Source organism: Weizmannia sp. FSL W8-0401, from assembly GCF_038009125.1.
GTDB lineage: Bacteria > Bacillota > Bacilli > Bacillales > Bacillaceae_C > Weizmannia > Weizmannia coagulans.
On record NZ_JBBPAG010000001.1, the window covers coordinates 1,326,441 to 1,557,126 of the forward strand.

General features: G+C 48.5%; 212 protein-coding genes, 3 rRNA genes, 9 pseudogenes and 4 riboswitches (2 of these 228 only partly in view). Of the genes and pseudogenes, 173 read left to right on the forward strand and 51 right to left on the reverse strand.

Annotation, left to right across the window (positions count from 1 at the left end; all coding sequences use genetic code 11):
* The 39 genes from NSU00_RS06280 to NSU00_RS06470 form a co-directional block, all read left to right on the forward strand.
* Positions 1 to 2,609, forward strand: the 3' portion of a protein-coding gene (locus tag NSU00_RS06280) for a PolC-type DNA polymerase III (protein ID WP_340703544.1). It extends 1,720 nt beyond the left edge of the window; the window shows 2,609 of its 4,329 coding nt (coding positions 1,721-4,329); its start codon lies off the left edge, out of view; it ends in the stop codon at positions 2,607 to 2,609.
* 146 nt (positions 2,610 to 2,755) lie between these two features.
* Positions 2,756 to 3,223 carry a ribosome maturation factor RimP gene (gene rimP, locus NSU00_RS06285; protein WP_013859128.1) on the forward strand — a complete coding sequence of 156 codons (468 nt, stop codon included), beginning with the start codon at positions 2,756 to 2,758 and terminating at the stop codon, positions 3,221 to 3,223.
* A 42-nt stretch (positions 3,224 to 3,265) separates the two neighbouring features.
* Positions 3,266 to 4,465, forward strand: coding sequence for a transcription termination factor NusA (nusA, locus tag NSU00_RS06290; protein WP_013859129.1), 1,200 nt, complete (start codon positions 3,266 to 3,268; stop codon positions 4,463 to 4,465).
* 12 nt (positions 4,466 to 4,477) lie between these two features.
* Positions 4,478 to 4,771, forward strand: coding sequence for an RNase P modulator RnpM (rnpM, locus tag NSU00_RS06295; RefSeq protein ID WP_019721108.1), 294 nt, complete (start codon positions 4,478 to 4,480; stop codon positions 4,769 to 4,771).
* Entirely contained in the window at positions 4,768 to 5,076 is a 309-nt protein-coding gene (locus NSU00_RS06300; RefSeq protein WP_013859131.1) for a YlxQ family RNA-binding protein, read from the forward strand. The genes rnpM and NSU00_RS06300 overlap by 4 nt, the downstream gene beginning before the upstream one ends.
* 14 nt (positions 5,077 to 5,090) lie before the next feature.
* Positions 5,091 to 7,535, forward strand: a complete 2,445-nt coding sequence (infB, locus tag NSU00_RS06305; protein WP_340703545.1) for a translation initiation factor IF-2 — start codon at positions 5,091 to 5,093, stop codon at positions 7,533 to 7,535.
* On the forward strand, positions 7,532 to 7,810 hold the full coding sequence (locus NSU00_RS06310) for a DUF503 domain-containing protein (RefSeq protein WP_013859134.1): 279 nt from the start codon (positions 7,532 to 7,534) through the stop codon (positions 7,808 to 7,810). Before infB ends, NSU00_RS06310 begins: the two co-directional genes overlap by 4 nt.
* Positions 7,811 to 7,824: 14 nt before the next feature.
* Positions 7,825 to 8,172: a 30S ribosome-binding factor RbfA gene (gene rbfA / locus NSU00_RS06315; protein WP_013859135.1), complete on the forward strand. Its 348-nt coding sequence runs from the start codon at positions 7,825 to 7,827 to the stop codon at positions 8,170 to 8,172.
* Positions 8,173 to 8,264: 92 nt separating this feature from the next.
* A complete protein-coding gene (truB, locus tag NSU00_RS06320) occupies positions 8,265 to 9,167 on the forward strand; it encodes a tRNA pseudouridine(55) synthase TruB (RefSeq protein WP_013859136.1) in 903 nt (300 codons plus the stop codon).
* A gap of 67 nt (positions 9,168 to 9,234) precedes the next feature.
* Entirely contained in the window at positions 9,235 to 10,197 is a 963-nt protein-coding gene (gene ribF, locus NSU00_RS06325; RefSeq protein ID WP_019721110.1) for a bifunctional riboflavin kinase/FAD synthetase, read from the forward strand.
* Between the two features lie 112 nt (positions 10,198 to 10,309).
* Positions 10,310 to 10,579: a 30S ribosomal protein S15 gene (gene rpsO, locus NSU00_RS06330; protein ID WP_017554502.1), complete on the forward strand. Its 270-nt coding sequence runs from the start codon at positions 10,310 to 10,312 to the stop codon at positions 10,577 to 10,579.
* Positions 10,580 to 10,810: 231 nt separating this feature from the next.
* On the forward strand, positions 10,811 to 12,925 hold the full coding sequence (gene pnp / locus NSU00_RS06335) for a polyribonucleotide nucleotidyltransferase (protein ID WP_013859139.1): 2,115 nt from the start codon (positions 10,811 to 10,813) through the stop codon (positions 12,923 to 12,925).
* Positions 12,925 to 14,031, forward strand: coding sequence for a polysaccharide deacetylase family protein (locus NSU00_RS06340; RefSeq protein WP_195850479.1), 1,107 nt, complete (start codon positions 12,925 to 12,927; stop codon positions 14,029 to 14,031). Before pnp ends, NSU00_RS06340 begins: the two co-directional genes overlap by 1 nt.
* A 25-nt stretch (positions 14,032 to 14,056) precedes the next feature.
* Positions 14,057 to 15,295 carry a M16 family metallopeptidase gene (locus NSU00_RS06345; protein WP_061566944.1) on the forward strand — a complete coding sequence of 413 codons (1,239 nt, stop codon included), beginning with the start codon at positions 14,057 to 14,059 and terminating at the stop codon, positions 15,293 to 15,295.
* Between the two features lie 66 nt (positions 15,296 to 15,361).
* Complete coding sequence (locus NSU00_RS06350; protein ID WP_017554506.1) at positions 15,362 to 15,607, forward strand: YlmC/YmxH family sporulation protein; 246 nt, start codon at positions 15,362 to 15,364, stop codon at positions 15,605 to 15,607.
* A gap of 119 nt (positions 15,608 to 15,726) precedes the next feature.
* Positions 15,727 to 16,635: a dipicolinic acid synthetase subunit A gene (gene dpaA / locus NSU00_RS06355; protein ID WP_258433328.1), complete on the forward strand. Its 909-nt coding sequence runs from the start codon at positions 15,727 to 15,729 to the stop codon at positions 16,633 to 16,635.
* Positions 16,626 to 17,231, forward strand: coding sequence for a dipicolinate synthase subunit B (locus NSU00_RS06360; RefSeq protein WP_013859144.1), 606 nt, complete (start codon positions 16,626 to 16,628; stop codon positions 17,229 to 17,231). The genes dpaA and NSU00_RS06360 overlap by 10 nt, the downstream gene beginning before the upstream one ends.
* A gap of 104 nt (positions 17,232 to 17,335) precedes the next feature.
* The gene (locus tag NSU00_RS06365) at positions 17,336 to 18,382 is read left to right on the forward strand and encodes an aspartate-semialdehyde dehydrogenase (protein ID WP_340703546.1); all 1,047 of its coding nucleotides are present in this window, start codon (positions 17,336 to 17,338) and stop codon (positions 18,380 to 18,382) included.
* 284 nt (positions 18,383 to 18,666) lie between these two features.
* The gene (gene dapG / locus NSU00_RS06370; protein ID WP_340703547.1) at positions 18,667 to 19,911 is read left to right on the forward strand and encodes an aspartate kinase; all 1,245 of its coding nucleotides are present in this window, start codon (positions 18,667 to 18,669) and stop codon (positions 19,909 to 19,911) included.
* A gap of 72 nt (positions 19,912 to 19,983) precedes the next feature.
* A complete protein-coding gene (dapA, locus tag NSU00_RS06375; RefSeq protein WP_340703548.1) occupies positions 19,984 to 20,856 on the forward strand; it encodes a 4-hydroxy-tetrahydrodipicolinate synthase in 873 nt (290 codons plus the stop codon).
* A 490-nt stretch (positions 20,857 to 21,346) separates the two neighbouring features.
* On the forward strand, positions 21,347 to 23,017 hold the full coding sequence (locus tag NSU00_RS06380) for a ribonuclease J (protein ID WP_061566941.1): 1,671 nt from the start codon (positions 21,347 to 21,349) through the stop codon (positions 23,015 to 23,017).
* Between the two features lie 214 nt (positions 23,018 to 23,231).
* On the forward strand, positions 23,232 to 23,969 hold the full coding sequence (locus NSU00_RS06385) for a ClpP family protease (RefSeq protein ID WP_013859149.1): 738 nt from the start codon (positions 23,232 to 23,234) through the stop codon (positions 23,967 to 23,969).
* Positions 23,966 to 24,181 (forward strand): YlzJ-like family protein, encoded by a 216-nt coding sequence (locus tag NSU00_RS06390; protein WP_013859150.1) that lies wholly within the window; start codon positions 23,966 to 23,968, stop codon positions 24,179 to 24,181. The genes NSU00_RS06385 and NSU00_RS06390 overlap by 4 nt, the downstream gene beginning before the upstream one ends.
* Before the next feature lie 121 nt (positions 24,182 to 24,302).
* Positions 24,303 to 26,654, forward strand: coding sequence for a DNA translocase FtsK (locus NSU00_RS06395; protein ID WP_013859151.1), 2,352 nt, complete (start codon positions 24,303 to 24,305; stop codon positions 26,652 to 26,654).
* 191 nt (positions 26,655 to 26,845) lie between these two features.
* On the forward strand, positions 26,846 to 27,910 hold the full coding sequence (locus tag NSU00_RS06400; protein WP_029141547.1) for a BMP family lipoprotein: 1,065 nt from the start codon (positions 26,846 to 26,848) through the stop codon (positions 27,908 to 27,910).
* Between the two features lie 167 nt (positions 27,911 to 28,077).
* Positions 28,078 to 29,613: an ABC transporter ATP-binding protein gene (locus NSU00_RS06405; protein WP_340703549.1), complete on the forward strand. Its 1,536-nt coding sequence runs from the start codon at positions 28,078 to 28,080 to the stop codon at positions 29,611 to 29,613.
* Positions 29,606 to 30,649 (forward strand): ABC transporter permease, encoded by a 1,044-nt coding sequence (locus NSU00_RS06410; RefSeq protein ID WP_029141545.1) that lies wholly within the window; start codon positions 29,606 to 29,608, stop codon positions 30,647 to 30,649. Before NSU00_RS06405 ends, NSU00_RS06410 begins: the two co-directional genes overlap by 8 nt.
* A gap of 1 nt (position 30,650) precedes the next feature.
* Positions 30,651 to 31,610: an ABC transporter permease gene (locus NSU00_RS06415; protein WP_029141544.1), complete on the forward strand. Its 960-nt coding sequence runs from the start codon at positions 30,651 to 30,653 to the stop codon at positions 31,608 to 31,610.
* 184 nt (positions 31,611 to 31,794) lie between these two features.
* The gene (yfmF, locus tag NSU00_RS06420; protein WP_013859156.1) at positions 31,795 to 33,069 is read left to right on the forward strand and encodes an EF-P 5-aminopentanol modification-associated protein YfmF; all 1,275 of its coding nucleotides are present in this window, start codon (positions 31,795 to 31,797) and stop codon (positions 33,067 to 33,069) included.
* Complete coding sequence (gene yfmH / locus NSU00_RS06425) at positions 33,070 to 34,356, forward strand: EF-P 5-aminopentanol modification-associated protein YfmH (protein ID WP_195850470.1); 1,287 nt, start codon at positions 33,070 to 33,072, stop codon at positions 34,354 to 34,356.
* A 37-nt stretch (positions 34,357 to 34,393) separates the two neighbouring features.
* Positions 34,394 to 35,116: an elongation factor P 5-aminopentanone reductase gene (gene ymfI / locus NSU00_RS06430; RefSeq protein ID WP_026104883.1), complete on the forward strand. Its 723-nt coding sequence runs from the start codon at positions 34,394 to 34,396 to the stop codon at positions 35,114 to 35,116.
* A 196-nt stretch (positions 35,117 to 35,312) separates the two neighbouring features.
* Entirely contained in the window at positions 35,313 to 35,573 is a 261-nt protein-coding gene (locus NSU00_RS06435; protein ID WP_013859159.1) for a DUF3243 domain-containing protein, read from the forward strand.
* A 191-nt stretch (positions 35,574 to 35,764) separates the two neighbouring features.
* Complete coding sequence (locus NSU00_RS06440) at positions 35,765 to 36,556, forward strand: DUF3388 domain-containing protein (protein ID WP_017554614.1); 792 nt, start codon at positions 35,765 to 35,767, stop codon at positions 36,554 to 36,556.
* Positions 36,557 to 36,572: 16 nt separating this feature from the next.
* Positions 36,573 to 37,475 (forward strand): helix-turn-helix domain-containing protein, encoded by a 903-nt coding sequence (locus NSU00_RS06445; protein ID WP_258921651.1) that lies wholly within the window; start codon positions 36,573 to 36,575, stop codon positions 37,473 to 37,475.
* A 55-nt stretch (positions 37,476 to 37,530) separates the two neighbouring features.
* A complete protein-coding gene (gene pgsA / locus NSU00_RS06450) occupies positions 37,531 to 38,109 on the forward strand; it encodes a CDP-diacylglycerol--glycerol-3-phosphate 3-phosphatidyltransferase (RefSeq protein WP_019721121.1) in 579 nt (192 codons plus the stop codon).
* Between the two features lie 171 nt (positions 38,110 to 38,280).
* Entirely contained in the window at positions 38,281 to 39,513 is a 1,233-nt protein-coding gene (locus NSU00_RS06455) for a competence/damage-inducible protein A (RefSeq protein ID WP_328196233.1), read from the forward strand.
* A 267-nt stretch (positions 39,514 to 39,780) separates the two neighbouring features.
* Positions 39,781 to 40,848 carry a recombinase RecA gene (recA, locus tag NSU00_RS06460; protein WP_195850473.1) on the forward strand — a complete coding sequence of 356 codons (1,068 nt, stop codon included), beginning with the start codon at positions 39,781 to 39,783 and terminating at the stop codon, positions 40,846 to 40,848.
* Between the two features lie 474 nt (positions 40,849 to 41,322).
* On the forward strand, positions 41,323 to 42,885 hold the full coding sequence (rny, locus tag NSU00_RS06465; RefSeq protein ID WP_061575574.1) for a ribonuclease Y: 1,563 nt from the start codon (positions 41,323 to 41,325) through the stop codon (positions 42,883 to 42,885).
* 86 nt (positions 42,886 to 42,971) lie between these two features.
* Complete coding sequence (locus NSU00_RS06470; RefSeq protein ID WP_013859168.1) at positions 42,972 to 43,772, forward strand: TIGR00282 family metallophosphoesterase; 801 nt, start codon at positions 42,972 to 42,974, stop codon at positions 43,770 to 43,772.
* Positions 43,773 to 44,286: 514 nt separating this feature from the next.
* Here the strand turns inward: NSU00_RS06470 and NSU00_RS06475 are convergent.
* Entirely contained in the window at positions 44,287 to 45,510 is a 1,224-nt protein-coding gene (locus NSU00_RS06475; RefSeq protein ID WP_237349286.1) for an IS110 family transposase, read from the reverse strand.
* A gap of 232 nt (positions 45,511 to 45,742) precedes the next feature.
* On the opposite strand from NSU00_RS06475, the gene NSU00_RS06480 reads away from it, so the two are divergent.
* From NSU00_RS06480 to mutL, 10 genes are all read left to right on the forward strand, one after another.
* Complete coding sequence (locus NSU00_RS06480) at positions 45,743 to 45,934, forward strand: hypothetical protein (RefSeq protein ID WP_340703550.1); 192 nt, start codon at positions 45,743 to 45,745, stop codon at positions 45,932 to 45,934.
* On the forward strand, positions 45,922 to 46,182 hold the full coding sequence (spoVS, locus tag NSU00_RS06485; RefSeq protein WP_013859169.1) for a stage V sporulation protein SpoVS: 261 nt from the start codon (positions 45,922 to 45,924) through the stop codon (positions 46,180 to 46,182). Before NSU00_RS06480 ends, spoVS begins: the two co-directional genes overlap by 13 nt.
* 200 nt (positions 46,183 to 46,382) lie before the next feature.
* On the forward strand, positions 46,383 to 47,294 hold the full coding sequence (locus NSU00_RS06490; RefSeq protein WP_061566937.1) for a peptidase U32 family protein: 912 nt from the start codon (positions 46,383 to 46,385) through the stop codon (positions 47,292 to 47,294).
* A 10-nt stretch (positions 47,295 to 47,304) separates the two neighbouring features.
* Positions 47,305 to 48,576 carry a peptidase U32 family protein gene (locus tag NSU00_RS06495; RefSeq protein WP_013859171.1) on the forward strand — a complete coding sequence of 424 codons (1,272 nt, stop codon included), beginning with the start codon at positions 47,305 to 47,307 and terminating at the stop codon, positions 48,574 to 48,576.
* A gap of 332 nt (positions 48,577 to 48,908) precedes the next feature.
* The gene (locus tag NSU00_RS06500; RefSeq protein ID WP_340703551.1) at positions 48,909 to 50,534 is read left to right on the forward strand and encodes an amino acid permease; all 1,626 of its coding nucleotides are present in this window, start codon (positions 48,909 to 48,911) and stop codon (positions 50,532 to 50,534) included.
* Positions 50,535 to 50,872: 338 nt separating this feature from the next.
* Positions 50,873 to 52,420 (forward strand): tRNA (N6-isopentenyl adenosine(37)-C2)-methylthiotransferase MiaB, encoded by a 1,548-nt coding sequence (gene miaB / locus NSU00_RS06505; RefSeq protein WP_265115371.1) that lies wholly within the window; start codon positions 50,873 to 50,875, stop codon positions 52,418 to 52,420.
* The gene (locus NSU00_RS06510) at positions 52,420 to 52,848 is read left to right on the forward strand and encodes a RicAFT regulatory complex protein RicA family protein (protein WP_019721128.1); all 429 of its coding nucleotides are present in this window, start codon (positions 52,420 to 52,422) and stop codon (positions 52,846 to 52,848) included. The genes miaB and NSU00_RS06510 overlap by 1 nt, the downstream gene beginning before the upstream one ends.
* A gap of 211 nt (positions 52,849 to 53,059) precedes the next feature.
* Positions 53,060 to 53,596 (forward strand): outer spore coat protein CotE, encoded by a 537-nt coding sequence (locus NSU00_RS06515; protein WP_013859176.1) that lies wholly within the window; start codon positions 53,060 to 53,062, stop codon positions 53,594 to 53,596.
* 261 nt (positions 53,597 to 53,857) lie between these two features.
* The gene (mutS, locus tag NSU00_RS06520; protein ID WP_340703552.1) at positions 53,858 to 56,485 is read left to right on the forward strand and encodes a DNA mismatch repair protein MutS; all 2,628 of its coding nucleotides are present in this window, start codon (positions 53,858 to 53,860) and stop codon (positions 56,483 to 56,485) included.
* A gap of 15 nt (positions 56,486 to 56,500) precedes the next feature.
* Complete coding sequence (gene mutL, locus NSU00_RS06525; RefSeq protein WP_340703553.1) at positions 56,501 to 58,399, forward strand: DNA mismatch repair endonuclease MutL; 1,899 nt, start codon at positions 56,501 to 56,503, stop codon at positions 58,397 to 58,399.
* A 120-nt stretch (positions 58,400 to 58,519) separates the two neighbouring features.
* Here mutL and NSU00_RS06530 read toward each other — a convergent pair whose 3' ends face one another.
* Positions 58,520 to 59,128 carry a hypothetical protein gene (locus NSU00_RS06530; protein WP_340702554.1) on the reverse strand — a complete coding sequence of 203 codons (609 nt, stop codon included), beginning with the start codon at positions 59,126 to 59,128 and terminating at the stop codon, positions 58,520 to 58,522.
* A gap of 195 nt (positions 59,129 to 59,323) precedes the next feature.
* Positions 59,324 to 59,533, reverse strand: a complete 210-nt coding sequence (locus NSU00_RS06535; protein WP_340702555.1) for an aspartyl-phosphate phosphatase Spo0E family protein — start codon at positions 59,531 to 59,533, stop codon at positions 59,324 to 59,326.
* 529 nt (positions 59,534 to 60,062) lie between these two features.
* On the opposite strand from NSU00_RS06535, the gene miaA reads away from it, so the two are divergent.
* Positions 60,063 to 61,016 (forward strand): tRNA (adenosine(37)-N6)-dimethylallyltransferase MiaA, encoded by a 954-nt coding sequence (gene miaA, locus NSU00_RS06540; RefSeq protein ID WP_166633757.1) that lies wholly within the window; start codon positions 60,063 to 60,065, stop codon positions 61,014 to 61,016.
* Positions 61,017 to 61,191: 175 nt separating this feature from the next.
* Positions 61,192 to 61,422 (forward strand): RNA chaperone Hfq, encoded by a 231-nt coding sequence (hfq, locus tag NSU00_RS06545; RefSeq protein ID WP_013859183.1) that lies wholly within the window; start codon positions 61,192 to 61,194, stop codon positions 61,420 to 61,422.
* 133 nt (positions 61,423 to 61,555) lie between these two features.
* On the opposite strand, the gene NSU00_RS06550 is transcribed toward hfq, so the two are convergent.
* The gene (locus NSU00_RS06550; protein ID WP_003352379.1) at positions 61,556 to 61,696 is read right to left on the reverse strand and encodes a ribbon-helix-helix protein, CopG family; all 141 of its coding nucleotides are present in this window, start codon (positions 61,694 to 61,696) and stop codon (positions 61,556 to 61,558) included.
* A gap of 87 nt (positions 61,697 to 61,783) precedes the next feature.
* Between NSU00_RS06550 and NSU00_RS06555 the strand changes: the two are divergent.
* The 5 genes and pseudogenes from NSU00_RS06555 (at position 61,784) to NSU00_RS06575 (ending at position 68,123) form a co-directional block, all read left to right on the forward strand.
* A pseudogene (locus NSU00_RS06555) lies at positions 61,784 to 62,896 on the forward strand (RNA-guided endonuclease TnpB family protein).
* 361 nt (positions 62,897 to 63,257) lie between these two features.
* On the forward strand, positions 63,258 to 64,199 hold the full coding sequence (spoVK, locus tag NSU00_RS06560; RefSeq protein ID WP_207368780.1) for a stage V sporulation protein K: 942 nt from the start codon (positions 63,258 to 63,260) through the stop codon (positions 64,197 to 64,199).
* A gap of 286 nt (positions 64,200 to 64,485) precedes the next feature.
* The gene (hflX, locus tag NSU00_RS06565; protein WP_061575775.1) at positions 64,486 to 65,736 is read left to right on the forward strand and encodes a GTPase HflX; all 1,251 of its coding nucleotides are present in this window, start codon (positions 64,486 to 64,488) and stop codon (positions 65,734 to 65,736) included.
* A gap of 76 nt (positions 65,737 to 65,812) precedes the next feature.
* Positions 65,813 to 67,084: a methionine gamma-lyase family protein gene (locus NSU00_RS06570; protein ID WP_340702556.1), complete on the forward strand. Its 1,272-nt coding sequence runs from the start codon at positions 65,813 to 65,815 to the stop codon at positions 67,082 to 67,084.
* Between the two features lie 139 nt (positions 67,085 to 67,223).
* Positions 67,224 to 68,123: a 5'-3' exonuclease gene (locus NSU00_RS06575; protein ID WP_019721137.1), complete on the forward strand. Its 900-nt coding sequence runs from the start codon at positions 67,224 to 67,226 to the stop codon at positions 68,121 to 68,123.
* A gap of 86 nt (positions 68,124 to 68,209) precedes the next feature.
* On the opposite strand, the gene sspL is transcribed toward NSU00_RS06575, so the two are convergent.
* Positions 68,210 to 68,350: a small, acid-soluble spore protein L gene (sspL, locus tag NSU00_RS06580; RefSeq protein WP_013859188.1), complete on the reverse strand. Its 141-nt coding sequence runs from the start codon at positions 68,348 to 68,350 to the stop codon at positions 68,210 to 68,212.
* Between the two features lie 145 nt (positions 68,351 to 68,495).
* Here sspL and NSU00_RS06585 point away from each other — a divergent pair, with 145 nt between their 5' ends.
* Together NSU00_RS06585 and NSU00_RS06590 are read left to right on the forward strand one after the other, a co-directional pair.
* Positions 68,496 to 68,672 (forward strand): zinc-finger domain-containing protein, encoded by a 177-nt coding sequence (locus NSU00_RS06585; protein ID WP_064485126.1) that lies wholly within the window; start codon positions 68,496 to 68,498, stop codon positions 68,670 to 68,672.
* The gene (locus NSU00_RS06590) at positions 68,669 to 68,875 is read left to right on the forward strand and encodes a hypothetical protein (RefSeq protein WP_237349230.1); all 207 of its coding nucleotides are present in this window, start codon (positions 68,669 to 68,671) and stop codon (positions 68,873 to 68,875) included. The genes NSU00_RS06585 and NSU00_RS06590 overlap by 4 nt, the downstream gene beginning before the upstream one ends.
* Before the next feature lie 39 nt (positions 68,876 to 68,914).
* Here the strand turns inward: NSU00_RS06590 and cspD are convergent, their stop codons facing one another.
* A complete protein-coding gene (cspD, locus tag NSU00_RS06595) occupies positions 68,915 to 69,118 on the reverse strand; it encodes a cold-shock protein CspD (protein WP_013859190.1) in 204 nt (67 codons plus the stop codon).
* Between the two features lie 306 nt (positions 69,119 to 69,424).
* Here cspD and mntR point away from each other — a divergent pair, with 306 nt between their 5' ends.
* Together mntR and NSU00_RS06605 are read left to right on the forward strand one after the other, a co-directional pair.
* Positions 69,425 to 69,844 carry a transcriptional regulator MntR gene (mntR, locus tag NSU00_RS06600; RefSeq protein ID WP_041818986.1) on the forward strand — a complete coding sequence of 140 codons (420 nt, stop codon included), beginning with the start codon at positions 69,425 to 69,427 and terminating at the stop codon, positions 69,842 to 69,844.
* A gap of 322 nt (positions 69,845 to 70,166) precedes the next feature.
* Positions 70,167 to 71,852: a formate--tetrahydrofolate ligase gene (locus tag NSU00_RS06605; protein WP_061575773.1), complete on the forward strand. Its 1,686-nt coding sequence runs from the start codon at positions 70,167 to 70,169 to the stop codon at positions 71,850 to 71,852.
* A 99-nt stretch (positions 71,853 to 71,951) separates the two neighbouring features.
* Here NSU00_RS06605 and NSU00_RS06610 read toward each other — a convergent pair whose 3' ends face one another.
* Positions 71,952 to 72,092 carry a ribbon-helix-helix protein, CopG family gene (locus tag NSU00_RS06610; protein ID WP_003352379.1) on the reverse strand — a complete coding sequence of 47 codons (141 nt, stop codon included), beginning with the start codon at positions 72,090 to 72,092 and terminating at the stop codon, positions 71,952 to 71,954.
* Positions 72,093 to 72,179: 87 nt separating this feature from the next.
* Between NSU00_RS06610 and NSU00_RS06615 the strand changes: the two genes are divergently transcribed.
* The 8 genes from NSU00_RS06615 (at position 72,180) to NSU00_RS06650 (ending at position 80,082) form a co-directional block, all read left to right on the forward strand.
* Complete coding sequence (locus tag NSU00_RS06615; protein WP_340702557.1) at positions 72,180 to 73,298, forward strand: RNA-guided endonuclease InsQ/TnpB family protein; 1,119 nt, start codon at positions 72,180 to 72,182, stop codon at positions 73,296 to 73,298.
* A 139-nt stretch (positions 73,299 to 73,437) separates the two neighbouring features.
* The gene (locus tag NSU00_RS06620; protein ID WP_340703554.1) at positions 73,438 to 73,938 is read left to right on the forward strand and encodes a hypothetical protein; all 501 of its coding nucleotides are present in this window, start codon (positions 73,438 to 73,440) and stop codon (positions 73,936 to 73,938) included.
* Between the two features lie 156 nt (positions 73,939 to 74,094).
* Positions 74,095 to 75,978 carry an ABC-F family ATP-binding cassette domain-containing protein gene (locus NSU00_RS06625; RefSeq protein ID WP_061575772.1) on the forward strand — a complete coding sequence of 628 codons (1,884 nt, stop codon included), beginning with the start codon at positions 74,095 to 74,097 and terminating at the stop codon, positions 75,976 to 75,978.
* A 249-nt stretch (positions 75,979 to 76,227) separates the two neighbouring features.
* Positions 76,228 to 77,352, forward strand: coding sequence for a conserved virulence factor C family protein (locus NSU00_RS06630; RefSeq protein WP_013859197.1), 1,125 nt, complete (start codon positions 76,228 to 76,230; stop codon positions 77,350 to 77,352).
* A gap of 18 nt (positions 77,353 to 77,370) precedes the next feature.
* Positions 77,371 to 77,808: a BrxA/BrxB family bacilliredoxin gene (locus tag NSU00_RS06635; protein WP_013859198.1), complete on the forward strand. Its 438-nt coding sequence runs from the start codon at positions 77,371 to 77,373 to the stop codon at positions 77,806 to 77,808.
* A gap of 110 nt (positions 77,809 to 77,918) precedes the next feature.
* The gene (locus NSU00_RS06640; protein WP_340703555.1) at positions 77,919 to 78,497 is read left to right on the forward strand and encodes a YpjP family protein; all 579 of its coding nucleotides are present in this window, start codon (positions 77,919 to 77,921) and stop codon (positions 78,495 to 78,497) included.
* A gap of 305 nt (positions 78,498 to 78,802) precedes the next feature.
* On the forward strand, positions 78,803 to 79,597 hold the full coding sequence (locus NSU00_RS06645) for a thymidylate synthase (RefSeq protein ID WP_041818991.1): 795 nt from the start codon (positions 78,803 to 78,805) through the stop codon (positions 79,595 to 79,597).
* A complete protein-coding gene (locus NSU00_RS06650; RefSeq protein ID WP_237349234.1) occupies positions 79,594 to 80,082 on the forward strand; it encodes a dihydrofolate reductase in 489 nt (162 codons plus the stop codon). Before NSU00_RS06645 ends, NSU00_RS06650 begins: the two co-directional genes overlap by 4 nt.
* Before the next feature lie 39 nt (positions 80,083 to 80,121).
* Here NSU00_RS06650 and trhA read toward each other — a convergent pair whose 3' ends face one another.
* Positions 80,122 to 80,760: a PAQR family membrane homeostasis protein TrhA gene (gene trhA / locus NSU00_RS06655; protein WP_340703556.1), complete on the reverse strand. Its 639-nt coding sequence runs from the start codon at positions 80,758 to 80,760 to the stop codon at positions 80,122 to 80,124.
* A gap of 184 nt (positions 80,761 to 80,944) precedes the next feature.
* Between trhA and NSU00_RS06660 the strand changes: the two genes are divergently transcribed.
* The gene (locus NSU00_RS06660) at positions 80,945 to 81,718 is read left to right on the forward strand and encodes an SGNH/GDSL hydrolase family protein (RefSeq protein ID WP_340703557.1); all 774 of its coding nucleotides are present in this window, start codon (positions 80,945 to 80,947) and stop codon (positions 81,716 to 81,718) included.
* Between the two features lie 26 nt (positions 81,719 to 81,744).
* Complete coding sequence (locus tag NSU00_RS06665) at positions 81,745 to 82,302, forward strand: YpmS family protein (RefSeq protein ID WP_026683690.1); 558 nt, start codon at positions 81,745 to 81,747, stop codon at positions 82,300 to 82,302.
* 81 nt (positions 82,303 to 82,383) lie between these two features.
* On the opposite strand, the gene NSU00_RS06670 is transcribed toward NSU00_RS06665, so the two are convergent.
* Positions 82,384 to 83,760 (reverse strand): RsmB/NOP family class I SAM-dependent RNA methyltransferase, encoded by a 1,377-nt coding sequence (locus NSU00_RS06670; RefSeq protein ID WP_340703558.1) that lies wholly within the window; start codon positions 83,758 to 83,760, stop codon positions 82,384 to 82,386.
* Between the two features lie 135 nt (positions 83,761 to 83,895).
* On the opposite strand from NSU00_RS06670, the gene msrA (NSU00_RS06675) reads away from it, so the two are divergent.
* The 3 genes from msrA (NSU00_RS06675) (at position 83,896) to NSU00_RS06685 (ending at position 85,127) form a co-directional block, all read left to right on the forward strand.
* Entirely contained in the window at positions 83,896 to 84,432 is a 537-nt protein-coding gene (msrA, locus tag NSU00_RS06675; RefSeq protein WP_340703559.1) for a peptide-methionine (S)-S-oxide reductase MsrA, read from the forward strand.
* Positions 84,422 to 84,844 (forward strand): peptide-methionine (R)-S-oxide reductase MsrB, encoded by a 423-nt coding sequence (gene msrB / locus NSU00_RS06680; RefSeq protein ID WP_017554655.1) that lies wholly within the window; start codon positions 84,422 to 84,424, stop codon positions 84,842 to 84,844. The genes msrA (NSU00_RS06675) and msrB overlap by 11 nt, the downstream gene beginning before the upstream one ends.
* 88 nt (positions 84,845 to 84,932) lie before the next feature.
* Positions 84,933 to 85,127 carry a YjcZ family sporulation protein gene (locus NSU00_RS06685; RefSeq protein WP_133537431.1) on the forward strand — a complete coding sequence of 65 codons (195 nt, stop codon included), beginning with the start codon at positions 84,933 to 84,935 and terminating at the stop codon, positions 85,125 to 85,127.
* Positions 85,128 to 85,176: 49 nt separating this feature from the next.
* Here the strand turns inward: NSU00_RS06685 and NSU00_RS06690 are convergent, their stop codons facing one another.
* Positions 85,177 to 86,973, reverse strand: a complete 1,797-nt coding sequence (locus NSU00_RS06690; RefSeq protein WP_340703560.1) for a methyl-accepting chemotaxis protein — start codon at positions 86,971 to 86,973, stop codon at positions 85,177 to 85,179.
* Between the two features lie 179 nt (positions 86,974 to 87,152).
* On the opposite strand from NSU00_RS06690, the gene NSU00_RS06695 reads away from it, so the two are divergent.
* From NSU00_RS06695 to NSU00_RS06730, 8 genes are all read left to right on the forward strand, one after another.
* Positions 87,153 to 87,371, forward strand: coding sequence for a YozE family protein (locus NSU00_RS06695; RefSeq protein ID WP_017554653.1), 219 nt, complete (start codon positions 87,153 to 87,155; stop codon positions 87,369 to 87,371).
* Between the two features lie 86 nt (positions 87,372 to 87,457).
* On the forward strand, positions 87,458 to 88,099 hold the full coding sequence (locus tag NSU00_RS06700; protein ID WP_017554652.1) for a hypothetical protein: 642 nt from the start codon (positions 87,458 to 87,460) through the stop codon (positions 88,097 to 88,099).
* A 101-nt stretch (positions 88,100 to 88,200) separates the two neighbouring features.
* Positions 88,201 to 88,380: a YozD family protein gene (locus NSU00_RS06705; protein WP_013859210.1), complete on the forward strand. Its 180-nt coding sequence runs from the start codon at positions 88,201 to 88,203 to the stop codon at positions 88,378 to 88,380.
* Between the two features lie 155 nt (positions 88,381 to 88,535).
* Complete coding sequence (locus NSU00_RS06710; RefSeq protein WP_340702564.1) at positions 88,536 to 88,754, forward strand: hypothetical protein; 219 nt, start codon at positions 88,536 to 88,538, stop codon at positions 88,752 to 88,754.
* Between the two features lie 19 nt (positions 88,755 to 88,773).
* Positions 88,774 to 89,568 carry a M15 family metallopeptidase gene (locus NSU00_RS06715; protein WP_340702565.1) on the forward strand — a complete coding sequence of 265 codons (795 nt, stop codon included), beginning with the start codon at positions 88,774 to 88,776 and terminating at the stop codon, positions 89,566 to 89,568.
* Between the two features lie 70 nt (positions 89,569 to 89,638).
* Positions 89,639 to 91,132: a lmo1851 family serine protease gene (locus NSU00_RS06720; RefSeq protein WP_207368794.1), complete on the forward strand. Its 1,494-nt coding sequence runs from the start codon at positions 89,639 to 89,641 to the stop codon at positions 91,130 to 91,132.
* A gap of 109 nt (positions 91,133 to 91,241) precedes the next feature.
* Entirely contained in the window at positions 91,242 to 91,679 is a 438-nt protein-coding gene (locus NSU00_RS06725; protein ID WP_029141315.1) for a MarR family winged helix-turn-helix transcriptional regulator, read from the forward strand.
* 379 nt (positions 91,680 to 92,058) lie between these two features.
* Positions 92,059 to 92,796, forward strand: coding sequence for a CAP domain-containing protein (locus NSU00_RS06730; protein WP_340702567.1), 738 nt, complete (start codon positions 92,059 to 92,061; stop codon positions 92,794 to 92,796).
* A gap of 130 nt (positions 92,797 to 92,926) precedes the next feature.
* Here the strand turns inward: NSU00_RS06730 and NSU00_RS06735 are convergent, their stop codons facing one another.
* Positions 92,927 to 94,291: an MATE family efflux transporter gene (locus NSU00_RS06735; RefSeq protein ID WP_340702568.1), complete on the reverse strand. Its 1,365-nt coding sequence runs from the start codon at positions 94,289 to 94,291 to the stop codon at positions 92,927 to 92,929.
* Between the two features lie 186 nt (positions 94,292 to 94,477).
* Between NSU00_RS06735 and NSU00_RS06740 the strand changes: the two genes are divergently transcribed.
* Positions 94,478 to 95,212, forward strand: a complete 735-nt coding sequence (locus NSU00_RS06740; protein WP_340702569.1) for a hypothetical protein — start codon at positions 94,478 to 94,480, stop codon at positions 95,210 to 95,212.
* 63 nt (positions 95,213 to 95,275) lie between these two features.
* Positions 95,276 to 96,271 carry a diaminopimelate epimerase gene (dapF, locus tag NSU00_RS06745; RefSeq protein WP_061566212.1) on the forward strand — a complete coding sequence of 332 codons (996 nt, stop codon included), beginning with the start codon at positions 95,276 to 95,278 and terminating at the stop codon, positions 96,269 to 96,271.
* A gap of 58 nt (positions 96,272 to 96,329) precedes the next feature.
* Here dapF and NSU00_RS06750 read toward each other — a convergent pair whose 3' ends face one another.
* Positions 96,330 to 98,171, reverse strand: coding sequence for a DNA ligase D (locus NSU00_RS06750; protein WP_340702570.1), 1,842 nt, complete (start codon positions 98,169 to 98,171; stop codon positions 96,330 to 96,332).
* A 90-nt stretch (positions 98,172 to 98,261) separates the two neighbouring features.
* Here NSU00_RS06750 and ku point away from each other — a divergent pair, with 90 nt between their 5' ends.
* From ku to NSU00_RS06765, 3 genes are all read left to right on the forward strand, one after another.
* Positions 98,262 to 99,095: a non-homologous end joining protein Ku gene (gene ku / locus NSU00_RS06755; protein ID WP_035180876.1), complete on the forward strand. Its 834-nt coding sequence runs from the start codon at positions 98,262 to 98,264 to the stop codon at positions 99,093 to 99,095.
* An 84-nt stretch (positions 99,096 to 99,179) separates the two neighbouring features.
* Positions 99,180 to 99,830, forward strand: a complete 651-nt coding sequence (locus tag NSU00_RS06760; RefSeq protein ID WP_340703561.1) for a phosphatase PAP2 family protein — start codon at positions 99,180 to 99,182, stop codon at positions 99,828 to 99,830.
* A gap of 212 nt (positions 99,831 to 100,042) precedes the next feature.
* The gene (locus tag NSU00_RS06765; RefSeq protein WP_340702572.1) at positions 100,043 to 102,028 is read left to right on the forward strand and encodes an LTA synthase family protein; all 1,986 of its coding nucleotides are present in this window, start codon (positions 100,043 to 100,045) and stop codon (positions 102,026 to 102,028) included.
* A gap of 114 nt (positions 102,029 to 102,142) precedes the next feature.
* On the opposite strand, the gene NSU00_RS06770 is transcribed toward NSU00_RS06765, so the two are convergent.
* Together NSU00_RS06770 and NSU00_RS06775 are read right to left on the reverse strand one after the other, a co-directional pair.
* The gene (locus tag NSU00_RS06770) at positions 102,143 to 104,212 is read right to left on the reverse strand and encodes a thioredoxin domain-containing protein (protein ID WP_340702573.1); all 2,070 of its coding nucleotides are present in this window, start codon (positions 104,210 to 104,212) and stop codon (positions 102,143 to 102,145) included.
* A 90-nt stretch (positions 104,213 to 104,302) separates the two neighbouring features.
* Positions 104,303 to 105,565 carry an MFS transporter gene (locus tag NSU00_RS06775; RefSeq protein WP_340703562.1) on the reverse strand — a complete coding sequence of 421 codons (1,263 nt, stop codon included), beginning with the start codon at positions 105,563 to 105,565 and terminating at the stop codon, positions 104,303 to 104,305.
* Positions 105,566 to 105,824: 259 nt separating this feature from the next.
* Between NSU00_RS06775 and NSU00_RS06780 the strand changes: the two genes are divergently transcribed.
* Both NSU00_RS06780 and NSU00_RS06785 read left to right on the forward strand, forming a co-directional pair.
* On the forward strand, positions 105,825 to 106,508 hold the full coding sequence (locus tag NSU00_RS06780) for a response regulator transcription factor (RefSeq protein ID WP_026104841.1): 684 nt from the start codon (positions 105,825 to 105,827) through the stop codon (positions 106,506 to 106,508).
* Positions 106,505 to 107,935 (forward strand): HAMP domain-containing histidine kinase, encoded by a 1,431-nt coding sequence (locus tag NSU00_RS06785; RefSeq protein ID WP_061566207.1) that lies wholly within the window; start codon positions 106,505 to 106,507, stop codon positions 107,933 to 107,935. The genes NSU00_RS06780 and NSU00_RS06785 overlap by 4 nt, the downstream gene beginning before the upstream one ends.
* A 168-nt stretch (positions 107,936 to 108,103) precedes the next feature.
* Here NSU00_RS06785 and NSU00_RS06790 read toward each other — a convergent pair whose 3' ends face one another.
* Positions 108,104 to 108,553 carry an HSP20-like chaperone gene (locus NSU00_RS06790; RefSeq protein WP_041819023.1) on the reverse strand — a complete coding sequence of 150 codons (450 nt, stop codon included), beginning with the start codon at positions 108,551 to 108,553 and terminating at the stop codon, positions 108,104 to 108,106.
* A 297-nt stretch (positions 108,554 to 108,850) separates the two neighbouring features.
* Between NSU00_RS06790 and NSU00_RS06795 the strand changes: the two genes are divergently transcribed.
* Positions 108,851 to 111,682 carry a 2-oxoglutarate dehydrogenase E1 component gene (locus NSU00_RS06795; RefSeq protein WP_207368804.1) on the forward strand — a complete coding sequence of 944 codons (2,832 nt, stop codon included), beginning with the start codon at positions 108,851 to 108,853 and terminating at the stop codon, positions 111,680 to 111,682.
* A 153-nt stretch (positions 111,683 to 111,835) separates the two neighbouring features.
* Entirely contained in the window at positions 111,836 to 113,104 is a 1,269-nt protein-coding gene (odhB, locus tag NSU00_RS06800) for a 2-oxoglutarate dehydrogenase complex dihydrolipoyllysine-residue succinyltransferase (RefSeq protein WP_207368805.1), read from the forward strand.
* Between the two features lie 53 nt (positions 113,105 to 113,157).
* Here the strand turns inward: odhB and NSU00_RS06805 are convergent, their stop codons facing one another.
* Positions 113,158 to 114,642, reverse strand: coding sequence for an aldehyde dehydrogenase family protein (locus NSU00_RS06805; protein ID WP_340702575.1), 1,485 nt, complete (start codon positions 114,640 to 114,642; stop codon positions 113,158 to 113,160).
* Positions 114,643 to 114,940: 298 nt separating this feature from the next.
* Between NSU00_RS06805 and NSU00_RS06810 the strand changes: the two genes are divergently transcribed.
* Entirely contained in the window at positions 114,941 to 115,504 is a 564-nt protein-coding gene (locus NSU00_RS06810; protein ID WP_340702576.1) for a Rok-like winged helix domain-containing protein, read from the forward strand.
* 119 nt (positions 115,505 to 115,623) lie between these two features.
* On the opposite strand, the gene yidC is transcribed toward NSU00_RS06810, so the two are convergent.
* The 3 genes from yidC to NSU00_RS06825 all read right to left on the reverse strand — a co-directional run bounded on the left by yidC (position 115,624) and on the right by NSU00_RS06825 (position 120,299).
* Positions 115,624 to 116,397, reverse strand: a complete 774-nt coding sequence (gene yidC, locus NSU00_RS06815; RefSeq protein WP_207368806.1) for a membrane protein insertase YidC — start codon at positions 116,395 to 116,397, stop codon at positions 115,624 to 115,626.
* A 524-nt stretch (positions 116,398 to 116,921) separates the two neighbouring features.
* Positions 116,922 to 117,812 (reverse strand): YitT family protein, encoded by an 891-nt coding sequence (locus tag NSU00_RS06820; RefSeq protein WP_340702577.1) that lies wholly within the window; start codon positions 117,810 to 117,812, stop codon positions 116,922 to 116,924.
* A 399-nt stretch (positions 117,813 to 118,211) separates the two neighbouring features.
* On the reverse strand, positions 118,212 to 120,299 hold the full coding sequence (locus NSU00_RS06825) for a DNA topoisomerase III (RefSeq protein ID WP_029141630.1): 2,088 nt from the start codon (positions 120,297 to 120,299) through the stop codon (positions 118,212 to 118,214).
* Between the two features lie 204 nt (positions 120,300 to 120,503).
* On the opposite strand from NSU00_RS06825, the gene trhO reads away from it, so the two are divergent.
* The 8 genes and pseudogenes from trhO to NSU00_RS06865 all read left to right on the forward strand — a co-directional run bounded on the left by trhO (position 120,504) and on the right by NSU00_RS06865 (position 129,388).
* The gene (gene trhO / locus NSU00_RS06830) at positions 120,504 to 121,478 is read left to right on the forward strand and encodes an oxygen-dependent tRNA uridine(34) hydroxylase TrhO (RefSeq protein ID WP_013859237.1); all 975 of its coding nucleotides are present in this window, start codon (positions 120,504 to 120,506) and stop codon (positions 121,476 to 121,478) included.
* Between the two features lie 380 nt (positions 121,479 to 121,858).
* The gene (locus tag NSU00_RS06835; RefSeq protein ID WP_340702579.1) at positions 121,859 to 122,533 is read left to right on the forward strand and encodes an SOS response-associated peptidase; all 675 of its coding nucleotides are present in this window, start codon (positions 121,859 to 121,861) and stop codon (positions 122,531 to 122,533) included.
* Between the two features lie 57 nt (positions 122,534 to 122,590).
* A riboswitch (TPP riboswitch) is annotated at positions 122,591 to 122,691 on the forward strand.
* Positions 122,692 to 122,739: 48 nt separating this feature from the next.
* Complete coding sequence (gene thiT / locus NSU00_RS06840; RefSeq protein WP_340702580.1) at positions 122,740 to 123,330, forward strand: energy-coupled thiamine transporter ThiT; 591 nt, start codon at positions 122,740 to 122,742, stop codon at positions 123,328 to 123,330.
* 196 nt (positions 123,331 to 123,526) lie between these two features.
* On the forward strand, positions 123,527 to 124,381 hold the full coding sequence (locus NSU00_RS06845; protein ID WP_017553248.1) for an MBL fold metallo-hydrolase: 855 nt from the start codon (positions 123,527 to 123,529) through the stop codon (positions 124,379 to 124,381).
* A gap of 77 nt (positions 124,382 to 124,458) precedes the next feature.
* Positions 124,459 to 124,920 carry a CBS domain-containing protein gene (locus NSU00_RS06850; protein ID WP_340702581.1) on the forward strand — a complete coding sequence of 154 codons (462 nt, stop codon included), beginning with the start codon at positions 124,459 to 124,461 and terminating at the stop codon, positions 124,918 to 124,920.
* A gap of 67 nt (positions 124,921 to 124,987) precedes the next feature.
* Positions 124,988 to 126,006: pseudogene (locus NSU00_RS06855) on the forward strand (FAD-dependent oxidoreductase).
* A gap of 213 nt (positions 126,007 to 126,219) precedes the next feature.
* Positions 126,220 to 127,014, forward strand: coding sequence for a 3D domain-containing protein (locus tag NSU00_RS06860; RefSeq protein WP_013859244.1), 795 nt, complete (start codon positions 126,220 to 126,222; stop codon positions 127,012 to 127,014).
* Between the two features lie 208 nt (positions 127,015 to 127,222).
* Complete coding sequence (locus NSU00_RS06865; protein ID WP_340703563.1) at positions 127,223 to 129,388, forward strand: DNA topoisomerase III; 2,166 nt, start codon at positions 127,223 to 127,225, stop codon at positions 129,386 to 129,388.
* On the opposite strand, the gene NSU00_RS06870 is transcribed toward NSU00_RS06865, so the two are convergent.
* Positions 129,389 to 130,750 (reverse strand): amino acid permease, encoded by a 1,362-nt coding sequence (locus NSU00_RS06870; RefSeq protein ID WP_328005099.1) that lies wholly within the window; start codon positions 130,748 to 130,750, stop codon positions 129,389 to 129,391.
* Positions 130,751 to 130,954: 204 nt separating this feature from the next.
* Between NSU00_RS06870 and NSU00_RS06875 the strand changes: the two genes are divergently transcribed.
* The 10 genes from NSU00_RS06875 (at position 130,955) to hisIE (ending at position 139,443) form a co-directional block, all read left to right on the forward strand.
* Entirely contained in the window at positions 130,955 to 131,902 is a 948-nt protein-coding gene (locus NSU00_RS06875; protein ID WP_340703564.1) for a magnesium transporter CorA family protein, read from the forward strand.
* A 761-nt stretch (positions 131,903 to 132,663) separates the two neighbouring features.
* The gene (locus tag NSU00_RS06880) at positions 132,664 to 133,011 is read left to right on the forward strand and encodes a CHY zinc finger protein (RefSeq protein WP_019721180.1); all 348 of its coding nucleotides are present in this window, start codon (positions 132,664 to 132,666) and stop codon (positions 133,009 to 133,011) included.
* Positions 133,012 to 133,106: 95 nt separating this feature from the next.
* Positions 133,107 to 134,231 (forward strand): ATP phosphoribosyltransferase regulatory subunit, encoded by a 1,125-nt coding sequence (locus NSU00_RS06885; RefSeq protein ID WP_017553240.1) that lies wholly within the window; start codon positions 133,107 to 133,109, stop codon positions 134,229 to 134,231.
* Complete coding sequence (gene hisG / locus NSU00_RS06890; protein WP_013859250.1) at positions 134,228 to 134,848, forward strand: ATP phosphoribosyltransferase; 621 nt, start codon at positions 134,228 to 134,230, stop codon at positions 134,846 to 134,848. Before NSU00_RS06885 ends, hisG begins: the two co-directional genes overlap by 4 nt.
* Positions 134,845 to 136,128 (forward strand): histidinol dehydrogenase, encoded by a 1,284-nt coding sequence (gene hisD / locus NSU00_RS06895; protein ID WP_340702585.1) that lies wholly within the window; start codon positions 134,845 to 134,847, stop codon positions 136,126 to 136,128. Before hisG ends, hisD begins: the two co-directional genes overlap by 4 nt.
* Positions 136,129 to 136,133: 5 nt before the next feature.
* Positions 136,134 to 136,721 carry an imidazoleglycerol-phosphate dehydratase HisB gene (gene hisB / locus NSU00_RS06900; RefSeq protein WP_026104772.1) on the forward strand — a complete coding sequence of 196 codons (588 nt, stop codon included), beginning with the start codon at positions 136,134 to 136,136 and terminating at the stop codon, positions 136,719 to 136,721.
* Entirely contained in the window at positions 136,718 to 137,329 is a 612-nt protein-coding gene (gene hisH, locus NSU00_RS06905) for an imidazole glycerol phosphate synthase subunit HisH (protein ID WP_061575376.1), read from the forward strand. The genes hisB and hisH overlap by 4 nt, the downstream gene beginning before the upstream one ends.
* The gene (gene hisA / locus NSU00_RS06910) at positions 137,326 to 138,030 is read left to right on the forward strand and encodes a 1-(5-phosphoribosyl)-5-[(5-phosphoribosylamino)methylideneamino]imidazole-4-carboxamide isomerase (protein WP_013859254.1); all 705 of its coding nucleotides are present in this window, start codon (positions 137,326 to 137,328) and stop codon (positions 138,028 to 138,030) included. Before hisH ends, hisA begins: the two co-directional genes overlap by 4 nt.
* Entirely contained in the window at positions 138,027 to 138,788 is a 762-nt protein-coding gene (gene hisF, locus NSU00_RS06915; protein WP_340702586.1) for an imidazole glycerol phosphate synthase subunit HisF, read from the forward strand. The genes hisA and hisF overlap by 4 nt, the downstream gene beginning before the upstream one ends.
* Positions 138,778 to 139,443, forward strand: coding sequence for a bifunctional phosphoribosyl-AMP cyclohydrolase/phosphoribosyl-ATP diphosphatase HisIE (hisIE, locus tag NSU00_RS06920; protein ID WP_017553234.1), 666 nt, complete (start codon positions 138,778 to 138,780; stop codon positions 139,441 to 139,443). The genes hisF and hisIE overlap by 11 nt, the downstream gene beginning before the upstream one ends.
* A 247-nt stretch (positions 139,444 to 139,690) precedes the next feature.
* Here the strand turns inward: hisIE and yedF are convergent, their stop codons facing one another.
* Positions 139,691 to 139,933 carry a sulfurtransferase-like selenium metabolism protein YedF gene (gene yedF, locus NSU00_RS06925; RefSeq protein ID WP_017553233.1) on the reverse strand — a complete coding sequence of 81 codons (243 nt, stop codon included), beginning with the start codon at positions 139,931 to 139,933 and terminating at the stop codon, positions 139,691 to 139,693.
* 16 nt (positions 139,934 to 139,949) lie between these two features.
* Positions 139,950 to 141,185, reverse strand: a complete 1,236-nt coding sequence (gene yedE / locus NSU00_RS06930; RefSeq protein ID WP_017553232.1) for a selenium metabolism membrane protein YedE/FdhT — start codon at positions 141,183 to 141,185, stop codon at positions 139,950 to 139,952.
* A gap of 199 nt (positions 141,186 to 141,384) precedes the next feature.
* On the opposite strand from yedE, the gene rarD reads away from it, so the two are divergent.
* From rarD to NSU00_RS06945, 3 genes are all read left to right on the forward strand, one after another.
* Positions 141,385 to 142,296, forward strand: coding sequence for an EamA family transporter RarD (rarD, locus tag NSU00_RS06935; RefSeq protein WP_340702587.1), 912 nt, complete (start codon positions 141,385 to 141,387; stop codon positions 142,294 to 142,296).
* 191 nt (positions 142,297 to 142,487) lie between these two features.
* Positions 142,488 to 143,786: a TrkH family potassium uptake protein gene (locus tag NSU00_RS06940; RefSeq protein ID WP_013859261.1), complete on the forward strand. Its 1,299-nt coding sequence runs from the start codon at positions 142,488 to 142,490 to the stop codon at positions 143,784 to 143,786.
* Between the two features lie 10 nt (positions 143,787 to 143,796).
* Complete coding sequence (locus NSU00_RS06945) at positions 143,797 to 144,474, forward strand: potassium channel family protein (RefSeq protein ID WP_340702588.1); 678 nt, start codon at positions 143,797 to 143,799, stop codon at positions 144,472 to 144,474.
* A gap of 137 nt (positions 144,475 to 144,611) precedes the next feature.
* Here NSU00_RS06945 and NSU00_RS06950 read toward each other — a convergent pair whose 3' ends face one another.
* Positions 144,612 to 145,364, reverse strand: coding sequence for a DUF1836 domain-containing protein (locus NSU00_RS06950; RefSeq protein WP_195850323.1), 753 nt, complete (start codon positions 145,362 to 145,364; stop codon positions 144,612 to 144,614).
* A 320-nt stretch (positions 145,365 to 145,684) separates the two neighbouring features.
* Between NSU00_RS06950 and NSU00_RS06955 the strand changes: the two genes are divergently transcribed.
* Both NSU00_RS06955 and NSU00_RS06960 read left to right on the forward strand, forming a co-directional pair.
* Positions 145,685 to 146,134, forward strand: coding sequence for a hypothetical protein (locus NSU00_RS06955; RefSeq protein WP_340702589.1), 450 nt, complete (start codon positions 145,685 to 145,687; stop codon positions 146,132 to 146,134).
* Entirely contained in the window at positions 146,122 to 146,415 is a 294-nt protein-coding gene (locus NSU00_RS06960; protein WP_061575380.1) for a YxcD family protein, read from the forward strand. The genes NSU00_RS06955 and NSU00_RS06960 overlap by 13 nt, the downstream gene beginning before the upstream one ends.
* A 34-nt stretch (positions 146,416 to 146,449) precedes the next feature.
* Here NSU00_RS06960 and NSU00_RS06965 read toward each other — a convergent pair whose 3' ends face one another.
* The 4 genes from NSU00_RS06965 to msrA (NSU00_RS06980) all read right to left on the reverse strand — a co-directional run bounded on the left by NSU00_RS06965 (position 146,450) and on the right by msrA (NSU00_RS06980) (position 150,315).
* Positions 146,450 to 147,637, reverse strand: a complete 1,188-nt coding sequence (locus NSU00_RS06965; protein ID WP_195850325.1) for a CynX/NimT family MFS transporter — start codon at positions 147,635 to 147,637, stop codon at positions 146,450 to 146,452.
* Between the two features lie 16 nt (positions 147,638 to 147,653).
* Positions 147,654 to 149,324, reverse strand: coding sequence for an ABC1 kinase family protein (locus NSU00_RS06970; RefSeq protein WP_340702590.1), 1,671 nt, complete (start codon positions 149,322 to 149,324; stop codon positions 147,654 to 147,656).
* Between the two features lie 65 nt (positions 149,325 to 149,389).
* Positions 149,390 to 149,686, reverse strand: a complete 297-nt coding sequence (locus NSU00_RS06975) for a phasin family protein (protein WP_014098395.1) — start codon at positions 149,684 to 149,686, stop codon at positions 149,390 to 149,392.
* A gap of 98 nt (positions 149,687 to 149,784) precedes the next feature.
* Entirely contained in the window at positions 149,785 to 150,315 is a 531-nt protein-coding gene (gene msrA, locus NSU00_RS06980; protein WP_013859269.1) for a peptide-methionine (S)-S-oxide reductase MsrA, read from the reverse strand.
* A 244-nt stretch (positions 150,316 to 150,559) separates the two neighbouring features.
* Between msrA (NSU00_RS06980) and NSU00_RS06985 the strand changes: the two genes are divergently transcribed.
* Positions 150,560 to 150,811, forward strand: a complete 252-nt coding sequence (locus NSU00_RS06985) for a hypothetical protein (RefSeq protein WP_340702591.1) — start codon at positions 150,560 to 150,562, stop codon at positions 150,809 to 150,811.
* A gap of 155 nt (positions 150,812 to 150,966) precedes the next feature.
* Here NSU00_RS06985 and NSU00_RS06990 read toward each other — a convergent pair whose 3' ends face one another.
* On the reverse strand, positions 150,967 to 151,170 hold the full coding sequence (locus tag NSU00_RS06990) for a cold-shock protein (RefSeq protein ID WP_013859272.1): 204 nt from the start codon (positions 151,168 to 151,170) through the stop codon (positions 150,967 to 150,969).
* Positions 151,171 to 151,472: 302 nt separating this feature from the next.
* On the opposite strand from NSU00_RS06990, the gene folE reads away from it, so the two are divergent.
* Positions 151,473 to 152,120 (forward strand): GTP cyclohydrolase I FolE, encoded by a 648-nt coding sequence (gene folE / locus NSU00_RS06995; protein WP_195850327.1) that lies wholly within the window; start codon positions 151,473 to 151,475, stop codon positions 152,118 to 152,120.
* Positions 152,121 to 152,139: 19 nt separating this feature from the next.
* Positions 152,140 to 153,087 (forward strand): NAD(P)/FAD-dependent oxidoreductase, encoded by a 948-nt coding sequence (locus NSU00_RS07000; RefSeq protein ID WP_328194340.1) that lies wholly within the window; start codon positions 152,140 to 152,142, stop codon positions 153,085 to 153,087.
* Positions 153,088 to 153,241: 154 nt separating this feature from the next.
* Here NSU00_RS07000 and NSU00_RS07005 read toward each other — a convergent pair whose 3' ends face one another.
* Positions 153,242 to 153,532, reverse strand: coding sequence for a DUF1292 domain-containing protein (locus tag NSU00_RS07005; RefSeq protein WP_019721199.1), 291 nt, complete (start codon positions 153,530 to 153,532; stop codon positions 153,242 to 153,244).
* Between the two features lie 119 nt (positions 153,533 to 153,651).
* Between NSU00_RS07005 and NSU00_RS07010 the strand changes: the two genes are divergently transcribed.
* The gene (locus NSU00_RS07010; RefSeq protein ID WP_013859277.1) at positions 153,652 to 153,951 is read left to right on the forward strand and encodes a hypothetical protein; all 300 of its coding nucleotides are present in this window, start codon (positions 153,652 to 153,654) and stop codon (positions 153,949 to 153,951) included.
* Between the two features lie 110 nt (positions 153,952 to 154,061).
* Here the strand turns inward: NSU00_RS07010 and NSU00_RS07015 are convergent, their stop codons facing one another.
* The 4 genes from NSU00_RS07015 to NSU00_RS07030 all read right to left on the reverse strand — a co-directional run bounded on the left by NSU00_RS07015 (position 154,062) and on the right by NSU00_RS07030 (position 158,546).
* Positions 154,062 to 156,005: an ABC transporter permease gene (locus NSU00_RS07015; protein ID WP_340703565.1), complete on the reverse strand. Its 1,944-nt coding sequence runs from the start codon at positions 156,003 to 156,005 to the stop codon at positions 154,062 to 154,064.
* Positions 155,995 to 156,756, reverse strand: a complete 762-nt coding sequence (locus NSU00_RS07020; protein ID WP_088775938.1) for an ABC transporter ATP-binding protein — start codon at positions 156,754 to 156,756, stop codon at positions 155,995 to 155,997. Before NSU00_RS07020 ends, NSU00_RS07015 begins: the two co-directional genes overlap by 11 nt.
* Before the next feature lie 96 nt (positions 156,757 to 156,852).
* Positions 156,853 to 157,857, reverse strand: coding sequence for a sensor histidine kinase (locus NSU00_RS07025; protein ID WP_017550830.1), 1,005 nt, complete (start codon positions 157,855 to 157,857; stop codon positions 156,853 to 156,855).
* Positions 157,854 to 158,546 carry a response regulator transcription factor gene (locus NSU00_RS07030; protein WP_340702594.1) on the reverse strand — a complete coding sequence of 231 codons (693 nt, stop codon included), beginning with the start codon at positions 158,544 to 158,546 and terminating at the stop codon, positions 157,854 to 157,856. Before NSU00_RS07030 ends, NSU00_RS07025 begins: the two co-directional genes overlap by 4 nt.
* 408 nt (positions 158,547 to 158,954) lie before the next feature.
* Between NSU00_RS07030 and NSU00_RS07035 the strand changes: the two genes are divergently transcribed.
* From NSU00_RS07035 to NSU00_RS07045, 3 genes are all read left to right on the forward strand, one after another.
* Positions 158,955 to 159,986 carry a polysaccharide pyruvyl transferase family protein gene (locus NSU00_RS07035; RefSeq protein ID WP_340702595.1) on the forward strand — a complete coding sequence of 344 codons (1,032 nt, stop codon included), beginning with the start codon at positions 158,955 to 158,957 and terminating at the stop codon, positions 159,984 to 159,986.
* 204 nt (positions 159,987 to 160,190) lie between these two features.
* Entirely contained in the window at positions 160,191 to 160,328 is a 138-nt protein-coding gene (locus NSU00_RS07040) for a hypothetical protein (protein ID WP_017552812.1), read from the forward strand.
* Between the two features lie 241 nt (positions 160,329 to 160,569).
* The gene (locus NSU00_RS07045; RefSeq protein ID WP_340702596.1) at positions 160,570 to 161,967 is read left to right on the forward strand and encodes an amino acid permease; all 1,398 of its coding nucleotides are present in this window, start codon (positions 160,570 to 160,572) and stop codon (positions 161,965 to 161,967) included.
* A 30-nt stretch (positions 161,968 to 161,997) separates the two neighbouring features.
* Here NSU00_RS07045 and NSU00_RS07050 read toward each other — a convergent pair whose 3' ends face one another.
* Entirely contained in the window at positions 161,998 to 163,095 is a 1,098-nt protein-coding gene (locus NSU00_RS07050) for a DUF3900 domain-containing protein (protein ID WP_328194356.1), read from the reverse strand.
* A gap of 141 nt (positions 163,096 to 163,236) precedes the next feature.
* Here NSU00_RS07050 and NSU00_RS07055 point away from each other — a divergent pair, with 141 nt between their 5' ends.
* Positions 163,237 to 164,055, forward strand: coding sequence for a hypothetical protein (locus NSU00_RS07055; protein WP_340702597.1), 819 nt, complete (start codon positions 163,237 to 163,239; stop codon positions 164,053 to 164,055).
* A gap of 41 nt (positions 164,056 to 164,096) precedes the next feature.
* Here NSU00_RS07055 and NSU00_RS07060 read toward each other — a convergent pair whose 3' ends face one another.
* On the reverse strand, positions 164,097 to 165,449 hold the full coding sequence (locus NSU00_RS07060) for an MFS transporter (RefSeq protein ID WP_340703566.1): 1,353 nt from the start codon (positions 165,447 to 165,449) through the stop codon (positions 164,097 to 164,099).
* Positions 165,450 to 165,831: 382 nt separating this feature from the next.
* Here NSU00_RS07060 and NSU00_RS07065 point away from each other — a divergent pair, with 382 nt between their 5' ends.
* From NSU00_RS07065 to NSU00_RS07075, 3 genes are all read left to right on the forward strand, one after another.
* Positions 165,832 to 166,146 (forward strand): heme biosynthesis protein HemY, encoded by a 315-nt coding sequence (locus tag NSU00_RS07065; protein WP_019721208.1) that lies wholly within the window; start codon positions 165,832 to 165,834, stop codon positions 166,144 to 166,146.
* Between the two features lie 156 nt (positions 166,147 to 166,302).
* Positions 166,303 to 168,054 (forward strand): ABC transporter ATP-binding protein, encoded by a 1,752-nt coding sequence (locus tag NSU00_RS07070; RefSeq protein WP_029141605.1) that lies wholly within the window; start codon positions 166,303 to 166,305, stop codon positions 168,052 to 168,054.
* Positions 168,054 to 170,072 carry an ABC transporter ATP-binding protein gene (locus tag NSU00_RS07075; RefSeq protein ID WP_340702599.1) on the forward strand — a complete coding sequence of 673 codons (2,019 nt, stop codon included), beginning with the start codon at positions 168,054 to 168,056 and terminating at the stop codon, positions 170,070 to 170,072. Before NSU00_RS07070 ends, NSU00_RS07075 begins: the two co-directional genes overlap by 1 nt.
* Before the next feature lie 62 nt (positions 170,073 to 170,134).
* Here NSU00_RS07075 and NSU00_RS07080 read toward each other — a convergent pair whose 3' ends face one another.
* Positions 170,135 to 170,410 (reverse strand): alpha/beta-type small acid-soluble spore protein, encoded by a 276-nt coding sequence (locus NSU00_RS07080; protein WP_013859296.1) that lies wholly within the window; start codon positions 170,408 to 170,410, stop codon positions 170,135 to 170,137.
* 172 nt (positions 170,411 to 170,582) lie between these two features.
* On the opposite strand from NSU00_RS07080, the gene NSU00_RS07085 reads away from it, so the two are divergent.
* From NSU00_RS07085 to NSU00_RS07100, 4 genes are all read left to right on the forward strand, one after another.
* Complete coding sequence (locus NSU00_RS07085) at positions 170,583 to 170,978, forward strand: CidA/LrgA family protein (RefSeq protein ID WP_041819658.1); 396 nt, start codon at positions 170,583 to 170,585, stop codon at positions 170,976 to 170,978.
* On the forward strand, positions 170,947 to 171,627 hold the full coding sequence (locus NSU00_RS07090) for an LrgB family protein (RefSeq protein WP_195850334.1): 681 nt from the start codon (positions 170,947 to 170,949) through the stop codon (positions 171,625 to 171,627). Before NSU00_RS07085 ends, NSU00_RS07090 begins: the two co-directional genes overlap by 32 nt.
* Before the next feature lie 41 nt (positions 171,628 to 171,668).
* A complete protein-coding gene (locus NSU00_RS07095) occupies positions 171,669 to 173,288 on the forward strand; it encodes a long-chain fatty acid--CoA ligase (RefSeq protein WP_340703567.1) in 1,620 nt (539 codons plus the stop codon).
* 104 nt (positions 173,289 to 173,392) lie between these two features.
* A complete protein-coding gene (locus tag NSU00_RS07100; protein WP_340703568.1) occupies positions 173,393 to 174,001 on the forward strand; it encodes a lytic transglycosylase domain-containing protein in 609 nt (202 codons plus the stop codon).
* Between the two features lie 32 nt (positions 174,002 to 174,033).
* On the opposite strand, the gene NSU00_RS07105 is transcribed toward NSU00_RS07100, so the two are convergent.
* Together NSU00_RS07105 and NSU00_RS07110 are read right to left on the reverse strand one after the other, a co-directional pair.
* Positions 174,034 to 174,285, reverse strand: a complete 252-nt coding sequence (locus NSU00_RS07105; RefSeq protein ID WP_013859301.1) for a GlsB/YeaQ/YmgE family stress response membrane protein — start codon at positions 174,283 to 174,285, stop codon at positions 174,034 to 174,036.
* A gap of 177 nt (positions 174,286 to 174,462) precedes the next feature.
* Positions 174,463 to 174,609, reverse strand: coding sequence for a small acid-soluble spore protein P (locus NSU00_RS07110; RefSeq protein WP_013859302.1), 147 nt, complete (start codon positions 174,607 to 174,609; stop codon positions 174,463 to 174,465).
* Positions 174,610 to 174,707: 98 nt separating this feature from the next.
* On the opposite strand from NSU00_RS07110, the gene NSU00_RS07115 reads away from it, so the two are divergent.
* Together NSU00_RS07115 and NSU00_RS07120 are read left to right on the forward strand one after the other, a co-directional pair.
* Positions 174,708 to 174,965, forward strand: a complete 258-nt coding sequence (locus tag NSU00_RS07115) for a hypothetical protein (RefSeq protein WP_061566580.1) — start codon at positions 174,708 to 174,710, stop codon at positions 174,963 to 174,965.
* Between the two features lie 124 nt (positions 174,966 to 175,089).
* The gene (locus tag NSU00_RS07120; protein ID WP_029141600.1) at positions 175,090 to 176,334 is read left to right on the forward strand and encodes an aminopeptidase; all 1,245 of its coding nucleotides are present in this window, start codon (positions 175,090 to 175,092) and stop codon (positions 176,332 to 176,334) included.
* A gap of 84 nt (positions 176,335 to 176,418) precedes the next feature.
* Here the strand turns inward: NSU00_RS07120 and sspO are convergent, their stop codons facing one another.
* The gene (gene sspO / locus NSU00_RS07125) at positions 176,419 to 176,568 is read right to left on the reverse strand and encodes a small acid-soluble spore protein O (protein WP_013859306.1); all 150 of its coding nucleotides are present in this window, start codon (positions 176,566 to 176,568) and stop codon (positions 176,419 to 176,421) included.
* A 244-nt stretch (positions 176,569 to 176,812) separates the two neighbouring features.
* Between sspO and acnA the strand changes: the two genes are divergently transcribed.
* The 6 genes and pseudogenes from acnA to NSU00_RS07155 all read left to right on the forward strand — a co-directional run bounded on the left by acnA (position 176,813) and on the right by NSU00_RS07155 (position 181,206).
* On the forward strand, positions 176,813 to 179,548 hold the full coding sequence (gene acnA, locus NSU00_RS07130; RefSeq protein ID WP_013859307.1) for an aconitate hydratase AcnA: 2,736 nt from the start codon (positions 176,813 to 176,815) through the stop codon (positions 179,546 to 179,548).
* A gap of 108 nt (positions 179,549 to 179,656) precedes the next feature.
* Positions 179,657 to 179,791, forward strand: coding sequence for an FbpB family small basic protein (locus tag NSU00_RS07135; protein ID WP_013859308.1), 135 nt, complete (start codon positions 179,657 to 179,659; stop codon positions 179,789 to 179,791).
* A 66-nt stretch (positions 179,792 to 179,857) separates the two neighbouring features.
* Positions 179,858 to 180,001 carry an acid-soluble spore protein N gene (locus tag NSU00_RS07140; RefSeq protein WP_013859309.1) on the forward strand — a complete coding sequence of 48 codons (144 nt, stop codon included), beginning with the start codon at positions 179,858 to 179,860 and terminating at the stop codon, positions 179,999 to 180,001.
* Between the two features lie 27 nt (positions 180,002 to 180,028).
* Positions 180,029 to 180,258 (forward strand): annotated as a pseudogene (tlp, locus tag NSU00_RS07145) (small acid-soluble spore protein Tlp).
* A 210-nt stretch (positions 180,259 to 180,468) separates the two neighbouring features.
* Positions 180,469 to 180,888 carry an acyl-CoA thioesterase gene (locus NSU00_RS07150; protein WP_013859311.1) on the forward strand — a complete coding sequence of 140 codons (420 nt, stop codon included), beginning with the start codon at positions 180,469 to 180,471 and terminating at the stop codon, positions 180,886 to 180,888.
* A 15-nt stretch (positions 180,889 to 180,903) separates the two neighbouring features.
* Positions 180,904 to 181,206: a hypothetical protein gene (locus tag NSU00_RS07155; protein ID WP_013859312.1), complete on the forward strand. Its 303-nt coding sequence runs from the start codon at positions 180,904 to 180,906 to the stop codon at positions 181,204 to 181,206.
* Between the two features lie 50 nt (positions 181,207 to 181,256).
* Here NSU00_RS07155 and NSU00_RS07160 read toward each other — a convergent pair whose 3' ends face one another.
* Together NSU00_RS07160 and plsY are read right to left on the reverse strand one after the other, a co-directional pair.
* A complete protein-coding gene (locus NSU00_RS07160) occupies positions 181,257 to 181,550 on the reverse strand; it encodes a HesB/YadR/YfhF family protein (RefSeq protein WP_013859313.1) in 294 nt (97 codons plus the stop codon).
* A 129-nt stretch (positions 181,551 to 181,679) separates the two neighbouring features.
* On the reverse strand, positions 181,680 to 182,279 hold the full coding sequence (gene plsY / locus NSU00_RS07165) for a glycerol-3-phosphate 1-O-acyltransferase PlsY (protein WP_029141598.1): 600 nt from the start codon (positions 182,277 to 182,279) through the stop codon (positions 181,680 to 181,682).
* Positions 182,280 to 182,457: 178 nt separating this feature from the next.
* Between plsY and NSU00_RS07170 the strand changes: the two genes are divergently transcribed.
* From NSU00_RS07170 to NSU00_RS07210, 9 genes and pseudogenes are all read left to right on the forward strand, one after another.
* The gene (locus NSU00_RS07170) at positions 182,458 to 182,871 is read left to right on the forward strand and encodes a CoA-binding protein (RefSeq protein WP_013859315.1); all 414 of its coding nucleotides are present in this window, start codon (positions 182,458 to 182,460) and stop codon (positions 182,869 to 182,871) included.
* A gap of 249 nt (positions 182,872 to 183,120) precedes the next feature.
* A complete protein-coding gene (gene parE / locus NSU00_RS07175) occupies positions 183,121 to 185,100 on the forward strand; it encodes a DNA topoisomerase IV subunit B (RefSeq protein ID WP_026104551.1) in 1,980 nt (659 codons plus the stop codon).
* The gene (gene parC, locus NSU00_RS07180) at positions 185,097 to 187,544 is read left to right on the forward strand and encodes a DNA topoisomerase IV subunit A (RefSeq protein WP_013859317.1); all 2,448 of its coding nucleotides are present in this window, start codon (positions 185,097 to 185,099) and stop codon (positions 187,542 to 187,544) included. The genes parE and parC overlap by 4 nt, the downstream gene beginning before the upstream one ends.
* A gap of 9 nt (positions 187,545 to 187,553) precedes the next feature.
* Positions 187,554 to 188,417 carry a hypothetical protein gene (locus tag NSU00_RS07185; RefSeq protein WP_195850344.1) on the forward strand — a complete coding sequence of 288 codons (864 nt, stop codon included), beginning with the start codon at positions 187,554 to 187,556 and terminating at the stop codon, positions 188,415 to 188,417.
* 112 nt (positions 188,418 to 188,529) lie between these two features.
* Positions 188,530 to 189,375: pseudogene (locus NSU00_RS07190) on the forward strand (MFS transporter).
* A 187-nt stretch (positions 189,376 to 189,562) separates the two neighbouring features.
* Positions 189,563 to 190,384 (forward strand): pyruvate, water dikinase regulatory protein, encoded by an 822-nt coding sequence (locus tag NSU00_RS07195; RefSeq protein WP_013859320.1) that lies wholly within the window; start codon positions 189,563 to 189,565, stop codon positions 190,382 to 190,384.
* Positions 190,381 to 193,056, forward strand: coding sequence for a pyruvate, phosphate dikinase (gene ppdK, locus NSU00_RS07200; RefSeq protein WP_340702605.1), 2,676 nt, complete (start codon positions 190,381 to 190,383; stop codon positions 193,054 to 193,056). The genes NSU00_RS07195 and ppdK overlap by 4 nt, the downstream gene beginning before the upstream one ends.
* Positions 193,057 to 193,236: 180 nt before the next feature.
* Positions 193,237 to 193,611, forward strand: a pseudogene (locus tag NSU00_RS07205) (VOC family protein).
* A gap of 147 nt (positions 193,612 to 193,758) precedes the next feature.
* Positions 193,759 to 193,878, forward strand: coding sequence for a DUF4023 family protein (locus NSU00_RS07210; RefSeq protein WP_029141592.1), 120 nt, complete (start codon positions 193,759 to 193,761; stop codon positions 193,876 to 193,878).
* Between the two features lie 156 nt (positions 193,879 to 194,034).
* Here NSU00_RS07210 and NSU00_RS07215 read toward each other — a convergent pair whose 3' ends face one another.
* Positions 194,035 to 194,181 carry a hypothetical protein gene (locus tag NSU00_RS07215; protein WP_013859324.1) on the reverse strand — a complete coding sequence of 49 codons (147 nt, stop codon included), beginning with the start codon at positions 194,179 to 194,181 and terminating at the stop codon, positions 194,035 to 194,037.
* A 395-nt stretch (positions 194,182 to 194,576) separates the two neighbouring features.
* Here NSU00_RS07215 and NSU00_RS07220 point away from each other — a divergent pair, with 395 nt between their 5' ends.
* Positions 194,577 to 194,900 carry a nuclear transport factor 2 family protein gene (locus tag NSU00_RS07220; protein WP_340702606.1) on the forward strand — a complete coding sequence of 108 codons (324 nt, stop codon included), beginning with the start codon at positions 194,577 to 194,579 and terminating at the stop codon, positions 194,898 to 194,900.
* 79 nt (positions 194,901 to 194,979) lie between these two features.
* A complete protein-coding gene (locus tag NSU00_RS07225) occupies positions 194,980 to 196,071 on the forward strand; it encodes an NAD(P)H-dependent flavin oxidoreductase (RefSeq protein ID WP_061566842.1) in 1,092 nt (363 codons plus the stop codon).
* 596 nt (positions 196,072 to 196,667) lie between these two features.
* On the opposite strand, the gene lepB is transcribed toward NSU00_RS07225, so the two are convergent.
* From lepB to NSU00_RS07240, 3 genes are all read right to left on the reverse strand, one after another.
* Positions 196,668 to 197,195 carry a signal peptidase I gene (lepB, locus tag NSU00_RS07230; protein WP_340702608.1) on the reverse strand — a complete coding sequence of 176 codons (528 nt, stop codon included), beginning with the start codon at positions 197,193 to 197,195 and terminating at the stop codon, positions 196,668 to 196,670.
* A 233-nt stretch (positions 197,196 to 197,428) separates the two neighbouring features.
* A complete protein-coding gene (locus NSU00_RS07235) occupies positions 197,429 to 198,514 on the reverse strand; it encodes an isocitrate/isopropylmalate dehydrogenase family protein (RefSeq protein ID WP_014098336.1) in 1,086 nt (361 codons plus the stop codon).
* A 592-nt stretch (positions 198,515 to 199,106) separates the two neighbouring features.
* A complete protein-coding gene (locus NSU00_RS07240; RefSeq protein ID WP_340702609.1) occupies positions 199,107 to 199,934 on the reverse strand; it encodes a class I SAM-dependent methyltransferase in 828 nt (275 codons plus the stop codon).
* Positions 199,935 to 200,371: 437 nt separating this feature from the next.
* Between NSU00_RS07240 and NSU00_RS07245 the strand changes: the two genes are divergently transcribed.
* Both NSU00_RS07245 and NSU00_RS07250 read left to right on the forward strand, forming a co-directional pair.
* On the forward strand, positions 200,372 to 200,602 hold the full coding sequence (locus tag NSU00_RS07245) for a hypothetical protein (RefSeq protein ID WP_035184928.1): 231 nt from the start codon (positions 200,372 to 200,374) through the stop codon (positions 200,600 to 200,602).
* Positions 200,603 to 200,713: 111 nt separating this feature from the next.
* Entirely contained in the window at positions 200,714 to 201,004 is a 291-nt protein-coding gene (locus tag NSU00_RS07250) for a hypothetical protein (RefSeq protein WP_014098333.1), read from the forward strand.
* Between the two features lie 270 nt (positions 201,005 to 201,274).
* Here NSU00_RS07250 and NSU00_RS07255 read toward each other — a convergent pair whose 3' ends face one another.
* The gene (locus NSU00_RS07255) at positions 201,275 to 201,454 is read right to left on the reverse strand and encodes a hypothetical protein (RefSeq protein WP_029141588.1); all 180 of its coding nucleotides are present in this window, start codon (positions 201,452 to 201,454) and stop codon (positions 201,275 to 201,277) included.
* A gap of 20 nt (positions 201,455 to 201,474) precedes the next feature.
* Positions 201,475 to 202,218, reverse strand: coding sequence for a type II toxin-antitoxin system SpoIISA family toxin (locus tag NSU00_RS07260; RefSeq protein ID WP_340702610.1), 744 nt, complete (start codon positions 202,216 to 202,218; stop codon positions 201,475 to 201,477).
* A gap of 157 nt (positions 202,219 to 202,375) precedes the next feature.
* Between NSU00_RS07260 and NSU00_RS07265 the strand changes: the two genes are divergently transcribed.
* The 15 genes and pseudogenes from NSU00_RS07265 to NSU00_RS07335 all read left to right on the forward strand — a co-directional run bounded on the left by NSU00_RS07265 (position 202,376) and on the right by NSU00_RS07335 (position 218,539).
* Positions 202,376 to 202,888, forward strand: a complete 513-nt coding sequence (locus NSU00_RS07265) for a GNAT family N-acetyltransferase (protein ID WP_013859331.1) — start codon at positions 202,376 to 202,378, stop codon at positions 202,886 to 202,888.
* The gene (locus NSU00_RS07270; protein WP_340702611.1) at positions 202,888 to 203,388 is read left to right on the forward strand and encodes a GNAT family N-acetyltransferase; all 501 of its coding nucleotides are present in this window, start codon (positions 202,888 to 202,890) and stop codon (positions 203,386 to 203,388) included. The genes NSU00_RS07265 and NSU00_RS07270 overlap by 1 nt, the downstream gene beginning before the upstream one ends.
* Positions 203,379 to 203,804 (forward strand): GNAT family N-acetyltransferase, encoded by a 426-nt coding sequence (locus tag NSU00_RS07275; protein ID WP_013859333.1) that lies wholly within the window; start codon positions 203,379 to 203,381, stop codon positions 203,802 to 203,804. The genes NSU00_RS07270 and NSU00_RS07275 overlap by 10 nt, the downstream gene beginning before the upstream one ends.
* A 48-nt stretch (positions 203,805 to 203,852) precedes the next feature.
* Positions 203,853 to 203,964: riboswitch (TPP riboswitch) on the forward strand.
* Between the two features lie 66 nt (positions 203,965 to 204,030).
* Positions 204,031 to 204,792 (forward strand): 3-oxoacyl-ACP reductase, encoded by a 762-nt coding sequence (locus NSU00_RS07280; protein ID WP_061566653.1) that lies wholly within the window; start codon positions 204,031 to 204,033, stop codon positions 204,790 to 204,792.
* Between the two features lie 12 nt (positions 204,793 to 204,804).
* The gene (gene thiM / locus NSU00_RS07285; protein WP_237349281.1) at positions 204,805 to 205,617 is read left to right on the forward strand and encodes a hydroxyethylthiazole kinase; all 813 of its coding nucleotides are present in this window, start codon (positions 204,805 to 204,807) and stop codon (positions 205,615 to 205,617) included.
* A gap of 5 nt (positions 205,618 to 205,622) precedes the next feature.
* Complete coding sequence (gene thiD / locus NSU00_RS07290; protein WP_013859338.1) at positions 205,623 to 206,429, forward strand: bifunctional hydroxymethylpyrimidine kinase/phosphomethylpyrimidine kinase; 807 nt, start codon at positions 205,623 to 205,625, stop codon at positions 206,427 to 206,429.
* Positions 206,426 to 207,070, forward strand: a complete 645-nt coding sequence (gene thiE, locus NSU00_RS07295) for a thiamine phosphate synthase (RefSeq protein ID WP_013859339.1) — start codon at positions 206,426 to 206,428, stop codon at positions 207,068 to 207,070. Before thiD ends, thiE begins: the two co-directional genes overlap by 4 nt.
* A gap of 290 nt (positions 207,071 to 207,360) precedes the next feature.
* Positions 207,361 to 207,957 carry a YkyB family protein gene (locus tag NSU00_RS07300; RefSeq protein WP_013859340.1) on the forward strand — a complete coding sequence of 199 codons (597 nt, stop codon included), beginning with the start codon at positions 207,361 to 207,363 and terminating at the stop codon, positions 207,955 to 207,957.
* Positions 207,958 to 208,074: 117 nt separating this feature from the next.
* The gene (locus tag NSU00_RS07305; RefSeq protein WP_340702612.1) at positions 208,075 to 208,731 is read left to right on the forward strand and encodes an MOSC domain-containing protein; all 657 of its coding nucleotides are present in this window, start codon (positions 208,075 to 208,077) and stop codon (positions 208,729 to 208,731) included.
* 379 nt (positions 208,732 to 209,110) lie between these two features.
* Positions 209,111 to 210,664, forward strand: a 16S ribosomal RNA gene (locus NSU00_RS07310).
* Between the two features lie 319 nt (positions 210,665 to 210,983).
* A 23S ribosomal RNA gene (locus NSU00_RS07315) occupies positions 210,984 to 213,915 on the forward strand.
* Between the two features lie 372 nt (positions 213,916 to 214,287).
* Positions 214,288 to 214,403, forward strand: a 5S ribosomal RNA gene (rrf, locus tag NSU00_RS07320).
* Together the 16S, 23S and 5S rRNA genes form the textbook arrangement of a ribosomal RNA operon.
* Before the next feature lie 294 nt (positions 214,404 to 214,697).
* Positions 214,698 to 216,056: pseudogene (locus NSU00_RS07325) on the forward strand (IS4 family transposase).
* Between the two features lie 359 nt (positions 216,057 to 216,415).
* Positions 216,416 to 216,527, forward strand: a riboswitch (TPP riboswitch).
* Between the two features lie 246 nt (positions 216,528 to 216,773).
* A complete protein-coding gene (locus NSU00_RS07330; protein ID WP_013859347.1) occupies positions 216,774 to 217,538 on the forward strand; it encodes an ABC transporter permease in 765 nt (254 codons plus the stop codon).
* Between the two features lie 11 nt (positions 217,539 to 217,549).
* On the forward strand, positions 217,550 to 218,539 hold the full coding sequence (locus NSU00_RS07335) for an ABC transporter substrate-binding protein (protein WP_019721297.1): 990 nt from the start codon (positions 217,550 to 217,552) through the stop codon (positions 218,537 to 218,539).
* 322 nt (positions 218,540 to 218,861) lie between these two features.
* On the opposite strand, the pseudogene NSU00_RS07340 reads toward NSU00_RS07335, so the two are convergent.
* The 4 genes and pseudogenes from NSU00_RS07340 to NSU00_RS07355 form a co-directional block, all read right to left on the reverse strand.
* Positions 218,862 to 219,259 (reverse strand): annotated as a pseudogene (locus NSU00_RS07340) (VOC family protein).
* 12 nt (positions 219,260 to 219,271) lie between these two features.
* Positions 219,272 to 219,850: pseudogene (locus NSU00_RS07345) on the reverse strand (phosphosulfolactate synthase); the annotation flags it as partial.
* 9 nt (positions 219,851 to 219,859) lie between these two features.
* Positions 219,860 to 220,372, reverse strand: a pseudogene (locus tag NSU00_RS07350) (phosphosulfolactate synthase); the annotation flags it as partial.
* Positions 220,365 to 221,060: a 2-phosphosulfolactate phosphatase gene (locus NSU00_RS07355; RefSeq protein WP_340702613.1), complete on the reverse strand. Its 696-nt coding sequence runs from the start codon at positions 221,058 to 221,060 to the stop codon at positions 220,365 to 220,367. The gene NSU00_RS07355 and the pseudogene NSU00_RS07350, both read right to left, overlap by 8 nt.
* A 173-nt stretch (positions 221,061 to 221,233) precedes the next feature.
* Positions 221,234 to 221,334: riboswitch (SAM riboswitch) on the forward strand.
* A gap of 120 nt (positions 221,335 to 221,454) precedes the next feature.
* Here NSU00_RS07355 and NSU00_RS07360 point away from each other — a divergent pair.
* The 8 genes from NSU00_RS07360 to NSU00_RS07395 form a co-directional block, all read left to right on the forward strand.
* A complete protein-coding gene (locus NSU00_RS07360) occupies positions 221,455 to 223,311 on the forward strand; it encodes an assimilatory sulfite reductase (NADPH) flavoprotein subunit (RefSeq protein ID WP_340702614.1) in 1,857 nt (618 codons plus the stop codon).
* 17 nt (positions 223,312 to 223,328) lie between these two features.
* Positions 223,329 to 225,041 (forward strand): assimilatory sulfite reductase (NADPH) hemoprotein subunit, encoded by a 1,713-nt coding sequence (gene cysI / locus NSU00_RS07365; RefSeq protein WP_340702615.1) that lies wholly within the window; start codon positions 223,329 to 223,331, stop codon positions 225,039 to 225,041.
* Positions 225,042 to 225,238: 197 nt separating this feature from the next.
* Positions 225,239 to 225,757, forward strand: coding sequence for a hypothetical protein (locus tag NSU00_RS07370; protein ID WP_340702616.1), 519 nt, complete (start codon positions 225,239 to 225,241; stop codon positions 225,755 to 225,757).
* 50 nt (positions 225,758 to 225,807) lie between these two features.
* On the forward strand, positions 225,808 to 226,551 hold the full coding sequence (locus tag NSU00_RS07375) for a MerR family transcriptional regulator (RefSeq protein WP_019721303.1): 744 nt from the start codon (positions 225,808 to 225,810) through the stop codon (positions 226,549 to 226,551).
* Between the two features lie 128 nt (positions 226,552 to 226,679).
* Positions 226,680 to 228,059, forward strand: coding sequence for a dipeptidase (locus NSU00_RS07380; RefSeq protein ID WP_258921570.1), 1,380 nt, complete (start codon positions 226,680 to 226,682; stop codon positions 228,057 to 228,059).
* 61 nt (positions 228,060 to 228,120) lie between these two features.
* The gene (locus NSU00_RS07385) at positions 228,121 to 229,107 is read left to right on the forward strand and encodes a DMT family transporter (RefSeq protein ID WP_013859357.1); all 987 of its coding nucleotides are present in this window, start codon (positions 228,121 to 228,123) and stop codon (positions 229,105 to 229,107) included.
* A 159-nt stretch (positions 229,108 to 229,266) separates the two neighbouring features.
* Positions 229,267 to 230,259 carry a thiamine pyrophosphate-dependent dehydrogenase E1 component subunit alpha gene (locus NSU00_RS07390; protein WP_013859358.1) on the forward strand — a complete coding sequence of 331 codons (993 nt, stop codon included), beginning with the start codon at positions 229,267 to 229,269 and terminating at the stop codon, positions 230,257 to 230,259.
* A 25-nt stretch (positions 230,260 to 230,284) separates the two neighbouring features.
* Positions 230,285 to 230,686, forward strand: partial view of an alpha-ketoacid dehydrogenase subunit beta gene (locus NSU00_RS07395; RefSeq protein WP_029142642.1) — the 5' end (the start) only. The gene runs 627 nt beyond the window's last position; only the first 402 of its 1,029 coding nucleotides appear in the window; it begins with the start codon at positions 230,285 to 230,287; the stop codon falls past the right edge of the window.

A 230,686-nucleotide genomic window follows, 5' to 3' on the forward strand; every position in this document is an offset into this window, starting at 1 on the left:
ATGACACGGAAGCAACAGGACATATCTTTTTAAAAATGCTGAATGACGCCCGCAACCGGGGGATCACATACCATGACGAACTGAACCAGTATATGGGCGAAGGCGGCGCGTACAAGCGGGCACGCCCGTCGCACTGTACGTTGCTTGTCCGGACGCAGGAAGGCCTGAAAAATTTATTTAAACTGATTTCCCTGTCCCATATCGATTACTTTTACCGTGTGCCGCGCATTCCGCGTTCCGAGCTGCAAAAGTACCGGGAAGGCATTCTCGTCGGGTCCGGCTGTGACAAAGGCGAAGTATTTGAAGGCATGATGCAGAAAGATCCGGCGGAAGTAGAGGAGATGGCCCGCTTTTATGATTACCTTGAAGTTCATCCGAAAGAAGTGTACGCCCCGCTGATCGACCAGGAACTGGTAAGGGACGAAAAGGCGCTTGAAGAAATCATTACGAAAATCGTCCGGCTCGGGGAAAAATTGAATCTGCCGGTTGTCGCAACAGGCAATGTCCATTATTTAAACCCCGAAGACAAAATTTACCGGAAAATCCTGATCAGCTCCCAGGGCGGCGCCAATCCGCTGAATCGGCACCGGCTGCCTGACGTGCATTTCCGCACAACGGATGAAATGCTTGCATGCTTCTCGTTTTTAGGCGACGAAAAGGCAAAAGAAATTGTGGTTGAAAACACAAATAAAATTGCCGGCTTAATCGAGGACGTCAAGCCGGTAAAAGACGAGCTGTACACGCCGAAAATTGAAGGGGCGGAAGAAGAAATCCGCGAGCAAAGCTATAAGCGCGCGAAGATGATTTACGGGGACCCGCTTCCCGAAATTGTCGAAGCACGGCTTGAAAAAGAGCTGAAAAGCATTATCGGCCACGGATTTGCGGTCATTTATCTGATTGCCCATAAACTTGTCAAGAAATCATTGAATGACGGTTACCTTGTCGGTTCGCGGGGGTCTGTCGGTTCTTCGCTTGTCGCAACGATGACGGAAATCACCGAAGTCAACCCGCTCCCGCCGCATTATGTGTGCCCGAACTGCAAGCATTCCGAGTTTTTCAATGACGGTTCGGTCGGTTCCGGTTTTGACCTGCCGGATAAAAACTGCCCGGAATGCGGGGCAAAATACAAAAAGGACGGCCATGATATTCCGTTTGAAACGTTCCTTGGATTTAAAGGGGACAAGGTGCCGGATATTGACCTGAACTTCTCCGGCGATTACCAGCCGCGCGCCCACGCCTATACAAAAGTGCTGTTCGGCGAAGAGTATGTATACCGCGCCGGCACGATTGGCACAGTTGCGGAAAAAACGGCTTACGGCTATGTAAAAGGGTATGCCCAGGACCACAATTTGACATTCCGGAGCGCGGAAATTGACCGGCTTGTCCAGGGCTGCACCGGGGTAAAACGGACGACCGGCCAGCATCCGGGCGGCATTATTGTCGTGCCGGATTATATGGATATATACGATTTTACGCCGATCCAGTATCCGGCGGACGATCACAATTCGGAATGGCGGACAACGCATTTTGATTTCCACTCGATCCACGATAATATTTTGAAGCTTGATATACTCGGGCACGATGATCCGACCGTCATCCGCATGCTCCAGGACTTAAGCGGGATTGACCCGAAAACGATCCCGACCGATGACCCGGAAGTGATGAAAATTTTCAGCGGGCCGGAACCGCTCGGGGTTACGGAAGAGCAAATTATGTGCAAAACCGGTACGCTTGGCATCCCGGAATTTGGCACAAAGTTTGTGCGCCAGATGCTGGAAGATACAAAACCGACGACTTTTGCGGAACTGGTTCAGATTTCAGGGCTTTCGCACGGGACGGACGTATGGCTCGGCAACGCCCAGGAACTGATCCAAAACGGCACCTGCACCCTGCCTGAAGTGATCGGCTGCCGCGACGATATTATGGTTTATTTAATCTATCAGGGCTTAGAGCCGTCCCTTGCTTTTAAAATTATGGAATCGGTACGGAAGGGGAAAGGGCTCACGCCTGAAATGGAAGAGGAAATGATCAAGCAAAACGTGCCGAAATGGTATATTGAATCGTGCAAAAAGATTAAATACATGTTCCCGAAAGCCCACGCCACCGCCTATGTGCTGATGGCGGTAAGGATCGCTTACTTCAAGGTGTACCATCCGCTGATCTACTATGCGACGTATTTTACGGTGCGCGCGGAGGATTTCGATCTGGATGTAATGATCCACGGCTCGAATTCCATCAAGGCAAAAATCAGTGAAATTAATGCAAAAGGGATGGACGCATCGGCGAAAGAGAAAAGTTTGCTGACCGTGCTGGAACTGGCGCTTGAAATGACGGCGCGCGGCTTCCGCTTCCAGCCGATTGATTTGTACCGGTCGGAAGCAGACAAGTTTGTCATTGACGGCGATTCGCTCATCCCGCCGTTTAATGCGATTCCGGGGCTTGGCACAAACGCTGCGGTCAATATCGTCAAAGCGCGCGAAGAAGGCGAATTCCTTTCAAAAGAAGACTTGCAGCGCCGCGGAAAAGTCTCCAAAACGATTATGGAATACCTTGACGGGCACGGCTGCCTCGAGTCGCTGCCGGAGCAGAACCAGCTGTCGCTTTTCTAAATACGGGTTAAAGCCCGCTGTTTGCTTTTTTTTGCCTGTTATGGTATAGTTTTTTATGGAAATACTACGGATAAACGCTCGTGCGAAAGAGTGGGGCCATCACCCCGCTCTTTCGTGTTTTAAATCGGATTTTTGAGGAGGTCAGCATGAGTAAAGTCGTTGAAGTGGTGGAACAACTGGCATCCCCGGTTGTGGAAGGGCTCGGCCTTGAACTTGTTGATATCGAATACGTCAAAGAAGGAAAAAACTGGTTTCTTCGCGTGTATATTGACAAGGAAAACGGGGTCGATATCGAAGAATGCGGGCTCGTCAGCGAACGGCTCGGGGAAAAGCTCGATGAAGCGGACCCGATTCCCCATAATTATTTCCTTGAGGTTTCCTCTCCGGGTGCGGAACGCCCGTTAAAAAAAGCGCGTGATTTTGAACGTGCTGTCGGCCGGACCGTCCTCGTGAAAACGTATGAACCGCTTGACGGGGAGAAAACGTTCCAGGGAAAATTGATTGCTTTTCACAACGGGTACTTAACATTAGAATGTAAAGTGAAAACGAAGAAAATCGAGAAGGAAATTCCGTATGACAAAGTTGCCAACGCACGGCTTGCCGTTGAATTTTAAAAATGCATCATTTTTCAAAAAATGAAGGGGGATCCAATTTCCATGAGCTCAGAACTGGTAGATGCGCTTACGATACTCGAAAAAGAAAAAGGAATTTCGCGGGATGTGCTCGTTGAAGCCATCGAAGCCGCGCTTGTATCGGCATACCGCCGCAATTTTAACCAGGCACAGAATGTAAGGACGGATTTAAATCTGGCGAACGGGACGATCCGTGTATTCGCACGCAAAGACGTGGTTGAGGAAGTATTTGACCCGCGCCTTGAAATCTCGCTTGAAGATGCCCAGAAAATCAATCCGTCTTATGAAATCGGCGATGTTGTCGAATTGGAAGTCACGCCGAAAGATTTTGGCCGGATCGCCGCACAGACAGCGAAACAGGTTGTCACGCAGCGCGTCCGGGAAGCGGAACGGGGAATCATTTACAATGAATTCATCGACCGTGAAGACGAGGTCATGACCGGGATTGTGCAGCGGAAAGATCCGCGTTTTACGTATGTCAGCCTCGGAAAAACAGAAGCGCTGCTACCGCCGGGGGAACAATCCCCGAATGAAACGTATAACCCGCATGACCGGATTAAGGTCTACATTACAAAAGTGGAACGGACAACAAAGGGGCCGCAAATTTTTGTCTCGCGCACCCATCCCGGCCTTTTAAAACGGCTGTTTGAACTTGAAGTGCCGGAAATATACGATGGCATCGTGGAAATCCGTTCGATCGCCCGCGAAGCAGGGGACCGTTCGAAAATTTCGGTTTACACTGACCGCCCGGAAGTTGATCCTGTCGGCGCATGCGTCGGGCCTAAAGGGCAACGCGTCCAGGCGATTGTAAATGAACTACACGGGGAAAAGATTGATATTGTAAAATGGTCGGATGATCCGTCTAAATTTGTAGCAAACGCGTTAAGCCCTGCAAAAGTGCTTGATGTGCTTGTTGATGAAAATAATAAGGCTACAACGGTCATCGTTCCGGATTACCAGTTGTCGCTTGCAATCGGGAAACGCGGCCAAAACGCCCGGCTTGCCGCGAAACTCACAGGCTGGAAAATTGATATTAAGAGCGAAACGGATGCAAGGGGTTTAGGCATTTATCCTCGTTCTGAAACTGCCGGTGATATCGACGGAGAAGGACCGGAGCTTTTTGAAGATGGCGATCCAGGCCGTACTCCCGAAGCACTGGCCGTACCGGATGCGAAAGAAGCGGATCTGCCTGAAAACGGCGGGAAAGATGAAGAGATCGAATAAGGAGTGGGGCTGATGGCGACACGTAAGAAAATTCCAATGAGAAAATGCGTGGCAACGGGAGAAATGAAACCAAAAAAAGAAATGGTCCGTATCGTCCGTTCCAAGGAAGGCGATGTTTCGATTGACCCGACCGGGAAAAAGTCAGGAAGAGGCGCCTATCTTTCAAAAGACGAGGAAGCGGTGCTTTTGGCAAAGAAAAAAGATATTCTCTCATCCCATCTTGGTGCCGCTATAGACGATGCTTTTTACGATGAAATCATGGCGTTTATTCAAAAGGAAAAAAAGGAGAATAAACAAAAATCATGAACGGGAAGCAGGCAATGTCCCTTTTAGGCCTTGCGTTCAAGGCAGGAAAGATTGTTTCGGGAGAGGAGCCTGTCCTGAAAGAAATCCGGGCAGGCCAGGCAAAACTTGTATTGCTTTCAAAAGATGCCTCATCCAATACGTCAAAAAAGATGTTAGACAAATGCCGTTTCTATCATGTGCCTGTCCGGTGGATAGAGACGAGGGAAATGCTAGGAAAAGCCATTGGGAAAGAGGCGAGAGTCGCAGTTGCAGTAAGTGACCGCGGATTTGCGGAAAAACTTGCTGAACTGCTCGATGAATCATAGGTGGGGGTGACGACATGAGCAAAATACGTGTTTACGAATATGCGAAAGCTCATCATACATCAAGCAAGGAAATTATCACGAAACTAAAACAAATGAATATAGAGGTATCCAATCATATGTCAATGATCGATGGGGAAACAGTAAGGAAGCTGGATTCGGTTTACAGCGGCAACAAACAGCAAGATGGCAAGAAAAACGGGCAAAACGGTCCGTCCGGAAAAGAAAGAAGTACCAGGACCGCAAATGGGGACCAGCAAGGAAACAAACCTGAAAACCGCACCCGGCACGAAAACCAGAAGCAAAATCGCGGAACCGGCGAGAACCGGGCAAACGGAAACGGCCAAAACAGCAAAAACCAAGGGAACAGTGGAAACAGCAGAAATAATAGCAATAACCGTGCTGGCGGCAGCAACCGCAGCGATGGGAGGAGCGGAACGGGCGGCAATAACCGCAAGGGCGGCAACAACCGGAATAACGGGAACGGCCAGGCCGCAAGTAATAACCGGAATAACGGAAACAGCCAGGCCGCAAGCAACAACCGGAATAGCGGGAACAGCGGAAACAGCCGGAGCAACGGGAATAACCGAAACGGCGGCAACGGAAACCGCGGCAACAATGGACGGCCGTTCAACAAACAAAAGAAAAATAACCGGAAAAATAAAAACTTCAAACCGCAGCCGCAACCGGTCCAAAAGGTAAAAGAACTGCCTGAAAAAATTACGTTCACAGAATCGCTGACCGTTGCGGAACTTGCGAAGAAGCTCTACAGGGAACCTTCCGAAATCATTAAAAAACTGTTCCTGCTCGGCGTTGTGGCAACGATCAACCAGCAGCTTGACAAAGATGCCATTGAACTGATTGCTTCGGAATACGGTGTTGAAGTGGAAGAAGAAGTGATCGTTGACCAGACGGATCTGGAAACGTATTTTACGGAAGACCGTGAAGAAGACCTCGAAGTCCGCCCGCCGGTTGTCACCATTATGGGCCATGTTGACCATGGGAAAACGACAACGCTCGATTTCATCCGCCATACAAAAGTCACCGCCGGAGAAGCAGGCGGGATTACCCAGCATATCGGTGCATACCAGGTGAAAGTAGGCGGCAAAAAGATTACATTTTTAGACACCCCGGGGCATGAAGCATTTACAACGATGCGTGCGCGGGGGGCGCAGGTGACGGACATTACCGTGCTTGTTGTCGCGGCGGATGACGGCGTGAAGCCGCAAACAGTGGAAGCCATTAACCACGCAAAAGCAGCCGGCGTGCCGATCATTGTTGCGGTCAATAAAATTGATAAACCGACAGCGAACCCCGAACGGGTCATGCAGGAACTGACGGAATACAATCTGGTTCCGGAAGACTGGGGTGGGGATACGATTTTTGTCCCGATTTCCGCGCTAACCGGCGAAGGGATTGACAATCTGCTTGAAATGATTTTGCTTGTCAGCGAAGTGGAAGAACTGAAAGCAAACCCGAACCGCCGCGCACTCGGCTCGGTCATTGAAGCGCGCCTCGATAAGGGCAGGGGCCCGGTTGCCACTTTGCTCGTGCAAAACGGCACCTTGCGCATCGGCGACCCGATTGTCGTCGGCCACACTTACGGGCGCGTCCGTGCGATGGTCAATGATCTTGGCCGCCGCGTAAAAGAAGCAGGGCCGTCCACGCCTGTTGAAATTACCGGTTTAAATGATGTGCCGGAAGCCGGCGACCGTTTTGTTGTCTTTGAAGATGAGAAAACAGCCCGCCAGGTCGGGGAAGCACGGAAACAACAGGCTGTCCAGGCGCACCGCAACGAAACCGCGCGTGTCAGCCTCGACACGCTGTTTGAGCAAATGAAGCACGGGGAAATGAAAGAATTAAATGTGATTGTCAAAGCGGATGTGCAAGGTTCCGTGGAAGCATTGACCGACGCTTTGCAAAAGATTGATGTGGAGGGCGTCAACATTAACGTCATCCATACAGGCGTCGGCGCCATTAATGAATCCGATGTGACGCTTGCTTCCGCTTCCAATGCGATTATTATCGGCTTTAACGTCCGCCCGGATAACAACGCCAAACGCGCAGCCGAAACGGAAAAAGTGGATATCCGCCTGCACCGCATCATCTATAAAGCGATCGAAGAAATTGAATCTGCGATGAAAGGCATGCTTGATCCGGAATACAAAGAAAAAATCATCGGCCAGGTTGAAGTGCGGCAGACATTTAAAGTATCACGGATCGGCACGATTGCGGGCGGCTATGTCACAGACGGAAAAATCACCCGTGACAGCGGTGTGCGCGTCATCCGTGACGGCGTGGTCATTTATGAAGGTGTAATTGATACGCTGAAACGCTATAAAGATGACGTGAAAGAAGTCAACCAGGGATATGAATGCGGGATTACGATTAAAAACTTTAATGACATCAAAGAAGGAGATGTCATTGAGTCCTTTATCATGGAGGAAATTGAAAGAGCATGATTGGGAGCGCCCGTTGCGAATTCCGCATTTACGATGCCCGTTCATTGAAAGAAAAAAGGGCAGTGCTGCAAAGAATATTGACGCGGCTGAAGCAAAAATATAATGTTGCAGCCGGTGAAATGGATTTCCAGGATATCTGGCAGCGGACCCTCGTTGAAGTCGTGACCGTTGCTTCGAGCCGGGCGGCGGCTGAAAGAGAATTGCAGCGGGCAATTCAGTTTCTGGATTCCTTTCCTGAATGGGAACGGCTTGAAACAAATATTGAATGGCTATAAATGAGGTGTGAGTGATGAATCTTCGTGCAAACAGGGTTGGCGAGCAAATGAAAAAAGAGCTGAGCGACATTATCGGACGAAAACTGAAAGATCCGCGTGTCGGCTTTGTCACTGTAACCGATGTGGAAGTAACAGGCGATCTTCAGCAGGCAAAAGTGTATCTGACCGTCCTTGGCGATGAGGAACAAAAGAAAGACACTCTTGACGGCCTGGAAAAAGCGAAAGGCTTTATCCGCTCGGAAGTTGGCAAAAGAATCCGGCTCCGCAAAACACCTGAACTGATTTTTGAAATCGATGAATCCATCGAATACGGCAACCGCATTGAGACGCTGATAAAAAAAATCCATGACACGGATGAATGAATGTTTCAGGAAACTGATCGGGGCCGGGACACGGTCCGGTCAGTTTCCTTTTTTAGGGTGATTTTATTGGATTTGCGAAAGGAAGTGGCGCCATGGATGGTATTTTACCGCTCTGGAAACCGGCGGGGATGACCTCCCATGACTGTGTTTTTAAAATCCGGAAGCTTTTCGGCACAAAAAAAGCAGGCCATACCGGCACGCTTGATCCGGATGTGGAAGGGGTGCTCCCGGTTTGCATCGGGCGTGCGACAAAGATTGCCGAATATCTTCAGGATGCCGGCAAAACTTACGAAGGCGAAGCAACGATCGGGGTTTCAACGACGACAGAGGATGCTTCCGGCGACATCATTGAAAAAAAAGAAATTGGCCGGCCGATCAGCCGGGAAGAAATTTTAGCCGCACTCGCTTCGCTTACCGGGCATATTACCCAAATCCCGCCGATGTTTTCCGCCGTCAAAGTGAACGGGAGAAGGCTGTATGAATATGCGCGGGCGGGCATCGAAGTGGAACGCCCTAAAAGGGATGTGGAAATCTACAGCCTTGAACTATTGGACGGGCGGGAATGTTTTGAAGGGCCGGTTGTATCGTTCCGTTTCCGCGCTTCATGCAGCAAAGGGACGTATATCCGCACGCTTGCTGTTATGATCGGGGAAAAGCTCGGCTATCCCGCACATATGTCCAATCTTACAAGAACGGAAGCCGGCGGTTTTTCAAAGGAACAATGCGCCACATTTCAGGAGATCGAAAAAGCCGTGGAAACAGGCATCAAGGAAAGCCTGCTCTTCCCGCTGGAGGCCGGGATCCGCCATTTGCCGAAATGGGAAATTAGTGATACATTAGCAGAGAAAGTAAAGAACGGTGCCGTGTTGAAAAAACCGGAGACTTGGCCGGAAACGGGAGACAGGCTTGCTGTCTTTTTCCGCGGAAAAATGCTCGCGGTATACGTGGCGTATCCCGGCCGGCCCGGCTTTATCAAACCGGCGAAAGTGTTGTAAAAAGCCTTCCGGGTATAAAACGGGAAGGCGGCTGCTTCAATTTGTAAAAGGGAAAAGGTGAGAAATTTTGAAAACTATAACGGTCCATCATCCCCATTCCTTTAAGCCCGGCGATTTTCCGCCGCTTGCCATCGCATTGGGTTATTTTGACGGCATCCATCTCGGGCATCAGAAAGTGATCAAAACAGCCCGCGGGATCGCTGAAAAAAACGGATGGAAGAGTGCCGTCATGACATTTGAACCCCATCCTTCCGTTGTACTGGGAAAGAAAAAGGATGGCATTGAACTGATTACACCGCTTGAAGACAAGATCAAGCTAATCGAAAAACTGGGCGTCGATTACCTGTTTGTCGTCCGTTTTACCTCCCGTTTTGCATCTCTTTTGCCGCAGCAATTTGTCGACCAGTATCTGGCCGCACTCGGCGTGAAACATGTTGTTGCCGGTTTCGATTATACATACGGCAAATTTGGGAAAGGCAATATGGAGAATCTCCCTGAATATGCAAACGGCAGGTTCGGGATTACGGTGATCGAAAAACTGGCCCTTGAAAATACCGGGGAAAAAGTCAGCTCCACCCTGATCCGGTCAAAAATCAGGGAAGGAAAAGTCGGGGAAGTGAAGCCGCTGCTCGGGCGCGATTACGAGATCAAAGGCATCGTCGTCCATGGCGAAAAACGGGGCCGGCAGCTCGGATTCCCGACGGCAAATCTACAGCTCACCGCGCCGTATATGCTGCCGCCGAACGGGGTATACATTGTGCAAATGAAAGTCGCAGATACATGGCATAACGGCTTATGCAGCGTCGGCTACAATCCTACGTTTAAAAATCCGGAAGAATATGAAAAAACGACAGAAGTATATCTGCTTGATTTTTCCGACACCATTTACGGGGAAGAAGTAGTTGTCAAATGGCTTGCGCGCATCCGCGAAGAGAAAAAGTTCGCCCGCGTTGAGGACTTGATTGAAGAAATGAAACGGGATGAAACGGCGGCAAGGCGTTACTTTGAAAAACAGGGAACTGCCACTTGAGTTTTATGCGAAAAAGTAGTATTCTATTACAGTACCGGAACCTGTGCTTGGCAGCGCGACTCACCGACGCCTGCTCGGCAACAGGGGATAGGAAACAGAGGAGGTGAACAGGATGGCGATTTCAAAAGAACGTAAAAATGAAATCATCAACCAATTTAAAATCCACGAGAACGATACCGGTTCTCCGGAAGTGCAAATTGCTGTATTGACAGAAGAAATCAACAAATTGAACGATCATTTGCGTGTCCATAAAAAAGACCACCATTCACGCCGCGGCTTGATGAAAATGGTAGGGAAACGGCGTAATTTGTTGACCTATCTGCGCAATAAAGATGTGCATCGTTACCGTGAATTGATTAACCGGCTGGGCTTGCGCCGATAAAAAAATGCAGAATGCAAAAAGCGGGAGTATTCCCGCTTTTTTGCAATGTGTTTTTCTTCCCTCAAATTTTGGGACAGATGTATTTCAAATTGCCGCCGGGTTTCCCGTACTGCCCCGGCGCGGCTTGTACATACATAGCAAACGGTTGGTTCGTTTTTGAATCATTACCCGCGCTTATCTTTTCATGAATGTGAAACAATATATGCAAAAAGAAAGGAGATTTTGATCTGTATGGTACAGGATAAACATACCTATACGATAGATTGGGCCGGCCGCCCGCTCACCGTGGAAATCGGTCAGCTCGCAAAACAGGCAAACGGTGCTGCGCTCGTCCGTTACGGCGAAACGGCTGTCCTCAGTACAGCAACCGCTTCTAAAGAACCGAAAAATGTGGACTTTTTTCCACTGACCGTAAATTATGAGGAACGGCTTTACGCTGTCGGGAAAATTCCGGGCGGTTTTATCAAAAGAGAAGGGCGCCCGAGCGAAAAAGCCATTTTGTCAAGCCGGCTGATTGACAGGCCGATCCGCCCGCTCTTTGCCGACGGCTTCCGCAATGAAGTGCAGGTCGTCAGCATGGTCATGAGCGTCGACCAGGACTGCACGCCGGAAATGGCAGCAATGCTCGGGTCTTCGCTTGCGCTTTCCGTCTCCGATATTCCGTTTGAAGGCCCGATTGCCGGCGTCATCGTCGGAAGGGTGGACGGCAAGTTCCTCATTAACCCGACTGTGGAACAGATGGAAAAAAGCGATATCCATTTAACCGTCGCAGGCACAAAAGACGCCATTAATATGGTCGAAGCGGGCGCGAAAGAAGTGCCGGAAGAAGTGATGCTTGAAGCGATTATGTTCGGGCATGAGGAAATCAAGCGCCTGATTGCTTTCCAGGAAAAAATTGTGGCTGAGATCGGGAAAGAGAAAATGGCTGTCGAATTGTTCGAACTCGACGAAGAACTGGTGGAAAAAGTCAGCGGCATGTGCCGGGATGAGATGATCGAAGCCATCCAGGTCCATGAAAAGAAAGCGCGCGAAGAAGCGATCAGAAAAGTGGGCGATGAGGTGCTCACCCGGTTTGAAGCGGAAGAAGCCGATGAAGAAACGGTCAAGCAGGTTAAACAAATTTTGCACGATATTGAAAAAGAAGAAGTCCGCAAGCTGATTACAGTCGATAAAATCCGCCCGGACGGCCGCAAAATCGATGAAATCCGGCCGCTTTCCTCCGAAGTCGGGGTTTTGCCACGCACGCACGGTTCCGGGTTGTTTACCCGCGGGCAAACACAGGCTTTAAGCATTTGTACGTTAGGCGCTTTAGGCGATGTGCAAATTTTGGACGGGCTCGGCATTGAAGAGTCGAAACGGTTTATGCACCATTACAATTTCCCTTCGTTCAGCGTCGGGGAAACCGGGCCGATGAGAGGGCCGGGCCGCCGCGAAATCGGGCACGGGGCACTGGGCGAGCGTGCGCTGGAACCGGTCATTCCGGATGAAAAAGAATTTCCGTACACGATCCGACTTGTATCCGAGGTGCTCGAATCGAACGGATCCACTTCACAGGCAAGCATTTGCGCTTCCACCCTTGCGATGATGGATGCCGGCATTCCGATTAAAGCGCCGGTTGCCGGGATTGCGATGGGACTTGTGAAATCCGGTGAACATTATACGATTTTAACCGATATCCAGGGCATGGAAGACCATCTCGGCGATATGGACTTTAAAGTGGCCGGCACATCCAAAGGCGTCACCGCGCTGCAAATGGATATTAAAATTGCAGGGCTGTCGAGGGAGATACTGGAAGAGGCGCTGCAGCAGGCGAGAAAGGGCAGAATGCAGATTCTCGACCATATGATGTCGACGATTTCGAAAACACGCGACCATTTGTCCGTTTATGCGCCGAAGATTTTAACCATGACAATCCATCCGGATAAAATCCGCGACGTCATCGGGCCAAGCGGCAAACAAATCAATAAAATCATTGACGAAACCGGCGTGAAAATTGACATTGAACAGGACGGCACCATCTTTATTTCTTCGACGGACGAAGACGCAAACAACAAAGCGAAGCAATTGATTGAAGATATCGTCCGGGAAGTCGAAGTCGGCAAGGTTTACCTCGGCAAAGTCAAACGGATCGAAAAATTCGGCGCTTTTGTGGAAATCTTTAACGGCAAAGACGGCCTCGTCCACATTTCCGAGCTCGCCGAAGAACGCGTCCGGAAAGTCGAAGATGTTGTCAAGATCGGCGATGAAATTCTGGTCAAGGTGACGGATATTGACAGCCACGGGCGCATCAACCTTTCCCGCAAAGCCGTTTTAAAGGAGCAGCAAAAAAAAGAAAATAAATCGTGATGAAAGTCAGGGAGTCCTGGCTTTTTTTATTTGTCCCGCGCGCCCGTTCTATGCCCCTTCCCCATTTCATACTTTTTTTAAAGAAGGGGGAAAATAACGTGAATAAAGCAAAACGCTTGATTGCGCTTGGCTTGATTGCTATTCTAGCATTGTTGCTTGCGGGAAATCCGCTTTCCGCCCGGTATTTAAGGGAGCGGGCCGCTTTTAGCACACAAGAGAACGAGCTTCAGGAAAAAATTGAACAGGCTGCAAAACGATTTTACCGCCCGCCGGAAAATGCCCGGATTGACAGGGTTTGGAAGGCGGTCCCCGGCTACAATGGGGTGGAAGTGGATCAAAAAGCTTCTTACTTGAAAATGAAACAGGACGGCCGTTATGACGAACGCAAACTGGTGTTTAAACAAATTCCCCCTGCCGTCCACCTTGGAGATCTGGATCCGGCCCCTGTCTATACGGGAAATCCGGATAAACCAATGGTTGCTTTTTTAATCAATGTCGCATGGGGAAATGAATATTTGCCGGATATGCTAAAAACTTTAAAAAAACATCATCTTCATGCTACCTTTTTCTTAGAGGGGCGATGGGCAAAAGAAAACCCTGAGCTTGCCCGCATGATTGTAAGCGGCGGGCATGAAACCGGGAACCATTCCTATACCCACCCCGATTTTAGCACTTTGCCGGAATCAAAGATCAAAAGCCAGCTGGTGAAGACAAACCGGGTGCTTGAAGCGATTACGGAAGAAAAAGTGAAGTGGTTTGCCCCGCCGAGCGGCAGTTACCGGGATGAAGCGGTAAGCATCGCAAAATCAATGGGAATGGAAACGATCATGTGGACGGTCGATACGGTCGACTGGCAGAACCCCTCCCCAGGGGCGATTGTAGAGCGCGTAATCGCAAAAGCACAGGGCGGTTCGCTTATTTTAATGCATCCGACCGCTTCCACAGCAAAAGCATTGGAACCGTTGATTGTCAGGCTGGAAAAGAAAAATTTACAAATCGGGACCGTTTCAAAATTGCTCGATGAGGAAAGAATCATTAAAAATGAGGACGGAACGTTTTTAGACAGCGAAAAGGATCCCGCTGATACAAAAGACGGCACAGAGTGAAATGAGACTTTCGAGGAGGCACAACATGATACAAAAATATACTTGCAATAACGGCTTAAGGATTGTACTGGAAGAAATTCCAACTGTCCGTTCGGTTGCGATCGGCATTTGGATCGGCACCGGTTCGAGAAATGAAAATGAAAAAAACAACGGCATTTCCCATTTTCTTGAGCATATGTTTTTCAAAGGGACAGAAAAAAGGAGCGCAAAAGACATTGCCGAGGCCTTTGATGCCATTGGCGGCCAGGTGAATGCTTTTACGTCGAAAGAATATACATGCTTTTATGCGAAAGTGCTCGACACGCACGCGCCGCTCGCGCTTGACATTCTGTCGGACATGTTTTTCCACTCCACTTTTTCAGAAGAAGAAATGGAACGGGAAAAAAGCGTTGTCAATGAAGAAATCAAAATGTATGAAGATACGCCGGACGATATTGTCCACGATTTGCTTGGCAAGGCCATTTATGAAAACCATCCGCTCGGCTATCCGATTTTAGGGACGGAAGAAACGCTTGCATCGTTTACGAGCGACGATCTCCATCAGTATGTATATGATATGTATACCCCTGACCGCGTTGTCGTCTCCGTTGCCGGCAATGTGCCGCCGTCTTTCGTAAGGGAGATTGAAGCCTTGTTCGGCTCCTATGAAGGCGGGAAGGCAGAGACGGGCGGCGAAACGGCCGTTTTTCATAAGAATGACCTTGCACGCAAAAAAGAAACAGAACAGGCCCATCTCTGCCTCGGATTTGAGGGGAAGAAAATCGGCAGTGACAATATTTATGAGCTGATTGTCCTGAATAATATATTAGGCGGCAGCATGTCCTCCCGCCTTTTCCAAAATGTGCGGGAACAGCGGGGGCTTGCATATTCGGTGTATTCCTACCATACCGCCTATAAGGACAGCGGCATTTTAACGATTTACGGCGGAACGGGCGCCTCCCAATTGGACGAGCTGTTTGAGACGGTACAGGAGACGCTGCAGACGCTGAAAGCAAAAGGGGTAACAGAAAAAGAAGTGCGAAACTGCAAAGAACAGTTAAAAGGGAGCCTCATGCTCAGCCTGGAGAGCACAAACAGCCGCATGAGCCGGAACGGAAAGAACGAACTGCTGTTAAAGAAGCACCGTTCGCTTGATGAAATGCTCGAGGAAATCGACCGCGTCACCGTGGAAAAAGTCAATGCCTGTGCGCGGGAGATTTTCTCCAAACCGTATTCGGCCTCTTTAATCAGCCCGGACGGAAAATTGCCGGAGCGGTTGTCTTAAAAACGGCATATCTTTTCCATCCCCCGCATAAAATGGAATCAGTCCATGAGAGAAAGAAGGGGGAATATGCGGCTCAGCGAACTCAGCGGAAAAGAAATGGTCGATTTTAAAAAAGCGGAACGGCTCGGGGTATTGGGCTCCACGGACCTTGAAATTGATGAAGCGAGCGGAAAAGTGGAGGCCCTGATCATCCCGGTCGGAAGGCGGTTTAAAAAACAGGCGAACGAGATCCGTGTCCCGTGGAACCGGATCAGAACGATTGGTGCCGATATGATGATTTTGGAAGTGCCTGAAAACCAGTACAGCTATTAAAAAGGCAAAGAAGCATGCCGGGTGCCCCGGCATTTTTCTTTGCCTTTTTTCACAAAAAACATGCTGCCGCCATAAGATATGGGGAATCCCCCATGCACATGGAAAAGAAGGTGAGGCATTTGTTGACCGGCGTCCAAATTGCCATCATAGGCGGAGATGCACGCCAGCTGGAAGTGATCCGGAAACTTGCGGATCTCGATGCGAAAATTTCATTGATCGGATTTGAACAGCTCGATTTTGTGTATTCCGGCGTCACGAAAGAAAAATTTAAAGATATCCGGTTTTCGGAAATGGATTGCGTCATTTTGCCGATTACCGGGACAGCGGACGACGGGAAAATCGATTTGATTTTTTCGAACGAAGAAGTTGTGCTGACCGGTGATATGCTGGCTGAAACGCCGCCTTATTTTACGATCTATACCGGCATCAGCAATCCGTATTTGGAACAAATTGCTAAAAAAGCGGGCCGCCGCCTTGTGAAACTATTCGAGCGGGACGATGTGGCAATCTATAATTCGATTCCGACCGTCGAAGGAACGATCATGATGGCCATTCAGAACACGGAATTTACGATTCACGGCTCAAATGTTGCCGTCCTCGGCCTTGGCAGGGTGGGAATGAGCGTTGCCCGGGCTTTCCGCCATCTCGGCGCGAAGGTGAAAGTCGGCGCGAGAAAAAGCGAACATCTTGCGAGGATAACGGAGATGGGGCTTGTGCCTTTTCATTTAAACGATCTTGAACAGGAAGTAAAAGACATTGACATCTGCATTAATACGGTTCCGCACCTGATTGTGAACGCATCCGTTATCCAAAAGATGCCTTCGCATACGCTCATTCTGGATATTGCTTCCAAACCGGGCGGAACGGATTTCCGGTATGCCGAAAAGCGCGGCATTAAAGCGATGCTGGCGCCGAGCCTGCCTGGCATTGTCGCGCCGAAAACAGCCGGGCGGATACTCGGGAATGTGCTCGGCCGGCTGATTGAAGAAGACGTTTTAAAAAGAAAGGGGTCATCGCCATGGATGTAAAGGGAAAAAGAATCGGCTTCGGCTTAACCGGCTCCCATTGCACTTATGCGGCCGTTTTTCCTGAAATCGAAAAGCTCGTGGCATTGGGGGCGGAAGTCATCCCGGTGGTCACGCACACGGTGAAAACGACGGATACAAGATTCGGCAAAGGCTCAGAATGGGTGGAAAAAATTGAAAAATGCACCGGGCAAAAAGCGATTGATTCGATTGTCGAGGCCGAGCCGCTCGGGCCAACCCTCCCGCTTGACTGCATGGTGATTGCGCCCCTGACCGGATTTACGATGAGCAAACTGGCGAACGCGCTCACGGATTCCCCGGTGCTGATGGCCGCCAAAGCGACGCTCCGCAATTTGAAACCGGTTGTGCTCGGCATTTCGACCAATGATGCGCTCGGATTAAACGGCGTGAATTTGATGCGGCTGATGGCAACAAAAAACATTTATTTTATTCCGTACGGGCAGGACGACCCGGACAACAAACCAAATTCAATGGTGGCGAGAATGACTGCCCTTGCCGATACGGTTTCGCTTGCACTCGAGGGGAAACAAATCCAGCCTGTCATTGTCGAACGTTTCCGCGACGGAAAATCGCCTTGAAAACGATTTAAAATTAAAAAAATACACACGGTGCCGGAAGACTTGTGATACAATAATAGCTATAAAAATGAATTTGGTTTTGGAATTGGAAGGGGAATACGCCAATGGCAAACACATCAGGTTATCACGTAGCCGTTGTCGGGGCAACCGGCGCTGTCGGCCAGCAAATGATTAAAACTTTGGTAAACCGCAAATTTCCGTATAACAAATTGACGCTGCTGTCATCTTCGCGTTCCGCCGGCAAAAAAATAACGGTAAACGGGGAAGAAATCACGGTCCGGGAAGCGGTGCCGGAAAGCTTTGAAGGCGTGGATATCGCCCTTTTCAGCGCAGGCGGGGGCGTGTCGAAAAAGTTTGTGCCGGAAGCGGTGAAACGCGGGGCAATTGTAATCGATAATACGAGCGCCTTCCGCATGGACCCGGAAGTGCCGCTTGTGGTCCCGGAAGTAAACGAAGAAGACATTCAAAAACATAACGGCATTATCGCCAATCCGAACTGTTCGACGATCCAGATGGTTGTTGCGTTGGAACCCGTCCGCAAAAATTTCGGCCTGAAGCGGGTGCTCGTTTCCACATACCAGGCTGTCTCCGGTTCGGGCGCGGCTGCCATCCGGGAGCTGAACGACGAGACGAAGGCGCTCATTGAAGGGCGGGCTTACGAGCCGCAGGTACTGCCGGTAAAGGGCGACAAGAAGCATTACCAGATTGCGTTTAATGCCATCCCGCAAATCGATGTGTTTACGGACAACGGCTTTACATTTGAAGAAATGAAAATGATCAATGAAACGAAAAAAATCATGCATATGCCGGAATTAAAAGTTTCCGCCACATGCGTCCGGATTCCTGTTGCAACCGGCCACTCGGAATCTGTTTATTTTGAAACCGAAAAGGGCGGCACAAGTGCCGGGCAGATCCGGGAAGTGCTCGCGTCTGCGCCCGGTGTTGTGCTGGAAGATCGCCCCGAAGAACAGATTTACCCGATGGCTGTCAATGCGGTCGGCAAGTATGACACTTTTGTCGGGCGGATCCGCAAAGACCCGGATGAAGACAACGGATTCCATATGTGGGTTGTTTCCGATAATTTGCTGAAAGGCGCTGCCTCAAATTCCATCCAGATTGCGGAAAGCCTGATTAGGATGGGGCTCATCTGATTGAGGGGGCAATTTAGGCTGACCTTTTTGCAATATTGGTGATAAGATATAGGGAAAGCGAAGTTTATGCCGGAATCCGGTAATCGGAGAAGGTTCCATTTCCCGATATATTTTATGGACACGTATGCCAAAAAATATGCCGCGGCTTTTTCCGGCCGGGAAGGGAACGGTTTAAAAACGGCCGGCCCTTTAAACATGGCTTTGGCAAAAAACCGGCCGGCAAAGCCCGCTCGTTACCGGAATCACTGTTCTTATTTATTAGTTTATAACAGAGGTGTTCTTCATTGAAAATCGTTGTCCAAAAATTCGGCGGCACATCCGTACGGGATCATGATGCAAGAATGCATGCCAAACATCATGTAGAAAAAGCACTGGAAGAAGGCTATAAGGTGGTTGCCGTCGTTTCGGCGATGGGTCGCAAAGGGGAACCGTATGCAACCGATACGCTCCTGTCGCTCGTTGGTGGGTCCGAAACCTGTTTAAGCAGACGCGAGCAGGATTTGCTGTTGTCAACCGGCGAAATTATCTCCAGCCTTGTGTTTGCCAATATGTTAAACGCGCACGGCATCAGCGCTTGCGCCCTGACCGGCGCGCAAGCCGGTTTCCGCACGAACGCGGAGCATACCAATGCGAAAATTACGGACATGAAGTGCGACCGCGTCCTGCGTGAACTGAAACTGCACGATGTTGTCGTGGTTGCAGGATTTCAGGGGGCCGCAAAAAACGGGGACGTAACCACGCTCGGGCGCGGGGGCAGCGACACATCCGCTGCAGCGCTCGGTGCTGCGCTTCAAGCGGAGTGGATTGATATTTTTACCGATGTGGAAGGCATCATGACAGCTGACCCGCGGATTGCCGAAAATGCGCGGAAGCTTCAGGTGGTCACGTATAACGAGGTCTGCAATATGGCTTACCAGGGTGCAAAAGTGATCCACCCGCGCGCCGTTGAAATCGCGATGCAGTCAAAAGTGCCAATCCGCATCCGGTCCACTTATTCCGACGATATCGGTACGCTTGTCACATCTTTAAGCCACCGCCAGAAACTCGGGACCGATATAAAAGAACGCACCGTTACCGGGATTGCGCATGTACCGAATGTTTCGCAGATCAAAGTATATGCAAAAGACGGGCAGTATGATTTGCAGACGGTTGTGTTTAAAGCGATGGCAGCTGAAAATATCAGTGTCGATTTTATCAATATTTCCCCGACAAGCGTTGTCTACACGGTTTCCGGAGAAGTGGCAAACCGGGCTGAAGCAGTGCTGAAAAAACTGGGGCATGAACCGGCAATTGAACGGAACTGCGCCAAAGTATCAATTGTCGGCGCCGGGATTGCGGGCGTGCCGGGCATTACGTATAAAATCGTGTCGGCGCTTTCCGAAAAAGGGATCCGGATTTTACAGTCTGCTGACAGCCACACGACCATCTGGGTGCTGGTGAAGCAGGAAGATCTCGTTACAGCGGTCAATGCCCTTCATGATGCCTTTAGTTTAGAAAGCGAAACGGAAACGTATGATATTCATGCGTAAAAAATGAAAGATTTTCTGCCGGGTGTTTTTATTTTTCATCTTGCAAAACCCGGCAGGATGAGGAGTGTAAGTATGAGTCGTTTCGGAAAAGTTTCAACGGCAATGGTGACGCCTTTTGACCATAAAGGGAATCTAGATTTGCAAAAGGTGGCAAAGCTGGTTGATTATTTAATTGAAAACGGGACAGAATCTTTGGTCGTTGCGGGAACAACGGGGGAATCCCCGACACTTTCGCCTGAAGAAAAAACCGCGCTGTTCAAGCAGGTTGTGAAAACGTCAAACGGGCGGGTGCCGGTCATTGCTGGAACAGGGAGCAATAACACGTATGCTTCGATCGAATTGACGAAGCGTGCGGAATCATGCGGCGTTGATGCCGTCATGGCTGTCGGTCCGTATTACAACAAACCGAACCAGGCCGGCATGTATGCCCATTTCAAGGCGATTGCGGAATTCACCAGCCTCCCGGTTGTCATTTATAATATCCCGGGCCGGTCGGCTGTCAATATTGAACCGGAAACGATCATCGAACTTTCCAAAATCCCGAATATTGTTGCGGTAAAAGAAGCAAGCGGGAATTTGGATGCGATGGCGCAAATCATTGCCCGTACGCCGGATGATTTTGAATTATACTGCGGGGATGACGGCCTGACGATTCCCGTGCTTTCAATCGGCGGGGCGGGTGTGATTTCGGTTGCTTCCCATGTTGCCGGCCCGGCCATACAGGAAATGGTGCAAGCCTTTTTTGCTGGGGATGTAACAAAAGCGGCAAGGCTGCACCAAAAGCTGCTTCCATTAATGCGCGGTTTGTTTATGGCGCCTAATCCGGCACCGGTCAAAACCGCTTTGCAATTAAAAGGGATGGATGCCGGCGGCGTCCGCCTCCCACTCGTTCCGTTGACAAAAGAAGAACGGGAAACCATTCACCACCTGCTTGGCGATCTTTAAGCAAAAAAAACGGCCCTTCCGGAAAAACGGACAGGGTCGTTTTTTTGCTTAAGCGGGTTTTGAAGAAAGCCCCCATGCCGGCTCCAGGAAAAAAAGCAGGCCCTCTCCCGCCAATCTGCTGGCAAACAGCAGATTGGCGGAAATAGGCAGCATTTGTCGATGGAAATATCACGCTCTCTTCATTGACCGGATATACCCTTTTCGGTTAAGCTATACATAAGAGAAAGGAACGGACAGCAATTTATTTTTACAGGCTCGGAAAGTCTTTTTCGATAGAACCGGGACGGTGCAAGTGGACGTGCGGGCGCCTGGTGCCAGGCATGGCGTTTTAAAAGGGATGCGGCGGAAGAGCCGGCCGCTTATTTTTTATGCCGGGAACTTGGATATGCGTAAGGCCGTATCGGATGGAATCCGGCAACCCCTTGCGATCTATCAAAAAGAAACGTGATTCCTGCTCTAGAATTTCAAACAACACAGGAGGAAAAGAATTTTGCGTAAGGAAAAAAACGAAACCATTAAGGTCATTCCTTTAGGAGGAATTGGTGAAATCGGAAAGAATATGTACGTGGTGGAAACCGGAGAAGACCTGTTTGTGCTTGATGCCGGGCTGATGCTGCCGGAAGACGAAATGCTCGGGATCGATATTGTCATCCCGGATTTTACTTATTTAATGGAAAACAGGCAGCGGATAAAGGGAATTTTCTTGACACACGGGCATGAGGACGCGATCGGCGCCCTGCCATATATCCTGATGAAACTCAACGTGCCGGTGTTTGCCACAAAGTTTACCATCGCGCTGGCGAAAGAAAAGTTGAAGGAACTAAAAGTGAAAAAGCATATCCGCTTTAAAGAAATTGATGCCGATACGGTTCTCCATTTTGATGCTGCAGATATTTACTTTTTCAAAACAACACACAGCATTCCCGACTCGGTCGGCATTTGCATTTCCACATCGGAAGGCAATATTGTGTATACCGGCGATTTTAAATTTGACCAGGAAATGGGCGGGCATTATCGTTCGGAAATCGGAAAAATGTCGAAAATCGGCGAAGAAGGCGTGCTCCTGTTACTATCCGACAGCACGGAAGCGGAACATCCGGGATATACGACCCATGAGTCTGTTGTGGCGGAAGAAATTACGGATGCTTTCTACGATGCAAAGGGCCGGATTATTATCGCGAGCTTTGCCTCGAACTTAATCAGAGTGCAGCAAGTGCTCGATGCGGCTTCTACTACCGGCCGCAAAGTTGCGTTTGTCGGAAATTATCTTGAAAAAGTATATAAAATTGCATTAAAATTGGGATACTTGCAGGCCCGGACAGATGACCTCATTATCCCGCTGCAGCAAATTTCAAAATACCGGGACGAAGAACTGGCGATTTTGACAACAGGGAGTCAGGGGGAACCGTTTCTCGTCCTTCAAAAAATGGCGAAAAAGAACCATAAGCAGGTCAATATTCAAAAAGGGGATACGGTCATCCTTGCCACAACGCCGTCTCCGGGGCTGGAACTGTTCATGGCGAAAACGATTGACATGCTTTACCGTGCAGGAGCCGATGTTTACGCGGGCAACCGGAAAATCCACGTGACCGGCCACGGCTGCCAGGAAGATTTAAAGCTGATGCTTGATTTAATGAGGCCAAAATACTTTGTCCCGATCCAGGGGGAATACAGGAGCCTGTATGCCCATGCAAAACTGGCGTACAAAACGGGGATGCCGAAAGAATCGGTCATCATCTCAAGCAACGGGGAAGTATTGGAATACAAGCACGGCAAATTCCAGGCGAGCGGCCGGGTTGCTTCCGGCAATATTCTCATTGACGGAATCGGCGTTGGCGATGTCGGCAATATTGTGTTGCGGGACCGCAAACTTTTAAGCCAGGACGGAATATTGGTTGTCGTCGTCACGCTTGATAAAAAGCATAAAAAACTGGCTGCCGGTCCTGAAATTATCTCGCGCGGGTTTGTCTATGTCCGCGAATCCGAAAAGTTGATCAGCCATTCATCCAACATCGTAAAAGAAGTGGTGGAACAGAACACGTCACAAGATGCTTTTGACTGGACGAGTATTAAACAGGGGATCCGCGACCATCTCAGCTCCTTTTTATATGAGCAGACGAAAAGGCGCCCGATGATCCTGCCAATTATTATGGAAGTTTGATGCCCATGCCGGACAGAGGGCGGGGCGGGGGTTCCCGCGTGCCCGCCCTCTTTGTGGCACAAGGCCCGCCTGGTGCACCATTAAAAATGCAAGGCAAAGCCCCGCTTCCGGTTCCGGAAACCGCGGGGCTTCCGTATGAAAACCCCTTCCGTGCAAATAATAAGGCGTAAAGGCGTTAAGCCCTTACATTACAGGCAAAAGGGGTTTTAGAAAAATGAGCGACCAGCAACCGAATAAAGAAGAACCGAAAGAAGGAAATGCGGCATCCGCGCTTGTAGAGAAAATCCAGCAGCTCGGCCAAACAAATGTGCCGCAGCTCGCGCAGGACTCCAATATCCACTGCCTGGCCATCGTCGGCCAGATTGAAGGGCATCTGCAGCTGCCGCCCCAAAATAAAACGACAAAGTATGAGCATATGATCCCCCAGCTTGTCGCGATTGAACAAAATCCGAAAATTGAAGGGGTGCTCGTCATTCTGAACACGGTCGGAGGGGATGTGGAAGCCGGGCTTGCCATTTCCGAAATGCTTGCATCCCTTTCCAAACCCACTGTTTCGATTGTGCTCGGCGGGGGGCATTCTATCGGCGTGCCGATCGCTGTATCCTGTTCGTATTCCTTTATTGCTGAAACCGCGACGATGACGATTCACCCGATCCGGCTCACAGGCCTTGTCATTGGCGTCCCGCAAACATTTGAATATCTGGATAAAATGCAGGAACGGGTGATCAAGTTTGTGACACGGCATTCGCATGTAGAAGAAGAGGTTTTTAAAGACTTAATGTTTGCGAAAGGGAATTTGACAAGGGATATCGGCACCAATATTGTTGGCCAGGAAGCCGTTGAGTACGGTTTGATTGATGAAGTGGGCGGGATTGGCAAAGCGCTTGGCAAATTAAACAGCCTCATTGAAAAATACCGGGATGAAAAAGGGAAAGAGGGGCTGATCCAATGATTCTCTACACGATGATGCCGCAGGAGCTGATTTTTCCTGAAGATGCAAACGCCTGGAATAAAATTGAAATGTTAAACGTAAAAGGCGTGCCGGTACTGGCGGAGCAGCTTGATGAAGGATACCGGATTACCCGTATTCTCAGCTCCAATCCTTTTGACTATCTGAACCCGGAGCTTGCACCCGGAAATGTGATCCGCCATTTCGGGCCGTAAACCACCCGGGCCGCAAATATGCTATAATATGTTAAAACAAGCAGCCACACAGGCTGCTTTCTTGCATCCCGTTCCGGCAGGCAAAGCTGAAAAATACGTTTTCACTATCGAAGGTGGTTATATGGCGAAAAAAAAGCGGCGCAGAAGAAAAAAAGCTGCTGAACAAATTAAGATAGATTTAAAGTTTGAGTTGCTCGGCATTATCCTGCTTACGCTCGGCATTTTTACCCTTTACCATATCGGCAAAACGGGCACAACCCTGATTCTGTTCTTCCGGTTTTTCTTCGGCCGGCTGTACTGGGTTGCGGTTGCCTCTCTGGTCGTGCTCAGCGTGTTTCTCATGATCAAACGGGCATGGCCTGCATTTTTCACTGTCCGCATGACCGGATTTTATCTTTTATTTGCGAGCGCCCTCCTTTACTGCCATGAGCGGCTTATCGGGTCATTGGCAAAAGCGCATGAACTGTCCGGCAACAGTGCGGTCGTCAATACGATCAGGATCTGGCATCAGGAGGAGCAGATCTGGTGGAAGCTTGTGCTCGGGGGGGATGTGCACGGCAATATTTTCAGCACGCAGATCGGCGGCGGCATGGCAGGTGCGGTTTTATATGCGGCTTCCCATTTTTTATTTGACTCGGCGGGTACGAAAATCATTTGCGTTTTACTCGCGCTCATCGCCCTGATGCTTTTAACGGGCAAGCCCGTAAGCCCGTATGTGGAAAAGGCACTGGAAGGGCTCTGGCTGTTTTTAAAAAAGCAATGGAACCAGATGAAAACAGAGTTTGGGGCATGGCGGGAAGCCAAAAAAGAAAAACAGGAAAAGAAACGGCAGAAAGCGCCGTTGCAGCCGCAATCCGCCTCCGCAGATGGGGAAGGCCATGACGGGGATGCCGGGCCGGCAAGCGGGGAAACGCCTCCCCCGATTATTTCCAGCTTTACGGAGCAATATGCCGGCGCGGCTCCGCAAGCGGAAGAGGCGCAGCCGGAAACGCCGGATACAGAAGCGGAAGAGGACCATACGCCTCCGATCCAGTTTACGGAATATGAAAATGAAGATTATCAATTGCCGCCCCTGACGCTGTTAAAAAGGCCGCGGGCAGCGGACCAGAGCAGCGAATATAAAGCGATCCATGCCAATGCGGCAAAACTTGAACGGACTTTCCAAAGCTTCGGGGTCAAGGCACGTGTGACACAGGTGCATTTAGGGCCTGCCGTTACAAAATACGAAGTGCACCCCGATGTCGGCGTGAAAGTCAGCAAGATTGTCAGTTTAAGTGACGACATTGCCCTTGCGCTGGCGGCGAAAGATATCCGGATGGAAGCGCCGATCCCGGGGAAATCAGCGATCGGCATCGAAGTCCCGAATAAGGAAATCGCGGTCGTATCGCTCAGGGAAGTGCTCGAAGGAAAGGAAAATAACCCGCAGGCAAAACTGCAGATCGGGCTTGGCCGGGATATTACAGGGCAGGCAGTGCTCGCGGAGCTGAATAAAATGCCTCACCTGCTTGTGGCCGGCGCAACGGGGAGCGGGAAAAGCGTGTGCATTAACGGCATCATTACGAGCATCTTAATGCGCGCCAAACCGCATGAAGTGAAAATGATGATGATTGACCCGAAAATGGTCGAATTGAATGTTTATAACGGTGTCCCGCATTTGCTTGCGCCGGTTGTGACCAATCCGAAAAAAGCTTCCCAGGCGCTGAAAAAAGTCGTGAATGAGATGGAACGGAGGTATGAGCTTTTTTCCCATACCGGCACGCGCAATATCGAAGGATACAACGACCATATTAAAAAAAGCAATATCGAAACAGGGGACAAGCAGCCGCTTTTGCCTTATATCGTTGTCATTATTGATGAGCTTGCCGATTTAATGATGGTGGCAAGCGGCGATGTGGAAGATTCCATTACGCGGCTGTCGCAAATGGCGCGGGCGGCAGGCATTCATCTGATCATTGCCACGCAGCGGCCGTCCGTTGATGTCATTACCGGTGTCATTAAAGCCAACATCCCGTCAAGAATCGCTTTTGCCGTATCTTCGGCGACTGACTCGAGAACGATTTTGGATACGGGCGGCGCGGAAAAACTGCTTGGCCGGGGGGACATGCTGTTTTTGCCGGTCGGGGCTTCCAAACCGGTCCGCGTCCAGGGCGCTTATCTTTCCGATGAAGAAGTGGAAGAAGTCGTTGATTTCGTCATTTCCCAGCAAAAAGCCCAGTACCAGGAAGAGATGATTCCGGAAGAGCCCCAGGACCAGCCGGATTTCGACGACGAATTATATGATGAAGCAGTTCTCTTAATCTCGGAAATGCAGACTGCTTCCGTCTCCATGTTGCAGCGCCGTTTCCGGATTGGCTATACAAGGGCGGCGCGGCTAATTGATGCAATGGAAGCAAGAGGGGTTGTCGGGCCGTATGAAGGCAGCAAGCCGCGTGCGGTTTTGATCCCGAAACCGTCTGAAGAACAGAGCTCGTAGTACGCCCCGCAAGCTTGCGCGCACCGCAGCGGCCGCAAAACGCCGCGATGCGCAGTTTTTACTATTTTCGACAAAAATATAAATTTATGTTTCTTTCGCAATTAAAAAATGATATATTTATGACGGTAAGCTGGATTCGGTTTCTTTTGAAAAGCCGTTATCCAAAAATAACTTTCCCGGGGGGAACAAAAGTGAAAAAGCGTAAATTTGGTTTGGCTCTTGCCGCTGTCCTGGCAGCAGGGACGCTTCTCGGCGCATGCGGCACAAAGAGCGACAATTCCGGCAGCAAAGGTAAGGACAAGTTTACCGTTGCACTCGTAACCGATACGGGCGGAATTGACGATCGTTCTTTTAACCAGTCGGCATGGGAAGGCTTGCAGCAGTTCGGGAAGGACAATCACTTGTCAAAAGGCAAAGACGGCTTTGACTATCTGCAATCCAAATCGGATGCAGATTACACAACGAATCTGAACACGGCCGTCCGGAAACAGTTTGACCTCGTTTACGGTGTCGGCTACAAGCTGAAGCCGGCCATTGAAAAAATTGCGGATCAGCGTAAAAATACCAATTTCGCAATCATTGACGATGTCATTACCGGAAAGAAAAATGTGGCGAGCATTACGTTTAAAGAACAAGAAGGTTCCTTCCTTGTCGGGGTCGTGGCAGGTATGGCGACAAAAACCAATAAAATCGGATTTATCGGCGGGACAGACAGCGATTTGATCAATAAATTCGCAGCCGGGTTCCGTGCGGGCGTCAAAGCTGCTAATCCGAAAGCAAATGTGCAAATCCAGTATGTCGGCTCGTTTGATGATGCAAGCAAAGGGCAGTCGATGGCTTCAGCAATGTATAAATCCGGCATCGACGTGATTTACCATGCAGCCGGCGGCAGCGGGAAAGGCGTCTTTACAGAAGCGAAAAATATTAAACAGAATGATCCAAACAAAAACGTCTGGGTCATCGGTGTGGACCGCGACCAGGCAGATGAAGGAAAGGTAACGGTTAAAGGAAAGGAATACAATGTAACACTGACTTCAATGGTCAAACGGGTTGATAAGGCAGTCATCGATTTATCGACCAAAGCGAAAGACGGCAAATTTCCGGGCGGGAAAAACATTGTTTACGGCTTGAAAGAAGATGCCATCGGGATTGCGCCGACACAGGACAATTTAACGCCTGAAATGAAATCGGCCGTGAAAGACTGGAAACAAAAGATCATAAACGGGAAAGTGAACATTCCGTCAAAATTAAAATAATCGATCCATCTCACGGGACTGGTTTTTGCCGGTCCCGTGTTAAAAATGTTTAAAAAATGAAACAATTTTAGCCATCCACAAAGGCAGGGCGGATTCCCCGAAGCTGCCGTCTGAAGACGCCATGACGATTGCTTTCTTTAGACCCCAATGGTAAGGAGTGATAAAGGGTGGATTACGTAATTGAAATGCTCCATATTCGCAAAGAATTTCCGGGAATTGTTGCGAACGATGACATCACCCTGCAGGTAAAAAAAGGAGAAATCCACGCGCTGCTTGGAGAAAACGGCGCCGGAAAGTCGACGTTAATGAATGTACTTTTCGGGCTGTATCAGCCGGAAAAGGGAGAAATCCGTGTAAACGGCCAGAAAGTGAACATTACAGATCCGAATGTGGCAAATGATCTCGGCATCGGCATGGTTCATCAGCATTTTATGCTCATTGATAAGTTTACGGTGACTGAAAATATTATACTCGGCAAGGAACCGAAAAAATCCGTTACCATCGATGTCAAAAAAGCGGAACAGCAAGTCCGGGAAATTTCCGACCGTTACGGGCTGGATGTGGATCCGCAAGCGAAAATTTCAGATATTTCCGTCGGCATGCAGCAGCGGGTGGAAATTTTAAAAACGCTGTACCGGGGCGCAGAAATCCTTATTTTTGACGAACCGACGGCCGTGCTTACGCCGCAGGAGATCCATGAACTGATCGGCATTATGAAGACGCTAATCCGGGAAGGAAAATCCATCATTTTAATTACCCACAAATTGAAAGAAATTATGGAAGTATGCGACCGGGTCACCGTCATCCGCAAAGGGAAGGGCATCGGGACGCTTAATGTCCAAGATACAAACCCGCAGGAACTCGCCCATTTAATGGTCGGGCGGGATGTTCTTTTCAAGACGGAAAAAACGGAGGGCCACCCGGGGCAAAATGTGCTTGAAATCGAGCAACTGCATGTGAAAGATTCACGCGGGGTGGAAGCGGTCAGAGGGCTGGATTTAACCGTCAGAGCCGGTGAAATTGTCGGCATTGCCGGTGTGGACGGTAATGGGCAGTCAGAGCTGATTGAAGCGATTACAGGGCTCAGAAAAGCGGACAGCGGCACAGTCCGCCTGAACGGCAAAAACATTACGAACTTAAGGACGCGCAAAGTAACGGAAGCGGGCGTCGCCCATATTCCCGAGGACAGGCATAAATACGGGCTTGTACTCGATTATACGATCGGGGAAAACATGGTGCTGCAAACGTATTACAAAAAGCCGATGTCCCGTAACGGCATCTTAAATTACAAAGAAATTTATAAAAAGGCAAAATCGATCATTGCAGAATTCGATGTGCGCACCCCGAGCGAATTTACAAAAGCGCGGGCGCTCTCAGGGGGAAACCAGCAGAAAGCGATCATCGGGCGTGAAGTGGACCGCGATCCGGATCTTTTGATTGCGGCACAGCCGACCCGCGGGCTTGATGTCGGGGCAATTGAGTTTATCCACAGGCGGCTGATTGAACAGCGGGACCACGGAAAGGCTGTCCTGCTTGTATCGTTTGAACTGGATGAAATTATGAACTTAAGTGACCGGATTGCCGTCATCTATGAAGGGGCCATCATTGATATTGTCGATCCGAAGCAGACGACAGAACAGGAGCTTGGGCTCTTGATGGCCGGTTCCAAAAAAGAAAGGGAAGGTGAACAAACCAATGTCTAACCGAACATTGAACCTTCTGATCCCTGTCGTGTCTGTCATTCTCGGCCTTTTGGCAGGCGCATTGATTATGCTTGTCAGCGGCTATAACCCGGTGAATGGATATATTGCACTCTGGAACGGCGCTTTCGGCCAGGTTTTTTACGTCGGCGAAACGCTGCGGCTTGCAACGCCCTATATTTTTACGGGGCTTGCGATTGCATTTGCATTCCGGACCGGGTTGTTTAATATCGGGGCTGAAGGCCAGCTGATCGTCGGATGGATTGCGGCTGTCTGGGTCGGCGTTGCTTTTGATCTGCCAAAAGTAATCCACTTGCCGCTCGCAATACTTGCCGCCTGCTGCGCCGGGGCATTTTGGGGATTCATTCCCGGCCTTTTGAAAGCGCGGCTCAGGGTGCACGAAGTCATTGTGACCATTATGATGAATTATATTGCGCTGCACACATCCAACTATTTAATCCGGAATGTGCTTTCAAAGCAGCAGGATACGACACCGCATATTCATCATTCGGCATCCCTTTCGTCTCCTTTTTTTCAGAAGATTACCGACTTTTCCACCTTGCACAATGGCATTTACCTTGCTTTGGTTGCTGTTGTGGTGATGTGGTTTATCATTGAAAAGACCACGCTCGGCTTTGAACTGAAATCGGTCGGGTTTAACCAGAGCGCATCCGAATACGCCGGCATGAGTGTGAATCGCAGCATTATCCTTTCCATGGTCATCTCCGGCGCTTTTGCCGGGCTCGGCGGCGCAATGGAGGGGCTCGGGAATTACGGCTTTGCCTTTTTGCAATCTTCTTTCTCCGGCATCGGGTTTGACGGCATTGCGGTGGCACTGCTCGGCGGGAATACGGCGCCCGGCGTTTTGATCGCAGCTGTTTTATTCGGTGCTTTAAAAGTCGGCTCGCTGAACATGCCGGTCGATGCCAATGTGCCGAATGAGCTGGTCAACATTGTCATTGCTTTGATTATTCTTTTTGTCGCATCCGGCTATATCATCAAATGGTCTCTGGCCCGTTTGAAAAGGGAGGCGAAATAAAATGCATTTTATGACCGCTTTGGAAATCATGATTTCGGCATCTTTACTATCTGCAGCGCCACTTATTTTTACTGCTTTGGGAGGCGTTTTCTCCGAACGTTCCGGCGTGGTGAACATCGGCCTTGAAGGGCTAATGATCATGGGGGCTTTTATATCGATTGTCTTTAACTTAACGTTTTCGCATGCCCTAGGCGCCTGGACGCCGTGGATCGCGGTGCTGGTGGCGATGCTTGTCGGCGGATTATTTGCCCTGATCCATGCGGCTGCATCCATTTCTTTCCGCGCCGACCAGACAGTCAGCGGCGTCGCGATCAACTTTCTTGCGCTCGGCGTCGCCATGTTTCTCATCAAAAACATTTACGGAAAAGGCCAGACCAATACGATCAGCGAATATTTCCAACAGGTGGATGTTCCCGGCCTCAGCCATATTCCCGGGATCGGCAAACTGTTTTTCCAGGGGATCACATACCCTTCATACATCGCCATCCTGATTGCGATTCTCGTCTGGTTTATCCTTTATAAAACGCCGTTCGGCCTGCGCCTCCGCTCGGTCGGGGAACATCCGATGGCGGCCGATACGATGGGCATCAATGTTGTAAAAATGCGTTACTTTGCCGTCTTTTTATCCGGTGTATTCGGCGGGATCGGCGGGGCCGTGTACGCGCAGTCGATCACCCTGAATTTCAGTTCCTCGACGATTTCAGGGCAAGGGTATATGGCGCTCGCTGCGATGATTTTCGGCAAATGGAATCCGCTTGGCGCGATGGGGGCCGCTTTATTTTTCGGATTTGCGCAGAGCCTCAGCATCGTCGGCAACAGCATTCCGTATTTGAAAGAAATTCCGAACGTTTATTTGCTCATTGCGCCGTATGTCCTGACCATTCTGGCACTTGCCGGGTTCATCGGGCGTGCGGAAGCCCCGAAAGCGGACGGTGTCCCTTATATCAAGGGTGAACGCTAATTTATTCCATCCGGCATCAGGCTGCTTTCCCCGTCTGGTGCCGGTTCTTTTTATGTGCCGTAAAACTTGCCGGGACACCTGTCTCCCCTGTATAGTAAAATTAATGCATTTACAGGTTAAACAACCCCGCAGTCAGGCATACTTTTACTATTGGCACGAAGCTCGTTGAAAAAGGAGGATCCATATGGCCATTTCAAAAGAGACGGTTCGCAAAATGAAAGGGTACACACTACATACCATCAAAACGGACAAATACAAAACGAATACGCTTGTATGGAAAATGAAAGCGCCACTTGAAAAAGACACGGTTACGCTGCGGGCTCTGCTCCCGAATGTTCTTCAAAGCAGCACGGGGCGATTGAAGACGACCGCAAAATTAAGGGCGTATCTCGATGATTTGTACGGCGCTCATTTTTATGTCGATACGGCCAAAAAAGGGGAATACCATATTCTGACCTTTACGATTGAAATTGCGAACGAAAAATTTTTGCAGGATGCAGAACCGCTGCTCCAGCGGGGAGTTGAATTTTTGGCGGAAGTTTTGCTGAACCCGCATGCAGACGGCGGGCAGTTTGACAGCCAAACGGTGGAGAAGGAAAAACGGGTGCTGAAACAGCGGATCCAGTCTGTATACGATGATAAAATGCGGTATGCAAGCATGCGGCTGATTGAAGAAATGTGCAAAGAAGAGCCGTACGCACTGCAGGCAAACGGCGTTCTTGATGATGTGGACGCCATCACGCCCGCTTCGCTTTATCAATATTATCAAAAAGCGATCCGGGAAGATGAACTGGACTTGTTTGTGACGGGCGATGTCGATGAAGACCGGCTTGCGGCCATTTGCGAATGCCTGCGTTTTCCGGACCGCGAGCCGAAACGGGCTGCCTCAAGAACGCTCCAAAAGGTCTCCGGCGTCAAAAAAATCAAGGAATCCCAGGATATCCGCCAGGGCAAGCTCAATATCGGCTACCGCACCAATATTACGTTCGGAGACAGCGATTATTTTCCGCTTCAGATGTTTAACGGCATTTTCGGCGGTTTTTCCCACTCCAAGCTTTTCCTGAATGTACGGGAGAAAGAAAGCCTTTGCTATTATGTCGCGAGCCAGATCGAGAGCCATAAAGGGCTGATGATGGTGATGAGCGGCATCGAATCCGCGAATTTTGACAAGGCCGTCTCCATTATTGAAAAACAGCTGGAAGCAATGAAAAACGGCGATTTCAGCGAACAGGAAATCGGGCAAACGAAAGCCGTTATCCGCAACCAGCTGCTTGAGTCAACGGATACATCCCGCGGCCTCGTTGAAATTTTGTACCATAACGTCATTGCCGGCACCGAAACCGGCGTGGAAGATTGGATAAGGGAAATCAAGGCAGTCGAAAAAGGGGAAATTGTGAAAGTGGCCGCAAAAATTGAACCCGATACGATCTACTTCTTGTCCGGAATGGAGGGGAAATAAATGGAAACCCAACAATTCAGTCAGCTTGGCGAAACGCTTTACGGTGAAACACTTGATAACGGATTAAAAGTATATGTGCTCCCGAAGCGCGGGTTTAACAAAACATTTGTTACGTTTACGACAAAATACGGTTCAGTTGACAACACGTTTGTCCCGCTTGGGAAAAGCGATTTTGTGCGGGTCCCGGATGGCATTGCCCATTTTCTTGAACATAAAATGTTTGAAAAAGAAGACGGGGATGTGTTTCAGCAATTCAGCCGGCAGGGCGCATCGGCCAATGCTTTCACGAGTTTTAACCGGACGGCCTACCTGTTTTCAAGCACCGATCAGGTGATGAAAAACCTGGAAACGCTGGTGGATATGGTGCAAACGCCGTATTTTACCGCACAGACGGTTGAAAAAGAAAAGGGGATTATCGGCCAGGAAATCATGATGTACAATGACAACCCGGACTGGCGGCTGTATTACGGCCTGATTGAAAATTTATATGCAAACCACCCGGTAAAAATTGACATTGCCGGCACGGTTGACTCGATCGCAAAAATCACCGCAGCGCAATTATACGAGTGTTACCATACATTTTATCATCCGAGCAATATGCTGCTGTTTGCCGTCGGAAATGTATCGCCGGATGAGGTGCTTTCTTTTATGAGAGAAAACCAGGCGAAGAAAAAGTACGAAAAAGCACCGGAGATTAAAAGGCGTTTTCCGGAAGAACCGGCACAGGCGGCCGAAAAAGAGCAAAAATTGCATATGAATGTGCAGATACCAAAATGCCTTGTTGGCGTAAAGGCGCTTCATACGAGCCAGCGCGGCGCTGAAATGCAAAAGAACGAACTGGTGGTCAATCTTCTCCTTGACATGCTGTTCGGCCGCAGTTCAGATGCGTACAATGCGTTGTACAATGACGGCCTGATCGACACCAGTTTTTCTTTTGACTATTCCCAGGAGCAGGGATTCGGATTTGCGATGGCCGGAGGGGATACGAAAGATCCGGATCTTTTGGCAAAGCGGCTGAAAGAGGTGATGGTTGGGGCAAAAGAAGGAAAAGGGTTGGCAGAAGAAGCGCTTGAACGGACGAAAAAGAAAAAGATCGGGGGATTTCTGCGCCAGCTGAATTCACCTGAATTTATCGCCAACCAGTTTACAAGATACGCGTTTAATGATATGAATTTATTTGACGTCGTCCCTGTGCTTGAACAAATCCGGTTCAGCGATGTGCTGGAAACGGCGGAAGCTTTTTTTGATGAAGAACGGTTTACCGTTTGCCAGGTTTTACCGAAATAACCCGGGGTAGCCCCGGGTTTTTAAATGGGGGAGAAAATTGAAAAAGTTTGCGTTGATTACGGGTGCGAGCGGCGGAATCGGAAAGGCCACAGCTGAAATGCTGGCAAAAGAAGGATGGAATCTGTATTTGCATTACCACCAAAATGAAGCGGCGATCAAAGAACTGCTTTCCATCTGCCGGCAATTCGGGGCAGAAGCGATCCCGATCCGCGCCGACCTCACAACAGACGGCACCGTGAAAACGATAGCAGAAAATGTTTTTCATCTCGATGCGATCATCCATGCGGCCGGCATTTCCCACTACGGGCTACTTTCGGATATCGATGACGAAGCCATTGACAAGCTTTACCGGATTCATGTAAAGGCGCCGCTTCTGATTATCAGGCAGCTGTTGCCCAAATTGCGGCAAAATGAGGTTTCGCACATTGTGCTTGTCAGTTCAATCTGGGGGCAGGCAGGCGCGGCGTGCGAGGCCGTATATTCGGCGATGAAAGGCGCACAGATCGCATTTGTAAAAGCGCTCGCCAAAGAAACGGCAAGAAGCGGCGTACGCGTGAATGCAGTCGCACCCGGGGCGGTTGGCACCAACATGCTTGCCAGGTTTGCGCCGGAAGAAATTTCAGATCTCGAAGCGGACATCCCGCTTGGCCGGCTTGCCAAACCGGAAGAAATTGCCGGCGCAGTTTCTTTCCTGCTCTCGGGAAAAAGCATTTACATCACCGGCCAGACGATTGGCGTCAACGGGGGCTGGTATATGTAGCCCCGCCCGGCAAAAGATGCAAAGGAATCCGCATTGTTTTTTCACGCGGGTTAACCAAAAAACGGGCAAATTTGCCAACCGCAGCACCGTTCCGCCCGGCCGGTGCCTTGAAAGAAGCACGGGTTCCATTTTCCATGCATAGCCTTCCAAGCCAGGTCACAAACTAAGGTTGAACAACTTGATAGTAGGCTGTGACATGAACGTATTTGAAAACTGGGACCAGTGGAAAAACTTTTTGGGGGACCGCCTCAACCAGGCAAAGCAACAGGGGATGCCCCAGGAAACGATTAACAAACTTGCTGAGCAGGTCGGCGATTATTTGGCCGCACAAGTAGATCCGAAAAATGAACAGGAACGCGTTCTTGCCGATTTATGGTCAGTGGCATCGCAGGAAGAGCAGCAAGCCATTGCCAATGTAATGGTAAAACTCGTTCAAAATAACGGTACCCAGTCATAAAGAAATACCGGCGCATCACAATAACAATTGGCGGCTTTTTAAAAGCCGGCTGTTTGGTGATGCCGCCGGTTTTTTTCATGTCCCGACAAAATTCACGATTTTTAGAGCTTTCACTTCCTTATTGCTGAAAAATCATATATCATATAACCTAGATATGTTCGTTGGGATCCGGATTTCGGGAGGGGTTTTGAGTGGATGACAGGAAAGAGTGGTACTTGGAATATGAAATCACGATCAACCGGCCGGGGCTTTTGGGTGATGTTTCCTCCCTCTTGGGCATGTTAGCGATCAATATCAGAAGCATTAACGGCGTTGACCATAAAAAACGGGGCTTGCTGCTGCTTGTCAAAAATGAAGAACAGATCGGCCGGCTCGAATCGATATTGCAAACAGTGGAAACGATAAAAGTAACGAAAATCAGGGAATCCAAGCTCAGGGACAGACTTGCGGTCCGGCACGGAAGGTATATCCAGCGCGATCATGACGACCGGAAAACATTCCGCTTTGTGCGCGATGATCTCGGGATTCTGGTCGATTTTATGGCCGAGCATTTTAAACAGGAAGGCCATAAGCTGATTGGCATTCGCGGGATGCCGCGCGTCGGAAAAACAGAGTCAATTGTGGCGGCAAGCGTGTGTGCCAATAAAAAGTGGATTTTTCTTTCCTCCACGATGATCAAACAGACGGTGAGAAGCAGCCTGATTGAGGATGAATATAATCCAAACAATATTTTTATCCTGGATGGCATCGTATCCGCTGAGAGGGGAAACGAACGGCACTGGCAGATGATCCGTGAAATCATGCGGCTCCCGGCTGTAAAAGTGGTGGAACACCCGGATATTTTCGTGCAGCGTTCGGAATATACGCTCGATGATTTTGATTACATTATTGAGTTGAGAGAAGACCCGTCACAGGAAATTACATACGACTTGCTCCAGCAAAACCGGATGTTTCAAGGCGGATTTGGAGGATTTGATTACTAGATTGGCAGGTGTTACCATGACGGAATTAGGGAATCGTTTAAAAGAAGCGAGGAAAGAAAAGGGCATCAGCCTGGATGATTTGCAGGAGATGACCAAGATCCAAAAAAGATATTTGAAAAACATTGAAGAAGGAAATTATGATTCAATGCCTGGAAAATTTTACGTCCGGGCATTTATTAAGCAGTATGCCGAGGCAGTCGGGCTTGACCCGGAAACTTTATTTGAAGAGTATGAAAGTGACATCCCCCGTACGGAACAGGAAGAATTTCCCGAGCAACTTTCGCGGGTGCAGACGGCCAAAAGGGCTGCACCGGATACCGTCAAGATGATGAACGTGCTGCCGAGGATCCTTGTCGTCGCCGCCATCATCGCGATTTTATTCTTGCTTTGGTTTATTGTGTATAAGTTTGCCGGCCATAACACGAAGGAAAAATTAAACAGCGGGGCTTCGGGCAATGTAAGCGTGCAAAAAGAAAGCATAAAATCGGCTGAAAAGGTATCATCCGGCAAAAACACCGGCAGCTCTTCCGAAAAAAATGCGGCGAAAACGCCAAAAAAACCGGCATCGGAAACGAAGAAAACAGCCCAAAAACTGGAAACCGTGTCTTCAAGCGGGTACACGACCACCTATAAACTGGCCGGCACCAGCCAGTTCAAACTTGAACTGAAAGCAAACGGCGGCCGATCATGGGTACAGGTGAAAAACAGCGACGGTTCAACCAACTTTCAACAATTGCTGAATGATGGGGACAGCCGGACAGCGGATCTGTCAAAACAAAAACAAGTCACGATTACGGTCGGAAACACCGTCAATACGGAAGTGTATATCAATGGCAAAAAACTAAAATACCATATTCCGGCATCCAAAGAAGTACGCCAGGATATGATCATCCAGTTTAACGGGCCACAAACGGAATAAGCCTTGTTTAAGGCTTTTTCTTTGGAAAATATATGGACAGTTGGAGGAAAATCCAGTGAATTTGCCGAATAAAATTACTGTATCACGCGTATGTTTAATCCCTGTTTTTTTACTCATCATGGCGGTGCCGTTCGATTGGGGCACCTTTGAATGGCTGGGAGCCGAAATTCCGGTCACCCATTTTGCCGGTGCGGTGATTTTTGCAGTTGCATCCATGACAGACTGGATCGACGGCCATTATGCCCGCAAATACAATCTCGTTACCAACTTCGGGAAATTCCTCGATCCGCTTGCGGACAAACTGCTTGTTTCAACGGCGTTTATTTTGCTCGTCGGGCTCAAGCTGGCGCCGGCATGGATTGTTGTCGTGATCATTGCCCGCGAGTTTGCCGTGACGGGTTTGCGGCTAATTTTGGCAGAGGGCGGGGAAGTTGCAGCAGCCAATATGCTTGGAAAAATCAAAACATGGACGCAAATCATTGCCATCCTTTTATTGCTGTTGCATAACTTCCCGTTTTCGGCACTCTCATTCCGCATGGATCTGGTCGCCTTGTGGGTGGCGCTCATCTTTACCATCTGGTCAGGCGCTGATTATTTCTATTTAAACCGGGGCGTATTTGCCCGCTCGAAATAACCAAGCAGTGAGAGCCTCTCACTGCTTTTTTGCCCGCCGGCGCTGATGCTAACCCGGCACGGGCCGCAGGATTTCCGGGAAAAGGCGGCATTGCGGGGCGAATTTCCGGTCTCCTGGATTGGTGCCGCCATGTGTTCGTTTTTTGCTTTAAAAGAAAGGGAGGAATGGAAAGTGAATGCCGAAATAATTGCAGTCGGTTCGGAACTTTTGCTTGGCCAGATCACCAATACAAACGCCACATTTATTGCCGCGCAATTGGCGGAAATCGGCGTGGATGTGTACTATCAGACCGTTGTCGGCGATAACGCAGAGCGGCTCGAAGCGGCAATCCGTACAGCGGAGGGCCGCGCCGATTTATTGATTTTTACTGGCGGGCTCGGTCCGACAAAGGATGATTTAACAAAAGAAACGATTGCATCGCATATCGGAAAAAAACTGGTCACAGACGAAGATGCCATGCGTTCCATCGAACAGTTTTTTATCCGTACAAAACGAAAAATGACGGAAAACAACAAAAAGCAGGCGCTTGTCATTGAAGGCTCGAAAGTGTTTCCGAATGACCACGGCATGGCGCCGGGCATGCTGGCCAAAAGCCGAAACCACTATTACATGCTGCTCCCCGGCCCGCCGCATGAACTGGAACCGATGTTTATCCATTATGCCAGTCCCGCGATCCAGGATGAACTGGAAACGATCGAAAAAATCGAATCGCGCGTTCTCCGTTTCTTCGGGATCGGCGAATCCCAACTGGAAACAGAAATCCGCCAAATATTGGAAACCCAGAGCAATCCGACTGTTGCTCCGCTTGCGAAAGAAGGGGAAGTGACACTCAGGATTACGGCGAAACACCAGTCGGTGGCAACGGCGAACCAAATGATCGATCAAGTGGAAAAAGAGATTTTGCAAATTGCCGGATCGTATTTTTACGGTTATAACGATACGACGTTAATGGAGGCCCTGCTTGAAAAACTTTCAGAAAAACAGCTGACGCTGGCCTGCGCGGAAAGCCTGACTGCCGGCAAATTTGCAGCGGAAATGGCGTCCATCCAGGGTGTCAGCACGATGCTGAAAGGCGGCGTTGTTGTCTATTCGAACGAAGCGAAGATGAAGCTTGCCAAAGTGAAAAAAGAAACACTTGACAAGTACGGCGCCGTCAGCAGCCAGTGTGCAAAAGAACTGGCGGAAAATATCCGCAGCATCATGGATGCCGACATTGGCATCAGTTTTACAGGTGTGGCCGGCCCGGACCCCCTTGAAGGCCATCCGCCGGGAACCGTGTGGATTGGCATTGCCATAAAAGGGAAAGAAACGGCCGCCTATCTGTTGGAACTTTCCGGATCCCGGAACAACGTCCGCACGAGATCGGTGAAATACGGCTGCTGGCATTTGCTGAAACTGCTTTAGTCCGAAAGCCGCTTCTGCTCATTGCAAATGGCGGAAGCGGCCTTTTTACGAAAAAATTTGTTTGCCAAAAATTCAATTTTCGGCTCTTTTTGCCGGGGAAATTTCCATTTTTGCAGGGGAAAAACCCCATTTTTTTGCCGGATTTTTGCAAAAAAGAGACGAATAGGCGTTCGACATTTTGCTTGGCAAACACGGAAAAAACGGGTATAGTATAGATATAGATTTATTGCTTTCAAGAGTCCGTGATGAATAAAAGGAGGAAATTTTGTGAATGATCGTCAACAAGCCTTAGACCAGGCTCTGAAACAAATAGAAAAGCAATTTGGCAAGGGTTCCATTATGCGGCTGGGCGAGCAGACCGACCGGGTTGTCTCCACGATCCCGACCGGTTCGCTTGCGCTTGATATTGCCCTTGGTGTCGGCGGCTACCCGCGCGGCCGCGTCATTGAAATATACGGCCCTGAAAGTTCCGGTAAAACAACGGTTGCCCTGCATGCGATTGCGGAAGTCCAGGCACAGGGCGGACAGGCTGCCTTTATTGATGCGGAACACGCACTTGACCCGGTTTATGCCCAAAAGCTCGGTGTCAACATTGATGAACTGCTCCTGTCCCAGCCGGATACGGGCGAACAGGCGCTGGAAATTGCAGAAGCGCTCGTCCGCAGCGGCGCAGTGGACATTATTGTCGTTGACTCTGTTGCTGCGCTTGTGCCGCGAGCGGAAATTGAAGGAGAAATGGGCGATTCCCATGTCGGCCTCCAGGCACGGCTAATGTCCCAGGCGCTGCGGAAATTATCGGGTGCGATCAACAAATCAAACACGATTGCGATTTTCATTAACCAAATCCGGGAAAAAGTCGGCGTGATGTTCGGCAATCCTGAAGTCACACCGGGCGGACGCGCGCTCAAGTTTTACTCGTCCGTACGCCTTGAAGTGCGCCGTGCCGAACAGATCAAACAAGGGAGCGACATTGTCGGCAACAAAACGAAAATCAAGGTTGTCAAAAACAAAGTAGCGCCTCCGTTTAAAACGGCAGAAGTGGATATTATGTACGGAGAAGGGATCTCAAAAGAAGGCGAGATCGTCGATATGGGAAGCGACCTTGACATCATCCAAAAAAGCGGGGCCTGGTATGCTTATAACGGCGAGCGGCTCGGCCAGGGGCGTGAAAATGCGAAACAGTTTTTAAAGGAAAATGCGGATTTGAAAAACGAGATTGCCGCAAAAATCCGGGAACATTACGACCTGGCGGAAGATGCCGGTTCCCATGAAACCGAAAATGCTGCAGATGAAAAGGAAGCTGTGGAAGGACAGGAAGAATTGAATTTGGAGTAACCTATAAGCGCCTGAAATGCTGACCGCATCCAGGCGCTTTTTGCCGTCCTTTTCCACCGGGCTTTTTTGCGCCGCAAAAGCTGCATGGCTGAAAGGGATCAACACAAATTATGATGGCAATCTTTCCGCTTCACTTGACAATAAAAATTCCCACCTTTAAAATTAATATGTATATTTTATTTTTCTAAAAACGACTTTCTCCTGTACGGAAAGCAAACCCTCCCGGAAGTTTCCGGAAGGGAGCCGGTTTTTAATCCGGCAGCTTTTCCGCGTACGGCTGACAGAACATCCTTGTCTTCAGCCGGACCGGGACGAAACGCATGATGTTTTCATGCCTATACACCGGAGGGGATTGCCCCGGGATCGACGTTTTACTTTTTAAGCCAGGCGCTGTATACTGTAAACCTAAGGATTAATGTAACAGCCGACATTTTTTAACGTGGAAGAAGTTCATAGCAAGAGGAGGTGAGATTGATGGAGTCTCTCATATGGATCATCTCCCTTTTGCTTGTCCTTATCGTCGGTGTAGTTGTTGGCTATTTCATCCGGAGATCAATTTATGAAGCAAAAATTGCAGGGGCGAAAAATGCGGCGGATCAGATCGTCGATGAAGCAAAACGCGAAGCTGACCGCCTGAAAAAAGAAGCCCTGCTTGAAGCGAAGGATGAAAATCATAAACTTCGTACGGATATGGAACGGGAATTGCGTGAACGAAGAAATGAATTGCAAAGACAGGAAAACCGCTTATTGCAAAAGGAAGAGAACCTCGACCGCAAAGATGAATCGCTCGATAAGCGTGAATCGATGCTTGAAAAGAAAGAGGATTCTTTAAACCTGAGACAACAACATATTGAAGAGATGGAAAGCAAATTGGAGGAGATGGTTAACGAGCAGGAGTCTGAGCTGGAAAGAATCTCGGGCCTCAATCGCGAACAGGCGAAAGCCATCATTATTGAAAAACTGGAAAACGAGCTTTCCCATGACATTGCCGTTAAGGTAAAGGAAGCGGAAACAAGGGCAAAAGAAGAAGCCGACAAAAAGGCGAAAAGCATTCTTTCGCTAGCCATTCAGCGGTGTGCAGCCGAGCATGTTGCTGAAACAACGGTATCGGTTGTCAATTTGCCGAATGATGAAATGAAAGGCCGCATCATCGGAAGGGAAGGGCGCAATATCCGGACGCTTGAAACGCTGACCGGGATTGACCTGATCATCGATGATACGCCGGAAGCGGTGATTCTTTCGGGATTCGATCCGGTGCGCCGGGAAACGGCACGCATTGCACTGGAAAAACTGGTTCAAGACGGCCGCATCCATCCGGCCCGCATTGAAGAAATGGTTGAAAAAGCAAGGCGGGAAGTGGATGAACATATACGCGAAGTGGGGGAACAAACCACTTTTGAAGTCGGTGTCCATGGCCTTCATCCGGACTTAATCAAAATTCTTGGCCGGTTAAAATTCCGCACGAGCTACGGGCAAAATGTCCTCAAGCACTCGATAGAAGTCGCATTCCTTTCCGGATTGCTGGCTGCCGAACTCGGGGAAGATGAAATCCTTGCCCGCCGTGCCGGCCTGCTTCATGATATCGGAAAAGCGGTAGACCATGAAGTAGAAGGAAGCCATGTGCAAATTGGCGTCGAACTCGCAACCAAATACAAGGAACATCCGGTGGTCATTAACAGTATTGCTTCCCACCATGGCGATACGGAACCGACCTCTATTATCGCGGTGCTTGTCGCTGCCGCTGATGCTTTATCCGCTGCACGGCCTGGGGCGCGCAGCGAAACGCTTGAACATTACATCAGGCGGCTTGAAAAGCTGGAGGAAATCGCCGAATCGTATGAAGGCGTTGAAAAATCGTTCGCTATCCAGGCGGGGAGAGAAGTACGCATTATGGTGAAACCGGAACAGATCGACGACCTGGAAGCCCACCGCCTGGCACGTGATATCCGCAAAAAAATTGAAAATGAGCTGGATTATCCGGGCCATATTAAAGTAACGGTCATTCGGGAAACGCGGGCTGTTGAATATGCAAAATAAGCGGTGACGTGTTCACCGCTTATTTTCTTTAAACGTTTTGAAAGAAAATGAAGATGGTTTTATAAAGCAAAGAAAGGATTTATTGCATGGAGATTCTATTTATAGGGGATGTTGTCGGGTCATTAGGGCGTGAGATGGTGAACGAATATTTGCCGAAGTTAAAGGCGAAATACAGGCCGCATTTGACCATCGTAAACGGGGAAAATGCAGCCGGCGGGCGCGGGATTACCAAAAACATTTACCGTGGTCTGCTGGATGCAGGTGCGGATATCATCACGCTCGGAAACCATGCATGGGACAACAAAGAGATTTTTGACTTTATTGAGGAAGCAAAATGGATGGTGCGTCCGGCCAATTTTCCGGACGGGACCCCAGGAAAAGGGATGGCGCTGATCAAAGCGGAAGGAACGGAGTTTGCAGTCATCAACCTGCAGGGCAGAACGTTTATGAATGCGCTCGATGACCCGTTCCGGAAAGCAGAAGAGATGGTGGCGCTGGCAAGAAAAAGAACCCATTTTATCTTTGTTGATTTCCATGCCGAAACGACAAGCGAAAAACAGGCAATGGGCTGGTTTCTGGACGGCAAAGTGTCGGCCGTGATCGGGACCCATACGCATGTGCAAACCGCCGATGCAAGAATTTTGCCAAACGGTACTGCCTATCTGACCGATGCCGGCATGACCGGTCCGTACGATGCCATTCTCGGTATGGACAAAGAAGCAGTAATGAAAAAATTTCTGACTTCGCTTCCCGTCCGTTTCGAAGTACCAAAGTCGGGAAGGAAAATATTAAGCGGATGCATCATCAGCCTTGATAAAAAAACAGGCAAAGCTGCAACAATCCAAAATATTTTAATCAATGAAGACCGCCCGTTTATCTCTGAATAAACGGGTTTTTTCTGTTTCCGGATGGATGCCGGGCAGAAGAGCGCCTCTTTTTATGTACCGGCGCTTATGAAGGATGGCATAACTCGCAAAACAAAGGAATATAGTAGCAGTGAAATGATTTTTCCCGCTGTGCGGGGGCAGCTCCCCGGAGTTTTTTGAGCAAGAGACGTTCATGAAAGCCCGCACGACAAGCAGGAGAATCAGCAGCCTGATATGCGGGGCGGCTGCCGGATTTTAAGGCAGCCGCCCCATTTCCAGCGAAGCTGCAAAAGGCCGGGCTGGAAACGGGCAAGAGATACTTCACGTTCGAACATGAATCGTCACTCTGAACGGACATTCGGTTAACGGAAGGAGACAAGTCCTACGGTGTGATGTCAAGGGTTAAAAACAAGTGAATTGGAAATTTTGTTGGCTCTATGTCATAAAAATGGCAATACTGAACTAAGCCTCCAGATAATTGGAATAATCTGGAAGTTTTCAAGTTCAGGCTATCGATGATGGTTACCTGGTTACCTCATCGCGTCACCTTCTTTTTCGGCGCATAAATTTGATCGTTGCGGAGCAGCGCATCGATCAGGCGCACCAGTTTTCTTGCCGTTAAGACGAGGGCGCGTTTGTGTGAGTGCTTATGCACCTCACGATATTTCTTTTGGTAAAAGGCGCGGTACTCAGGTTCGTGTCGCCGGACCAGATTGGCAGCCTCAACCAGGTAATACCGGAGATAACGATTGCCTGTACGCGCAAGCATTTTGTCATCAGCCTCAAAATCACCCGATTGGTGGCGGGGCCAGAACAATCCGGCAAATTTTGCGATCGCGGCTTGGTCGTCAAAGCGCTCAATGTCGCCGATTTCAGCGAGAATCCCAGCACAGCTCACCGGGCCTATTCCCGGAATGGTCTGGAGGGTATTCGGGATTCCATCAAGAACGCGGGCAATCGCCTTATCCAAATCCTTGATTTGGCGTTTAAGATGCCGGATGATCTCAATAGAACTGCCCAGGACCAAGTCAATCGAATCCTCCACACATTTAGAAAGCCGGTAAGAGGACCGGGCAGCTTTTTGGATGGATGCGGCCAAATCCTCGGGATCGCTAAAGCGGCCATGGCCTTTGGTCTGGAGATACATCGCTAAGTCCTCCAGAGGCATTTGGGCAATTTCATCGAGGCTATAGGCCTCAAGCAAAAATTCCGTTATGGCATGGCCGAAGACCGATGTATCCACTTCAAGGTTAAAGGCACTGAATTTGAAAAACAGATGATTCAAAAATACCTGTTGTTCCCGGGTTAAACTTTGAATCAGGTGATAGCGCATCCGTGTTAACCGTTGAAGGGCAAGGTATTGTTCTGACTGAATCACGGATTTCGGCAATCTCCCGAAACGCAAGCGGTCCGCAATTACCCAGGCATCTTTGGGATCGGTCTTGTCCATCTCGGCATAAGCCTTTTTGAAATTTCTCACCAGCTTCGGATTCAGGGTAAACACCTTTGTACGACGCTGTTTCAGCTCGGGATCTTCATGGAAAAACATTGCCGGGTGCCAACTATACACAGATGTGGCCTCCATGGCGATCTGGATGGTGTCATCCGCCTCCGCATGTTGGAGGATGGTGTCTCTTAACTCAGAGGCACCGGGAAGATTGTTTGTCACCGTTTGGGTGGCCAACGTTTCCCCCATTCCATCCATCAGGCAGGCATCGAGGTTTTTGGAGCTCACGTCAATACCGACAAATAAGGGCATATGATTTCCTCCTCTCTGTATTGGGATCGATGGAATCGGACGCTTCGGGATATCCCCAGATGGCTTGCCGATCTGTCAGCCTCGCGTATGAGAACTCATCCGGGCCGTGGGCTGCCTGGAACTGCTCATTTCCAGCACGGAGATCCGGAGGAACGGCCTACGGGTTAGACGTTCAAGCAAGAACCTGGGGATGCAGACTTTTCGAGTAGTCAGGCTACAAGGAGGGGAAGCATTGACCCAAACGATCCTAAGACCATTATCCGGGAACATCGCGAAGCGTCCAAGTCCGAACTTGTATTCCGGGCTCGCCCGGAATACAAAATCTTATATTCACTTGTCAATGAGCAGCAGAATGAACTGGAAATTGACATCCACTTTGGATTTAAACTTATTATACGAGGAGGAGAAGGAATGGAAATATTAAAAGTTTCAGCAAAATCTAATCCTAATTCTGTAGCTGGTGCACTTGCCGGTGTTCTTCGTGAAAGAGGGGGGGCGGAAATCCAGGCGATCGGGGCGGGCGCCATTAACCAGGCTGTAAAAGCCGTTGCCATTGCAAGAGGGTTTGTGGCCCCGAGCGGTGTGGATTTAATTTGCATCCCGGCTTTCACGGACATTCAGATTGAAGGAGAAGAAAGAACCGCTATTAAACTCATCGTTGAACCCCGCTGATATAGATTGGAAAGAAACGCTGTTTGCAGAAGCAGGCAGCTTTTTTTGCATGGAAAAAAGGTTTGCGGAAACTGTCATACTTTGCCGGCAAAAAAGACCCGTACCCATGATAAAGTAAAATCGTGGCGCACTTTATCTTTGCGCCTTTTTGGCGGTTTTTTTACTGCAGCCTGAAAAAGCGGCTGAAGGAGGGGTGGAAGTTGATCCATATCGTTGCTACCGCTGAATCGGCCGGGCAGGCTGAAGCGCTGATTGCGGCCGGAGTGGATACCCTCTATATCGGAGGGAACCGTTTCGGCCTGCGCATGCCCGGCCATATCACGCTTGAAGAAATAGGCGACATTACAAAGTTTGCACACCGGCAGAACAGGAAAGTGTATACAGCCGTTAACGGATTGATGCACAACGGACATATAGAGGCGCTTCCGGAATATTTGTCATCGCTTGAAAAAGCGGGAGTGGATGCGATCACTGCCGGGGATCCGGGCGTGATACAGCTCTTAAAAGAAATGAAACTGAATCTGCCTTATATTTACGATGCGCAGACGCTTGTCACATCGGCAAACCAGATAAAGTTCTGGCTCAAACGCGGGGCAATAGGTGCCGTGGCGGCACGCGAATGTACTTTTATTGAATTAAAAGAAATACAGGCGCAAATCAGGCAGCCCGTCGAGGTACAAGTATACGGCCCGACATGCATCCACCATTCGAAGCGCCGTTTGCTTTCGAATTACACCCAATTTGCGCATCTTGATGCCGGCACAACTGTCCGTGACAGGCTCAGCATCAGCGAGAAGAAAGACCGGGAAAAGCAGTATCCGCTTTTTGAGGATGAAAATGGCACCCATATTTTTTCCGCAGAAGACATTGCGCTCATTCGGTATTTGCCGGATCTGCACAGGGCCGGGCTGGATACGTGGAAACTCGACGGCATTTTGGCCGAAGGGGAAACCTTTACGGACATTGCCGCCCTTTATGTCCGGGCAAAAGAAGCGGTGCTGTCCGGCACATTTGATGCGGCGCGTTTTTCAGCTGAGCTTTTGCAATTGCAGCCGGAAACGCGGAAGCTTGGCACGGGGTTTTTCCTGCGGCAGCCGGATGAAGTACAGTAGGAGGGAGAATATGCGAAACATCATCAAAAAACCGGAAGTACTTGCGCCGGCCGGAAATCTTGAAAAACTGGAAATCGCCGTCCGCTATGGCGCGGATGCCGTATATATTGGCGGACAGGCTTACGGCTTGCGTTCGAGAGCCGGCAATTTTACGTACGGCGAGATGAAGGAAGGGGTCCGCTTTGCGCATGCCCGCGGCGCAAAAGTGTATGTAGCTGCAAATATGGTCGGCCATGAAGGCGATGATGAAGGGGCAGGGGATTTTTTCCGCACACTAAAGGAGATCGGGATTGACGCTGTCATCATCTCCGACCCGGGCTTTATCACCATTTGTATGGAAGAGGCGCCCGGACTTGCCGTCCACTTGTCGACCCAGGCTTCTGCAACAAATTACAAAGCGCTTCAGTTCTGGGAGCAGGAAGGGGTCGAAAGGGTGGTTCTGGCCCGCGAAGTCAGCCTTGAAGAAATCCGCGAAATCCGGAAAAATACCGGTATGGAAATAGAAGCGTTTGTACAGGGGGCGATGTGCATTTCGTATTCCGGGCGTTGCGTGCTGTCCAACCATATGGCAAACCGCGACGCAAACCGGGGCGGATGCGCCCAGTCGTGCCGTTGGAAATATGACTTGTTTGAAAATGATGGGGCCGGCATCTTAACAGCCGGCGGCGAGCCGTTTTCCATGAGTGCGGTGGACCTTACGATGATCCATCACGTGCCGGAATTGATTGAAGCGGGTGTGGGAAGTTTTAAAATTGAAGGCAGAATGAAGTCGATCCACTATGTTTCGACTGTGGCGAATGTGTACCGGGCGATTGTCGATGCCTATTGCGAAGATCCAGGCCATTTTGTTTTTGACCCGGCGTGGGAAGAAGAAATTTGGAAAGTGGCACAACGGGAACTGGCAACCGGTTTTTACTTTGGGGAACCGGATGCCCGCCAGCAACTGTTCGGGCGCCCCCGCAAAATCCCGAAATATACTTTCGCTGCCCGCGTTTTGGATTACGACCCGGCTACAAAAATCGCCACGCTTGAACAGCGCAACCATTTTGCGGCAGGGGAAGAAGTGGAGTTTTACGGGCCGGGGTTTTCCCGTTTCACACAAACCATCCGCAAGCTTTGGGATGAAGACGGCAAATGCATTGAACGTGCCCCGAATGCGCTGATGACCGTGAAAACGATCACCGACCATCCTGTAAAACCTTATGATTTGATGCGGATACGCAAAATGCCGGTGAGTACGGCGCGCTTTTCAAACTTCCCTGTACAGGCTCCAAGTGAATGAAAATTTACCTCAAAACGGCGGGATATCAAAACATGTCCCCGCCGTTTTTTGCATCCACGGCTTTCGTTAATTTGCCTTCCAATGGTATGCAAAATAGATTATGCTATGCATTTTTGCATAAGAAGTTTTCCTTTTTCCCGCCTGTCCCTCCGAAATCCCGCGGCTGCTTTTCCCAAATTCTGAGTTTTTTAAATCCTCCCTTTGTTTTTCTGGCAATTGGTATGAAAATTGCAAAGATGTAGAATAATAGTCCTCCGCGTGGATGGAAGCGGATCTGCCTTATTGGCGTACCAAAAAGCAAACATCTTTGATTTGTGGAATAGAGAGGGAGGATGATAAAATTGGAGAATGTGACATTAAAGCGTTCACTCGGTTTATGGGCCATCGTCGGACTCGGGTTAGGGTATATGACGCCTACCATTGTGTTTGATACTTTTGGCATCGTATCAAAGGAAACCAATGGGGTGGTGCCACTTGCCTATATCACAGCTTTGATTGTCATGCTGTTTACCGCTATCAGTTACGGGAAGATGGTAAAAGTTTTCCCGAACGCCGGATCTGCCTACACGTATACAAGGGAAACGATGAACCCCCATCTCGGGTTCCTTGTCGGATGGGCGGCGTTGCTCGACTATTTGCTGTTGCCCATGGTGAATGCTTTAATTATCCGGATTTATATGGTATCCGTCTTTCCAAACGTGCCCGCCTGGGTCTGGGTGGTGGCGTATGTAGCCGGCGTGACGGGCATCAATGTATGGAGCATGGGGAAAACGTCCAATATGAACACCATTCTTGTTGCTTTTGAATTGGTGCTGATCGCCGCTTTTCTTGTGCTGGCCATTGTACAATTTTCGCACGGGATGGGAAAAGGCACGGTTATCACTTTCGATCCGCTTTACCACTCCGGTGTCCGTTTGAGCGCGGTCCTGACGGGTGCGACAGTCGTATGTTTCTCGTTTATCGGCTTTGATGCGGTGACGATGTATGCGGAGGAAGCGAAAGATCCCAAAATCATGCCGAAAGCGATCATGCTGACGGTTTTTATCGGCGGAGCGGTCTTTTTTATCGCCAGTTATTTCGCGCAAGCCTTGTTTCCGGACGTTTCTCATTTTAAAAACACGGATGACACATTGCCCGAAATCGGATTGTACGTGGGCGGAACGCTGTTTAAGTTATTGTTTATTTCCGGTGCATTTGCCGCCACGGTTGCGTCCGGCCTTGCTTCCCATGCCAGTGTTTCACGGCTGTTATATGTGATGGGGAGAAACGGCGTCCTGCCGAAGCAATGGTTTGGATACGTGCATCCAAAATTCCGGACCCCCGCTTGGAATGTAATCCTTGTCGGCCTGGTGTCGCTGCTTGCGATCACGCCCAGCCTGGAGCTCATTTCCTCGTTTATCAACTTTGGCGCTCTTATTGCTTTTACATTCGTCAATTTATCTGTTATTGCCTTCTTTGTCTTCCGGAAAAAGCGCTATAAAACGGCAAAAGATGTGTTTTCTTACCTGGTGATGCCGGCCGGCGCGGTGGTCGCGAAAGAAGAAGTGTTCAAAAGCTGGTTCCCGAATCCGTTCATGCATACCACCACTTTCGGCAGAAATCCGCTTGCCTGTGCAGCGGCAATTGCCACGATCGGCGTCCTCATCGAGGGAAAACTGCCGGAACGCGCGGCTGCTTGCGGGGAATATTTTTTAAACGGCTTAAAAGAGGCGGCAAAAGGCCACGAAGACATTGTCCAGGAAGTCCGCGGGAAAGGATTAATGATCGGAGTAGAATTCCACTCGGATGAACTCGGTTATGAAGTGGCAAAAGGCATGTTTGACGGGGGTGTGCTTGTTGCGGGAACATTGATTAATTCAAAAACCTTGCGCTTTGAACCGGCGCTTACGATCAGCTATGAAGAAGTCGACCAGGTTATCCGCACGTTTAAACATGTTTTATCGCAAGTAAAGGCATAAAATCCAAAACGGATGAGAAACGCAAAAAGCCTCTGCCTGATACAGGAAGAGGCTTTTTGCGCCGGGCGCGGAGGTAAGCCCCCTTTTTTCCGGTAAAGCGCAAATCCCCGGCGTTTTGCCAAATGCGACTCCGGCACAAACCGCGAACAGATCCGTGTTAATTGGTTAAACAACCGGGATTTGAAGCCCGGTTGTTCCTAGATCGTGAAAAACTTGGCACATACCCGGGCACGAGGTTTGTTGTAATAGGAGAAAAAACCATTTATACTGGTTATACGCATGATGTTTATATGGTTGCCGCAATAGCGCGGCATGGTGCAAACAGAAAGGGGATTGCCATGAACGAGAAACAGCGTTTGGAACAGCAGCAAGTGAACCCTGTAGAGCCTGCGGACAAAAAATCCGAAAAGGACTACAGCAAATATTTCCAATCGGTTTATATTCCGCCAAATTTAAAAGAAGCAAGAAAACGCAGCCGGAAACCGGTCCAGTATTTTAAAGACTTTGAAATCGATGAAGACTTAAAAGGCATGGGCGACGGATTGAAATTTTACATCCGGACTTACGGCTGCCAAATGAACGAACATGACACGGAAGTGATGGCCGGCATTTTTATGCAGCTTGGCTACACGCCGACCGAAACGGTGGAAGATGCGGATGTGGTTCTGCTGAATACATGCGCCATCCGTGAAAACGCCGAAAATAAAGTGTTTGGCGAAATCGGCCACCTGAAACCGTTGAAAACGGAAAAACCGGACATGCTGATCGGGGTTTGCGGCTGTATGTCGCAGGAAGAATCCGTCGTCAATAAAATTTTGCAAAAACACCCGCATGTCGATATGGTTTTCGGCACCCACAACATTCACCGCCTGCCGTACATTTTAAAAGAAGCGTATATGTCCAAGGCAATGGTTGTGGAAGTATGGTCCAAAGAAGGCGACGTGATCGAAAGCCTGCCGAAAGTGCGCAAAGGCAACATCAAGGCATGGGTGAACATCATGTACGGATGCGATAAATTCTGCACGTACTGCATTGTGCCGTATACGCGCGGAAAAGAGCGTTCAAGGCGCCCGGAAGACATCATCCAGGAAGTGCGCGAACTGGCCGCCAAAGGCTACAAGGAAATCACGTTGCTCGGCCAGAACGTCAATGCCTACGGAAAAGATTTTGACGACCTTGAATACGGCCTTGGTGATTTGATGGATGATCTGCGCAAAATCAACATCCCGCGCATCCGCTTTACCACGAGCCATCCGCGCGATTTCGACGACCGCCTGATCGAAGTGCTGGCGAAAAAAGGAAACCTCGTCGAGCATATCCATCTTCCGGTCCAGTCCGGTTCAAGCGAAATTTTAAAAATTATGGGCCGCAAATATACGCGGGAACAATATTTGGAACTCGTCAGAAAAATCAAAGCCGCGATTCCGGATGTGGCGCTGTCCACCGATATTATTGTCGGTTTCCCGAACGAAACCGAAGAGCAGTTTGAAGAAACATTGTCCCTGTATAAAGAAGTCGGGTTCGAAACGGCCTATACATTTATTTATTCCCCACGCGAAGGCACGCCGGCAGCGAGAATGAAAGACAATATCCCGATGAAAGTGAAAAAGGAAAGGCTGCAGCGCCTGAATGAACTCGTCAATGCCTATTCAAAAGCAGCCATGGAAAAATACGAAGGCCAGGTTGTGGAAGTGCTTGTAGAAGGCGAAAGCAAAAACAATCCGGAAATTTTAGCCGGTTACACACGCAAAAACAAACTTGTCAACTTCAAAGGCCCGAAATCAGCGATTGGAAAACTCGTGCAGGTAAAAATTACGAAGGCGAAAACATGGTCACTGGACGGGGAAATGGTGGCTGTGCTTGATCCGGCCGGGGTGGAAGCGTGATGCAGAAGTTTACAAAAGATGATATTGTCGCAAAAGCTGCCGAACTGGCGAAAATGATTGCGGAAACGGAAGAAGTGGATTTTTTTAAACGGGCGGAAGCGCAAATCAATGAAAATGAGAGAGTCCGCAATTTAATTGCCAATATCAAAGCTTTGCAAAAGCAGGCTGTCAATTTGCAGCATTATGGAAAAAAAGAAGCGTTAAAACAAGTGGAAGCCAAAATAGACGAACTGGAAGAAGAACTGGACGGCATCCCGGTCGTCCAGGAGTTCAAGCAGTCGCAGACGGACGTAAACGACCTGCTCCAGCTTGTAACAAACACCATTTCCAATACGGTTACGGATGAAATCATCAAATCCACCGGCGGCGATCTTTTAAAAGGCCAAACCGGATCCCAGGTGAAATATTCTTCCGGCACCCTCCACTGAAAAAAACGGTGTGCACCCGGGTGCACACCGTTTTTTTTTTTTTTTTTTTTTTTTTTGCACGCCCAAGGCAAATCCATTCCCGGGTACGGGCACTCCTTCAGAGCCGCGGCATATGTTAGGATTACCCGGAGGTGGCGGGAAAAAGAATTGGCACACCGGCCTGGGTAAAAGCATAGGATGAATTGAAAATAGATGAGGAGGGTTCGCTCGAATGGCAGAATATAGAGAAATCATTACAAAAGCAGTCGTTGCGAAAGGGCGCAAATTTACGCAGTCCAATCATACGATTTGCCCGCCGCAGCATCCTTCGAGCATTTTAGGCTGCTGGATTATCAACCATAAGTACGAAGCCAGGAAAATAGATAAAGAAGTTAAAATCCGCGGCTCTTATGATGTGAACATCTGGTACTCCCATAATGACAATACGAAGACATCGGTCATGACGGAAAAAGTCGAGTATACCGATACCGTTAAATTGCATTACAGGGATCCGGATTGCCTGGACGACAAAGAAGTCATCGCAAGCGTCCTGCAGCAGCCGAATTGCATTGAAGCGGTCATTTCGCCAAACGGCAATAAAATCATTGTCAGTGTCGAAAGAGAGTTTCTCGTGGAAGTCATCGGTGAAACAAAAGTTTGTGTTGCCATCTCGCCTGAAGGGTGCAGCGATGATGATGAATGGGAAGAAAGCAGCGACGAGTTTGAAGAATTAAACCCTGACTTTTTAGTGGGAAGTGAAGAAGAATAGAAGCCGCAAACTAGGAGGCATACACTCCTAGTTTTTTTCTGGGCGCGGCGGATTTCACCACCAAAACGCTTGTGCCGCTTAGAATGCGATTAAAGTTTTTCCCGGATCCCCACAGCGGGCTTTGCCACAGGAAAGAAAAAACCCGGCACCCCGGAGGAGGCATTGAAAATCAACAGACAAGGCCCGGTTTTTGTAAAATGATCCGTATTTCAATTTATGAAGGCCTTTATGCAAATATGTTATAATAAACAGGATTGAAGAATGATTGATAAGCAGGAAAGGAATTTGGTAAGAATGGCTGCGTATACCCCAATGATCCAGCAATATTTGCAAGTGAAGGCGGAATATCAGGATGCCTTTTTATTTTTCCGCCTCGGCGATTTCTATGAAATGTTTTTCGAAGATGCCATTAAAGCGTCCCAGGAACTTGAAATTACATTAACGAGCAGGGACGGCGGCGGCGACGAAAAAATCCCGATGTGCGGGGTACCGTACCATTCCGCCAGCACTTATATTGAACAGCTGATTGATAAAGGCTATAAAGTGGCAATATGTGAACAGATGGAAGACCCGAAACTGGCAAAGGGCGTTGTCAAGCGGGAAGTCATCCAGCTGATTACCCCCGGCACCCTGATGGAGGGCAAATCGCTCGCAGAAAAAGAAAACCACTATATTGCGTCTGTTGCATCCCTGGCGGACGGGCATTTCGCGATTGCCTATATTGATTTGTCAACAGGGGAGGGCAAGGGTTGCCTGTTGGAAGGCCCGTTTGAAGAAGTGCTGAATGAACTGGCGTCAATCGGCGCAAAAGAAGCTGTGGTAGATCCGGAATTTCCGGATGAGTACGCGCGGCTGATGAAAAATACAGGAAATATCACCATTTCCTTCGAAACGGATACCGCCGTCAAGGAAGGCTTTGAAAAGCTTTTGCCCCAGCTTAAACCGGAGCTTTTGCAGCTGGCTGCGGCAAGGCTGTTAAACTATTTATTCCGCACGCAAAAAAGGAGCCTCGACCATCTACAGCCGGTTGAAATGTATGAAGTCCGCCGGTTTTTAAACATCGATTATTATTCCAAGCGCAATCTCGAACTGACAGAGACGATCCGCGGGCAAGGAAAAAAAGGATCGCTTTTATGGCTGCTCGATGAAACGATGACGGCCATGGGCGGACGGCTTTTAAAACAGTGGATCGGCCGGCCGCTTCTTAAGCAAGAAAAAATTGAAGCGCGGCTTCAAATGGTGGAAACCTTTTTAAACCATTACTTTGAACGGGAGGATATTCGCGGGCGCCTGAAGGAAGTATACGATCTCGAAAGGCTTGCCGGCCGGGTGGCATTCGGCAATGTGAATGCGCGCGACCTGATCCAGCTGAAATGTTCGCTGCAGCAAATCCCGGGCATCCGGGCGGTCATGGAGAGCATGGAAAGCCCGGAAAGCAAAAAACTGGCGGCGCTTCTTGACCCGTGCGAAGAACTGACAGATTTGCTCGAACGCGCCATTGAGGACAGTCCCCCGGTTTCCGTGAAGGAAGGCGGGATGATCCGTGACGGCTATAACGAAGAGCTGGACCGTTACCGCGACGCAAGCAAAAACGGCAAGCAGTGGATTGCAAGCCTCGAACGCGAAGAGCGCGAGCGGACCGGGATCAAGTCGCTGAAAGTCGGATACAACCGCGTGTTCGGCTACTATATCGAAGTGACGAAGGCAAACCTCCACCTGCTCGAAGAAGGCCGGTATGAACGGAAACAGACGCTGGCGAATGCCGAGCGGTTCATTACACCGGAATTGAAAGAAAAAGAAGCGCTTATTTTGCAGGCGGAAGAAAGAATGATCGACCTGGAATACGAGCTGTTTACGGAAATCCGGGCACATGTAAAAGAATTTATTCCGCGGCTGCAGCGCCTCGCAAAAGCGGTCAGCACGATTGATGTGCTGCAAAGCTTTGCCGTCGTAAGCGAAAAACGCCACTACACAAAGCCGGTATTCCGGACAGACGGCGTGCTGAAGATTACGGAAGGGCGCCATCCGGTTGTTGAAAAAGTGCTCGATTCGCAAAGCTATGTGCCAAACGACTGCCTGATGGATGAAAACCGGGAGATTCTGCTGATTACCGGGCCGAACATGTCCGGGAAAAGCACGTATATGCGGCAAATTGCACTGACGGTAATCCTTGCGCAAATCGGCTGCTTTGTGCCGGCACGCGAGGCGGAGCTACCGGTTTTTGACCGGATTTTTACACGGATTGGCGCAGCTGATGATCTCATTTCCGGTCAGAGTACGTTCATGGTCGAAATGCTGGAAGCGAAAAACGCGATTGCAAACGCAACGGAACGAAGCCTGATTTTATTTGATGAAATCGGGCGCGGAACGTCTACATATGACGGGATGGCACTTGCCCAGGCGATGATCGAATACATCCATGATGAAATCGGGGCCAAAACGCTTTTTTCCACCCATTATCATGAGCTGACGGCGCTTTCTGCAGATCTGGGCAAGCTGCAAAACGTCCATGTCACCGCCATGGAGCAAAACGGCAAAGTTGTTTTCCTCCATAAAATCAAAGAAGGCCCTGCAGATAAAAGTTACGGGATCCATGTGGCAAAACTGGCCGGCCTGCCGGAACAAGTAATTCGTCGCGCCGAAAAAATCCTCCATGCGCTTGAAAACCAGGATAATGGCGAGACGCAAATGAACCCCCCGGAAGCGGCTGGTACCAGCGAACCCGCGCAACTGTCCTTTTTTGAAGAGCCAGAAACGCCGCGCCAGAAAACCGTTGAAGCAAAGGAAAGAAAGGTGCTCAAGCAAATCAGGGAACTCGATCTGCTTGAGATGACGCCGCTTGCGGCCATGAATGCACTCTATGAAATCCAGAAAAAATTAAAAAAATAGGTGGTGTTGTCCGCGATGGGAAAAATTGCACAACTGGACGAGTCGCTTTCGAACAGGATTGCAGCCGGTGAAGTGGTTGAACGGCCGGCATCTGTCGTGAAGGAACTGGCGGAAAATGCCATTGACGCGGAAAGCACGGTCATCGAAATTGATGTCTGGGAAGCCGGTATGGAAAAAATCCGTATGATTGATAATGGAACCGGCATCGAGCCTGAAGATGTTGAGCTTGCTTTCTCACGCCACGCCACAAGCAAAATTAAAAACGAACATGATCTGTTCCGGATCCGTTCGCTCGGATTCCGCGGCGAAGCGCTGCCGAGCATTGCGGCTGTTGCCCGTGTTGAGATGGTCACCTCAACCGGAAACGGGCCCGGGACAAAAGCGGTCATTGAAGGCGGGAAATGGGTGGCCCGCGAACAGGCGCCGAGCCGGAGAGGAACCGAAATTACGGTCACCGATTTATTTTTTAACACGCCTGCGCGGTTAAAATATATGAAGTCGATCCATACCGAGCTCGGCAATATTACCGATGTGGTGAACCGCCTCGCGCTCAGCCATCCCGAGGTGTCTTTCCGCCTCCGCCACGGCGGAAAGATGCTGCTTCAGACAAGCGGGAACGGCGATGTGCGCCAGGTGCTTGCCGCCATTTACGGCGTGAACATTGCCAAAAAAATGATTCCGGTACACAGCCAAACGCTTGATTTTGAAATCAACGGTTTTATCGCTTTGCCGGAAATTACGCGGGCTTCGCGCAATTATATTTCCACGATGGTAAACGGCCGGTTTATTAAAAATTACGCGCTTGTAAAAGCCATATTGGAAGGATTCCATACACTGCTCCCGATCGGCCGCTACCCGATTGTGCTGCTATCGCTGAAAATGGATCCGGTGTTAGTCGATGCGAATGTCCACCCGGCCAAGCTGGAAGTGCGGTTCAGCAAAGAAAAGGAACTGTGCCGGGCGATTACGGACGCGATTAAAGCTGCTTTCAAAAAGCAGGAATTGATTCCGTCCGGCATGGTGCGGCAGGCAGAAAAGCTAAAACAGGAACAGGTGTCGTTCCAGCTTGACCATTTGCCGGAAAAAACGAAACCGGAAACCCCGAAAGCTTTCTCTGCGCCGGTTGCGCCGCACCCATCGCCCCGGCCGGAGGAAGCGAAAACGGGGCAGCCTTATAAAAGCCCGGATGCGGAACAGCCGACCGCCGATTTCCCGCCATTTTCAGGAGGAAATTCGGATCCCGTTTTACCGGAAGAGATCCGCGAACCGGTGCGTGCTGCATTGGATGTTAAAGAGGCAAAGGGGCAGCTGGCGGCACAGCAGCCGGCATCCCGCATTCCGCCGATGTATCCGATCGGCCAGATGCACGGCACGTATATTTTTGCACAAAATGAAAACGGCCTGTATATCATTGACCAGCACGCTGCCCAGGAGCGGGTCAAGTATGAATTTTTCCGTGAAAAAGTCGGCGAAGTGAAAAAAGAGGTGCAGGAAATGCTTGTGCCGCTGACTTTGGAATACGCGACGGATGAAGCGATTAAAATTCAGGAGAACCTTGAAGCGCTGAAAGAGGTCGGCGTTTTCCTTGAACCATTCGGGCATAACAGCTTTATTGTCCGTTCCCATCCGACATGGTTCCCGAAAAATGAGGAAAAAGAAGTCATTGAGGAAATGATCGAGCATGTCCTTTCCATAAAAAAAGTCGATGTAAAAAAATTGCGTGAAAAAGCGGCGATTATGATGAGCTGCAGAGGGTCCATCAAGGCGAACCGGCATTTGCGCAATGACGAAATCCAGGCGCTGCTTGATGCGCTCCGGATGGCATCCGACCCGTTTACATGCCCGCACGGCCGCCCGATCATCATCCACTATTCGGTATACGAACTCGAAAAAATGTTCAAACGTGTCATGTAATCCCCGATCACGAAACCCCTTGTTAAACAAGGGGTTTCGTTCTTTTTAACGGATGTTTGACTACAATTTGGCTACATTTATTGCTGGACGCTGTTCTTTCGGAGCGCTTCGCAAAATGGATTACTGTTTTCTTTGTTTTAGCAGATTGACTTCATATTCCGTATCGGCGACTTTACGGTTTACAAAAATAACCCCTTCACGCAGTTCTTTAACAGCGTCCTTGACACCTGCAATTTCGCCATGGGCATGGTGGACATCCATTGACAGGGCATCAAGCTTTGCATCGGTTTCTTCCTGGCGGTCGCGGATTGCCCGAACCATTTGATAAAGTTCATCCTGGCCGGATTTCATAACTTCCAATTTTTTGTTCAGTTCTATTTGGCCTGATTCCATAACTTCCAATTTTTTGTTCAGTTCTATTTGGCCTGATTCCATAGCTTCCAATTTATTGTTCAGTTCAACTTGGCCTGATTCCATAACTTCCAATTTTTTGTTCAGTTCTATTTGGCCTGATTCCATAACTTCCAATTTTTTGTTCAATTCCACTTGGCCTGATTCCATAATTTCCAATTTATTGTTCAATTCCACTTGGCCTGATTCCATAATTTCCAATTTATTGTTCAGTTCTATTTGGCCTGATTCCATAACTTCCAATTTTTTGTTCAATTCCACTTGGCCTGATTCCAACGAGTTTAATTTATCCAGAATAATGTCCAGCCTCTGATCCATTGCCAATCTCCTTTCCATTTGTTTTGGTTCACCTTAATTGGTGTTATAGTAATCAATCAAGGAACGCCGTTTTCCCGTCAGATTTCAGTTCTTGTTTCGCAGTCTGTCATTTTATTATAACGCAATCATTGCGTGCAAAAAACTGGTTTCACACTCCATATTATTGTTGAAAAGAGAGAAAACGGACTGAAGGATTTAATCACGGAATGAGCCGCCCTTGCTTTGTGCGAGCATGCCCAGCTGGTATTCATAAATCAGTTTGTCCAATAATTGGCTTTGGCGGATCGTTTCCGGGTGGTTCATGCCATTTTGTTTGGCACACTGCATCAATTGTTCGCGGAGGATCAAAATAATACGGGGCAGATGGGCAGAGGAAAGTGTGGGATACTGATTCATTTTTTCCATGCAAACATCCCTTTCGGAGAAATATAAGAAGATTAGAAAAACAGTTTTGAAGAAAAGGCAACATAAGCGTGTTTCGGAGGCGGTTGTGCTTAAGATGGCCTTTTAGCGGAGCCGGCAGGCATATCATTTGAATCAGGGCCAATGGCATGCCTGAGCAATACGATATCTTCATATATGCTTTTTTTCACAGCCTTATACGGGCATTTGTGGTATTCATCCAAAAGCCGCCCTAATTCAATAATAAAAAAGAAACGCTCGTCATTTTTGACCATACCAAAAACCTGCCTTACATGGATCATAATCATTATCCTTATTATATAGTATAAATGGATTGGATGTGAAGCAGGACTTTAGACCTATATGCATTTTTTAAATATTTTTTTGTAAGCGAATTTTCAATGATGAATAAAATCCCGAAAAAAGGGAAACTGTATAGATGTTCTGTTTGCTGTTTTATGGTACGATAGAGACAGAAAAATCCGGGGATTTAAAGAATGCTGCAATCTCCAGCATAAAAGGTAGGGTACGAATGGCAAAACAAAAACTGATCGTACTGATCGGCCCGACAGCATCAGGAAAAACGGCGCTTAGCATCCGCCTCGCGAAAAGATTCGATGCTGAAATTATCAGCGGCGATTCGATGCAAGTATACAGAGGCATGGATATCGGCACAGCAAAAATTACGCAGGATGAAATGGAAGGGGTTCCCCATCACCTGATCGACATTAAAAATCCGGATGAGTCTTTTTCGGTTGCTGAATTCCAGCAACTGGTACGGGAAAAAATAAGCGATATTGCTTCCCGCGGCAAGTTGCCCATGATCGTCGGCGGCACGGGGCTTTACATACAATCTGTCTTATACGATTACCGTTTTTCGGACATTGCCGGAGACCCGGCATACCGCGCGGAACTTGAAAAGATCGCAAAGCGGGAAGGGCCCGGCCTGCTTTACAAATTACTGGAAAAAACCGATCCGGAAAGTGCCGCAAAGATTCATCCGCATAATGTGAGAAGGGTGATCCGGGCGCTGGAAGTATGCCATTTTTCCGGCAGGACGATGCAAGACTACCAGAAACAGCAACAGCATGAACCGCTTTATTGTGCGGCGCTGGTGGGGCTTGTGATGGAGAGGGAGAAGCTGTATCAATGCATTAACGAACGGGTCGATCAAATGATGGAACGCGGTTTAATCGAGGAAGCGAGAAAGTTGTATGACAAACATTTGCGCGGTGTCCAGTCCATCCAGGCGATCGGCTACAAAGAACTGTACGATTACTTTGACGGGCGCACGACCCTTGATGAGGCTGTTTCCCGCTTAAAACAAAATACAAGGCGTTTTGCCAAAAGGCAGCTCACCTGGTTCCGCAATAAGTTGGAAATAGAGTGGTTTGACATGACAAAAGAGGAAGAAAAGGAAAAAAAAATTGAAGAAATTTCCGCTTTCATAGCAGGAAAGCTACAATTAAAATCGAATAGTTTATAATATAGAGTATAGCCGGGAACACGCGTGACTTCAGTCATGAGATGCTCCGGGCACCGAACCGCAGAAACTGCGGGGGCTGCCTGCCAAAAATCACCGGAGATCCACCGGCGTTTGCAGGAATCTCGCGGCTTTAGTCATGAGCAGGTTAAAATAGAGAGAAAGAGGAGGATTTGTAATGAACAAAGCTATCAATATTCAGGACCAGTATTTAAACCAATTGCGGAAAGACGGTACGGTTGTCACAGTCTTTTTGATGAACGGCTTCCAGCTTCGCGGCCAGGTAAAAGGCTTTGATAACTTCACCGTGCTGATTGAAACAGACGGCAAACAGCAACTCGTTTTCAAACATGCGATTTCAACGTTCCAGCCGCAAAAAAATGTTCAAATCAATTTTGAGGAAAATTAAAACAAAATGTCCGGCAACTTGCCGGGCATTTTAACGGCTTTCCGAAAGAAGTCTCCCATCCTCAAGGAATGTGAAGGTGCGAATCGCACCAATGAGTAGGTGGGAGATGAATTTCGGTTGGCTTTAGCCAAAGTTATTTTTCCAATCCTTTTCTCAACAATTCTAAGATTGCGGCTGTTCTAGTTGGAATCCCATTTTCTTTTTGATATTGCTCCAATTTTTCTAATATCGTCTTAGGCATACGAATTTCTACACGTTCTTTCTCTTCTCTCATGATTATCACCTCATATTGATTGTACGGATTTTTTACGATATAATCAATATATACGAAATTTTTCCGCACAAAGTGAGGTGAATTGATATGGCCAAGCAAAACAAAGCTTTCAAGTTTCGTTTGTTACCAAACAAAGAACAATCCGCATTATTAGCTAAGACATTTGGTTGTGTTCGCTTTGTCTACAATAAGATGTTAGCTGAACGCAAAGAAACGTATGAAAAGTTCAAGGATGATAAAGAATCGCTTAAAAAGCAAAAGTTTCCGACTCCTGCAAAATATAAAAGTGAATTTCCATTCCTAAAAGAAGTGGATTCTTTAGCTTTGGCAAATGCACAAATGAACTTACAGACTGCTTATTAGAATTTCTTTGAAGGAAATGCGGATTTTCCAAAGTTCAAAAATCGTAAAGCAAAACAATCCTATACAACTAACTTAGTCAATGGAAACATCGAATGGAAAGATGGTCATATCAAGTTGCCTAAACTAAAGCTTGTAAAAATCAAACAGCATAGAGAAATTCCTGCTGATTATAAATTGAAATCCTGTACCATTTCCAGAACAAAGTCAGGAAAATATTATGTTTCCGTACTAACAGAATACGAAAAAGATATACAGCCTAAAACAATAGAAAATGTCATTGGGCTAGATTTTGCTATGGCTGAATTATACGTGAGTAGCGAGAATGAGAAAGCCAATTATCCTCGTTATTATCGTGTGATGTCAGAAAAATTAGCAAAAGCACAACGAATTCTTTCTCGAAGAAAGAAAGGTTCTGCACGTTGGAACAAGCAACGACTAGTAGTGGCTAAGTTACATGAGAAAGTGGCGAACCAACGCATGAATTTTCTTCATCATAAGTCAAAAGAATTAGCTTCTAACTTTGATGCTGTCGTGATTGAGGACTTGAACATGAAAGGGATGTCTCAAGCCCTTCACTTTGGGAAAAGCGTTCATGATAACGGCTGGGGAATGTTCACTACTTTCTTAGCGTATAAGCTAAAAGAACAAGGGAAACAACTTGTGAAAATTGATAAGTGGTTTCCCTCCACTAAGAAGTGTTCTTGTTGTGGTGCAGAAAAACCTGTGAAACTATCTGAACGCACCTACCGTTGTTCGTGCGGTTATGTGGCAGATCGCGACTATAATTCAGCAATCAATATCAAAAATGAAGGTATACGCTTATTAGCGTTATCATAAGTAACAAAACTCTTGGAACAAGAGGGTTAGCTCGGTCAGTTTTCGTTGGCTAGTAAAAGCAACGATAAGTCGAGAAGCCCCCACTTCAATCAAACCGTAAGGTTGATAAGTGGAGGGTAGTTCATATATGGTGTACTGTTATCCGACCCCGAAACATAAACTAATACAGATAATTATTTCTCGGGAAAGCGCAAAAACCGACAAATTCCCCCGCCATTTTGGATGATGCTGATTTTCGGCCGGTGCGGATTTGAAAAACAACCGGTTTTCTTATGCCGAACAACAAGTTTTTGTACGTGGGCATTTGTCACACTCCCGGCCCAATCCGCGTATATTGTCTGTAGAATGCGAGGTGGCGGTGATGGATCAACCGATTCGTATGAAAAATAACGGCCAGATCAATATTGTCCTCCATGCGGGCCAAAGGGAGGCCGTTATTCCCCAGCCGAAAATAGAAACCAGCAAAAAAGATTTATCAGCGGAACATGAAATTTTAAAAGAAATTGAAGATGAACTTGGCACGCTTGTCGGAATGGAAGAAATCAAAAAAATGGTAAAAGAAGTTTATGCCTGGATCTATATTAACAAGAAAAGGGAAGCCGCCGGGTTAAAAACGGGAAAGCAGGCTCTCCATATGATGTTTAAAGGCAATCCCGGCACAGGCAAAACAACTGTCGCCCGATTGATCGGGAAATTGTTCCATAAAATGAATGTATTGTCAAAAGGCCACTTGATTGAAGCGGAAAGGGCCGATCTTGTCGGCGAATACATCGGCCATACGGCGCAAAAGACAAGGGATTTGATTAAAAAAGCGATCGGCGGCATTTTGTTTATTGATGAAGCGTACTCTCTTGGCCGCGGCGGCGAGAAAGATTTCGGGAAAGAAGCAATCGATACGCTTGTAAAGCATATGGAAGACAAACAGCACGAATTTATTTTAATTTTGGCCGGCTATTCAAACGAAATGGATTATTTCCTGAGCCTGAATCCGGGGCTGCATTCCCGGTTCCCGATTGTGTTCAACTTTCCCGATTACTCGGTAGAGGAGCTCATGGATATCGGGAAAAGGATGCTGACTGAAAAAGAGTATACGCTCAGTTTGGATGCAGAACGGAAGCTTCGCGACCATCTGGCTTTTGTCAAAACAACGAGCAACCCTGCCAGTTTTTCAAACGGCCGGTATGTGCGGAATGTAATTGAAAAATCAGTGCGCGCCCAGGCGATGCGGCTGTTGATGCAGGCTTGCTATGACCGCCATGAGCTGGTCACGCTGCACAGCAGTGACCTTGTTTTTCCGGACTGACGCCCCTGCGCCCTCTGCGGTTTTCCGCAGGCGCTTATTTTCCGTCCGAAAGCTTAAGCCGGTTTTGCCGGCTAGCTGTTTCGCCCGGAAAATAAGCAGCTTGGGGATACATTTTCAAGTCATGCGGGCCCGGGCATAACAGCGCCCGGCCTTTTTTAATGCGGGCGGAAAAAAAGCCATATCGCACGAAGCCATGCCCTGTTTTCCAAAAAAAGGCGCCCGGACATGTTATCTTTGTGCGTTTTTTGGTAAGATAACAGGTATACTGGACGGAACAGGTGATGAAATGGAAAATAATAAAGAAAGAGCGATTCTTGCCGGATGCGAATTGAGCGGCGGCAGCCACAGCCGTTTTGCTTATTCAATGGAGGAGCTGAGGCGGCTTGTCGAAACGGCGCAGGGGGAAGCGGTGCTTGAAGTCGTACAAAAACGGGACAGGGCAGATGCCGCCACGTATATCGGAAAAGGCAAGGTGGCGGAACTAAAGGCGCTTGTTTCAGAATTGCAAGCCGATCTGATCGTTTTTAACGCGGAACTTTCGCCGAGCCAGCTCCGCAATCTCCAGGCCGCAGTGGATTGCCGCGTGCTGGACAGGACACAGCTTATCCTTGATATTTTTGCGACGCGTGCCCGCTCAAAAGAAGGGAAGCTCCAGGTGGAACTGGCGCAGCTTGAGTATTTGCTGCCGCGTCTTGGCGGGCGCGGTACGGAGCTGTCACGGCTCGGTGGCGGAATCGGCACGAGGGGGCCGGGGGAAACCCAGCTTGAAACGGACCGCCGTCATATCCGCCGCCGCATTTCTGAAATTAAGGCGCAGCTTGAAACGGTTGTCCGCCACCGGGAGCGTTACCGCGAAAGGCGGAAAAAGAACCATGTGTTTCAAATTGCGCTTGTCGGCTATACTAACGCCGGAAAATCGACATTGTTTAACCGCCTGTCTGCCGCAGATTCTTATGAAGAAAACCAGCTGTTTGCCACGCTTGATCCGATGACAAGAAAAGTTGTGCTGCCAAGCGGTTACACGGCTTTGCTGACGGATACGGTCGGATTTATCCAGGACTTGCCGACGACGCTGATTGCGGCGTTCCGCTCGACCTTGGAAGAAGTGCGGGAAGCCGATTTGCTTTTGCATGTCATTGACAGTTCCAACCCGGATTATGACAACCATCAAAAAACGGTGCAGCGCCTGCTTTCCGAACTGGAAATGAACCATCTGCCGCAGCTTGCCATTTACAATAAAATGGATATAAAAGACAGCCATTTCATGCCCAATGCACAAAACAGCATCATGATCAGCGCGAAAGACGAAAAAGATATCCACCGGCTGCTGTTGGAAATTGAAAAACAGGTGCTGGCCGAAATGGTGCCGTACAGCGCGCTTGTCCCGCAAACGGAAGGAAAGCTGCTTTCGGTTTTAAAAAGTGATACCATTTTAAGAGAACTGATTTTCAAAGAAGAAAATGAGGCATACCAGTGCAAGGGATATGCGCTTCCGGGCCATCCAGTTTTGGGCGCGTTACAACCATATGCTGAATAAAAATCTTGTGCGCGGGTGCATGCAGCGGGTTCCCTTGTTGCATGCACCCGACATTTTGAACGGAAAGGTGTAGAAGATGTACCAGTATTTGACTCACGGTGCCAAACTCAGGCAAATGGCAGAGGAGGCCGAGCGCCAAATCCGCCCGGTCCACAGTGCAATAGAAAAACGGGCGGAAACGAACCAGTTCCGCGTATTGCAAAGCTTTCAAAAGCATAAAGTGAGCGAGTCGCATTTTTATCCGTCGACCGGATACGGCTATGATGACGCCGGCAGGGAAACACTTGAGCGCATATATGCCGATGTTTTCGGCGCGGAAGCTGGGCTTGTCCGCCCGCAAATCATTTCCGGGACACATGCGATTACGATTGCGCTTTTCGGCGTCCTCCGCCCGGGGGATGAATTGTTATACATAACCGGGAAGCCGTACGATACGCTTGATGAAATTACAGGGGCGCACGGCAGCGGCAACGGTTCGCTGCAGGAGTTTAACATAATGTACAATTATGTAAACTTGAAGGAAGATGGCACAGTCGATTTTGAAGCGGTGAGAAAAGCGATCCATCCCCATACAAAAATGGTTGCGATCCAGCGCTCAAAAGGGTATGCGTCAAGGCCTTCGTTTACAGTGGATGAGATCGGGGAAATGATCCGCTTTGTAAAAGAAATCAAGCCGGATACAGTTGTGTTTGTCGACAACTGCTACGGCGAATTTGTAGAGGAGAAGGAGCCGTGCCATGTTGGCGCGGATTTAATGGCCGGTTCGCTTATCAAAAATCCAGGTGGCGGGCTTGCTAAAACAGGCGGCTACATTTGCGGGAAGAAAAAATGGGTGGAAAGCTGCGCTTACAGGATGACATCCCCCGGAATCGGCGCGGAAGCAGGAGCATCGCTTTACAGCCTTCTTGAGATGTACCAGGGCTTCTTTCTGGCGCCGCATGTTGTGGCAGAGGCATTAAAAGGTGCGGTGTTTACATCGGCAATCCTGGAAAAATCCGGGATGCATACTTATCCGAAATGGGATGCGCCCAGGACGGACCTTATCCAGTCCGTTGAATTTGGCGACCCGGACAGCATGGTCGCTTTTTGCCAGGCGATCCAGTTTGCTTCACCGGTGAATTCTTATGTGACGCCATATCCGAGTGATATGCCCGGTTATGCGGACGATGTCATCATGGCAGCCGGCACATTTATTCAGGGGGCAAGCATCGAGCTTTCCGCCGACGGCCCGCTCCGCCCGCCTTACACCGCCTATGTTCAGGGCGGCCTTACGTATGCGCATGTCAAAATGGCCGTCCTGCTCGCGCTCGACCGGCTGATTGAAGAAAACCTTGTCGATCCCAATTGAATTTTTCCCTACTTTGATCCACGGCCGGCTGGATGTTAACCGGGCACCATGTTCCGCCCGTGCAGGGACGCCTTTTTCTAATGCGGCCGGTTTGCCGGTTGTGTTATAATAACAGGATGATATTTGATGAGGTGATCGCATGAATAAGAGGCCGCATTTGCTTTTAATTGACGGGATGGCGCTTCTTTTCCGGGCGTTTTATGCCACCGCCGTGACGGGGCAGTTTATGGTGAATTCCAAAGGAATGCCGACAAACGGCGTGCAGGGCTTTTTGCGCCATTTGCTTTTGGCGGCTGAGAACAAAAAACCGACGCATGTGGCCGTTTGCTGGGATATGGGGAGCAAAACGTTCCGCAACGACTTGTACGGTGAATATAAAGCAAACCGGGACGTCCCGCCGGTTGAGATGATTCCGCAATTTGGTCTGGCGAAAGAAACAGTGGAAGCTTTTGAAATTCCAAATGTCGGAGTGGCCGGGTATGAAGCGGACGACTGTCTCGGCACCCTTAGCTGCCGGTTCAAAGACGAGGCGGATATTTCCATTTTGACCGGCGACCGCGACATTTTGCAGCTTTTGGATGACCATGTGGAAGTCCATCTCCTCCAGAAAGGGTTCGGAAATTATAAAACCTATACAAAAGCGGCATTTATGGACGAATACGGGGTGACGCCGCGGCAGTTCATCGATGTAAAAGCGCTGATGGGCGATGCAAGCGACGGGTATCCAGGCGTGAAGGGGATCGGTGAAAAAACAGCGTTTAAGCTCGTCAGCCGGTATGGAAACCTCAGCGGCATTTTGGAGCATCTCGGGGAGCTCACGCCGTCGCAGCAGAAAAAAATCGAAGCGGGGCTGGAGATGCTACATCTGAGCAGAAAACTTGCCGAAATCCGTTGTGATGTGCCGGTGGCTTTTTCTTTGGAAAAAGCGCGGTTTGGCCAGATTCCGGAAACGTTTATGGAACTGATGGAGGAACTGGAATTAAAAATGGTAAAACGCCATTTGGTTACAGCCCGGATAAACGCAAGCTTCATTTCTTAATCGCTTTGCCCGGTTTAAACGGCACGGAAAGCGGAAAAACAGCATTCAGGATAAGAATGCTGTTTTTCTTCTCCGTTTTGCGATTGTCAGATTTTTGTATTGGATTTTTTCGCGCGGTTTTCAAGGGTTGTCTTTGGATCCGGCGCGAATGCCGCATCCTGTGCAATTCCTTGCGGCGTAACGGAATTTGCCGCTTTGCCGCGGTTTGTATTGTCTTTTTTAGCCATCCTGATCACCCCTTGTTATAGCATGCCCCAATTCGGGGGAAATTTTGATAAAGGGATGATCCCCGGGCAAACCCGGCGTATCCAATGGAATAAACGCACGCGCAATGCGGATGGGAAAGCTGGCGGAGAGAAAGAAGGGATAAAAATGGAAAGAAAACAACTCATCCGGGAAGTGGATAAAATATTAAAGACGTATTGTGAAGGCTGTTTTTTAAAATCGCATTTCCGGAAAACACGCGGGAAAAAATATGCCCACCAGTTTTGCATCCGGCAATGCACGGTAGGCGAACAGCTGAAAAAATACGGCGACCGGTTATCATGACGGCTTTCACAACCGCAACAATGCCGTCCCAGGAAACAGGCGGCACCCGAAAGCTGTTCGTCTTGCCGGTATTAAACCGCAACAATGCCGTCCCGGGAAACAGGCGGCTGATGATTGCCATCGGGCTGCAAACAGTATGCCTAGTGATGCAAAAACGGGGGAAAATGGGGAACCCGGTATTGTGGCGGTTTGCACAAAAATAAAAGGCTGGCATAAAAGCCAGCCTGGTTGCATTCTATGATTTATGAAAGTTTTGTTACATTCGCTGCCTGAGGTCCGCGGTTGCCTTCAACGATGTCGAAAGAAACAGCCTGGCCTTCTTCCAATGTTTTGAACCCTTCACCTTGAATAGCGGTGAAATGAACGAAAACATCGTCTCCGCCCTCAACTTCAATGAATCCGTAGCCTTTTTCGTTATTGAACCATTTTACTTTACCGTTTTGCATTTCTTAATCCTCCTAAATCAAAAGCACGTTCGTGCCAAAAAGTGTTGCATTAAACAGATGAAAAACCGCCATCAAGGTCTGGGAAATCACTTGTTTAATGTTATAATTAATATACTCCAACCGGTATGGATAGTCAAGACAAAGGAATCAAAAATGATGGAAAATTGTTGTGAATTCTTAAATTTGCAAGCGGTTTAAAATCGGCGCACATTTATTATGAATTCTTGTACATCATCCGTGATTATAGTAAACTGATGGTATTGTACCGGCAGACTCAATATTTGTTGTAAGAATGGGGGCCCGTGGATGCCGACACCTAGTATGGAAGACTACATTGAACAGATTTTTATTCTGATTGAAAGCAAAGGATATGCGCGTGTTTCGGATATTGCCGAAGCGCTTTCCGTTCATCCTTCATCCGTTACGAAAATGGTACAGAAGCTGGATAAGGATGATTATCTTGTTTATGAAAAATACCGCGGACTGGTCCTCACCCCAAAAGGCAAGAAAATTGGAAAACGGCTTGTCGACCGCCATCATTTGCTTGAACAGTTTTTAAGGATCATCGGGGTCGATGAAGAAAATATTTATAGAGATGTAGAAGGGATTGAACATCACCTGAGCTGGAATTCCATTGACCGGATCGGAGACCTTGTCCAGTACTTTGAGGAAGATCCGGGCCGGGTGAACGACCTGAACCGGCTGCAGGCACAAAACGAGGATTGAATTTTCCGGCCAGCCTGCCCATGAAATGGGGCTGATTCCTTTTATGCGTCGGCTGTTGCCGGATGATGGGGCATAGGTGCCTGGAAGCCTGTCTGCCGGCACGCATCAGGATTTTAGTGTCCTCCCTGCATGATGCAAGCAGGGCTTTTCCCCGCCAGCCGGAAGACAAAATCCGCATGGCAGCCTTCATGTAGAAAATCAGGGATAAAGCCAAACGATTTCCCGGTGCGGGCGAAAAATGCTTTTTTCAGGTGCATTGGGCTGCAGGGGTATGTAGAATAGAAGATGGAAGCAGATTTTTGATGAAGCGGAGGATTTGACATTGCCAAGCCATTCGATTGGAAAGACTGATATTGATATCGCGCAGCATGCTTCGCTGAAACCGGTCAAAGAAATTGCGGAAACCGTGCAGCTTGCAGAAGAAGACCTGGAATATTACGGGAAATACAAGGCGAAAATTACATATGAAAAAATCAAGCAGCTCCAAACCAAAAAAGACGGAAAATTATTTCTTGTCACTTCCATCAATCCGACGCCGGCGGGGGAAGGCAAGTCAACCGTCACCATCGGGCTCGGCGATGCATTAAAACAGCTGGGCCATAAAACCATGATTGCCTTAAGGGAGCCATCGCTCGGGCCGGTCATGGGGCTGAAAGGGGGCGCAACGGGCGGCGGTTATGCACAAGTCTTGCCGATGGAAGAGATCAATCTTCATTTCACAGGCGATTTTCATGCGATTACCGCTGCCAATAATGCCATTTCTGCTTTGCTGGACAACCATATCCACCAGGGAAATCCATTGCAGATTGACCCACGCCGCATTGTCTGGAAGCGGGCGGTCGATTTAAATGACCGGGCGCTGCGCCATGTCGTCGTCGGCCTCGGCGGTCCCGGCCAGGGCGTGCCCCGTGAAGACGGATTTGACATTACCGTGGCTTCTGAACTGATGGCCGTTTTATGCCTGGCGGAAGATCTCGAAGATTTAAAAAGGCGGATTGCGAACATCGTTGTAGCCTACAATTACGAAAAGAAACCCGTAACCGTCGGTGACCTCGGGATCGAAGGCGCGATTGCCTTATTGCTGAAAGATGCCTTGAAACCGAATCTTGTCCAGACGATCGAACATACGCCGGCCCTTGTCCACGGCGGCCCGTTTGCCAATATTGCGCACGGCTGCAACAGTGTTATGGCGACCAAAACCGCTTTGAAACTGGCCGATTATGTCGTCACGGAAGCCGGCTTTGGTGCCGACCTCGGCGCTGAAAAATTTCTCGACATTAAAGCGCGGGCGGCCGGCCTGAAACCGGACGGCGTCGTGATTGTCGCCACCATCCGAGCCTTGAAAATGCACGGCGGGGTGCGCAAGGAAGATTTGGCGGCAGAAAATATTGCGGCTCTTGAAGCCGGGCTTTTAAACCTGCAAAAACATGTTGAAACGATCGCTTCATTCGGTTTGCCGTTTGTGGTTGCCATCAACCGGTTTATATCGGACAGCAATGCGGAAATCGCTGTCTTAGAACATTGGTGCAGTGAACGCGGCATTCCCGTGTCGCTTACGGAAGTGTGGGAAAAAGGGGGCGCAGGCGGCATGGATCTTGCGGCCAAACTGCTGGAAGCCGCCAAACAGCCGCATACATTCAGGCCGGTTTACCCGCTTGAATCAACCATTGAAGAAAAGATAGAGGCGATTGTGCGCCAGGTGTATGGTGGCCGCGGCGCCGAATTTTCCGCGAAAGCGCAAAAACAAATCCGCGAATTTGAACAGCTCGGATGGGGGCATCTCCCTGTTTGCATTGCAAAAACGCAGTATTCCTTATCCGATGACCCGCACAAAACGGGCCGCCCGCATGATTTTGCGATCCATGTCCGCGAACTCGTTCCGAAGCTTGGCGCCGGGTTTATTGTTGCCCTGACAGGAGACGTTCTGACCATGCCGGGCCTTCCGAAAGAACCGGCCGCTTACCGGATGGATGTTGATGCGGACGGCCGCGCATCCGGGCTCTTTTAACGTTTTTCCGAAAGAAGTCTCCCATCCTCAAGGAATGTGAAGGTGCGAATCGCACCAATGAGTAGGTGGGAGATGAATTTCGGTTGGCTTTAGCCAAAGTTATTTTTCCAATCCTTTTCTCAACAATTCTAAGATTGCGGCTGTTCTAGTTGGAATCCCATTTTCTTTTTGATATTGCTCCAATTTTTCTAATATCGTCTTAGGCATACGAATTTCTACACGTTCTTTCTCTTCTCTCATGATTATCACCTCATATTGATTGTACGGATTTTTTACGATATAATCAATATATACGAAATTTTTCCGCACAAAGTGAGGTGAATTGATATGGCCAAGCAAAACAAAGCTTTCAAGTTTCGTTTGTTACCAAACAAAGAACAATCCGCATTATTAGCTAAGACATTTGGTTGTGTTCGCTTTGTCTACAATAAGATGTTAGCTGAACGCAAAGAAACGTATGAAAAGTTCAAGGATGATAAAGAATTGCTTAAAAAGCAAAAGTTTCCGACTCCTGCAAAATATAAAAGTGAATTTCCATTCCTAAAAGAAGTGGATTCTTTAGCTTTGGCAAATGCACAAATGAACTTACAGACTGCTTATAAGAATTTCTTTGAAGGAAATGCGGATTTTCCAAAGTTCAAAAATCGTAAAGCAAAACAATCCTATACAACTAATATGGTCAACGGAAATATTAAGCTAGAAAATGGTCATATCAAACTGCCAAAAATCAAAAAGCCAATAAAAATGAAACAGCATAGAGAGATACCTGCTGATTATAAAATCAAATCTTGCACTATTTCTAAAACAAAGACAGGCAAGTACTACATTTCAATTTTGACAGAATATGAGAAAGATATTCGTCCAGTTAACATACAGAAAGTTGTTGGTTTGGATTTTGCTATGGATGGTCTATATGTCGAGAGTGAACAGGGTAAGAAAGCCAATTACCCACGTTACTATCGGCAAGCCTTAGATAAATTAGCAAAAGCACAACGAATTCTTTCTCGAAGAAAGAAAGGTTCTGCACGTTGGAACAAGCAACGACTAGTAGTGGCTAAGTTACATGAGAAAGTGGCGAACCAACGCATGAATTTTCTTCATCATAAGTCAAAAGAATTAGCTTCTAACTTTGATGCTGTCGTGATTGAGGACTTGAACATGAAAGGGATGTCTCAAGCCCTTCACTTTGGGAAAAGCGTTCATGATAACGGCTGGGGGATGTTCACTACTTTCTTAGCGTATAAGCTAAAAGAACAGGGGAAACAACTTGTGAAAATTGATAAGTGGTTTCCCTCCACTAAGAAGTGTTCATGTTGCGGCAAGGAAAAAGAAATGCCATTATCTGAACGTGTATATAAATGTTCTTGCGGCTTTGTATTAGATCGCGATCACAATTCTGCAATCAATATCAAAAATGAGGGATTACGCTTATTCGCGTTATCATAAGTAACAAAACTCTTGGAACAAGAGGGTTAGCTCGGTCAGTTTTCGTTGGATAGTAAAAGCAACGATAAGTCGAGAAGCCCCCACTTCAATCAAACCGTAAGGTTGATAAGTGGAGGGTAGTTCACACGGGGGACAGGCGATGTTTGACCCAACTGCTTTTGAAAATATGAAGACTGTATTCGAAGGTGCTGCCTATGAGCTTGATTTACGAGGGGAAGCATCCATCACCGGAAGAAAAGACCTGGTCGACCTGGCGGAAATGTCCCGGGAATACCGCATTACGCTTCAGCTTCCGGAATGGCAGGAAGCAAGCGTGATGATCTGTCTTTCGGCTTCGCTCGGGCAGCTGGCGGCGGAAATACTGGATCCCGCGCCCGGCGCCAAAGCGGGTGCCAGTGCCGCCGTAACTTTTTCCTGGAAAAACAGTAGGCGGTCCGCTGATTATAAACAGATTATCCTTTCCGCATGGGGAAACGGCAACCGGCGCCGCATCGAGGAAAGGACTGTCCATTCATCACGCTCGGGTGTAACCGAAGAAGTTGCCATCGATTTTGCCCGGCTGATAACGGAAGATTTAATGGATGATTTGTTTGAGATGCCTGCAGATGCCGTGAAGACTTTGCGCCGGATGAGGTTCTAACAAAAGCTGTACGCCCCGCCGTGCAGCTTTTGGCTTTCCTTGTCCAAAAACATGATAAAATGGCAAAGAAGGGAACGCTTATGCGGGATTATCTTTGCAGGAGAACGCCGATTCTTCAGTTTGGACGGCAATTTTTCAAAGAATGGATGTTGAATCATGAAAATATTTCAAGCCCAAGGGTTGACAAAATCTTACGGGGAAAAAGTGCTGTTTGACAATCTTTCTTTCCATATCGGCGAACAGGAACGGATCGGCCTTGTCGGCGTCAACGGCACCGGAAAATCGAGCCTGCTCAAAATCATCGCGGGACAGGACGAAGCGGATAGCGGGGAACTGAGCGCGCCGAACGATTATACCATTGGTTATTTGCCGCAGGAGCCTGAACTGGATCCGGCCTTTACGGTTCTTGAACAGGTGTATAATAGCGGGTCCCCGGTTATGGCGCTTTTGCGTTCCTATGAAGAGGCGCTGCTTGAAGTCGGGAAGGATCCGGGAAATGCAGGCAAACAGGATCGATTGTTCCGGCTGCAAAAAGAAATGGATGCCGCCGGTGCATGGGAAGCCGGCGCCAATGCGCAGACGGTCCTTTCCAAACTCGGCATCCGTGATTTGAACAGAAAAATTTCGGGATTGTCAGGCGGGCAGAAAAAACGGGTCGCCCTTGCCCGGGTATTAATGGAAACACCCGATTTGTTGATTTTGGATGAACCGACCAACCATCTCGATTATCCGGCTGTCAAGTGGCTGGAAGAGTTTATTGCAAAATATCCCCGTTCTGTCCTGTTCGTGACGCATGACCGCTATTTTCTCGACCGGGCGGCAAACCGGATTTTCGAGCTGAGCGGCGGAAAACTGTACAGTTACATAGGGAATTACCAGGATTTTATGGAAGCAAAAGCGCGGCGGGAAGAAGCGCAACTGCAGCAGGAGGAAAAACGGAAAAATTTGTACAGGCGGGAACTTGCCTGGATGAAGCGCGGGGCAAAGGCGCGTTCGACAAAACAAAAAGCAAGGATCGGGCGTTTTGAAGAACTGGAATCCAGCCTCAGTAAAAGCCCCCGGCAGCAGGAAGCCGATATCGCTTTGTCCGGAAGCCGCCTTGGCAAACAGGTTTTTGAACTGCAGCATGCGAATAAGGCGTTCGGACCGGAGACGATTTTAAAGGATTTCAATTTGCTCGTAAAGCCGGGTGACCGGATCGGCATCGTCGGGAAAAACGGAAGCGGAAAATCCACTTTGATGAACATTCTCGCAGGCAGGATTCCGCTTGATTCCGGGGAACGCCTCACCGGGCAGACCGTCAAGATCGCGTATTACCGCCAGGAAACACCAGGCATGGATGAAAATAAGCGGATGATCGAATATATACGGGAAGCGGGGGAGACGGTGACAACAAAAGACGGGGAAACGATTTCCGCCGCGCAAATGCTGGAAAGATTTCTTTTTGGCATGCACACGCACGGCACCCCGGTCAGGAAACTGTCGGGCGGCGAAAAGCGCAGGCTGTATTTGCTCAGGCTCCTGATGTCGCGGCCGAATGTCCTGCTTTTGGACGAACCGACGAATGATCTCGATACGGAGACGCTTACCGTGCTTGAAGATTATATTGGTGAGTTTCCGGGCGTCGTCATCTCGGTTTCACACGACCGCTATTTTCTTGATAAAACTGCGGAGCAGCTGCTCATTTTTGAAGGCGGCGGCAAAATCAGCCGCTTTTTCGGCCGTTACAGCGACTACCTCGAAATCGCGCATGAAACGCCGGCACAGGAGGAAAAAATGGATGTGCCGAAGCCTAAACGGGAACCGAAACGGAAAAAATTGTCTTACCACGAGCAGCGGGAATGGGAAGAAATAGACGAAAAGATTGAAGCGTGCGAGCAAGCCATTGCCGCACTGAACGAACAATTGGAACAAGCCGGCTCCGATTTTGTCAGGGCCTTGGACATTTCAAAAGCGCTCGAGGAAGAAAACGGACGGCTGGAAGGCCTCATTGAACGCTGGAGCTATCTTTCCGAGCTGCAGGAAGGAAAAGACAAGTAAACATATTTGGGGAAGGAGTCCCGTTTTGCCCGGAAGTGTAGCATGTCTCGCCGCTTTCCGGGCTACGGGAAGGAATGGGCGGCAGCCGGAAGTTTTTTGAAAGGAAAAAATGTTGCGCCGGCGAACGCACGAAAGATGTTTCTGATTTTCATGGTACGCTTGATATTTACGAAAAGAATCAACTCATTCGTGTATCCACTGTGATTATGTTAAAATGCAAGTAGACTTGATGGGAAAGGCGGTGTGGAGATGAAAATTAAAGCGATTGAACCAACGCCGAGCCCGAATACGATGAAAGTCGTATTGACGGAAGCACTGCCGGACGGCGCCCGCAGCAATTATAAGAAAGGGCAGGAAGAAGGCGTGCCGCCGCTGATCCGCCGTATCCTCGATATCGAAGGCGTGAAAGGCGTATACCATGTTGCGGACTTTCTCGCGGTGGAGCGGCATGGCAAAACGGACTGGCAGGACATTCTGCCGAAAGTGCGTGAGGTGTTCGGGGAAGCGGAAGCAGAAACCGGAAACAGCCCCCGTGCCAATGAGCATTTCGGGGAAGTCCAGGTGTTTGTCCAGATGTTTAAAGGCATTCCGCTCCAGGTCAAACTGGCGGACGGGGAACAGGAAAAACGTTTCGGGCTGCCGGCTTATTTTGCCGAGGCGCTTGCCGCTGCGCAATTGGAAGGCGACAATTATGTTTTCTTGCGAAAATGGAAAGACTTCGGCGTGCGGTACGGGGAGATGCAAGAAATCGGTGCGGAAGTCACAGAAGAAATCATTGCCGCTTATCCGAAAGAAAGGCTAAACCGGCTTGTCAATGAAGCGCAGCATCCGGAGCAGGTTCAAGCCGCCAAAAAAAGGCTGAAATTAACGCCCGGCATGCTGGAAACGGATGACTGGCGCAAAAGGTACCGGCTCCTTGAACAAATGGAAGACCCTGATCTTTCCGACCTGCCTGTCCTGGAGAAAGCCCTGGAAGATGAAAAACCATCGATCAGGCGGCTTGCCGTTGTTTATTTGGGCATGGTGAAAGACAAGCGGGTGCTGCCGCTATTATACCGCGGCCTGCACGATCCGAATGCAAGCGTGCGGCGGACGGCAGGCGACTGCCTTAGCGACCTCGGGTTCAAAGAGGCATGCGGGGAAATGGCAAAAGCGCTTAAAGATAAAAGCAAAATTGTCAGGTGGCGCGCCGCCATGTTTTTATACGAAGCGGGCGACGAGGCTTCTCTCCCGGCCTTAAGGGAAGCGGAAAACGACCCTGAATTTGAAGTCAGGCTCCAGGTCAGAATGGCGATTGAGCGGATTACAAAGGGTGAAGAAGCAAAAGGCTCGGTCTGGAAGCAGATGACAGAAGCAAGGCAAATCCAGCCATAATTAAAGGAGGACATCAACATGTCAATGGCATATGAAGAATACATGCGGGCGCTTATTACCCCGATGAGGGAAGAATTGACGGCAAACGGGTTTACGGAACTGCGCACACCGGAAGAAGTCGAGGCCTATATGGAAAAAGCGGAAGGCACCACGCTGGTTGTCGTGAATTCGGTTTGCGGCTGCGCAGCCGGGCTTGCGCGTCCGGCAATTGTCGAAGCGATCCGGACGGCTGAAAAGAAGCCAGACCATCTTGTCACGGTATTTGCCGGTCAGGACAAAGAAGCAACGACAAAAATGCGTGAATATTTTACCGGCATCGAACCATCCTCCCCTTCCGTAGCGCTTCTTCAAGGAAAAGAAGTAGCCCATTTTATCCCGAGGAGCGATATCGAAGGGCATGAAGTCGAAGAAATCATCGAAAATCTGCATGCCGCTTTTGACCAATACTGCGCGTAAAATAGCGGCCCCGTTTGCATCATTCCGGGTGCAAAATGGGGCCTGTTTTTTCTGTGTAAATATTATATAATAAATACATATTCGAACTGTCGGGATATGGAGGGGATCGCGTGAAAAACTGGCTGAAAAAATCAATGGTCATCCTTGTTTCTGTTTTAACATTCGGCCTTGTCCCCCCTTCCCATGCAATCTGGAATCATCTCTATAAAACTGGCAATGAAACGGCGGAAACGACTGCTGCTTATTCCAACCGGACAGCTGCCACAAGCCGCAAAATGGACCGTGCCGCGCTTGTCCGGTCGTTCGTTGAAGATGCAGAAAAACGGGCTTATCTGAAATTCGGGGAAAGGATCAGGCCTGTCATTGAAGACGAGTTCCGTACTGCCGTTTTGCCAAATATTCAAACCGCCATCGCGGAAACGCTGCAGGAATACCCGCAGGACAAACTGCCGCTGCTCGCTGTTTCAGACCAGCCGAGTGCGGGAACCGGTGAAAAAATGTTTCATATATACAATACGGAAACAAATAAAGACATTATCCGTTTCCATGTCCGGCGCGACCATCCGCCCGGCGACGGCTACTATTTTAATTTCCATTACCATGTGGCCTTTGACCATTTCCAAACGCACCGCCATCTTGGCACCATTTACTGGGGCAAAAACATGCCGCCGCAATGGATGAAAGGGTAAAGGCGGGATGAATGCCTGCCGCGGCAGCAGCTGGAAACAAACAACGCCTTAACGGATAAAAGGCTAAAGCAGGGTGGAGACGGGCAACCCCAACATCCACGCGGACATTCCATGCACTTTTTGCAAACGCAGTGAATGTAGCACCAGCAGAAGGATATAAAATGAGCGAAATATGGCTGCTCTGTTGCCGGCTGCAACAAAGAATAATCATGCAAATGGATCGCTTTGCCCCGAGGTTCATATTCTACAGCGCAATTTTTCGGGATAGAAACCCGGATATTTGAATGACAAAGGATGGAATCATGATGAAACAATATTTGGATCTTTGCCGCGAAGTGCTTGAAAACGGCGTCAAAAAAGATGATCGGACCGGTACCGGAACGATCAGCGTTTTCGGCCATCAAATGCGGTTTCATTTGCAGGACGGTTTCCCGCTTCTGACAACAAAGAAACTGCATTTGAAATCGATTATTTATGAACTGCTCTGGATGCTGAAAGGAGATACGAATGTAAAGTACCTCCAGGAAAACGGCGTCCGCATTTGGAATGAGTGGGCAGATGAAAACGGCGACCTCGGCCCGGTTTACGGGCAACAATGGCGTTCATGGCAAACCCGGGACGGGCGGACAATTGACCAGATCACCCAGGTCATTGAACAAATTAAAACCAATCCGGATTCCAGGCGCCTGATCGTTAACGCTTGGAATGTCGGGGAGATTGACAGGATGGCCCTGCCGCCGTGCCATTGCTTTTTCCAGTTCTATGTGGCAAACGGCAAGCTGTCATGCCAGCTGTACCAGCGTTCGGCCGATATTTTCCTCGGCGTACCGTTTAACATTGCTTCTTACGCGCTGCTTACGATGATGGTTGCGCAAGTCACGGGTCTGGAACCAGGGGATTTTGTCCATACGCTTGGCGATGCCCATATTTACTTGAACCATATCGAACAAGTGAAGCTGCAGCTGGAACGGGAGCCCCGCAAGCTGCCGAAAATGGTTTTGAATCCTGAAGTAAAAGACATTTTCTCCTTCCGGTACGAAGATTTTACATTAAAAGATTACAATCCGTATCCGCATATTCCGGGGAAGGTGAGTGTATGATCTCCTTCTTATGGGCGGAAGATGAAAAAGGCGTGATCGGAAAGAACAACGCGCTTCCGTGGCATCTTCCCGAAGACCTGAAGTATTTTAAAAATGTAACAATGGGCCATCCGGTCGTCATGGGGAGGCGGACGTTTGAATCGATCGGAAAGCCGCTTCCCGGCAGAACGAATATTGTGATGACGAGAGACCCGGATTTTCAGGCGGAAGACTGCGTCGTTGTCGCCGGCAAAACAGAATTGTTAAAATGGGCGGATGCACATGGCGGCGAGATTTTTGTCACCGGCGGCGCGGAGATTTTTGCCCTGCTGCTCGAAGAAGCGGAAAAATTGTACCGGACGAAAATACATGCTGACATGGAAGGCGATACTTATTTTCCGCCCGTTGACTGGGAGGAGTGGGAAATGGCTTCCAGCACGAAGGGGATAAAAAACGAAAAAAATCCTTATGACTACGAATTTCAAGTGTTTGTACGGAAAAGGTAAAAAACCATGGAAACATTCCCATGGTTTTTCGCTGTGCCATCAGACATAAAATAAAATAGTGAAGTACATAAACGCGCTGCCGGCAATGACAAAAATATGCCAGATCGCATGGGAATAAGGAAGGTTTTTCCATGTGTAGAACACGGCGCCTACCGAGTAGCAGATTCCGCCTGAAAAAAGGAGCCAGAATCCCGGAGCCGAAAGCCCTTTATACAAAGGCTCAATCGCAATAAGGATCAGCCAGCCCATGATTAAGTACAGCATCGTGGACAATAATTTAAAGCGGTGAATGAGAAAACATTTTCCGGCAATGCCAATGGCAGACACTCCCCACACGACCGAAAACAGCACCCATCCCAAAGTGCCATGCAGCGTAATCAGCACAATCGGCGTGTAGGTCCCTGCAATTAAGATGTAAATGGCAGAATGGTCCAGAATGGCGAGAAATGTTTTCACTTTCGTCCAGTAAAAGCTGTGCAGCAGTGTGGAAAACAAATACAAAAGCAGCATGGAAACCCCGAAAACAAGAAAACTTCCTAGATAGAGCGGGTTATTCTTTTCTGCGGCGAAAACGACGAGCATAACCATCGCCGGAATGCTGAGCAGAAAACCGATGCCATGCGTAACGGCATTGGCCAGTTCCTGTTTCCAGGATGAAAGCAGTGTTGAAGTTGCCAAAAATTTAAACCACCTTTGTCTATGGGCTTCTCTTAATTATAGTGTTTGGCGGGGAAATCTGCAATGGAAACATCTTGCGCTTTAAGCGGGTGCAATTTTATGCGTAAATCAGCAGAAGATCCCGTTTTTCATGTTATAATGGGTACATTGTAAATTCAGAAAGGCTTGAAAAGTGGTGTCAAACATGAAAAAATGGTTCATTCCTCTTCTCATCTCCGTTGCGCTTGCCTTATCGGGCTGTTCACACGGCATTACCGGCCTGTTGTTTAAACCGGCAAGCAACGAAAAAAAGATGGTGCCCGTTCCGCTGCACATCGTCTCGATCGGGGACTCCCTGACTGAAGGCGTAGGCGACAGCAAGGGGCGCGGCGGCTACACCTATTATTTGAAAAATGAACTGGACGCCTTAAAGGGTGTGAAAAAAACCACCATTGCCAATTATGGCGTAAAAGGGAACAGGACCGACCAATTGCTTGCCCGGCTCCAGGATGAAAAAATCCGGAAGTCCATCAAGGATTCAGATGTTGTTATGATTACCATCGGCGGCAATGATATGATGAAAGTGCTCCGTGAAAATATTTCCAATTTAAACAAGCAGGAGTTTGAGGCGGCCATTCCAGGGTACAAACAACGGCTCGATCAAATTTTCCGCCGCATCCGCGCGATCAATCCGGATGTAAAGATTGCGCTCGTCGGGCTCTATAACCCTTTTTCGAAGTGGCTGACCGATATAAAAGAAGTGGACCAAATGCTTGCAGCCTGGAATGATGCCAGCAAAGAGGTGGCATCGCGCTATAAAAATACCATTTTTATCCCAGTTGCAGATATTTTTGAGAACAACGAAGATGCATTGCTTTATGACGATCATTTCCATCCGAACGATGAAGGGTATAAACGGATGTCGAAACGGATTTACCGGTATCTCCTGAAAGGGAATTTTTTGGGGATTCCAAAATAGCAAAGTGGTAAAGGAATGATGCTTGCGTGAAAAGAAACCCATGGAAAATCGCTTTTTTTGCACTGGCTTCAGTGGTTGTGGCCTTTGTACTCGTGCTTTCCTTCTTTCTTTTTGTGCCGGATGGCCGCGTGCCCAAACCGGAAAAAACCGGAAAAACGATTGATTTGCGGGTAGAGACGAACAAGGCGGACTTAACAGCGCTCATTAACCGTTATTTGCGGGAAGAAAAAATAAAAGGGAAAGTGCTTTTAAATGATGAAGTCGTCTACTATGGAACTGTCGGGGTCTTTTCCGAAAAAATGCAGTATAAGATGACGTTTAAGCCGAAAGCGTTAAAGAATGGGGATCTCGTTTTAAAGCAAAAATCTGTATCCCTCGGTTCCGTCCATCTCCCGGTATCCTATATTTTAAAATTCGTCAAAACGACTTACCACCTGCCGAAATGGGTGATCATCCAGCCGGGCGAAAAACTAGTGTATGTCCAGCTGCAAAATATGAAGCTGGAAAACGGCGCCAAAGTAAAAGTCAACGAATTTGATTTGCAGCATGATGACATCTCGTTTACACTTGGATTTCCAAAATAACGCAAAAAGCCGGCCTTTAAAAGCCGGCTTTTCAATATGCCACAGAAGGTTTCGCCGCCGCCTGTGCACATTATACGGGTTTTAAACGATCCTTAACCCTTTCGGATAAAAGTTTTTCAAAATGCCGCCCGCTTCTTTGCTCCAGCCGAGCGGAAAACCGTCCACCGTGATCAGGACCCAGCCGCGATTCTCGCTTGTTCCCGGCAGTGTCTCCCCTTTTAAATAGCGGATGCATTCGCTGCTTCCGGCGCCGAGGTCTGTCCGGTGTTTGCATTGTCCGGCTTTCAGGGAAAGCGCGAGCGCGTGATTCGGTTCAAACCGGTTTTTTTTGAAAGCGCCGAGATGCAGGCCGCACCGGACAAGGCGGAGCCCTTTTAACTGCGGGCAGCTAAAAGGCAGCAGGAAAAGCTCGTTTTTATACAGAAAAAAGGAGCGCCTGCCGGGATCAAAATGCTGGAGGTTGTTTTCTGCAAAGGTTGCCCAGTCTTTTTCCTGTTGCTTTGAAAGCTTTGCTGTCTTTTCAGGCGGCACCGTTTGCCCCGCTTCCCCCGGGTGTTTGCGCATTTTTGCGGCAAAATGGCCTTCGCCTTTTAAGCGGTGCGGCCATAAACGCGCCGTATTGGACAAATCTTTCCGCTTTTCCGTTGCCCATTCCGGCTTTCCCGGTCCGACGCCGTGTTCATGGGGAATCGGCACCAGTGCCATGTCTTCATGCCGCGCCAAAAAAGCTTCAATCGTCTGTTCGTTTTCTTCCGGAGAAAAGGTGCAGGTCGAATAAACAAGGGTGCCTCCGGGCTTTAACATCTTCCAGGCGTGCTCCAAAATCGCGCGCTGTTTTGCCGCGCACGCTTCGACATGTTCCTGGCTCCAGAGACGCGCTGCTTCGGGATCTTTTCTGAACATGCCTTCCCCCGAGCAGGGGGCGTCAACCAAAATTTTATCGAAATAGTTTTCGAAATGCCGGCTTAGTTTTTCTGGCGTTTCGTTTGTTACAACGGTATTGGAGAACCCAAGCCGTTCGATATTTTCAGAAAGCGCGCGCGCCCGCTTCGGATGGATTTCATTTGCAAGCAGAAATCCGTTCTCGCCGATTCCGGATGCAATTTGCGTCGATTTGCCGCCCGGCGCGGCACATAAATCAAGCACTTTATCGCCTTTTTCAAGCCCGAGCTGCCCGGCGATAAACATCGCGCTCGGCTCCTGGATATAATAGAGCCCGGCGGCATGGTACGGGTGTTTTCCAGGCTTGTCTTTTTCTTCATCAAAATAATAACCGGAGGCAAAAGGAATTTTTTCCAAATGGAAAGGGTTGTGCGCATGCCATTCCGTTTCGCTCACTTTTGCCGGATTCAGGCGCAATCCGGATGCCCGCGGTTCCTCATAGGAGCGGAAAAAATCATCGGCTTCCTTTCCAAGCAGCTGCCCCATCTTTTCCATAAAGGTTTCAGGTAATTCCAATCATGAGACCCCTTTCCGTTAAAATCGCCGCTATGATCCATTATAATGAAATCGGGGCTTGCAGTCACGAAACTGGATGAAAACAACACCAACAGGTAAAATAAAAATAATCTATAGATAAAGGAGGGGATCCGCATGGCAGAGGAAACCGCGATTTTTGCCGGCGGATGCTTCTGGTGCATGGTCCATCCTTTTGACCAGTTGCCCGGCATTCAAAAAGTCGTTTCCGGGTACACGGGCGGAACAAAACCAAACCCGACATATGAGGAAGTGTGCTCCGGTGCGACCGGGCATACAGAAGCTGTTGAAATTACGTTTGATCCGGAAATTTTTCCTTACGAAAAGCTGCTTGACATTTACTGGCGGCAAATCGACCCGACAGATGCAGGCGGGCAGTTTTACGACAGGGGGTCCTCTTACCGGCCGGTTATTTTCTATCGGAACGAAGCCCAGCGGCAGGCGGCGGAAGCTTCAAAAAAAAGGCTAGAAGAGAGCGGGCGGTTTAAAAAGCCGATTGCTGTTACAATTGAACCGGCTTCCGCCTTTTATCCGGCGGAAAGTTACCACCAGGACTATTACCGGAAAAACCCAGCCCATTACGAGGCTTACCGGCAAGGTTCAGGCAGAACCGCTTATTTAAGCAACCATTGGAGGGATGAACATGAAGGATGAAGAACTAACCCCTTTACAATATGAAGTGACGCGGAAAAACGGAACGGAACCGCCGTTTCAAAATGAATACTGGAACGAGTTCCGCGACGGCATTTATGTCGATGTTATTTCCGGAAAACCGTTGTTCAGTTCAAAAGATAAATATGACGCAGGCTGCGGCTGGCCGAGTTTTACAAAGCCGATCGATGCCAGTGAACTCAACGAACAGCTTGATACGAGCCACGGCATGATTCGTACGGAAGTGAGGAGCAAGGCGTCTGACGCGCATTTGGGCCACGTGTTTCCGGATGGGCCGGGCCCCACGCATCTCCGGTACTGCATGAATTCAGCCGCGATGCGTTTTATTCCGAAAGAAAAGCTTGAGGAAGAAGGATATGGGGAGTATCTTGCGCTCTTTGAAGAAAAAGAATAAGCCGACTGGGCGGATGCACATACAAAACGGGCCCGTATCCCATACGATGCACTGTACAGAAAAACAGTTTTTTTGAGGAGTGAATGGGATGTATTACGGCCATGAAGGTGCTTACCCTGCATATGACTCCTGCTGCGGCTACGGATACGGTTATGGATACGGTTATGGATACGGTTCCGGTTACGGCTGGGGCTATGCAGGGCACAGAAACGGCTTTGCTTTAATTGTTGTGCTGTTTATTTTGCTGATCATTATCGGCGCATGCTGGATCGGCCCTAATTAAAAAACGGAAAAGGCCCGGGGCATAGCCCTGGGCTTTTTCAGTGTGTCTTTTATATTTTAAAGTTTCCGATCAGCTTGCGCAGGTTTTCTGCCTGTTTTGACAACTCCGAGGCTGCGGCTGTGACTTCTTCCATCGATGCAGACCCTTCCTCGGTACTTGCTGCGGTCATTTCCGTATTTGCCGCGGTATTCATGGCAATCTTGCTGACGGCATCGAACGAATCGGCGACATCGACAGAAAGTTTTTGCGTTTTTTCAATTTGGGCGGCCATGTCAATAATGACATTTGTCGTTTCATTCGTTTGTTTTTGAATGACTTCGAGCGAGTGCATCGTTTCATTGGAAATTTGCACGCCGGAAGTAACCGCCTCTACCCCTTCCTGATTCTGGCCGATAATGGTGCTAATTTCTTTTTGGATCGCACGCACAATATTTGTGACTTCCTGGGCGGCGGACTGGGATTGTTCGGCCAGTTTTCTGACCTCATCTGCAACAACGGCAAAGCCGCGCCCGTGCTCCCCGGCCCTGGCTGCCTCGATTGCCGCATTCAATGCAAGCAAATTGGTTTGTTTGGCAATCCCGGTGATCGTCATAATGATCTTTGTAATATCATCCGACTTTTCACCGAGCGCCTCTACCGTTTTGCTCGTATTTGTCATGATCGCTTCAATGCTCTTCATTTTGCCGGACGTTTCCATAATGGATCGGCTGCCTTTTTCTGCGGATTCTTTCATATGGAGCGAAGCCTGTTTTACCGTTTCCGCCTGCCGGAAAAGCGTATCGACCACTTCTTCAAGCGACTTCATTTTCGACAAGGATGTATCCATCTTGGCAGAAGTTTGCTCACTGTCTGCCGCGATTTCATTGGCTGTTTCCGCAATGGATTGGATCGTTTTCGATGTTTCTTCAGAAGAAGCGAGCAGCTCTTCGCTTGAGGCGGAGACACTTTCCGCCATCGCGGATACTTCTTTTACAAGCCGGGCAATGCCGTCTATCAGCTGGTTTGTGTCTCTTGCCAGTTTTGCCAGTTCGTCATTGGACGTCACTTCAATCCGCCTTGTCAAATCCCCGCCGGCATTTGCGATTCCCAAAATCGACCGGCTGATTTTTCTCGTGCTCGATTTGATGTTTTTCGTTAGGCTGATGCTGAGCATGACGGCCAGAACGATTGCAAGCAAGGAAAGGGTGACGGTTGCGATCCGCGCAATCAGGACGGAACGATGCAATTCGCCGATCCGGCTTTCCGATGCTTGTGTGGTGCTTGCGAGCAAATCATTGATGCTGCTTTTCAAATTTTTCATATAGCCGGATGCCTGGGAATCTTTCACTTGTGCAACCGCTTCTTGTTCCGATCCGTACTGTCTTGCTTCGACAACCCGGTCAACCGCGCCCACCCAGAAATTATAGGCTTCTGAAATTTTTTCGAGTTTTTTGCTCTGCAACCGGTTATCTTTCAGCATTTTTTGCAAGCGGCTTAACGTGCTGCTTGCTTCCTGTTTCCCCTGGTCATACGGCCGCAAAGCACCTTCCTTTCCGGAAATGGCGTAGTTCAGGGCGCCCGTTTCGATTTCGCCGGTCTGATTGAGCAGGCTTTGGACACGATCGTGTACGGCGAGATCATGCTGGACGACATGATTGATTTCATTCTCCAGCTCGCGCATGTTTATGTATGAAGTGACGGTTAATACAATGAGCAAGGCGGTTAAAACCCCGAATGAAATCACAATTTTCCCCCTGATCGTCTGCACATAATAAAGGGCAAGTCGATGCAGCTGGCGGTTCGGACGGGAATTTTTCCGTTTCTCGCTTTTTTGTCTTCTTTTTGCAAAAATGTTCTTTTTATTCAATCAAAAGCCCCTCCTTTTTACCCTGTGAACCGCAAAATCATCATTTATATTTTAAACATGTTTTCTATCTTTTTCTAGTTTTTTGTAAAAATTCCCTCTTCCCGTAATGCCGCCCTCCGTACTTTACGCGGGGGAGCGGATCGGCTATATTGGAGTAAAAATCATTTTGGGGGATACCAATGAAATCTTTTTACCAGTTTTTAATGAGATACAGGGATCCGCATCTCCGTGATGAGTTGACGGTTTTTGCCAACGGGGCATACAATGATCACAGCTTTCCGAAGCATTCAGCCAATTATCATGAAATCAGTTCCTATCTCGAATTAAACGGGCATTATATCCCGTCAATGTCGGTTTTTGACCGGGCATGGGAGATTTATAAAGGCGAAAGCAAATAACCGGCCGCAAATTGTGCTGTTCGCTTTTTCCGGGCCGCATGCATAGAATGAAGTAAAACGTGTTTCGTTTTCAAGGAGCATGAAAAATGGATGCAAAAGCGCCGAAGTTTCAAATTGGAGATACAGTTGTCGTAAAAGTATACGGAACGGTGGGAAAAATTACGGCTGTCAGACAGCTGGAAGGAGGGTATTTCTATGTGGTCAACGGCCGGGAAGGCCTCCTTGCCGAACAAAGCCTCGCCCGCCTGGAAGAATATGACGGGATCCTGTACAAGAAAGAAGAAGTCAATATAGAATTGAAATTTTTTATCGGGGATATTGTAAAAGTAAAAGGCTACGGCGGCGTCCTTTTTAAAATTGCCGGTTTCCGCACGGAGATTTGGCGGTATGCAGAAGATGCATGGGAAGATGTCATCTATGAAATGGTCAGCATTCCAAAGGGCGAATGGCTTGAAGCGGATGAAGACGAACTGTTGTTGATCGCCGATGCCGGGCAGGCCGATTCGTTTGTCAGCCGTTATCAATTTTTTTACCCGATGAAAAGCAGCCCCCTGTACCAGCTTGTCACTTCCGATTTGAAAACGCAGGAAAAAATCGACCGACTGCTCGATATGTACAATGATTATGCGCTGCTGTTAAATCTGTTTGGCGATGAGGCGTACAGGGCCATGCTTGAGGCGGTCAAAATGCAAATCCGGGTTCTTGCGGCGCACGGCGGCCCGGATTAGTTTGCCGGGTTTGGCATATCAGGCCGTACGGGGTCATATTTATATCAACAAACAGAACGAAACGCGGGGTGTCTGCGGGATGAAAAAAGGGGGCGTTTTTAATGGAAAATATGGATGTTTATATTGATACAGAAGAAATCGCCGCATTCTTTTTTAAAGAGCTCGTGAAAAGGGGATTTGCGCCCCGTGAAGAAGAACTGGACGAAATTGCCGATATTACTTTTGAATACTTGCTTGCAAAAAGCATTATAGACGAAGAATATGAAGACGATTCCATGTAAGGCGATCCTGTTTGCAGGACGTATGGGGAAAGGTGCAGCATCGGTATCCGAGACAGTCTTTTTTCGGTCCTGCACGAAATGGCACTTGATGTCCCTTTGAATTTGCCTTAAAATAAAAAAAGAGAAATCGCAGGGGGAGAAACCTGCGATTTTTTTTGGCAAAAGTTTTGGCAAAAGAGCGGGATGCGGACGGTTGTGCGCTTAACGGGAATGTGCCCGGTTTTCCCGCCGCAGAAAGATCCGGATGGGGCATCCATGCCGCTTCTTTTGCAGTACCGGCTGCAGAATGGGGAAGCAGCATCCATTTTGGAACAGAAGCCCATGCCGCAGTGAACGCGGCACATGAAGAAGGATCAAAAGCACAAATTTTTTAGGATAGAGAAAGGTGACAACATGAGAAAATATGTATATACCGGCCTTGCCGCGATTTTGCTGGCCGGCTGCAGCGTAACAAACGGAAACGAGCCGGAAACGGGCACCCATAAAAGCACCGCCCCGGCGAAACCAGCCCACACGGATACCGGAAAAAAAACCGGTTCCGGTTTGGTGCTTGATGCAAAATATTTTAACAAAATCAAAACGGTTAACGGGAAAAAAGTGATCCAGAATCCGGACAATATTTTGGCGCTTGTCAATAAAACCTATATTCTCGGGGATTACAAACCGAAAGACCTCGTCCGGCCGAATGTCCGCTTTTCATTTGGCGACGAAAGAATCGAAAAAAGCTATATGCGGAAAGAAGCAGCCGCGGCGCTTGAAAAAATGTTTGCCGCCGCCGAAAAGGACGGCATTGAATTATATGCCGCTTCCGCATACCGGTCGTATAACCGCCAGAAAGCTGTGTATGCGGCAGAAGTGCAAAGTTCGGGGGAAGAACATGCAGAACAGGCGGTTGCCATCCCGGGGTCGAGCGAACATCAGACCGGTCTCGCCGTTGATATTACAAGCCAGACCGCCCATTTTCTCCTCACACAGCAAATGGGGAAGCAGAAGGAAGGCATCTGGCTTGCAAAACATGCACATGAATACGGGTTTATTTTAAGGTATCCGAAAAACAAAGAGAACATTACGAAATATGAGTACGAGCCCTGGCATTTCCGGTATGTCGGAAAAGAGGCGGCAGCCGTCATTTACAAGCACGGCTGGACGCTTGAAGAGTATTTCGAACATGTACATAAGGCTGAATAAATCCTGGGCTCTTTTATTAAAAAGAAAAAGCTGGTAGAATAAAGAAGTTAGAAATCGGGAGCTATGACTTTTGGAAAACGGCATGAAAGTGGTGAAGCCTTTGGACGATGAGAAGAAACAGACGGAATCCGGCCAGGAAGAACAAACCGGTTATATCCGTATGAAAAAATTTAAATTTGTCATGCTTTTGTTTTTCGTGATTTTCATAACAGCTGGCATTACGACCGCTGCCTTTGCGTTCGGCGACCAAAAAGCCGTCAACGTGACGACTGTCAACCGGCCGGAGTTTGACAAACTGTATAAAGCATATGACAGCATCCAGAAAAAATATTACACAAAAGTAAAACAGAAGACGCTTGTCGACGGGGCCATTAACGGAATGGTGGAATCGCTCAATGACCCGTATTCTGATTATATGTCAAAAACCGAAGCATCAGACTTCAATAACACCATTTCTTCTTCTTTTGAAGGAATCGGTGCGGAAGTGGAAGAAAAAGATGGCTATATTGTGATTGTTTCGCCGATTAAAGGTTCTCCGGCCGAAAAAGCCGGCCTGAAGCCGAACGATAAAATACTCGCGGTTGACGGCAAAAGCGTCCATGGCATGAGCGCCAATGAAGCGGTCATGTTGATCAGGGGCAAAAAAGGGACAAAGGTGACACTCACGATCCAGCATGTCGGATCGAAAGACGAAACGAAAGTGACCTTGACACGCGACACGATCCCGGTCAATACAGTTTATGCGAAGATGTTGAAAAACGGGGTTGCCCATATCCAGATTACGACATTTTCAGACGGCACATATAAAGAATTCAAGGCGGCCGTTGAGAACATGAAAAAGCAGGGCATGAAGTCGATGATTGTCGATGTGCGTCAGGACCCGGGCGGACTGCTTGACCAGGCTATTAAAATTGCGAATATGTTTGTGCCGGAAGGGCGTACGATCCTGCAGACGGAAGACCGGAACGGCTCCCGGGAGAAATATGTGGCAGAAAGTGGCACGAAAATTACGGTCCCGGCGGTTGTGATGATCGACGGCGGCAGCGCGAGCGCTTCTGAAATTTTGGCGGCCGCACTGAACGAATCGGCAGGCATTCCGCTTGTCGGCGAAAAATCGTACGGCAAAGGCACCGTGCAGTCTGCTGAAAAATTCAGCGACGGATCGATTTTAAAATTCACCGTCCAAAAATGGCTGACGCCAAATGGCAGCTGGATCCATAAAAAAGGGATTGAGCCGGATGAGAAAGTGCCGCTTCCGGATTATGCCAAACTTCCGGTGATCGGAACAGATGCGAAATTGAAACTGTATTCGGTCTCGGAAGATGTGAAGACGGCGGAAAAAATGCTGAAAGCACTCGGTTACAATCCGGGCAGGGTTGACGGGTATTTCGACTGGAATACAAAAACGGCTGTCGAAGCTTTCCAAATGCATGAAAAAATGCAGCCGACAGGCATCATCAATGGCGATACGGCAACAAAACTGATGTCTGAAGTCAGCAATCTTATTACGCAGCACGATACGCAGCTCAAAAAAGCGGAAGAAGTTGTCCAAAAAGAAAAATAGCAAAATAAGCCGGGAGATCTACTCCCGGCTTATTTTGTGCAATCCGATGCACGAAAAATGATATAATAAAGTCAGGAGATTCGCCTGTCCCCTATAAGAAAGGAAAGGAATGGGAGTGTTGGAGACAAAAGATACAGTCGATCTGGAATTCATCTTCCGCAGAGTATACCGTAAAATTAAAGAAGAACTGCATAGCTTGTTAAAAGAGCATGTAACCCTTAACGAATTTATGGTGTTAAAACTTTTATCGGAATCCCCGATGCGTTCATCCGATTTGTCGAAAATGCTGCAAGTGTCCGCCAGCCATATTACTTCTGTAACCGATTCGCTCGTGGAAAAAGGGCTGATTGAACGGAGAAGATCCAATAAAGACAGACGTGTGGTCGACTTAATTTTAACGGAAAAGGGAAAATCGTTAATCGGCAGGTTGAAGGAAATCAAATCCCGGTTTCTGAAAGACCAGCTGGACGTTTTTACGGAGGAAGAGCGGGAAACATTGTATAAGCTGTTCCGGAAGTTTGAAGACCACCTCAATCAAATGCACTGATGTGAAAACGCGCCCATATGCACAAAAAGCGCCCTGAAGCCGTAAGCCCGGCCCCGGGGCGCTTTTTTTAAATAAATATGGCAGCATGCAACATTCAAGAAAAAAATGTAACAATATCCGCCCGTTTCCCGCCTTGTCAACCCCAAATTCCCTCCATTTTTTGGATATTTAAAAAGGTGGTACCAATGTGTGAAATGATAGGAAATCCGCACAATGTGCCGGAACCTTTGATACAGCTGGTTTTTTCATTTTCAGTTTGCAAGCAGGCCCCTTCTTTGCTGCTTGTTCTATTTTCTCCCAGAAATATTACAAAAATCGTATGTTATGATGCTATTGTGTACGAGAGAGAAACCAACGAAAACGAGGGAGGACATCATTGATGAAAAAGGCCATGTTCACAACAGCAGCAGCACTTGCACTGATCCTTGCACCGGCAGTTTCCGGCAAGGCGGGGGCAGCCTCAAACGAAACAAACTGCAGCCCGAAAACGGTTGTTCAACATGAATACAAGTTTCATAGCATGCAGGAATTGGAGAACTGGTTAAAGCAGCATAACATCCGTTTTTCTTTTAAACCGGCAACCCATCAAACTGCTTCAAACCACGCGGGCAAAACTTACCAGACAACGGCAGCACCAAAGCAATCGGCACCGGAACAAACAGCAGCACCAAAGCAATCGGCATCAAAACAAACTTCAACGCAACCGGCAGGCGGCACGCAGTCACAGGCTGCCAACACGTTAAACGCCTATGAAAAACAAGTGGTGACCCTTGTAAACGAAGAACGGGCGAAAAACGGCCTAGGCGCGCTGAAAATTGATACGGCTTTGAGCAAAATGGCGCGCGTCAAATCGAATGATATGGCAACCCATAAATATTTTGACCATACAAGCCCGACTTACGGCTCTCCGTTCGATATGATGAAGCAATTCGGGATCTCGTATCAATATGCCGGCGAAAACATCGCAATGGGCCAGCAAACACCGCAGGAAGTCATGAATGCATGGATGAACAGCGAAGGCCACAGGGCGAATATTTTAAATAAAAACTTCACCCATATCGGCGTGGGCTATGTTGAAAACGGCCACTACTGGACACAAGAGTTTATTGGAAAATAAATTGCTTATCGCAGCCTCTTTTACGGGGCTGCTTTTTTGTACGCACTTTTTGAAACGTCACTTGCGGAAAACGGGTCCACTTTCCTGTACGCTGACCCATCTGCCGGATAAGCCCCGCTTGCGCCAAACCTTATCCGTTCTTTTTCAGCAAATCTCCGGCTTTTTGCTGGATATAATGCAAGCGCCCTAAAAGTGTTACCGCACCTACAGCAAGGCCTGTGATCAGCCCGATCCAGTAGGCATACGGGCCGAGGGCGGTGGCGGCATCCAGCAAATACCCGAGCGGAAGCCCAATGACCCAATATGAAACAAACGTCATAATGGTCGTAATCCGGACATCTTTATACCCTCTAAGCGCGCCTTGCACCGGCGCCTGAACCGCATCTGACCATTGGAAAAAGATGGCATACAGCAAAAAATGGCCGGTTAACCGGATGACAGCCGGATCATCACTGTAAAACGCTGCCACTTGTTCATGGAATAAGTAGAGCAACAGCCCGGTCAAGGTGGCGATCACAACAGCAGTCATGAGCCCGATTGTGCTGTACTGGCGGGCGTCTTTAAATCTTCCGGCCCCTGCTTCAAAACTGACAAGAATCGTCATCGCAAGCGAAATGCTGAGCGGAAGCATGTACAAAAGCGATTCAAAATTCATGGCAGCCTGATGGGAAGCGATCGTGTCAGTGCCAAATTTGCTCATGAACAATGTCACAACCGAAAAAATGCTTGATTCAAAAAAAGTCGACAACCCCATCGGGATCCCAAGCGACAATAGCGCTTTCCAGCTGCGGATCGAAACCGGGTAAAACGTGCGGAACAGCCGCATTTCAGCAAAACGTGGCAAACGCATAAGCACAAGGATTGCAATCAACAAGATAAGCCAGTAGGTGATGGCGCTCGCAACGCCGGCACCTGCCCCGCCAAGCTGCGGAAATCCGGCATGCCCGAAGATGAACAGAACATTCAATCCAATATTGATGGGCAGCGCCAACAGCGTGATCAGCATTGATATTTTTGTCAGCCCGGTAGCATCAATCAGCGAGCGGCAAACCTGGTAACAGAACAACGGAATCAGCCCGAAAGACAGGGCAAATAAAAACCGATGCGCGACCCTCTCCACATGCGGCGCTAAATCCATCCGGCCAAGGACCGGCCCAATCACCAGCCCGCCTGCAAACAGCACCAGTACGGCCATACAGACGGCGACGTAAAGGCTCTGGATAAATGTACGGGGGATTTCATCCGTGTTTTTGCTGCCGATCAAATGGGAAATGATCGGGGTAACCGCCTGTAAAACCGTTCCCAGCCCGGTTGAAACGGGGAACCAGAGGGATGCGCCGATCGCAACACCGGCCAGATCGGCTTTGGAAAAATGGCCGGACATCGTTGTATCGAAAAAATTCATGAGCAGCATCGCAAGCTGGGTGATGAGAATCGGCAGAAATAAATGCCAAAGCTGTGCGATTTTTTCTTTTAAGGTAAAAGTTTGTTTCATGTTCATTCCCCCAACTGTTTTCCACGGACTCCAAAAAATTATAACATATTCATTTTCCGGGCCGCCATGGACAGCCTGCCATGAAAATGGAAATGCCCGGCGAAAGATTTGGAAACCCGTAAAACCATCATGATTTATAAAAAGTCTCATATAATAGAGTGACCAGACAAAAACGGGAGATTCTGTATGGAGCTGAAAAAAACCTATTCGACGTTGTCTCACATGTACCTGTGTCAAACCGTTATTCTTGCATGCGGCCTTTCCGCATTTTGTCTCACGCTGATGTATATCGGGCGCGGCGGCATGTTCAACTGGCTGATTTTGGCCGTCTGGCTGTTCATTCTCTACTTTGCTGCGCGCTATTTCTACTATCAAAAGATAGAAGAAAACATATCCGGAGAAAAAGGGGAGGAAGAAAGACAAGCGGACAGCGGGCAGTACTTGATCCAGTTTCCTCCCGGTGCAAAACTCTCGGTGCAGCTTTATGACGGAAGCGGACGCTTAGGGTGGCTGCTTGAGGAAAAAGCTTTCAGACAACAAATCCGGTATTTCCGCCTTGAACGGGGAGCGGGCGCCACATTTTGCGCCACGGTCCGCAAACGGCAAAACTGGGAAATCAGCATCAGATTTCCGGCATATGAACTGGCCTTTTCATTAAAAGAAGCAAAAGGAAAAGAAATGATATTTGAAAACGGCAGCCGGACTTGCGCGATCCGGAAAAATGGAAACCATGATTTGGAATTTTACCGGGACGAACAACTTTTAGCAGTGGTGTCGCGCGGCGTGATGCCGGTCAGCTGGCAGCAGAAGTTTCCGCTTAATGCACCGGTACTTACTTTTATACGGGGGACGGAAGAAGACGAAGTACTCGTCATCGCACTGCTCGCCTTTTTTTACAGGCATAATAAATATTTCGTGTAAAAAAAAAGAAGAGATGATACAATTTTTGTAAGAATAAAGAAAGAAAAAGAGAGGAAATCCATCATGCATGTGAAACTGATTAAATGCCACGGCTCAGGCAACGATTTTTTGCTGATCGATGAAACGGAAATCTCTGCGCCATTAACGGACGACATCCGCAAAAAAATGGCTCTGTCATTTTGCCGGCGCGATGCCGGGCTCGGGGCGGACGGCCTGCTCTTTGTGTCGGAAAGCCAGCAGGCAGACGCAAAAATGCGGGTATTCAATGCGGACGGTTCCGAGGCGTCCATGTGCGGGAACGGCCTGCGCTGTGTTGCGCGGTACGTATCCGAAAAACGCGGGAAAGACGATCTGTTAATTGAAACGATGAAAGCAAATCTATATGCCCGCAAAGCAGAGCCCCTATTGGACGGCATCCCAACGTTCCGGGTCGAAATCTCGCCTGTCTCCTTTGACTTGGACAAACTGCCGATGCATATTGATAAAGAAGTGCTCATCAATGAACCGGTTAAGGCCTTGTCGGAAGATTTGTCGTTTACAGCAGTTGCGGTGCCGAATCCGCATCTGATCGCCTTTGTCGAAAATGAAGGATTCCGGTCTGATACGCAAAAAACATTGTCCGAGTATGTGAACGGACCAAATGATATCTTTCCGGACGGCGTGAATGTCAGCTTTGCCAAACCGATTGGTGAAAATGGCTTATACGTCCGCACGTTTGAACGCGGCGTCGGTTTTACAAATGCGTGCGGAACGGCGATGTCCGCTTCAAGCCTTGTGGCCTGCCTGTTAAGATTGCGCCCGTTCGGTGAAATGATCGACGTGTTCAATAATGGCGGTAAAGTACGGTGCTTTGTCCAAAAAATTGAAAAAGAAGGGGAACCGGCATACACGATTGACCTGATCGGTAATGCCACCTATTTATACGAAACCACTGTTTCTTTTGACGTTGGGCACCCGGAACAGTTCCGGATCGCGGAAAAAAAGGATTTCGGCGAACAGAAGCTGTATCAAAAGCTCGAAACCCATGCAAAAGAAACGGTAGAGAAAGCATTGGCTTAAAATTTGCGTCTCCTGTAAAAGGGAGGCGTATTTTTTTCGATTAGAAAGCTGCGCCAAACTATATGGGGCGCCCTTTGTTCTGCTTTAAAAATGCAAGTACCGGGGCAAAAGGCTGGCCGCTTTTGCAGGCAAAGAATCGCGCAAACGGGCAGCCGTACCGGTTCACACGCGAAAGGACCGTTTCAATAGTAAAGTCATACGGCGAAAGCGACGCGTTTACTTCTTCCCAGAAAAGCGGAGCCGCCACAAGCGCATCCTCATGCCCGCGCATCGAATAAGGTGCAATGATCGTTTTTCCTTCCGCATGCTGGACGAAATCAACATATAATTTTCCGCCCCGTTTTTTCTTCATCCGTTCGATTGTAAAATGTTCAGGAGATTTAGAAATGAAATAAGCAGCCACAAATTCCGTGAACAGCCTTGTATCTTCCCATGAGAACTGCCCGTCCGGCAATGGAATGTAGACTTGCAGCCCTTTATTCCCGGAAATTTTGACAAAGCTCTCCAAATGAAGGGCATCCGTCACCTGTTTTAACAGCAAAGCCGCTTCTACTGCAAGTTGAAACGCATCCCGGGAAGGGGGGTCAAAATCAAATACAATCTCACTGACGAAACGGCTGTTTACGGTCTGAAACGGGATATGGTATTCCACCGCCAGCTGGTTCGCAAGCCACATCAGTGTTTTTAAATGGTTGCAGACAATATACCGGATGTCTTCATGCATCGCCGTATCCACAAAAGCGGGCGCATAATCGGGGCAGTTTTTCTGGTAAAATGCCTCGCCGAAGACGCCGTGCGGGTAACGGATGACGGTCAAAAGCCTGTCCGAAAGAAACGGCAGCATAAAAGGGGAAATTTCCCGCATATAGGTAAGAAAGTCGAGCTTTGTCACATGGCGCTTTTTCCATAGCGGTTTATCCGGATGCGTCACTTCCACTTCTTCCGGAATGGCGGCGTTACGGAGCCTGAAATCTTCAAATGTACAGGCATCCGGGGAAAGATCAAAGCGGAAGCGGTGGAAATGCGGTTCTCGCAGGTTGGCGCCGTCCCATTCCAAATAAAATAACTCGACGCAAATCGAAGGATCGATCGTATAGACGCCGTTTTCATCGTTTGCGGCATTTTTCCTGACTGCTTCTGCGAGGATTTGTTTTTCGCCCGGATTCATGCTGAAAAGAAACTGGCCGATTGGAAAAATGCCGCCATCTTTAAACACCGCTGCGTCGAAATACCCGTTTTTCGCGTCATAAGCTGTAATAAAGCAGGCGGCTGTTTTCCAATTTTTCACTTTTATCCATGTCTCAACCCGTTTTCCCGCTTCCCACTTGCTGTCCGTTTGTTTTGCGACAATGCCTTCACTGTTAAAATTTTTCACCGTCTCCTTTAAGGCGGGCGCGTCACGGGTAAACGGGATCTGCTGGACCCGTGCCGTTTCGCCCGGGGCGGGGGAGAGCGGCAGCGCAAGCGTTTCACAAAACTTTTCCAATACTTTTTTTCGCTGCAAATACGGTTTTCCGGCCATATCCTCCCCGCCAAGCATGAGCAAATCAAATACGAGATAATGGGCGGGGCGCACTTTAGCCTTCTCTGCAGCTGCCTTCGCTTTCATCCGCCCGCGGCGCTGCAGCTCCCTAAAGCCAGCTTTATACGGATTTTCAAGCAGCACAAGTTCGCCGTCAAGCCGTAACGGAAGCTGCCCTTTTACGCGGCCTTCAAGTGTTTGCAAAAAGGTGCGGATTTCCGGAAACTGGGGCAGCAAATCTTTTCCGTTGCGGCTCCATAACCGCATGCCGCCTTTTGTCCAGTCGAGGATCGCGCGATAACCGTCATATTTGATTTCGTATGCCCACTTTCCTGTATCAGGCAGAGACCATTTTAAAACCGGCAGCATCGGTTTCATTTCGAGCACCCTTTCTTTTTCCAAAAGTTGAAGTACATAGCGGGGCGGATTCATACATATATTATCTTCAAAAAGCGAGGCGTTTCATTCATGCATACGATGTGGAAAGGCACGATCAGTTTTGGGCTCGTCAATATCCCGATCAAACTGCATGCCGCAACGGAAGATAAAGATATCAAATTGCGTTCCCTTCATAAAAAATGTCATTCCCCGATCCGGTATGAAAAGGTTTGTCCGGTGTGCGGGGAAGAATTGGACGCGAAAGAAATTGTAAAAGGATACGAAATCGCGAAAGGGAAGTTTGTCGTGCTGGAAGAGGAGGAACTGGAAGAGCTGCGCAAACAGACAGAAGAAAAAGCAGTGGAAATTATGGATTTTCTCGATATGCGGGAAATCGACCCGGTTTATTTTAACCGGAGCTACTACATGTCCCCGAATGAAGGGGGTGTAAAAGCTTACGGCTTGTTGCGGAAAGCGCTGACCGAATCAGAGAAAGTCGGGCTTGCCCGGATTGTCATGCGTTCAAAGGAGCAGCTCGCCGTTATCCGCGTGTATGAAAATACGCTGCTGATGGAAACCATCCATTACCCGGATGAAGTCCGGAGGGCATCTGACGTTCCGAATGTGCCGCAGGATGATGAAGTCTCGAAAAAAGAAATTGAGACGGCAATTTTGCTGATTGACCAGTTAACGACATCGTTTGAGCCTGAAAAATATACGGATGCATACCGGTCAAACCTGATGGCTTTGATTGAATCGAAGCGGACCGGGAAAAAACTCGTCACGGCGAAAGTGAAAGAACCGGAAAATAATGTGACCGACCTGATGGCGGCGCTCCAGGCTTCCATCGACAGGGCAAAGCCGGCAAAAAAACCGGCAAAGAAACCAAAAAAAGCGGCTAAAACAAAGGCAAAAGAAGCGTAAAAACCGGCGGATACCGGTGCGGGGAATGCCTGAAAATTTGCCGGAAAGCCTCCAATATGGTAAATTATTTCATATTGGAGGTTGATGATGAAAAGGCAGACGATTGTGCAATGGCTGTTCGTTTTACTGGTGCTTTCCCTCTGCACCTGGATTTTTTTTGAAATCGCCGATCATTTCAACCAGGGGGAGATCCGGCATTTTGACCTTCCGATTATCTCATTTGTCCAGGGGAATATTTCCGGCCGGTTAACGAGCGTGATGCTGGCTGTTACCTTTCTCGGATCTGTAAAAGGGGCGGCGGTGGTCACCCTCGTGCTTTCCCTTGTGCTCTGGATCAAAAAATACCGCACACTGGGCCTTTATCTCGCTGTATCTGTCGCGCTTGGAGCGGGGGTTTTTAACACCATATTAAAATACATATTCAAGCGCCAGCGCCCCGATATTATGCGTATCGTCCAGGAAACGGGCTACAGCTTCCCGAGCGGGCATTCGATGGGATCCATGATTTTATACGGCTGCCTCGTATTGATTCTGTTCCGCATCACAAAACGCAGGTGGGTGAAGTTCGCGGGGACGCTGTTTGCCCTCTTGCTGGTGCTTGCCATCGGCATCAGCCGCATCTATTTAGGGGTACACTACCCGAGCGACGTTGCCGGCGGATATGCGGCCGGCCTTGTTTGGGTCATTTTATCTGCGCTTGCGTTGAACTTGTTTGAAACAAAATTGAAATTGTAATAAAATATGGTGGGAATAAAAATGTTTGGCGGTGGGTATGCGGATTTTCGGACCGTGCAGTCGCGTTTAGCCGGAAAGGACTGCCCCGGTGCTGGAAAAGCCGTTAATGAGCGCTTGCTTTTTTTAAAAATTGTATTACAATATGTTGGTATGAATGAAGAAGCGTCCTGAAATTGTTGCCGGAGAGTTTGGCGATTGGGAGGGAATACTGAATGAAGATCTCGTTTAGCCAGATTAAAAGTTTGCTAAATAAAAAATACGCCCTGTACTTTCTCATGGTTTTTTTGTTCTGGGTAAAAACTTATATTGTCTATAAAGCGGAATTCAATCTGGATCTGCAAAACGGCATGCAGAAATTTTTGCTCGCCATCAATCCCATCAGTTCGGCACTGTTCTTCTTTGCGCTTGCGCTTTTCTTTAAAGGACGCGGCCGGATCATTGCAATAACTGTGATTGACGTGCTTTTGTCTGTTTTGCTGTACGCGAATGTATGCTATTACCGTTTTTTTAATGACTTCATTACACTGCCTGTGCTGTCGCAGACGAAAAACTTCGGCGACCTCGGTGGGAGTGCCGCTGCATTAATGAAGCCTTATGATATTTTTTACTTTTTTGATACGATCATCCTCATTGTCTTGATTGCAACGAAAGCCGTCAGGGCCAATGCAGAGAAGGTCAGCCGCCGCTCGCTTGCCGGGCTGATGATTGCCGCAATTGCATTTTTCATTTTTAATCTCGGCCTTGCCGAAGCGGACCGCCCGCAGCTTTTAACGCGGACTTTTGACCGCAGTTATATCGTGAAATATCTCGGCATGTACAATTACACCCTTTATGATGCGGTTCAGACAACAAAATCGTCTGCGCAGCGGGCGATGGCTGATAGCAGTGACGTGAGCGATGTGGAAAACTATGTGAAAGCGAACTATATCGAGCCGGACAGCAAATATTTCGGCGCGGCAAAGGGTATGAATGTCATTTACGTTTCACTTGAGTCGTTCCAGAACTTTTTGATCAATTACAAATTGGACGGCAAAGAGGTCACACCGTTTTTAAACTCGCTGACAAAGGACAAAAACACCTTTTATTTCGATAACTTTTTCCACCAGACAGGCCAGGGGAAAACGTCTGATGCCGAATTTATGATGGAAAACTCGCTGTTCCCGCTGCCGACGGGGTCTGTATTTACAACGAAAGCACAAAATACGTACCAGGCAGCACCTGCTATTCTTGACCAGAAAGGCTATACATCGGCTGTTTTCCACGGAAACTATAAGACTTTCTGGAACCGTGACGAAATGTACAAATCGTTCGGCTATGACCGTTTCTTTGACGCCAAGTATTACGATATGAACGACAAAAATACGTTAAACTACGGGATGAAGGACAAACCTTGGTTTAATGAGTCGATGCAGTATTTGACCAAATTGCCGCAGCCTTTCTATGCGAAGTTTATTACGCTTTCAAACCACTTTCCGTTTCCTTTGGATGAAGAGGATGCAGACTTCCCAAAGGGCGATTTCGGCGATAAAACCGTGGATAACTATTTTCAAACCGCCCATTATCTGGATGAAGCGATACAGCAGTTCTTCACCTATTTGAAGGAATCCGGGCTTTATGACCATACGGTGATTGTCATGTACGGCGACCATTATGGCATTTCGGAAAATCACAATGCGGCGATGGCGAAAGTGCTCGGCGTTCCTGAAATTACGCCATATTTGAACGCACAGCTGCAAAGGGTGCCGCTGTTTATCCATGTTCCGGGCGTAAAAGGCGGGATCAAGCATACGTACGGCGGTGAAGTCGATGTAATGCCGACGGTTATGCATTTGCTTGGCATTGATACAAAAGACTACATCCAGTTCGGGTCTGATCTTTTGTCCAGCCAGCACCGCCAAGTCGTTCCATTCCGTAACGGTGATTTTGTCACCAATAAGTACACGCAAGTATCCGGAACGCTTTACGACAATGCGACCGGTGAAAAAGTCAATCCAAAACTAGGCAAAACTGATGAAAAGATTGCAAAAGAGATGCTGAATCTGTCTGATAAAGTGGTATACGACGACCTGCTCCGTTTCTATACGCCAAAAGGTTTTACGCCGGTGAACCGGAACAAGTATGACTATTCCTTTGACCAGACGGATATGGCCGGGTTGCCGAAAACCCCCATTCCGGATTCAGCCAAAAAGAATAAATAAAGAAAACAAACCCCGGTGGAATGCAACCGGGGTTTGTTTTTTGTGCCAGGAAAAAGCATATCGTGAATGCATCATTCCGGCTTCTTTTATGGTTTTCAACAGGCATGTTTTCAATCATTTTTTAAAGAGCAAATCCCTGGCAGTTTGAAAATCGTTTGTCGGTTGATTGCAGCTGAAGTTTTCACAGACATAAATGGTTGGTTGCCCGTTTATCATGGCATAATCTTCAATAAAAGGGGCGATTTTGGAGAGTTTCTTCTTTTCGCGCCTTTTTACTGCCATGAAGGAAATTTCGGGGTGAAAATTCTCCTGAATATGGCGGATAAAATCAACAGCTTTTTCTGTTTCATCATCCATAACGATCACCACTTCCTTCGTTGCCTGCTGTGCGTACATCACTGCCTGCATCATCATGGCGTGGGCATTGGGATCATCATGGATAACCTTGCTGAAGGCCTGAAACATTTGCTGGACTTTTTCTTCCAACGTAAAATCCCCGGTCAGTTTCGCCAGCCTTAACAATTGGCAGGCTGCGACACTGTTCCCGGAAGGCAGTGCCCCGTCATAAGACGCCTTTTGCCTGACGAGCAATGGCTCATCGTCGTTTCCGCTAAAGAAAAAGCCTCCTCCATGTCCGTCCCAAAATAAATCAATCATATTGCCGGCCAGTCTTTTTGCTTCCGCCAAATAAAAAGGGGCAAAAGTGGACTCATACAGTTCCATATATCCCCACAGGAGAAAGGCATATTCGTCTATAAAACCTTTGTTTTTTACTTCGCCATCGCGGTATCTTACCATTACCCGGCCATTTTGGATCAAGTTGTCCCTTATAAAAGAAACCGCTTTTTCTGCAGCCTGCACATAAGATGGTTGATAAAAAACACGCCCCGCTTTTGCGAGTGCTGCAATCATTAAGCCGTTCCATGCCGTTAAAATTTTATCATCGCGGAACGGGCGCACCCGTTTTTCCCGGTGCTGGAACAAGCTTTGCCGTGCCGTTTCTAATTTTTCCGCCAGCGCTGCAGGAGAAAACCCTTCCTTTTTTGCAATTGTTTCCAAATGGGTTGTAATCTGGTTCGGAATATTTTTTCCTTCGAAATTTCCCTGCCCGGTAATGCCGTATGCCTGGCAAAAGAGCGTGCCCAACTGTTCCCCCAGCACATCTTTTACTTCTTTAGGCGTCCACACATAAAACTTTCCTTCCTCGCCTTCCGAGTCGGCATCTTCCGCGGAATAGAATCCGCCATCCGGATGGGCCATATCACGCAGCACATACTTGATGATTTCTTCCGTTATTTTTTTGTACCGGGCATTTTTCGTCATCCGGAAAGCATCGGTATAGGCCAGTGCAAGCAGCGCATTGTCATAAAGCATTTTTTCAAAGTGGGGCACCAAAAATTTTTCATCAACGGAATAGCGGGAAAAACCGTAACCAATATGGTCATAAATTCCCCCGCGCGCCAGCCCGTCCAATGTTTTTGTTGCCATCGCAAGCGCATCCCGGTTTTCATAAAATTTGGCATACATGAGTAAAAATACAAGTGAATGCGGCATTGGAAATTTCGGCGCCCTGCCAAAACCGCCATAGCGGGGATCAAAAGCCTGCTTGTAAGTTTGGAAAGCGCGCCCGGCCGTTTCTTTCGTTAAAGCCGTTTGCCCCCCTTTTTTCCGGCTTGCCTTGAGCGCCTGTTTGACTTGTGCGCCTACATCCTTGATCCGGTCCGGATTTTCGGTGTATTGTTGGGATAAATAATGCAACACTTCTTTAAAACCGGGCATCCCATACCGGCTTTCCCGCGGAAAATAGGTTCCGGCATAAAAAGGGACCTTCTCCGGCGTCAAAAATACGCTCAACGGCCAGCCGCCCTGCCCGGTCATCATTTGGCAAACAAGCATATAAATGGCATCAATATCCGGCCGCTCTTCCCTGTCCACCTTAATCGCCACAAATTTCTCATTCAGGATCCGCGCCACCTCTTCATTTTCAAAAGACTCCCGCTCCATCACATGGCACCAGTGGCAGGTCGAATAGCCGATGGAAACAAAAACCGGCTTGTTTTCCCGCTTCGCTTTCGCAAAAGCGTCTTCGCCCCACGGATACCAGTCAACCGGATTACGGGCGTGCTGCAGCAAATAAGGCGATTTTTCATGAATTAACCGATTAAATGGTCTGTTTTCACCCAAGACATTCCCTTCTTTCTTTCACTTCCTTTATCATCAGTTTACCTGAAACAAAAAGGCGCTACAAATGCTTGAAATCGCACGACTCCGCAATTAAGCAGGGGAAGAGGCTTTAGCACGTGATTTGTCCGGTTTCACCGCCGCAAATGTAAGTCCTGCCGCCACCAGGCAGAAACCGGCCATGATCACCATGCTGATCTCAACCCGCCCTTTCATAAAATTGGCCATAAATAACGGACCTGCCGCCACGCCGATGTAGCGCATAGAACTGTAAATGGCGCTGATCGTCCCGCGGACTTCTTTTTCAATCGACTGATTAATCAGCGCATCCAACGGCGTAAGGGAGGCGCCGATTCCGATTCCGCAAATGAGAAAGGTCCCGATTAAATAGAAAAAACGGTCCGAAAAAGTGATCACGAGCACGGAGGCTCCGGTAATGAGCACACTGGAGAAAATAATCCATTTCATCAGTACCATGTTTTCTTTAATGATTTTCCCGGTTATAAAGGAAGAAAGGCACAATGCCGCGAGCGGGACGGCCAAAATAAACCCTTTCTTCACGCCATGGTAGCCGTACTGGTCTTCCAGATTGGACGACAAATAAAACAGCACCGCAAACAAAATAAACATCACGATGGCCCCGATCGCAAATACGGACGCCAGCCAGCGCCAGTGCTGGCGGAACACCTTTTTCGTATTCCCTATAAATGCTTTGATTCCCGGCCCCTGTTTTTCGTGTGCCGGCCTTTTGACAAGAAACAAAACAGACAGGATAGAGATCAGGCAAAAGACCGGGATGGCCGCAAAAGGCAAAAACCAGATCACCCCTGCCAGAAAGGATCCGAGAATCGGGCTCAATACTTTTCCAAATGTATTGGCCGTTTCAATAATGCCGAGGGTGGTGCTCACATCCCGGTTGCGGCGGAACATATCGCCGACAAGCGGCAATACGATCGGTGTCGCGCCGGCCGTCCCGACGCCCTGCAAAGTCCGGCCGACCAAAATAAGGGAATACGGGTGATCGAGTTGCCAGGCAGCATATGCCGAAATCGCCCCTCCGGCAGCCGTAATCACAAGTGACGGGATAATGACCATTTTTCGGCCGTATCTGTCCGATAAAAATCCGGCAACCGGAATAAGGAAAATGGCGACAATTGAATAAAAGGTGATAATATAGCTGGATTGGACTTTGGAGATGCCCAGTTTGTCCTCCATCAGGGGAAGGACCGGGATCAGCATCGAATTCCCCAGTGTCATAATCAGGGGGATGGACGATAATGCCACAATCGCCCATCTTTTTTGATGGATTTCATTGTTTTTATCGGATAAAGGTGTGTTTGTTGTTAAATGATCCATTGTCTGTATTTTCCTTTCTTCTTTTCAATGTCAACACTCTTCTTTACTATCTGCCCAACCGGAGACATTTATGAATGGAAAAAACGGGTTTTCTTTCTCATCATTTTTTAACAAACCATTCATATCTTTTTCTTTTCATTCGGTTAGTATATAAGTAAAAGCGGATTCTCCTTGATCATGCGCCTTCCGGGGCTATAATAAGGGCAGCGGAAAAGAAAGAGTTCCGGCAAAAGAACTTCGAGGGGGAATCATCATGAACATGAAACGGATATTATTGGTGGAAGATGAAAAAAATCTGGCCCGTTTTATTGAGCTGGAGTTAAGGCATGAAGGATACGAAGTGAAAGTGGCGTATGACGGGCGGGAAGGGCTGCAGTCGGCTTTGGAGGAGGAGTGGGATGTGATTCTCCTTGATTTAATGCTGCCGAAACTGAACGGCCTTGAAGTATGCCGCCGCCTGCGCCAGGAAAAAGAAACACCGGTCATCATGATTACCGCTCGGGACAGCATTATGGACCGTGTATCCGGGCTTGACCATGGGGCGGATGATTATATTGTCAAACCATTTGCGATTGAAGAATTGCTCGCAAGGCTGAGAGCCATTTTCAGAAGGATGGAGTACGCCGAGCCCAAAAAAGCAGCGCTAACAACGTACAAGTTTCGTGACCTTGTGCTGGAAAAAGAAAGCCGGCTTGTTAAAAAGGCAGGGAAAACCATTGAATTGACAAAGCGGGAATACGATTTGCTGCTTACGCTTTTGGAAAATAAAAATATTGTCATGACCCGTGAAGCGCTCCTGAACAAAGTATGGGGATATGAAACCGAGGTCGAAACGAATGTCGTCGATGTGTACATCCGGTACTTGCGCAATAAAATTGATACAGAAGGCGAAGACAGCTATATCCAGACAGTGCGGGGAACAGGATATGTGATGCGCGAATGAGGGCGGTAAAACACTGGCTGCAAAAAAGTTCCTTGAAAGTGAAATGGTCCGTCGGCGCAAGTGTAGCGATCTTTTTAACGTTTCTGATTTTCGGATTTTTCCAGTATACACTAATCAGTAGATGGCTATTGCATGAAGAAGCGACTTCGGTATCCGAGGCGCTGGATGATTTGAACAACAAGGGGGAAAACATCGATGACATTTTATCGAACCGGACGCTTTTTCAGCAGGTGCTGGAAAAAGACCAGTCGATCCGGATCATCAATGCGGAAGGAAAGGAAATGCTTGTCGTAAAAAGCATTCATTCTACCGATGCAAAAGTGCCGTTTATGCCGGTGAACGAAAAACGGGTCAGCCTGATCCGCGCGGGCAATCATCAAATTTTAGTCGGAAGGAGCCCGTTCCGCTCCCAGTCGTTCAACGGCTATATTGAAGTGATCTATCCTTTATACCGGTATGAAAATTTAATGCGGAATGTTCTGTTTGTCATGATGGTCGCCGGATGTGTGGGCTTGCTTTTGAGTGCTTTTCTCGGGTTTATGATGGCAAAAAATTTCCTCAAACCGTTGAAAAAACTCTCTTCCACCATGCAAAGCATCCGCAAAAAAGGATTCCAGGAACGGATGGAGCCAAGCGCCTCCAAAGACGAAATGGGGGAACTGACCAATATTTTTAACGATATGATGGACCAGATTGAACAGTCGTTCCGGCAGCAGAAACGGTTTGTCGAGGATGCTTCCCATGAATTAAGGACCCCCGTGCAAGTAATGGAAGGGCACTTAAATTTGTTAAACCGCTGGGGGAAAAATGACCCTGCGATTCTTGAAGAGTCGCTCCAGGCCTCGCTTCAGGAATTAAGCAGAATGAAAAAACTGGTGGAGGAACTGCTCGATCTTTCCCGGGTGGAAGAAGCCAAAATATTGGCCAATGAGGAAAAAGCAGATCTTTTGGCGGTCACAGAAAGGGTGATCCGCAATTTTAAAATGATCCACCAGCAATTCGATTTCAATTTTCAATATGATCCCAAACAGGCCTATGAAATCCTGATGAGCGAGAACCATCTTGAGCAGGTGCTGATCATTGTATTTGATAATGCGATAAAATATTCCGACCGCATTTACAAAGTCGATATCCGTCTCAAGCAGGAAAAGGGGAGGGCCGTGTTAACGGTAAAAGATTACGGCATCGGGATCCCGAAAGAAGATTTGCCGCAAATTTTCCACCGCTTTTACCGGGTGGATAAAGCAAGAAGCCGCGCAAAAGGCGGGAACGGGCTCGGGCTTGCTATTGCCAAACAACTGACAGAAGGATATTCCGGCACGATAGAAGCAGCAAGCGAGGTTGGCAAAGGGACCGAAATCCGGTTTACATTCCCCCTTGCCGCAAAACAAAAAACAGGCGGAAAAGAGGGCGTTTCGAAAAAATGAAACGTTCTTTTTCTTTTAAAGAAAAGGGGAGGGCCGTGTTTCGCCTGTGCCTGGAAACCGCGCCCGCCTTTCGCCCGTTTCCAAAAGGATAAACCTTTTTGATCCGCAAAATAACCGGGAGCTATACGTATGGAACCAACTGTAAGTTTTATCCAGAGGGCCGGGCTGTTAAAAATCTATGCCGACTTCTGTCATTTCATGTTCACTTTTTTTCAGGAGCCGGATTTCCAGGATGCCGTCCCGGTATTTTGCGGTCGTCCCTTTCCGGCGCACCGGGGAAGGCAGCCGTATCACCTGTTCCGCGTCCGGTTTTGGGAATGATTTTAACATGACCTGAAGAGAAGTGTGGAAGATTTTTAAGCCGGTGAGCATGCTTTCCTCCTGGACAGGGACGCGGATAAAAATAAAATCCAGTGTTTCAAATACCTCTATAGACGGGGCGCCTGTATCCGGGGAAGAGGGAGCCGGATCATCGGCCCCGTCCCCCTTTTTGAACGCAGCGCCCCATTCGTCCCATTGAGAAAGGGCTTGGTTTATATGTTCCTGTACAGGCGGAAACGGCATATTCATCATCTTGAAGATCTCTTCGGTGAACGGAAACGTTTTCCATGGGAACATTTTTCTGCTCCTTTCTGCAACGGGGATATCATAAAATATGCGGTTTTAAACAATCGGGTGAGGCAAATGCAGCATCACTTTCCGGGAAAAAACAGAATGAATCACTATTCATGCAAATTTTTAAAAATAAGAGTTTTTAACTTTATCTATTACGCTTACAGTGCTAAAATTGAGTTTGTAAGCGTTACAGCTTTCAAAATTCTTTATCGTTACATAATTTCTTGGTTCCGTTTTGGCATCCGCCAGGCGAAACCATACGAAAGTGAATAAGGGACGAAGAGCTGGAGGTTTTTCAAAATGAATGCAACTACACCAAAGGGATTTTGGGAAAGTTTTTCCGGGCCTAATCTTGGGTATGTCATGGATTTATATGAACAATACCTGGAAGATCCGGACAGCATCGACGAAGAGGCGAGAAAAGTATTTGACCAGTGGGGCGCGCCCGCTGTTTCCGAAGGCGGGAGCCCGACACAGGGGCAGGCGGATATTTCTTTCCAATTGCCGGCAAACCCGACGATTTTCAGCAAAATGGTCGCTGCTGTCAAATTGGCGGACAATATCCGGACTTTTGGCCATCTCGCAGCGGATATCAACCCGCTCCAAAAACCTGTTGGGGATGTCAGAAGAATTGAACTGGGAGAATTTGATTTAACCGAAGAAGATTTGAAAAAAGTGCCGGCATCCTTTATTTGCCCGGATGCACCCAAAAGGGTCAAAAACGGGCTTGATGCCATCAATTATTTAAAAGAAGTGTACACCCAAAAAGTCGCCTTTGAGTTTGACCATATTCATGACATGGAAGAAAAGCACTGGCTGCAACGGACAGTTGAATCGGGCAGCTTTTTCCGCGAACTCGGCCGGGAACAGAAAATCGGGATTTTAAAACGCCTTTCAGATGTGGAAGGATTTGAAAAATTTATTCACCGGACATTTGTCGGGCAGAAGCGTTTTTCCATTGAAGGGCTTGATGCGCTCGTTCCGCTGATGGAACAAATGATTATGGAAGCGGTCAAAACGGGTGTGAAAACCGTTAATATCGGCATGGCGCACAGAGGCCGACTCAATGTGCTTGCCCATATTCTTGAAAAACCATACGAGCTCATTTTTGCGGAATTTAAGCATGCTTCCAATAAAGATTTAATCCCTTCCGAAGGATCGATCGGCATTACGTACGGATGGACCGGCGATGTTAAATACCATCTCGGCGCGGACAGAAAAGGGCAAAACGGCGGTCCGATCGGCGCGCGTATCGTGCTTGCCAACAACCCAAGCCATCTGGAAGTTGCCAACCCTGTTGTCGAAGGGTATACACGTGCCGCGCAGGATAACCGGAACAAAGCGGGCTATCCGGACCGCGATCCGGACCGCGCATTTGCGATTCTTGTCCACGGGGATGCCGCATTTGCGGGGCAGGGCATTGTCGCAGAAACGCTGAATATGAGCAAGCTGAACGGATACGGGACAGGCGGGACCATCCATATCATCGCCAATAACAATATCGGGTTTACGACCGAAACATACGACTCGAGGTCAACAAAATATGCTTCTGATCCGGCAAAAGGCTATGAAGTGCCGATCCTCCATGTGAATGCGGATGATCCGGAAGCATGCGTACAGGCGGCGCTGTTTGCTTATGCTTACCGCGAAAAATTCCATAAAGACTTTGTGATCGACCTGGTCGGCTACCGCCGCTACGGCCATAATGAAATGGATGAACCGATGGTAACCAACCCGGTAATGTACCATGCGGTGCACAATCATCCGACGGTCAGGGCCATCTACGGTGAACAGCTTGTAAAAGAAGGCGTCCTGACAGCCGAAGAGGTTAAAACGATTGATGAAGCCGTTCAGAAAAAACTGCAGGCGGCTTACGAAAAAGTGCCAGACGGCGAAGCAGAACCCGATACGGCCATGGAGCCCCCAGAAAATGTGAAAAAAGGCTATTTGAGCATGAAAACAGGGGTGCCGGAACAGGAACTGAGGGCTTGGAATGCTGAATTGCTCGCCTGGCCTGAAAACTTCCACGTCTTTAAAAAACTGGCGCGGATTTTGAAACGCCGCGAACACGTTTTTGACGGCAAAGGGAAAATTGACTGGGCCCATGCGGAAGCGCTCGCGTTTGCAGCCATTTTAAAAGATGGCGTGCCGATCCGGTTTACCGGCCAGGATACACAGCGCGGCACGTTCGCACAGCGCAATCTCGTCCTGCACGACGAACAGACGGGGGAAGAATATATTCCGCACCATCATCTGTCCGGCGTTCAAACTTCATTTGCCATTTATAACAGCCCGCTGACCGAAGCCGGCGTTGTCGGGTTTGAATACGGCTATAACGTCTTTTCGCCGGATACGCTCGTCATTTGGGAAGCCCAGTTCGGCGATTTTGCAAACATGGCACAGGTCATGTTTGACCAGTTCATTTCATCCGGCAGGGCAAAATGGGGGCAAAAATCAGGGCTTGTCATGATGCTGCCGCACGGATACGAAGGGCAAGGCCCTGAACATTCAAGCGGCAGGGTGGAACGCTTCCTGCAACTGGCAGCGGAAAACAACTGGACAGTGGCGAATGTCTCGACAGCCGGCCAATACTTCCATATTTTAAGAAGGCAGGCAAAATGGCTGGCAAAAGAAGAAATCCGCCCGCTCGTTCTCATGACGCCAAAAAGCCTGCTTCGCCACCCGCTGGCATCTGTAGAGCCGTCTGTACTGGTAGATGGCAAATTCCACACCGTGCTGGAAGGCCCGGATACGGAAAATACGGGTGCAGTCGAAAGAATCCTGCTTTGCAGCGGGAAAGTGGCTGTAGACTTGGAAGAAAAGCTGGACGGTGCGGACATGAGCTGGCTGCATACGGTAAGGGTCGAGCAAATCTATCCTTTCCCTGAACAGGAATTGAAGGAAATCTTCGCGCGCTTTAAAAACGCGAAAGAAATTGTATGGATGCAGGAGGAGCCGGAGAATATGGGTTCCTGGTCTTTTGTTGAACCGTATTTAAGAAAGTTGGCGCCTCAGGGAGCAGAAATCCGATACATCGGCCGGCCGAGAAGGTCAAGCCCGTCGGAAGGCGACCCGGTCGTCCATAAAAAAGAACAAAACATAATTCTGACTGAAGCCATTACCCGCCCTTAAACGGCGGCTCGCTCCTTCCCAAGGGGCGGGGGCTTCCTATGCGCAAAATAACCGTTGCTTTGCCCGCTTCATCCTGCAGCCCGCGCTGCTCGGAAGATGAAGGAGGAGGCTTTGATATAAAAAAAGTGATACTTTTAAGGGAGGACAAGTGTTGTGGCTGAAATTAAAGTGCCTGAACTGGCAGAATCCATCACGGAAGGAACCATTGCACAATGGCTGAAACATCCGGGGGACCATGTAGATAAAGGGGAATATATTGTAGAACTTGAGACAGATAAAGTAAATGTAGAAGTCATTTCGGAAGAAGAAGGCGTCGTCCAGTCCCTCCTTTTTGAAGAAGGGGACACAGTCCAAGTCGGCGATGTCATTGCGATTGTCGGCGAAGGAACAGGGGAAAACAACGCAACGCCTTCCGCGCCGCCAAAAGAAGCGGAAGCACCGCAACCGGCACAAGCACAGGCGCTGGCGCAAACACAAGCGCCTGCCCCGGAGCAGCCAAAGCCGGCTCAGGAAGAAAGCGAAAGCCGCCCGGTTGCTTCTCCGGCTGCCCGCAAACTGGCACGTGAAAAAGGCATTGACTTATCGCAAGTGCCGACAGTGGATCCGCTTGGCAGGGTAAGGAAACAAGATGTGGAAACCTTCAATCCGCAAGCTGCGGCAAAAGCGCCGGCAGCACCGGAAAAACCTGCAGCCGGCAAAGCTGTGGCAGAAGAAGCCGGCAAACCGGTTGAAAGAATCCGCATGTCACGCCGCCGCCAGACGATCGCAAAACGGCTCGTTGAAGTGACACAGACAACGGCGATGCTGACGACATTCAACGAAATTGATATGTCGGCCGTCATGGATTTAAGAAAGCGAAAAAAAGAACAGTTCGTTAAAGATCATGACATCCGTCTCGGCTTTATGTCGTTCTTTACAAAAGCAGTGGTTGCGGCATTGAAGAAATATCCGTATGTCAATGCGGAAATTCAGGGCAATGAGCTGCTCTTGAAAAAATATTATGATATCGGCATTGCGGTATCCACGGAAGAAGGGCTTGTCGTGCCGGTTGTCCGGGATTGCGACCGGAAATCGTTCGCGGAAATTGAAGCGGATATTGCTGCATTTGCCCAAAAAGCACGTGATAATAAACTTGCATTAAGCGATCTGCAGGGCGGAACCTTTACGATTACAAACGGCGGCGTCTTTGGCTCGTTGTTCTCAACGCCGATTATCAACGGGACACAGGTTGGCATCCTCGGCATGCACACCATTCAAAAACGCCCGGTTGCAGTCGATGGGGACCGGATTGAAATCCGCCCGATGATGTACGTGGCGCTTTCCTATGACCACCGCGTCATTGACGGAAAAGATGCTGTCGGTTTCTTGAAAACGGTGAAAACATTAATTGAAAATCCTGAAGATTTGCTGCTGGAATCTTAAAAGCATGAAAGAAAAGCATCGGTTTTGCCGATGCTTTTCTTTTTAACCGCCCTTTAAGGATTGGCGATCCAGACGCTTTTGACTTCCGTATAGTTTTGGAGCGCGTAGGAACCCATCTCGCGCCCGATGCCGGATTGTTTATAACCGCCAAACGGGGAAGCAGCATCAAACACATTGTAGCAGTTGACCCAAACCGTTCCCGCCCGGAGACGGTTTGCAATATAGTGCGCATTGGCCACATTTTCCGTCCAAACCCCTGCCGCAAGCCCGTACTCGCTGTTGTTGGCGCGGCTGATTACTTCATCGAGGGATTCGTAAGGCATTGCCGCAATGACTGGGCCGAAAATTTCCTCTTTGGCGATCGTCATCTCATCACGGACATCTGCAAAAATCGTCGGTTCAACAAAGAAGCCTTCTTCACGCGGTTTTTTTCCGCCTGTCACAATTTCCGCCCCTTCATCAAGCCCTTTTTCAATATAATTCAAAACGCGCGCTTGCTGCTCATCTGAAACAAGCGGCCCCATTTCCGTATCTTTATTCAGCCCGAAGCCCTGCTTAATTGACTGGGCGTGGGAGGCCATATCGGCAATGACATTATCGAAATGTTTCTTTTGAATGAAAACGCGCGAACCGGCGCAGCATACTTGCCCCTGGTTGAACATTACGCCGTTTAAAGCGCCAGGAATCGCTTTCGATAAGTCGGCATCCGGCAAAATAATGTTCGGGGATTTTCCGCCAAGTTCGAGCGTGACCCGTTTTAGCGTTTTCGAGGCATTGGCCATGATCAGTTTCCCGACTTCAGTGGAACCGGTAAAGGCAATTTTATCCACAAGCGGGTGGTCGACAAGGGCGGCCCCGGCAGTTTCCCCAAAGCCCGGCACAATATTGATGACGCCATCCGGGAAGCCGGCCTCGCTCACCAGCTGCGCCAAATAAAGGGCGGAAAGCGGCGTTTGTTCAGCCGGTTTTAAAATGATCGTGCAGCCGGTCGCAAGCGCGGCGCCCATTTTCCACATTGCCATTAAAAGAGGGAAGTTCCAAGGGATGATTTGCCCGACAACCCCGACCGGTTCATGGCGGGTATAGTTAAAGTAAGGGCCGTTTACGGGAATGGTCTGGCCGGTGATTTTCGTTGTCCAGCCGGCATAATACCGCATATGTTCAATGGCAAGCGGAATATCGGCATTTGCCGTTTCGCGGATCGGTTTCCCGTTGTCGAGCGTTTCGAGCTGTGCCAGCGCTTCCCGGTGCTCTTCCATCAGATCCGCCAATTTATACATTAACCGGCTTCTATCGGCAGGGTTCATCCGCGGCCATGGGCCTTCATCAAATGCTTTTCTGGCGGCTTGTACGGCAAGGCCGATATCTTGTTTATCCCCTTCATAGACCGTAGCCAGCGTTTCGCCGGTAGCCGGATTCGGCGTGTCAAATGTTTTGCCGGATGCGCTTTCAACAAATTGCCCGCTAATGAACATCTTCTTTTTGCCCTGAAGGAAATGCTGAACCCTTTCATCCAACTGCACGGTTAATTGTTCCATTTCAACCCCTCCGTTTATGTTAATTTCAAGGAGACAAGCCTCCTTATACACTTGCTTTGCGCGACAGTCTGTCAGCGCTTACATCAATATTATACTAAATCTAAAAAATAGGTGCAATAGAAATCATTCGAATAATTTGAATATATTTCGTGGAAAACCGCAAAAATTCGACATGCTCCTTTATGAATAATTATTCGCTACTAATTTTCTAACAAAAAATAATTATTTTATCTTTTTATTTTACTAGTTTCATATTATAATCTATATATACATACATTTTAAGAAACGAGGGATAAAATTGACGATTAATGAGAGAATGGCACTAAAAATCCGCCTGGAGCAGCTGGAAGACGCTGAGATCCGGGTTATACAGGAATTTCAAAAAGAACGGGAATATATTTTTAAAAGATTAAGGGAGCTGGATGAAAAAGAAGGTCAGCAGGCAGAAGCAGCATCCGGCAAACCGGAATATGTATCTTTTAATACGCTTGCGTCCGTCCCGCCGGAAACCTCCGGCGGCGAAGTCCTTACGAAAGAAAGAAAGGTGCGGAAATCGCGGCCGTCAAGAAGAAGCAAGTCGGGCAAGATGAGAGAAGAGGCCATCCAAATATTAAAAGAGGTTTCGAAACCGATCAGAGGGGCTGAACTGCAGCGGATGATCGAAGAAAAAACCGGCTTTAAAATCGCTAATATGACCTCTTTTATGAAATCCGTCGAAAAACTCGATCCGCGCATCCGCAAACCGGACCGCGGGCTGTATCAATTTGTGAATGATACAGCAAATACGGAAGAACCGCATCAGGAAATGGAACAAAATGAACACGAGCCGGAGGAAAACGAGGCAGTTGCTGAACAGAAGTAAACCGGCATAAAAAATCCCCGGAAATCCGGGGATGAAAAACAAAAAGCGGCGGGAACACATTAACTGTGCCCCCGCCGCTTTTTTTGTATTTTAGTGACTACCAAACGATCAAGATGCAATTATGAATTTGATTCTTCCTTCGGCGGGTGGGTCTGGTAAAATTTTTTCTGAATCAGCGTCTGCCCGATCATAAACAGCCCGCTCACCGTCCAGTACAGCGGCAGAACCGCCGGAGCTGAAAAAGAAACAAACAGGATCATGATCGGCGACATGAGCATCATGTATTTCATTTGCTTTTTCTGTTCTTCAGGGACCCCGATCAGGGAAATCTGGGCCTGGATGAAATAAATGACACCGGCGAGAATGGCCATCGGAATATCCACTTGTCCGAGATTGAACCATAAAAAGGAGTGGGTCGCAATTTCTTTCGAGCCGCGGATCGCATAATAAAATCCCATTAAAATCGGCATTTGGATGATAATCGGCAGGCATCCCATATTCAGCGGGTTAACGCCGTGCTTTTGGTACAGCCCCATCATTTCCTGCTGAAGCTTTGCCTGTTCTTCTTTCGTTTTTGCCGTTTTGATTTTTGCCTGCAACTTATCCATTTCCGGCTTCAAAACTTTCATTTTATCCTGCATGATTTGCGTTTTTTTGAATGTATGCAGCATAAAAGGCATAAGAATCAGCCGGATGATTAACGTCAAAACAATAATGGCAATCCCGTAATCGCCATGAAGCAGCTGGGCCGTTGCTTTAATGACAATTGAAAACGGGGCAACAAAATAATGATGGAAAAATCCACCGCTGTGCCCGCCGTTTGTATTTGAACATGCGCTCAAAACGAACAATAAACCACTTAAAACCAATGTGAAGCTGAAAAATCTTTTCATGAAATATCCTCCTTCAGTATATTGCACAAATCCTGCCCTCTCCGGCCGGCGTTAAATCCGGTTCCGGATCAGGATCCTCAGAAGGATATGTCCGTATTCTGACACAACTTAAAATCCAAACCGTAAAGAAATTGCACCGGCATTCCGCAGCCGGGCGGGTGTGTACAGTAAAATCCTGCATGATGGCGGCGGGCCTTGCTTCAACAAACGCTGCCGGCCTGATCACAAACCGGCTGAGATAAAGAAAACCTGCTGCCAGTACGTAAAATGACAGCGTGCAGACGGCCGGATCATTTACAAAATCGATGATGTTTTGAATCAAAGCTATTCACTCACTTTAAAGAGATCAGTACAAAGTATACTTTAAATTTATCTGTTTTACAATCGTAATCATCATTTTACCATACACTGCGAAAGAATCCTAATTTAAGGGAAGGGGAGTATGGCCGGACAGCGTGAAAATGGAAAAAGTTATATGTGCATATAAACAGGGCTGCCCGGATGGACAGTCCTCATTTACGCCGTTAGTGAATATCTTTTTTCTTAAATCTGCCGCCGCGCACTTCCGATATGTTTCCAACCGCAATAAAGGCGCTTTCGTCAAATTCTTCTACAATTGATTTCAATTTTGCTTCTTCAAGGCGGGTGATGACGCAGAAAATAACTTTTTTATTGTCTCCTGTATAAGCGCCTTCCCCGTTCAGATAGGTTACTCCGCGTCCGAGGCGGGCCATAATGGCTTCGCCGATGTCATACATCTCGTCGCTGATGATCCATACCGATTTGGATTCATCCAGCCCCTGTACAACCACGTCGATTGCTTTTGTGGCGATAAAATAGGTAATGACCGAATACATGGCATATTTCCAGCTGAACACAAAGCCGGCACAGGTAAAAATGAAGAGATTGAGGCCGAGTATAATTTCACCGACAGAGAAAGGAAGCTTTTTGTTTAATAGAATGGCAAGCGCTTCTGTTCCGTCAAGGCAGCCTCCCCAGCGGATTACAAGGCCGACGCCGATGCCAAGGATAATGCCGCCGAAAACCGTACACAGCAGCAAATCATCCGTAAACACTTTTACGGGGGTCAACAGGACGGTTGTCACCGACATGACGGAGATGCCGTAAAGGGTGGTCAAGGCAAAAGTTTTTCCGATTTGCTTGTACCCGATATAAAAGAATGGGAGGTTTAAGATGAAAATAATAGGGCCCAGTTTCCAGCCGGCAAGGTGGGAGAGGATAATCGAGATGCCGGTGATGCCGCCGTCCAGAATCTGATTCGGGACAAGGAACAGCTCGAGGGCAACCCCCATAATCATTGCGCCGAGGCTGACAAAGATAAAACGCTGGCCAAGTACCGCCCACTTATTTTTCTTCTGCCTGAATGATGCATATGTTTTTGCAGTTTCTTCCATACTTTACTTTATCCCCTTTCCAAGTATTTTTGTGAAAAAATGTACATTATACGCATACATGAGCCGTTCCTTTAAGAGCAGCGTTTGCCAAAGCCTAGGATTTTCCCTGAACCGGAGAACGAAAAATACATTTATAATGAAGGACGCTCCCGATACAAACAGATGAGAAAAAGCGGGTTTTTATAACAGAGGAGAAAAACCGGTACAAACATCTATAATTTAATTATATTATAAGAAAGTTAAAAAGTGAATGAATATGCATTTCCATGTTGTTCAAATTTTTTCCGGCCGTGTTGAAACATGGGGCATGGCGCGCTTTCAGGGGCCGAATTGCCCGTATTGGCCGCGAAAATGTTTATAAAAAAGCCCGGCTTGGCCGGGCTTTTTTAAACATCCAATCTATTCTTTTTCCAAGGCGGCTTTTAAAGCATCTGCCAGGCTGTTGCCGAAACTTTCCTCTTTCTTTGTGTATTTTTGCAGCAATTTCTTTTCTTCATGTTTTGACAAAGTTTTTTTCTTTTCGTCCGCTTTTTGGACAATATTGCAGTGGCGGCATTGGAAATACACGCCGGATTTGCCGTGATGAATCTCCATCTTTTTATGGCAGGTCGGGCAGCGTCGGTTGGAAAGTTTCGGGCTTTTCCGCTTTGTAAACCGGCATTCCCGGTTTGAACAGACAAGCTTTTTCCCGTCTTTGCCGTTTACTTCTTTCATAAGGGAACCGCATTCCGGGCATTTCGTTCCCGTTAAATTGTGGGCGCGGTATTTTTTGTCACTCGTCCGGATTTCACGGACGAGGCGTACGGTTTCCCGGCGGATGGTTTCCAAAAACTGCTTCGGGTTGCCTTTTCCGCGGGCAATCGCTTCAAGCTGTTCTTCCCATTTTGCGGTCAGTTCCGGCGATTTCAACTCGTCATTTACAAGGTCGATCAGCTGCTTGCCTTTCGGTGTCGGCACAAGGCGGCCGGACTCACGGCTGATCGTTTCGGAGGAGACGAGCCGTTCAATGATATCGGCGCGTGTTGCCGGCGTCCCGAGCCCGTATTTTTCCATCCTGGAAAGAATATCCGCTTCGGAATACCGTTTCGGCGCTTCGGTTAGATGCTGGCTGAGCCGGATTTGTTCCAGCTTAAATGTTTTTCCTTCTTTGATCGAAAGCAGCGCCGTATTTTCCCGTTCCTGTTCATGGTGCAAAACAGCGGTAAACCCGGCATTTTTCACGGCCATTGTCCGCCCGGCCAGGGTTTTTCCGCCTGCTTGAAGCTTAAATTGGACGGTTTCATATTCATAAACCGGGTAGAACAGCGCAAGGAACCGTTTTACGATCAGATCATAGATTTTCCGTTCATCGGCAGATAAATCCGGCAAGGCCGGGCGTTCATCCGTTGGAATAATCGCATGGTGGTCCGTCACCTTTGCATCATTGATGACACGTTTGGCCAGTATGTTGCCTTTCCGGGAAAGGACCGGCTGAACTTCTTCTTTGTACGCATCTTTCACCGCAAGCAGCCGGTCGTACATCGTGTTTTCCATATCTTTCGTCAAATATTTCGAATCGGTGCGCGGATAGGTAACGAGTTTATGCTGTTCATATAAGTTTTGCAGCACGTTCAATGTTTTCTTTGCTGTAAAACCGAAGCGGTGGTTGGCGTCGCGTTGCAGTTCCGTCAAGTCGTAAGGGAGCGGCTGCTGCTCTTGCTTCTGTTTGCGGATCACTTGTGTTACAACGGCAGTCTGCCCGGATAAAGCCGCATGTATGGCATTTGCTTTTTGCTCGTCAAATATCCGTTTCTCACCGTTATGGTCATACGATACTTCGAGTTTTCCGGCGAGCGCTTCAATGGTCCAGTATTTTTTCGGCACAAAAGACTGGATTTCCCGTTCGCGCTCGAGCACCATCGCCAATGTCGGCGTCTGCACGCGCCCGGCGGAGAGCGGGTCGTTGTATTTCACGGTTAAAGCGCGGGACACGTTCAACCCGATCAGCCAGTCTGCTTCGCTGCGGCAGACGGCGGAGCGGTACAGATTGTCATACTGCTTTGCCGGTTTTAATTGCTTGAACCCGTCTTTAATCGCTTTGTCGGTCTGGGAAGATATCCATAACCGTTTTACCGGTTTTTTCCAGCGCATTTTTTCCAGAATCCAGCGTGCGACAAGTTCGCCTTCGCGCCCGGCATCGGTTGCGATAATACAGTCTTTGATGTCGCTTCTTTTGCCGAGCTGTTCGATCACTTTATATTGCGGATATGTCTGCCGGATTGTTTTGGTTTCCATTTTATCCGGAAGAATCGGCAGGTCTTCCATGCGCCATTCTTTATATTTCGGATGATAATCTTCCGGCATTTTCAGTTCGATCAAATGGCCGAGCGCCCATGTCACGATATAGCGCGGCCCCTCAATATAACGTTTTTTATTTTCCGTGCAGCCGAGGACGCGCGCAAGTTCGCGCCCGACGCTCGGCTTTTCGGCGAGTACAAGCGATTTCATTGCATAACACCTTTCTTTTATTCCTGTCTGAACAAGTATAACGCATCAAACAGGATTGATAAATGATTTCGTTTCTTCTGTTTTCACAGTGAAAATTTTGAAATGCAAACGGGCTTTTGGTAAAATGGTGCTTTGTAAGAGACAGTGTAACCTGAAAGCCTGCATTATATCTTGCAAATATAATTGGATAGGTGGTTATCGATAATGGAACAAACAAAGCCGTACAGAGTCTTATTGTATTACAAGTATGTTGAAATTGAAAATCCGGAAGCCTTTGCAGCTGAACATTTGCAGTTTTGCAAAGAGACCGGTTTAAAGGGGCGTATCCTCGTTGCCAAAGAAGGGATCAACGGCACTGTTTCCGGAACGGTTGAACAAACAACCAAATATAAAGAAAAGATGCACGCAGATCCCCGGTTCCGGGACATGGTCTTCAAAGAAGATGAAGCAGACGGCCATGCGTTTAAAAAAATGCACGTCCGCCCGCGCAAGGAGCTTGTTACGCTGCGGCTTGAAAAAGACATCAATCCGAATGAAAAAACGGGGAAATATTTGTCTCCGAAAGAATTTCGCGAGGCGCTGCTGGCTGAAGATACCGTCGTACTGGATGCGCGCAATGACTATGAGTATGATCTCGGGCATTTCCGCGGGGCATTGCGCCCGGATATCCGCACTTTCCGCGAACTGCCGGAATGGGTGCGCGAACATAAGGATCAATTAAAAGGCAAAAAAATTGTGACGTATTGCACCGGCGGCATCCGTTGTGAAAAATTTTCGGGCTGGCTGCTGGAAGAAGGGTTTGAAGATGTCGGCCAACTGCACGGCGGGATTGTGACATACGGAAAGGATCCGGAAGTGCAGGGAGAGCTGTGGGACGGCAAACTGTATGTATTTGACGAACGGATTTCCGTTCCGGTCAACCGAAAGGAACATGTCGTTGTCGGCCGGGATTATTTTACGGGGGAACCGTGCGAACGTTATGTCAACTGCGCCAACCCAGCCTGCAACAAGCAATTTTTATGCTCGGAAGAAAATGAACATAAATATATGCGGAGCTGCTCGCATGAATGCCGCACCGTGCCAAATAATTTATATGTAAAAGAACACGGCCTTACACCGGAAAAAGTAGCTGAACGGCTGCGCCGGATCGAAGAAGAAGACGCGGCGTTAAACCGGTAACCGGCGCGGCTTTTAACCTTACGATTCGGAAAGCGGATGGTGAAAAAGGGGATGGAAACCGTGCTCGCTCCCTGCCGGAACGATTCCTTGCTTCGGAAACGGCATTTTCTTGAAAGAAACAAGGCCTAAAGAGCGGAATGTGAAAAAGAGAAGAAAAACCGGGAACTGCTGCAAACATCCCAGCTCGGGGGCAGGGTTAACAAGCGGTGCGTTCCGGAACAGAGAAAGGATTTGGTGCAACTGGGCCAAATCCTTTTTATCTGCCTGTTTTTTGTGTAAAATGGGGAAAAATGGGCATCTTTGCCGCTTCATACGCGGTATGGCAGAGGATGAAAATCAGCGGGCAATATTTTCAGGATAGAAAGAAAGGCGGGATTTGGATGTGCGGGAGGTACACGTTAACGGCATCTGTAAATGAATTGGAAAAAAGGTTCCATGCCAAAGCTTCTTTTTCAAGCAGTGAATATGCCAAAAGTTATAATGTCGCGCCTTCGCAAATGGTGGCTGCCGTGATCAGCGCCCATGGGCAGTACAGACTCGGTTTTTTAAAATGGGGCTTGATTCCTTCCTGGGCAAAAGATCCGAAAATCGGGCATAAGATGATCAATGCCAGAAGCGAAACCGTATTTCAGAAACCGGGTTTCCGGGAGGCAGTGAAAAGGCGGCGCTGCCTCATTCCGGCCGATTCTTTTTTTGAGTGGAACCGAAAAGACGGCACCCGGGCGCCGATGCGGATCAGTCTTAAGAACAGGGGCATTTTTGCGATGGCCGGGCTTTGGGAAAAATGGATGGACCAGGAAGGGAATCCGGTCTTTACTTGCACGATTTTAACGACAAAGGCGAACAGGATGATGGCAAAAATTCACGACCGGATGCCGGTGATTTTACGCAGGGAAGATGAAGAAAAATGGCTGGACACATCGGTCACTGAGGCGGGCCGGCTGTTGCCACTCCTTTCGCAGTATGATGCAGACCTAATGGAAATGTATGCCGTATCTGAACGCGTCAATTCGCCGAAAAACAATTTTCCAGAGCTGTTATTGCCAAAAAATTAAATTTTTTGTTGAAATGTTGTGGCAAAAAGTTTATCATAAAGGTGACAATTTCATGAACGTAACCACAGGGGGAGCGTTAAGCTGAGAGTGAACGCCATGTTCTGACCCTTTGAACCTGTCCGGTTAATGCCGGCGTAGGGATGTGGAATTTCTTTTGTCCTCCCATGGTTCGTTATGTTCATGCATACCAAAAGGGGGATTTTTTTATGGGCAAATTAAGTTTACAGGCTATGATTGAAGCGGCTATTTTTGCGGCGTTCGCGCTCGTGTTGGACTTATTGCCGTCCATTAAGGTGACGTCCGCGATTTCTCTGTCGTTTGCCATGCTGCCGGTTTTTGTAGTCGCTTTTCGCTGGGGATTTAAAGCAAGTGTTGCTTCGGGATTTATTTGGAGCTTGCTGCAGATCGTCACCGGTGATGCAAATGATATTCTCAACCCGATTCAGGGCATCATGGAATATCCGGTCGCTTTTTCATTCATCGGGTTTGCCGGGCTTTTTCGGCCGCTTATCGAAAGAAGCTGCCGCCATGCCAAAAGGGGCACGATGACTTTTTGGATATGCCTTTCTGTTCTTGCCGGCAGTTTCGCCCGCTATTTCTGGCATTTCGTGGCCGGCGTGTTTTTCTGGGGTTCCTATGCGCCTAAAGGGCAGTCGGCGTTTCTCTATTCTTTCATCACGAACGGCGTCACGATGATTGGCAATGGCATTTTATGCGCAGCTGTTGCGGCGATCCTCTTTAATGCCGCCCCGCAGCTGCTGACAAAATACCGCAATCAGCACAGGCATGCGGCGTAAAAGCAACTTGAAAACGGCAAGGCAACTGCGCCTTGCCGTTTTCACTTCAGGCAGGAGGCTTTATGGAAACAGGCGCCTTGTAAAGCCGGAGTTCGGTTTCACCGCTTTTTCAGTTGATCATGGCCGGCAGAACGGGTAATGGCCGTAAGAAACGGGAAAGGATAAAAAGAAGGAATAATGAAAGAAAGGGGATTTTATGGATAAAGACATTCATCACCCGTTTGGCCGCCGGATCATCCCGATGACTTCGATTGAAAGCGGAACAGGCAGGGAATTGCTGCCGGATATCTATTGCTTTACCATCCAAATTGTAAATGTGTGTCTGATCGGCAGGGCCGGAACCGGTACATTTGTCCTCGTGGATGCCGGCATGCCGGGTTCCGCCGGCGCGATATTTTCAGCCGTGCGGGAACGCTTCGGGGAAAAGGCAAAACCAAAAGCGGTTTTACTAACGCATGGCCATTTTGACCACGTGGGTGCGATTGCGCCATTATTGGAAAAATGGGACGTGCCGGTTTTTGCACATCCATTGGAGCTGCCCTATTTAACCGGGCGTGAAACGTATCCGGATCCCGATCCGACTGTTGAAGGCGGCCTGCTGGCGAAGATTTCCATGATATATCCGAATGAACCAGTTGATCTTGGCAAGGCTGTCCAACCCCTTCCCGAAGACGGGACGGTCCCGTTTCTGCCGGGCTGGAAATGGATCCATACGCCCGGCCATTCGAACGGGCATGTATCGTTCTTCAGGGAAGCAGACAACGTGTTGATCGCGGGGGACGCATTTATCACCGTCAGACAGGATGAATTTTGGAAAGTGCTGGTGCAAAAGCAGGAAGTAAACGGGCCGCCGCGCTATTTTACAAACGACTGGAAGGCGGCAAAACGCTCAGTTGAAAAATTGGCTGCCTTAAAGCCGGAAACTGCTCTTTGCGGCCACGGGATCCCGATGTCCGGCGCCGGCTTGCGGGAAGGGCTTGAGGCCCTTGTCTCCGGATTTGATGAAATCGCGCTCCCGGATCACGGGAAGTACGTGGATGGCGCACAATAGGCGGTTTCTTCATTGCTTCCTTCCCCGCAAAGGTTTACAATAATTTGTAAATGGATGGATAAAAAGGAGCGAGAAAATTGGAAGTCAAAGATTTTATGATCCGCGATGTCATTACGGTAAAAAAAGAGACGACGATCCGGGAACTGTTAAAGGTGCTTGCCCACCACCGGATCGGCGGCGTACCGGTCGTGGATGCGGAAGGAAAGCTGCTCGGCATGGTCAGTGACGGGGATGTCATCCGCTTTTTGCAGCCAAAGGCACGGACCGTTTACGATTTTTATATTACGATCGTGGTAAATGAGCAGGAAGACTTTAATGAAAAATTGGTGCACAGCCTGGACTTCCCGGTGGAAAAGATTATGAAACGGCGGGAACTGTATACGGTAAGGCCTGAAGACGATTTTGAAAATGCGCTCAGGATTCTGGCAAAACACCATTTTAAAAAGCTTCCGGTCGTCAATCAGGCAGGGCGTGTTGTCGGCGTCATCTCAAGAGGCGATATCATGCGCCAGATTACGGATAAATTGCTCAACAGCTAAATCGCAATGTTTAGACCGGCCTCCCCGGGGAAGACTATACATAACAGTCTTTCGGGGAGGTCAAATCATGAACGGAACTTCAATGCCGCAATCTCCTGAACCGTTGTGGCGCAAAACGGTCACGATGCCGCAATTTCCATCGTTAACGCAGGATATGGAAGCCGATGTGGCCGTTGTGGGTGCCGGAATGGCCGGGATTGTAACTACCTATTTGCTGGCAAACGAAGGGTATAAAACGATCCTGTTTGATGCCGGATCCATTGCAAATGGCACAAGCGGGCATACGACGGCAAAAATCACCGCACAGCACGGGCTCATTTATGATGAATTGATCCAGCATATAGGAAAAGAAAAAGCATCCCTTTATTACAAAGCAAACGAAACAGCTGCATCGTTCATTGAACAAACGATCCTGAAGCACGGGATCCGCTGTGATTTTTCGCGGCAGGATGCCTTTCTCTATACCAATTCCGATGCATATATTGAAAAACTGGAAAAAGAAATGCAGGCGTATGAAACCCTCGGCATCCCGGGAGAATGGATCGGTTCGCTGCCGGACGGGATTCCCGGGAAAAAAGCGGTGAAAATGGCCGGGCAGGCACAGTTCCATCCGCTTTCGTACTGAAAAGCACTGATTGAATATTTAATGGACAAAAATGTCCCGATTTTTGAACAAACCACTGCGAAAGATATCGATTTTGGCAGCCCATTAAAAATCAAAACGGAAAAAGGGCATACCATGACGTGCAAATACATTTGCATCTGTACACACCTGCGAATACCGACGTTGCCAGGCAGCTCGTCAAAGGAAAACTTGACATGCGGGATCAATCTTTAGATGCGTTAAAAAATGACGAAGGGGCCGTTGTCCGTATTAACGGAAAGCGGGCAGGCGCCTACAAAGACTAGGACGGGAACCTCTATCTGGTCGATACGACATGTACCCATATGGGCTGTGAAGTGAAATGGAACTCGGGAGACCGCACATGGGACTGCCCGTGCCACGGTTCGCGGTTTGCTTGTACAGGCGAAGTGGTAGAAGGGCCGGCGAAAGAACCGCTGAAAAAAATCGATCAACAGGACTAAAGTGCTGCAAACACCGCCGCAATTCGACGGTGTTTTTCTGCTTCTATGCGCGAATTCGTGACTTTATGCCTATGTTACAAATTTTTCACTGGATTACAAAGAAGCGTTTTTGTGTAACCAAATCAACATTTTGCCGTTATCCGCCTGTTAAATCCGTGTGTTAGGATTTACGGTGTTGGCACAAAAGCCGGCAAAAAGAGGAGGTTACAATTTATGAAAAAAGCAGTATCAGCACTTGCAGCTGCGGTGACAATCACAAGCGTAATGGCTGTCAATGCACAAGCCGCAGCGCCGGATACTTATACCGTAAAACCGGGGGATACACTTTGGGGGATCTCTCAAAAATATAATACATCCGTTAAAACATTAAAACAAAATAACCAACTTTCCACCGAAATGATTTATCCTTCACAAAAGTTAACCATTTCCCCGAAAAACGTTTATGTCGTTAAAGCCGGTGACACGCTGTCGGATATCTCGAAAAAATACGGCGTGCCGGTTGAACAAATAAAAGAATGGAACGATCTGTCATCGGATGTCATTTTCCCGCATGATCAAATCGTGATTCGTTCCAATCCGAACAGCAAAGTGACAGTAAAAGAACGTGCAGCGGAAGTTTCCGTCCAGCCGCAAACAAACACGGAAAATGCAAAAGTGGACGTGAAAAAGCCGACCGTGCACGTGGAATCTTCCAAAGAGGCGGCTCCAAAACCGCAGGGAAAAACGATGACCGTCACCGCGACCGCTTATACAGCCAATGATCCAGGCTGCTCCGGCGTTACAGCGACAGGCATCAATGTTAAAAATAATCCGAATGCAAAAGTGATTGCCGTCGATCCGAATGTAATTCCGCTCGGTTCAAAAGTATATGTCGAAGGTTACGGGACCGCTGTTGCAGGCGATACGGGCGGAGCCATCAAAGGAAACCGTATCGATGTCCTCGTCCCGGATTCAGGAAAAGCCGCCAACTGGGGGCGCCGTACGATCCAAATCACCGTACTGGATTAGATGGGGATCCGTTACTTGCACCCGGTACGGCAAAACAGAAAACATTCAGGAAGTGACGTGAACGATGGGGGAAGTATCGCATTTTGAAACACCGCCCGGCCGCGTAAATCCAGTGGAAAAGGATTTACCCGGCCGGGCGTTTATTTTTTCTTGGCAGCGTGTGAAAAACATTGTAAAGTAGAGCTAGAAAAAGAAAGGAGTGATCCGTTTGTCTTTTCCATTGATCATCGCCGAAAAGCCTGACCAGGGGCGCACCCTTTGCTCGGTTTTTCCGCATGTGAAACGGGAGGGGTATATTGAAATCCGGCCGAATGAGATCTTCCCGGAAGGCGCTTTCTGCACGTGGGCGATCGGCCATTTAACCCAGCTCGTCCCGCCGGAACATTACAATCCCGCCTGGAAGCAGTGGAAACTGGAAACGCTGCCGATTCTCCCGAAAAAATTCAAATATGAAGTGACAAAGCCGAAATACAAGCAATTTCAAATCGTCAAAAAACTGGTGAAAGACGCACGCGTGACCAATATTATCCATGCAGGCGATGCCGGCCGCGAAGGAGAACTGATCATCCGCAACATCCTTCATTTGTGCGGCGCCAAAAAACCGCTACGGCGCTTGTGGATCTCGTCTTTAACCCCTCAGTCGATCCGGGAAGGGTTCCGCCATTTATTACATGATGAAGACACCCGCCCATTATATGACGAAGCATATGCCCGCGCCTGTGCAGACTGGCTGGTCGGCATGAATGCCTCCCGTGTCTACAGCCTGCTTTTAAGGCAAAAAGGCATGCGTGATGTCTTTTCCGTCGGCCGCGTCCAGACGCCTACGCTCGCTTTAATTGTAAAAAGGGAGCTGGAAATTGAACATTTCAAACCCGAACCGTTTTGGGAAGTCACCGCAATGTTTCAATTTGATGACAAACAATACGAAGGCAAATGGGTGAAAGATGGCGAATCGCGTTTGAATGACCCGGCCATGGCAGCGCGGATTGCCGCATTTTGCCGGCAAAAACCGGCAGAAGTTGCAGCATTGAAAAAAGAAAAAAAGGAATTCCAGCCCCCGCTGTTGTTTAACTTATCATCTTTGCAGGCAACCGCGAACCGGGCTTTTCAATTTCCGCCGAAAAAAACGCTTGATCTTGTCCAATCCCTCTACCAAAAAGGGATCGTTTCCTATCCCCGTTCTGATTCCCAGTATGTGACAAAAGGGGAAGCCGAAACTTTTCCCGGTATTTTGGAAAAATTATCTGCCTTCCCGGAATATGCTCCGTATTTCCCGCTTCCAAAGCGCTCCATCCTTCAAAATAAGCGTTATGTGAATGAGAAAAAGGTTTCCGACCACTACGCGATTATCCCGACCGAACAGGTGGCGGCGCCAGGCAGTCTTCCGGACGGCGAGAAAAAAATTTATGATATGATCGTCCGCCGCCTCATTGCCGCCCATTACGGCAATGCCGTTTTTCATTACACGACGGTGAAAACGGTCGTGGACAGCCGTGCAGTCTTTCTTTCCAAGGGTACGCAAATGGAAGCGGAAGGCTGGCGCAAAGTCATTTTTTCAAAAGAGAAGGAAAAAGGCGGCGTTTTGCCGGATGTAAAGCAGGGGGAAAAAGGGATTGTAAAAGATGCAAACGTAAAAGAAGGCAAAACGCAGCCGCCGAAACGGTATACGGAAGGCCAGCTCATCACGCTGATGAAAACGGCCGGAAAATATATTGAGGACGGGGAACTGGAAAAAGTCATGGCGGAAGTGGAAGGGCTCGGCACGGAAGCAACAAGGGCCGGCGTCATTACCATTTTAAAAGATCGGAAGTATATTGAGGTGAAAAAGAACCAGGTATATGCCACCGATAAGGCGAAAGTGCTCATCCGTGCCATCGGCGGCAAAATTCTGGCCTCTCCGGAAATGACCGCAAAATGGGAAAAACGGCTCCGCGAAATCGGGAAAGGGGCGGCCGAAGCAGCCGTTTTTATGGAACAGACGAAAAAGCTGTCCGAAAAAATTGTGCAAGATGCTGTTCAGGCAGCGGCCGAATGGGATTTTTCTGGCTTAAAAACGGATGGCATCAAAAGGCCGGGATCAAAATATACAATCGGGAAAAAAGCGGGCAAATGCCCGACATGCGGCGGCGACATTGTTGACAAAGGCAATTTTTACGGCTGCAGCGCCTACCGGAAATCGGGCTGCGCCTTTACGCTGTCAAAATCGATCCTTGGCAAAAAAATCAGCCTAGCCAATGCAAGGAAACTGCTGGCCGGCGAAGAAACAAGCATGATCAGGGGATTCCGGAAAAATGGCAAAACCTTCGATGCAAAATTGAAATGGGAGGACGGGAAACTCCGGTTTATTTTTGCAAAGCAACAAACCGGCCGCTGATTATTCAAGGGCCGGTTTGTGCGGAGCCTGTTTTTTCTTCCGACTCACGAAAACGGCAATGGCAATAATGATCACCATGACGATAAAACTGGCATAAAACCCGGGGCGGATTTCTGTTTCCGCCAGTGTCCCGCTGATCGCAAGCAGCAGGAAAAAGATGCCGGCTGCGGCCGTGATTTTTCCGCCTCCGTTTAGTTTTAAGACGCGGAAAGCCGAAAGGATAATAAACAGCCAGTTCATCAGCAGCAAAATCCCGGCTGCTGTTGTAATGTATTCATAAATTTTCCCCGGCAGCAAAAGGGCCGTAATAATGGAAAGAACGAGGCCGCAAGCCGCAAGCCCGAGCGAAGGAAGCGGGAGGCTTTTCCATTTTTTCATTTTTTTTCCGAACCATTTTGGCGCATCCCCGTCATTCGACAAGGTTACGAGCAAATTGGTGACCCCGAACAGCGCAGCTGTCATCGTCGAAAATCCGGCAATGATAATGGCGCCGTTAAAGACGTGGGGGAAAAAAGCGAGATGATAGTCCGCCATTGCTTTGACAAACGGGCTTTCTTTATCATTAAAAGCCGTGTAGTGTTCCATTGTGACGGCAAGACCGAGCGAGACGATGTACATCATCGTTAAAACGGCCAGCATAATTGATCCGGCTTTCGGGGCATCTTCCTTGTTTTTCAATTGCATCGCCATCAACCCGATCACTTCAATGCCGCCAAACGCATAAAACGCATAAATGAGCGAAGCCCAAAATCCCGCAATGCCATGGGGAAAATAGCCGCGGAGACCATCAGGGAGGCGCCCGCCCGTTCCCTTGCCGCCGTCAATCCAGCCAAAAAGGGCACAAAAGGCAAGCACAATAAACATGATGATGGCGGCCGTTTTGATGACAGCGAGAATGTTTTCCACCTTATCAAAACCTTTTGTGCCAAGCAGGACAACGGCAATGGAAAGGGCTGCGTAAATGGCGGCCAGTATCCATAACGGCACCGTATGAAACCAGAATTTTGTTAAAATAGACAATGCAGTCAGCTGGCTCCCCATAATGAGCACATTCGAACACCAGTAATTCCAGCCGCAACTGAAACCTGCCCAGTTGCCGTAAGCTTTTTTTGCATAATAGCAAAACGAGCCTTCGTGCGGGTCGCGTGCCGTCATTTTCGCAAGCGCGCGGAAAACAATGTATGTACCGGCGGCTGCAATCAGGAATGACAATACGATGGAAGGGCCGGTCGTTTTGATCCCGATACCTGATCCGAGAAAATATCCGGTTCCGATCGTACAGCCGACACCCACAAGCGAAAGCTGCCACCACGCCAGGCTGCCGTTTTTTGTCGCTTTAGATGGTTGCTTCTGGTTACCCATCCCGGTTCCCTCCTTTACCTTACATACTGTTTGATAAAGCAGGCCGGTTTATGTACAAGTCCCGGATGTTTCTTTCTGCTCTGTCTTCTACAGGCCCGAATACAGAGCAAGGCGGGGCGGCAGGAAAGAAGCCGGCAAAGTAGAGAAACGTTTGGTCTAGCAGGCAAGTGGGAATAAGGAAGGGAAGAGAAAGGGGGAAGACGTTTGTTACATCTGTATAAAAACAAGGAAAACAACTGGAAATGGTATCAGCTGGAAAGTGCAGACGAGAAAGAAATTGCACGGATTATTGATGAAAACGAGGAATGCAAAACATGGATTGAAAATATAAAAAATGATGATACAAACACTTTAACGATTGATACGGCTCAAAATGACCGGCCGTTTGTCGAAGGTTCGCTTATTTTTGACCAGCACACGATCAACCGTGAGGAACATGATATGTTTCACTTTTACATCACCGAACAGACACTGTTGACGGTAGATCTTGATTTTTCCAAGCTGAAAAATACGGAAATCGAAAAAGTGATCGGGCAGATGGCCTATTCCCGCAATGCCATTGAGGCATTTTTTATTATCATCGGCGCGATCGTAAACAATTACCTAGATAAAATAGACGAATTTGAAATTAAATTAAACGAACTGATCTGGGAGATCCAGAAAAGGAACAATATTGACACGCTTGATAAAATATACGAACGCCGCCACGAACTGCTCGTCTGCCGGAATTTGATGATCCCGGTGAAAGAGATATTATACGGCATGCAGGAAGGATTTGGCACTGATATTTTGGAATACCCGCAAGTCCGGCAAAGGGTCATGAAAATCGAAAGATGCCTTGCGCTTTTGCAGGATTACCAACAGGAAATCGATACGCTGCTCAAAGTGGAAGAAGTGGTTTCAGGCCACAGGGGAAATTCGATTATGAAAACTCTGACCGTTTTAACGACGCTGTTTACCCCGATTTCCGCCTGGAGCGCCTTATGGGGCATGAACTTTAAAAACATGCCGGAACTCTCCTGGCGCTACGGCTATATTGCAGCGCTCGGCCTGATTGTCGTAAATACCATCCTGCTTTATATCTATTTGTACCGGAAAGGATGGACAGGCGATATTTTAAAAGGGAATAAGAAAAAATCATTATTTAAATAGCCCTTGCTGAACGAATCCGATTCTGAGTTTGTACCCAATTTGTCAGTAAGTTCTAGAAGAATCCATCTTTAAAAATACGATTCTGTCTTCTCTATACATTGAATCAGCTTTCAAGTGAAAGCTTTTCTCTGGATTTTTATAACACCCTTGCATCTAAATTTTTGCCAAAGCTGTCAGCATCCTTGCCAAATCTAGGAATTTTGGTTATTTTAGCAAGCCCTATGTTAAGGAAGCGTGGAAAATTGGTGGCCTTCCTTAACATAGGGCGCATCTACGTTAAGGAAGCACGAAAAAACGAGGCTCTTCCTTCACATAGAGCGCGTCTACGTTAAGAAAGCGCGGAAAAATGACGGCCTTTCTTCACATAGAGCGCGTCTACGTTAAGGAAGTACGGAAAAACGAAGACTTTCCTTCACATAGAGCCCGTCTACGTTAAGAAAGCGCGAAAAAACGAGGTTTTTCCTTCATATAGAGCCCGTCTACGTTAAGAAAGCGTGGAAAATTGGTGGCCTTCCTTAACATAGGATGCGTTTCAAGTGCAAGCTTTTCCCTGTATTCTTTATAAAACCCTTGCATCTAAATTTTTGCCAAAGCTGTCAGTATTCTTGCCAAATCTAGGAATTTTGCTTATTCAGCAAGCCCTAAATAGCCCTTTTCCGGCTGCGGGACTGCCCGCTTTTTTTTGCGCCCGTTTCATTGATGTGAAAGCCAAATTCCTGTATGTTAAAAACAAAGAAAAGATTTCAAAAGGAGCGGTTCCAATGAAAGTGTACGGCCCGGTTGTAGATGAAGAGACGCGCTGCATCCATTATGCTTCCCCGTTGGATGTCGTAGCCATCCGCTTTAAATGTTGCGGAAAGTATTATCCGTGTTATAAATGCCATGAGGAAGAAGAAGCCCACCCGGCCGAGCGGTGGGAAAAACGGGAATGGGATACAAAAGCGGTTCTTTGCGGCGTCTGCAAGCATGAAATGGCCATCCGGGAATATATGGGGGCAAGCGCTTGCCCGCATTGCGGCGCGCCTTTTAACCCCGGATGCGCCGCCCATTATCCGCTCTATTTCCAAATCGGCCAAGACAAGCCGGCTCGCCAGAAATTTTCACCTTGACCGCTTTTCTGAAATATGGTATCTTAAATGCAATCCAATCCTTTAGCGTATTAGAGTGATAACATAATAAAGAGAAAGTACAGGATGTGAAACCGATGTTTTTACCGGAAGGCAGCCAGGATGAAATGGGCACGATTGTCAAAAACCGCGCAACCGTGTTTGAAATGTTCCGTCACACGGCAAAGGAGCGGAATTATATGGAAATCTCGACACCGCTTGTTGAGTACGCGGATACGTTTACAAATGAAAAGGTCGGCATGAAGCTTCAAAATATGCTGAAATGGTTTGACGGCCGCGGCCAGATTGAAGTTTTGCGCCCGGACTGGACAACATCCATCGCAAGGGCGCTTTCGCAAAAACCGTTCCGGGCGTGTAAATGGGCTTACCAGGGTTCGGTGTTCAGGATGGATACCCCCGGCCTTGAGAGCCGACAGGTCGGGATCGAAATGGTGGGACTGCCGGAACTTTTAGGCGAAGGCGAATGCCTGTTTTTTGCCCATGCCTTTTTTAACAGGCTTGGTGTTACCGGGGTGATGGTGGAGCTCGGCCATGCCGGCATTTTTGAGGAACTGGTCGCACGCCTCAACCTGGAAGAAGGCCAGGTTGACCGGTTAAGAGGGGCCATGCACGATAAACGGAAAGATGAAGTATACGAGATTGCAAGTTTATGCGGCAATGCAGCGATGGCCGCGGAATTGGCGGGGCTTGTGGATGCGTACGGCCCGTTCGAAATGATCCGGACATTCCAGGAAAGATGGAAAACGGACCCGGCACTTTTCAATATGCTTGCCCATATCGAAAAGCTTGGCAAAATTTGCATGGCTGTCGGAATGGAAGACATCATGATTGACCTTGGCCGGGTGAAAAATCTGCCCTATTATACCGGCATTTTGTTCCGGGGATTTTTAAAACAAACCGGCGCTTCCTGCTTTTCCGGCGGGCGGTACGACATGCTGTACGAACAGTTCCACCGCCAAACAACAGCTGTCGGCATTGCTTTTGACGCCGATATTCTGGCAGAGGAACTGGTTCAGGAAGAAAAGCCGGAAAAAATCTGTATCATTGCCGGGGAAGAAACGCTTGCGGAAGCAGAAAAGCTGCGGGCTGCATACGGCGGGAAAATCGTGGATATCCGTTTCGGGCCGCCTGCAGAAGGCGAATTCAGTAAGGTCCTCAAGTTTAAAAACGTGGGCGGCCATTGGGAGGCGGAAGAAATTTGACGATCAGCATTGCCCTTACAAAAGGGAGAGTGGAAAAACAATTTTTGCAATATTTAAAGTCGCGCGGCTTTCATGTTGAACCGCTCGTTGAAAAAGGGAGAAAGCTCCTCGTTGAAACGGATGCATTCACCTGCATTTTCGTAAAAGGCTTTGATGTTGCAACATATGTAGAGTACGGCATTTGCGATCTTGGCATTGTCGGCGAGGACATTTTGGCGGAAACGCATCCCGATGTTTTCGACTTAATGCCGCTTCCCTTCGGAAAATGCCGGTTTGCCCTTGCAGGTAAACCGGAGGCTGTCCGCCATCACCGGAAATGCCGGATCGCCACCAAATACCCGAATGTAACAGAGCAATTTTTCCGCGAAAAAGGGGAATCGGTAGACATCGTGAAACTCGAAGGCTCCGTTGAACTCGCGCCGATCGTCGGCCTTGCTGATGCAATTGTCGACATCGTGGAAACGGGTAACACATTGAGAGAAAACGGGCTTGCCGTCATAGAGGAGATCCGGCCGGTCACAGCGCGGCTGATCGCCAACCGGTCGGCGTTAAAAATAAAAAAGCAGGCAATCCGGCCGTTTATTGAAAAACTACAGGGAGAAGGGGTCGCAAAATGATACGGGAATACACAAAAAAAGCATTTGCCGAAACGTTTCTGCAATCGAAAAACAAGAGCGGCGCGCACGATGAAGACGTGCTCCGCACCGCGAAGGAAGTGCTGGAAGACATCCGCTTAAACGGGGATGCCGCCGTGAAAAAATATGCCGCCCAATTTGACGGGGAAGTGCCGGAACCGTGGGAAGTTTCTCCGGAAGAACGCATACAGGCATGGCGCGAAGTTCCGCAGGATGTGATTTCCGCCTTGCAAAAAGCAGCGGAAAATATCCGCCGTTTCCACGCGAAACAGCTGCAAAACTCCCGGATCATGGAAATGAATGAAAATATCATTTCAGGCCAGCTGTTCCGGCCGGTGGAAAAAGCCGGGATTTATGTGCCGGGCGGGACCGCCTGCTATCCGTCATCCGTCCTTATGAACGCGATCCCCGCTGTCCTTGCCGGCGTAGAAGAAGTGGTCATGGCGACACCGGCCAGAAACGGCACGAAAATTGCCCCTGTTTTGTCCGTAGCGGCCGATATTGCCGGTGTCGGCACCATTTACAAACTTGGCGGCATCCAGGCGATCGGGGCGCTTGCATACGGCACGGAAACGATTCCTGCAGTCGATAAAATTGCCGGCCCCGGGAACGCATATGTCGCCGCCGCCAAATCGCTTGTATACGGCACGGCCGGCATCGATATGATCGCAGGCCCGTCGGAAGTCGCCATCATTGCCGATGAAAATGCCAACCCGGCATATATAGCGGCCGATCTGATCGCCCAGGCCGAACACGACGAACGCGCAAGAACGTTTCTCCTCACGACGTCGCAGAAACTGATAAATGAAACAAAAGCGGAACTTGAAAAACAGCTTGTTGTCCTTCCGCGTCGCGGCATCGCGGAAGTGTCCATCAAGATGCAAAGCGCAGCCGTGCTTGTTGCATCGATAGACGAAGCTTTTGCGCTTTCAAACCGGCTTGCCCCGGAACACTTGGAAATCCAGGTGGAAAACCCGCTCTTGCAGCTGTCGAAAGTGAAAAATGCCGGCTCCGTTTTTCTCGGCGAAAACACGCCGGAAGCCATCGGCGATTATTACGGCGGCCCGAACCACGTCCTGCCGACATCGGGAACGGCGCGGTTTTCTTCCGGTTTGTCTGTTGATGATTTTTATAAAAAAATCACCTATTTGTATTATGGTGAAAAAGCTTTACAGCAAGCGGCGCCGGATGTGATGGCGATTGCTGCACAAGAGCGGCTCGCCGGGCATGCGCGGGCGGTCCAAAAACGGGTGAAAGGGTGAGTGCGTTGCGGAAAGCGGCAAAAAGCAGAAAAACAAATGAAACATTGATTGAAATTGCTGTCAATCTGGACGATCCGGCGGAAGTTGAAGTGAGTACGGGCGTCGGATTTTTTGACCACATGCTCGAACTGTTTGCGCGGCACGGGCGCATCGGGCTTGTTGTAAAAGCGAGCGGCGATTTGTACATTGACAGCCACCACACCGTCGAAGACACCGGGATTGTGCTCGGCCAGCTGGTGCGTGAAGCGCTCGGCGATAAAAAAGGCATCACCCGTTACGGCTCCGCCTATGTCCCGATGGATGAAGCGCTCGGCTTTGTCGCCCTCGACATCAGCGGCCGCCCTTTCCTGCATTTTGAAGCGGAATTTGAAAACCCGAAGCTCGGCAATTTTGACACAGAGCTTGTGCGCGAATTTTTCCAGGCGTTTGCATTCCAGGCGGCGGTTACCCTCCATGCCAGGGTACTGTACGGCGCCAACACCCATCACAAAATCGAGTCGCTGTTTAAGGCGTTGGGGCGGGCGTTTCACCAGGCAGTGGAAGTTGACCCGGAAATCAAAGGCGTCAATTCGACAAAGGGGCTGATAGAATGATCGCAATTGTCGACTACGGCATGGGCAATATTGCAAGCGCCTCGAACGCTTTCCGCACGCTTGGGCTTAAGGTTGCCGTAACGGACGACCCGGAAAAACTCGGCGCCGCCACCCACATCATCCTGCCCGGCGTCGGCGCATTTAAAGCAGCAGTGGACGAGATTGAAAAGCGCGGGCTGCGGCCGGTTTTGACGGAGCTTGGGAAGAAAAAGCCGTTTCTCGGCATTTGCCTCGGGATGCAGCTGTTATTTGAAACGGGATTTGAAAACGGCGTTTCCGAAGGGCTCGGCTTGATCCCGGGGACAGTGGAACGGATTCCGGCAAATGAAATTTTACCGCATATCGGCTGGAATACGCTCGATGTGAAACCGGGTTTTCCGGCTTTTGCGCCGTTTCAGCATCAGCATGTGTATTTCGTCCACTCCTACCAGGCGAAAACAAAGGCGTCTTATATTGTGGCTTCAACCGATTACGGGGCGGAAATTCCGGCCATTGTCAAAAACGGGCATGTGTACGGAATGCAGTTTCATCCCGAAAAAAGCGGCAAAACCGGCATGGCACTGTTAAAAACATTTTTGCAGGAAAGCAGTTTGGAGGTACAGGCATGAGAATCATCCCGGCCATCGATTTAATTGGCGGAAAATGCGTAAGGCTTTACCAGGGGGATTTTAACCGAACGACAGAAGTGGCGAAAGACCCGGTGGCACAGCTGGAACGCTTTATTGAAATGGGGGCGGAAATGGTCCATATTGTCGATTTGGACGGCGCAAAGGCCGGCCGGCCCGCACAGTTTGAACTGATTGCCTCTTTGTGCAGGCATGCCGCCGTTCCGGTTGAAGTAGGCGGCGGCATCCGCAATTTGGACACCGTCCGCAAATATGCGGAAATGGGCGTTTCCCGGATTGTGATCGGGACGGCCGCCATTGAAGACCGGGATTTTTTTAAAGCGGCGGTCGCCGCATACCCGGAGAAAATCGTCGCCGGCATTGACGCAAGAAATGGGAAAGTCGCGGCACACGGCTGGCTTGCAGTTACCGAAATGGATTACATCGGTTTTGCAAAAGAAATAGAAAGCTTGGGCGTGCGGCGCATCGTCTTTACCGATATATCGAGGGATGGCACCATGAAAGGCCCGAACCTTGATGCGTTAAAAGTGCTCATTGAAGCGGTCAGCTGTGACATTATTGCTTCCGGCGGCATCACAAGCGAAGAAGACGTGAAAAACCTGGATGCAATCGGCATCAGGGAAGGGATTGTCGGCAAAGCGGTTTATGAAGGCAAAATCCGGCTCAAGGGGGCGGCAGGATGATCGCAAAACGGATTATTCCTTGCCTCGATGTGAAAGACGGGCAGGTCGTAAAAGGGACAAATTTTACCGGGCTCCGCAATGTCGGCGATCCCGTTGAGCTGGCAAAATTTTATTCGGAAAGCGGCGCTGATGAACTGGTTTTTCTTGACATTACCGCAACCCACGAACAGCGCGATACGGTCGTCAATATGGTTGAAAGGACAGCTGAAAATGTGTTTATCCCGTTTACGGTCGGCGGCGGCGTACGGACGATTTTTGACGTGACCCGCCTGTTAAAGGCCGGCGCCGATAAAGTGTCGGTGAACTCGGCTGCGATCAAAAACCCGGAACTGGTCCGAAAGGCGTCCGTCCGGTTTGGTGCGCAGTGCGTCGTCGTGGCAATTGACGCGAAAAAAATGCCGGACGGCAAATGGCATGTCATTGTAAACGGCGGCCGCATCGATACCGGAATCGATGCGATTGAATGGGCGAAGGAAGCAGAACGGCTCGGCGCCGGGGAAATTTTATTGACGAGCGTTGATACCGACGGGGTAAAAGACGGCTTTGACCTGCCGCTGACAAAAGCGGTTGCCGGCGCCGTAAAAATTCCCGTGATCGCCTCGGGCGGCTGCGGCAAACCGGAGCATTTTGCCGAAGTGTTTAAAGAAACGGGGGCTTCTGCTGCCCTTGCCGCCTCCATTTTTCACGACGGCACGTTTACCATCCGGGAAGTAAAGGACATTTGCAGCAAAGAAGGGGTGAACATCCGTGAAGCTTGATTTTTCGAAAGGGCTGATTCCGGCAATTGTGGTCGATGATGCGACCGGGGATGTGCTCATGCTGGCTTATATGAATGAAGAAGCGTACGAAAAAACACTTGAAACGAAAGAAACCTGGTTTTATTCCCGGTCCCGCGGCAGCCTTTGGCATAAAGGCGAAACGAGCGGAAACACGCAAAAAGTAAAATCGCTTCAGGCGGATTGTGATGCCGACACGCTTTTAATCCGTGTTGATCCGGAGGGCCCTGCCTGCCACACGGGGGAAAGGACATGCTTTTATACAAGGCTCGATGAAAACGGGGAAGCGGCGGAATCGGAGATCCCCTCCAACCGGCGCATCTTTGACGTGCTGGAAGACGAGGTGGAGAGCCGGAAAATAAAGCCGGTTGAAAATTCCTATACCAATTATCTGTTTGAGAAGGGCATCGATAAAATCGCGAAAAAATTTATTGAAGAAGCGGGCGAGGTCGTCATCGCCGCCAAAAACAACAGCAAATCAGAACTCATTTACGAAACGGCGGATTTGTTGTTTCATACCTTTGTCCTGCTGTCCAACCAGAATGTAAAACTATCGGAAGTGGAAGCCGAACTGCGGGCCCGTTCCGCCAAAAAAGGCAACAGCAAAGGCGACCGGAAAAAAATCGAGAAATGGTAATGGAAAGGAGTTTTCTTTCTTGTTCCTCTGGAAAAAGTGACATTTACATGGGATCATTTGCAGTAGCGTAATGATTTGATTGCGCATAAAAAAATCGCCCTTTCTGTAGTGTTGGCTTGGCCACTTACATTTACTGGAAAGGGCAATTTTTTGTGGGAATCATGTAAAAAAGGGCATCCAAAAGGCCATAAAGAATGACTTTTTGGACAGCCCCTTTTCCATCATGTAAATGCCCGGCACAGCGGAATCATTTACAAACCCGGATGTAATAATACAGCGTCGTTCCGTCCTTCACTTTCGAGAGCACTTCATGCCCGTGCCGTTTGCACGACGCCGGCACGTTGATAAAAGATTGCGGGCAGTCGGCGATCACTTCCAATATTTCCCCGCCTTCTAATTTTTCGATTGCCTCAAGCGTGTAAAGCTCCGGATACGGGCATGATTCGCCGCGGACATCCAGTGTTGCATCCACAGTAAAATTTTCCGCCATTATTGCCGCCTCCTGATTACGCAGACGTTTTCTTTTCGAATAACGTGCGTTTTGCATTTATTTTCTTCGTATACCAATTTTCCCGCCATACGATGAGAAGATAAAGGGCCAGCAGAAAAGCGCCCGTACCGAAGAGCGCACCGCCCCATCCGAATGACGTTACAAGATTGACTTCCGGCCATCCTTTGACAAAAACATTGAAAATGCCCCAATGATCCCATCCGTATGCCAGGAGGGTTGCCCCAACGATATTGCCGGCGCCGACTGCAAAAAATTGCACCTGGCCCTCCGTAATGCGGTACATCCACCCTGTTTCACAGCCCCCGGCAATGACAATGCCAATGCCAAACAGGACGCCGCCGAAAAGGGCACCCGGGCTTGCCCAGTGGATAACAGGGGCTTCGCCTTTAAAAATGAAAATGGCGGTGCCTGCCGTCTGGATCGCCATTCCGGCAATGATCGCTTTTCCGAGCGTGCCCCGCCCGGTCAGCCATAAATCCCTGAGCCCGGAAGTAAAGCAAATTTGGCCGCGCTGGATCAGTATCCCAAATGCCGCCCCGAACAGCGCGGCAAGCCCGAGCATCACTTTGCCGGATATGAGATACCAGGCGGCAATCAGCGCGATGAAAAGCAGAACCAAAACAGCAGCATAAAGCTGGTAGTTCCCGTGTTGCGGATCCGGCTGTGTGCTTTTGGCAGCATGCCGGCTGAACGAAATTTTTGGTTTTCCTTTAAAAATAGGCAATACGGCAAGTTTGACGCCAAAATAAGTGCCGATCGCGGTGCCGGCAATAAAGAGCCAGGCGTGGAGAGAAAATTGCGGCAGCCCCGTAAAAAAGGCAGCCAAATTGCAGCCCATCGCAAGGCGCGTTCCGAATCCGGCGATGATGCCGCCAAAGAACCCCCACACCCAGCGTCGTTTCAGGCGGGGAATCTTCCATTTGAAATTCTTGCTGGCAAGGGCACTGAACAAACTGCCAAGCAGCATACCGATGACCAGCCATCCGTCAGTCCGGTCCTGCGGCTCTCCGGTCAGTTTGATCGCTTTAAAATACGCCCAATCAGCTGTATCAACGCCGAACAGCTGCAGTAAATTCCCTCCCCAACGGGTAAATTCGCCTGTGACGGCCCAGAGCGTTCCGGTTAGCCCAAAATAAAAAGCAGCAAATACCCCTGCCAACAGTAAGACAATAAAAGGATTCCAAAACCCGCTGAACCACTTTTCATGGGCTTTTTCCAACCATATACGCATGCGTTCCCAGCCTCCTTCATGAAAAATCATACATTCCCTATTATAGCAGAGATTTCCGCCGGCACATTGATAAAAGCAAAGGCTGTGAGCGGTTTGCTTTTTCAAATCTGAAAATAATGGTAAAATAATGAAATATATTATGCGAAAGGAGGGAGGCGGCCCGGGGGAAGGCGTAATACCCGGACAAGCGACGCAACAAATGGGAAACAATCAAAAAAGCGGAATGTTTTACGCGTTTTTTGCGTATTTTTTGTGGGGCATTTTTCCAATCTACTGGAAAATGGTTGAACAGGTGCCTGCCCTTGAAATTCTGGCGCACCGCATATTCTGGTCTTTTATTTTTATGATCCTGCTTTTAGCCTTTTTAAGGAAAATGGGGGATTTAAAAACCAGCATAAAAGAAGGGGTTCACCACCCGCGCACGCCGCTTTTACTGCTTCTTGCATCCGTGCTTGTGAGCGGGAATTGGTTTATCTACATATGGGCGGTCAACAACGGGCATGTCATTGAAACAAGCATGGGCTATTACATTAACCCGCTTGTCAGCATCCTGCTCGGCATGATCTTTTTGAAGGAAAAACTGAACAGGTGGCAGCTGATTGCTTTCCTGCTGGCAGCATGCGGCGTCGCAATCCAGACGTTCAGCTTCGGGCATGTTCCCTGGATCGCCATCGGCCTTGCGCTCACATTCGGGTTTTACGGCCTTGTGAAAAAGAAAGTGGATATTGATGCTTTTATCGGCCTGACATTCGAAACCTTCTTTATGATGCCGGTTGCGTTTATCTATTTAACGATGATCCAGGTAAAAGGCACTGCATCGTTTGCAACAGTTTCACCGGCTGTTACTGTACTGCTGATCGGCACCGGCGTTGTGACAGCCATCCCGCTCATTTGCTTTGCGCAGGGAGCAAGGAGAATTTCCCTGACAATGATCGGCTTTTTCCAATACTTGACGCCGACGATGACGCTGATTATGGGCATTGCCTTTTTCAAGGAACCTTTTACACATGTGCAGCTGCTGTCCTTTGCTTTTATCTGGCTGGCGCTCGTCGTGTTTTCCGTTTCCGGCTTTTTGCCGAAGAAAAAATTCCATGTGGAAGAAGTTGCCTGAATCAGCAGCCCATGCCGGAACAATGGCACAAAAAATGCGATGGAAGCGGCGGGAAACCAGGATTGTGCCCCGCCGCTTTTGTCTGCCGAAAATCCAAAAACAAAAGTAGGTCATGATTTTCAGGCCGGCTTTTTTCGAATAGAAAATTTCAGGTATAATAGGGATGATTGATGCATAAGGGAGATTGGTTTATGTCCAGGTTCCAGTTCCGCCCGGCAACGTTTAAAATGGTTTTCTTCATGTATTTGCTGGGCACGGTTATTTTTGCGATTTTGTATTTGCTGCCGGTTTCACACAAACAGCCGTTGCTGCCGTCAGATGCTTTTTTTCTGTCCGCAAGCGCCATCAGTGCAACAGGGCTGTCCACTGTTACCGTTGCGCAGGCACTTACAACGGCCGGAAAAATCATCCTGCTCATCCAGATGGAAATCGGCGGGATCGGCGTCATGGCCTTGGTCGGCGCGCTTTTGATCGTATTGCGCACGAATGCGCCTGTTCCGTCACAAACATTGATGATTTTTGACCAGAACCAGAACAGCAGCCGTTCGATATCAAAACTGATGGCCTTTATTGTAACGTACACATTGATCGTCGAAGCGGCAGGCTTTCTGCTGATTCTGCCGGCTGCGCTGCATCACGGCAGCCATTCTTTTGCCGCTTTTTTTCTTTCAGTGTCGACATTTACAAACGCCGGCTTTGAAATTTCCGGAAACGGGCTTGATGACTTCAAAGGCGAACCGTTCGTGCTCGCCGTGTTAACCTGTATGATCATTCTGGGCGTCCTCGGGTTCGCCGTTGTAATGGAGTTTTTGCAGTCGCGCCGGAAAAAGAAAAGCCTTTATTTCAAAGTAAATGTTTTGATGCACGGCATTTTGCTTTTGGCCGGCTTTCTATTCTTCTTTTTTGTAGATTTTATACATATGCCGGGGCTTTCTTTTACAGATAAAATCATCCAGTCCTTTTTCTTCAGTGCGGCGCCAAGAAGCGGGGGTCTGGCATCGCTCGATTTGCACGTTTTTTCTTTCCCGTCTTTGCTGTTTATGATCGTGCTTATGTTTATCGGCGGGTCGCCAAGCAGCTGTGCCGGCGGGATCCGGACGACCACATTCGCCGTCATTCTTGCCAAATTGTGGTCTGTCATCCGCGGTTCAAATGAGACGCATATGTTCAGAAGGACGTTGTTTGCCGAAGACGTAAACAAAGCCTTTCTCGTCTTTTTCGCTTTTCTTTTTTTGTTCTTTTTCTCGTTTTTTGTATTGTCTTTTACGGAAAAAGCAGCGCCGTTTCCGCTTGCATTTGAAATTATGTCGGCGCTGTCGACATGCGGCTTTTCCCTCGGGATCACGGCCGGGCTGACGGTGTTCGGCAAAATCTGGCTGGCTTTCCTCATGCTAATTGGCCGTCTCGGGGTGATTATTTTGATCTATACCTTTATGAATCAAAAAAAATCCACAATCAAATATGCAAAAGAATCCATTTTAATCGGTTAGGGGTGGGATTGTGAAACATTTAAAAGAAAGTTTTCTTGTGCTCGGGCTCGGCCGTTTCGGGTCGAGTGTGCTGAAAGAACTGGCGAGGCTCGGATATGATGTTGTCGGCGCCGATAAAAATGAAAAGGTGCTTCAGGATGAGGAACTGCAGGACGCCGCTTCGTACCTTGCGGAAGGCGATGTGACCAGCACCGCTTTTTTGGAAGAATTGAATGTGGACAATTTCGATGCGGTGGTCGTCAGCATAGGAGACGATTTTGAATCTGCCATTTTAACGGTGCTTGCTCTAAAAGATCTTGGCTGTGAAACGGTTTATGCGAAGGCGAATGATCAAAAGCGGGGGAGGGGCTTGAAAGGGGCAGGTGCGACCGACGTGTTTTTCCCTGAAGAAGAAACGGGGCGCTGGGTTGCCTACCATATTGCAAACCCGGGCATTTTGCAGTATATCCGCCTGTCGCCGTATTGCTCCGGCCTTGAGATGACAGTGCCGGAAGATTTTATCGGAAAGTCTCTGGCAGAACTCGATTTCCGCAACAGGTACAAAGCCCTTGTTGTAATGGTCACTTCCCAGTCTGAAGAAACGCCGGTTGTCTCCCCGGCACCGGATTATATCTTTCAGCCGGGGGATACCATTTTCACAGTCGGTGCGGAAAAAGATTTGGAGAGGCTGCGCCGGAAATTTTACTAGCGGGGTGAGGCGTTTTCCGGCTGCGTTAAAGTTGAAATGGGGGGCTGCCGCTGTTCCGGGGCGGTGCTTCCCATTCGGGGCGTGCGGCGCGGGAGCCGGAAAAACACTTACCTGCCGGGAGATAAGTCTCCTGCCCCCTACATATTTTGCAAAAAAATCGTTGCGGTTAAATACCGCCTTGCGAGCATTTGAAAATATGCCGTAAAAACGGAAAGCGTCGCGATGACAATGGTGTTGCGGATGGCTTCTTTTTTCGGGTCATCCGGCGATATGTATTTTGATATCATCTCTTCTGCTTTTTCGGTAATCATACCCTCCATTGCCGAAATCATATGTTCATGTTTTCCGGCCGGGAACCGCCCGACTTCCCGCATGGAATTGAGTTCCTCAAAAAGCTGGGAATAAGTGGCATACAGCTGTACCGGATTAATCAAATCATCATGCTCGTCTTCGGGGTCATTGACGATCAATTGCAACAGCTTGCGGATGGAATCGAAATCAAGCGCCGTTTTTAAGTCTTCCACCAGAAACAGCAGCGCCATCTGGTCAATCGAATATTTTTTCCCTTTTTCCGGCGCCACGATCATTTCTTTAATATCGCGCTTTACCCAGTTTTGAATCGCGGTCAGTGTAAAATTTGTATTTTCAATCTGGCTTCCGAGCGCCACGATTTCATTTAACGAAAAACCGAAGTCATCCGTGTTCTTCTTCAGTATTTTTGTGAAAATGGGGGGCATTACAGCAGCTGCAAAGGGACGGTGCGGGTCTTTTCCGCCATTTTTCTTTGCCCATAAGCCTTGTAAAAACGCTGCAGGCGTCATGGGGCCTGATCCCTTCAGCGCAAGCAGCAGATCTGCCATTTCCCTGCGTGTCATTTGAAATAGTTCCATTAACAGCACCTCCCAAACATTGGCATGCTACTTTTTATCGTAAGATTGATGGATGGAAAAGTCAATGATCATTGGGTGTCAAGTTTTCCCCGCTGTGCCGGACTGCGGGGGATGCCTTATTCTTCAGGCGAAACTTTCCATGCTTCCGGGAAGAAGACTTGCCCCTGTCCCGGTTTTGAAAAAAGTTTAAAGACGGCTTTTAAGGGGAAATAGAAACCGGGAATCACATTCTTTTGTGAAAAAGACTTGCATTTTAATTGATAAGTTCATATAATAGGTTCATAGGAACTTAGTATAAAAATAGAAAAGGGGAAATAAAGTTGAAGAAATTTTTTGCGTTGCTCCTGGCATTTACGTTTACCTTTTCAGTGGTCGGGATTCACTTTTCAAACCCGGTTGACGCAAGAGGATACCGTTCCGTTAAACGGTCTTACCAGTCGGTGCCAAAGACGACAACACCGTCGTCAAAACAACAGTCCCATTACCAGTCAAAAACGAACCAAAATACAAATCCGATTTCCGGCAATAAAGCCAATTCGGCGTCGTCTTCATCGAGAGGCAGCTTTGTCAAGGGGATGCTGCTCGGCGGACTTGGCGGCATGCTGTTCGGCTCAATGTTCAGCCATCTGGGCGGTTTGGGGACGGCTTTGACGGCAATGGTCAATATTTTAATCTTTATTGCGCTGATTCTCATTGTCATCAAATTGTTCCAATCCATATTTGGCAACAGGAAAAAAGATCGCGAGGCCTATGACAGATGGAAACATTAAAACTGTCGGAGCAGGATTTGATTAACGCGGTCTGCATGTATGTGGCAGACCAGCATTATGCTTATCCGGAAAATGTGATGGCGGTGCTCACATACGATGATGATACCGGCTACGGCGCAGATGTCGAACTGAACGGCAGAGATCTCGAGCCGCTGACTGAGCCGAAACTGATTCAAGCCATCCGCAAATATTTAGAAGAAGCATATAGCATTGACCCGTTTGCCGTCAGCATCCGCCTGGAAATTGAGGATCAAGATGGCATGGTGGCATACGTGGATTAAGAAACAGCCCGGCATTTTGCCGGGCTGTTTTACTCTATCTTGATACATATTTGTTCCGCCCTGCGCCGGTTCCTGTGGCAAGCATGAGGATGCCGCAGATCATCATGATGACGACCGGCATATGCCAATTGTGCGCACGGTCGTACAGCCAGCCGATCAAAAACGGGCCGGCCGCCGCCACAAGGTAACCGGCTGACTGGCTCATGCCGGAAAGATTGGCGGCTTCAGTGGCCGTTTTCGAACGGAGGCCGATAAACGCAAGCGCGAGGCTGATGCTGGCGCCCTGGGCGATGCCGATCAAAATGATGCAAATCCACATCCAAAACATATGCCCGCCGTACAGAAGGCCTGTAAGCCCGCACAAATAAAAAATCGTGATCCCGAAAACAAGGGGAATCTGGTTTTTCATCCGCTCCGCCCAAATCGGCGTCATAAAGGTAGCGGGCAGGCTGACGAACTGCATGATTGACACCATCCAACCGGCCGCTACGAGGCTTGCCCCATGGCTGACCATAATTTCCGCAAGCCAGGCGATGGTGCTGTAAAACAGAAATGACTGCAGGCCGAGAAAAAGCGTCACCTGCCAGGCGAGCGGGGACAGCCAGACGGATCTTCCGGGCGTTTCCTGATGGGCAGAAAACTTTACCCTCGCGTGCCTGCGCAATTGCGGAATCCATACCAAAGCAGCCAGTACAGAGAGGATGCCCCAGACGAGCAACCCCCATTTCCACCCGAGCCCCAACCCGTCCACAATCGGGACGCTGACGCCGGAAGCGAGCGCAGCAAATCCGCCCATAACGGTTGTATAAATACTCGTCATCAGCCCGAGTTTTTCAGGCACCCGGTGTTTAATGAGGCTAGGCAGCAGCACATTCCCGATTGCAATGCCTGTCCCGACAAAAGCTGTACCGATATAAAGCATGGCGGCATTCCCGGCCGTGCGGGCCAAAATGCCGATAAATAAAATGACAATCCCAAGAAGCAATGTCAACTCCTGGCCAATCTGGCTTGCCAGTTTGGGCGCAAGCGGTGAAATCAGTGCGAAGGCAAGAAGCGGGAGCGTCGTAATAAATCCCGCTTGTGCATTTGACATATGAAGGCTGTGGCGGATCGTGCCGATAACCGGCCCGACGGAAGTGATTGCCGGCCTGAGGTTGGCTGCAATACATATAACGCCTGCCACAAGCAGCCCGGATAATACTTTTTCTTTCTGATCACCCATCTTTTTCTAAACTCCTTTAAAACTTTCCTGATTTAAAAATGGACAACAGCAGCCATAAAAGCATCAATGTCGCAACACCGAATCCGATCTCAATGATCGGGTTTTTCCAGATCACTGTCGACTGGCCGCTGATGGACGTTCCGATCATCAGCCCGACCATCAAGATACTAAAGGCGAGCAGGACGATCGCAAAGGAAAGCCGGTTGCTGATCCTGTCAAGTTTTTCCAAAAATAAATGCAAATCTGGTATCACGACCTCCATCCTGAACTTGCCTTTTCGCATCGTTTTGGAAATATCGCGCAAATTTTTCGGAAGCTCAAGCAAAATTTCCGCCTGGTCCAAAAACGTTTTCCATCCTTTCCGCGCGACCCTGCCCGGCCGCAACCGATCCCGCAGCAGCCTTTCCCCGAACGGGCGCGCAGCTTCGATCAGGCTGAATTCCGGGTCAAGCGATTCCACGACGCCCTCCACCGTAATCAGCGATTTGCCGAGTATCGTCAGATCGGCAGGGAAGCGGATATGGTATTTAAATGCGAGATGGTACAAATCATTGATCGCTTCCCGCAAGCTTAACTGGCTGAGCGGCAGATCATAATATTTTTCGCGGAGAACTTCGACATCTTCCTTCAGCAGATGAAGATCGGTTTCTTCCGGAATTTCCGCAAGCGCATCAACCGACTTCATAATGGCATTCGTATCCGCCCGCATCAGCGCAATGACGAGCGAAGCGCAATGGTACTTGGTTTCTTCCGTAAGCCGGCCGACCATGCCGAAATCCATATAGCAAATCACATCGCCGGGCAAAACGACAATGTTTCCCGGATGCGGGTCGCCGTGGAAAAATCCTTCCACAAAAATCTGCTGGAGCATCGAATGGATCAGCCGTTCAGAAATGACTTTTTTTCGGTACCCGGGGACGGTTTCACTGAAAAACCCGCTGATTTTCCTGCCCTTTATGTACTCCATTGTCAGGACTCTTTTTGTGGAAAAGTCCCAGTAAATTTTCGGAATCCGGATGTTTTCATCGCCTTCAAATTGTTTGGCGATCCGTTCCGCATTCCGGCCTTCATGGTAATAATCAAGCTCGGACAACAGCGCCTGGGAAAATTCTTCGACAATGTCCCGCAATTGGTAAGCCCTTGCCCATTCAAAACGGGACTCAAGGGAGAGGGAAAGGCTTTCCAATATTTCCAGATCGGTTTCAATGACCGGGCGGATATTTGGGCGCTGGATTTTGATCGCAACCGGCTCTTCCGTATGTAATTTGGCTTTATGCACCTGCCCGATCGATGCAGTTGCGAGCGGTTCCGGATCAAATTCAGCAAACAGCTCCTCAACGCCCGCCCCGAGTTCGTCCCTGATAATCTTTTTTACGTCTTCATACGGAAACGGCGTGGCATTATCCTGCAATTTTTCCAGGTCAGCAATCATCGATTCCGGCAAAATGTCGCGGCGGGAGCTGGCCAGCTGCCCGAGTTTAATGAATGTCGGGCCCAATTCCTCCAAAAACAGCCGGATCCTTTCCCCGGTGCTGCGATGGGGGATGCGGGGAGCCGCTTTTTTCGAGGGAAAAGGAAAGAAATCCGAAAGGCCCCAATCGTTGATCAAATAACCGAGGCCGTTTTTAATTAGAGCGCCGGCAATTTCCTGGTATCTTTTTCCGTGCTTCATCTTTCTGGAAAGCAAGCAACCACCCCCGGTTTTGTTTTATGCAAAAAAACAGCCGGCCCCAGGAAAAAGGGCCAACCGGTTTACGGGTTCAACCGTTCTTCAAGCTGCTGGATGCGAAGTTCCAGCGCCTTGATTTCATCTTTTGTCGCAACATTCATTTCAGAAAGGATCTCGTTGACCCGGTCTTTCAAGGCCTGATTCAGTTCTTGTTTGGATTGTTCCCCTTTTTCCAGCAGTTCATCAATCAATTGTGTGGATTCTGCTTTTGTCAGGTTCCCTTTTTCCACGAGGCGGTTGACTGCCTTTTCTACTTGTTCTTTGCTGAGCACCGCCATGCCGAGGCCGAGTGATAACAATTGGTTCACTTTATCGCGCATTTCCAATTCCTTCCTTTCTCCTCTATCTTAATGTAATCATAGCCCAATCCGGCCGGAATCACAAACGGAAAGGTGTGTAAAAACGGATAATTAACGGGCTATTTTCCCCAATGGGAGGCAATAAACGTGTCGCGGCCTGACTTCGCCCGGTCTTCGTGATAGGCATTCGGGTTTTTCTTATAAAAATCCTGGTGGTAGTCTTCGGCAGGATAAAAGGGCTTCGCCGGCAAAATTTCAGTTACAATCGGCTTTTTGAATTTGCCGCTTTCTGCAAGCTGCTGTTTTGTAGCTTCCGCCAGCCGCTTTTGTTCTTCATTATGGTAAAAAATGGCCGCCCGGTAGTTAGAACCGCGGTCCTGGAACTGGCCGCCGGCATCGGTCGGATCGATTTGCTGCCAAAAGATTTCGAGCAGTTTTTCGTACGGAAAAACTTTGGGATCATATGTAATTTGGACGGCTTCGTAATGGCCAGTCGTTCCGGTCTTTACCTGTTCATACGAAGGATTTTCGACCGTTCCCCCCGTGTACCCGGAAACGACTTTTTCGATGCCGTCCCACTGGTCGAAAGGTTTGACCATGCACCAAAAACAGCCGCCGGCAAAAGTTGCTTTCTGAAATTGTTCCGCCATTTCTTCTCCTCCAAGGTGGTTCTTTTTCTAAATCGTAACATTTCCTGCGCACCACGACAAGAAAGAATGCCCGGCCTGCTGCGGAAAAATCAAAAAATTCCGGTTGCATCTGCCCAGTTTTGGGTTTTAGAACATATCTTTTTTGTATTGTCCACTAAAATGCAATTTTTTTAAAAAATGCGTTTAAAATTTGAACATTTTGTGAACATGAAGTAATATAATATACAAAAGGGAGGGTTGTGAAATGAAGGAATTTAAGGGGTACTATCTGCTTGCAACCGCTGAGCTGGTGATGAGTGTGGTGTTTCTTGCCATTCACTTTATTGTAAGCGATCACACAACGGACTGGTCTTTGATTTTGTTTTGGGGTTTTCTGCTAGGGGGACTGATTACCTACGGGCTCGGAATGGCGTACTTGCTGATGCTTTGCGCGTCAGGGAAAGAATTGCCGAATGAATATCCGGAATTCGATCCGTCATATAGAAAAGCGGGATAATCGTTCGCACAGCATGAACCCTGTAGACACGGGGTTTCTTTTTTTGGGGGGAAAAGCGGGCGCCGAACAATCCGGATTGATCAAGGCTTGACATTTAAAAGCGGAGGGAAAGGAGTCCTTTTTTATGCAAAAAAACGATGCCGCAAAGGGCACCGTTAGTCTTCTTTTTGAACATTTGCCGCCTGCGGGCCGCGTGATCCTTCTTCCACATCAAATGATACTTTCTGGCCTTCTTCAAGCGTTTTATAGCCTTCACCCTGGATGGCCGAGAAATGGACAAACACGTCGTCTCCGCCTTCCCGTTCAATAAAACCGTAGCCTTTTTCACTGTTAAACCATTTTACTGTACCATGTTCCACGTTTAATGCCTCCTAATTTTTAACCTTTCTTGCTTTTAATATATCCAGAATCCCAGGTTTTAAACGCCTTTTTCACTTGCAGGCAAAAATTTGCGGCTTTTTTTGGGTCCATCTGTCCTGAAAATATGCGCCGGCCGGTTTTCATCCCCGTTGTTGCCGCATCCATCCCAGGCATAAGCGTCCATTTGGAAAAAGCTTGGTACACTTTGCGGCATCAACATTTGATATAATCGGGCAGCCGTTGTAAACTTTTAAATAGCCGGATAGTGAAAACTTTATTGCAAAAGGAGCTGTACCCATTCATGATTGTTTCCGGACAAAAGGAACATCAACTAATAGAAGAAACTTTTAAAGATCAAATAGATCATCCTGCTGTGATCAGCAAAAAACTCGAGCAGTCAGGCCAATTTATGGAAGCCGTCCGTAGCCTGATTGATTTATGCGGCGATGATCCGGACCGCGACGGATTGCAGGAAACACCTTACCGGGTGCTGAAGGCCTTTTTGGAATATACAGAGGGGTACCGGGAAGACCCGAAATTGCATTTGGCAAAAACATTTGACGTCGACCACGACCATAAGGAGCTCGTACTCGTAAAAGATATCGAATTTTATTCCATATGCGAGCACCACTTCGCGCCATTTTTCGGCGTCGCGCATGTCGCCTATTTGCCAAACGAAAAAATCACCGGCCTGTCGAAAATTGCGCGCATGGTCGACGGCTACGCCAGGCGTTTTCAGGTCCAGGAACGGCTGACAAAACAAATTGCGGATGCGGTGGAAGAGGTGCTTGAACCGCAGGGCACAATGGTGGTTTTAGAGGCCAAGCATATGTGCATGTGCGGGCGGGGCGTGAAAAAGGCGGATGCGTCCACGACAACGATGTCCTACCGCGGCATTTTTGAAGGGCGGGCGGATTTGCGCGCCGAATTTTTATCCTTGCTCAAATAGAAAAAGAAGGATGGTGTTTATGCTGGATGTGGACATATTGATCATCGGGGGCGGCCCTGCCGGCATTTCAGCAGCGATCTGGTGCAGCCGGCTTGGCATGGACCATCTGCTCATTGAGGAAAAAGAAATGCTTGGCGGGCAGCTCAGGCTGATCCATAATCGCATTATTGATTATCCCGGCCTGCAAGCGGAAAACGGGGAGGAAATGCGCAACCTTTTTGTCCGGCATGCCGAGTCGTTGCAGTGCCGGTACCGGGTGAATACGCGCGCCGTAAAAATAGATGGCGCCGGAAAAGTTGCGGTGGCGGAAACAGGCGGGCTTAAGACCAGGATCGGTTTTCGCTACCTGATTTACGCTGCCGGTGCCGTACGGAGAAAACTTGGCGTGCCGGGGGAAAAAGAGATGTTCGCCCGCGGGGAAATGTATTCAGCTACGAAGGACAGCCATTTGTTTAAAGGGAAATCTGTTGCAGTTGTCGGCGGCGGCGACCGTGCTTTTGAGGGCGCTTGTTTGCTTGCAGAAGCAGGGGCGCACGTCTACCTCATTCACCGCTCGGAACGTTTCAGGGCCAGGCAGGCTTATCTCAGCCGGGCCCAATCTTATCAGAACATCCGGATTTTGCCGAATAGGCGTGTGAAAGCCATTATCGGGGAAGACCAAACCGAAGCTGTGGAACTGGTCCGTTTAAGCGGAGAATCTTGTTTTTTGCCGGTATCCGCGGTCTTCGTCCGGATCGGGATGGAACCGAACAGCGGCCTCGTTCAGCATGTTGCCGGGACGGATGCAGACGGGTACATCGTATCGGACGGTTACGGGAAAACCGAGTGCGAATGGCTGTATGCAATCGGGGACAACTGCCTCGGCCCGCTTTATTCCAGTATTGCAGGGGCGGCCGGGCAGGGGGCTGCTGCAGCAAAGCATATTGCCTCCCGTTTGGCGGGGGAACGTGCCCGGACGGTAAAATAAACGATCTGCCGCGGCTTTACGGCCCCGCGCACGCCGGCTTAAGGCCGGGCAGCCGTGCGTTCCGGAGCAGGAAGGTGGGGCAAGCAAATGCCGGCTTTACGAATTGTTCAGTGGCGATGGCCTCAAAACACTTTGCCCTGCCCCTTTCTGTTTTTTAATCCCGGCCGTCAGGTTGTGGGGCATCTTCCCCGCCCAGCACCCGGCTGAAAGCGGCAGAAACTTTTTCGTATTCTTCGTCTGAATGGAGGGCGTCCAGGTCGCCTTCTTCGTCTGTTTTCAAGAAAAACACATCCAGGTCCCGGCCTGTCTGTTCCTCTAAATCTTCAACAAATGAAACGGCGGCATATTCGGTTCCTTCCAGCGACAATACACCGATGATTTCCACTTCCTGCTCACGCCCGTTTTCCGTAATTGTAAACACTTCACCCTGTTCAATATTTGCCATCGGGTCTCCTCCTTCATTTCCGTCTGTTGCGTATTGTATACGAAAACCGAAAAAACACGCCAAAAGAAAGAAAAGTGCGCTATCATGATAGCAGCCGGATCTCGGAAAGGGGTGTATATATGGATAAAAAAGACATGGAAGAAAAAATCATACAACAATACAAAATGGATGAGAAAATGATGGCGCTCATTTTTGCCCAATGGTGCGTGAATAATGGGCTAGATCCGGAAGAACTATACAGCAGGGCGTACCCGCAACAGGCAAAAAACGTCTTGCTGGAAGAAGCGCTTGCCCTGACGGTGCCGAAAGAAGAAGCAGAAGAAATCAGCAGCGGGACCGTGTTGAATGTATTATCCTTATTCGGCAATGACGATTTGGCTTTTGTGGTGTCGGAAGAAATTACCAAGTTAAAACGATGAATCCGGAAACAAATGAGATGCCGCCCGCACGGAGACGGCCCATCATGATCTTGTCTTTTTCCAATCCCGGAAATGGAAAAATCACCCCTTGGATACCCAAGGGGTGATCATTATAAGGAATCGCGTATTGCCTTTTTAAATCCTTCCACAGAAAGCAGGGCAAATACCGAATAAAGCAATGTATATAGAACCATCACGATCAGCATCGGCGTCCACAGCGAGGACCCGAAAAAGAACCAACCGGATTTTACCGCAAAGTAGCTGTGCGAAAGGCCGAGCAAAAGCGGAATGCCGAAATTGTAAAGCTGCTTGATCCGGATGCCCTTTGTCAAATCCTGCGTTGTAAAGCCAAGCTTGCGCAAAATGGTGTAGGACGGCTTTTCTTCCTCGCTTTCTTCCATCTGCTTGAAATACAAAATGCAGCCGGACGTGACCAGAAATGTAAGCCCGAGAAATCCGACAATAAACATCGCAACGCCCATGTTTTCTTTTTGTGCTTTGAAGATTTCAGGGCTGGAATAGGCAAAGGAATCTGAAGGGAAGTGCAGACTTTGGAACAGTCGGTCTGCTTTGCCAAGATCTTCCTCCTTCTTCAGATTGATGCCGGTAAAGCGCTTTGAATCCAATTGAATTTTCGGGTCCGTATCCTTTTTTAAATCTTGGAAGAACGCATCATCCGTCACTAGAACGGGCATGCTGCCAGAGAAATAATTGGAAAGAATCTGGTCTTTGCGAAGCGCAACGATGCGGAGTCTGGCTGTTTTCCGCTTGCCTGTTAAGTCAATCATCCCTTCCGATTTCATCGGCATAAATTTTGCCAGGGCATCGGGATAGCCGGAAAAGACCGCCTGCCCGGGTTTTACATCAAATCTTTTCACTGCCGCATCGCTGACAACTGCGATCGGCACGGCGCCGGTATCAAACTTCGGATCTTTTGTTTTTTTATCGAACAGGCTGCTTAAATCAGCTGTAACCCGTACGACTGCAATTTCTTCTTTTTCATAGGCGATGCGGTTTTCATTTAAACGTTTTGTAAATTGTTTCGCCTCATTCGTTTTGATAAAAGAAAAGTCCGCAGCTGCTACATTATGGGCTGTATCTTCGGCAGAGTAAAAGGTAATGTAGCTTAATGATAATAAGCCGATCGCAAGTGCCGACACGGTTGTGATGATGGTCAGCAGCACTGCGTTCGAACGGATCCGAAACATGATGGCGGACAGGGACATGACATCCCGGATATTCAGATACCCGCCTTTCTTTTTCCGGATAAGGTAAAAGACAAAGCGGACAGAAGTCTTAAAAAATAGGTAGGTCCCGAGAATGACAAGGGCTAAAATGGTTCCCATTGCGGTAAACAAGGCACGCGCCGTTCGAAAGTCCCCATTGAATAATTTTGATGAAATATAGTATCCTGCCCCGATGCAGACAAATCCGGTTATCCCGAGCACCAGCCCCGCTTTTGACATCCGTGCGGCCCGGTCTTCCGTGGATGAAACGGTGCGGAAGAGGGAAAGGATTGTTTGCCGTTTGATAAAGATGCTGTTGATGAGCAGGATCAGGACGAAAATGATGGAAAAAACAAGGATCGTCTGCTCGAAAGCCTGGATCGAAAAATAAAGAGAGACCTTTGTTTTAACCTGAATAATCCGAAGCAGCAGCATCATCAGCAGCCTGGATGCCGCAAACCCGAAAAAGATGCCGGCAAAGAGTGAGCCGTAGTAGAGCAAAAAATTCTCCGTCCCTAAAATCCGGAACACTTCTTTTTTCGTCATGCCGACAAGCTGGAAAAGCCCGATTTCCTTGCTCCGCCTTTTCATAAACAAATGGTTGGCATAAAAGAGAAACACCGCCACAATGACGATCAGCAAAACCGACGCCACCTTCAGCGCGGCCAGCCCTTTTACGGAAGATTTTACTTCGGCGAGAGAAGGGGCGTATTGCAGTGTCACAAACGCAAAGTATAATGCAGCACTGAAGGCGAGTGCGAAAATATACAGCGCATAATGCGGAAGGTTCTTTTTAAAATTGCGGTAAATCAAACCGTTAATCGTCATGCTGCACACCTCCCAGCACGGCCTGTGTTTTCAGGATGGCCTGATAGAAATCCTGTCTTGATTCGGTGCCTTTATGCAGTTGGGAATAAATCTGCCCGTCTTTAATGAAAATGACCCTGCCCGAATAGCTGGCTGCGGCCGCATCATGGGTGACCATTAAGATGGTTGCTTTTCTTTTTTCGTTCAGGCGGCTTAATTTATTCAAAAGGTCGGATGCTGACTTTGAATCGAGCGCACCTGTTGGTTCGTCGGCAAAAATAAGACCCGGTTCATGGACAAACGCCCGCGCTGCCGATGTCCGCTGCTTCTGCCCGCCGGATATTTCATTCGGATACTTGTCCTGAATATCCATAATGCCAAGTTCTTCCGCAACCGCATGGAATTTTTCGTCCGCCTCGCGTTTTGAAACTTTTTTCACAGACAGCGGCAGCAATATATTTTCCTTCACCGTTAACGTATCAAGCAAATGGTATTCCTGGAAAATAAAGCCTAAATGCCTTTTCCGGAACTCCGCCAGCTGCTTGTCTTTCATTTTCGTCAACGCTTTGCCTTCGATTTCAATGGAACCGCGGCTGGGCCGGTCAATCGAGGAAAGGACATTTAACAATGTCGTTTTCCCTGATCCGGACGGCCCCATAATGCTCGTGAATTCTCCTTTTTCAACATTTAAATCAATCCCTTTTAAAACTTCTTGTTTGTTCCACTTGTTGCCGTACGTTTTATAAACATTTTTTGCTTCAAGGATCATGATTGGCTCCCCCTTTCTGATATGATTTCATTATAGAAAAGCCGGCATGCTTCTTCCTTCGTTTCAGCTAACAATACAGAAAAGCATATGACAGTTTTGTCACATGCCTGTAATTTGCTGCAAGCTATTTCTTTCCGGGAAGATGAGCGTAAAGGTCGAACCGGCGCCGGGAACCGACTGGACAGTAAGCAGGATATTTAATTTTTCCGCCGCCCTTTTGGCAAGATACAGGCCGAGGCCGGTTGCCCCCCTGTTTTGGCTGCGGTCAGAAGACGTAAATCCCTTTTCAAAAATGCGCGGCAAATCTTTCGGGTCAATGCCGCACCCCTTGTCTGCCACCGATAAATGGAAGCGGCCGTCTGCCATTTTTCCGGAAATGGAGATGTCTGTCCCGCAACTGTACTGGACCGCATTTACCAGCAATTGCCGGAGGATAAACGACAGCCATTTTGCATCTGTAACAATTGCCGGAACCCCCGGTGAGACGTCAAAACCGATGCCTTTTTGAATGCACCATGGCTGAATCGCTTTGATTTCCTGGAAGATCAGGCGTTTCAGGTCAACATTTTCCATATAAACGTCATTTTCCATATTGCCGATCCGTTTTTCATGAAGCTGTTTGTCAAGCAGGTGGTGGATGCGCAGCCATTCATAATTGAGCGACACTTTTGCTTCTTCATCTTGAAGCCGGTCAATGATGAGCTGCATGGCAGTCATCGGTGTTTTGACCTCATGTACCCATGCCGTTAATTCATCCTGTTCTTCCTGCACCGTGGACGCGTTCCGGTCAGTTTCCGCCCGTAGATGTTCCGCCTGCGCTTGTACAGCCTGATGCACGATCTGTTCAAAAGGGGTTCCGGGGCGGGTGATCTCGCTCGTATCAAGATCCCCATCCCATTCTGAAAGGCTTTGATAAAATTTCACTTCTTTCCGAGCGCGGAAGAAAAGGAAAAGAAGAAAAGCAATCGTTTCTAAAAAAACGATATAAAGAACGGATGAAAGCGCGATTTGCGGATCAAGCCAGGCAATGAAAAGCAGCATCAGCTGGCAGGCGGCAAAAAATATTACCCAGCTTTTTCGTTCAACAAGAAACATCCGGATCATAGGCCGGCATCCTTTTCAAGCGCCATATAGCCCTGGCCCACTTTTGTTTCGATACAGTCACCGAGCCCGATCGTGGAAAGTTTTTTCCGCAGGCGGTTGACGTTCACGGTCAATGTATTATCGCTCACAAACCTTTCATCGTCCCATAAACATTCGATCAGATGCGTGCGGCTCACAATCCGGTTTTTCATGTTCACCAAAATTTTCAAAATAAACATTTCGTTTTTTGACAGTTCAATGCATCCATGTTCGTTTTCGACCGTGTTTTTCTGCAAATCGATTGTGGCCCCGCACCATGTTTTTAAAACTGCCTGCTCGCTTGTGTAGGCATATACCCGCCGCAAAATGGCCTGGATTTTGGCGATTAATACGTCGATATGAAAAGGCTTTTGCACATAATCGTCCGCACCGAGCTGCATCGCCATCACCATATCAGTCGGATGGTCGCGGGAAGAAAGGAAAAGGATCGGGACATGGGAGTGTGCGCGAATCTGCCGGCACCAGTGGAACCCGTCAAATTTCGGAAGCTGGATGTCAATGACCACCAGATCAGGCCGGAATTCCGCAAATTCCTCCATCACATGCCCGAAATCGCGGATCCCCGCAACTTCAAATGACCACTGCGAAAGCCTTTCTTTCACCTCACGAAACAGCGTCACATCGTCTTCAATGATTAGAATTTTTATCAACCGGACCACTCTTTCTATTTTTGCTACCCTCCATTTTACAAGAAAAGGCGGCAGCAGGCTATATTTGCAGGTATTCTCTTACAAAATACAGAATCAGCCTGAAGCACCATATATCTGATGGATGGTGATATCTAAATGGCCTGTCATTTATTTTCACCTAACTGGTTTTATGATGATATCGCTAACGCCCGTAGTTGTTCCTTTATAGCTTTTTTCAATCCCCGTTCTTTTTAATCCCTCGTTGCTGTTTACAAATACACCATAACTTTTTAAAGACAAAAAAAGATAATATATTAAAATAACTAATTTTAAGATTTGTTCGCTTATCCAAGTGTATTGCCCTTTAGAAAAGGGTACAAGAAATTATCCGGCAAGCATAATCACGTAACGATGACGGAGGGATAATGTATGAGCGAACAAATCCGAAATGGCAAAAAACCGGCAAAGGGGATTGCCCCAAATGTGGAATCCGATGCCTTATACAATGATAAAAGAAAAATTTTCCTCTTTGGTTCCCCAAGCTACACCAATATCGGGGACCAGGCCATTGCCTATGCGGAGGAAAAATTTATCCGCAACCATTTTCCTTATTACGAATACATTGAAATCATGGACTACGCGACGGATGACGGCATTGAATTTGTAAAAAACATCATCGGGAAAGATGACATCGTCTGCTTTACCGGTGGCGGCAATCTCGGCAGCCTCTACCTGGACATTGAAGAAGACCGCCGAAAAGTGATCTCGGCTTTTAAAAATTATAAAACGATCTCTATGCCGCAATCCGTTTATTTTGAACCGACCGAAAAAGGGCAGCGGGAGAAAAGGAAGTCGCAGGAAGCCTATGGCATGAATCCGAATTTGACCATATGTGCCCGCGAATCGCAAAGCCTGCAAATCGTCAAGGAAACCTTTCGTGCCAATGTGTTGTACACCCCCGATATGGTCCTGTCGTTAAAAATTGAGCCGCAGGATCTGGAAGGGGATGGCGTGCTTTTTGTGTTAAGGGCCGATAAAGAAAAAGTGACAGATGAAAATTTTGTTTCCGAGCTCATGGAAAGAGCTGCGAACATCGGGCCTGTTGACCGCACGGATACCGTGTTATCGGAAGTGGACGCGATCGATTACGCAGACAGGGAAAAATATTTTATGAAAATGCTGCACCGGATCGGCTCGCGCAAACTTGTCATTACCGACCGGCTGCACGCGATGATTTTTTCGATTATCACCAGAACGCCGTGCCTCGTATTCGGCAACAGCTACGGGAAAGCAAAACATTCCTATACCGACTGGCTTTCCGGATTGAATTTTATCCAGTATACGGACAAGCAGGATCCAGACGAACTCGAACCGTTGATCGCCCGCCTGCTTCAGACGGAACCGAATGAAATAGATCTGTCGGAAGATTTCCAGGTGCTGCGGGATTATTTTAAATCTTAAACGATGCGTGCCATTCCGATGCCGGCCGCATCAGACACGCTTTTGTGCATGCCTACTCGGCTGGCATCCGCCGGGCTTTTTTAAACAAGGCGTGCATGTTTGCCGCATGCCTGCAAATAGTAAAATAAGCGGGGAAAGCAGGGCGGGGCAGCCTGCTCATGCGCGGCCCGGCTGAACGTCCATCAACCTCGAAGGAGAATGCATATGAAGAAAAAAGATCCTTTTCTGGAAGGCGCGAAAGTCACGAAAGACAACCAAATATACGGGACGCCGAACAGCAAAGCAAAAGACGGAACCGGAAATTCACCGAATGATGATGTAAGAGAAAAAAATAACCGGTAGCCAGACCGGATGCACGGTTTGAATTGGCGGAAAAAGACTGCTCTCTTCATCAGGGGCGGTCTTTTTCTAAAACAAGAAAAAAAGGAATGTTTAAATTATTCTATGATAATAAAATATTTGTTCCTTGTATATAAACAATTGTATTCTGGGTAAAAACATATTACAATTAAAAAGTAATTTGTGACAATGCTATTTTTCTATTTTTTAAGCATGTTTGAAAAAAACAGCGGGAGTGAATGGCGTGGAAGGAAGAGAGTTAAACAGAGGGTTGCATGCGCGGCATATTCAAATGATCGCGATTGGCGGCACAATCGGTGTCGGGTTGTTTATGGGGTCTGCCAGCACCATTAAATGGACAGGTCCGTCCGTGTTGCTCGCGTATGCGATTGCCGGTATTTTTATCTTTTTTATTATGCGTGCAATGGGGGAAATGCTCTACGTTGAGCCAAGCACGGGTTCCTTTGCCACATTCGGCCATCAATACATCCATCCGCTCGCAGGTTTTCTCACAGCCTGGAGCAACTGGTTCCAGTGGGTGATTGTCGGCATGTCGGAAATCATTGCGGTTGGATCTTACATGCAATTTTGGTTTCCGCACCTGCCGGCATGGATTCCGGGGTTTGTAGCCATGGTGATACTCGGAACGGCCAATCTCATATCTGTAAAATCATTTGGGGAGTTTGAGTTCTGGTTTGCAATGATTAAAGTGGTGACGATTATTTTTATGATTATCGCCGGGCTTGCCATCATTTTATTCGGGATCGGCAACGGGGGGCATGCCGTCGGGTTTTCCAATCTGTGGGAGCATGGCGGTTTCTTTACCGGCGGGCTGAAAGGTTTCTTCTTTGCCTTATCTTTGGTAGTGGCAGCCTACCAGGGCGTTGAGCTGATCGGGATTACGGCGGGCGAAGCAAAAGACCCCCGCCATACATTGAAAAATGCGATCCAAAATATCATTTGGCGCATATTGATCTTCTATATTGGCGCCATTTTCGTCATTGTTACGCTTTATCCGTGGAATGAACTGGATTCCATCGGCAGCCCGTTTGTGGCGACTTTTGCAAAAATCGGCATTACGGCCGCAGCCGGCATCATCAATTTTGTTGTCGTCACCGCCGCCTTATCCGGTTGCAACAGCGGCATCTACAGCGCCGGCCGGATGCTGTATACGCTCGGCGTAAACGGCCAGGCGCCGAAGATTTTCACGAAAGTGTCGGGCAACGGCGTCCCGCTTTTAGGTACAATCGGTGTGCTTGCCGGCCTCGTGATTGGTGTGGTGCTAAGCTATATCGCACCGAAAAATCTGTTCGTCTATGTATACAGCGCAAGCGTCCTGCCGGGGATGGTGCCGTGGTTTGTCATTTTAATCAGCCAGATCCAGTTCAGAAAGATGAAAAAGGCTGAAATGAAAAACCATCCGTTTAAAATGCCGTTTGCACCTGTTTCCAACTATGTAACCATTGCATTTTTAATCGCTGTCCTGATCGGCATGTGGTTTAATGATGAAACGAGGATGTCACTTGTTGCGGGTATTGTCTTTCTTGGTCTTGTTACGGTTTGCTATTTTGTTTTCGGCATTGGCCGTTCGGCGGAGCCTGCAGCATCCAAAGGGAAAAAGATACTGGATCACCCCCAATAATGGGCAAAAATAGCGTGCGATTTGCGCACGCTATTTTTGTTCATTTACGATGTCCGTTATCCCGGCTCCGGCTTTCTTCTTCAACCGTCCAAGCACTTTCTCCAGTTCGTCCGGCTGCAGAAATTCAACGGGCGAAAACCCTTTTTCAAAGAGGATGGATTCAGACTCGACGATCGTGATATACCGGTCTCCGATTTTGGCAAGATGGACCGTTTCACCAAAATCAGAAAGGAGGGCATTCACCGAAATATGGTCCAGTTTCATCTGCAAATCGGCTTCCGGAGCGGTTTCGGCAATCTGGGCCGCGGCTTCAATGACCTGTTCCGCCGGCAACCGCTCCTGTAACGCCCGCTTGGGGCTTGCTTCCCAAATCTCAAGTTCTTTTTCCAATTGCTCGTATTCGATGCTGTCTTCATGCAGCACTTCCTGAAAATGTTCTTCCACCATCGTCTTCACTTGCGCTTTCATGATTTCCGGCATCGATTCGCCATATTCCACATACTTTAAAAATTCTTCGAAATAACGGGCGTGGGATGCCTGGTGAATTTTCAGCTCTGATTCTTCAATCATGCCTTCTTCCGGCATATGCGGATACTGGATGGATTTCATGCCTTTTGTGGTAATCGCCATTTCCACTTTTTTCAACAATGTGGATTCATCGGCAATCGCGGCGACTTTCGGTTCGAAATCGCATTTCAACAAAAAAACAAACGGTTCATCGAAGTATTTCCGCATCGTTGCATTTGCGATCAGAAACGCGCCGTCTCTGACAGCATTGGTGTCCAGATAGGCGGCGAGAAAGGCTTCGCTTGCTTTTTGAAAATCACCAATCGTGCCGGCCATGCGCGCACGGTTAAACAAATTGAAGTTCGGGTTGGAGTCAAGGCCGTAGCCCGGTTCCACAATAAAGCGGCCGATTTTCGTCGGTACTTGTTCGGACTTCGGATGCTTATCCACTTTCCTTTTTACGATTTTTTCAAGTTCGCCATCGAGAAAGTCTTTTACGTTACTTATCTCATAATTTTCGCGATCTAAAGTTTGAAAGTGCCTGAACTGTTTTCTCGTTTGTTCGCCCTCCCCGTCTGTCTGGATGACATAAAAGGAAAGGAAATTGATGTTAAAATCCAATCGTTTCACCCGGTTTCTCTTTTTTCACTGAGCACTATTTTACTTGAAAAAACGGTTTTCCACAATGTGCTTGCTGGACGCGGATGATTTGCGGGATTAAAATGGATAGGAAAACGGATTTTTGAAAAAAGAGGTGGAGATTTGCAAACCTTTTTACATATTCTGCTTTTAAGTATGGTTGAACTTGTCAACCTGCTTGGAACGATCATTGTGGTCGGGTTTGTGCTCGGTTTTTTGGAAAAGCGGGCAACGGCCTTCATTTACCACGTTTTCGGGTGGAAGGGGATTGCGGTGACGGCATGGCTCGGTACGCCGGTCCATGAATTTAGCCATGCCTTGATGTGCGGCATTTTCAGGCATGAAATTGTCGAGATCAAATGGCTCCAGCTGAAAAGCGGTGATGGCACGCTTGGGTATGTAAGCCACCAATACAACCCGGGCAGCATTTACCAGAAAATCGGAAATTTTTTCATTGGAACTGCCCCGGTGTATATCGGCATTTTGATTTTGTCGCTAGGCATGTATGTTTTATTGCCGGATACATACCGGCCGTTCATGCAGGCAATCAGGACAGGGCTTCATCCGTATTCCGGCCTCGAAAGTTTCTTTGCATTTTTTGGCCATTCTATCGGCGCACTCGCCAGCTATCTTTTTTCAATCGAAAACTTGATGAACCCCCGTTTTTGGATTTTTGCCATTGCCGGCATTTGCATTTCCTCGCATATTTCGTTGAGCACCGCGGATTTAAAAGGGGCATGGAACGGCTGCCTGTCAATTTTTGGTTTTCTTGTTTTCCTGAATGTGGCCGGTTTTCTCTTCGGATTCCGGACAAGCGGCCTGATTGCGCGCATCTCGGCTTATAATTCATATATTTTGGCGTTTTCAGGCATTGCGTTTCTGTTTTCTTTAATTTGGATGAGCATTGGTTTGCTCTCTATTTTGGCAAAAAAGAGGCGGTAAGGAAAAAACGCGGCATGCTTCCTTTTGCCGCGTTTTTTCTGTTATACTGCCCGGGCACGCGCCGTTTTTAAGCTGAGCAGAAAGAAAAATGCGCTCACTGCAATTAAAACAGCTGACAGGATAAGAAAACGGGCTGTTGACATGCCACTTGCGAACACAACGCCGAGCACGACGGACGACAGGATCGAGCCTAAATACCGGCATGTTTGGAAAAGGCCGGAGCTTGTGCCGACCATGGTTTCGGGCGATTCGTTCAGCATCGCCGCCTGCAGCGCAACATTACCGATCCCGTAACCGATGCCCAGGATAAACAGAATCACACCCATCAGCCAGACCGGGGCATGGATAAAGAAAAATGCCATGAAAACGGCGCCGGCAATCATGGTTAAAGCACCGATACGGATCGGCCCGGCGGTTCCGGCATGGTCGATCCATTTGCCCGAAACGAGGGAAATGAGGATGCTTGCGCCGGACATAAAGAGCATCATGAACCCGCTGGTGTGCACGCTGAAATGGAGCCCGTCCTGGTAGAAGCTCGGCAGCCCGAAGAACAAACAGTAATTGAATAAATTCAACACGATAAATTGCAAATACACAACAGAGAGGGACCGGTGTTTGTATAAAAAGCGGACATCAATAAACGGACGGTCCGTTCTGGTTTCATAGATCACAAATAGGACAAGCAGCACAATGCCTGCCGCACCGGTCCAAATATGGACAGATGATTCCAGTTCCAGCAGAAAATACAAAAGCAGCACAAGCCCGGCAGCAAACAGGAAAATGCCGGTCCAGTCGAGCTCGTGCACAACATCTTTGAAAGAAGCATGCCTGTTCTCCGGATCTTTCGGGAAGATAAACCAGCCAAGCAGAAAACTAATCAAGATAAAAGGAAAGTTCACGAGAAAAATCGACGGCCAGCCGCCAATCCCGATTAAAATCCCGCCGGCAGTCGGCCCGAGTGCCGTCATGGCCGACGCAAAAATGGAAAGGACAGCAAGCGCCGAGGCCTGGTTTTCATGAATATGGGTACGAATCAGTGCGACACCGGACGGATAAATGGCACTGGAACCGATCGATTGGAAAAGCCGCATGAGAAGCAGCACGAAAAAGGCCGGTGCAAGCGGCGCGCCGATTGCCGAAACGGCAACAAGCAACAGCCCTGCAAGAAACATTTTTTTGCGCCCGATCATATCGCCGATTTTTCCGGTTACAGGCTGGGCAACCGCGCTTGCCAAATAAAAGGATGAAATGAGCCACGACACAGTTGAAAAACTCAAATGGAAATCTTTTTGGATGCTGTGAAGGGCGAGCGAGATCATCGATGAATTCAGCGGGTTCAGCATCGTACCGGAAGCGATGGCCGTTAAAAAAACCGTTCTATTGGATAAAGCCATAACAATCCCCCTCGCTTCAGATGAAAGACTTCTTTCTACAGAATATCCTTTTCATTTTCTTTCATGCCCGTTCAAAAACAGAAGTATCATACAACAAATATTTCGGGTGTGCAAATATTATGCCAGTGAAGATCCGGTATCCCGGCCTGAATCTGGCCAGGCCCGGGAGTGCAGCTGAAACACATCAGGCATGCCCTCTAAAGCCGTATAAATTCAGCCAATACTGCAGGAAAACACCGGCTGTTCGCTTGGTAAACTTAATTACAGAGCAGTTTGTCCTGTGAGTATATATTCGCCACATCACACGAAGCATTCCGGTTTGCGATTTCCGTTTTTTCTGTCATAATAAAGAAACAAAAACAAGAAGAATTGAGGTAGGAACATGAACGTTAAAATCAATCGGAATGCTGCAAAAATGTTAAAAAAAATATTGGATGAAGGAGATGCGGAAGGAAAAATGATCCGCGTCTTTGTGGCCCAGATGCACGGCGACCATGCCCATTACGATATTACGCTGGATACGCCGGGAGAACAGGATGAAATTGTCAAAACGGATAAGGGCATTGATATTTTGCTTGATTCGCGCGAGCCGTATTTGGACGGCATCTGGATCCAGTATTTTTACGTACCGCAGGAAGAATTTGTAATTACAAACCCGCGGATTGAACGCGAACACGGTCATCACCATCACCATTGATTTTTTTGAACTTTATGTTGAAGGGCTGTGCTTTTCCAGGCTATGGACATTTTGAAAAAGGGGATGAAGAGGATGAAGAATAATCCGGTTTTGCTATTGTCTTACGGAGAGAAAGAAGGCGGGTAGAGACAGAAATGACGGGAGGAGGACGACGGTTTGTTTAGTGTACTGGGGAAATTAGGCTGGTTTTTTAAAGCATATTGGAAAAGATATGCGATTGCAGTGCTTGCACTTTCGGTTGTCAACTTGCTGGAAGTGCTCCCGCCGATGATTCTCGGCGATTCCATTGATAAAATATTCACCGGGGAGATGACAGCGCACATTTTTTCCCTCTATATCGGCGTTATGCTGGCGATTGCAGCTGCCCTTTACGGCCTGACCTATATATGGCAGTATAACTTGTTCGGCGGGGCGTTTATCGTGGAAAAAATGCTGCGGTCCCGGTTAATGAACCATTTTTTAAAAATGGCGCCCCCTTTTTTTGAACGGAACCGTACGGGCGATCTTATGGCGCGGGCGACGAATGATTTGCGGGCAGTATCCCAGACAGCGGGTTTCGGGATTCTGACGCTTGTTGATTCAACAATGTATATGCTGACCATTATTCTGACCATGGCCGTGCTGATCTCATGGAAGTTAACGCTCGTTTCGATCTTGCCGCTTCCGTTTCTGGCAGCCGGCATTAAAGTGCTGGGAGAGAAAATCCATAAACGCTTTACAGTCGCCCAGGACGCCTTCGGGGATTTAAATAACCGGGTGCTGGAGTCGGTTGCCGGCGTCCGTGTCATCCGTGCTTATAACCAGGAAAAAGCGGACGTATCAAGATTCCGGGCGATGACGGAGGACGTTTATCAAAAAAACATTGCGGTCGAAAAAATTGACGCGCTTTTTAACCCGCTGACAAAGATCATTACCGGGATGAGTTACACGATCGGCCTTGCTTACGGCACTTATCTCGTTTTTCACCAGCAAATTACACTTGGAAATCTTGTTTCCTTTAATGTCTATTTGGGCATGCTGACATGGCCGATGTTTGCGATCGGGGAATTAATGAATGTCATGCAGCGCGGCAATGCTTCGCTGGATCGTGTAAATGAAACATTGCGGTATGCGGAAGATGTAAAAGACCCGGAAAACCCGAAAACGGTTGAACAGCCGGATATCATAGAATTTGCCGATTATACTTTCCACTATCCGAAGTCGCGGGAAGAGAACCTGAAGCATATTCATTTAAAGATCAAAAAAGGGGAGACGGTCGGAATCACCGGCAAAACCGGCAGCGGAAAAACAACGTTGATCAAACAGCTGTTGCGCGAATACCCGCTTGGAAGCGGCCGGCTGCTTGTGTCCGGCGTCCCGATTGAACAACTGAGCAAAGAAGAAGTGTTAGGCTGGATCGGGTATGTGCCGCAGGACCATGTGCTTTTCTCCAGAACGGTGAAAGAAAACATTCTGTTCGGTACCGATTCGGCTGGGGAAGCGGAACTGCAGAAAGCAATCCGGACCGCATCGCTTGAAAAAGATATTGAAATGCTCCCGGACGGCCTTGAAACGCTTGTCGGCGAAAAAGGGGTGGCTTTATCAGGCGGGCAGAAACAGCGGATCTCGATTGCACGGGCCGTCATAAAAGATCCGGAAATTCTGATCCTGGATGACGCGCTGTCCGCTGTCGATGCCAAGACCGAGGCGTCCATTATTGCGAACATCCGGAAAGAGCGGAAAAATAAAACGACCATCATCGCGACCCACCGGCTGTCGGCGATTGAACACGCCCAGTGGATTGTCGTCCTCGATAACGGCCTTATCACAGAGGAAGGGACGCACGAACAGCTGTTGAAAAACAAGGGCTGGTATTACGAACAGTACATGCGCCAACAGCTCAAGTCCCGTGAGGAGGTGGAAGCATAATGGCTGCAAAACGGCTTTTCCGCTATGCGATGAACTTTAAAAGTTCCATTTTGATTGCGCTCGCGGCCCTTATGGTTGCCGTTGGGGCGGATGTGTTCAGCCCGATCGTGGCAAAAACGATGATTGACCGCCATATCACCGGCATTGAAAGCGTATGGGTGGAGACCCATGATGCCCGCCAGGCGGTTTCTTATCACGGCCGCCATTACAAACGGCTTGTTTATGCTTCCGCTGAGGAGAAAAAAGGAAAGAAGCGGACGATTGTCCAGGCAGGAAGAAACTTTTATTTCGTAAAAGGCCGTGTTGAAACCGGCGGGAAAAATACGTACCGGGACGGAAAACTGTATATGACCTATAATGGCAAAACGGCTTCTTACCGGGCGGAAAAGATATCCTATGCGGGCGTGCTCCGCTTTTACAGCCCGGAAATCCCGTATATTTTGAAACTGTTAATCTTGTATTTCGGCCTTTATGTTGTGTCGGGATTCGGCCAGTTTACGCAATATTTTTATTTGCAAAAAGCTGCAAACCGGATTATCCAGAAAATGCGGAATGACCTTTTTATCCACTTGCAAAAATTGCCGATCCCATTTTTTGACAACCTGCCGGCCGGAAAGATTGTCTCGCGCATCACCAATGATACGGAAGCCATCCACGAATTGTATGTGGCCGTGCTGTCAAACTTTTTCAGCGGCCTGGTTTATATTGCCGGCATTTATATTGCGATGTTTTTGCTCGACTGGAAACTTGCGCTTGTCTGCCTGTTGTTAATGCCCATTTTATGGCTGTGGATGCGGGTATACCGGAAGTTTGCCCAGCAGTACAACCGGATGATCCGTTCGAAAGTGAGCGAAATGAATGCCATGATCAATGAGTCGATCCAGGGCATGCCGGTCATTCAGGCTTTCCGGCGCGAAAAGCAAACGAAGGAAACCTTTGAACAGCTGAATCGGACGCATTTTAAATACCAGAACAAAATGCTGATGTTAAACGCCTTGTCGTCCCATAATTTAACCGGCATTTTAAAAAATCTCGTGCTTGTGGCGTTTCTCTGGTATTTCGGGCACAGCGCCCTTTCCGGTTTGTCAGCCGGGCTCTCCGTCGGCCTTTTGTATGCCTATGTGGACTATATTAACCGGCTGTTTAACCCGATCAGCAATATTGTCAACCAGTTCAGCAATCTTGAGCAGGCGCTTGTTGCCGGCGAACGTGTTTTCAGGCTGCTGGACGAAAAAGGCGAGGATGCGGAGGCGAAATCCGTACCGCGCTTTAAAGGGCATGTGGAGTTCCGGCACGTCTTTTTCGGCTACAAAGAAAACGAATATGTGCTGAAAGACATTGACTTTGAGGCAAAGCCGGGTGAAACGGTCGCGCTTGTCGGCCATACCGGATCCGGGAAAAGTTCCATTATGAATGTGCTGTTCCGTTTTTACGACTGTAATGAAGGAGAAATCCGGATTGACGGGACGGATATCCGGTCGCTTCCGCGGCAGGCCGTCCGTGAACATATGGCGATCGTGCTGCAGGACCCGTATTTGTTTACCGGCACGATTTATTCAAATGTCAGCCTCGGGGACCCGCGGATTACAAGAGAAAAAGCGGCTGCCGTGTTAAAAGCGGTCGGCGCCGATCAAGTGATCGGAAATCTGGAAGAAGGGCTCGATGAACCGGTCTTTGAAAAGGGGAGCACTTTATCGAGCGGGCAGCGCCAGCTCATCTCGTTTGCCCGCGCACTTGCTTTTGACCCGGCTATCTTAATTCTTGATGAGGCGACGTCCAATATTGATACGGAAACGGAATTGGCCATCCAGCATGCCATGGATGTCCTGAAAAAAGGAAGGACCACGTTTATCATTGCCCACCGGCTTTCCACCATCAAAAATGCCGACCAAATTTTGGTGTTGGACCGCGGCCGGATTGTGGAGCGCGGAAGCCATGAAGAGCTGATGGAAAGAAAAGGGAAGTATTATCAAATGTACCAAATGCAGCATTCAGGCGGAACGGAAGCAGCCGGATAAATCCGGCAAGGCGAAGCGAAATCTGTACTATAACAAACGGGCAGGGAAATTCTCTGCCCGTTTTATTTTTTCTTTAATTGTTCCTGGGCTATCCGGACCAGTTCTTTCACCATGTTTCCGCCGATCGGCCCGCCGACTTTCCCGGCCTGTTCAGCCGTCAGTTTGCCGTTATAGCCTTTTTGAAGCGGAATGCCGCGTTCACTGGCCACCTCGTATTTGATATCGTCCGGGTGGTCCGTATCGGTACGATATCCTTCTTTGGCCATCACTTCGGTTTTGAACCGGTCAAGCGCGCTTCTTGATTCTGCGATAAGCGGTTTTCTTTTTCGTTTTGGCATGCGGATTCCCTCCCCTTAATAGGATGCGGATGGCCAGCTGCCTTTATGCGCCGGGGAGAAAAAACGAAAAATGTTTTTTTTGAAAAAATCATACAGGATATTTAAAATCTGTATGGAATATTTGTATAATAAGAACTGTAATAATACAGCAAATAAAAAGGGAGTATGCAACGTGAAAAAAGCAGTAATTGGTGCATTGCAGATCGGGTTGCTCTGGGTCATTTACGAAATCGGGCTGGAAGCAGTCAAAATCCTGCATTTGCCGGTACCGGGGAATGTATTTGGCATGTTGGTGCTGTTTCTTTTATTGATCACGGGCATTTTGAAACTGCAGTGGATCGATACGGGCGCAACATGGATTTTAAAACATTTATCCTTCTTTTTTATTCCGATTTCCGTCGGGCTGATGTCGCTCGGTTCATTTTTCCTCCATAATGGCGTGGTGCTGATCGTGATACTGGCTGTCAGCGCGGTAGCCGGCATTGTAGGGACGGGGATGTCCGCCCAGCTTTTGGCAAGGGGGCGTGAGGCAAGCCATGAGCAGCAGTTACGCCGTGACACTTTATAGCATTTTCATCACCGTTTTCGTTTACCTGCTGTCGTTGCGGTTATCGAGAAGGTTTCCTTCCCCGTTCACAACGCCTGTATTTTTCAGTACGGTGGTATTGATCGTGCTATTGGCCTCAAGCCATATATCCTATAAAGCGTATCTTCCCGCAAAAGGGGTCATGACCTATTTTCTCGGCCCGGCCACCGTTGCGTTGGCTGTGCCGCTTTATAAAAACAGGGCGATTCTTGCGCGCTATTTTCTGCCGGTTGTCGGCGGCATTCTTTCAGGCAGCATGCTGACTGTCGGGACCGCCCTCGCCCTGGCCAAAGTTTTTCAGCTGTCGCACAATATTTTTGCTTCCCTTGCCGTGAAATCCGTCACCGTGCCGGTTGCAAGCGAGGTAGCAAAAATCATCGGCGGCAATGAGGTGCTGGTCGCCGGGTTTGTGATGATTACCGGGATGATCGGCGCCATGTTCGGCCTGAAGCTCTTATCTTTGGCGCGCGTCCACGACCCGGTATCGCGGGGCCTTGCGCTCGGCACGATTTCCCATGGGATCGGAACGGGGGAAGCCGTGAAGGAAGGGGAGCTGCAAGGTGCCGTATCAGGGGTGGCAATGGGGATGGCCGCCATTTTAACTTCTTTTATCCTGCCATGGTTGTTCTAAACCGGGATAAATATATATTACAGCTAAAGGGGTAGATACTGATGATGAAGACGCCGCTTCTGCTTTCTACTATGATCGAGAGGGCTGAACGCTATTTTCCCGAAAAATATGTTATTTCACGGACACACACCGGGATTCAGCGGATTCCGTATCGTGAAATTGCAAAACGGACACGCCGGCTTGCCAGTGCGCTGGAAAAACTCGGGATGAAAAAAGGAGACCGGGTTGGTACGTTTGCATGGAACCACCACCGCCATTTAGAGGCCTATTTTGCCGTGCCATGCCGTGGGGCTGTCCTTCATATGGTTAACATCCGTTTGTCAGAAGACCACCTCACCCATGTCATTAACCATGCGGAAGATAAAATTTTGCTTATTGATGTAGATCTCGTTCCGGTGATTGAAAAAATCCGGGATCGCCTGAAAACGGTCGAGCATTTTATCATTATGAGCGATGAGAAGGCGATTCCGGAAACTACCTTGTTTCCTGTCTCCTCTTATGAAGCCATCCTGGAAGAAGGCGATGAGCGTTATCCGTTTTTACACGACCTTGATGAACATGCGCCAGCCGCGATGTGCTACACGTCGGCAACGACCGGCTATCCGAAAGGGGTTGTCTATTCCCACCGCGGCCTTTATTTGCACAGCATGGCGCTCGGGCTTAGTGACCAGCTCAGCGTTCAGGAACGCGACGTCGCCATGACGGTCGTTCCGATGTTTCATGTCAATGCCTGGGGCCTTCCCTATGCAGCCACCTGGTTCGGGGCAACCCAGGTGCTGCCGGGGCCTTCTTTTACACCGGAAATTCTCGCACAGCTCATTGAAAAAGAAAAAGTCACGATGACAGCAGGCGTCCCGACGATTTGGATCGGCATGCTGAAAGTGCTGCAGGAAAAGCCGTATGATATCAGCAGCCTCCGCCTGATCGTAAGCGGGGGTGCGGCATCGCCTAAGGGATTGATCCGTGCTTACGAGGAAACGTACAAAGTGCCGTTTATGACCGGCTACGGGATGACGGAAACGACCCCGGTTGTTTCGCTGGCCACGTTAAAAAGCAGTATGGACTCATTTACCGTGGACGAAATTGTGGATGTGAGAGGAAAAACCGGGCTGCCTGTTCCCGGTGTTGAGGTAAAAGTCGTCAATGAGAACGGGGAAGTGCCATGGGACGGAAAAACAATGGGAGAACTGATCGTAAGAGGGCCGTGGATTGCGGATGAATATTACAATGACGAGCGTACGCAGGAAGCATTCAGGGACGGCTGGCTGTATACCGGGGATATTGCGGTCGTGGACCAGGATGGGTACCTAAAGATTACCGACCGGACAAAAGATCTGATTAAAAGCGGCGGCGAATGGATTTCTTCTGTGGAAATTGAAAACGCTCTCATGTCGCATGAAGCGGTCTTTGAAGCAGCCGTCATTGCCGTTCCCCACCCGAAATGGCAGGAACGCCCGCTCGGCTGTGTGGTTTTAAAAAGCGGATATGAAAACAAAATCACGGCCGCGGAACTAAAAGATTATTTAAAAACCCAATTTGCCTCATGGTGGGTCCCGGACGACATTTTGTTTATGAAAGAAATCCCGAAAACGTCCGTCGGCAAGTTTTTAAAACGGGCATTGCGAGAACAGCTGCAGGACCATTATGCAGGCGTGCAGTAATGCATGTGGGAAAAAGCCGGAATCTTCCTATGGATTTCGGCTTTTTCATTCGATAATATAAAGGGGAGAGGTTTTAACGGAATGACGAAAGGATTCAAATGGAAATGCCCAAAACATGGAAGAAAAAGAAGCGGAACCGGGGTAAAACGTGGATCGTCCTGCTTATTCCGGTCATCGTGTTAAGCGCCTATTTTATTTTCGAAGAGAACATCCAGAAAAAAACGAATCCCCAAATCCCTGAAAAATACTTGCCCATTTATCTGGAAGCAGAGAAAAAATACGGGGTTCCTTGGTATGTGCTTGCCGCCCATCACCGGGTGGAAACCAGGTTTTCAACGATGAAGCCGATGGTCTCGCCGACCGGGGCCCAAGGCCCGATGCAATTTATGCCGTGCACATTTGTCGGCTGGAAGCACCCGTCATGCAGCGGCCTTGGAAAAGGAGACATCCCGGAAAGGGAAGAAACGGACCCAGCTGTCATAAAAAAATACGGAGGATACGGCGTCGATGCGGACGGGGACGGGAAAGCAGACCCGTTTAACGATAAAGACGCGATTTTCAGCGCGGCAAATTATTTGTCGAAAAACGGGGCAGCAAACGGGCAGATTCAAAAAGCGGTTTTTGCGTATAATCACAGCCGCAAATACGTGTCCGAAGTGATGTACTATGTACGCCTTTATCAAAAAGAAGGTTTAGAAAAAGCAAGCAAATAAAAAAGGGCGGTTCCGGCCGCCCTTTTTTACTGTTATGCTTTTCTTGCTATTCTTAAAATAAAGCTTAATACAAAGACGAGAATGATCGCCCCGATTAAAGCCGGTATGATCGCCATCCCTGCGATATGCGGCCCCCAGTTTCCGAAAATCGCGCCGCCAAGCCATGCACCGACAATCCCGGCAATAATGTTCCCGATGATACCGCCCGGGATGTCCCGTCCCATGATCAATCCTGCAAGCCATCCAATAATCCCGCCTACGATCAAATATAGAATAAACGACATTTTCACATTCCTCCTGTTAACTTAAGTTTCATATCTTGTTTTATCGAACTCGTTGTACTTATTGCCTTTTTTGTACCGGGCTAAACATGGGCAGTAATATTCCAAAACATCTAAAAAGACAAATATGTGGAACTTTTCAGGGGAAAGGGGAAAGCCGGCAATCCTTTGGTTTAAAGTTTACATATCATGCCCGGGATTGTGCTTTTGCCTTGAATGGTTCCGGTTTTTAACCTTTTTTGAGCCGCTTAACGGTTCCGGCTGCCCGCTGTTGTTTGTTTTTGGCTGGTTTCTGCGGATATCATTTCCGTCGTTTTTATTCACCATTTTCATCCCTCCAACTATACAATTTGCTTTTTGCAAAGCGGTTATACAGCATATCATGAAAAAAATTGAACATACTATCTTTTGAAGGAGAGATGACAATGCCTTACCATAAAGACAAACAGCAGGCGTTTCAAGCGGCCGGGCAGCACATGGCCCTGGCGGAAGACATCCTGCAGAATTTGGACATGGGCAGTGAAGATGCCGGGCACCAGCTCGCCCATTTGAAAGAAGAAATCAACGAAACGTACCAGGAGATCGAAAATGCGCTCGAAGTGGCGAGCGAAACGCAACGGGTGCAATTGGAACAGTTCCGGCGCGATTTGGATAAAATCGTAAAACATACAGGTTTGCATTAAAGCGGGGAGAAAGATCCCTGCTTTTTTTCATCTGCGCCCGGATCTGGTATAATATAGAATTGTATCAGGCCTGCGACGGGAAGGTTTATACATAATGAAAAGCAATGAACAGGAGGGAATCAAAATGGCTTTGCCAAATTTTGAACAGAATTTACAAAAATATGCGAAATTGCTCGTGGCAAAAGGCATCAATGTGAAACAGGGCGACTGGGTAAAAGTATATATTGCAGTCGACCAGGCAAAACTTGCGCGCCTTGTCGTAAAAGAAGCGTATGCACTGGGAGCGGAAAAAGTAATCGTCGAATGGTCGGATGATGAAATTACAAAACAGCATTACCTGAACCAGCCGCAGGAAGTGCTGACGCATATTCCGGATTACAAAATTGCCGAGACGGAAGACCATGTGCTTAACCATAAAGTGAGCCGGCTGTCTATTCTTTCTAGCGACCCCGGCCTGCTCAATGAGGTCGATCCGCACAAAGTGGCCGCTTATCAAAATACAGCGGCGAAAGCTTTCAAAGCGCAGCGGGTTGCAACGCAAAATGACGATATCAAATGGACGGTTGCTGCAGCGGCGGGGGCCGGATGGGCAAAAGCAGTATTTTCGGATTTAGAAACCGAAGAAGCACAGGTCGATGCGCTTTGGGACCAGATTTTTAAAACATGCCGTGTCTACGCGGACGACCCGGTTGCCGCCTGGGAACAACATAAACAGAAGTTAAATGAAAAAGCGGCGAAGCTAAACGGCATTCAATTCGATGCCCTTCATTATACGGCGCCGGGGACGGACCTTACACTCGGCCTTCCAAAAAACCATATTTGGGCCAGTGCGGGCAGCGTGAACCCGAAAGGCGAAGAATTCATTGCTAATATGCCGACAGAGGAAGTGTTTACTGCACCGGATACGCACAGGATGGAAGGCGTCGTGCGCAGCACAAAACCTTTAAGTTATGCAGGCACTTTAATCGAAGGCATTGTTGTCCATTTCAAAGACGGGAAAATTGTCGATATTTCTGCTGAAAAAGGCGAAGAAGCGATCAAAAAACTCGTATTTGAAAACGAAGGTGCAACAGGGCTCGGGGAAGTTGCGCTTGTACCGGATCCGTCGCCGATTTCCCAGTCCGGCATTACATTTTTCAATACATTGTTTGACGAGAATGCCTCAAACCACCTGGCCATTGGCGCAGCCTATCCGACAACGATCCAGGGCGGCACGAAAATGAGCGAAGAAGAACTGTTAAAACACGGCATGAACGTCTCCAATGTCCACGTTGACTTTATGATCGGCTCTGCTGATATGAATATTGACGGCATCAAACAGGATGGAACCGTTGTTCCGGTTTTCCGCAATGGGGACTGGGCCATCTAAAGAAAAACATCAATATTATATTGATAAAAATTCTCAATGGACAAAACAAAGAAATCAGCTTGTCAAGCTGATTTCTTTGCCATGCTACTGGTTTTTCTTGCGTTTTTTGTTAAACTGCCTTTCTTTTTCCGTTAAAGGCTCGTTTGAAAATTCTTCATTGTATCCGGCGCCTTTCCCTTGCGCTTTTGCCGCATTCATGCCCGGCCGGATATGGTTTGCTTTTTGTCTTGTCACAAGGCTCACCTCCCTGGCCACAGTTTCAGTATGTTGAATAAAGGGAAAATCATACCTTGTCGATAAATTTTTTGCAAACCAAATGGCAGGCGATATAATTAAAACTTATCACGGACAATAATATTATTGTTATTTACTTATGTCATTTATTGTAATATGATGAAGCTGTGGGGCGTTTTTTACGAATCATTCTGTTAATCTTTTAATTGATGAAAATACGAATCATGACAAAGGGGGAAAAGACATGTCCAATGATGTCTTTAAAGCGCGTACCGTTTTTGAAGTAAATGGGAAACGCTATCACTATTACCGCCTGACAGCGCTAGAGGACGCAGGAGTCGCCAATGTTGCGCGCCTGCCTTATTCGATTAAAGTGCTGCTTGAATCGGTGCTCCGCCAAATGGACGGCCGCGCGATTACGAAAGAACATGTTGAAGACTTGGCGAAATGGGGATCGGATGAAGTAAAGGACAAAGAAGTCCCGTTTAAACCGTCGCGCGTTATTTTGCAGGATTTTACCGGTGTCCCGGTTGTTGTTGATCTTGCTTCCCTCCGCAAAGCGATGGCTGATTTGGGCGGAAACGCGGATAAAATCAATCCGGAAGTGCCGGTTGACCTTGTGATCGACCACTCGGTTCAGGTTGACAAATACGGCGCGCCGGATGCCCTTCAGGTGAATATGGATTTTGAATTCAAACGCAATGCCGAACGCTATAAATTTTTAAACTGGGCACAAAAAGCGTTTGACAATTACCGTGCCGTTCCGCCTGCAACGGGGATTGTCCACCAGGTAAACCTTGAGTATCTGGCAAGTGTCGTCCATGAAAAAGAACTGGAAAACGGCGAATATGAAACGTATCCGGATACCCTCGTCGGGACCGACTCCCATACGACAATGGTCAACGGCCTCGGTGTGCTCGGATGGGGTGTCGGCGGCATTGAAGCGGAAGCCGGCATGCTCGGACAGCCTTCGTATTTCCCAATTCCGGAAGTCATCGGCGTAAAACTGACCGGATCGCTTCCGAACGGGGCAACCGCAACCGACCTTGCGTTAAAAGTCACCCAGCTTTTGCGCCAAAAAGGCGTGGTCGGCAAATTTGTCGAATTCTTTGGCCCGGGCGTCTCGACGCTGCCGCTTGCAGACCGTGCGACCATTGCAAATATGGCGCCTGAATACGGGGCAACTTGCGGTTTCTTCCCGGTTGATGATGAGTCGCTTGCCTATTTGCGCTTAACCGGCCGCAGCGAAGAACATGTAAAAGTTGTGGAAACTTACTTGAAAGAAAACGGCATGTTCTTTACGCCGGACAAAGAAGACCCGGTTTATACGGATGTGCTTGAACTGAACCTTTCTGAAATTGAAGCCAACCTTTCCGGCCCGAAACGCCCGCAGGATTTGATTCCGTTATCGCAAATGCAGTCCGCTTTCCAAAAAGCGATTACGGCGCCTGCCGGCAACCAGGGTTTCGGACTGGATGAAAAAGAGCTCGATAAAGAGGCTGTTATCCATTTTAACAACGGCGAAACAGCCGTGATAAAAACCGGCGCAGTCGCCATTGCAGCGATTACAAGCTGCACAAACACTTCAAACCCTTACGTTATGCTCGGGGCCGGCCTGCTTGCGAAAAAAGCGGTTGAAAAAGGGCTGGAAGTGCCGAAATATGTGAAAACTTCGCTCGCGCCGGGATCAAAAGTCGTGACCGGCTACCTAAAAGACGCCGGTTTAATGCCGTACCTCGAACAGCTCGGCTTTAACCTGGTCGGTTACGGCTGCACGACCTGTATCGGTAACTCCGGCCCGTTGAAGGAAGAAATTGAAAAAACCATCATGGACAATGATCTGCTCGTAACGAGTGTCCTTTCCGGGAACCGGAACTTTGAAGGCCGGATCCATCCGCTTGTTAAAGCCAACTATCTGGCTTCGCCGCCGCTTGTGGTTGCTTATGCGCTCGCAGGAACGGTGAATATCGATTTAAACCATGACCCGATCGGCAAAGACAAAAACGGCCAAGACGTCTACCTGAAGGATATTTGGCCGCAAGCGGATGAAATCAAAGAAAATGTCCAAAAAGTCGTCACGCCGGAACTGTTCCGCAAACAATATGAAAACGTCTTTACCGACAATGAACGGTGGAATGCGATCGAAACGAGCGACGAACCGCTGTATACATGGGATGCGGAATCGACTTACATCCAAAATCCGCCGTTCTTTGAAAATCTCTCGCCTGAACCGGGCGAAGTACAGCCGCTTTCAGGCATGCGTGTCATCGGCAAATTCGGCGATTCGGTGACAACCGACCATATCTCGCCTGCGGGTGCGATCGGTAAAGACACACCTGCCGGAAAATATCTGTTGTCAAAAGGAGTCGAACCGCGTGACTTTAACTCTTATGGTTCCCGCCGCGGCAACCATGAAGTCATGATGCGCGGAACATTCGCCAACATCCGCATCCGCAACCAGATTGCACCGGGTACGGAAGGCGGCTATACGACTTACTGGCCGACGAATGAAGTGACGTCGATTTATGATGCTGCCATGCGTTATAAAGAAAACGGCACCGGCCTTGTGGTTCTCGCCGGCAAAGATTACGGCATGGGCTCATCGCGCGACTGGGCGGCAAAAGGCACATACCTGCTCGGCATTAAAACCGTGATTGCGGAAAGCTTTGAACGGATCCACCGTTCCAACCTCGTTCTCATGGGCGTGCTGCCGCTGCAGTTCAAAAAAGGCGAAAATGCCGACACGCTCGGCTTAACTGGCAAAGAAACATTTGATGTCCATATTGACGAAAATGTTAAACCGCATGACTGGGTAAAGGTTACGGCAACTGACGAAAACGGGAAGAAAACGGAATTTGAAGCGCTTGTCCGGTTCGATTCCGACGTAGAAATTGACTATTACCGCCACGGCGGCATCCTGCAAATGGTGCTGCGCGAAAAACTGCAGCAGTCCAAAAATGAAGTGCAATCAAAATCATAATGTTTAAAAAAGCTGCGGCAGAAGCCGCAGCTTTTTTTTGAACCAAATTTATAATTTTTCCCATAATTGCCCATACTAAGTAAAAATACTTGTAAGGAGTGGGCAAATATGAGAAAAACCCATAAAAAGACCTTTTCGGATCTTGTTGCCGAAAATAAACAGGAACTGTTGCGCGACAGGGATGCGCTGATGCGGATAGAAGAACGGCTGGACCGGAAACACGAGATGAAATTAGCAGAATAAGCCACTGTTTGTGGATCATAATCCGCTTTCCTCCGGGGGAAAATGTATGAGGAGGGGGGAGATGTGATGAGCAATCCAAACAAGAAAAGCAAATATTTCGTTCCCGATCATCTTGGCACGCAGCCGCGCGGATTTTCCGGCAATAAGGGGAAGAAGATGCAGGACCGTTCGGGACAGCATGCACAGGTGATACAGACAAAAGGGGAGTAGCTTCAACAGCCGAAGGAGGAGAACACAATGGCGCATAACCGGCCGAAACCGGACGACCGCAGCGATAATGTGGAAAAACTGCAAAACAAGATCCACAATACGATCGAAAACATGGAAAGCGCGGAAGAATCGCTTGCTGTTACAAGTGATGAAACGCAAATCCAACAAATAAAGGAAAAAATGAGCGGCGCCGTGAAAGCCTCGAAGCGATGAGAACCGAGGTAAAAGACGAAGCCGCATACAAACAGCAGCAATAAACGAAAACGGCCTTTCGACGGAAAACAGCAGCGTTTCTTTGGAACCACGCCTTTTCCCTCTCGGAAAGGCCGTTTTTTCTCCCTTTTTGCTGCGGCCATGCGTGCATGCGAACCTTTTCCCGGCCCTGTATCAGGCATCCTTTTAGGAGGGGGAATTTTCTTTATGCTAAAATAAAGATGTTGACTGTACATATGAAAGAGGTGTCCGGGATGTTTGTATCAGAAGCAGAAATCAAAGTGCGATATGCGGAAACAGACCAAATGGGGGTTGTGTACCATGCTAATTATCTTGTCTGGATGGAAGTGGGGCGGACGAAATTAATCGAAGACCTTGGCTTCCGCTATGCAGATATGGAAAAAGACGGGATTTTGTCGCCGGTCATCGATATTCAAATTTCATACAAAAAACCGGCCCGTTACGGGGAAACGGTGACCGTAAAGACATGGGTCGATGCATATGACGGGCTGCGCGTAAAGTACGGCTATGAGGTTTACACAGAAACCGGCGACCTTGCCGTGGCCGCGAGTTCAACGCATGTCTGCGTAAAAAAAGACAGTTTCCGCCCGGTTGCGTTCCGCCGCCTCTACCCAAAATGGCATGAAGCATATGAAAAAGCAAAAAAATCATAAAGCGGGGGATGAATTTTGGCTTTTGGCATACACCGCAACCAGGTCAAAGCGTGGAAAGCGGCGATTGACCACGGGGAAATTGCGTTTTTAACGCATTTTTGGCTGGACGACCGTTTCCCCAGCGCAAAATCGGTCACAAAAGTCGGCTGTAAAGATCTTGAGAAACTCGCTGCATGGGGAGCGCGCTACCAGCTGAAAAAAGAATGGATCCATGTCCGCAAAGACGGTTACAGCCATTTTGACCTGCTTGGCCAAAAACAGCGGGAGATTTTGCAAAAAGAAGGGCGCCTTGCGGAAGCAAAAAAATTTTTAAAATAAAAAACCGGCATCACTGGCAGCAAAAGAGCAGCTGCCGGATGATCCCGGTTTTAACCTTTTTTATATTCGTATACCGGTTCATCCCGTTCCGGGTCGTACCCGATATACAAATCATGGCCGTCAAAATACCATTCGTCCGTGCTTTCAATGAAAAAGGCATTGCCGTTCCGTTCAACGGCCGCCGCCGGATCGTCGGGAATGTCCTTTTGAACGCCAAGTGAAAATCCGTGCTGGATAGGCGTGGAACCGCCATATTTGGCAAAAAAGCGGACGGATTCGCCGTCATCCAGTTCCAGTTCCCTTTTAAACCAGTTTACCGCCTCATCTGTAATGTGAATTTTCATGCCGCCACTTCCTTCCAACTGCCTTTTGCATTTTCATTATAGACCAAAGCACGCTTTTCCCCTAACCTTTTGCCTCTGGACCGGTTCCGGGTTTGCAGGAAATATCCGGTTTTAGAAAAAATGGCTGCCTTACATCCATTTGACTTTCGGCTCGGTCTTATTTTTAATCCGCTTAATATTGGCTTTATGGCGGTAAATAATGAAAGAGGCGAGCGCCAGAACGATGACAAACAGCGGCCAGTCATGCGTCACGATCATATAAATGAGCGTATACAGGATGCCAAAAAAAGCCGCCATGATGGAAGAAAGCGAAACATATTTGCTTATTTTTAAAGTAACCAAAAAGACGATAATCACCATAACAAACAAGGGCCATTGGTAGGCAAGGACAACGCCTGCAGAAGTGGCCACAGCTTTGCCGCCTTTAAATTTGGCAAATACCGGAAGCATATGGCCGATCACCGCAATCAGCCCGATTAAAAGCGGGTGAACCGTATGCTCCAGGCCAAAAAAGTGGGGCAATAAAGTGGCGACTGTCCCTTTCAGAATATCCACCACTGTTACGACACTGCCGGCTTTGAACCCGAGAACACGGAACGTATTGGTCGCGCCGAGATTCCCGCTGCCGTGCTCGCGGATGTCTATCCCGTAAAAAAGCTTACCAACGATCAGGCCTGTCGGGATTGAGCCGAGCAGGTAAGCCAAAAGGACCATCAGGGCAATAGTCATGTGCAAAACTCCTTGGAAAAAATCTATGCTTATTGTAGCATGTTCTTAAAGGAAAGAGGAATATTTTTTGTCGATTCCGTGCAGATTTTCGCGCCAGGCAGGAATTAGAAAAGATCAAGCGAATGTTTAAGATGGGACCGGACTGGCGAAAGTACAAGAAAGGAGAGGGGTTGATCAAATGGCAATAGAAAATCCGAGCAGGGAAGAAATCAGGGAAATTTTACAAAAAGCAAAACGGATTGCAGTGGTAGGATTGAGCAATAACCCGGAAAAAACATCTTATATGGTAGCCAAAGCCATGCAGGATGCCGGTTATGAGATTATTCCGGTCAATCCGAAAGCAACGGAAATTCTCGGGGAAAAGGCTGTTCCGTCTTTAAAAGATATCGAAGGCCATGTGGACATTGTCGATATTTTCAGGCGGCCCGAATATTTGCCGGAGCTGGCACGGGAGTTTGATGAAATCGATGCGGATGTTTTCTGGGCGCAACTTGGCATCGAAAACGAAGAAGCGTACCGGTTTTTAAAAGAAAAAGGCTATACGGTAGTGATGAACCGCTGCATTAAAGTGGAACATGCCCTGACAAAATAGGCTTTTTCATGCAGGCGCCAGCTTAAAGGGCGCTTGCTTTCTTTATATTTGCCCAATCAAGCGGCCGTTTGCCGGAGAAGTTCCATAACCGTTGCTTTGCCCCTGCGTTATTTCCGCATACCCTTTACAAATTCCGTTTTATCGATAAAATGAGTATGATAAAAACGGCAAATGATGTTATAATGAGAACGAATATTTGTTCCTATGAACGGCGGATGCACGTGCTTTGCAATTGAAAGGGGAATAGATGTGGCGAAGAAACAAAATATATTGGAATATAACGATGATGCGATCCAGGTGCTGGAAGGGCTGGAGGCAGTAAGGAAAAGACCGGGCATGTACATCGGGTCGACCGATGCGCGCGGTTTGCACCATCTTGTCTATGAAATCGTCGACAATGCGGTGGATGAGGCGCTGTCTGGGTACGGAAACCATATCATCGTCAACATTCACAAAGATAACAGCATCAGCGTCCAGGATTTTGGGCGCGGCATGCCGGTCGGGATGCACAAGCTCGGCAAACCGACAACGGAAGTGATCTTGACGATTTTGCACGCCGGCGGAAAGTTCGGGCAGGGCGGCTATAAAACGAGCGGCGGCCTGCACGGTGTAGGCGCGTCCGTCGTGAATGCCCTGTCGGAATGGCTGGTTGTTACGATACACCGCGACGGTTATGTGTATGAACAGCGTTTCCGTGACGGCGGCAAACCGGAAACAACGCTTGAGAAAACCGGGAAAACCAATAAGACCGGCACAACGATACACTTTAAACCCGACCCGTCCATTTTCAGCACCATCACTTTTAATTACGATACATTATGCGAACGGTTGCGCGAATCGGCCTTTCTTTTAAAAGGGTTAAAAATTGAAATCACCGATGAACGTTTCGGGCGGCATGATCTGTTCCACTACGAAAACGGCATTGAAGCCTTTGTCCAGTACTTGAACGAAGGAAAAGAAGTGCTCCATCCGGTTGTGTTTATCGAAGGGGAAACAAACGGAATCGAAGCGGAATTTGCCTTTCAGTTTAACGACGGCTTTTCGGAAAACATTTTATCCTTCGTGAACAACGTGCGCACGAAAGACGGCGGCACGCACGAGGCTGGGGCAAAAACGGCCTTGACGCGCGTCGTGAACGATTATGCAAGAAAAACCGGACTGTTAAAAGAAAAAGATAAAAACCTCGAAGGGACGGATATCCGCGAAGGGCTGTCCGCCATTATTTCCGTCCGCATTCCGGAAGAGCTGCTCCAATTTGAAGGGCAGACGAAAGGAAAACTTGGCACAAGCGAAGCCCGCTCTGCAGTTGATACGATTGTTTCGGAGCACCTGTCTTATTTTCTTGAAGAAAACCCGGATACAAGCAATCTTTTGATCCGGAAAGCCATCAAGGCGTCGCAGGCAAGGGAAGCAGCGAGGAAAGCGCGGGAAGAAGCCAGAAGCGGCAAAAAACGGAAGAAATCGGAAACGACTTTATCCGGAAAGCTGACGCCGGCGCAAAGCCGCAATCCGCAGCGGAATGAATTGTATCTGGTTGAAGGGGATTCGGCGGGCGGTTCTGCGAAACAGGGGCGCGACCGGAAATTCCAGGCTGTTTTGCCGCTGCGCGGAAAAGTCATCAACACGGAAAAAGCAAAGCTTGCGGATATTTTTAAAAATGAAGAAATCAATACCATTATTTATACGATCGGTGCCGGTGTCGGCCCTGAATTCAATTTGGAAGACGTCAATTACGACAAAGTCATTATCATGACCGATGCCGACACGGACGGTGCCCACATCCAGGTGCTGCTTCTCACGTTCTTTTACCGCTATATGCGGCCTTTGATCGAAGCGGGAAAAGTTTACATCGCGCTGCCGCCGCTTTATAAAGTCAGCAAAGGCACCGGCAGGAAAGAAATCGTGGAATATGCGTGGACCGAAAAAGAATTGGATGAAACGATCAAAAAAGTCGGACGCGGCTATATCCTGCAGCGTTACAAAGGGCTCGGCGAAATGAATGCCGACCAGCTTTGGGAAACGACGATGAATCCGGAAACGCGGACTTTGATCCGTGTCCGCATTGATGATGCGGCCCGTGCCGAACGGCGGGTGACCACGCTCATGGGCGATAAGGTCGAACCGCGCCGGCAATGGATTGAAAATCATGTGGAATTCGGTCTTGAAGACGATACCAATATTTTAGACAATGAGAATTTGATGATTGAGGAAGGGGACATGAACGGATGAAGACGGCTGAACGTTTTCAAGATTTGCCTTTGGAAGAGGTGCTGGGCGACCGCTTCGGCCGGTACAGCAAATATATTATCCAGGATCGTGCCCTTCCGGATGCGCGGGACGGCCTGAAGCCGGTGCAGCGGCGGATTCTGTATGCGATGCATGTAGAGGGGAACACCGCTGACAAGCATTTCCGGAAATCGGCAAAAACGGTCGGCAACGTCATCGGCAACTACCATCCGCACGGGGATTCTTCCGTTTATGAAGCGATGGTGCGGATGAGCCAGGACTGGAAGCTGCGAAATGTGCTCATCGAGATGCACGGCAATAACGGGAGCATTGACGGCGACCCGGCCGCGGCCATGCGGTATACGGAAGCAAGGCTCGCCCCGATTGCATCCGAACTCCTTCATGATATTGATAAAGAAACGGTTAAATTTATCCCGAATTTCGATGATACCGCAAATGAGCCGGTTGTGCTGCCCGCCCGGTTTCCCAACCTGCTGGTGAACGGCTCGACCGGCATCTCGGCCGGATATGCAACCGAAATTCCGCCGCACCACCTCGGGGAGATCATTGACGGGGCCATCATGCGGATGGAAAACCCGGATTGCACGGTGGACGACCTGATGGCGGTCATAAAAGGCCCTGATTTTCCAACAGGCGGCATTGTCCAGGGAATTGACGGGATTAAAAAAGCATATGAAACTGGCAAAGGCAAAATGGTCGTAAGAGGCAGGACATCGATTGAAGAGATCCGCGGCGGGCGGAAGCAGATTGTCATCGCAGAGATTCCTTATGAAGTCAATAAAGCCAATCTTGTCAAAAAAATCGACGAGCTCCGGATTGACCGGAAAGTGGAAGGCATTTCCGAAGTCCGTGATGAAACCGACCGGACCGGGCTCCGGATTGTGATCGAACTGAAAAAAGATGCGGATGCAGACAGCGTCCTGAATTATTTATTTAAAAACACCGATCTCCAGGTTTCCTACAATTTCAATATGGTGGCCATCCATAACCGCCGCCCGCAGCTGATGGGACTCCGCGAATTGCTTGATGCTTATATTGAACACCAGAAAGAAGTGGTCACAAGAAGGACGGCATTCGATCTCAAAAAAGCACGTGACCGCAAGCATATTGTCGACGGCCTGATGAAGGCACTTTCCATTCTCGATAAAGTCATTGCGGCGATTCGGGCATCCAAAGATAAAAAAGATGCCAAAGCGAACTTAATCGCAAAGTTTGATTTTACCGAGCCCCAGGCTGAAGCGATCGTCACGCTCCAGCTCTACCGCCTGACCAATACGGATATTACGACGCTGCAGAATGAAGCGGAAGACCTTGAGAAAAAAATTGAGACCTATCTCGCGATTTTATCCAGCGAGAAAAAACTGTTCACGGTAATCAAAAAAGAACTGAGAGAAATCCGGAAAAAATACGCCGATAACAGAAGGACAACGATTGAAGCGGAAATACAGGAACTAAAAATCAATCTGGAAGCAATGATCCCGAATGAAGATGTGATGGTCACCATTACGAAAGATGGTTATATTAAACGGACAAGCATCCGTTCTTACACCGCTTCAAACGGCCGGGACCTTGCTATTAAAGACAGCGACCGCCTGCTCTTTAAACGGCAGCTCAATACCGTCCAGACGGTGCTGCTTTTCACAAATAAAGGGAGCTATATCTATTTGCCGGTCCATGAACTGCCGGATATCCGCTGGAAAGATCTCGGGCAGCATGTTTCCAATCTTGTGGCGCTTGAGCGCGATGAAAGCATCATCAAAGTGCTCCCGATTGAAGATTTCAACCAGCCGCAGTTTATTTTGTTTTTTACGAAAAACGGCATGGCGAAGAAAACGGAATTGCAGCAGTACCAGGCACAGCGCTATTCGAAAGCCCTTGTCGCAATAAACTTAAAGGGCGATGATGAAGTGGTCGATGTCCACCTGACAGACGGCTCGAAAGAAGTCTTCCTCGCTTCCCGCCTCGGTTACGGGCTCCGGTTTGATGAAGCGGAAATCAGCGTTGTCGGCCAGCGGGCAGCAGGGGTAAAAGGCATGAACCTGAAAGAAGGCGACCGGCTCGTTAGCGGGAAAATCATTGAAGATCCGGAAAAAGATAAAGTTTTCATTGCGACCCAAAGAGGCGCCGTCAAGAAGATGAAAGTGTCCGAATTTGACAAAACAAGCCGGGCCAAACGCGGCGTCCTCATGCTGCGCGAATTAAAAGCCCATCCGCACCGGATCGCCGGGGCCGTGATTGCAGGCAATGGGGAAACCGTCTCGGTCGTAACGGAAAAAGGGCATCAGGAAGACATTCCACTCCATGACTTGCGCGACCATGACCGTTATTCAAATGGCTCATTTGCCATTGATGAAGAAGAAAACGGGACAGTGGCAGAAGTATGGAAGCAGGAACCGGAAGAGGCTGCCGCGGAAGAAAACGATTGAAAAAAGTGTTTGCCGTTTTCGGCAAACACTTTTTCCATCTTCAGGCAAGTTTTACATAATTCTATTCTTGCGGCGTATCCTAAAGGAAAACGGATGCGGGGTGAGAAGATGAAAAAAGAATACATGCTTGCACTGCTCGCATTATGGTTTATGGCAGCCGGCACGGTTGTGATCGCGGACGCGGGCGGGAAGACGAAAGCCGGCAAAATGGTGATTCACCGGTATGAGGCGGATGTAACCGGGGACGGAAAAAAGGATGCGATTATACTGGAAGGCATCCCGTTTGCTGCTGGCAGCCCGTATATGAAAAAGATTTGGGCGCGGATTGCCGCGTCGGAAGGAAAGAAATATAAACTGCCGTATGAGCCCGGGTATGAACCGGAAATCCGGTTCAAAGACCTCAACCATGACGGTGTAAAGGACATGCTCGGATCAAGCAATAGCGGCGGAAGCGGGGGCATAAACCAGTACCGCCTCGATACGCTGAAAGGCGGCATTTTAAAATATTTGCCGATGCCGCCCGTGTTAAAGCTTAGCGGCAAATTTGAAAATGCCCTGTCGGCAAGGCTTAACATTGAAAATACGAACGAAACATTCCTGATTGATTTAAGAAAACGGAAAAAAGATTATATCCGGCTCGGCATTTACCAAAAGGATGGAATGCTCAATGAGCCGTTTGAACTGATGATCGATCCGGTGGCGGTTTACAAACCGGTGAAAATAAAAGGCAAAAAAGGATGCGGGCTCGAAGGTTACCAGCAAATAAGCGGCGCCTATCATGCAGATAAACTGGGCGATGTCAAGGCAACATGGTATTTTGAAGACGGCAAATGGATCCTGGTCCGTGCCAAATGGCAGCCGGCAAATGCATAAAAAAACTCCCGCGCTGGGAGTTTTTTTATGCGGATTTGAAAATTGAAAATGTTTTTGCGCAAAAATAGATTATAATAGTAATAAATTACAAATAAAACAGGGGTAGAGCAGATTGGACAGACAAAAAAGCAAGTACAGATGGATTGTTTTTTTCGCGGTGCTGTTTTCCTATATGGTGATTGTCAGCCAGCGAACGGCACCGGGCTTGATTCCGGATAAACTGATGAGCGAGTTTCATTTGACAGCGTCCGTCATCGGTTTGTTGACAGGTGTGCAGTTTCTCGCTTATGCGGGGCTGCAAATTCCGATTGGGATGTTTTCCGACCGGTTCGGGCCGAATATTTTTCTGGTTACAGGCACTTTATTTAGCGGCATCGGCACGTTCTTATACAGCATCTCGCCGAATGAAGCGTGCCTGCTCATATCCCGGGTGCTCGCCGGCATGGGGGATGCGGCCATTTGATTAATCTTGTCCTGATCTTAAGCCAGTGGTTTTATGCGAAAGAGTTTGTCGGGCTGATCGGTTATGCCGGCATGGGCGGAAGCGTGGGTTCTTTGCTCGCAACCGTTCCGCTGACAGCCTGAATATCAGCTTCAGGATGGCGCCTGCCGTTTTTTGTAACCGGCATCCTGCTGCTTGCAAGTACGGTGATGCTGTAATGCCGTGCTTATCCGGCTGCCGCAAAAACGGGAAGGGGGAGCACATGCGCATGCGAAAGTCCGCCACTCCTTTGACGTGAGGGAAGTCGGATCGGTTTCCGGATTTGCCAATACCGGCGGCTTTTTAAGCGCGGTGCTCTTGCCGAGCTTGTTTGGGAAAGTGCTGGACCATTTCAATGCTGCTGATGCGGCCGGTTACCATTACGGCTTTTTAATCCCGGCGTTCTTTTCGCTTTTTGGCGTGCTCGGGACGGTGATGATCCGGGAAACGGCGCACAGCAGCTGCCCGTTTGAATGATAATAAAAATTTTTAAAAAAACCGGTAAAATGGTTCACGTATCCTTTTAAATGTGTTATACTAATGAACGAAAAGTATAACACATTTGTCAAACAGTGCATATACTGGTGGCATACGGGAGGGGCAGTGAAAAGAAACCACATACATACGGAGCCATTTTCCGGTTCGAAAAGGATGGGAACGATACATGGAACAAAAAGAAATAGTGCATATCATCTCGGACTCGGTCGGAGAAACGGCTGAATTTGTTGTAAAAGCGGTTGCTGCGCAGTTTAACGGCGGCCACATTGAAATCAGGCGGCACCCGCATGTGGAAGAAACAGACGATATCGAACCGGTAATTGAGGCGGCAAAAAAACAAAATGCCATCATTGCTTACACGATTGTCGTTACCCCTTTGAAAGCATACATTGACCGCCGCGCCGGCGAAGAGGGGGTTATTGCGGTCGACCTGATGAATCCGTTGATGGAAGCTTTTATGAAAAAGTTTCACAAGGAGCCGTACCATCGCCCGAAATTAATGCGCAAGCTGGATCAGGAATACTTTAAAAAAATCGAAGCCATTGAATTTGCCGTGAAATATGATGACGGGCGCGATCCAACCGGGCTGAAAAAAGCGGACATTGTCCTGCTCGGCGTCTCCCGGACGTCGAAAACGCCGTTGTCCATGTATTTGGCGCACCACAGCTTTAAAGTGGCGAATGTCCCGATCGTGCCGGAAATCGCGCCGCCTGATGAATTGTTTTCCATCCCGCGGGAAAAGTGCATCGGGCTGATGATTTCGCCCGAGAAACTGAATGAAATCCGGAAAGAACGGATCAGGGCAATGGGTTTAAAATCGGACGCCAATTATGCGAGCTTTGAACGGATTTATGAAGAACTCGTTTACGCGGAGAACATCATGCGGAGACTCAGATGCCCGGTCATTGATGTTTCGAATAAAGCGGTGGAGGAAACAGCAAGCCTTATTATTGAAATGTTCAAAAACAGGGAGGAGCTGCTCAAATGACAAAATTTGTCTACTTGTTCAACGAAGGCAACAGCCATATGCGCGACCTGCTCGGCGGCAAAGGGGCCAATCTAGCGGAAATGACAAACATCGGCCTGCCGGTGCCGTTCGGTTTCACAATTACAACCGAGGCATGCAATGACTATTATGCAAACGGCAAAAAAATTTCGAGCACAGTCGAAACGCAAATTGAAGAAGCGCTTTTGACACTGGAAGAAAAAACCGGCAAAAAACTGGGCGGCAAGGAGAACCCGCTGCTCGTCTCCGTCCGCTCCGGCTCTGTGTTTTCGATGCCAGGGATGATGGATACGGTACTGAACCTCGGCATGAACGACGAGACCGTGGAAGCTGTCGCAGGACTGACCGGCAATCCGCGCTTTGCTTACGATTCGTACCGCCGGTTTATCCAAATGTTTTCTGACGTGGTGCTCGGCATTGATGTATACCATTTCGAACACTTGCTTGAACAAACCCGGGAACAAAAAGGGTATACAGCTGATCCGGAAATGACTGCGGAAGACTGGAAAGACATCATAGCCGGCTATAAAAAAATCGTTAAAAAACATACGAAACAGGATTTCCCGCAAGACCCGAAAACGCAACTGTACCTTGCCGTAAATGCCGTTTTCGATTCGTGGAATAACCAGCGTGCCATTGTATACCGCCGCCTGAATAAAATTCCGGACCATCTCGGGACCGCCGTCAATATCCAAAGCATGGTATTCGGAAATATGGGGGATGATTCCGGAACCGGCGTCGCTTTTACACGGAACCCGTCAACAGGCGAACGCGTGCTGTACGGCGAATATTTAATCAATGCCCAAGGCGAGGATGTCGTCGCCGGCATCCGCACCCCGCAGCCGATCCAGGTGCTGGCAAAAGACATGCCGGAAGTGTACCGCCAGTTTGTAAAAACAAGCAAATTACTGGAAGAACACTACAAAGACATGCAGGACATTGAATTTACGGTGGAACGCGGCAAACTGTACCTTTTGCAAACCCGGAACGGCAAACGGACGGCGCAGGCTGCAATCCGCATAGCCGTTGAAATGGTGAAAGAAGGCATTCTCGATAAAAAGACAGCGCTTTTAAGGGTTGATCCGGAACAGTTGAATCAGCTCCTGCACCGCCGTATTGATGATGTCGCGGCCAAAAACCATCTTGCAAAAGGGCTGCCGGCATCCCCGGGAGCTGCAACCGGCGCCGTTGTATTTGATGCTGATGAAGCGGAACGGCTCGGCAAGGAAGGGAAAAAAGTGATTTTAGTCCGCCCCGAAACGACACCGGATGATATTCACGGCATTATTGCATCCCAGGCGGTTGTGACAAGCCGCGGCGGGATGACGAGCCATGCGGCGGTTGTCGCGCGCGGGATGGGGAAAGCATGCATCTGCGGCTGCGAATCTTTGAAAATTGATTTGAAAGCGGAACAATTTACGGTCGGCGATACGGTTGTCCGTTACGGGGATGTCATCACGATCGACGGTTCGACAGGTGAAGTGATGCTCGGCGAAGTCCCGATGATCGACCCTGAGCTTTCCGGCGAATTCAAAACGCTGCTTGAATGGGCGGATGAGGTGCGCGATCTCGGCGTGCGCGCCAATGCCGACAACCCGGCGGACGCGAAAAAATCGCTCGAATTCGGTGCAGACGGCATCGGCCTTTGCCGGACGGAGCATATGTTTATGGACATTAAGCGCGTGCCGATCGTTCAGGAAATGATCCTCGCCGAGACTTTGGAAGAGCGCGAAAAAGCTTTGGATAAACTGCTTCCGATGCAGCAGGGCGATTTTGAAGGCATCTTTGAGGAAATGGCCGGCCATCCGGTGACGATCCGCCTGCTCGATCCGCCAATGCACGAATTTTTGCCGGATAAGGAAGAACTGCTAGTAGAAGTAACAAAACTGCAGCTTACGGCACCAGGCTCAAAAGAACTGGAAGAAAAAGAATACTTGCTGAAAAAAGTCCAGCATCTTGCTGAATTCAATCCGATGCTCGGCCACCGCGGCTGCCGGCTCGGCATGATTTTCCCTGAAATCTACGAAATGCAGGTCAAAGCAATTTTTTACGCTGCCGCTGCCGTCCTGCAAAAGGGAATAAAAGTCCAGCCGGAAATTATGATTCCGCTTGTCGGCCATGTGAATGAGCTGAAACGGATGCGCGCGCTCGTGACGGATATGGCGAATCAGGTCATGGAGGAAAAGGGCTTGAAATTCGATTATACAGTCGGCACGATGATCGAAATACCGCGCGCCGCCCTTACCGCAGACCAAATTGCAGAAGAAGCCGATTTCTTCTCGTTTGGCACGAATGACTTAACGCAAACGACATTCGGCTTCAGCCGCGACGATGCGGAAGGAAAATTTTTGCAGCAGTATATCGAGCAAAAAGTGCTGCCGGAAAATCCGTTTGCCGTCCTTGACCAGGAAGGCGTCGGCAAACTTGTCGAAACCGGCGTCAAACTCGGCCGCCAGACAAAACCGGGCTTGAAAACCGGCATTTGCGGCGAACACGGCGGTGAAAAAAGCTCGATCGAATTCTGCTACAAAACGGGCCTGAACTACGTCAGCTGCTCGCCTTACCGCGTACCGCTCGCAAGGCTCGCCGCTGCACAGGCCACCATCCGGAACAAAAAAGAAGACACCGGTAAAGTGACAGTCGCTGCAAAATAAATCATTTTTTACAAAGCGCACGGCGGGTTACCCCCCCGTGTGCTTTTTTTCTGGCAGGCTCATGAAAAAAGCATGCCGGGGCGTGCTAACTCATAAGTAAAACATATCAATTAAGATGAAAAAGCCATTATTTATAATGATAAAAGAAGGAATGTAAGATTAAGGGGAGGAGGGATGAGGGTGGCATTTCATTTTATCGCAATCGACCATGTCCAGCTTGCTGCTCCACGTGGCAGTGAACAGACAGCCAAAAAGTTTTACGCGGAAATCCTCGGATTTACGGAAGTTTGAAAACCGGCAGAATTGAAAAAACGCGGCGGCTGCTGGTTTCAAAACGGAAAAATACAAATCCATATCGGCATTGAAGAACCTTTTTTACCCGCCAAAAAAGCGCATCCTGCATTTGAAGTCAGAAATCTCGAAAGCTTGAAAGACAGGTTTGCCCGCTATCAAGTTAAGTGGGCAGAAGACGGCAAGCTTCCAGGAGCAGCGCGTATTTACGCAACTGATCCATTCGGAAACCGGCTCGAATTTTTAGAATGGAAGAGCAAGTAAAAAAACGTGCAAAATGGTGAAATGAGAAATTGGCAATATCACTGTAAAATTGCGCAATCATGAAAGCAAATCCGTCTGGAAATCCAAAATGCGTGCATGCCTGCCCGGGTCTTGGTTAAAGTAACAAGGACGGAAGGAGGTATAAACATGGACAACACGAATGAATATGTGCAGAAGCTGAATGAACAGCAAAAGAAGCAGGAACAAAATAAAAAACGGCAGGGGAACGGAAGCCCGAGTGAAAAGCTGCCGACAAACCGGCACTAAAAAAATGGCGTGTGGAATACACGCCATTTTTCAAAAGAACGGGACAGCCACGCTCCAAAAAACGGGAACTAGTTTACATAATAATGTTATAAAAAACTAAACATTTCTTTACCGCTGAGATGCCTGTTTACCCGGAAAAATGGAAAAGGCAGCCAATCAGATGGCTGACTGGTTGCCCATGTTTTCTTCCGCTTTCATACTTCGCGCAATTTGTTGTGCATGGCGCTTTGCTTCTTTAACGGACTTTCCTTTTACCGTAATCAATCGTCCGTCAATAATGAAGTTGAAAATTCTGTTTCTCATATGTTATCACCTCTTCTTTGTTTACCCATTGTTCTTTTTTTAAAACATATGCTTCGTTCGGAAAGTTTGTTAGTAGTTGAAGATGCAGTTAGTAGTAAAAATATTGCAGCGGGCAGTTTCATGTTATCCGTCGTGCGCAGGAATTTTTTGCGGGACTCGGGCTTTACACTTATAAAATTATAACAGAAAAACAACGTAAATACAACATATTGATACGGAAAAGTTTTTTTCTGCCCATATTTTGAAAAGCTCTGCTTTAAAACTAATAAAAATCACATCATTCATTTGGACAGGCAACAGAATGGCAAAATTTCGTTCGCTTTATGTAGCATAGTAAACAAATCTTAAAGAAGAAAGGATGCAAAATCTTCTCACTTAAAGAACATATCCTCCAATTGGAAAAATCGCTGCTTGAACCTTCGACACGTTCGGATCCGGCAAAATTGGGCGCATTGCTGGCGGAATCTTTTTTTGAATTCGGCTCATCGGGAAACATCTGGCATAAACGGAAATATACCGGACCGGGCGGCATTGGGGTGAGGGAGATGGCGCTTACAGATTTTGAAATGCATCCATTGGCTGATGGCGTGGTCCTTGCAACCTGCAGGGTGGACGACCGAACAAGAAAGCAGCAAACCTTGCGCAGTTCCATTTGGAAATATACGGACAGGAGCTGGAAAATGGTTTTTCACCAAGGAACGGTTGCCTCCTCCAAATAATGTTTTCGTTATTTTGAAAACGTTTAAAACAATATGGAAACCTGTTACAATGGGGGAAAGGCAAAAGGGAGGAATTTGGATGTTGAAAAACGATTTGGCCAAACGGCTGAAAACACGGTACCCGTTGATTCAGGCTCCGATGGCAGGGGGCATCACAACACCAGAGTTGGTGGCTGCGGTGTCAAACGCCGGCGGGCTGGGCATGATCGGGGCGGGGTACTTAACCGCTGCTCAAACAAAAGAACAAATCCGGGAAATCAAACAGTTAACCGGAAACCCTTTTGGCATCAATTTTTTTGTTCCCGGCGGGTTTGAAGCGGCAAATGAAAAAATAACAGCCGCAAATGACATTTTAAATCGGGTCCGCAAACAGTTAAAAATAGAGGCAAAAGCGGAAATAGAAGTTCCTGATTTATATAGCGTACAAGATCAATTTTTGGCACAGGTGCAAGTGGCCATCGAAGAGAAAGTGCCTGTTTGTTCATTCACTTTTGGAATACCTTCCGGGAAAGTGATCGAAAGGCTGAAACAAAACGGGATCCTCCTTATTGGAACGGCAACAACCGTCGATGAAGCGGTTGAAGTGGAGCAGGCCGGGATGGACATGGTGGTTGCGCAAGGCAGTGAAGCGGGGGGCCACCGGGGAAACTTTTTGAAAGACCATGAGGAAAGCATGATTGGCCTGATGTCACTGGTTCCCCAGGTTGCCGACAATGTCCGGATTCCCGTCATTGCGGCAGGCGGCGTGATGGATGGCAGGGGGCTTGCAGCAGCGCTTTGCTTGGGGGCGAAAGGCGTGCAAATGGGAACCGCCTTCCTGGCCTGTAAGGAAAGCGGCGCACATCAGGCCCATAAGGAAGCCGTTCTCCATGCGAAAGAAGATGAGCTTGTCCTCACCCGGTCATTTTCCGGAAAATGGGCAAGAGGCGTAAAAAATGCGTTTATCTCGGAAATGAAGCCGCATGAAGCGCTTTTTCCGGATTATCCCGTGCAAAATGCGCTCACACAGGATATCAGAAAGGCTGCCGGAAAGCAGAACAACCGTGAGTTTATGTCACTTTGGTCCGGCCAAAGCCCGCGGCTCGCAAAACATCAAACGGCAAAAGCATTGATTGACCATGTCATAAAAGAAGCTGAAGAAATCATGGGCAAAATGCCTCAATCCCTATAGATTTTTACCGGCAATGAAACGAGGTATCAAGGCACCACCTGTAGCGTTAAGTCCAGTCATTGCCTGGACTGTAGCAGAAACCATATTAGGAGCCATATTTGCTCTTCTGAGTGCAAATATAAAGAGTGGCAAACTATTTGGATTTAGACACCCATGCCGCAGTGAACGCGGCACCAGCAGACGAATGAAAATCAGCCGGTGCAATTTTTCAGGATAGAAAAAATGGAAATTAATGGGCACGATAATCTTATGAAGAGGTGATGAAAACGATGGACAGTATTACAGCTATCTTTATTGTGGTATCAGTGATTATCTTGATTTCGTATTATATCCCCAGATTATCGTTTAATACAAAGTATGATGGATTTAAGTTATATCTAAATAGAGGCTTAATAGGTGTTCCTTCAGCTTTCTTATTAGCAAGCATTATTTTCTTGTTGATTGGAGCAATATTTTAAAAGCATTAGGGGAAGAAATTTGAAATTCATTGATGTAAAGCGGGAAGCATGCCGGTTCTGCCTGCCACTAAAGCGTGTTTCAAGGAAATTCCCCCCCTGCTTTTTATTAATAGATACCGGCTCTGCCCGCAAGAATAGTTAACGGACTTCCCGGATTTGCGAGAGCGGGTAAAATACCGCTTCGGTTTTTCCCGCCAGTTCTTTCTTCGGAATAAGGCCGAGCCCGTTTCTGCTGTCTTCGCTGTACATCCGGTTATCGCCCATTACGAAATATTTATTTCTTGGTACGGTGAGAGGCCCGAAGTTATTCGTCAACTTGCTGCCTTTTTTACGTGCTGCTTTCAGGTTTTTTGCAAGGTAAGGCTCTTTGTGCAACTTCCCATTAATGTAGAGATGGTCATTTTTGACTAGAATGGTATCTCCGGGAAGGCCGATAATCCGCTTTACATAGTTTTCCGTTTCTCCCTTGATGATGATGATATCGCCTCTTTGGTAATCGGCAGCAGAATGGACTTTATAAACGAGAATTTTATCGTGGTTATGAAGTGTCGGCTCCATTGATTCCCCTTCAACCATATAAGGGGCAATGAAAAATCCCCTGATGACCGCAACAAGCAGAATGGCAAATATGAATGATTTTAACAAGGTTTTTATCCCTTTGCTCATTTGACCAGCTCCCATGCATATCTTCATCGTATTCTATTCTTCCAGAAAGACAGGAAATCCTTTATATTGTTTAATAATATGCAACATTTCCATGTTATAAACATAAGAGATGGGGCACAGGAGCGATTTGTGCCATTCAAGGCGGCGGGAAATTGCGGAATCATCCGCCGTCCGCGGGATCTCGGAAAGCTGTAAAAATGCCCGTTCAACAGTCTTTAGGCAATTCGCACAAATCATGAGAGCTGGTAAATTTTTTTGATCACAGCATCTGTAAAAGCTGTTGTGGAAGCAGAGCCCCCCAAATCATGGGTAACGGTCCCATCTGCAATGGTACCCAAACATGCATCTTCCATTTTTTTCGCAATTTCATTCAGGCGGGGATCGCGGTGATGTGCACTTAACCATTGCAACAGCATGACAGCTGACAGCAGCATGCTTGTTGGATTTGCAAGATCCTGTCCGGCAATGTCCGGTGCTGAACCGTGTGCCGCCTGGGCCATTGCCTGTTTCCCGTTTGTGTTTAAGGAAGGGGATAATCCCAAGCTTCCCGCCAATTCACCGGCCAGGTCCGACAAGATATCACCGAATAAGTTTTCTGTCACAATGACATCAAAGTCACCGGCCCTGCGCACGAGGCGTGCTGCCATTGCATCAATAAGGACATCTTCCACTTTGACTTCAGGATAATATTTTTTGCCGGTTTCATAGCAAATATCGCGGAATAACCCGAATGCCAATCTAATGACATTGGCTTTGTGGACAATCGTGACCTTCTTTCTCCGGGACATAGCCAGCTTAAATGCTTCATGGGCAATTCTTTCAATTGATTTTCTGGTAAAAACGCCGGTTACAAGTGCTACATCCGGTGTAACCATACACTCTCCGGTACCGATGTACATATTCCGATCGGATAAAAAGCCTTCGGAGTTTTCGCGTAAAATTATCAGGTCGCTAAACCCGGCGACACTTTTTGTCCCGGGAAAAGTCCGACTTGGGCGAATATTGGCAAATAAATCAAAGCAATGCCGTAACTCGCCGCTTGGATTTCTTTTGAATAAACGGTGTTCATCCGGATATGCGGAGGAATCATGCGGCCCCATCAACCAGCCATCGGTTTCTTTCAGCCCTTGTTTTGTCACGTCCGGCATAGGATCATTGTATTTTTTAATTCCTTCCCAGCCCATTGGAAGCTCTATGAAAACAAATTCGGTTCCGTTTGCTGCTTTTGAAGCTGCAGCTTTCAACACTTTAACAGTAGCGCTTACAATCTCAGGCCCGATCCCGTCGCCATATAATACACCTAATTTATACGTTGTCATCTTTCAAACTCCTCTCAACTGTTTTAAAAAATCGAAGGGGGTGCCTGGTGATCATCTTGACTTACAGGAAGGACAGCCGTATTGGGGAAGTGTTCAATGGATCATCGGGGCTGAATTTCTAAAATTACTTTGTCCCTTTTCTATTATTTTAGCATTTTATAAAAATCAGATAAAGGTTTAAAATATTGTTGCCAAAGATCAAGCAGTCCCACTTCCGGCGGAAAAATGCCCTGATTTCTCATGGCCAGAGGCCGGGCGTGAGAAAAGGGGAAGGAAGAGATCAACCGGAGACTGCAATCTGCCAGCAGGGGTTATTTGGAAACCTTTTGGATTAAACAAAATAAACGTCTGGCATTTTGGACAAACCCAACCGGATCCATTTCTGATCCGGTTCCTTCTTCATTTTGAAAAATGGCGTTGATAATAGAAATTATTGCAGGGATGATGATAAAGCCAAGCCGGATACCCACCCAGTAATCCCTTTGGGCGCGCCGCCTAATTGAAAGTTTTTTTGTACCATAATCCGCCGCTTTGTATTTTGACGTAATCCTCAATAGGCGAGAATAATTTTGTCTCTATTTTCGACCATCTGTTATTGATCTTCCGGCTTTTGCGATTCATGGTACTTGCTCATCTTTCCTCCCCATGTAAGTGCAGATGGTTTGATTCCAATCACCCGGATGCGTTTATAGTCTGCGATCCAGTGCCCGTTTTTCCACAAACTGCCTTTCAGTTGTTTTTCTGTATTCGCAATGATCATTTCTGTTTCCTGTTCCGGGATGCCTTCCAGCAACTGCGTACAAAACATTCGGATCCAGTTTTTCAGGCCGTCTTCTCTCTCCAACGGTGTCGGCCGGTCAAAATGCATAGCGAACGTAACATAAAATCCGGCTTTTTCCATCAAAGCGGTATACTCGCCAATGCTGGGATAGTACCAGGGAAACTGTTCCGGAGAGAACTCGAACCCGGTTTCTGTGATTTGCTGGATGAGCGAAGACGTGATCAATTCTACATTACCTTTGCCGCCAAATTCTGCGACAAATCGGCCGCCTTGTTTCAGGCTCCGGAACACACCTTCCAATGCGGCGCCCGGTTCCTTGATCCAATGGAGGACAGCATTTGAAAAAACAGCATCAAATTGGTTCGTATAGGGCAGTTTTGCCGCATTCTGTACATCAAAAGCGATGTCTGGATATTTGCTTGAAGCCTGCCGGATCATATTTTCCGACTGATCGATGCCAACAATATGTGCGCCGCTTTCCCCGATTTTATAAGATAAATCGCCGGTTCCGCAGCCGAGGTCGAGAATGTTTTCGCTGGGTTGCGGAGAGAGCAGCCCGATCAGGGTGTTTCCGTATTCCGATACAAATTTGTGTTTGGTATCATACAATTCGGCATTCCAATTGTCTGCTGGCTTCATTACGGATTCTCCTTCTCTATTTTGCTGAAAAGTAAAAATAATATGGGTTTAAATAAAATATATCATACATCAAAAGGAAATGAGGATTGTAAAATTTTATTTTTCCGGATTGCGGTTGCTGCCCGGCACATGAATTCGTTTCCAAGAGCAGATCCCGCGTGATAAAATGGTTGTAATACCCGAGGAAAATAAATGCCCTGGTTTTAACCGTGGCGCTGGTGGGATTGTTATTTTCGTATTACTGAAAAAAGCCTTAACACCGGTTTGCCTGCTTTTGATCCGGTTATCAATGTCCGGCTTCTCTGCTTTGCCATATTGGAGATTATCATTTTGCTACAAATGAAAATATTCAATTTACAAGAAGGAATTTTGCATGTGTGCCCACAATAGTTAATATTAGATGTATCGCTTGCAGACAGGGGATGATTTTTTTGAAAATGGCTGGCGTGATTTTTGTGGTTATCGGTGTGATTCTTCTTCCGTTTGGCATTTTGCAGTTTAAAAAAGAATGGAAAGCCTACCGGAAATTTTCCCCGAAAACCCAAAAGGTATTTGTGCTGATTGAAATATTCGATGTATTATCGGGTGTCCCCATCCTGTCAACCTGGTTGATGTACCTTTCAGCATTCTGTATTGTGATGGGTGTCATCATGATCACAACGCATTAAGAAAGATGATGAAAAACGCGAAAAGATGGCGTCCTGCGGTTGTTTTGAGCCGAATGGGGAGTACATCGCCAAGTTGACATAAAAAAGCGCTGGAGATGAGGGGGCAACTGGATGTTAAAAAAATGCTTATTGGTGCTGACTGTATTTTTACTGGCTGCTGATGCTACTATTTTGTATATATGGCTTGCCAAATGGCAAAAACTTGCAACGATTCCCGGTATGGTGGGCTGGGGAATAGCCTTTTTGTCAGGATTGCTTTTATATATGATCTTAAAAAAGTTGAGTTCCGGAGAAAAAATGGTGATGGTCTTCAGCCGGCTTGCACTCGGTTCCGCTGTCCTGCTTTGCGGTTTAGCGGTTTTGACGGTTCTCATTACCCTTACTGTCCGCTCAATGCCGTAAGAGAGGTATGTTACATATCCCATTTGCAAGAACAAAAAATCTGCGGGTGCTAATCTGATTTCATGTTGCCCGCTTATTTTTCAGCTTATCCATAAAGCTGAGGAGTTCCGCTGTCTGTTTTTTTCTGTTTTTTTCCATTGGGGAAGCGGAAGGGGGCGGAGAGTAAACGCTTGTTTCTTTATGGAACTTTTTCACATGATCACCTCAGCTGATTATCTGCAATAGTGTATGCAAAGCTGCGAAAAAATATGAAGGGCAATAACCGGTTTGTTATTGCCCTGAAGATTTTTTGCCGTACTTTTTCAGGATCTGTTCGTTTTCTTTCATGATTTTTAAAGTCGTCGGGCTTGTGCCAACCGAAGGAACACGGACTCTTGATTTTCTTCTGAAAGTTCTCCGGATATTTCCGGTTTCATTTCTCTGTGCCAGGAGCGCGCTGTTTTTTTTCATTTTTGTCACCGCCTTGTTTTTCAATCCATGTCGTCCGGCGGAGCCGCAAAATCATAAACATGGGCCATGATGACAAACAGGATACAATCCATTTCTGTAATGGCTCTGGAACCGGATATTTTTAATAGATACAATGCATCATGAAAAAGATAAATCGGATGGAGCGCATCGTTTCCATCGACATGATACACCGTCTCCAGCCTGTCCAATTTTGCGCGGACGGAACCGGGATTTTTGTAACGATACAATGCCTGATCTTTCTCTAACGGTGTTGTAAACGGCAAAATATTAACGCTCATATCCGCTTTTTCCGCATAAGATGACAGTACTTCTTTTAAACCTAACAGATATCCTTCTTTACTACCATAATACCCTACGATGCCCTCATCATTCAAGATGTCGAGCATATTTTTAGCCATTAACAGATTGTCCTGGATCAGAGACTCATTTGCAGAAACGGTTTTCGTAAATCTTTCCAATTCATATTTTCCGGCTTTGCGGAAATACATATTTAAAAAAATAAAACCGTCGATTGCTGCAAAAATAAGCGCGGTGATGGCATAGTTTTTAAAATTCATGAAAATGCTCGCCGGATGGATCGTCCAGTAAACCAGCGCACCGAATAAATAAACCAAATACCAGATTTTCCGGATCAGAAAAACTTTTGCATCTATCTTTTCTTCATTTTTTCCATACAGGTAAGTATAGATCACGAGACCGGCAAAACAAAGCCAAACAAAAGTTTTAAAAAACAGCGTTTCCAAATCTCCGCCTCCCTATATTCCCGAAAAGTACTGTCTGCCATTATTTTATCATAAAAAGGGGAACTTTTGTTTGCATTCCTGCATAAAAGGCAGAATTGATGAAATGTTCCTAGGATCATAGACTGATAAAGAAAGATATGTTAGAATTTAACAAAATATGGATGGGGAGCTGGCAGTTTTGGAAGCAAAAAATGCGTTAAACATCCGGCGGCTGGGCGGCAAGGAAAAACTTCCGATGGATTTACTGCTCCTTGCCGACCCGTCACGCGAAATGGTGATGGCTTATGCCAACCGCGGAGAATGCTATGTGGCGGAAATTGAAGAAAAGGTGATCGGCGTTTACATCCTGCTACCGGCGAGGCCGGGAATCGTGGAATTGGCGAATGTGGCGGTTGCAAAAGAACATCAAGGGAAAGGCTTTGGAAAACGGCTTGTGCTGGATGCCATCCGGAGGGCAGGAAAAAGAGGATTTAAAACGATCGAAGTAGGCACCGGCAATTCCAGCATCAGCCAGCTGGCCTTGTATCAAAAATGCGGTTTCCGGATCTCCGGGGTGGACAGAGGCTTTTTCGTCAGGCATTATGCTGAAACGATATATGAAAACGGGATTCGCTGCCGGGATATGGTACGGTTATCCCTCGATTTGGTAGAAACGACATGCAAGGGGTAATGGAATTGGAACTGGTCTTTTACAATGATGATTTCAAGCAGCAATTGGACAACTATACAATAACGGATGATCAGCTCCGTTTCACCGGCCATCCGGATGAAGCCATTGCCCTTGCAAAAGATGATCCGGAACGGCACCCTGTTGTTGCAGTCCGCCATAACATGATCACAAACTTTTTTGTGCTTCATGAAAAAAATGGCGCCAGGCCATATACAAGTCATCCGCATGCCATATTGCTGCGGACGTTTTCAACCGATTTCCACCAGCAGGGAAAAGGATACGCCAGGCAATGTTTAAAACAGCTGCCCCATTTTGTCCGTACCCATTTTCCGGAAATAGAGCAGATGGTTCTTGGGGTGAATACGGAAAATGTTGCTGCCCAAAATTTGTACAGACAAGCCGGGTTTGTGGATGAAGGGGGCAGGATGTTTGGAAAAAAAGGCGAATTGATTATTATGCATTACCATTTAGGCAAAGAAGGGATATACAGATGGAAATAAAAGAACTTGCAAACCGGGAAGAGTGGAAAGCAGCGTTTCCGGTGATGAAACAGCTGCGTAAACATTTGGACGAAGAACACTATCTCCAGCTGGTGGAAGAGGCGGCAGAAAAATCGGATTACAAGATGGCCGCAGTAATAGATGACGGAAACATTGTGGCGGTAACCGGCTATATGCCGATGATTACCTTGTACAACGGGCGGTTTATTTGGGTATGCGACCTGGTGACGGATGAAGCGCACAGATCAAAAGGGTACGGCGCCAGGCTTTTGGCGCATGTGGAAAAACAGGCCGGCGAAAACGGATACGGCATTGTATCCCTGTCATCCGGCCTGCAGAGAAAAGACGCACACCGGTTTTATGAAGAAAAAATGGATTATGATAAAGTCAGTTATGTTTTTTTAAAAAGATTGTAAACTTTACATCTTCGTTGGAAAGGGATATAATAGCTAAAAAATAATCTTTCAAACTACTAGGGGTGCCCGGATCTGGCGGGCTGAGAGAAAAACCGGCGTTTTTCAACCCTTTGGACCTGATCCGGATCATACCGGCGTAGGAAAGTAGGAATTTGTAAAAAATTTCTTGCTGATAAAGTCAGGTCTTTTCGGGCCTGGCTTTTTTGCATGGAAAGGGGTGGGACAAATGAAACTCGATGAGCAGGTGGTTGCCGTCACCGGCGGAAGCAGGGGGTTGGGCAAGGCGCTTGTAAAAGCTTTTGCAAGAGAGGGGGCGGGCGTTGTCATCAACTATTTTGAGAGTGAGGGGAAGGCAAAGGACCTTCAGCATATTTTAGGCGAAAAAGCGGTTGCCCTGAAGGCGGATGTAAGGGATCCGGTCCAGGTAAGAAAGATGTTCCGGCAGGCCGAAGCTTATTTTTCCAGGCCTGTCACGACGATTGTAAATAATGCCCTTGTGCATTTCCGCTTTGATCCGGAATCCCGGCACGATGCTTCCCGGATTTCGTGGGAGGAATACAGCCTGCAGATGGAAGGTGCGGTTCGCGGCGCATTAAATACCATCCAGGCCGGCCTTGCGGGAATGAAACGGCTGCATTTCGGCAGGGTGATCAATATTGGCACAAACCTGTTTCAAAATCCGGTTGTCGCCTACCATGATTACAATACGAGCAAGGCTGCGCTCCTCGGCTTCACCCGGAGCATGGCGAAAGATCTGGGGCAATATGGCATTACCGTTAATATGGTATCCGGCGGCCTTCTGAAAACGACGGATGCAAGTGCGGCCACATCTGAAGAGGTTTTTCAATTGATTCAGGCAACAACCCCGCTGCAAAGGGTGACAGAACCGGAAGACGTTGCGGATGCCGTGTTGTTTTTTGCATCGCCATGGGCCAGGGCGGTAACCGGGCAAAACCTCGTCGTTGACGGCGGACTTGTAATGGATTAGGAGGGAATGAAAATGGAAAAGGAAAAACCAATTGAACTGCTTGAAAAAATCAGGGAAGCCAATCCGCTTATCCATAATATCACGAATATTGTGGTGGCTAATTTCACAGCAAACGGGCTGCTGGCACTTGGCGCATCTCCGGTAATGGCCGATGCGGTGGAAGAAGTTGCCGATATGGCGAAAGCGGCAAATGCGGTCGTATTAAATATCGGCACTTTGAATGAAAAAGCCGTCGAAGCCATGATTTTGGCGGGAAAGTCTGCAAATGAAAATGGCGTTCCGGTCGTCCTTGATCCGGTAGCTGCCGGTTCAACCCGTTACCGGACAGAAACGGCAAAAAAATTGCTGAAAGAAATCCGCTTCACATCCATCAGGGGAAATGCCGGAGAAATCGCCAATCTGGTCGGAATAGATGCCAAAGTTAAAGGCGTCGATGCAGGAGATACCAGCCTGGATACGGGCGAACTCGCTTTAAAAGCGGCAAAAACGCTTCATACTACGGTCGTGGTAAGTGGCAAGACGGATGCGGTGTCAAACGGTTCCGAACTCTATCTCGTACATAACGGCCACCCGCTTTTAACAAAAGTCACCGGGACAGGCTGCCTTTTGTCCGCAGTTTGCGGCGCCTTTCTCGCTGTTGAGGAAGATCCGGTTCAGGCATCCGTTTCGGCGCTTGCGATTTACGGCGCTGCTGCGGAAATCGCAAGAGAAAAAACAGGCGGGGATTTGCCGGGCAGTTTTCAAATGGCATTTTTAGACCAGCTGGCAGAAATAGGGGCTGAAGAAATCCAAAAATATGCCTCTTTTGAAAAGAAAGAAGGGTGAACATCATGAAAAAAGCACTCACGATTGCCGGTTCTGATTCCGGGGGCGGTGCCGGCATCCAGGCGGACTTGAAAACATTTCAGGAATTGGAAGTATACGGCATGTCCGTGATTACCGCGGTGACAGCGCAAAATACACGCGGCGTCCAGGGGGTATTTCCGCTCGGACCCGAAGCCGTCTCCCGCCAATTGGAGTCCATTGCCGGAGATATGGGGACGGATGCGCTAAAAACCGGCATGTTGTTTGATTCCGGCATCATCGAAGTGGCCGCGGAAAAAATCAAAACCTACCGCTGGGAAAAACTCGTTGTGGACCCGGTGATCATTGCAAAAGGCGGGGAAACCCTTTTGCAAAAGGAAGCGGTTCAAGCCTTAAAAAGCAAGCTGCTTCCGCTCGCCTTCATTGTGACGCCGAATCTTCCGGAAGCAGAGGAACTGGCAGGAATGCCCATCCGAAATGCCGGGGATCGGAAGGAAGCGGCACGCATCATTGCGGATTGCGGCCCCCGGTATGTCCTTATTAAAGGCGGCCATAACGCATCTTCCCCGGTTTCGAGCGACTTGCTTTTTGACGGGGTGAATTTTTACGAATATACAGCGAAAAGGTACGCAACAAAAAATACGCACGGCACCGGCTGTACGTTTTCTTCGGCGATTACGGCGGAATTGGCAAAAGGCGCGGATATATTTGCTGCAGTGTCGACAGCAAAAGCATTCATTTCCGCCGCGATCGAAGACGGCATTCAAATTGGACACGGGCACGGGCCGACAAACCATTGGGCGTACCAAAAAAGGAGAATGAAAAACGGATGACAGCCGAATATTTGCGTGGCGCATTGAAACTGTATTTTATTATGGGTAGCCCGAACTGCACGCTGCCGCCGGAACAAGTGCTGGAAAAGGCCATCAGGGGCGGCGTCACCCTTTTTCAATTCCGTGAAAAAGGGAACGGTGCACGAAAAGGCGAAGAAAAGAAAGCGCTTGGTGAAAAATTGAAGTGGATATGCCAAAAAAACGGGATTCCTTTTCTTGTAAATGATGATATTGCACTTGCGTTGGAACTGGATGCTGATGGTGTGCATGTCGGGCAGGAAGATGAACCGCTGGCATCCGTACGAGAAAAGTTGGGGGATAAGATCATCGGCGTCTCGGCCTATACGTTGGAGGAAGCCAGGCAGGCAGCAAACGGAGGCGCGGATTATCTTGGCGTTGGCCCCATTTTTCCGACGAAATCGAAAGAAGATGCGAAAGCGGCGAAAGGGACAACCGTCATTCGCGAAATCCGCCAAAATGGCATCCGGATTCCAATTGTCGGAATTGGCGGCATAGGGCCGGGCAATGCAAAAAGCGTCATAGAAGCGGGCGCAGACGGCGTTTCCGTCATTTCTGCGATCGCAGGCGCGGAAGATGCAGAAGCGGCAGCTGTCCTGTTGAAAAGGGAGCTCGCTTTATAATGAAGGCGTAAAGCCCTGCGCCTTTTGACAGTTTAAAAATGGAATCAAGATAAGCCGGGTGTAGGAGCCTGGCTTTTTTGGTGCCAAGCAGGCTGAATGGCGGTGAATTTTTTGCGAGAATTTTTCAATATCTTGGTTGATAAAACGTTTGTTCTTGTGATAAAATACAAACAAACATTCCGGTGGAAGGGAAGGTGAGGGCTGTTAAAACCAGATAACCTCTCATCATTTGTTGTTTTTTGTGCTGGCAAGGCGCAGAGAATGGTTTATGCGAATAAGGGGGAGAGGCAGTGGAAAATTACAGAAAATGGGAGGATGTACCGGAAAATCTGAAAACAAAAACACAGCTGAAAGCATTAAAACGGAAGCCTGTCGGGGAACCCAAAGCGATGAAAATCGGCTATCGCGGAAAAAAATATCCTTTGTACGATATAAACGAAACACAGGTCGTGAAACAAAGACAAACGGACATATCCAAACTCGAAATGACGATTCATAACATCGCTGAATCTCTATATATTATCAACAAGTCAGCTAAAAAAAGCAGGGATACAAAAAAGATAAACTATTTTGACAGGAATTATGGTGTGGTCAACAGAGCAAAAACACGGCAATTAAAACTGTATGCATTAAAAGATGCTGTCCTCCGCAAGTTGCTTGATGAAAATAAGGCTGAAATGATCGGCTATCATACTCAGAATGGAAAGAAATTGCTGCTCATTCAGCTGGAAGACTACACCTTTCATTTACCGGCAGAACAAGGCCAGACGAAATGTTTGAAGCACCTGGGCGAAATTGCTATTATTCCGGCAGCGGCAACAAGAAAAGTTACGCTAAAATATAATGAAGCGGTAAAACTTTTAGAAACCTTTTTGCAAAAGGATTGAAAACAGCGAATCCGGAAAGTCAAACGGGAGACATGCGGGATTTTCTTAAAATGTTTTTCAAAGTTTACGCAAATGATGGTAAAATTTAGATAGCAATTTGGGAAAGGAGCAGGCATGATGGCAGACGGTGTTGTTGTTTCGGTAAATACAGGCAAACCAAAGGCGCTTGCCTATAAACAAAAAGTGGTGCAGAGCGGCATTTTTAAAACACCGCAGGAGGGCCCGGTATATCTGGCAAAAGATAATTTTGAAGGGGACAAGCAGGCGGACCTTGTGCATCATGGCGGAGCGGATAAAGCAGTCTGCGTGTATGCCGCTGATCATTTTCCAGTATGGGGGAAGAAATTTAACCGGACTTTTGAGCCGGGGGCATTTGGCGAAAATATTACGCTCTCGGGATGTTCGGAAGCAGATATCCATATCGGCGATGTTTTTCAAATGGGGGAAGCGGTTGTGCAGGTATCACAGCCGCGGGAGCCTTGCTATAAAATTGCTGCGAAACACGGATTGGACAGTTTTCCTGCTGACATTGTGGAAACCGGCTGGTTCGGCTTCTATATGCGTGTGCTTGAAGAAGGCTTTGTCCGGAAAAATGACAGCTTTAACCTGCTTGAAAAAGGGGAAAAACAGCTTTCCATCCTGCATATCAATAACATCAGATACCATGATAGAACAAATTTTGATGCGATAGAAGAAATTTTAAGTGTAAAGGTGCTTGCCAGTGACTGGCAAAAACCATTCCGGAAATTATGGCTGAAAAAAGGGAATGGATAAAAGAAACGGCTGCTGTGACAGGAGTACTGCGGTTCCCTGAAAACGACCTGTACGTATGTAACAGAGGAAGCTCAATGCTGTTCCGCCATCTTAACTTGTAGCATAGATCCCTGTTTCTTCATTATATTAAGGAGCAGGGATCTTAAAAAAAGATGGAAAACATTACCTTGCTCTATCTTATTGACTTAAGTTACGGATAAATGTTATGATAAATGAGCTGACCCGTTAGGTGGATAAACAACGGGGTTAAAAAAAGATGTTGACAGCGAATTGATATTTTGATATAATAATTAAGTCGCTGTTAAGAACAGCAAAGATTGTTCCTTGAAAACTGGACAAAACGAAATGTCAAATTCTTTTTGAGCTTTTATCAAACATCTTTACTGAGAGTTTGATCCTGGCTCAGGACGAACGCTGGCGGCGTGCCTAATACATGCAAGTCGTGCGGACCTTTTAAAAGCTTGCTTTTAAAAGGTTAGCGGCGGACGGGTGAGTAACACGTGGGCAACCTGCCTGTAAGACTGGGATAACGCCGGGAAACCGGGGCTAATACCGGATAGTTTTTTCCTCCGCATGGAGGAAAAAGGAAAGGCGGCTTCGGCTGCCACTTACAGATGGGCCCGCGGCGCATTAGCTAGTTGGCGGGGTAATGGCCCACCAAGGCAACGATGCGTAGCCGACCTGAGAGGGTGATCGGCCACATTGGGACTGAGACACGGCCCAAACTCCTACGGGAGGCAGCAGTAGGGAATCTTCCGCAATGGACGAAAGTCTGACGGAGCAACGCCGCGTGAGTGAAGAAGGCCTTCGGGTCGTAAAACTCTGTTGCCGGGGAAGAACAAGTGCCGTTCGAACAGGGCGGCGCCTTGACGGTACCCGGCCAGAAAGCCACGGCTAACTACGTGCCAGCAGCCGCGGTAATACGTAGGTGGCAAGCGTTGTCCGGAATTATTGGGCGTAAAGCGCGCGCAGGCGGCTTCTTAAGTCTGATGTGAAATCTTGCGGCTCAACCGCAAGCGGTCATTGGAAACTGGGAGGCTTGAGTGCAGAAGAGGAGAGTGGAATTCCACGTGTAGCGGTGAAATGCGTAGAGATGTGGAGGAACACCAGTGGCGAAGGCGGCTCTCTGGTCTGTAACTGACGCTGAGGCGCGAAAGCGTGGGGAGCAAACAGGATTAGATACCCTGGTAGTCCACGCCGTAAACGATGAGTGCTAAGTGTTAGAGGGTTTCCGCCCTTTAGTGCTGCAGCTAACGCATTAAGCACTCCGCCTGGGGAGTACGGCCGCAAGGCTGAAACTCAAAGGAATTGACGGGGGCCCGCACAAGCGGTGGAGCATGTGGTTTAATTCGAAGCAACGCGAAGAACCTTACCAGGTCTTGACATCCTCTGACCTCCCTGGAGACAGGGCCTTCCCCTTCGGGGGACAGAGTGACAGGTGGTGCATGGTTGTCGTCAGCTCGTGTCGTGAGATGTTGGGTTAAGTCCCGCAACGAGCGCAACCCTTGACCTTAGTTGCCAGCATTGAGTTGGGCACTCTAAGGTGACTGCCGGTGACAAACCGGAGGAAGGTGGGGATGACGTCAAATCATCATGCCCCTTATGACCTGGGCTACACACGTGCTACAATGGATGGTACAAAGGGCTGCGAGACCGCGAGGTTAAGCCAATCCCAGAAAACCATTCCCAGTTCGGATTGCAGGCTGCAACCCGCCTGCATGAAGCCGGAATCGCTAGTAATCGCGGATCAGCATGCCGCGGTGAATACGTTCCCGGGCCTTGTACACACCGCCCGTCACACCACGAGAGTTTGTAACACCCGAAGTCGGTGAGGTAACCTTTACGGAGCCAGCCGCCGAAGGTGGGACAGATGATTGGGGTGAAGTCGTAACAAGGTAGCCGTATCGGAAGGTGCGGCTGGATCACCTCCTTTCTAAGGGGAAAAGCGTAGGGCGCTCGTTCATCGGCGTACGGATTTCGAAGTCTTCGACTGAGATAAAGGAAACACGATGAGCCTTAAAGGCGAATCGATGCCCGCTTATCGTAGGGAGAAGACGTAGAAATACGCTAGCCGATAGCGCCCGGAGCTAGACATAAAAGGAAAACCTTCGGTTTTCCGAAATTAAGTTTGGCGTTTCCGTTTTGTTCAGTTTTGAAGGTCCAATCCTTCAGTATGTGTTCTTTGAAAACCGGATAGGAGAAATAAACCAAGTAAACCGAGAATCGCTTATTTTTGGATTTAAACCTTTTATGGTTAAGTTAGAAAGGGCGCACGGCGGATGCCTTGGCACTAGGAGCCGATGAAGGACGGTACAAACACCGATATGCTCCGGGGAGCTGTACGTAAGCTTTGATCCGGAGATTTCCGAATGGGGAAACCCCCTGTCTTTAATCGGACAGGATTCCTGCCTGAATCCATAGGGCAGGAAGGGCACACCCGGGGAACTGAAACATCTCAGTACCCGGAGGAAGAGAAAGCAATTGCGATTTCCCAAGTAGCGGCGAGCGAACAGGAAACAGCCCAAACCGGAAGGCTTGCCTTCCGGGGTTGTAGGACACTCATATGGGAGTTACAAAAGAACGGGGTAAGTGAAGCGGCCTGGAAAGGCCTGCCGGAGAAGGTAAAAGCCCTGTAACTGAAACTTCGTTCTCTCCCGAGTGGATCCTGAGTACGGCGGGACACGAGGAATCCCGCCGGAATCCGGGAGGACCATCTCCCAAGGCTAAATACTCCCTAGTGACCGATAGTGAACCAGTACCGTGAGGGAAAGGTGAAAAGCACCCCGGGAGGGGAGTGAAAGAGATCCTGAAACCGTGTGCCTACAAGTAGTCAGAGCCCGTTAACGGGTGATGGCGTGCCTTTTGTAGAATGAACCGGCGAGTTACGGTCTCATGCAAGGTTAAGCTGAAGAAGCGGAGCCGCAGCGAAAGCGAGTCTGAACAGGGCGAAAGAGTATGAGGCCGCAGACCCGAAACCAGGTGATCTACCCATGTCCAGGGTGAAGGCAAGGTAACACTTGCTGGAGGCCCGAACCCACGCACGTTGAAAAGTGCGGGGATGAGGTGTGGGTAGCGGAGAAATTCCAATCGAACTTGGAGATAGCTGGTTCTCTCCGAAATAGCTTTAGGGCTAGCCTCAAGCGGAGAGTTTTGGAGGTAGAGCACTGTTTGGACGAGGGGCCCTCATCGGGTTACCGAATTCAGACAAACTCCGAATGCCAAAAACTTATGCTTGGGAGTCAGACTGTGAGTGATAAGATCCATGGTCGAAAGGGAAACAGCCCAGACCGCCAGCTAAGGTCCCAAAGTATACGTTAAGTGGAAAAGGATGTGGCGTTGCTTAGACAACCAGGATGTTGGCTTAGAAGCAGCCATCATTCAAAGAGTGCGTAATAGCTCACTGGTCGAGTGACGCTGCGCCGAAAATGTACCGGGGCTAAACGTATCACCGAAGCTGCGGATGGACACCGTTTGGTGTCCGTGGTAGGAGAGCGTTCTAAGGGCGTTGAAGCCGGACCGGAAGGACCGGTGGAGCGCTTAGAAGTGAGAATGCCGGTATGAGTAGCGAAAGAAGGGTGAGAATCCCTTCCACCGAATGCCTAAGGTTTCCTGAGGAAGGCTCGTCCGCTCAGGGTTAGTCGGGGCCTAAGCCGAGGCCGAAAGGCGTAGGCGATGGACAACAGGTTGATATTCCTGTACCGCCTCTTCACCGTTTGAACGATGGGGGGACGCAGGAGGATAGGGCAAGCGCGACACTGGTTGATCGCGTCCAAGCAGTTAGGCCGGTGCGGAGGCAAATCCTTCGCGCCAAGGCGGAGCTGTGATGGCGAGGGAAATTAAAGTACCGAAGTTCCTGATTCCACACTGCCAAGAAAAGCCTCTAGTGAGGTGAAAGGCGCCCGTACCGCAAACCGACACAGGTAGGCGAGGAGAGAATCCTAAGGTGAGCGAGAGAACTCTCGTTAAGGAACTCGGCAAAATGACCCCGTAACTTCGGGAGAAGGGGTGCTTTTTGGGGTGTATGCCCCGGGAAGCCGCAGTGAATAGGCCCAGGCGACTGTTTAGCAAAAACACAGGTCTCTGCGAAGCCGCAAGGCGAAGTATAGGGGCTGACACCTGCCCGGTGCTGGAAGGTTAAGGAGAGGGGTTAGCCGCAAGGCGAAGCTCTGAACTGAAGCCCCAGTAAACGGCGGCCGTAACTATAACGGTCCTAAGGTAGCGAAATTCCTTGTCAGGTAAGTTCTGACCCGCACGAAAGGTGTAACGATCTGGGCACTGTCTCAACGAGAGACTCGGTGAAATTATAGTACCTGTGAAGATGCAGGTTACCCGCGACAGGACGGAAAGACCCCATGGAGCTTTACTGCAGCCTGATATTGAATTTTGGTACAGCTTGTACAGGATAGGTAGGAGCCTTGGAAACCGGAGCGCCAGCTTCGGCGGAGGCATCGGTGGGATACTACCCTGGCTGTATTGAAATTCTAACCCGCACCCCTTACCGGGGTGGGAGACAGTGTCAGGCAGGCAGTTTGACTGGGGCGGTCGCCTCCTAAAAGGTAACGGAGGCGCCCAAAGGTTCCCTCAGAATGGTTGGAAATCATTCGCAGAGTGTAAAGGCATAAGGGAGCTTGACTGCGAGACTTACAAGTCGGGCAGGGACGAAAGTCGGGCTTAGTGATCCGGTGGTTCCGCATGGAAGGGCCATCGCTCAACGGATAAAAGCTACCCTGGGGATAACAGGCTGATCTCCCCCAAGAGTCCACATCGACGGGGAGGTTTGGCACCTCGATGTCGGCTCATCGCATCCTGGGGCTGTAGTCGGTCCCAAGGGTTGGGCTGTTCGCCCATTAAAGCGGTACGCGAGCTGGGTTCAGAACGTCGTGAGACAGTTCGGTCCCTATCCGTCGCGGGCGCAGGAAATTTGAGAGGAGCTGTCCTTAGTACGAGAGGACCGGGATGGACGCACCGCTGGTGTACCAGTTGTCTTGCCAAAGGCATCGCTGGGTAGCTATGTGCGGAAGGGATAAGTGCTGAAAGCATCTAAGCATGAAGCCCCCCTCAAGATGAGATTTCCCACAGTTTAACTGGTAAGATCCCTGAAAGATGATCAGGTTGATAGGTCCGGGGTGGAAGCGCGGTGACGCGTGCAGCTGACGGATACTAATCGATCGAGGACTTAACCAAATAGAAAAGCGAAGGTGCCTTGTTTAGCCCCGACAAGCGAATGTTCTGACCGGCATGGAGCCGTCTTTTGGCTCCGTGACGGGCAGGTTATTCGACCTCGAGGGGCTAGGCACCGGAGCTGGACAATAGAAAAGCGGAAGCGCCTTGGTCATCGGCGTACGGATTTCGGAGCTTTCGACTGAGATAAAGGAAACACGGCGAGCCCCTAAAGGCGAGTCGATGCCCGCTTATCGTAGGGAGAAAGCGCAGAAATACGCTAGCCGATAGGCGCTGGAGCTAGACAATTTTCAAAGTTAGAAACCAAAGCTATTCTCCGTTTACAGTTTTTTCTCCCATCCGGTTTTCAGGGAACACATCCCAAAATTATACAGGTCCGGTGATGATGGCGGAAAGGCCACACCCGAATACATCCCGAACTCGGAAGTTAAGCTTTCCAGCGCCGATGGTAGTTGGGGGTTTCCCCCTGCGAGAGTAGGACGTTGCCGGGCCAAAGTAAGCCGCAGATTATAATCTGCGGCTTTTTATTATGATTCATCGTCTTGTTAAACAAAAATGAAGTGTGCGGTAGGGGAACTTTACAAAAAATAGTAATCAAGTTTCCCAAACCCGCTTTAATTAGAAACAGGTTTGGGCTTTATAGATTATCGTCTAAAACTTGAAACACTAAAATTCATTCTCATTACTTGTCTTACAAGGGTTTAGAGCAAAAATAAAAGCATGAACACTGGAAACTCGGTATAATTGAAGTGCTAACTAACAATTAATCGAGGAGTGTTCATGTTATGAAAATTATAACACAAAACGACCATCAGTCTCTTGAAGTTTTATCTTCAATCGAAGCATTTTTTTTTTGCGTTTTCGCTTATCTCAAATTGCGAAGGTTTCAAACGCTGTAAAGACAAAAGGTGTTCCATTTCGAACGCTGTTCTGTTATTTGATCAGTACACTTTTCTCAAACAGATCTGCATACCGTGATTATTTGAAGCATCAAGATCAGCTCGGATTCTCAGATAAGACCTTCCGTAATCTGCTGAATAACGGCAAAATCAATTGGCAAAAGTTCTTGGTTTTGCTCTGCCGCCGTATCATTGTGTTCATCGAACCCTTGACCGAACCAACACGCCGGAATGTATTCATTGTGGATGATTCCATGTATGAGCGAGCCAGCGCAAAGTATGTTGAACTTGCGGCGTTTCAGTTTGACCATGCGAAACACAAACATACCCGTGGCTTTCGGTTTCTTCAACTCGGTTGGAGTGACGGCAATACATTCCTTCCTGTTAACTTTTCCTTGCTTTCTGGCAAGAATCAAGTGTGCAGCCCAAAATCCATTGACGGCCGTACATTTTCAGGAAAGCGTAAGATTCAGGCACAGCGCAAAGCAACCAATGTAGTGTTGGAATTGTTATCATCAGCCTTGTCTCAAGGAGTGAATGCTTCCTACGTCTTGTTTGATTCCTGGTTTTCTAGCCCTAAGATGTTTCATCAGTTGCGTGAAATGGGACTTCATGGAGTAGCCATGGTGAAACGTTCTAAGAAAGTTTATTACCAGTTCAACGGTGGACTGATGGATGTGAAAACGATCTTTAACACCCAGAAGAAACGTCGCGGACGTTCACGCTATCTGTTATCCGTTCTTGTTGAAGCAGTTGACGGGGAAACGTCGGTGCCAGTCAAACTCGTTTATATCCGCAACCGCAATAAACGAAATGATTACCTTGTCTTGGCGACAACGGACACCCGGCTCTCTGAAGATGAAGTTATTCAGCTTTACGGAAAGCGCTGGTCGATTGAAGTATACTTCAAGATGTGTAAATAGTACCTCCGCCTGGCAAAATATCAAGGATTGTCTTATGACGGTATCTTTGCACATACCGCTCTTGTCGCAATTGGTTACTCAATCCTTGCAGTCCAACACCGTGAACAGGTAGATGATCGGACCCTGGGTGAGTTGTTTTATCTCATGGTTGATGAACTTACTGACATCACCTTCGCAGAAGCGATTCAACAATTGATTGATTTATTTAAAGAAGCTTTTAAGGATGAGTATATCCTTTGTGAAGAAGTACTAAATACTACTTTGAGCAATTTAAAAAAAGTTATCTGTCAGCTATCAAAAACACCTAATTAAAGCAGCTTAGCTCTAAATTAGACGGGATAACCGCAGTGGCGACAAGGAGTTTGCACGATTTTCGTACTTTCAAGTTTTAGTTATTAATATCATGGCCTGGGAATCGGAAATTTGCAAGGCCAGTATCATGGTACAAAAAACGATCAGGCCCATTTTTAAAACGGGAAAGCCGGAGAGAAAGCGGAATCCTTCAGTTAGCGCGAACTTTTCCCGATGTTCAGGATCTCTTTTTACCGGGGCCTGTAATGTTGGCTCCTTTATTCCAAACAGCAGGAGGGCAGAAAGGGAAGAAAGAAAATTGAATTAAAAAAAGCCTGCACCACTTTACACAGGCAAATAGAAAGCCTATAATGGAAGAAAGTGAATATTTCAGACTACTAGGGGTGCCCGGATTGGCGGGCTGAGAGAAAAACATTTGGTTTTTCAACCCTTTGGACCTGATCCGGATCATGCCGGCGTAGGAAAGTAGGGATTTTGGGAAATTTTCTTGCTTATTAAAGTCAGGTCTTTTACAGGCCTGGCTTTTTTCTGTTGGAAGGGAGGGAAAATAGCTGCTTTTAGGGCGGTAACCGGAAAAACCTCGTCAATGACGACGGGCAGGAAGAAATAAAAACAAAAAGTAGGTGGAAGATTGCTATAGCAGGAAAAAATTCAAATGGTTGAACGGGCTTTGGAACGGTTTGCAGCTTGTACATATTGGAAGTTCGGATGAAAGGAGGTTTCCTAAATGAAGTGGCGAAAATGGCTGGGGGATTACGGACTTTTTTGCGTTACGATGCTGGTCTTGATAGCCGGCTGGCAGTGGGTCATACAGAAAGGGGTGATCCCGTCTTTCATTTTGCCGTCCCCTACCCAAATCTATGCATCTTTCATAGAAAATCACAGGCAACTAATAAATGTGCATTTGCCTGCGACAGTGGAGGAAGTCGGCATCGGTTTTCTTTTATCTGTTGCGGGTGGAGTGATGATCGGTGTCATCATGTATGTCTCCAAAACGGCTGAAAAAATCTTTTATCCGTTTCTTGTTATTTCGCAAACGATCCCGCTTGTCGCCGTATCACCTGTTTTTATGATGTGGTTCGGCTATTCAGTTTGGAGCAAGGTAGCGATTATTGTGTTAACGGCTATCTTTCCGATTGTAATCAGCACTTTTGACGGATTAAAAACCGTCGATCCCGCCTATCTGAATTTGTTTCGGACAATGGGCGCCAGCCGTTGGGATATTTTCCGAAAACTTTCTGTCCCGATGGCCCTTCCCCAATTTTTATCCGGCTTGAAATTATCGGTTGTATATTGTGTCAGCGGGGCAGCGATCGGGGAGTGGCTTGGCGCAACTGCGGGGCTTGGCTTTTTTAGCAAGCGAATGTCTGGGTATTTGCAGTCGGGCGCTGTTTTTTCGGCCGTTTTTCTTTTGGCTGCACTCGGCATGGGATTATTTTTGCTTATTTATGGGATGGAAAAAAGCTTATTGAAAAACAGAACAAAAATTTAGGGGGATGTTCAATGAAGAAACGATGGGTAATGGTCGCTGTACTGGCGTGTATGCTAGGTGCCTGCAGCAATCATTCGCAGCAAGCAACGAAACATGCGCAAAAAGTAACGATCATGCTGGATTGGTATCCAAATGCGGTTCATTCTTTTCTTTATGTAGCCAAGGAAAAAGGCTATTTTAAAGCGCAGGGCCTTGATGTCAGCATCAAAATGCCTTCTGACACAAATGACCCGTTAAAACTTGCGGCTGCGAATCGAATTGATATTGCATTAAGTTATCAACCCCAAGTGTTAATCGCGCGCGATGAGAATATTCCGGTCCAATCTTTTGGCACCGTCGTCCGCCATACGCTGAACCGTGTGATGGTGCCAGCTTCAAGTGGTATCCGCTCACCGAAAGACCTGGCGGGCAAAACGGTCGGCTATTCTTCCATTCCGCTGGAAGAAGCAGTCGTTCGGACAATGGTCAAAGCAGACGGGGGCGATCCGGACAAGGTGAAAACAGTGGATGTTGGCTATGATTTAATCCCTGCTCTGACAGCCCGTAAAACTGATGCGATCGTCGGCGGTTTTGTTAATCATGAACAGTTGCTGCTGGAAAAGGAAGGCGTACCCGTTAGAGCATTCAATCCGGCAAAATACGGTGTTCCGGATTATGCCGAACTCGTTTTCATCGCAAACGAAAATAAGCTGAAACAGCAGCCAGACATTTTTAAAAAATTTCTTGCTGCCGCCGAAAAAGGCCAGCAATATGTCAAAAAACATCCGGAAAAGGCGCTTGCCATTTTGTTAAAACATGAAGATGCCTCTTCACCGCTGGATAAAAATGTGGAAACGAAGAGCCTGCACATTTTGCTGCCGCTGATGAGCGAAAAAAATAAAACGATTGCCGATCAGGGCCTGAAAAAATGGCAAGACGTTTCGGATTGGCTGTACCAGACAAAGATCACAAAAACACATGTCAATGCCGCAAAAGCTTTTGTCCATTTAGAAAATAAATAAGGAGCATTCTGGAAGCCAAATCGCTTTGGCTTCCGCCAGCATGGGATCACAAAACCGGGTGGCGGAACATGCAGAGTATGTTATTCGCTTCAAGCGCTGCATGTTCCTGCGGGAAGCCGCAAAAAAACCGCAGCTGTATGCCTGCGGTTTGCATGTTAAGCCTAAAAAGGGCCTCCGGGGCTTTGCCATCCTGCTGAACATAACGATCAAACGTCTCGGGCCAGGAAAAAACGCTTATCGCCTGGCCCAAATGGCAAAGCATGCGATGCGGCTCTTTCCGGAAAAAGCCGCATCGCATGCTTTGAGCAATGAATGGGACTGGTTAATACACCATGCTTTCATCGTGGTAATATTTAAATTCGAGCAAGTTGTTGGAGGGATCTTGGAGGAAAAATGTCCAAGTTCCTCTTGCCTGCCCCCAAACCGGACCATTTTCTCCTGGAAAAATGCCAAGCGGTTTTTCTTTGCAGATTGGAGGGTTTCCTCAAATGCTGCTTTATCCAAAAAAGTAATGCCGAAATGGCGGGGATACATTTTCGGGTTGGGGTCTATTTTTTCAGGGCTCAGATGGCAGACAAGCTGGTCCCCGAAAAAATTGAAAGTGACCCGGTCATCATACCGGCGCGCCACCTTACAGCCTAATTTCTGATAGAAATCGGCTGTTTCATCAAGATCTTTGCACGGGATCGCCAAATGAAAAATTTTATCCGTTTCTCTCATGGGAATCTCCTCCAATAAAAAAGTATCTGATCGCAAACCGAGCCTTAATGTTTCAAGCGCAAGGGCATCCGAAAAAGGGATGTTGGCCAGATTGGCATCCGGGCCGAGCTGTTGGATAAAAAAAGCCTGGAGCTGCTTGTTGGGTGCTTCGAAAATGAAAGCATCGCGGGGAATCCCCGAGTCCAGGATGGCCGCAAACATCTCCTCCCGTATTTCCCCGTCCCCGTTGCAAATGCCGCTCGTGCCGCTTTCCCTTGCCTCTGTCATCACTTTATATGCGCCTGCTTCTAAATCCCGGCTAATCGATTCCAGCCATAACGCGGGCGTATCGGCTATTGATTTGGCAGTATCTTTTGAGCCGACTTCACTTAACACTTTAAACTCCTTTGAAAACTCCGCAATATAGCGGCATTTTTCCGGATTGGACAGCGGCAGGGTGCCATTTGAGATTTCAACATATTCGCATGCAAACCGCCGGCAGTATTGAACGTACCGATCCGTCTTTCCCTGGCTGGCAAACTTTTCAAATAAAGTGCCGCCGAAAAAGAAGGCAATGCCGTTTTGCCTCAGGTGATCTATTTTTTCTTCCAAATGGCACCCTGCCTCTGTCATCACTTTATATGCGCCTGCTTCTAAATCCCGGCTAATCGATTCCAGCCATAACGCCGGCGTGTCGGCTATTGATTTGGCAGTATCTTTTGAGCCAACTTCACTTAACACTTTAAACTCCTTTGAAAATTCCGCAATATAATGGCACTTTTCCGGATTGGACAGCGGCAGGGTGCCATTTGAGATTTCAACATATTCGCATGCAAACCGCCGGCAGTATTGAACGTACCGATCCGTCTTTCCCTGGCTGGCAAACTTTTCAAATAAAGTGCCGCCGAAAAAGAAGGCAATGCCGTTTTGCCTCAGGTGATCTATTTTTTCTTCCAAATGGCGCGAAACCACCGATGTTCCCCAGCCGAATTTGACGAAATCAATATAAGGGGCTGCACTGTTCATGGTATCTTTAAAAAAGTTCAGCGGAATGCCATTGTCAATTAAGATGGTGATTCCGCAATCCCGCGGTTTCTCATTGCGTAAAGGCAGTGTCAAACCATGGTCATTCATCTTCAACCCTCACGATCGTTGGAAATTCTCCTGTTGGATCAATTTTCATAACAAACCCGCAGTCTCTTTCGTTGATGCAAAATTCTAGGTCAGCCGGGTTAAATGCAGGCTGTCCGGGATCAAGAAATTTCTTTGCAACACTGGCATTTACAATCTCCTTGATCACTGATTCCGGCTTTATCGTGCCGGAGCCGGTAAGGATGCTTTCCATGTATAATGCGCATGCCAGGTCATCTTCCCCCGTCGGATGGGAAGCGATCATGTTGATGCGGGCGTTGTCTTTGCCTTTCCATTTGCGCAGGACCCATTTTGCCGTCATTTTTGCATTCGAAAAGCCGGTAACATAGACTTCCTTTGCACAAAGGGCGCGGAAGGCTGCTTTTACCCCGTTTGTGGATGTTTGCACCAGCGTTTTGCCGGCTAACGGCTGTTTGGCGATGGCGGCCGGTGAATGGCCCAAATCAAATCCCGGTATCGGAAGCCCGTTCCCTTCGCCCGTGAGCAAGACATGCGGGTATTTGTCTTTGATACAAAAAGCCGCTTCTTTTGAGTCTGCCAGCCATATCTCTTTTACGCCGCCCAAAAAGGCATGGTGGGCAACCGTAAACGCGCGGATCACATCGATCACAATATTGGCATCCCCGTCTTCCGGCGTGATCTCATTCCCCTGGTAAATGTGGATGTTCATCCATTCCCCCCTCATTCTGTGCAAAAGATACATAAAGTATATTGGAGGGACGCTTGATGCGGAACTTGCCACCCTTTTCTTTTTTTATCGCCCCCGTCTGTTCAAAAAAGAATTGACTCCCGCCGCATTTGATTGTATAATGTTTTCAATGATTTCTAAATAATGATTCGTTCTTCTTATCCAGAGAGGTGGAGGGAAAGGCCCTTTGAAGCCTCGGCAACAGGTTGAAAAACACTGTGCCAATTCCTGCAGACAATCGTCTGAAAGATAAGAGAAGTTGACCATTGTGCGCCGGCTCTTCTTATCTTTGTAAGAAGAGCTTTTTTCGAAGGTGCTTCTCATGGAAAGAAGCGGATTAAAATCCAAGTAAACTTCTATGTCTATTTGGATTAGGATGTCATACATAAATAAACAAATGAAAAGTGCATGCAAACATTGCGAGGTGGAAGATTTGCCGTTAAGTGTACAAAACAGCCCGTTTAGTAAAGAACAGGCGGAAAAGTTAAATGAACTGCTGCAAATGTTAACGGATCAGCAAAAATTATGGCTGAGCGGATATTTAACCTATCCGTTTGCCGAACAAGGAACGAATCCCCCGGGAAGTACAGCTGTTGCTGAAAAGCCGGTACAGACGGCAACCAAAACGGTTACGCTGCTGTTTGGTTCCGAGACAGGCAATGCCCAGGCGCTTGCCGAAGCATTCGCCGCCAGATTAAAAGAAATGCAGTTTGCCGTATCTTTTTCGGCACTCGATGCGGCCAAGCCGAAAGATTTAAAAAATGCAGGGTATCTGCTCATCATTACAAGCACACAAGGGGAAGGGGACCCGCCCGACAACGCATTGTCTTTCTATGAGCTGATCCACAGCAGAAAAGCCCCAAAACTGGACGGGGTCCCTTTTTCCGTTTTGGCGCTTGGGGACCAGACATATGAGTTTTTTTGCAAGGTCGGAAAAGAGATCGACAAGAGGCTGGAAGAGTTGGGCGGGGAACGGCTCTATCCGCGAGTGGATTGCGATGTGGATTATGAAGAAGACGCCCAGGAATGGTTTGAAGGGGTTACAGGCGTGCTCCAGTCATCTGCCTTGCCGCCTTCAACCGCTGCCGATGCCACCCGGCCTGCAAACACCGATTATTCCAAATCCAACCCGTTCCAGGCGGAAGTGCTGGAAAATATCAATTTGAACTGGGAAGGGTCCAATAAAGAAACGCACCATATCGAATTATCCCTTGAAGGTTCCGGTTTTACATTTGAACCGGGGGACAGCATCGGGATTTACCCGGAAAATGACCCGGAACTCGTGGAACGGCTGATCGAAAAGCTCGGCTGGGATCCAAAAGAACCGGTTCCGATCAATAAAAAAGGGGAAGTACTGCCGGCCAGGGAAGCATTGCTCAGACATTATGAAATTACGAGATTAACAAAACCACTGCTTCAGCAGGCAGCCGTGCTTTTCGGAAACAAAGGGCTTACGGCTTTGCTTGAAAATGAAGCGGAGGCAAAGGCATACCTTGAAGGACGGGGCCTGATCGATCTTGTCGAGGAATATCCGCCGGAAAAAGTGGAAGTGCAAGCTTTTGTACAAATGCTCCGGAAAATGCCGCCGCGGCTTTATTCGATCGCAAGCAGTTGGAAAGCGAACCCCGATGAAGTCCATCTTGTCATTGCACTGGACTGCTATACAGCAAACGGAAGGGTGCGCGAAGGAGTTTGCTCCGGGCAAGTCGCAGGCAGGATAAAACCGGGAGACAAGCTGCCGGTTTATGTCCACCGCAATCCGAATTTCAAACTTCCGGCTGACCCGGATGTGCCGGTGATCATGATCGGGCCGGGAACAGGCGTGGCGCCGTTCCGTTCTTTCCTGGAAGAAAGGGAAGCGGAAGGGATCACCGGCCGAACATGGCTGTTTTACGGGGACCAGCATTTTGCGACGGATTTTCTGTATCAGCTTGACTGGCAAAACTGGCTGAAAAATGGCGTGCTCGAACGGATGGATGTGGCTTTTTCGCGCGACCAGGCAGAAAAAATATACGTCCAGCACCGGATGCTTGAAAAAAGCAAAGATTTTTATGCATGGCTTGAAAAAGGCGCCTGTGTGTATGTGTGCGGTGATGAGAAGCACATGGCCCGCGACGTCCAGGAAACGCTGCTTCACATTCTTGAAACAGAAGGCAATATGGCGAGGGAAGAGGCAGAGGATTATTTACAGGAAATGCGACGGGCAAAACGATACCAGCGTGATGTGTATTAACAGAGAGGGGCAGGAAGATGGCTGATAAAAAACTTGATCCGCTTGAAACGATAAAAGAAAAAAGCCGATTTTTAAGAGGAACGATTGCGGAAGGACTCAAAGATCCGCTGACCGGTGCGATATCCGAGGACGATAATAAACTGTTGAAATTTCATGGCAGCTACCAGCAGGACGACCGGGATATCCGCAACGAGCGGCGCAAAAAGAAACTGGAGCCGGCTTACCAGTTTATGGTGCGTGTCCGCATTCCGGGCGGCGTTGCGACCCCGGAACAGTGGCTTGTGATGGATGAACTGGCGCAAAAATACGGGAACGGAACGCTGCGTATGACGACCCGGCAGACATTCCAGATGCATGGCATTTTAAAATGGAATTTAAAGCAGGCCATCCGCGAAATGAACGATGCGCTCATGACGACGCTTGCTGCGTGCGGGGATGTGAACCGGAATGTGATGTGCAACCCGAACCCGTACCAGTCGGATGTGCATGCCGAGGTGTATGAATGGGCGAAAAAAACGAGCGACCACTTGTTGCCGCGGACTTCCGCGTATCATGAAATCTGGCTGGAAGATGAAAAAATCATTGATACAAAAGAGCAGGAAGATTCCGAACCGCTGTACGGCCCGAAGTATTTGCCGCGGAAGTTTAAAATCGGGTTTGCTGTGCCGCCTTCCAATGATGTCGATATTTTTTCACAGGATTTAGGGTTTATCGCCATTTTGAATGAAGGGAAGCTTGAAGGGTTTAATGTCGCGGTTGGCGGCGGGATGGGCATGACCCATGGCGATCCGAAAACATATCCGCAGCTTGCCCGGATCATCGGTTTTTGCACGCCGAACCAGGTGATTGAAGTGGCGGAAAAAGTGGTGTCGATCCAGCGCGACTACGGCAACCGCGCGAACCGGAAAAATGCGCGTTTCAAGTACACCATTGACGCGCGGGGGCTTGAATGGATCAAGGCGGAACTGAATGAACGGCTCGGCTGGGATCTCGGGGAGGCCCGCCCGTTCCATTTTGACCATAACGGCGACCGTTACGGCTGGATCAAAGGCGATGGCAAATGGCATTTGACGTTATTTGTCCAAAGCGGCAGGATCAAAGATTTTGACGGCTATCCTTTGATGACCGGGCTGCGCGAAATTGCAAAAATCCATCAGGGCGAGTTCCGCCTGACCCCGAATCAGAATGTCATCATTTCCAATGTAACCGACGAAATGAAAGGAAAGATTGACGAACTGGTTGAAAAATACCATCTGACGGACGGCAAGCATGCTTCCGCCCTCAGAAGAAACTCGATGTCCTGTGTCGCATTCCCGACTTGCGGCCTTGCGATGGCGGAAGCAGAACGGTACTTGCCGGAACTGCTCGGAAAAATCGAGGAGATTTTGGACGAAGCGGGGCTGCGCGAAGAAGAAATCGTCATCCGGATGTCGGGCTGCCCGAACGGATGTTCAAGGCCGGCGCTTGCGGAAATGGCTTTTATCGGAAAGGGCCCCGGAAAATACAATTTGTATTTGGGTGGCAGCTTCACCGGCGACAGGCTTGCTTGCCTTTATAAGGAAAATATCGGGGAAGAAGAGATCCTCTCGTCACTGCGCCCGATTCTTTTGCAATATGCAAAAGAACGGCAGGAAGGCGAACATTTCGGGGATTTCGTCATCCGCGCCGGAATTGTAGAAGCGATCCGTGACGGACGTGATTTTCATAAACCGGCAGCGGTGAATAAATAATTTTACAAACTGTGCCTAGAAGGATTTTATTCTCCGGGCACAGTTTTTTGTTTCTTTACAAAAGCTTCCAATTGGGACATACTGTTTAGCAGAATACCTCATAAAGGATGGTTGCCATGCTGGGAAAAAATTTAAAAACATATATCGAAAACCAAAAGGATACTATAATAATATTATGTAAACAAGAAATAGCGTATTTGGAGCGCTATAAGGATTTTTTCAAAGATGCTGTCAGGGAAAAAGAAATTGTTGAAAAAGAGGGTACCGCCCGTTTTGCCGATGCATCTATTGAACGGTGCAGCAAGGAAACCGATGAGACGCTTGCAGTGGAAACGGCGGTGTTTTTAAATGAACCTGTCCTCTATTTGAAAAAGCATAGGAAAGAATATGTTTACATCGCGTCACACTGGTTTGGCATCATCGGCATCGACGGGATTGCCCTTGAGCTGGATGATGTCTTCGGCCATTACAATTGCATGCTCGGGCTCAAAGTGCAGAAGAAATACGGGCCGGCGATTCAAACGGGGTTGTCTGAACTGCTCGAAGGAGACGGGAAAGGGGAAATCGTTTTTGATGGCAATGAAGGCATCTGGGATGTGAACTTTCCGTTGAACGATGTGCCCGGTTTCAAGGAAGAAATGCCGCTCATGGAAGCTTTCGTAAAAATTTACGAAGTGCTGTTTGCCCTCCAGGAAAAACTTGAAAAAATGTCTTGACCCTCACGCTGCGTCACCCCTTACAGTAAAAAAGGAAGGGGGGCTGCACGATGAGAATTAAAGAAGTTGCAGAGCTGGCCGGCGTCAGCATCCGGACATTGCGCCATTATGACGACATCGGGCTGCTAAAACCGGCTGAAGTTTCACCGTCCGGTTACCGGCACTATTCGGAAGAAAACCTAAAAACGCTCCAGCAAATCTTATTTTTCAAGGAATTGGGCTTCCCTTTGCAAAAGATCAAGGAAATCATGGAAAGCCCTTCGTTTGACAGGCTCGGGGCGCTCGAGCTCCAGCGCCATTTGCTGATTGAAAAACAGAAGCGGCTCGCGAAAATGATTGCCTTGATCGAAAAAACAATCCAATCAGAGAAAGAGGGAATGGAAATGTCCAGTGAAGAAAAATTTGCCGGTTTCCGCTTTGACAACAATCCGTATGAGCGTGAGGCACGCGAAAAATGGGGGGATCAGGCAGTAGATGCAGCGGAAGCGAAAATGGCGACGCTTGGCGGGGATGAAAAATTGGCTTTGGCTGATGAGATGAACGAAATTTACCGTGAGCTTGCCGCCATCCGCCATACGGACCCGCGCGCACAAGGAGCGCAGACAGCGATCCGGAAATGGTTTGATTTTTTAAACCGCCATTTCGGGAATTATACGCCGGAAGCCTTTAAAGGGCTTGGCCAAATGTATATAGAAGACAGCCGGTTTACAAAAAACATTGATCAATTTGGCGAAGGGCTTGCAACGTTTATGGCCGCAGCCATGGCGAAATTTGCGAATCAAACGGAGGAATAAAAAAAGCAGGAGCTGCCAAAAAAGGGGCTCCTGCTTTCTTTTTTTCGTTTGCCGCCTTTCAAAATAAATTGGAAAATTAATGAAACTTGTCTTACAATAAAGAGAAAGCATGACAAGGAGGTATAGGAATGCCACAAACCTATCAGCAATATTTAAAGGAACACCATGAGCAGCATTTAAAAGAACTGTTTGATTTTCTCCAAATCCCGAGTGTCAGTTCCTTATCCGAACATCAAACAGATGTGAGAAAAGCAGCGGAATGGCTGAAAGCGGAGCTTGGGAAAACAGGCCTCGAACATACCGCAGTGATGGAAACGAAAGGAAACCCGGTTGTATACGGCGACTGGCTTCACGCAGACGGGAGGCCGACCGTCCTGATTTACGGGCATTACGACGTCCAGCCGGTTGACCCGCTGAACCTCTGGAAAAGCGATCCGTTCAAACCGGAGATCCGCGATGGCAAAATTTTTGCCCGCGGCGTGAGCGATGATAAAGGGCAGGTGTTTATGCATATCAAAGCGATCGAGGCGCTGATGGAAACGGAAGGGGAACTGCCTGTCAATATCAAAGTGTTGTTTGAAGGGGAAGAGGAAATCGGCAGCCCGAATCTTGCGCCATTTGCAGAAGCGCATCAGGAACTTTTAAAAGCGGATTTGATCGTCGTTTCCGATACCGGCATGCCGGAATTGGGAAAACCGACGATCTGCTACGGGCTGCGCGGCTTATGCGGCCTTGAAATCTATGTAAAAGGCGCATCAAGCGATCTTCATTCCGGCGAATACGGCGGCGGGGTGCAAAATGCTGCCACTGCGCTGGTTGAATTGCTGGCATCCTTCCATGGCCAGGACGGCAGGGTTTTGGTGGAAGGCTTTTATGACAAAGTGGAAGCAAGCACGCCGGAAGAAAAAGAAGCGTTCGCAAAACAGGCGGCATATGAAAGCCAAATACAGGCGCAGCTTGGCGTGCCTGTATTGTTCGGGGAAAAAGGCTACTCGTACGCAGAAAGAACATCCGTCCGGCCGACGCTTGAGATCAACGGCTTACAAAGCGGTTTTACCGGGGAAGGCCTGAAAACCGTTTTGCCGTCTGAAGCCTTTGCGAAAGTGACCTGCCGCCTTGTGCCAAACCAGGATCCGTACGAAATTCTGTCGTTAGTGAAAAAACATATTGAAGCCCATGCCCCAAAAGGCGTAACCATTTCTGTAACCGAATTTGACAAAGGTTACCCGTATGTCACGCCGCGCAAGCATCCTGCCATCCAGCTTTGCGGAAAAGCGTATGAAAAAGTGTACGGCGTGCCGGTTACTTATACAAGGGGCGGCGGGTCGATCCCGATTGTCGCAGAATTTGATCGCATTTTAAAAATTCCGGTCGTACTGATGGGATTTGCCCTTTCGTCGGAAAATGCCCATGCGCCGAACGAACATTTCCATCTTGAAAATTTTGATAAAGGCATCCAGACCATTTGCACGTATTGGAACGAGCTCAAAACATGGCCGCTTTCATAAGATATGGAGGAATGCCCCGCATGCGGGATTTCTTTAAAACGCTTTAAAAAGGATGTGGGAGATGTTGCGTCCGGTCTTATTGGGGGTATGTGCCGCCTTCTTTTTCGCGGTGACATTTGTTTTAAACCGGTCGATGGAACTGTCGGGCGGCAGCTGGATTTGGAGCGCCTCCCTCCGGTACATTTTGATGGTTCCGTTTTTGCTTGTGATCGTGCTTGCCAGGAAAAATTTTAAAGCCTTATGGGCGGAAATGAAAAAGCATCCGGCCGGGTGGTTATTGTGGAGCTTTACCGGTTTTGTTCTTTTTTATGCGCCGTTATGTTTTTCGGCAGCTTATGCGCCCGGATGGCTCGTGGCCGCCACCTGGCAGATCACGATTTTATCCGGTTCGCTGCTTGCCCCGTTCTTTTTTAAAACGGTGGAGACGCCAAAGGGCCTGCTAAAAATCCGGGAGCCCATCCCGTTCCGCGGCTTGCGCTGGTCGCTTGTGATTTTGCTCGGCGTTTTGATGATGCAGCTTGAGCAGGCCGGCCGGATCAGCTTCCGGGAAATGATACTGGGTGTCCTTCCAGTCATTGTGGCGACTTTTGCTTATCCTTTGGGCAACCGGAAAATGATGGAATTGTGCGAAGGCCGGCTCGATACATTCCAGCGTGTGCTCGGCATGACGCTTGCCAGCCTGCCGTTCTGGTTTATCCTGTCATTGTACGGTTTAAAGGCGTCCGGCCCGCCGTCCGGAAACCAAATCGTGCAATCAGGCGTGGTTGCGGTCTTTTCCGGGGTGATTGCCACGGTATTGTTTTTCCGGGCAACCGATCTTGTCCGCGGTGACATGCAAAAATTATCGCTTGTGGAAGCGACCCAGTCATTGGAAGTGCTGTTTGCGCTGTTCGGGGAGATGGCCATTTTACCGGTTGCGGCGCCATCGCTGTTGTCCCGGTTCGGCATCCTCACGGTTGCTGCCGGCATGGTGCTGCACAGCCTGATGTCACGAAAAACGGTTGCGCCGGCTGCATGGAGGATGAAAAAGTCAGAAATCAGCGGATAAGAAAATATGGGAAAAAATGAGACAAAATGAGACAGCTGTCCCGGTTTGTCTCATTTTTTTATGTGCCGCCTGGAAGAAACGGGATGAAAGCGGGGTTTTCAGTTGGCACACTTCTTGCTTATTTACAAAGTGAAAGGTGACGATAAGGAGGATGGATAAATGGAAACAGTAAAAGCGGGCGAACTGCAGATCACGAAGGAAAAAGCGCAGTGGATGTTGCAAAAAATGTTTGAAATCCGCAAGTTTGAAGACAAAGTGCATGAAGTGTTTGCGACCGGCATTTTACCGGGTTTTGTCCACTTGTATGCCGGCGAGGAAGCGGTTGCGGTCGGCGTTTGCGCCCACTTAGATGACCAGGATATGATCACAAGCACACACCGCGGCCACGGCCACTGTATCGCGAAAGGCTGCGATTTAAAAGGGATGATGGCGGAAATTTACGGGAAAGCGACAGGCCTGTGCAAAGGAAAAGGCGGTTCCATGCATATTGCCGACCTCGACAAAGGCATGCTCGGCGCAAACGGGATTGTCGGCGGCGGGTTCCCGCTGGCTTGCGGCGCGGCATTGACAGCGAAATATAAAAAGACAAATAATGTAAGCGTTTGCTTCTTTGGGGACGGCGCAAATAACCACGGTACGTTTCACGAAGGCATCAATCTGGCAGCCGTATGGAAACTTCCGGTCATCTTTGTGGCGGAAAATAACGGCTACGGGGAAGCGACGCCATTCCATTATGCATCAAGCTGCAAAACGATTGCCGACCGCGCCGTTGCTTACGATATTCCGGGTGTCCGTGTCGACGGGAAAGATATTGTTGCGGTGTACCAGGCGGCAAAAGAAGCGGTGGAACGCGCCCGCAACGGGGAAGGCCCGTCGCTGATCGAATGCGTGACGTACCGGAACTACGGACATTTTGAAGGGGATGCCCAGACTTATAAAGCGGAAGCAGAAAAGGCGAAGCAGCTGAATGAAAAAGATGCGATCGTCCAATTTAAAAAATTTGTGCTTGAACAAAACCTGCTCAGCGAAGCAGACATCAACAGCCTGGAACAAAAAGTGGAACAGGAGATCGAAGAAGCCGTGAAATTCGGCGAAGACAGCCCGTATCCGGACCCTACCGAACTTTTGAAGGATGTTTATGTATCCTACTAATCCATGAAAAAAGGAGGCTTTTCCAATGGGAAGACAAATTTCTTTTTCGCAGGCCATTAACGAAGCGATGAAACTGGCGATGAGAAGAGATGAAAACGTGATTTTGATGGGGGAAGACGTTGCCGGCGGCGCGGAAGTCGACCATCTGCAGGATGAAGAAGCATGGGGCGGCGTGCTTGGCGTGACGAAAGGCCTTGTCCAGGAATTCGGCCGCGGGCGGATTCTTGATACGCCGATTACGGAAGCGGGCTATATGGGGGCTGCGATGGCTGCCGCTTCAACAGGATTGCGGCCGATTGCAGAGCTCATGTTCAACGATTTTATCGGCAGCTGTCTGGACGAAGTGCTTAACCAGGGCGCGAAATTCCGGTACATGTTTGGCGGAAAGGCGCAAGTGCCGGTGACGGTCCGGACGATGCACGGCGCC

Excerpts from the sequence above, each read along its gene's own strand:
- rimP (WP_013859128.1), top strand. The coding sequence starts at position 2,756 with ATGAGTAAAGTCGTTGAAGTGGTGGAACAACTGGCATCCCCGGTTGTG.
- nusA (WP_013859129.1), top strand. The coding sequence starts at position 3,266 with ATGAGCTCAGAACTGGTAGATGCGCTTACGATACTCGAAAAAGAAAAA.
- rnpM (WP_019721108.1), top strand. The coding sequence starts at position 4,478 with ATGGCGACACGTAAGAAAATTCCAATGAGAAAATGCGTGGCAACGGGA.
- NSU00_RS06300 (WP_013859131.1), top strand. The coding sequence starts at position 4,768 with ATGAACGGGAAGCAGGCAATGTCCCTTTTAGGCCTTGCGTTCAAGGCA.
- infB (WP_340703545.1), top strand. The coding sequence starts at position 5,091 with ATGAGCAAAATACGTGTTTACGAATATGCGAAAGCTCATCATACATCA.
- NSU00_RS06310 (WP_013859134.1), top strand. The coding sequence starts at position 7,532 with ATGATTGGGAGCGCCCGTTGCGAATTCCGCATTTACGATGCCCGTTCA.
- rbfA (WP_013859135.1), top strand. The coding sequence starts at position 7,825 with ATGAATCTTCGTGCAAACAGGGTTGGCGAGCAAATGAAAAAAGAGCTG.
- truB (WP_013859136.1), top strand. The coding sequence starts at position 8,265 with ATGGATGGTATTTTACCGCTCTGGAAACCGGCGGGGATGACCTCCCAT.
- rpsO (WP_017554502.1), top strand. The coding sequence starts at position 10,310 with ATGGCGATTTCAAAAGAACGTAAAAATGAAATCATCAACCAATTTAAA.
- pnp (WP_013859139.1), top strand. The coding sequence starts at position 10,811 with ATGGTACAGGATAAACATACCTATACGATAGATTGGGCCGGCCGCCCG.
- NSU00_RS06340 (WP_195850479.1), top strand. The coding sequence starts at position 12,925 with ATGAAAGTCAGGGAGTCCTGGCTTTTTTTATTTGTCCCGCGCGCCCGT.
- NSU00_RS06345 (WP_061566944.1), top strand. The coding sequence starts at position 14,057 with ATGATACAAAAATATACTTGCAATAACGGCTTAAGGATTGTACTGGAA.
- NSU00_RS06350 (WP_017554506.1), top strand. The coding sequence starts at position 15,362 with ATGCGGCTCAGCGAACTCAGCGGAAAAGAAATGGTCGATTTTAAAAAA.
- NSU00_RS06360 (WP_013859144.1), top strand. The coding sequence starts at position 16,626 with ATGGATGTAAAGGGAAAAAGAATCGGCTTCGGCTTAACCGGCTCCCAT.
- NSU00_RS06365 (WP_340703546.1), top strand. The coding sequence starts at position 17,336 with ATGGCAAACACATCAGGTTATCACGTAGCCGTTGTCGGGGCAACCGGC.
- dapA (WP_340703548.1), top strand. The coding sequence starts at position 19,984 with ATGAGTCGTTTCGGAAAAGTTTCAACGGCAATGGTGACGCCTTTTGAC.
- NSU00_RS06385 (WP_013859149.1), top strand. The coding sequence starts at position 23,232 with ATGAGCGACCAGCAACCGAATAAAGAAGAACCGAAAGAAGGAAATGCG.
- NSU00_RS06390 (WP_013859150.1), top strand. The coding sequence starts at position 23,966 with ATGATTCTCTACACGATGATGCCGCAGGAGCTGATTTTTCCTGAAGAT.
- NSU00_RS06395 (WP_013859151.1), top strand. The coding sequence starts at position 24,303 with ATGGCGAAAAAAAAGCGGCGCAGAAGAAAAAAAGCTGCTGAACAAATT.
- NSU00_RS06410 (WP_029141545.1), top strand. The coding sequence starts at position 29,606 with ATGTCTAACCGAACATTGAACCTTCTGATCCCTGTCGTGTCTGTCATT.
- NSU00_RS06415 (WP_029141544.1), top strand. The coding sequence starts at position 30,651 with ATGCATTTTATGACCGCTTTGGAAATCATGATTTCGGCATCTTTACTA.
- yfmF (WP_013859156.1), top strand. The coding sequence starts at position 31,795 with ATGGCCATTTCAAAAGAGACGGTTCGCAAAATGAAAGGGTACACACTA.
- yfmH (WP_195850470.1), top strand. The coding sequence starts at position 33,070 with ATGGAAACCCAACAATTCAGTCAGCTTGGCGAAACGCTTTACGGTGAA.
- NSU00_RS06435 (WP_013859159.1), top strand. The coding sequence starts at position 35,313 with ATGAACGTATTTGAAAACTGGGACCAGTGGAAAAACTTTTTGGGGGAC.
- NSU00_RS06445 (WP_258921651.1), top strand. The coding sequence starts at position 36,573 with ATGACGGAATTAGGGAATCGTTTAAAAGAAGCGAGGAAAGAAAAGGGC.
- rny (WP_061575574.1), top strand. The coding sequence starts at position 41,323 with ATGGAGTCTCTCATATGGATCATCTCCCTTTTGCTTGTCCTTATCGTC.
- NSU00_RS06470 (WP_013859168.1), top strand. The coding sequence starts at position 42,972 with ATGGAGATTCTATTTATAGGGGATGTTGTCGGGTCATTAGGGCGTGAG.
- NSU00_RS06475 (WP_237349286.1), bottom strand. The coding sequence starts at position 45,510 with ATGCCCTTATTTGTCGGTATTGACGTGAGCTCCAAAAACCTCGATGCC.
- spoVS (WP_013859169.1), top strand. The coding sequence starts at position 45,922 with ATGGAAATATTAAAAGTTTCAGCAAAATCTAATCCTAATTCTGTAGCT.
- NSU00_RS06495 (WP_013859171.1), top strand. The coding sequence starts at position 47,305 with ATGCGAAACATCATCAAAAAACCGGAAGTACTTGCGCCGGCCGGAAAT.
- NSU00_RS06500 (WP_340703551.1), top strand. The coding sequence starts at position 48,909 with ATGATAAAATTGGAGAATGTGACATTAAAGCGTTCACTCGGTTTATGG.
- miaB (WP_265115371.1), top strand. The coding sequence starts at position 50,873 with ATGAACGAGAAACAGCGTTTGGAACAGCAGCAAGTGAACCCTGTAGAG.
- NSU00_RS06510 (WP_019721128.1), top strand. The coding sequence starts at position 52,420 with ATGCAGAAGTTTACAAAAGATGATATTGTCGCAAAAGCTGCCGAACTG.
- NSU00_RS06515 (WP_013859176.1), top strand. The coding sequence starts at position 53,060 with ATGGCAGAATATAGAGAAATCATTACAAAAGCAGTCGTTGCGAAAGGG.
- mutS (WP_340703552.1), top strand. The coding sequence starts at position 53,858 with ATGATTGATAAGCAGGAAAGGAATTTGGTAAGAATGGCTGCGTATACC.
- mutL (WP_340703553.1), top strand. The coding sequence starts at position 56,501 with ATGGGAAAAATTGCACAACTGGACGAGTCGCTTTCGAACAGGATTGCA.
- NSU00_RS06530 (WP_340702554.1), bottom strand. The coding sequence starts at position 59,128 with ATGGATCAGAGGCTGGACATTATTCTGGATAAATTAAACTCGTTGGAA.
- NSU00_RS06535 (WP_340702555.1), bottom strand. The coding sequence starts at position 59,533 with ATGGAAAAAATGAATCAGTATCCCACACTTTCCTCTGCCCATCTGCCC.
- miaA (WP_166633757.1), top strand. The coding sequence starts at position 60,063 with ATGGCAAAACAAAAACTGATCGTACTGATCGGCCCGACAGCATCAGGA.
- hfq (WP_013859183.1), top strand. The coding sequence starts at position 61,192 with ATGAACAAAGCTATCAATATTCAGGACCAGTATTTAAACCAATTGCGG.
- NSU00_RS06550 (WP_003352379.1), bottom strand. The coding sequence starts at position 61,696 with ATGAGAGAAGAGAAAGAACGTGTAGAAATTCGTATGCCTAAGACGATA.
- spoVK (WP_207368780.1), top strand. The coding sequence starts at position 63,258 with ATGGATCAACCGATTCGTATGAAAAATAACGGCCAGATCAATATTGTC.
- hflX (WP_061575775.1), top strand. The coding sequence starts at position 64,486 with ATGGAAAATAATAAAGAAAGAGCGATTCTTGCCGGATGCGAATTGAGC.
- NSU00_RS06570 (WP_340702556.1), top strand. The coding sequence starts at position 65,813 with ATGTACCAGTATTTGACTCACGGTGCCAAACTCAGGCAAATGGCAGAG.
- NSU00_RS06575 (WP_019721137.1), top strand. The coding sequence starts at position 67,224 with ATGAATAAGAGGCCGCATTTGCTTTTAATTGACGGGATGGCGCTTCTT.
- sspL (WP_013859188.1), bottom strand. The coding sequence starts at position 68,350 with ATGGCTAAAAAAGACAATACAAACCGCGGCAAAGCGGCAAATTCCGTT.
- NSU00_RS06585 (WP_064485126.1), top strand. The coding sequence starts at position 68,496 with ATGGAAAGAAAACAACTCATCCGGGAAGTGGATAAAATATTAAAGACG.
- NSU00_RS06590 (WP_237349230.1), top strand. The coding sequence starts at position 68,669 with ATGACGGCTTTCACAACCGCAACAATGCCGTCCCAGGAAACAGGCGGC.
- cspD (WP_013859190.1), bottom strand. The coding sequence starts at position 69,118 with ATGCAAAACGGTAAAGTAAAATGGTTCAATAACGAAAAAGGCTACGGA.
- mntR (WP_041818986.1), top strand. The coding sequence starts at position 69,425 with ATGCCGACACCTAGTATGGAAGACTACATTGAACAGATTTTTATTCTG.
- NSU00_RS06610 (WP_003352379.1), bottom strand. The coding sequence starts at position 72,092 with ATGAGAGAAGAGAAAGAACGTGTAGAAATTCGTATGCCTAAGACGATA.
- NSU00_RS06615 (WP_340702557.1), top strand. The coding sequence starts at position 72,180 with ATGGCCAAGCAAAACAAAGCTTTCAAGTTTCGTTTGTTACCAAACAAA.
- NSU00_RS06620 (WP_340703554.1), top strand. The coding sequence starts at position 73,438 with ATGTTTGACCCAACTGCTTTTGAAAATATGAAGACTGTATTCGAAGGT.
- NSU00_RS06625 (WP_061575772.1), top strand. The coding sequence starts at position 74,095 with ATGAAAATATTTCAAGCCCAAGGGTTGACAAAATCTTACGGGGAAAAA.
- NSU00_RS06630 (WP_013859197.1), top strand. The coding sequence starts at position 76,228 with ATGAAAATTAAAGCGATTGAACCAACGCCGAGCCCGAATACGATGAAA.
- NSU00_RS06635 (WP_013859198.1), top strand. The coding sequence starts at position 77,371 with ATGTCAATGGCATATGAAGAATACATGCGGGCGCTTATTACCCCGATG.
- NSU00_RS06645 (WP_041818991.1), top strand. The coding sequence starts at position 78,803 with ATGAAACAATATTTGGATCTTTGCCGCGAAGTGCTTGAAAACGGCGTC.
- NSU00_RS06650 (WP_237349234.1), top strand. The coding sequence starts at position 79,594 with ATGATCTCCTTCTTATGGGCGGAAGATGAAAAAGGCGTGATCGGAAAG.
- NSU00_RS06660 (WP_340703557.1), top strand. The coding sequence starts at position 80,945 with ATGAAAAAATGGTTCATTCCTCTTCTCATCTCCGTTGCGCTTGCCTTA.
- msrA (WP_340703559.1), top strand. The coding sequence starts at position 83,896 with ATGGCAGAGGAAACCGCGATTTTTGCCGGCGGATGCTTCTGGTGCATG.
- msrB (WP_017554655.1), top strand. The coding sequence starts at position 84,422 with ATGAAGGATGAAGAACTAACCCCTTTACAATATGAAGTGACGCGGAAA.
- NSU00_RS06685 (WP_133537431.1), top strand. The coding sequence starts at position 84,933 with ATGTATTACGGCCATGAAGGTGCTTACCCTGCATATGACTCCTGCTGC.
- NSU00_RS06695 (WP_017554653.1), top strand. The coding sequence starts at position 87,153 with ATGAAATCTTTTTACCAGTTTTTAATGAGATACAGGGATCCGCATCTC.
- NSU00_RS06700 (WP_017554652.1), top strand. The coding sequence starts at position 87,458 with ATGGATGCAAAAGCGCCGAAGTTTCAAATTGGAGATACAGTTGTCGTA.
- NSU00_RS06705 (WP_013859210.1), top strand. The coding sequence starts at position 88,201 with ATGGAAAATATGGATGTTTATATTGATACAGAAGAAATCGCCGCATTC.
- NSU00_RS06715 (WP_340702565.1), top strand. The coding sequence starts at position 88,774 with ATGAGAAAATATGTATATACCGGCCTTGCCGCGATTTTGCTGGCCGGC.
- NSU00_RS06725 (WP_029141315.1), top strand. The coding sequence starts at position 91,242 with ATGGGAGTGTTGGAGACAAAAGATACAGTCGATCTGGAATTCATCTTC.
- NSU00_RS06730 (WP_340702567.1), top strand. The coding sequence starts at position 92,059 with ATGAAAAAGGCCATGTTCACAACAGCAGCAGCACTTGCACTGATCCTT.
- NSU00_RS06735 (WP_340702568.1), bottom strand. The coding sequence starts at position 94,291 with ATGAAACAAACTTTTACCTTAAAAGAAAAAATCGCACAGCTTTGGCAT.
- NSU00_RS06740 (WP_340702569.1), top strand. The coding sequence starts at position 94,478 with ATGGAGCTGAAAAAAACCTATTCGACGTTGTCTCACATGTACCTGTGT.
- dapF (WP_061566212.1), top strand. The coding sequence starts at position 95,276 with ATGCATGTGAAACTGATTAAATGCCACGGCTCAGGCAACGATTTTTTG.
- NSU00_RS06750 (WP_340702570.1), bottom strand. The coding sequence starts at position 98,171 with ATGAAACCGATGCTGCCGGTTTTAAAATGGTCTCTGCCTGATACAGGA.
- ku (WP_035180876.1), top strand. The coding sequence starts at position 98,262 with ATGCATACGATGTGGAAAGGCACGATCAGTTTTGGGCTCGTCAATATC.
- NSU00_RS06760 (WP_340703561.1), top strand. The coding sequence starts at position 99,180 with ATGATGAAAAGGCAGACGATTGTGCAATGGCTGTTCGTTTTACTGGTG.
- NSU00_RS06765 (WP_340702572.1), top strand. The coding sequence starts at position 100,043 with ATGAAGATCTCGTTTAGCCAGATTAAAAGTTTGCTAAATAAAAAATAC.
- NSU00_RS06775 (WP_340703562.1), bottom strand. The coding sequence starts at position 105,565 with ATGGATCATTTAACAACAAACACACCTTTATCCGATAAAAACAATGAA.
- NSU00_RS06780 (WP_026104841.1), top strand. The coding sequence starts at position 105,825 with ATGAAACGGATATTATTGGTGGAAGATGAAAAAAATCTGGCCCGTTTT.
- NSU00_RS06785 (WP_061566207.1), top strand. The coding sequence starts at position 106,505 with ATGAGGGCGGTAAAACACTGGCTGCAAAAAAGTTCCTTGAAAGTGAAA.
- NSU00_RS06790 (WP_041819023.1), bottom strand. The coding sequence starts at position 108,553 with ATGTTCCCATGGAAAACGTTTCCGTTCACCGAAGAGATCTTCAAGATG.
- NSU00_RS06795 (WP_207368804.1), top strand. The coding sequence starts at position 108,851 with ATGAATGCAACTACACCAAAGGGATTTTGGGAAAGTTTTTCCGGGCCT.
- NSU00_RS06805 (WP_340702575.1), bottom strand. The coding sequence starts at position 114,642 with ATGGAACAATTAACCGTGCAGTTGGATGAAAGGGTTCAGCATTTCCTT.
- yidC (WP_207368806.1), bottom strand. The coding sequence starts at position 116,397 with ATGAAAAGATTTTTCAGCTTCACATTGGTTTTAAGTGGTTTATTGTTC.
- NSU00_RS06820 (WP_340702577.1), bottom strand. The coding sequence starts at position 117,812 with ATGGAAGAAACTGCAAAAACATATGCATCATTCAGGCAGAAGAAAAAT.
- NSU00_RS06825 (WP_029141630.1), bottom strand. The coding sequence starts at position 120,299 with ATGAAATCGCTTGTACTCGCCGAAAAGCCGAGCGTCGGGCGCGAACTT.
- trhO (WP_013859237.1), top strand. The coding sequence starts at position 120,504 with ATGGAACAAACAAAGCCGTACAGAGTCTTATTGTATTACAAGTATGTT.
- NSU00_RS06835 (WP_340702579.1), top strand. The coding sequence starts at position 121,859 with ATGTGCGGGAGGTACACGTTAACGGCATCTGTAAATGAATTGGAAAAA.
- thiT (WP_340702580.1), top strand. The coding sequence starts at position 122,740 with ATGGGCAAATTAAGTTTACAGGCTATGATTGAAGCGGCTATTTTTGCG.
- NSU00_RS06845 (WP_017553248.1), top strand. The coding sequence starts at position 123,527 with ATGGATAAAGACATTCATCACCCGTTTGGCCGCCGGATCATCCCGATG.
- NSU00_RS06860 (WP_013859244.1), top strand. The coding sequence starts at position 126,220 with ATGAAAAAAGCAGTATCAGCACTTGCAGCTGCGGTGACAATCACAAGC.
- NSU00_RS06870 (WP_328005099.1), bottom strand. The coding sequence starts at position 130,750 with ATGGGTAACCAGAAGCAACCATCTAAAGCGACAAAAAACGGCAGCCTG.
- NSU00_RS06880 (WP_019721180.1), top strand. The coding sequence starts at position 132,664 with ATGAAAGTGTACGGCCCGGTTGTAGATGAAGAGACGCGCTGCATCCAT.
- NSU00_RS06885 (WP_017553240.1), top strand. The coding sequence starts at position 133,107 with ATGTTTTTACCGGAAGGCAGCCAGGATGAAATGGGCACGATTGTCAAA.
- hisD (WP_340702585.1), top strand. The coding sequence starts at position 134,845 with ATGATACGGGAATACACAAAAAAAGCATTTGCCGAAACGTTTCTGCAA.
- hisH (WP_061575376.1), top strand. The coding sequence starts at position 136,718 with ATGATCGCAATTGTCGACTACGGCATGGGCAATATTGCAAGCGCCTCG.
- hisA (WP_013859254.1), top strand. The coding sequence starts at position 137,326 with ATGAGAATCATCCCGGCCATCGATTTAATTGGCGGAAAATGCGTAAGG.
- hisF (WP_340702586.1), top strand. The coding sequence starts at position 138,027 with ATGATCGCAAAACGGATTATTCCTTGCCTCGATGTGAAAGACGGGCAG.
- yedF (WP_017553233.1), bottom strand. The coding sequence starts at position 139,933 with ATGGCGGAAAATTTTACTGTGGATGCAACACTGGATGTCCGCGGCGAA.
- yedE (WP_017553232.1), bottom strand. The coding sequence starts at position 141,185 with ATGCGTATATGGTTGGAAAAAGCCCATGAAAAGTGGTTCAGCGGGTTT.
- rarD (WP_340702587.1), top strand. The coding sequence starts at position 141,385 with ATGGGAAACAATCAAAAAAGCGGAATGTTTTACGCGTTTTTTGCGTAT.
- NSU00_RS06940 (WP_013859261.1), top strand. The coding sequence starts at position 142,488 with ATGTCCAGGTTCCAGTTCCGCCCGGCAACGTTTAAAATGGTTTTCTTC.
- NSU00_RS06950 (WP_195850323.1), bottom strand. The coding sequence starts at position 145,364 with ATGGAACTATTTCAAATGACACGCAGGGAAATGGCAGATCTGCTGCTT.
- NSU00_RS06960 (WP_061575380.1), top strand. The coding sequence starts at position 146,122 with ATGGAAACATTAAAACTGTCGGAGCAGGATTTGATTAACGCGGTCTGC.
- NSU00_RS06965 (WP_195850325.1), bottom strand. The coding sequence starts at position 147,637 with ATGGGTGATCAGAAAGAAAAAGTATTATCCGGGCTGCTTGTGGCAGGC.
- NSU00_RS06975 (WP_014098395.1), bottom strand. The coding sequence starts at position 149,686 with ATGCGCGATAAAGTGAACCAATTGTTATCACTCGGCCTCGGCATGGCG.
- msrA (WP_013859269.1), bottom strand. The coding sequence starts at position 150,315 with ATGGCGGAACAATTTCAGAAAGCAACTTTTGCCGGCGGCTGTTTTTGG.
- NSU00_RS06985 (WP_340702591.1), top strand. The coding sequence starts at position 150,560 with ATGAAGGAATTTAAGGGGTACTATCTGCTTGCAACCGCTGAGCTGGTG.
- folE (WP_195850327.1), top strand. The coding sequence starts at position 151,473 with ATGATTGTTTCCGGACAAAAGGAACATCAACTAATAGAAGAAACTTTT.
- NSU00_RS07000 (WP_328194340.1), top strand. The coding sequence starts at position 152,140 with ATGCTGGATGTGGACATATTGATCATCGGGGGCGGCCCTGCCGGCATT.
- NSU00_RS07005 (WP_019721199.1), bottom strand. The coding sequence starts at position 153,532 with ATGGCAAATATTGAACAGGGTGAAGTGTTTACAATTACGGAAAACGGG.
- NSU00_RS07010 (WP_013859277.1), top strand. The coding sequence starts at position 153,652 with ATGGATAAAAAAGACATGGAAGAAAAAATCATACAACAATACAAAATG.
- NSU00_RS07015 (WP_340703565.1), bottom strand. The coding sequence starts at position 156,005 with ATGACGATTAACGGTTTGATTTACCGCAATTTTAAAAAGAACCTTCCG.
- NSU00_RS07025 (WP_017550830.1), bottom strand. The coding sequence starts at position 157,857 with ATGATCCGGATGTTTCTTGTTGAACGAAAAAGCTGGGTAATATTTTTT.
- NSU00_RS07035 (WP_340702595.1), top strand. The coding sequence starts at position 158,955 with ATGAGCGAACAAATCCGAAATGGCAAAAAACCGGCAAAGGGGATTGCC.
- NSU00_RS07040 (WP_017552812.1), top strand. The coding sequence starts at position 160,191 with ATGAAGAAAAAAGATCCTTTTCTGGAAGGCGCGAAAGTCACGAAAGAC.
- NSU00_RS07060 (WP_340703566.1), bottom strand. The coding sequence starts at position 165,449 with ATGGCTTTATCCAATAGAACGGTTTTTTTAACGGCCATCGCTTCCGGT.
- NSU00_RS07065 (WP_019721208.1), top strand. The coding sequence starts at position 165,832 with ATGAACGTTAAAATCAATCGGAATGCTGCAAAAATGTTAAAAAAAATA.
- NSU00_RS07075 (WP_340702599.1), top strand. The coding sequence starts at position 168,054 with ATGGCTGCAAAACGGCTTTTCCGCTATGCGATGAACTTTAAAAGTTCC.
- NSU00_RS07080 (WP_013859296.1), bottom strand. The coding sequence starts at position 170,410 with ATGCCAAAACGAAAAAGAAAACCGCTTATCGCAGAATCAAGAAGCGCG.
- NSU00_RS07090 (WP_195850334.1), top strand. The coding sequence starts at position 170,947 with ATGAGCAGCAGTTACGCCGTGACACTTTATAGCATTTTCATCACCGTT.
- NSU00_RS07095 (WP_340703567.1), top strand. The coding sequence starts at position 171,669 with ATGATGAAGACGCCGCTTCTGCTTTCTACTATGATCGAGAGGGCTGAA.
- NSU00_RS07100 (WP_340703568.1), top strand. The coding sequence starts at position 173,393 with ATGCCCAAAACATGGAAGAAAAAGAAGCGGAACCGGGGTAAAACGTGG.
- NSU00_RS07105 (WP_013859301.1), bottom strand. The coding sequence starts at position 174,285 with ATGTCGTTTATTCTATATTTGATCGTAGGCGGGATTATTGGATGGCTT.
- NSU00_RS07110 (WP_013859302.1), bottom strand. The coding sequence starts at position 174,609 with ATGGTGAATAAAAACGACGGAAATGATATCCGCAGAAACCAGCCAAAA.
- NSU00_RS07115 (WP_061566580.1), top strand. The coding sequence starts at position 174,708 with ATGCCTTACCATAAAGACAAACAGCAGGCGTTTCAAGCGGCCGGGCAG.
- NSU00_RS07120 (WP_029141600.1), top strand. The coding sequence starts at position 175,090 with ATGGCTTTGCCAAATTTTGAACAGAATTTACAAAAATATGCGAAATTG.
- acnA (WP_013859307.1), top strand. The coding sequence starts at position 176,813 with ATGTCCAATGATGTCTTTAAAGCGCGTACCGTTTTTGAAGTAAATGGG.
- NSU00_RS07135 (WP_013859308.1), top strand. The coding sequence starts at position 179,657 with ATGAGAAAAACCCATAAAAAGACCTTTTCGGATCTTGTTGCCGAAAAT.
- NSU00_RS07140 (WP_013859309.1), top strand. The coding sequence starts at position 179,858 with ATGAGCAATCCAAACAAGAAAAGCAAATATTTCGTTCCCGATCATCTT.
- NSU00_RS07150 (WP_013859311.1), top strand. The coding sequence starts at position 180,469 with ATGTTTGTATCAGAAGCAGAAATCAAAGTGCGATATGCGGAAACAGAC.
- NSU00_RS07160 (WP_013859313.1), bottom strand. The coding sequence starts at position 181,550 with ATGAAAATTCACATTACAGATGAGGCGGTAAACTGGTTTAAAAGGGAA.
- plsY (WP_029141598.1), bottom strand. The coding sequence starts at position 182,279 with ATGACTATTGCCCTGATGGTCCTTTTGGCTTACCTGCTCGGCTCAATC.
- NSU00_RS07170 (WP_013859315.1), top strand. The coding sequence starts at position 182,458 with ATGGCAATAGAAAATCCGAGCAGGGAAGAAATCAGGGAAATTTTACAA.
- parC (WP_013859317.1), top strand. The coding sequence starts at position 185,097 with ATGAAGACGGCTGAACGTTTTCAAGATTTGCCTTTGGAAGAGGTGCTG.
- NSU00_RS07195 (WP_013859320.1), top strand. The coding sequence starts at position 189,563 with ATGGAACAAAAAGAAATAGTGCATATCATCTCGGACTCGGTCGGAGAA.
- ppdK (WP_340702605.1), top strand. The coding sequence starts at position 190,381 with ATGACAAAATTTGTCTACTTGTTCAACGAAGGCAACAGCCATATGCGC.
- NSU00_RS07210 (WP_029141592.1), top strand. The coding sequence starts at position 193,759 with ATGGACAACACGAATGAATATGTGCAGAAGCTGAATGAACAGCAAAAG.
- NSU00_RS07215 (WP_013859324.1), bottom strand. The coding sequence starts at position 194,181 with ATGAGAAACAGAATTTTCAACTTCATTATTGACGGACGATTGATTACG.
- NSU00_RS07225 (WP_061566842.1), top strand. The coding sequence starts at position 194,980 with ATGTTGAAAAACGATTTGGCCAAACGGCTGAAAACACGGTACCCGTTG.
- lepB (WP_340702608.1), bottom strand. The coding sequence starts at position 197,195 with ATGAGCAAAGGGATAAAAACCTTGTTAAAATCATTCATATTTGCCATT.
- NSU00_RS07235 (WP_014098336.1), bottom strand. The coding sequence starts at position 198,514 with ATGACAACGTATAAATTAGGTGTATTATATGGCGACGGGATCGGGCCT.
- NSU00_RS07240 (WP_340702609.1), bottom strand. The coding sequence starts at position 199,934 with ATGAAGCCAGCAGACAATTGGAATGCCGAATTGTATGATACCAAACAC.
- NSU00_RS07245 (WP_035184928.1), top strand. The coding sequence starts at position 200,372 with ATGGCTGGCGTGATTTTTGTGGTTATCGGTGTGATTCTTCTTCCGTTT.
- NSU00_RS07250 (WP_014098333.1), top strand. The coding sequence starts at position 200,714 with ATGTTAAAAAAATGCTTATTGGTGCTGACTGTATTTTTACTGGCTGCT.
- NSU00_RS07255 (WP_029141588.1), bottom strand. The coding sequence starts at position 201,454 with ATGAAAAAAAACAGCGCGCTCCTGGCACAGAGAAATGAAACCGGAAAT.
- NSU00_RS07265 (WP_013859331.1), top strand. The coding sequence starts at position 202,376 with ATGGATGGGGAGCTGGCAGTTTTGGAAGCAAAAAATGCGTTAAACATC.
- NSU00_RS07270 (WP_340702611.1), top strand. The coding sequence starts at position 202,888 with ATGGAATTGGAACTGGTCTTTTACAATGATGATTTCAAGCAGCAATTG.
- NSU00_RS07275 (WP_013859333.1), top strand. The coding sequence starts at position 203,379 with ATGGAAATAAAAGAACTTGCAAACCGGGAAGAGTGGAAAGCAGCGTTT.
- NSU00_RS07280 (WP_061566653.1), top strand. The coding sequence starts at position 204,031 with ATGAAACTCGATGAGCAGGTGGTTGCCGTCACCGGCGGAAGCAGGGGG.
- thiM (WP_237349281.1), top strand. The coding sequence starts at position 204,805 with ATGGAAAAGGAAAAACCAATTGAACTGCTTGAAAAAATCAGGGAAGCC.
- thiD (WP_013859338.1), top strand. The coding sequence starts at position 205,623 with ATGAAAAAAGCACTCACGATTGCCGGTTCTGATTCCGGGGGCGGTGCC.
- thiE (WP_013859339.1), top strand. The coding sequence starts at position 206,426 with ATGACAGCCGAATATTTGCGTGGCGCATTGAAACTGTATTTTATTATG.
- NSU00_RS07305 (WP_340702612.1), top strand. The coding sequence starts at position 208,075 with ATGGCAGACGGTGTTGTTGTTTCGGTAAATACAGGCAAACCAAAGGCG.
- NSU00_RS07330 (WP_013859347.1), top strand. The coding sequence starts at position 216,774 with ATGAAGTGGCGAAAATGGCTGGGGGATTACGGACTTTTTTGCGTTACG.
- NSU00_RS07335 (WP_019721297.1), top strand. The coding sequence starts at position 217,550 with ATGAAGAAACGATGGGTAATGGTCGCTGTACTGGCGTGTATGCTAGGT.
- NSU00_RS07355 (WP_340702613.1), bottom strand. The coding sequence starts at position 221,060 with ATGAACATCCACATTTACCAGGGGAATGAGATCACGCCGGAAGACGGG.
- NSU00_RS07360 (WP_340702614.1), top strand. The coding sequence starts at position 221,455 with ATGTCATACATAAATAAACAAATGAAAAGTGCATGCAAACATTGCGAG.
- cysI (WP_340702615.1), top strand. The coding sequence starts at position 223,329 with ATGGCTGATAAAAAACTTGATCCGCTTGAAACGATAAAAGAAAAAAGC.
- NSU00_RS07375 (WP_019721303.1), top strand. The coding sequence starts at position 225,808 with ATGAGAATTAAAGAAGTTGCAGAGCTGGCCGGCGTCAGCATCCGGACA.
- NSU00_RS07380 (WP_258921570.1), top strand. The coding sequence starts at position 226,680 with ATGCCACAAACCTATCAGCAATATTTAAAGGAACACCATGAGCAGCAT.
- NSU00_RS07385 (WP_013859357.1), top strand. The coding sequence starts at position 228,121 with ATGTTGCGTCCGGTCTTATTGGGGGTATGTGCCGCCTTCTTTTTCGCG.
- NSU00_RS07390 (WP_013859358.1), top strand. The coding sequence starts at position 229,267 with ATGGAAACAGTAAAAGCGGGCGAACTGCAGATCACGAAGGAAAAAGCG.